214 protein-coding genes, 1 other RNA gene and 1 pseudogene are annotated in these 200,413 nt (G+C 57.6%); 96 read left to right on the top strand and 120 right to left on the bottom strand.

The features are described 5' to 3' along the window. Window positions 1-61 precede the first annotated feature (61 nt). From J7382_RS15530 to J7382_RS15515, 4 genes are read right to left on the bottom strand one after another with little or no spacing between them, the layout of a single operon-like run. Window positions 62-511, bottom strand: a complete 450-nt coding sequence (locus J7382_RS15530; protein ID WP_209069930.1) for a YaiI/YqxD family protein — start codon at window positions 509-511, stop codon at window positions 62-64. A gap of 15 nt (window positions 512-526) precedes the next feature. Continuing rightward, window positions 527-1,360 (bottom strand): S-formylglutathione hydrolase, encoded by an 834-nt coding sequence (fghA, locus tag J7382_RS15525; protein WP_209069929.1) that lies wholly within the window; start codon window positions 1,358-1,360, stop codon window positions 527-529. 37 nt (window positions 1,361-1,397) lie between these two features. Next, the gene (locus tag J7382_RS15520) at window positions 1,398-2,327 is read right to left on the bottom strand and encodes an AEC family transporter (RefSeq protein WP_209069928.1); all 930 of its coding nucleotides are present in this window, start codon (window positions 2,325-2,327) and stop codon (window positions 1,398-1,400) included. Between the two features lie 43 nt (window positions 2,328-2,370). After that, window positions 2,371-3,261, bottom strand: a complete 891-nt coding sequence (locus J7382_RS15515; RefSeq protein ID WP_209069927.1) for a DMT family transporter — start codon at window positions 3,259-3,261, stop codon at window positions 2,371-2,373. A 72-nt stretch (window positions 3,262-3,333) separates the two neighbouring features. Here J7382_RS15515 and J7382_RS15510 point away from each other — a divergent pair, with 72 nt between their 5' ends. Then, window positions 3,334-3,684, top strand: a complete 351-nt coding sequence (locus J7382_RS15510) for a helix-turn-helix domain-containing protein (RefSeq protein ID WP_058239681.1) — start codon at window positions 3,334-3,336, stop codon at window positions 3,682-3,684. Here J7382_RS15510 and mbfA read toward each other — a convergent pair. Then, window positions 3,681-4,655, bottom strand: coding sequence for an iron exporter MbfA (mbfA, locus tag J7382_RS15505; protein WP_209069926.1), 975 nt, complete (start codon window positions 4,653-4,655; stop codon window positions 3,681-3,683). The genes J7382_RS15510 and mbfA overlap by 4 nt on opposite strands. 137 nt (window positions 4,656-4,792) lie before the next feature. Between mbfA and J7382_RS15500 the strand changes: the two genes are divergently transcribed. Next, a complete protein-coding gene (locus J7382_RS15500; RefSeq protein WP_058239679.1) occupies window positions 4,793-5,413 on the top strand; it encodes a TetR/AcrR family transcriptional regulator in 621 nt (206 codons plus the stop codon). A 70-nt stretch (window positions 5,414-5,483) separates the two neighbouring features. Here the strand turns inward: J7382_RS15500 and J7382_RS15495 are convergent, their stop codons facing one another. Further along, complete coding sequence (locus J7382_RS15495; protein WP_058239725.1) at window positions 5,484-6,620, bottom strand: S-(hydroxymethyl)glutathione dehydrogenase/class III alcohol dehydrogenase; 1,137 nt, start codon at window positions 6,618-6,620, stop codon at window positions 5,484-5,486. A 146-nt stretch (window positions 6,621-6,766) separates the two neighbouring features. Between J7382_RS15495 and J7382_RS15490 the strand changes: the two genes are divergently transcribed. Then, complete coding sequence (locus J7382_RS15490) at window positions 6,767-7,048, top strand: I78 family peptidase inhibitor (RefSeq protein WP_209069925.1); 282 nt, start codon at window positions 6,767-6,769, stop codon at window positions 7,046-7,048. A 19-nt stretch (window positions 7,049-7,067) separates the two neighbouring features. Here J7382_RS15490 and J7382_RS15485 read toward each other — a convergent pair whose 3' ends face one another. Beyond that, window positions 7,068-7,502, bottom strand: coding sequence for a cytochrome c (locus tag J7382_RS15485; protein ID WP_209069924.1), 435 nt, complete (start codon window positions 7,500-7,502; stop codon window positions 7,068-7,070). A gap of 488 nt (window positions 7,503-7,990) precedes the next feature. Here J7382_RS15485 and J7382_RS15480 point away from each other — a divergent pair, with 488 nt between their 5' ends. Continuing rightward, entirely contained in the window at window positions 7,991-8,338 is a 348-nt protein-coding gene (locus J7382_RS15480; protein WP_209069923.1) for a DUF2794 domain-containing protein, read from the top strand. Window positions 8,339-8,407: 69 nt separating this feature from the next. On the opposite strand, the gene speB is transcribed toward J7382_RS15480, so the two are convergent. The 4 genes from speB to J7382_RS15460 form a co-directional block, all read right to left on the bottom strand. After that, entirely contained in the window at window positions 8,408-9,361 is a 954-nt protein-coding gene (speB, locus tag J7382_RS15475; RefSeq protein ID WP_209069922.1) for an agmatinase, read from the bottom strand. A gap of 10 nt (window positions 9,362-9,371) precedes the next feature. Further along, window positions 9,372-10,259: an NlpC/P60 family protein gene (locus J7382_RS15470; protein WP_209069921.1), complete on the bottom strand. Its 888-nt coding sequence runs from the start codon at window positions 10,257-10,259 to the stop codon at window positions 9,372-9,374. Beyond that, on the bottom strand, window positions 10,259-11,650 hold the full coding sequence (locus J7382_RS15465) for a leucyl aminopeptidase family protein (protein ID WP_209069920.1): 1,392 nt from the start codon (window positions 11,648-11,650) through the stop codon (window positions 10,259-10,261). The genes J7382_RS15470 and J7382_RS15465 overlap by 1 nt, the downstream gene beginning before the upstream one ends. 174 nt (window positions 11,651-11,824) lie before the next feature. Next, window positions 11,825-12,205 carry a hypothetical protein gene (locus J7382_RS15460; RefSeq protein WP_144432537.1) on the bottom strand — a complete coding sequence of 127 codons (381 nt, stop codon included), beginning with the start codon at window positions 12,203-12,205 and terminating at the stop codon, window positions 11,825-11,827. A 148-nt stretch (window positions 12,206-12,353) separates the two neighbouring features. Between J7382_RS15460 and J7382_RS15455 the strand changes: the two genes are divergently transcribed. Continuing rightward, complete coding sequence (locus J7382_RS15455) at window positions 12,354-13,004, top strand: carbonic anhydrase (protein ID WP_058239673.1); 651 nt, start codon at window positions 12,354-12,356, stop codon at window positions 13,002-13,004. A gap of 337 nt (window positions 13,005-13,341) precedes the next feature. On the opposite strand, the gene J7382_RS15450 is transcribed toward J7382_RS15455, so the two are convergent. The 3 genes from J7382_RS15450 to J7382_RS15440 all read right to left on the bottom strand — a co-directional run bounded on the left by J7382_RS15450 (window position 13,342) and on the right by J7382_RS15440 (window position 17,496). Beyond that, on the bottom strand, window positions 13,342-14,967 hold the full coding sequence (locus J7382_RS15450; RefSeq protein ID WP_209069919.1) for a DUF4139 domain-containing protein: 1,626 nt from the start codon (window positions 14,965-14,967) through the stop codon (window positions 13,342-13,344). Between the two features lie 188 nt (window positions 14,968-15,155). Further along, window positions 15,156-16,178 (bottom strand): aspartate-semialdehyde dehydrogenase, encoded by a 1,023-nt coding sequence (locus J7382_RS15445; protein WP_209069918.1) that lies wholly within the window; start codon window positions 16,176-16,178, stop codon window positions 15,156-15,158. A 145-nt stretch (window positions 16,179-16,323) separates the two neighbouring features. Beyond that, window positions 16,324-17,496 carry an MFS transporter gene (locus J7382_RS15440; RefSeq protein WP_209069917.1) on the bottom strand — a complete coding sequence of 391 codons (1,173 nt, stop codon included), beginning with the start codon at window positions 17,494-17,496 and terminating at the stop codon, window positions 16,324-16,326. A gap of 232 nt (window positions 17,497-17,728) precedes the next feature. Between J7382_RS15440 and J7382_RS15435 the strand changes: the two genes are divergently transcribed. Continuing rightward, window positions 17,729-18,886, top strand: a complete 1,158-nt coding sequence (locus J7382_RS15435) for a DUF3095 domain-containing protein (protein ID WP_209069916.1) — start codon at window positions 17,729-17,731, stop codon at window positions 18,884-18,886. A gap of 3 nt (window positions 18,887-18,889) precedes the next feature. On the opposite strand, the gene J7382_RS15430 is transcribed toward J7382_RS15435, so the two are convergent. From J7382_RS15430 to J7382_RS15410, 5 genes are all read right to left on the bottom strand, one after another. Further along, window positions 18,890-19,945, bottom strand: a complete 1,056-nt coding sequence (locus J7382_RS15430; RefSeq protein ID WP_209069915.1) for a branched-chain amino acid ABC transporter permease — start codon at window positions 19,943-19,945, stop codon at window positions 18,890-18,892. A gap of 2 nt (window positions 19,946-19,947) precedes the next feature. After that, window positions 19,948-20,979 carry a branched-chain amino acid ABC transporter permease gene (locus J7382_RS15425; protein WP_209069914.1) on the bottom strand — a complete coding sequence of 344 codons (1,032 nt, stop codon included), beginning with the start codon at window positions 20,977-20,979 and terminating at the stop codon, window positions 19,948-19,950. Window positions 20,980-21,013: 34 nt separating this feature from the next. Continuing rightward, window positions 21,014-21,751: an ABC transporter ATP-binding protein gene (locus J7382_RS15420; RefSeq protein ID WP_209069913.1), complete on the bottom strand. Its 738-nt coding sequence runs from the start codon at window positions 21,749-21,751 to the stop codon at window positions 21,014-21,016. Further along, window positions 21,744-22,520: an ABC transporter ATP-binding protein gene (locus tag J7382_RS15415; protein WP_209069912.1), complete on the bottom strand. Its 777-nt coding sequence runs from the start codon at window positions 22,518-22,520 to the stop codon at window positions 21,744-21,746. The genes J7382_RS15420 and J7382_RS15415 overlap by 8 nt, the downstream gene beginning before the upstream one ends. A 141-nt stretch (window positions 22,521-22,661) precedes the next feature. Beyond that, entirely contained in the window at window positions 22,662-23,834 is a 1,173-nt protein-coding gene (locus J7382_RS15410) for a substrate-binding domain-containing protein (protein ID WP_209069911.1), read from the bottom strand. 247 nt (window positions 23,835-24,081) lie between these two features. Between J7382_RS15410 and hpaR the strand changes: the two genes are divergently transcribed. Continuing rightward, a complete protein-coding gene (gene hpaR, locus J7382_RS15405; protein WP_348540040.1) occupies window positions 24,082-24,534 on the top strand; it encodes a homoprotocatechuate degradation operon regulator HpaR in 453 nt (150 codons plus the stop codon). An 8-nt stretch (window positions 24,535-24,542) separates the two neighbouring features. On the opposite strand, the gene J7382_RS15400 is transcribed toward hpaR, so the two are convergent. The 7 genes from J7382_RS15400 to hmgA all read right to left on the bottom strand — a co-directional run bounded on the left by J7382_RS15400 (window position 24,543) and on the right by hmgA (window position 31,261). Continuing rightward, window positions 24,543-24,746 carry a DUF2783 domain-containing protein gene (locus J7382_RS15400; protein ID WP_209069909.1) on the bottom strand — a complete coding sequence of 68 codons (204 nt, stop codon included), beginning with the start codon at window positions 24,744-24,746 and terminating at the stop codon, window positions 24,543-24,545. 4 nt (window positions 24,747-24,750) lie between these two features. After that, complete coding sequence (locus J7382_RS15395; protein WP_209069908.1) at window positions 24,751-26,361, bottom strand: FAD-dependent oxidoreductase; 1,611 nt, start codon at window positions 26,359-26,361, stop codon at window positions 24,751-24,753. Window positions 26,362-26,571: 210 nt separating this feature from the next. Beyond that, window positions 26,572-27,048: a DUF2059 domain-containing protein gene (locus tag J7382_RS15390; protein WP_209069907.1), complete on the bottom strand. Its 477-nt coding sequence runs from the start codon at window positions 27,046-27,048 to the stop codon at window positions 26,572-26,574. Between the two features lie 76 nt (window positions 27,049-27,124). Next, window positions 27,125-27,685: a dihydrofolate reductase family protein gene (locus J7382_RS15385; RefSeq protein ID WP_209069906.1), complete on the bottom strand. Its 561-nt coding sequence runs from the start codon at window positions 27,683-27,685 to the stop codon at window positions 27,125-27,127. Window positions 27,686-27,690: 5 nt separating this feature from the next. After that, complete coding sequence (gene fahA / locus J7382_RS15380) at window positions 27,691-28,956, bottom strand: fumarylacetoacetase (RefSeq protein WP_209069905.1); 1,266 nt, start codon at window positions 28,954-28,956, stop codon at window positions 27,691-27,693. Window positions 28,957-28,977: 21 nt separating this feature from the next. Continuing rightward, window positions 28,978-29,832 carry an MBL fold metallo-hydrolase gene (locus tag J7382_RS15375; protein ID WP_209069904.1) on the bottom strand — a complete coding sequence of 285 codons (855 nt, stop codon included), beginning with the start codon at window positions 29,830-29,832 and terminating at the stop codon, window positions 28,978-28,980. A 100-nt stretch (window positions 29,833-29,932) separates the two neighbouring features. Further along, the gene (hmgA, locus tag J7382_RS15370; RefSeq protein WP_247745051.1) at window positions 29,933-31,261 is read right to left on the bottom strand and encodes a homogentisate 1,2-dioxygenase; all 1,329 of its coding nucleotides are present in this window, start codon (window positions 31,259-31,261) and stop codon (window positions 29,933-29,935) included. Between the two features lie 101 nt (window positions 31,262-31,362). Here hmgA and J7382_RS15365 point away from each other — a divergent pair, with 101 nt between their 5' ends. Together J7382_RS15365 and J7382_RS15360 are read left to right on the top strand one after the other, a co-directional pair. Beyond that, window positions 31,363-31,791, top strand: coding sequence for a MarR family transcriptional regulator (locus J7382_RS15365; protein WP_209069902.1), 429 nt, complete (start codon window positions 31,363-31,365; stop codon window positions 31,789-31,791). Window positions 31,792-31,998: 207 nt separating this feature from the next. Then, complete coding sequence (locus J7382_RS15360) at window positions 31,999-32,277, top strand: VPEID-CTERM sorting domain-containing protein (RefSeq protein ID WP_209069901.1); 279 nt, start codon at window positions 31,999-32,001, stop codon at window positions 32,275-32,277. Between the two features lie 40 nt (window positions 32,278-32,317). On the opposite strand, the gene xrtE is transcribed toward J7382_RS15360, so the two are convergent. The 3 genes from xrtE to J7382_RS15345 all read right to left on the bottom strand — a co-directional run bounded on the left by xrtE (window position 32,318) and on the right by J7382_RS15345 (window position 35,378). Beyond that, complete coding sequence (gene xrtE, locus J7382_RS15355) at window positions 32,318-33,895, bottom strand: exosortase E/protease, VPEID-CTERM system (protein ID WP_209069900.1); 1,578 nt, start codon at window positions 33,893-33,895, stop codon at window positions 32,318-32,320. A gap of 20 nt (window positions 33,896-33,915) precedes the next feature. Then, the gene (locus J7382_RS15350) at window positions 33,916-34,725 is read right to left on the bottom strand and encodes a division plane positioning ATPase MipZ (RefSeq protein ID WP_209069899.1); all 810 of its coding nucleotides are present in this window, start codon (window positions 34,723-34,725) and stop codon (window positions 33,916-33,918) included. 98 nt (window positions 34,726-34,823) lie between these two features. Then, the gene (locus tag J7382_RS15345; protein ID WP_209069898.1) at window positions 34,824-35,378 is read right to left on the bottom strand and encodes a pseudouridine synthase; all 555 of its coding nucleotides are present in this window, start codon (window positions 35,376-35,378) and stop codon (window positions 34,824-34,826) included. Between the two features lie 87 nt (window positions 35,379-35,465). Between J7382_RS15345 and J7382_RS15340 the strand changes: the two genes are divergently transcribed. Both J7382_RS15340 and J7382_RS15335 read left to right on the top strand, forming a co-directional pair. Then, the gene (locus J7382_RS15340) at window positions 35,466-36,608 is read left to right on the top strand and encodes a PLP-dependent aspartate aminotransferase family protein (RefSeq protein ID WP_209069897.1); all 1,143 of its coding nucleotides are present in this window, start codon (window positions 35,466-35,468) and stop codon (window positions 36,606-36,608) included. Window positions 36,609-36,821: 213 nt separating this feature from the next. Further along, window positions 36,822-37,304, top strand: coding sequence for a hypothetical protein (locus J7382_RS15335; RefSeq protein WP_209069896.1), 483 nt, complete (start codon window positions 36,822-36,824; stop codon window positions 37,302-37,304). Window positions 37,305-37,331: 27 nt separating this feature from the next. On the opposite strand, the gene J7382_RS15330 is transcribed toward J7382_RS15335, so the two are convergent. Next, window positions 37,332-37,745, bottom strand: a complete 414-nt coding sequence (locus J7382_RS15330; protein ID WP_209069895.1) for a hypothetical protein — start codon at window positions 37,743-37,745, stop codon at window positions 37,332-37,334. 192 nt (window positions 37,746-37,937) lie between these two features. On the opposite strand from J7382_RS15330, the gene J7382_RS15325 reads away from it, so the two are divergent. The 3 genes from J7382_RS15325 (at window position 37,938) to J7382_RS15315 (ending at window position 41,771) form a co-directional block, all read left to right on the top strand. Continuing rightward, on the top strand, window positions 37,938-38,354 hold the full coding sequence (locus tag J7382_RS15325) for a VOC family protein (protein ID WP_209069894.1): 417 nt from the start codon (window positions 37,938-37,940) through the stop codon (window positions 38,352-38,354). A gap of 100 nt (window positions 38,355-38,454) precedes the next feature. After that, window positions 38,455-39,867 (top strand): DUF3179 domain-containing (seleno)protein, encoded by a 1,413-nt coding sequence (locus J7382_RS15320; RefSeq protein WP_247745041.1) that lies wholly within the window; start codon window positions 38,455-38,457, stop codon window positions 39,865-39,867. A 137-nt stretch (window positions 39,868-40,004) separates the two neighbouring features. Further along, the gene (locus J7382_RS15315) at window positions 40,005-41,771 is read left to right on the top strand and encodes an alpha/beta fold hydrolase (RefSeq protein WP_209069893.1); all 1,767 of its coding nucleotides are present in this window, start codon (window positions 40,005-40,007) and stop codon (window positions 41,769-41,771) included. A 44-nt stretch (window positions 41,772-41,815) separates the two neighbouring features. Here the strand turns inward: J7382_RS15315 and queF are convergent, their stop codons facing one another. The 6 genes from queF to rplS all read right to left on the bottom strand — a co-directional run bounded on the left by queF (window position 41,816) and on the right by rplS (window position 44,868). Then, a complete protein-coding gene (gene queF, locus J7382_RS15310; RefSeq protein WP_209064104.1) occupies window positions 41,816-42,280 on the bottom strand; it encodes a preQ(1) synthase in 465 nt (154 codons plus the stop codon). Between the two features lie 41 nt (window positions 42,281-42,321). Next, on the bottom strand, window positions 42,322-43,029 hold the full coding sequence (gene queE, locus J7382_RS15305) for a 7-carboxy-7-deazaguanine synthase QueE (protein ID WP_209069892.1): 708 nt from the start codon (window positions 43,027-43,029) through the stop codon (window positions 42,322-42,324). Then, on the bottom strand, window positions 43,026-43,379 hold the full coding sequence (queD, locus tag J7382_RS15300; protein WP_209069891.1) for a 6-carboxytetrahydropterin synthase QueD: 354 nt from the start codon (window positions 43,377-43,379) through the stop codon (window positions 43,026-43,028). The genes queE and queD overlap by 4 nt, the downstream gene beginning before the upstream one ends. Next, a complete protein-coding gene (gene queC, locus J7382_RS15295) occupies window positions 43,379-44,083 on the bottom strand; it encodes a 7-cyano-7-deazaguanine synthase QueC (RefSeq protein WP_209069890.1) in 705 nt (234 codons plus the stop codon). Before queC ends, queD begins: the two co-directional genes overlap by 1 nt. Before the next feature lie 177 nt (window positions 44,084-44,260). After that, entirely contained in the window at window positions 44,261-44,482 is a 222-nt protein-coding gene (rpmE, locus tag J7382_RS15290) for a 50S ribosomal protein L31 (protein WP_058239645.1), read from the bottom strand. Window positions 44,483-44,493: 11 nt separating this feature from the next. Continuing rightward, window positions 44,494-44,868 carry a 50S ribosomal protein L19 gene (rplS, locus tag J7382_RS15285; protein ID WP_209064113.1) on the bottom strand — a complete coding sequence of 125 codons (375 nt, stop codon included), beginning with the start codon at window positions 44,866-44,868 and terminating at the stop codon, window positions 44,494-44,496. 369 nt (window positions 44,869-45,237) lie between these two features. Between rplS and J7382_RS15280 the strand changes: the two genes are divergently transcribed. Both J7382_RS15280 and J7382_RS15275 read left to right on the top strand, forming a co-directional pair. Then, window positions 45,238-46,053 (top strand): GH25 family lysozyme, encoded by an 816-nt coding sequence (locus J7382_RS15280; RefSeq protein ID WP_209069889.1) that lies wholly within the window; start codon window positions 45,238-45,240, stop codon window positions 46,051-46,053. 139 nt (window positions 46,054-46,192) lie between these two features. Further along, window positions 46,193-47,296 (top strand): SEL1-like repeat protein, encoded by a 1,104-nt coding sequence (locus J7382_RS15275; protein WP_209069888.1) that lies wholly within the window; start codon window positions 46,193-46,195, stop codon window positions 47,294-47,296. Window positions 47,297-47,362: 66 nt separating this feature from the next. On the opposite strand, the gene J7382_RS15270 is transcribed toward J7382_RS15275, so the two are convergent. From J7382_RS15270 to ffh, 11 genes are all read right to left on the bottom strand, one after another. Continuing rightward, window positions 47,363-47,698 (bottom strand): YegP family protein, encoded by a 336-nt coding sequence (locus J7382_RS15270; protein WP_209069887.1) that lies wholly within the window; start codon window positions 47,696-47,698, stop codon window positions 47,363-47,365. 97 nt (window positions 47,699-47,795) lie between these two features. Beyond that, window positions 47,796-48,602: a tRNA (guanosine(37)-N1)-methyltransferase TrmD gene (trmD, locus tag J7382_RS15265; protein ID WP_209069886.1), complete on the bottom strand. Its 807-nt coding sequence runs from the start codon at window positions 48,600-48,602 to the stop codon at window positions 47,796-47,798. Next, the gene (gene rimM / locus J7382_RS15260; protein ID WP_209069885.1) at window positions 48,602-49,120 is read right to left on the bottom strand and encodes a ribosome maturation factor RimM; all 519 of its coding nucleotides are present in this window, start codon (window positions 49,118-49,120) and stop codon (window positions 48,602-48,604) included. The genes trmD and rimM overlap by 1 nt, the downstream gene beginning before the upstream one ends. Window positions 49,121-49,186: 66 nt before the next feature. Further along, entirely contained in the window at window positions 49,187-49,816 is a 630-nt protein-coding gene (gene bluB / locus J7382_RS15255; protein ID WP_209069884.1) for a 5,6-dimethylbenzimidazole synthase, read from the bottom strand. Between the two features lie 17 nt (window positions 49,817-49,833). Continuing rightward, window positions 49,834-50,190 carry a 30S ribosomal protein S16 gene (rpsP, locus tag J7382_RS15250; protein WP_209069883.1) on the bottom strand — a complete coding sequence of 119 codons (357 nt, stop codon included), beginning with the start codon at window positions 50,188-50,190 and terminating at the stop codon, window positions 49,834-49,836. Window positions 50,191-50,306: 116 nt separating this feature from the next. Further along, the gene (locus J7382_RS15245; protein ID WP_209069882.1) at window positions 50,307-50,639 is read right to left on the bottom strand and encodes a chorismate mutase; all 333 of its coding nucleotides are present in this window, start codon (window positions 50,637-50,639) and stop codon (window positions 50,307-50,309) included. Beyond that, entirely contained in the window at window positions 50,596-51,201 is a 606-nt protein-coding gene (locus tag J7382_RS15240) for a GNAT family N-acetyltransferase (protein WP_209069881.1), read from the bottom strand. Before J7382_RS15240 ends, J7382_RS15245 begins: the two co-directional genes overlap by 44 nt. Beyond that, window positions 51,201-51,746 carry a GNAT family N-acetyltransferase gene (locus J7382_RS15235; RefSeq protein WP_209069880.1) on the bottom strand — a complete coding sequence of 182 codons (546 nt, stop codon included), beginning with the start codon at window positions 51,744-51,746 and terminating at the stop codon, window positions 51,201-51,203. Before J7382_RS15235 ends, J7382_RS15240 begins: the two co-directional genes overlap by 1 nt. Further along, the gene (locus J7382_RS15230; RefSeq protein ID WP_209069879.1) at window positions 51,746-51,886 is read right to left on the bottom strand and encodes a hypothetical protein; all 141 of its coding nucleotides are present in this window, start codon (window positions 51,884-51,886) and stop codon (window positions 51,746-51,748) included. Before J7382_RS15230 ends, J7382_RS15235 begins: the two co-directional genes overlap by 1 nt. A 16-nt stretch (window positions 51,887-51,902) precedes the next feature. Beyond that, window positions 51,903-52,247, bottom strand: a complete 345-nt coding sequence (locus J7382_RS15225) for a hypothetical protein (RefSeq protein WP_209069878.1) — start codon at window positions 52,245-52,247, stop codon at window positions 51,903-51,905. 16 nt (window positions 52,248-52,263) lie between these two features. Next, window positions 52,264-53,799, bottom strand: a complete 1,536-nt coding sequence (gene ffh, locus J7382_RS15220; protein WP_209069877.1) for a signal recognition particle protein — start codon at window positions 53,797-53,799, stop codon at window positions 52,264-52,266. 265 nt (window positions 53,800-54,064) lie between these two features. Between ffh and J7382_RS15215 the strand changes: the two genes are divergently transcribed. Beyond that, window positions 54,065-54,607, top strand: a complete 543-nt coding sequence (locus J7382_RS15215) for a prolyl-tRNA synthetase associated domain-containing protein (protein ID WP_209069876.1) — start codon at window positions 54,065-54,067, stop codon at window positions 54,605-54,607. 90 nt (window positions 54,608-54,697) lie between these two features. On the opposite strand, the gene J7382_RS15210 is transcribed toward J7382_RS15215, so the two are convergent. Beyond that, window positions 54,698-55,243, bottom strand: coding sequence for an NAD(P)H-dependent oxidoreductase (locus J7382_RS15210; RefSeq protein WP_209069875.1), 546 nt, complete (start codon window positions 55,241-55,243; stop codon window positions 54,698-54,700). A 125-nt stretch (window positions 55,244-55,368) separates the two neighbouring features. Between J7382_RS15210 and J7382_RS15205 the strand changes: the two genes are divergently transcribed. From J7382_RS15205 to J7382_RS15195, 3 genes are all read left to right on the top strand, one after another. Continuing rightward, on the top strand, window positions 55,369-56,253 hold the full coding sequence (locus J7382_RS15205) for a LysR family transcriptional regulator (protein ID WP_209069874.1): 885 nt from the start codon (window positions 55,369-55,371) through the stop codon (window positions 56,251-56,253). A 32-nt stretch (window positions 56,254-56,285) separates the two neighbouring features. After that, window positions 56,286-57,167 (top strand): DMT family transporter, encoded by an 882-nt coding sequence (locus J7382_RS15200; RefSeq protein WP_209069939.1) that lies wholly within the window; start codon window positions 56,286-56,288, stop codon window positions 57,165-57,167. A gap of 157 nt (window positions 57,168-57,324) precedes the next feature. Further along, on the top strand, window positions 57,325-57,864 hold the full coding sequence (locus J7382_RS15195) for a ClbS/DfsB family four-helix bundle protein (protein ID WP_209069873.1): 540 nt from the start codon (window positions 57,325-57,327) through the stop codon (window positions 57,862-57,864). On the opposite strand, the gene J7382_RS15190 is transcribed toward J7382_RS15195, so the two are convergent. Continuing rightward, on the bottom strand, window positions 57,791-58,138 hold the full coding sequence (locus J7382_RS15190) for a metalloregulator ArsR/SmtB family transcription factor (RefSeq protein ID WP_058239628.1): 348 nt from the start codon (window positions 58,136-58,138) through the stop codon (window positions 57,791-57,793). The genes J7382_RS15195 and J7382_RS15190 overlap by 74 nt on opposite strands. A 371-nt stretch (window positions 58,139-58,509) precedes the next feature. Between J7382_RS15190 and J7382_RS15185 the strand changes: the two genes are divergently transcribed. The 7 genes from J7382_RS15185 to J7382_RS15155 all read left to right on the top strand — a co-directional run bounded on the left by J7382_RS15185 (window position 58,510) and on the right by J7382_RS15155 (window position 62,770). Beyond that, window positions 58,510-59,397 (top strand): LysR substrate-binding domain-containing protein, encoded by an 888-nt coding sequence (locus tag J7382_RS15185; protein WP_209069872.1) that lies wholly within the window; start codon window positions 58,510-58,512, stop codon window positions 59,395-59,397. A gap of 220 nt (window positions 59,398-59,617) precedes the next feature. Next, window positions 59,618-59,974, top strand: coding sequence for an AtpZ/AtpI family protein (locus J7382_RS15180; RefSeq protein WP_209069871.1), 357 nt, complete (start codon window positions 59,618-59,620; stop codon window positions 59,972-59,974). Between the two features lie 2 nt (window positions 59,975-59,976). Next, a complete protein-coding gene (locus tag J7382_RS15175; RefSeq protein WP_209069870.1) occupies window positions 59,977-60,735 on the top strand; it encodes a F0F1 ATP synthase subunit A in 759 nt (252 codons plus the stop codon). 88 nt (window positions 60,736-60,823) lie between these two features. After that, window positions 60,824-61,048 (top strand): F0F1 ATP synthase subunit C, encoded by a 225-nt coding sequence (locus tag J7382_RS15170; protein ID WP_058239626.1) that lies wholly within the window; start codon window positions 60,824-60,826, stop codon window positions 61,046-61,048. 87 nt (window positions 61,049-61,135) lie between these two features. Then, window positions 61,136-61,678, top strand: coding sequence for a F0F1 ATP synthase subunit B' (locus J7382_RS15165; RefSeq protein ID WP_209069869.1), 543 nt, complete (start codon window positions 61,136-61,138; stop codon window positions 61,676-61,678). 5 nt (window positions 61,679-61,683) lie between these two features. After that, on the top strand, window positions 61,684-62,247 hold the full coding sequence (locus J7382_RS15160) for a F0F1 ATP synthase subunit B (RefSeq protein ID WP_209069868.1): 564 nt from the start codon (window positions 61,684-61,686) through the stop codon (window positions 62,245-62,247). A gap of 133 nt (window positions 62,248-62,380) precedes the next feature. Further along, window positions 62,381-62,770 carry a hypothetical protein gene (locus J7382_RS15155; RefSeq protein ID WP_209069867.1) on the top strand — a complete coding sequence of 130 codons (390 nt, stop codon included), beginning with the start codon at window positions 62,381-62,383 and terminating at the stop codon, window positions 62,768-62,770. A 15-nt stretch (window positions 62,771-62,785) separates the two neighbouring features. Here the strand turns inward: J7382_RS15155 and J7382_RS15150 are convergent, their stop codons facing one another. The 3 genes from J7382_RS15150 to J7382_RS15140 are packed head-to-tail and all read right to left on the bottom strand — an operon-like array spanning window position 62,786 to window position 64,271. Beyond that, window positions 62,786-63,373, bottom strand: coding sequence for a ribonuclease T2 (locus J7382_RS15150; RefSeq protein ID WP_209069938.1), 588 nt, complete (start codon window positions 63,371-63,373; stop codon window positions 62,786-62,788). Window positions 63,374-63,429: 56 nt separating this feature from the next. Continuing rightward, window positions 63,430-63,810, bottom strand: a complete 381-nt coding sequence (locus J7382_RS15145) for a hypothetical protein (protein WP_209069866.1) — start codon at window positions 63,808-63,810, stop codon at window positions 63,430-63,432. Between the two features lie 47 nt (window positions 63,811-63,857). After that, window positions 63,858-64,271, bottom strand: coding sequence for an ankyrin repeat domain-containing protein (locus J7382_RS15140; protein WP_209069865.1), 414 nt, complete (start codon window positions 64,269-64,271; stop codon window positions 63,858-63,860). A gap of 153 nt (window positions 64,272-64,424) precedes the next feature. Between J7382_RS15140 and J7382_RS15135 the strand changes: the two genes are divergently transcribed. Continuing rightward, window positions 64,425-65,183: a DUF1013 domain-containing protein gene (locus J7382_RS15135; RefSeq protein WP_209069864.1), complete on the top strand. Its 759-nt coding sequence runs from the start codon at window positions 64,425-64,427 to the stop codon at window positions 65,181-65,183. 181 nt (window positions 65,184-65,364) lie between these two features. On the opposite strand, the gene recR is transcribed toward J7382_RS15135, so the two are convergent. From recR to J7382_RS15120, 3 genes are all read right to left on the bottom strand, one after another. Beyond that, complete coding sequence (gene recR, locus J7382_RS15130) at window positions 65,365-65,955, bottom strand: recombination mediator RecR (protein WP_209069863.1); 591 nt, start codon at window positions 65,953-65,955, stop codon at window positions 65,365-65,367. Window positions 65,956-66,035: 80 nt separating this feature from the next. Beyond that, the gene (locus tag J7382_RS15125; protein WP_058239619.1) at window positions 66,036-66,380 is read right to left on the bottom strand and encodes a YbaB/EbfC family nucleoid-associated protein; all 345 of its coding nucleotides are present in this window, start codon (window positions 66,378-66,380) and stop codon (window positions 66,036-66,038) included. A 198-nt stretch (window positions 66,381-66,578) separates the two neighbouring features. Continuing rightward, window positions 66,579-68,363, bottom strand: coding sequence for a DNA polymerase III subunit gamma/tau (locus J7382_RS15120; RefSeq protein WP_209069862.1), 1,785 nt, complete (start codon window positions 68,361-68,363; stop codon window positions 66,579-66,581). Window positions 68,364-68,507: 144 nt separating this feature from the next. On the opposite strand from J7382_RS15120, the gene J7382_RS15115 reads away from it, so the two are divergent. Beyond that, window positions 68,508-69,020 (top strand): dual specificity protein phosphatase family protein, encoded by a 513-nt coding sequence (locus J7382_RS15115; RefSeq protein ID WP_348540039.1) that lies wholly within the window; start codon window positions 68,508-68,510, stop codon window positions 69,018-69,020. A gap of 71 nt (window positions 69,021-69,091) precedes the next feature. Here the strand turns inward: J7382_RS15115 and J7382_RS15110 are convergent, their stop codons facing one another. Continuing rightward, entirely contained in the window at window positions 69,092-69,619 is a 528-nt protein-coding gene (locus J7382_RS15110) for a cytochrome c family protein (protein WP_058239616.1), read from the bottom strand. A 143-nt stretch (window positions 69,620-69,762) separates the two neighbouring features. On the opposite strand from J7382_RS15110, the gene J7382_RS15105 reads away from it, so the two are divergent. Then, window positions 69,763-70,608, top strand: a complete 846-nt coding sequence (locus tag J7382_RS15105) for a prephenate dehydratase (protein WP_058239615.1) — start codon at window positions 69,763-69,765, stop codon at window positions 70,606-70,608. A gap of 92 nt (window positions 70,609-70,700) precedes the next feature. Here J7382_RS15105 and J7382_RS15100 read toward each other — a convergent pair whose 3' ends face one another. Beyond that, a complete protein-coding gene (locus J7382_RS15100; protein ID WP_058239614.1) occupies window positions 70,701-71,168 on the bottom strand; it encodes a hypothetical protein in 468 nt (155 codons plus the stop codon). Between the two features lie 60 nt (window positions 71,169-71,228). Further along, complete coding sequence (gene nudC, locus J7382_RS15095; protein ID WP_209069861.1) at window positions 71,229-72,203, bottom strand: NAD(+) diphosphatase; 975 nt, start codon at window positions 72,201-72,203, stop codon at window positions 71,229-71,231. A 211-nt stretch (window positions 72,204-72,414) separates the two neighbouring features. Between nudC and J7382_RS15090 the strand changes: the two genes are divergently transcribed. From J7382_RS15090 to J7382_RS15065, 6 genes are all read left to right on the top strand, one after another. Further along, window positions 72,415-74,313, top strand: a complete 1,899-nt coding sequence (locus J7382_RS15090) for a bifunctional 2',3'-cyclic-nucleotide 2'-phosphodiesterase/3'-nucleotidase (protein ID WP_209069860.1) — start codon at window positions 72,415-72,417, stop codon at window positions 74,311-74,313. Between the two features lie 71 nt (window positions 74,314-74,384). Then, an RNA gene (gene ffs, locus J7382_RS15085) (signal recognition particle sRNA small type) lies at window positions 74,385-74,483 on the top strand. A gap of 320 nt (window positions 74,484-74,803) precedes the next feature. Further along, the gene (locus J7382_RS15080) at window positions 74,804-76,663 is read left to right on the top strand and encodes an extracellular solute-binding protein (RefSeq protein WP_247745047.1); all 1,860 of its coding nucleotides are present in this window, start codon (window positions 74,804-74,806) and stop codon (window positions 76,661-76,663) included. Window positions 76,664-76,670: 7 nt separating this feature from the next. Beyond that, window positions 76,671-77,771, top strand: a complete 1,101-nt coding sequence (locus J7382_RS15075; protein WP_209069858.1) for a microcin C ABC transporter permease YejB — start codon at window positions 76,671-76,673, stop codon at window positions 77,769-77,771. Beyond that, complete coding sequence (locus J7382_RS15070; RefSeq protein ID WP_209069857.1) at window positions 77,771-78,877, top strand: ABC transporter permease; 1,107 nt, start codon at window positions 77,771-77,773, stop codon at window positions 78,875-78,877. The genes J7382_RS15075 and J7382_RS15070 overlap by 1 nt, the downstream gene beginning before the upstream one ends. Further along, window positions 78,874-80,454, top strand: a complete 1,581-nt coding sequence (locus J7382_RS15065) for an ABC transporter ATP-binding protein (protein WP_209069856.1) — start codon at window positions 78,874-78,876, stop codon at window positions 80,452-80,454. The genes J7382_RS15070 and J7382_RS15065 overlap by 4 nt, the downstream gene beginning before the upstream one ends. 14 nt (window positions 80,455-80,468) lie before the next feature. Here the strand turns inward: J7382_RS15065 and hemN are convergent, their stop codons facing one another. Then, window positions 80,469-81,824: an oxygen-independent coproporphyrinogen III oxidase gene (gene hemN, locus J7382_RS15060; protein ID WP_209069855.1), complete on the bottom strand. Its 1,356-nt coding sequence runs from the start codon at window positions 81,822-81,824 to the stop codon at window positions 80,469-80,471. 69 nt (window positions 81,825-81,893) lie between these two features. On the opposite strand from hemN, the gene J7382_RS15055 reads away from it, so the two are divergent. Continuing rightward, entirely contained in the window at window positions 81,894-82,634 is a 741-nt protein-coding gene (locus J7382_RS15055) for a transcriptional regulator FnrL (RefSeq protein WP_209069854.1), read from the top strand. A gap of 65 nt (window positions 82,635-82,699) precedes the next feature. On the opposite strand, the gene J7382_RS15050 is transcribed toward J7382_RS15055, so the two are convergent. After that, on the bottom strand, window positions 82,700-83,539 hold the full coding sequence (locus tag J7382_RS15050; protein WP_209069853.1) for a universal stress protein: 840 nt from the start codon (window positions 83,537-83,539) through the stop codon (window positions 82,700-82,702). A gap of 219 nt (window positions 83,540-83,758) precedes the next feature. Here J7382_RS15050 and ccoN point away from each other — a divergent pair, with 219 nt between their 5' ends. The 9 genes from ccoN to ccoS all read left to right on the top strand — a co-directional run bounded on the left by ccoN (window position 83,759) and on the right by ccoS (window position 92,925). After that, the gene (ccoN, locus tag J7382_RS15045; protein WP_209069852.1) at window positions 83,759-85,360 is read left to right on the top strand and encodes a cytochrome-c oxidase, cbb3-type subunit I; all 1,602 of its coding nucleotides are present in this window, start codon (window positions 83,759-83,761) and stop codon (window positions 85,358-85,360) included. Between the two features lie 15 nt (window positions 85,361-85,375). After that, window positions 85,376-86,107, top strand: a complete 732-nt coding sequence (gene ccoO / locus J7382_RS15040) for a cytochrome-c oxidase, cbb3-type subunit II (protein ID WP_209069851.1) — start codon at window positions 85,376-85,378, stop codon at window positions 86,105-86,107. Between the two features lie 12 nt (window positions 86,108-86,119). Further along, window positions 86,120-86,305 (top strand): cbb3-type cytochrome c oxidase subunit 3, encoded by a 186-nt coding sequence (locus tag J7382_RS15035; protein ID WP_209069850.1) that lies wholly within the window; start codon window positions 86,120-86,122, stop codon window positions 86,303-86,305. After that, window positions 86,302-87,183, top strand: a complete 882-nt coding sequence (gene ccoP, locus J7382_RS15030; protein ID WP_209069849.1) for a cytochrome-c oxidase, cbb3-type subunit III — start codon at window positions 86,302-86,304, stop codon at window positions 87,181-87,183. The genes J7382_RS15035 and ccoP overlap by 4 nt, the downstream gene beginning before the upstream one ends. Before the next feature lie 348 nt (window positions 87,184-87,531). Continuing rightward, window positions 87,532-88,539 (top strand): AraC family transcriptional regulator, encoded by a 1,008-nt coding sequence (locus tag J7382_RS15025; RefSeq protein WP_209069848.1) that lies wholly within the window; start codon window positions 87,532-87,534, stop codon window positions 88,537-88,539. 132 nt (window positions 88,540-88,671) lie between these two features. Then, window positions 88,672-90,096 carry a cytochrome c oxidase accessory protein CcoG gene (ccoG, locus tag J7382_RS15020; RefSeq protein WP_348540038.1) on the top strand — a complete coding sequence of 475 codons (1,425 nt, stop codon included), beginning with the start codon at window positions 88,672-88,674 and terminating at the stop codon, window positions 90,094-90,096. Further along, entirely contained in the window at window positions 90,096-90,569 is a 474-nt protein-coding gene (locus J7382_RS15015) for a FixH family protein (RefSeq protein ID WP_209069935.1), read from the top strand. Before ccoG ends, J7382_RS15015 begins: the two co-directional genes overlap by 1 nt. Before the next feature lie 3 nt (window positions 90,570-90,572). Then, window positions 90,573-92,762, top strand: a complete 2,190-nt coding sequence (locus tag J7382_RS15010) for a heavy metal translocating P-type ATPase (protein ID WP_209069847.1) — start codon at window positions 90,573-90,575, stop codon at window positions 92,760-92,762. Between the two features lie 4 nt (window positions 92,763-92,766). Then, window positions 92,767-92,925, top strand: coding sequence for a cbb3-type cytochrome oxidase assembly protein CcoS (ccoS, locus tag J7382_RS15005; protein WP_058239597.1), 159 nt, complete (start codon window positions 92,767-92,769; stop codon window positions 92,923-92,925). An 83-nt stretch (window positions 92,926-93,008) separates the two neighbouring features. On the opposite strand, the gene J7382_RS15000 is transcribed toward ccoS, so the two are convergent. Beyond that, the gene (locus tag J7382_RS15000) at window positions 93,009-94,352 is read right to left on the bottom strand and encodes a D-alanyl-D-alanine carboxypeptidase family protein (protein WP_209069846.1); all 1,344 of its coding nucleotides are present in this window, start codon (window positions 94,350-94,352) and stop codon (window positions 93,009-93,011) included. A gap of 237 nt (window positions 94,353-94,589) precedes the next feature. After that, on the bottom strand, window positions 94,590-95,288 hold the full coding sequence (locus tag J7382_RS14995; RefSeq protein ID WP_209069845.1) for an HAD family hydrolase: 699 nt from the start codon (window positions 95,286-95,288) through the stop codon (window positions 94,590-94,592). Between the two features lie 108 nt (window positions 95,289-95,396). Here J7382_RS14995 and clpS point away from each other — a divergent pair, with 108 nt between their 5' ends. Genes clpS through hemF form a run of 4 tightly spaced genes read left to right on the top strand, consistent with a single transcriptional unit; the run spans window position 95,397 to window position 98,515 of the window. Next, a complete protein-coding gene (gene clpS / locus J7382_RS14990; protein ID WP_223229228.1) occupies window positions 95,397-95,714 on the top strand; it encodes an ATP-dependent Clp protease adapter ClpS in 318 nt (105 codons plus the stop codon). A 27-nt stretch (window positions 95,715-95,741) separates the two neighbouring features. Further along, window positions 95,742-96,728 carry a class I SAM-dependent methyltransferase gene (locus J7382_RS14985; protein ID WP_209069844.1) on the top strand — a complete coding sequence of 329 codons (987 nt, stop codon included), beginning with the start codon at window positions 95,742-95,744 and terminating at the stop codon, window positions 96,726-96,728. Window positions 96,729-96,773: 45 nt separating this feature from the next. Continuing rightward, window positions 96,774-97,574, top strand: coding sequence for an SDR family oxidoreductase (locus tag J7382_RS14980; protein ID WP_058239592.1), 801 nt, complete (start codon window positions 96,774-96,776; stop codon window positions 97,572-97,574). Between the two features lie 47 nt (window positions 97,575-97,621). After that, window positions 97,622-98,515 (top strand): oxygen-dependent coproporphyrinogen oxidase, encoded by an 894-nt coding sequence (hemF, locus tag J7382_RS14975; RefSeq protein ID WP_209069843.1) that lies wholly within the window; start codon window positions 97,622-97,624, stop codon window positions 98,513-98,515. Window positions 98,516-98,572: 57 nt separating this feature from the next. Here hemF and hemC read toward each other — a convergent pair whose 3' ends face one another. Beyond that, complete coding sequence (gene hemC / locus J7382_RS14970; RefSeq protein ID WP_209069842.1) at window positions 98,573-99,532, bottom strand: hydroxymethylbilane synthase; 960 nt, start codon at window positions 99,530-99,532, stop codon at window positions 98,573-98,575. Window positions 99,533-99,635: 103 nt separating this feature from the next. On the opposite strand from hemC, the gene hemE reads away from it, so the two are divergent. After that, window positions 99,636-100,667, top strand: a complete 1,032-nt coding sequence (hemE, locus tag J7382_RS14965) for a uroporphyrinogen decarboxylase (RefSeq protein WP_209069841.1) — start codon at window positions 99,636-99,638, stop codon at window positions 100,665-100,667. 117 nt (window positions 100,668-100,784) lie between these two features. Here the strand turns inward: hemE and J7382_RS14960 are convergent, their stop codons facing one another. From J7382_RS14960 to J7382_RS14935, 6 genes are all read right to left on the bottom strand, one after another. Next, a complete protein-coding gene (locus J7382_RS14960) occupies window positions 100,785-101,879 on the bottom strand; it encodes a CaiB/BaiF CoA-transferase family protein (protein ID WP_209069840.1) in 1,095 nt (364 codons plus the stop codon). A 135-nt stretch (window positions 101,880-102,014) separates the two neighbouring features. Continuing rightward, window positions 102,015-102,854 carry an SDR family oxidoreductase gene (locus J7382_RS14955; RefSeq protein ID WP_209069839.1) on the bottom strand — a complete coding sequence of 280 codons (840 nt, stop codon included), beginning with the start codon at window positions 102,852-102,854 and terminating at the stop codon, window positions 102,015-102,017. An 11-nt stretch (window positions 102,855-102,865) separates the two neighbouring features. Continuing rightward, window positions 102,866-104,014 carry an acyl-CoA dehydrogenase family protein gene (locus J7382_RS14950; protein WP_209069838.1) on the bottom strand — a complete coding sequence of 383 codons (1,149 nt, stop codon included), beginning with the start codon at window positions 104,012-104,014 and terminating at the stop codon, window positions 102,866-102,868. A gap of 31 nt (window positions 104,015-104,045) precedes the next feature. Next, a complete protein-coding gene (locus tag J7382_RS14945; RefSeq protein WP_209069837.1) occupies window positions 104,046-104,471 on the bottom strand; it encodes a MaoC family dehydratase in 426 nt (141 codons plus the stop codon). 12 nt (window positions 104,472-104,483) lie between these two features. Continuing rightward, on the bottom strand, window positions 104,484-104,951 hold the full coding sequence (locus tag J7382_RS14940; protein ID WP_209069836.1) for a MaoC family dehydratase N-terminal domain-containing protein: 468 nt from the start codon (window positions 104,949-104,951) through the stop codon (window positions 104,484-104,486). Between the two features lie 4 nt (window positions 104,952-104,955). Continuing rightward, complete coding sequence (locus J7382_RS14935; RefSeq protein ID WP_209069835.1) at window positions 104,956-106,140, bottom strand: lipid-transfer protein; 1,185 nt, start codon at window positions 106,138-106,140, stop codon at window positions 104,956-104,958. Between the two features lie 113 nt (window positions 106,141-106,253). Here J7382_RS14935 and J7382_RS14930 point away from each other — a divergent pair, with 113 nt between their 5' ends. Beyond that, the gene (locus J7382_RS14930; RefSeq protein ID WP_209069834.1) at window positions 106,254-107,162 is read left to right on the top strand and encodes a LysR family transcriptional regulator; all 909 of its coding nucleotides are present in this window, start codon (window positions 106,254-106,256) and stop codon (window positions 107,160-107,162) included. 9 nt (window positions 107,163-107,171) lie between these two features. Here the strand turns inward: J7382_RS14930 and J7382_RS14925 are convergent, their stop codons facing one another. Together J7382_RS14925 and J7382_RS14920 are read right to left on the bottom strand one after the other, a co-directional pair. Further along, complete coding sequence (locus tag J7382_RS14925; RefSeq protein WP_209069833.1) at window positions 107,172-109,841, bottom strand: PAS domain-containing hybrid sensor histidine kinase/response regulator; 2,670 nt, start codon at window positions 109,839-109,841, stop codon at window positions 107,172-107,174. Window positions 109,842-109,955: 114 nt separating this feature from the next. Then, window positions 109,956-110,477, bottom strand: a complete 522-nt coding sequence (locus J7382_RS14920) for an oxidoreductase (protein ID WP_247745040.1) — start codon at window positions 110,475-110,477, stop codon at window positions 109,956-109,958. A gap of 275 nt (window positions 110,478-110,752) precedes the next feature. On the opposite strand from J7382_RS14920, the gene J7382_RS14915 reads away from it, so the two are divergent. From J7382_RS14915 to J7382_RS14905, 3 genes are all read left to right on the top strand, one after another. Next, window positions 110,753-111,370, top strand: a complete 618-nt coding sequence (locus J7382_RS14915) for a response regulator transcription factor (protein ID WP_209069832.1) — start codon at window positions 110,753-110,755, stop codon at window positions 111,368-111,370. 221 nt (window positions 111,371-111,591) lie between these two features. Beyond that, entirely contained in the window at window positions 111,592-112,506 is a 915-nt protein-coding gene (locus J7382_RS14910; protein ID WP_209069831.1) for a lipid A-modifier LpxR family protein, read from the top strand. A gap of 145 nt (window positions 112,507-112,651) precedes the next feature. Then, complete coding sequence (locus tag J7382_RS14905) at window positions 112,652-113,722, top strand: Hint domain-containing protein (RefSeq protein ID WP_209069830.1); 1,071 nt, start codon at window positions 112,652-112,654, stop codon at window positions 113,720-113,722. Window positions 113,723-113,769: 47 nt separating this feature from the next. On the opposite strand, the gene J7382_RS14900 is transcribed toward J7382_RS14905, so the two are convergent. Next, the gene (locus J7382_RS14900; RefSeq protein ID WP_209069829.1) at window positions 113,770-114,144 is read right to left on the bottom strand and encodes a VOC family protein; all 375 of its coding nucleotides are present in this window, start codon (window positions 114,142-114,144) and stop codon (window positions 113,770-113,772) included. A 52-nt stretch (window positions 114,145-114,196) separates the two neighbouring features. Between J7382_RS14900 and J7382_RS14895 the strand changes: the two genes are divergently transcribed. Next, on the top strand, window positions 114,197-114,733 hold the full coding sequence (locus J7382_RS14895; RefSeq protein ID WP_209069828.1) for a winged helix-turn-helix transcriptional regulator: 537 nt from the start codon (window positions 114,197-114,199) through the stop codon (window positions 114,731-114,733). Here the strand turns inward: J7382_RS14895 and J7382_RS14890 are convergent. Continuing rightward, window positions 114,730-115,338: a hypothetical protein gene (locus tag J7382_RS14890; RefSeq protein WP_209069827.1), complete on the bottom strand. Its 609-nt coding sequence runs from the start codon at window positions 115,336-115,338 to the stop codon at window positions 114,730-114,732. The two genes, J7382_RS14895 and J7382_RS14890, sit on opposite strands and share 4 nt — an antisense overlap. Before the next feature lie 257 nt (window positions 115,339-115,595). Here J7382_RS14890 and rpsD point away from each other — a divergent pair, with 257 nt between their 5' ends. The 5 genes from rpsD (at window position 115,596) to J7382_RS14865 (ending at window position 120,022) form a co-directional block, all read left to right on the top strand. Continuing rightward, window positions 115,596-116,216 carry a 30S ribosomal protein S4 gene (gene rpsD, locus J7382_RS14885; RefSeq protein WP_209069826.1) on the top strand — a complete coding sequence of 207 codons (621 nt, stop codon included), beginning with the start codon at window positions 115,596-115,598 and terminating at the stop codon, window positions 116,214-116,216. 253 nt (window positions 116,217-116,469) lie between these two features. Beyond that, complete coding sequence (locus J7382_RS14880) at window positions 116,470-116,826, top strand: hypothetical protein (RefSeq protein ID WP_209069825.1); 357 nt, start codon at window positions 116,470-116,472, stop codon at window positions 116,824-116,826. 321 nt (window positions 116,827-117,147) lie between these two features. Next, window positions 117,148-118,233, top strand: a complete 1,086-nt coding sequence (gene hisC, locus J7382_RS14875; RefSeq protein ID WP_209069824.1) for a histidinol-phosphate transaminase — start codon at window positions 117,148-117,150, stop codon at window positions 118,231-118,233. Continuing rightward, window positions 118,230-119,165 carry a prephenate/arogenate dehydrogenase family protein gene (locus J7382_RS14870; protein ID WP_209069823.1) on the top strand — a complete coding sequence of 312 codons (936 nt, stop codon included), beginning with the start codon at window positions 118,230-118,232 and terminating at the stop codon, window positions 119,163-119,165. The genes hisC and J7382_RS14870 overlap by 4 nt, the downstream gene beginning before the upstream one ends. After that, window positions 119,162-120,022, top strand: a complete 861-nt coding sequence (locus tag J7382_RS14865) for an extensin family protein (RefSeq protein WP_247745039.1) — start codon at window positions 119,162-119,164, stop codon at window positions 120,020-120,022. The genes J7382_RS14870 and J7382_RS14865 overlap by 4 nt, the downstream gene beginning before the upstream one ends. A 2-nt stretch (window positions 120,023-120,024) precedes the next feature. Here the strand turns inward: J7382_RS14865 and J7382_RS14860 are convergent, their stop codons facing one another. After that, window positions 120,025-121,020, bottom strand: a complete 996-nt coding sequence (locus J7382_RS14860; RefSeq protein WP_209069822.1) for a DUF2125 domain-containing protein — start codon at window positions 121,018-121,020, stop codon at window positions 120,025-120,027. A 72-nt stretch (window positions 121,021-121,092) separates the two neighbouring features. Here J7382_RS14860 and J7382_RS14855 point away from each other — a divergent pair, with 72 nt between their 5' ends. From J7382_RS14855 to J7382_RS14845, 3 genes are all read left to right on the top strand, one after another. After that, the gene (locus J7382_RS14855; RefSeq protein WP_209069821.1) at window positions 121,093-121,617 is read left to right on the top strand and encodes a gamma-glutamylcyclotransferase; all 525 of its coding nucleotides are present in this window, start codon (window positions 121,093-121,095) and stop codon (window positions 121,615-121,617) included. Between the two features lie 94 nt (window positions 121,618-121,711). Beyond that, a complete protein-coding gene (locus J7382_RS14850; protein ID WP_209069820.1) occupies window positions 121,712-122,884 on the top strand; it encodes a biopolymer transporter ExbB in 1,173 nt (390 codons plus the stop codon). A 3-nt stretch (window positions 122,885-122,887) separates the two neighbouring features. Beyond that, complete coding sequence (locus tag J7382_RS14845) at window positions 122,888-125,104, top strand: peptidoglycan -binding protein (protein ID WP_209069819.1); 2,217 nt, start codon at window positions 122,888-122,890, stop codon at window positions 125,102-125,104. A 7-nt stretch (window positions 125,105-125,111) separates the two neighbouring features. Here the strand turns inward: J7382_RS14845 and J7382_RS14840 are convergent, their stop codons facing one another. The 3 genes from J7382_RS14840 to gloB form a co-directional block, all read right to left on the bottom strand. Next, the gene (locus tag J7382_RS14840) at window positions 125,112-126,086 is read right to left on the bottom strand and encodes a M23 family metallopeptidase (RefSeq protein ID WP_209069818.1); all 975 of its coding nucleotides are present in this window, start codon (window positions 126,084-126,086) and stop codon (window positions 125,112-125,114) included. Next, complete coding sequence (gene clpA / locus J7382_RS14835; RefSeq protein WP_209069817.1) at window positions 126,086-128,413, bottom strand: ATP-dependent Clp protease ATP-binding subunit ClpA; 2,328 nt, start codon at window positions 128,411-128,413, stop codon at window positions 126,086-126,088. The genes J7382_RS14840 and clpA overlap by 1 nt, the downstream gene beginning before the upstream one ends. 225 nt (window positions 128,414-128,638) lie before the next feature. Beyond that, the gene (gene gloB, locus J7382_RS14830) at window positions 128,639-129,406 is read right to left on the bottom strand and encodes a hydroxyacylglutathione hydrolase (RefSeq protein ID WP_209069816.1); all 768 of its coding nucleotides are present in this window, start codon (window positions 129,404-129,406) and stop codon (window positions 128,639-128,641) included. Between the two features lie 61 nt (window positions 129,407-129,467). Here gloB and J7382_RS14825 point away from each other — a divergent pair, with 61 nt between their 5' ends. Then, window positions 129,468-130,208, top strand: a complete 741-nt coding sequence (locus J7382_RS14825; RefSeq protein ID WP_058239567.1) for a methyltransferase domain-containing protein — start codon at window positions 129,468-129,470, stop codon at window positions 130,206-130,208. A 15-nt stretch (window positions 130,209-130,223) separates the two neighbouring features. Here the strand turns inward: J7382_RS14825 and J7382_RS14820 are convergent, their stop codons facing one another. Further along, entirely contained in the window at window positions 130,224-131,822 is a 1,599-nt protein-coding gene (locus tag J7382_RS14820; protein ID WP_209069815.1) for a hypothetical protein, read from the bottom strand. Window positions 131,823-132,265: 443 nt separating this feature from the next. Here J7382_RS14820 and J7382_RS14815 point away from each other — a divergent pair, with 443 nt between their 5' ends. The 11 genes from J7382_RS14815 to J7382_RS14765 all read left to right on the top strand — a co-directional run bounded on the left by J7382_RS14815 (window position 132,266) and on the right by J7382_RS14765 (window position 142,104). After that, entirely contained in the window at window positions 132,266-132,826 is a 561-nt protein-coding gene (locus J7382_RS14815; RefSeq protein WP_058239565.1) for a F0F1 ATP synthase subunit delta, read from the top strand. Then, window positions 132,826-134,364, top strand: a complete 1,539-nt coding sequence (atpA, locus tag J7382_RS14810) for a F0F1 ATP synthase subunit alpha (RefSeq protein WP_058239564.1) — start codon at window positions 132,826-132,828, stop codon at window positions 134,362-134,364. Before J7382_RS14815 ends, atpA begins: the two co-directional genes overlap by 1 nt. Before the next feature lie 12 nt (window positions 134,365-134,376). Next, window positions 134,377-135,249 (top strand): F0F1 ATP synthase subunit gamma, encoded by an 873-nt coding sequence (locus tag J7382_RS14805; protein ID WP_209069814.1) that lies wholly within the window; start codon window positions 134,377-134,379, stop codon window positions 135,247-135,249. 16 nt (window positions 135,250-135,265) lie between these two features. Continuing rightward, window positions 135,266-136,690, top strand: coding sequence for a F0F1 ATP synthase subunit beta (atpD, locus tag J7382_RS14800; protein WP_209069813.1), 1,425 nt, complete (start codon window positions 135,266-135,268; stop codon window positions 136,688-136,690). Between the two features lie 110 nt (window positions 136,691-136,800). Then, on the top strand, window positions 136,801-137,196 hold the full coding sequence (locus J7382_RS14795; RefSeq protein ID WP_209069812.1) for a F0F1 ATP synthase subunit epsilon: 396 nt from the start codon (window positions 136,801-136,803) through the stop codon (window positions 137,194-137,196). Window positions 137,197-137,310: 114 nt separating this feature from the next. Further along, window positions 137,311-137,664, top strand: a complete 354-nt coding sequence (locus J7382_RS14790; protein ID WP_209069811.1) for an H-type lectin domain-containing protein — start codon at window positions 137,311-137,313, stop codon at window positions 137,662-137,664. 281 nt (window positions 137,665-137,945) lie between these two features. After that, window positions 137,946-138,707, top strand: a complete 762-nt coding sequence (locus J7382_RS14785; protein ID WP_209069810.1) for an SDR family oxidoreductase — start codon at window positions 137,946-137,948, stop codon at window positions 138,705-138,707. Between the two features lie 3 nt (window positions 138,708-138,710). Next, entirely contained in the window at window positions 138,711-139,601 is an 891-nt protein-coding gene (locus J7382_RS14780) for a 2-dehydro-3-deoxygalactonokinase (RefSeq protein WP_209069809.1), read from the top strand. 166 nt (window positions 139,602-139,767) lie between these two features. After that, the gene (locus J7382_RS14775; protein WP_209069808.1) at window positions 139,768-140,628 is read left to right on the top strand and encodes an SMP-30/gluconolactonase/LRE family protein; all 861 of its coding nucleotides are present in this window, start codon (window positions 139,768-139,770) and stop codon (window positions 140,626-140,628) included. Between the two features lie 97 nt (window positions 140,629-140,725). Continuing rightward, window positions 140,726-141,193 carry a MarR family transcriptional regulator gene (locus J7382_RS14770; protein ID WP_209069807.1) on the top strand — a complete coding sequence of 156 codons (468 nt, stop codon included), beginning with the start codon at window positions 140,726-140,728 and terminating at the stop codon, window positions 141,191-141,193. Then, window positions 141,193-142,104: an alpha/beta fold hydrolase gene (locus tag J7382_RS14765; RefSeq protein WP_209069806.1), complete on the top strand. Its 912-nt coding sequence runs from the start codon at window positions 141,193-141,195 to the stop codon at window positions 142,102-142,104. The genes J7382_RS14770 and J7382_RS14765 overlap by 1 nt, the downstream gene beginning before the upstream one ends. 92 nt (window positions 142,105-142,196) lie before the next feature. Here J7382_RS14765 and J7382_RS14760 read toward each other — a convergent pair whose 3' ends face one another. Continuing rightward, window positions 142,197-143,111 carry a manganese-dependent inorganic pyrophosphatase gene (locus tag J7382_RS14760; RefSeq protein WP_209069805.1) on the bottom strand — a complete coding sequence of 305 codons (915 nt, stop codon included), beginning with the start codon at window positions 143,109-143,111 and terminating at the stop codon, window positions 142,197-142,199. Between the two features lie 125 nt (window positions 143,112-143,236). Beyond that, on the bottom strand, window positions 143,237-144,238 hold the full coding sequence (locus tag J7382_RS14755; RefSeq protein WP_209069804.1) for a TraB/GumN family protein: 1,002 nt from the start codon (window positions 144,236-144,238) through the stop codon (window positions 143,237-143,239). 95 nt (window positions 144,239-144,333) lie between these two features. Between J7382_RS14755 and J7382_RS14750 the strand changes: the two genes are divergently transcribed. Then, a complete protein-coding gene (locus tag J7382_RS14750) occupies window positions 144,334-144,993 on the top strand; it encodes a DUF2161 family putative PD-(D/E)XK-type phosphodiesterase (RefSeq protein ID WP_209069803.1) in 660 nt (219 codons plus the stop codon). 209 nt (window positions 144,994-145,202) lie between these two features. Here the strand turns inward: J7382_RS14750 and J7382_RS14745 are convergent, their stop codons facing one another. From J7382_RS14745 to J7382_RS14720, 6 genes are all read right to left on the bottom strand, one after another. Beyond that, window positions 145,203-145,583: a VOC family protein gene (locus J7382_RS14745; RefSeq protein ID WP_209069802.1), complete on the bottom strand. Its 381-nt coding sequence runs from the start codon at window positions 145,581-145,583 to the stop codon at window positions 145,203-145,205. A 67-nt stretch (window positions 145,584-145,650) separates the two neighbouring features. Beyond that, window positions 145,651-146,391: an AraC family transcriptional regulator gene (locus tag J7382_RS14740; RefSeq protein ID WP_209069801.1), complete on the bottom strand. Its 741-nt coding sequence runs from the start codon at window positions 146,389-146,391 to the stop codon at window positions 145,651-145,653. Between the two features lie 67 nt (window positions 146,392-146,458). After that, window positions 146,459-146,653 (bottom strand): DUF1289 domain-containing protein, encoded by a 195-nt coding sequence (locus tag J7382_RS14735; protein ID WP_209069800.1) that lies wholly within the window; start codon window positions 146,651-146,653, stop codon window positions 146,459-146,461. A 191-nt stretch (window positions 146,654-146,844) separates the two neighbouring features. Further along, window positions 146,845-148,488 carry a chaperonin GroEL gene (gene groL, locus J7382_RS14730; protein ID WP_209069799.1) on the bottom strand — a complete coding sequence of 548 codons (1,644 nt, stop codon included), beginning with the start codon at window positions 148,486-148,488 and terminating at the stop codon, window positions 146,845-146,847. A gap of 38 nt (window positions 148,489-148,526) precedes the next feature. After that, window positions 148,527-148,814 (bottom strand): co-chaperone GroES, encoded by a 288-nt coding sequence (locus J7382_RS14725; RefSeq protein ID WP_058239548.1) that lies wholly within the window; start codon window positions 148,812-148,814, stop codon window positions 148,527-148,529. A 179-nt stretch (window positions 148,815-148,993) separates the two neighbouring features. Then, a complete protein-coding gene (locus J7382_RS14720) occupies window positions 148,994-149,644 on the bottom strand; it encodes a 2-hydroxychromene-2-carboxylate isomerase (protein WP_209069798.1) in 651 nt (216 codons plus the stop codon). 141 nt (window positions 149,645-149,785) lie between these two features. Between J7382_RS14720 and J7382_RS14715 the strand changes: the two genes are divergently transcribed. The 6 genes and pseudogenes from J7382_RS14715 to J7382_RS14690 all read left to right on the top strand — a co-directional run bounded on the left by J7382_RS14715 (window position 149,786) and on the right by J7382_RS14690 (window position 155,909). Further along, the gene (locus J7382_RS14715; protein ID WP_209069797.1) at window positions 149,786-150,670 is read left to right on the top strand and encodes an alpha/beta hydrolase; all 885 of its coding nucleotides are present in this window, start codon (window positions 149,786-149,788) and stop codon (window positions 150,668-150,670) included. A 254-nt stretch (window positions 150,671-150,924) separates the two neighbouring features. After that, complete coding sequence (gene rsgA, locus J7382_RS14710; protein WP_209069796.1) at window positions 150,925-152,013, top strand: ribosome small subunit-dependent GTPase A; 1,089 nt, start codon at window positions 150,925-150,927, stop codon at window positions 152,011-152,013. 141 nt (window positions 152,014-152,154) lie between these two features. After that, window positions 152,155-152,715 carry a hypothetical protein gene (locus tag J7382_RS14705; RefSeq protein WP_209069795.1) on the top strand — a complete coding sequence of 187 codons (561 nt, stop codon included), beginning with the start codon at window positions 152,155-152,157 and terminating at the stop codon, window positions 152,713-152,715. Between the two features lie 185 nt (window positions 152,716-152,900). Beyond that, the gene (locus tag J7382_RS14700; protein WP_209069794.1) at window positions 152,901-153,746 is read left to right on the top strand and encodes a DMT family transporter; all 846 of its coding nucleotides are present in this window, start codon (window positions 152,901-152,903) and stop codon (window positions 153,744-153,746) included. A gap of 200 nt (window positions 153,747-153,946) precedes the next feature. After that, a pseudogene (locus tag J7382_RS14695) lies at window positions 153,947-154,594 on the top strand (alpha/beta fold hydrolase); the annotation flags it as partial. A gap of 175 nt (window positions 154,595-154,769) precedes the next feature. Then, window positions 154,770-155,909: an alpha-D-ribose 1-methylphosphonate 5-triphosphate diphosphatase gene (locus J7382_RS14690; protein WP_209069793.1), complete on the top strand. Its 1,140-nt coding sequence runs from the start codon at window positions 154,770-154,772 to the stop codon at window positions 155,907-155,909. A gap of 91 nt (window positions 155,910-156,000) precedes the next feature. Here J7382_RS14690 and J7382_RS14685 read toward each other — a convergent pair whose 3' ends face one another. The 6 genes from J7382_RS14685 to lgt form a co-directional block, all read right to left on the bottom strand. Next, window positions 156,001-157,074, bottom strand: a complete 1,074-nt coding sequence (locus tag J7382_RS14685; RefSeq protein ID WP_209069792.1) for a 5-(carboxyamino)imidazole ribonucleotide synthase — start codon at window positions 157,072-157,074, stop codon at window positions 156,001-156,003. After that, a complete protein-coding gene (gene purE, locus J7382_RS14680; protein WP_058239542.1) occupies window positions 157,067-157,558 on the bottom strand; it encodes a 5-(carboxyamino)imidazole ribonucleotide mutase in 492 nt (163 codons plus the stop codon). Before purE ends, J7382_RS14685 begins: the two co-directional genes overlap by 8 nt. 171 nt (window positions 157,559-157,729) lie before the next feature. Continuing rightward, entirely contained in the window at window positions 157,730-157,870 is a 141-nt protein-coding gene (locus J7382_RS14675) for a hypothetical protein (RefSeq protein WP_209069791.1), read from the bottom strand. 160 nt (window positions 157,871-158,030) lie between these two features. Further along, window positions 158,031-158,789: a peptidoglycan editing factor PgeF gene (gene pgeF, locus J7382_RS14670; protein WP_209069790.1), complete on the bottom strand. Its 759-nt coding sequence runs from the start codon at window positions 158,787-158,789 to the stop codon at window positions 158,031-158,033. Then, window positions 158,786-159,844 carry an SAM-dependent methyltransferase gene (locus J7382_RS14665; protein ID WP_209069789.1) on the bottom strand — a complete coding sequence of 353 codons (1,059 nt, stop codon included), beginning with the start codon at window positions 159,842-159,844 and terminating at the stop codon, window positions 158,786-158,788. Before J7382_RS14665 ends, pgeF begins: the two co-directional genes overlap by 4 nt. After that, entirely contained in the window at window positions 159,841-160,710 is an 870-nt protein-coding gene (gene lgt / locus J7382_RS14660; protein WP_209069788.1) for a prolipoprotein diacylglyceryl transferase, read from the bottom strand. Before lgt ends, J7382_RS14665 begins: the two co-directional genes overlap by 4 nt. 121 nt (window positions 160,711-160,831) lie before the next feature. On the opposite strand from lgt, the gene J7382_RS14655 reads away from it, so the two are divergent. Next, window positions 160,832-161,077: an accessory factor UbiK family protein gene (locus J7382_RS14655; RefSeq protein WP_209069787.1), complete on the top strand. Its 246-nt coding sequence runs from the start codon at window positions 160,832-160,834 to the stop codon at window positions 161,075-161,077. 77 nt (window positions 161,078-161,154) lie between these two features. Next, window positions 161,155-161,445 carry a hypothetical protein gene (locus J7382_RS14650; protein ID WP_209069786.1) on the top strand — a complete coding sequence of 97 codons (291 nt, stop codon included), beginning with the start codon at window positions 161,155-161,157 and terminating at the stop codon, window positions 161,443-161,445. A gap of 15 nt (window positions 161,446-161,460) precedes the next feature. On the opposite strand, the gene J7382_RS14645 is transcribed toward J7382_RS14650, so the two are convergent. Further along, entirely contained in the window at window positions 161,461-162,288 is an 828-nt protein-coding gene (locus J7382_RS14645) for a PhzF family phenazine biosynthesis protein (protein ID WP_209069785.1), read from the bottom strand. 265 nt (window positions 162,289-162,553) lie between these two features. On the opposite strand from J7382_RS14645, the gene J7382_RS14640 reads away from it, so the two are divergent. Genes J7382_RS14640 through J7382_RS14625 form a run of 4 tightly spaced genes read left to right on the top strand, consistent with a single transcriptional unit; the run spans window position 162,554 to window position 165,198 of the window. Beyond that, window positions 162,554-163,054 (top strand): YbjN domain-containing protein, encoded by a 501-nt coding sequence (locus tag J7382_RS14640; protein WP_209069784.1) that lies wholly within the window; start codon window positions 162,554-162,556, stop codon window positions 163,052-163,054. Window positions 163,055-163,086: 32 nt separating this feature from the next. Further along, complete coding sequence (gene proC, locus J7382_RS14635; protein WP_209069783.1) at window positions 163,087-163,902, top strand: pyrroline-5-carboxylate reductase; 816 nt, start codon at window positions 163,087-163,089, stop codon at window positions 163,900-163,902. Next, a complete protein-coding gene (locus J7382_RS14630) occupies window positions 163,895-164,248 on the top strand; it encodes a tRNA-binding protein (protein ID WP_209069782.1) in 354 nt (117 codons plus the stop codon). The genes proC and J7382_RS14630 overlap by 8 nt, the downstream gene beginning before the upstream one ends. Further along, entirely contained in the window at window positions 164,245-165,198 is a 954-nt protein-coding gene (locus tag J7382_RS14625) for a D-glycerate dehydrogenase (protein ID WP_209069781.1), read from the top strand. Before J7382_RS14630 ends, J7382_RS14625 begins: the two co-directional genes overlap by 4 nt. Before the next feature lie 29 nt (window positions 165,199-165,227). On the opposite strand, the gene J7382_RS14620 is transcribed toward J7382_RS14625, so the two are convergent. Then, window positions 165,228-165,845 carry a thymidine kinase gene (locus J7382_RS14620; protein ID WP_209069932.1) on the bottom strand — a complete coding sequence of 206 codons (618 nt, stop codon included), beginning with the start codon at window positions 165,843-165,845 and terminating at the stop codon, window positions 165,228-165,230. 393 nt (window positions 165,846-166,238) lie between these two features. Here J7382_RS14620 and J7382_RS14615 point away from each other — a divergent pair, with 393 nt between their 5' ends. After that, the gene (locus J7382_RS14615) at window positions 166,239-166,697 is read left to right on the top strand and encodes a hypothetical protein (protein WP_209069780.1); all 459 of its coding nucleotides are present in this window, start codon (window positions 166,239-166,241) and stop codon (window positions 166,695-166,697) included. 75 nt (window positions 166,698-166,772) lie between these two features. Continuing rightward, window positions 166,773-167,576 carry a LuxR C-terminal-related transcriptional regulator gene (locus tag J7382_RS14610; RefSeq protein WP_209069779.1) on the top strand — a complete coding sequence of 268 codons (804 nt, stop codon included), beginning with the start codon at window positions 166,773-166,775 and terminating at the stop codon, window positions 167,574-167,576. Window positions 167,577-167,991: 415 nt separating this feature from the next. On the opposite strand, the gene J7382_RS14605 is transcribed toward J7382_RS14610, so the two are convergent. Beyond that, complete coding sequence (locus J7382_RS14605) at window positions 167,992-169,113, bottom strand: beta-ketoacyl-ACP synthase III (RefSeq protein WP_209069778.1); 1,122 nt, start codon at window positions 169,111-169,113, stop codon at window positions 167,992-167,994. A gap of 249 nt (window positions 169,114-169,362) precedes the next feature. Further along, window positions 169,363-170,127 (bottom strand): tRNA pseudouridine(38-40) synthase TruA, encoded by a 765-nt coding sequence (truA, locus tag J7382_RS14600; protein WP_209069777.1) that lies wholly within the window; start codon window positions 170,125-170,127, stop codon window positions 169,363-169,365. Between the two features lie 147 nt (window positions 170,128-170,274). Here truA and J7382_RS14595 point away from each other — a divergent pair, with 147 nt between their 5' ends. Continuing rightward, on the top strand, window positions 170,275-171,687 hold the full coding sequence (locus J7382_RS14595) for a YcjX family protein (RefSeq protein ID WP_209069776.1): 1,413 nt from the start codon (window positions 170,275-170,277) through the stop codon (window positions 171,685-171,687). Then, a complete protein-coding gene (locus J7382_RS14590; protein ID WP_209069775.1) occupies window positions 171,684-172,688 on the top strand; it encodes a TIGR01620 family protein in 1,005 nt (334 codons plus the stop codon). The genes J7382_RS14595 and J7382_RS14590 overlap by 4 nt, the downstream gene beginning before the upstream one ends. Before the next feature lie 6 nt (window positions 172,689-172,694). On the opposite strand, the gene J7382_RS14585 is transcribed toward J7382_RS14590, so the two are convergent. Further along, entirely contained in the window at window positions 172,695-173,102 is a 408-nt protein-coding gene (locus J7382_RS14585; RefSeq protein ID WP_209069774.1) for a group III truncated hemoglobin, read from the bottom strand. A gap of 312 nt (window positions 173,103-173,414) precedes the next feature. Here J7382_RS14585 and J7382_RS14580 point away from each other — a divergent pair, with 312 nt between their 5' ends. From J7382_RS14580 to J7382_RS14570, 3 genes are all read left to right on the top strand, one after another. Continuing rightward, the gene (locus J7382_RS14580; protein ID WP_209069773.1) at window positions 173,415-173,612 is read left to right on the top strand and encodes a hypothetical protein; all 198 of its coding nucleotides are present in this window, start codon (window positions 173,415-173,417) and stop codon (window positions 173,610-173,612) included. A gap of 371 nt (window positions 173,613-173,983) precedes the next feature. Continuing rightward, window positions 173,984-176,899 carry an isoleucine--tRNA ligase gene (gene ileS / locus J7382_RS14575; protein ID WP_209069772.1) on the top strand — a complete coding sequence of 972 codons (2,916 nt, stop codon included), beginning with the start codon at window positions 173,984-173,986 and terminating at the stop codon, window positions 176,897-176,899. A 90-nt stretch (window positions 176,900-176,989) separates the two neighbouring features. Continuing rightward, a complete protein-coding gene (locus tag J7382_RS14570) occupies window positions 176,990-177,445 on the top strand; it encodes a methylated-DNA--[protein]-cysteine S-methyltransferase (protein WP_209069771.1) in 456 nt (151 codons plus the stop codon). Here the strand turns inward: J7382_RS14570 and J7382_RS14565 are convergent, their stop codons facing one another. From J7382_RS14565 to J7382_RS14455, 23 genes are all read right to left on the bottom strand, one after another. Next, the gene (locus J7382_RS14565) at window positions 177,446-178,141 is read right to left on the bottom strand and encodes a CDP-alcohol phosphatidyltransferase family protein (protein ID WP_209069770.1); all 696 of its coding nucleotides are present in this window, start codon (window positions 178,139-178,141) and stop codon (window positions 177,446-177,448) included. A 123-nt stretch (window positions 178,142-178,264) separates the two neighbouring features. Next, window positions 178,265-179,089, bottom strand: a complete 825-nt coding sequence (locus tag J7382_RS14560; RefSeq protein WP_209069769.1) for an NAD(P)-binding domain-containing protein — start codon at window positions 179,087-179,089, stop codon at window positions 178,265-178,267. Between the two features lie 38 nt (window positions 179,090-179,127). Beyond that, the gene (locus J7382_RS14555) at window positions 179,128-180,528 is read right to left on the bottom strand and encodes a PepSY domain-containing protein (RefSeq protein ID WP_209069768.1); all 1,401 of its coding nucleotides are present in this window, start codon (window positions 180,526-180,528) and stop codon (window positions 179,128-179,130) included. A gap of 75 nt (window positions 180,529-180,603) precedes the next feature. Further along, a complete protein-coding gene (locus J7382_RS14550) occupies window positions 180,604-180,969 on the bottom strand; it encodes a DUF2946 domain-containing protein (RefSeq protein WP_209069767.1) in 366 nt (121 codons plus the stop codon). A gap of 3 nt (window positions 180,970-180,972) precedes the next feature. Continuing rightward, window positions 180,973-181,626 (bottom strand): ribosome biogenesis GTP-binding protein YihA/YsxC, encoded by a 654-nt coding sequence (yihA, locus tag J7382_RS14545; protein WP_209069766.1) that lies wholly within the window; start codon window positions 181,624-181,626, stop codon window positions 180,973-180,975. After that, entirely contained in the window at window positions 181,626-182,369 is a 744-nt protein-coding gene (locus J7382_RS14540) for an MOSC N-terminal beta barrel domain-containing protein (RefSeq protein WP_209069765.1), read from the bottom strand. Before J7382_RS14540 ends, yihA begins: the two co-directional genes overlap by 1 nt. Further along, window positions 182,369-184,186, bottom strand: coding sequence for a membrane protein insertase YidC (yidC, locus tag J7382_RS14535; protein WP_209069764.1), 1,818 nt, complete (start codon window positions 184,184-184,186; stop codon window positions 182,369-182,371). Before yidC ends, J7382_RS14540 begins: the two co-directional genes overlap by 1 nt. Window positions 184,187-184,347: 161 nt before the next feature. Beyond that, window positions 184,348-185,901 carry a bifunctional diguanylate cyclase/phosphodiesterase gene (locus J7382_RS14530; RefSeq protein WP_209069763.1) on the bottom strand — a complete coding sequence of 518 codons (1,554 nt, stop codon included), beginning with the start codon at window positions 185,899-185,901 and terminating at the stop codon, window positions 184,348-184,350. Between the two features lie 61 nt (window positions 185,902-185,962). Further along, window positions 185,963-186,832: a tRNA 2-thiocytidine(32) synthetase TtcA gene (ttcA, locus tag J7382_RS14525; protein ID WP_209069762.1), complete on the bottom strand. Its 870-nt coding sequence runs from the start codon at window positions 186,830-186,832 to the stop codon at window positions 185,963-185,965. Between the two features lie 323 nt (window positions 186,833-187,155). Then, window positions 187,156-187,659, bottom strand: coding sequence for a hypothetical protein (locus tag J7382_RS14520; RefSeq protein WP_247745037.1), 504 nt, complete (start codon window positions 187,657-187,659; stop codon window positions 187,156-187,158). A gap of 91 nt (window positions 187,660-187,750) precedes the next feature. Continuing rightward, window positions 187,751-188,011 carry a membrane protein insertion efficiency factor YidD gene (yidD, locus tag J7382_RS14515; protein WP_209069761.1) on the bottom strand — a complete coding sequence of 87 codons (261 nt, stop codon included), beginning with the start codon at window positions 188,009-188,011 and terminating at the stop codon, window positions 187,751-187,753. A 65-nt stretch (window positions 188,012-188,076) separates the two neighbouring features. Beyond that, window positions 188,077-189,384: an ATPase gene (locus J7382_RS14510; RefSeq protein WP_209069760.1), complete on the bottom strand. Its 1,308-nt coding sequence runs from the start codon at window positions 189,382-189,384 to the stop codon at window positions 188,077-188,079. Between the two features lie 123 nt (window positions 189,385-189,507). Then, the gene (locus J7382_RS14505; RefSeq protein ID WP_209069759.1) at window positions 189,508-190,041 is read right to left on the bottom strand and encodes a prepilin peptidase; all 534 of its coding nucleotides are present in this window, start codon (window positions 190,039-190,041) and stop codon (window positions 189,508-189,510) included. Between the two features lie 26 nt (window positions 190,042-190,067). Beyond that, window positions 190,068-190,916, bottom strand: coding sequence for a tetratricopeptide repeat protein (locus J7382_RS14500; RefSeq protein WP_058239514.1), 849 nt, complete (start codon window positions 190,914-190,916; stop codon window positions 190,068-190,070). A 30-nt stretch (window positions 190,917-190,946) separates the two neighbouring features. Next, window positions 190,947-191,510: a tetratricopeptide repeat protein gene (locus tag J7382_RS14495; protein WP_209069758.1), complete on the bottom strand. Its 564-nt coding sequence runs from the start codon at window positions 191,508-191,510 to the stop codon at window positions 190,947-190,949. A gap of 29 nt (window positions 191,511-191,539) precedes the next feature. Beyond that, complete coding sequence (locus tag J7382_RS14490; protein WP_209069757.1) at window positions 191,540-192,514, bottom strand: type II secretion system F family protein; 975 nt, start codon at window positions 192,512-192,514, stop codon at window positions 191,540-191,542. An 11-nt stretch (window positions 192,515-192,525) separates the two neighbouring features. Continuing rightward, window positions 192,526-193,494 (bottom strand): type II secretion system F family protein, encoded by a 969-nt coding sequence (locus tag J7382_RS14485; protein WP_209069756.1) that lies wholly within the window; start codon window positions 193,492-193,494, stop codon window positions 192,526-192,528. 5 nt (window positions 193,495-193,499) lie between these two features. Beyond that, entirely contained in the window at window positions 193,500-194,966 is a 1,467-nt protein-coding gene (locus J7382_RS14480) for a CpaF family protein (RefSeq protein ID WP_209069755.1), read from the bottom strand. A gap of 15 nt (window positions 194,967-194,981) precedes the next feature. Next, window positions 194,982-196,220, bottom strand: coding sequence for an AAA family ATPase (locus J7382_RS14475; protein ID WP_209069754.1), 1,239 nt, complete (start codon window positions 196,218-196,220; stop codon window positions 194,982-194,984). 280 nt (window positions 196,221-196,500) lie between these two features. Continuing rightward, window positions 196,501-197,121: an OmpA family protein gene (locus J7382_RS14470; RefSeq protein WP_247745042.1), complete on the bottom strand. Its 621-nt coding sequence runs from the start codon at window positions 197,119-197,121 to the stop codon at window positions 196,501-196,503. 50 nt (window positions 197,122-197,171) lie between these two features. Continuing rightward, window positions 197,172-198,572 carry a type II and III secretion system protein family protein gene (locus tag J7382_RS14465; protein ID WP_209069752.1) on the bottom strand — a complete coding sequence of 467 codons (1,401 nt, stop codon included), beginning with the start codon at window positions 198,570-198,572 and terminating at the stop codon, window positions 197,172-197,174. A gap of 243 nt (window positions 198,573-198,815) precedes the next feature. Beyond that, entirely contained in the window at window positions 198,816-199,685 is an 870-nt protein-coding gene (cpaB, locus tag J7382_RS14460) for a Flp pilus assembly protein CpaB (RefSeq protein WP_209069751.1), read from the bottom strand. A gap of 268 nt (window positions 199,686-199,953) precedes the next feature. Continuing rightward, window positions 199,954-200,157, bottom strand: a complete 204-nt coding sequence (locus J7382_RS14455) for a hypothetical protein (protein WP_209069750.1) — start codon at window positions 200,155-200,157, stop codon at window positions 199,954-199,956. Between the last annotated feature and the right edge of the window lie 256 nt (window positions 200,158-200,413).

The following is a 200,413-nucleotide window of genomic DNA, read 5'->3' as shown; positions in this document are numbered from 1 at the left end:
CCCTTTTGTCACCGCCCACCCACCCGCCCCGGTAACAAAAGGGGCGATGCGGAGGTTTTGGTCAGCCCTTGGCGGCGCGCAAGACGCGTTCCAGCGCGTCAAGAAAACGGGAGCGGTCCGCTTTGGTGAAGCCTTTGCCGCCGCCCTGTCGGAAGGGATCAGCGGCGCGAAGATCCGCCATGAGGTCGCGGGTGGCAAGCACATTGCCAATATTAGCGGAGTTCAGCGCTTCGCCGTTGTGTTTGAGCACGCGGGCCCCAGCTTCCACACATTTTGCTGCCAGAGGAATGTCCCCGGTGATCACCACATCCCCTGTCCCTGCGCGGTCGGCGATCCACATATCGGCCACATCCGGGCCTTCGGGCACGATCACATTTTCCACCAGCGGGTTTGGGCTTGGCCGTAGACCACCGTTGGAGACCACGTAGATTTTGACTTTGTGGCGGGTGCCGACGCGCTCCACTTCGGCTTTCACCGGGCAGGCGTCGGCATCCACATAAATGGAAGTCATTGCTGTGGTCTGCCTTCAGTCAGCATAGAGCGCTTCGGCATGGAAGGCGATGTGCTCTTCCATGAAGGTCGATACAAAGAAGTAGCTGTGATCATAGCCTTTTTGCAGCCGCAGGGTGGCTTCCTGACGGCGGGCAGTGGCGGCTTCGGCCAGCGCTTCGGGGCGCAGCAGATCCAGAAACTGGTCATTGGTGCCGGTGTCCACCAGAACCGGACCGTCAAATCCTTTGTCACGCATCAGCAAAGTGGCGTCATGGGCGGCCCAGAGGCTTTCATCCGCGCCCAGATAGGCGGAGAGTTGTTTGCGGCCCCAGTCGGAGGCGGTGGGGTTGCAGATCGGGGCAAAGGCAGACACCGAGCGGAAGCGGCCAGGTAGGGCCATGGCCATGGTCAGTGCGCCGTGGCCTCCCATGGAGTGGCCCATGATCGACTGTCGGCTCATATCAAGCGGGAACTCTTCCTGCAGGAGGGAGGGCAGATCTTCGGTGATATAGTCCCACATGTTGAAATGGGGTGCCCAGGGCTTCTGGGTGGCATTGACATAGAAGCCCGCGCCCTGACCCAAATCATAGGCGTCATCATTGGCCACATCGTCGCCGCGTGGTGAGGTGTCCGGGAAAACCAGCGCCACGCCTTGCTCTGCGGCCCATTGCTGTGCGCCTGCTTTGACCATGGCGTTTTCATGGGTGCAGGTGAGGCCAGAGAGATACCAGATCACCGGCACAGGGCCCACCTTCGCCTCTTCTGGCAGGAAAAGACCAAAGGTCATCTCACAATGGCAGCTGTGGGAGCTGTGTTTATAGACGCCCTGAGTGCCGCCGAAGGCACGGTTTTCGCTGATGATGTCCATGGGAGGTCTCCTGCCTATTCGCTTTGGGGCCACGTTGTCAGAGTTGGGAGACCCATGCAATCACAAGGCTGACCGTTGCAATGGAGAAAGTTGTGGAAAACAGGATGGCGGCGGAGACACGGTGTGGGGCCACACCATAGTGCTGCGCGAGCATGTAGACGTTTCCGGCCACCGGCAGGGCGGCGGCGGCAATGGCGACGCTTGCGGCATAGGGATCTGCCGGAAAGAGCCAGAGTACCGCAAAGGCCACAGATAGAGGGTGCAGCACCAGTTTGGCGAAGCTCAGCCAGAGGGCAACCTCGACACGTTCAGCGGATTTTGTCGCCAGTGACGCGCCAATGGCAAAGAGGGCCCCAGGCGTGGCCGCGCCTCCAAGAATGGCGAGGAATTCGTTGAACGGATCCGGGATTGGAATTTGCAGGGCGGACCATGCAAAGCCAAGTGAGATTGCCACAATCATCGGGTTGCGGATCAAACCTCCTGCGACAGTGCGCAAAATGGCAAAACTCATTCGGCCATCACGTGACCCGGTGATCAGAATGACGATCAGGCTGGAAAACACGATCAGATCAACTGCGAGCACCATCATGACCGGGCCGATGGCCTCTGGCCCCATCAGCAAGGTGAGCATCGGCACGCCGAGAAAGCCGGTATTGCCAATCACGGCACATTGGGCTTCGACGGCGGCTGTGCCTACGTCTTCGCGACGCAGAAACGCCACCAGAGTTGCCAGAAGATACACCAGGGTGCAGCCAAAGAGATAGCCACCAATCAAGCGCCAATCGAGCACCTCGGCGAGGCTGAGGTTGGCGGCAAATCGAAACAGCATGGCGGACAGGGCGAAGTAGAAGACAAACTTCGTCAGGTATGCCGTGGCTTCTGAGGTGAAAAACCGGGTGCGGCCAGCCCAGTAGCCCAGGCCGATCAGGGCAAAAAACGGCAGTGTTTTCAGAAAGATTGCCAACATGGCGCCAGCCTTAACAGGTTTGGATCATGTGGCAAGGGCCATGTCAGGCAAGCGCGATGAGGGCGGTGCCGGTGACTGCGATCAAGGCGCCAGCGATGGTGCAGTGGTGGGGGCGGTGTTTTTCCTTCCACCAGAGAATTGGCAGAATAAGCACAGGAGACAGGGAGCCAAGTACGGCGGCGATGCCTGCATCCAGATGTGCAAATGCGTAGAGCAGCAGCGATGAGGCGAGGATGTAGCCAATCACACCCGGCAGGATGGTGCGCCCGACCAGCGCATAGGACAGGCGGGTGTGGGCGCGAAATGCAGGCTTGGGCCATAGGGCCATAAGCGAGATCAAAGTGGCAGCGCCGAGCAAGCGGATGGCGGTTGCGGCGATCGGGGAAAGGCCAGCCTGTAGCGCGGGTTTCATTACAAGAAAGCCAATCCCCTGCAGGGTGGTGGCTGTCACGCCGAGTAATAGGATGTGTGTCAGGGGCGCATTTGATCGATCACTTTTTGAAGGTGCAGGATTGTTGAAGAAGATCGCGAGTGAGACGCCACTTAGGACGGTGAGAGCGCCGATGAGTTCTATGATGCTTGGGGTTTCCTGCAACCAGATGAAAGCGATGAGGCCAACGATTGGGGCCTTGAGAGAAAGCAGGAGTTCGGTGCGGCGAGGGCCGCCGCGGCGCAGGCAGGCGATCATGGCGAGATTGCCAAGAAGAATGCCAAATGCGCTGCTGATGAGGAAGGCCGGCCAGAATTGCCAAGGCACATTGGTCCACTGATCCATGAGTGTTGTGAGTAGCGTGGCCAGTGTTGCGCAGGCGATCAACTGAATGCGTGTGAAGGCAAAGGCCCCCAATTTTTGGGCAGGGTTGTGCGCAATGACGATGCCGCTCGCCCAACCGAAGGACGCCCCGAGGGCAGCGAGTAGAGGAAGAAGGGGCATGACAGTCTCTCTGAGAGTTGCTACTAATTAGGTAGCGATAATTTGCTATCAAATAAGTAGCAAGGAGAATTTATGACATCCGATGTTCCCAAGCCCGGCCAACCTGTGCGCGGCTCTAAAACCGGGAAGCCGATTATGGCTTTGTTTGACCTACTTGGCCGAAGTTGGGCGCTTGGCATTCTTTGGCAGCTGTCCGAAGGTGCGTTGACCTTTCGTGCCTTGCAGGATCGCTGTGAACAGCTCTCCCCCTCTGTTCTCAATCGTCGTTTGAAAGAGTTGAGTGCGAGCGGTTTGGTCTGTCGTGGAGATGAGGGGTATGAGCTGACCGCCATGGGGCAGGATCTTTTTAGCCTGCTGCAGCCCTTTGGGGGGTGGTCTGAACAATGGGCGGAGGCATTGGGGGCACCGGATGGGGGCGATTAGCCACCCCCGATCAACGCCCCAGCGGCAAAGACCAACGCCCCGCCAAGTACCACTTGGAATGTGGCGCGGCCAAATGGGGTTTTCATGAAACGGTTCTGAATCCAGACGATGGCCCAGAGCTCTACAAACACCACAAGAATTGCGAGAGTGGTGGCGGTCCAGAAATCGGGAATCAGATAGGGCAGCGCGTGCCCCAGACCACCGAGTGTGGTCATGATACCGGAGGCGAGCCCCCGTTTGATTGGGGAACCGCGTCCTGAGAGTTCGCCATCATCAGAGGCGGCTTCTGTGAAGCCCATGGAAATGCCTGCGCCGACAGATGCAGCGAGCCCGACCAGAAAAGTGGTATGTGTGTCTTGCGTGGCAAAGGCGGTGGCGAAGATCGGCGCAAGCGTGGAAACGGAGCCATCCATCAGCCCGGCCAGTCCGGGCTGCACCCAAGTGAGCACAAATTGACGATGTGCGCGGGCGTTTTCATCGTCGCGTGTGTCTGGATCAAGGTGGGTTTCGGTCAGATCGTCCGCTGTGTGCTTGTGGCCTGCTTCTGCTGCGGCGAGATCACCGAGCAATTTGCGGGTGTCGAGATCTGTTACTTGTTTGGCAGCTTTCACATAGAAGGCTTCGGCGTCCTGCTCCATCTGGCTGGCCAGATTGCGGATCGCCTCGAGGCTTAGGTTGGCGGAGAGCCAAATGGGGCGGCGGCTGTGGAACCCGGCCACATGTTCGCGGCGCAACAGAGGCACCGTATTACCAAACCGGCTCTGATGCCTGGCAATGAGTGCCTGACGGTGGCCATCTTCTTCCTGTGCCATGTCATCAAAGATCTTGGCGGTCGCAGGATAGGCGTCTCGCAATTGTTCCGCAAAGCCGCGATAGATGCGTGCGTCATCTTCTTCGGAGGAGATCGCCAAAGCGAGCACTTCCTGTTCTGTCAGGTCACGCAACCGTTTGTGATAGGGAGAAAAACGCATCTTCACCTTCTACTTAGAATGGTTCTAAAATATATATGATCTGTGGAAGTGCAAGGCTTGCTACGCAGGGAAGCAGGGGTGTAGGGTTGCCTATCTGCCAGCAACAGCTGCGAGCGAGGAGGCTTGGACGCGGTCTGATGAATGAACAAACTGCGATCATTCGAAAGGGGCGCAAATTTGCGCAAGTTTTGGAGAGTGCCCGTGTGCTTTTCATGCAGCATGGTTTCGAAAGTGTGCGCATGGATGTGATCGCGCAGCAGGCGCAGGTCTCCAAGGCGACGTTGTATAACTACTTTCCCGACAAGCGTATGTTGTTCATGGAGGTGGCAAGACAGGAATGCACGCAGCAAGCTGCGCAATTGGAAGCCTCTGTGGACGAAGAACAACCGGTGCCTGAGGTGCTGACAATTGTAGGGCGTGGGTTGATGGGGATCATTCTGTCGGAGTTTGGGCGCAATATGTTTCGCGTCTGTGTGTCAGAATGTGAGCGGTTTCCCGAGCTTGGGCAGCAGTTTTACGAAACTGGCCCAGCGGTGATGAAAAGCCGCTTGATAGAATTTTTTGGTCAGGCCGTAGCGCGTGGCGAATTGGTGGTGGAGGACTACGGTCTGGCGGCCGATCAGTTTGCCGAACTGTGCAAGGCCGGGTTGTTTTTGCGTCAGGTCACCGGAGTGCAGCGGCAATTTTCACCGGCTGAGGTAGAGCAGGTGGTGGATGCCGCAGTTGCGATGTTTATGGCGCGCTACGGTGTAAAATGAGCGCTTTCTAAATGCGCAAAAGCAAACGGGCCGCCGAAGCGACCCGTTTTTGTTATTTCTCGACAGAGGTTTAGAATTCCACCACAGCGCGGATGGATTTGCCTTCGTGCATGAGGTCAAAGCCGTGGTTGATCTCATCCAGAGTCAGCTTGTGGGTGATCATTGGGTCGATTTCGATCTTACCGTCCATGTACCAATCCACAAATTGTGGCACGTCGGTGCGCCCCTTTGCGCCACCAAAGGCGGTGCCTTTCCAGACGCGGCCGGTGACCAGCTGGAACGGACGGGTGGAGATTTCGGCACCGGCAGGGGCTACGCCGATGATGACGGAGACGCCCCAGCCGCGGTGGGAACATTCAAGCGCGTCGCGCATGACCTGCACGTTGCCGGTGGCATCAAAGGAGTAATCCACGCCGCCGAACTGATCTTTTTCGGTTTTGGTGAGCTCAATGATTGCCTCGGTCACGGACTGGCCTTCTGGCAGCTTGGAGGGATTCACGAAGTGGGTCATGCCAAATTTCTTGGCCATCTCTGCTTTGTCGTCGTTCAGATCGACACCGATGATCACATCAGCACCGGCCATGCGCAGGCCCTGAATCACGTTCAGACCAATTCCGCCAAGGCCAAAAACCGCCGCAGAGGAGCCGATTTCAACACCAGCGGTGTTGATCACTGCGCCGATGCCGGTGGTGACACCGCAGCCGATGTAGCAAATTTTGTCAAAAGGCGCGTCGTCGCGGACTTTCGCCAGCGCGATTTCCGGCAGAACCGTGTGGTTCGCGAAGGTGGAGCAGCCCATGTAGTGGTAGATCGGGGTGCCATCGAGCATGGAGAAGCGCGTGGTGCCATCGGGCATGAGGCCCTGTCCTTGTGTGCCACGGATCGCGGTGCAGAGGTTGGTTTTGCCCGACAGGCAGGCGTGACATTCGCGGCATTCTGGGGTGTAGAGCGGGATCACGTGATCGCCGGGCTTCAGCGTGGTGACGCCTTCGCCGACTTCCATCACAATACCTGCGCCTTCGTGGCCCAGAATGGAGGGGAACAGACCTTCTGGATCTGCTCCGGAGCGGGTGAACTCATCTGTGTGGCAAAGCCCAGTGGCTTTGATTTCCACCAAAACCTCGCCCGCTTTGGGGCCTTCGAGGTTCACTTCCATGATTTCCAAGGGTTTGCCGGCTTCCAAAGCCACGGCGGCACGGGTGCGCATCATTTTGCCTATCCTCCATGATTGGTGCACAGCGCGGTTGAAACACCGGCGCGTTGATCTCTTATTGACAGCATAGAGCTTTGCTTGTCGAGCCAAGTTGGCAGGCGCGAAGCAAATGTGTTGGTTTGCGACAAAGGAGTGCTGTGATGCGACGTGGATTTTTGGCTGGGGTTGGCGTGATGGCTCTGTTGGCCTTGGTGGCCTGTAAAGGAGAGGAAGAAGTCACAGTTCAAGGCAGCACGACTTGTGACCCTGAGACGTTTGCCTTTCTTATTGGGCAGGACAAGAGCGCGCTTGAAGGTGTGACCGTACCGGAAATGGTGCGGGTTATGGGCGAGCATGACGCTGCTACAATGGACTTTCATGAAAACCGGCTGAATGTGGTGCATGACGCTGAAGGTAAGATCCTGCAGGTCTCCTGCGGCTAAGTGTGGTGCGCTTCCGGGTTTATTTCTTTTCCCGATAAGGTTTGTGGCAGGCGCGACAGGCGCCGCCTACTGCTCCGAGTGTATCGGCCAAAGCTGCGCGATCCTTGAAATCCAAAGCCTGAGCGCTTCGAGTGAGATCGTCTGCCTTGGCGCTGAAATCTGCCCAGTTGTCCCAGATATTTGGCAGCGCCTCTGACTTTGGATCGGTTGCTGGCGCTTCGAAGAGGGCGGTGATTGTGCCTGCGTGAGTGACGATCGTGTCACGGGCCATGCGGGCCTTGGCCTGGTGCAGCGGGACCTCTTGTTTTGCCATGCTGACGAGGGTTTTGAAGGCGTCACCGATGTGCTCCATGGCAGTCATGCGGGCCATGACCTGTGGATCTTTTACCCCGTTGTGTGCCCAGGCTGGCGTGGCAACGATGAGGAGAAGAGCAAGAGAGAGGGGGCGATGCATGGTGGCTCCTGTCGGTGGCTTTGAGACAGTGCACCGCACACAGGGGCAGGGAGGCAAGAGGAAAATATAAGAACACAAGGCGATTCCAGGTCACGTTTCTGTTCCTTCGACGTTTTGCTCATAGAGTTTTGCCGAGGCCTGAGTGCCCTACCGTGCGTGGTAATCCTGAGGTCGAAGGTGGAGGATCTGACCTGTGCAGAGTGTAAGATCTAGAAACCGATGTATTGGAAAGATGTTCTGGAAAAGTGCCCCCCGGCGGCGCGAACTGGGTGGGGGCAATAATGCCGCGCCGCCAAGGGTAGCGTTTCAAGTTTCGCTATGCACTTAAGATGCCCTTTGGCTGCGGCAAAAAAAGGATCGGGTCGGGGCCATTTGCGGAAGAATCTGTGGCGGAAATGCGACGTGGTTAACGGGGTGCTTTGTGGGGCGGAGGGCACAATGCAGGAGGTAGACTTGATTTTGTCATGAAAGAGCGCAAGTCTGAATGTATGACAACACCTCCTCCCACTACATTGCACCCGCCCCTCAAAGCCACGCCTCAGGTGGCGTTCCACCGCACGGAACTTACTGTCATTCTGGGGCTTTATGGCCGTATGGTGGCGGCGGGTGAATGGCGGGACTACGGCATTTCCTCCCTGCGGGAGGTGGCTGTCTTTTCGGTGTTTCGACGCACGGCGGAAAATCCGATTTATCGTATCGAAAAGCGCCCCAAACTGCGCAACAAACAGGGGCTCTATGCGGTGATTGGCATGGATGGGCAGGTGCTCAAACGCGGTCACGATCTGAAAACCGTGTTGCGCGTGTTGGAGCGCAAATTGATCCGCGCGGTGGAGTGACGCCTCATTGTGTGGCGTAAATCTCTGATGCGTGTGAAACGGGGGGACACCGCCCCACCCGTGTTTTTGTCAGCGTTGCGCCATGACGCAGAGCAGTTCAAACATGATGGAGACCCCGAGGAAGGCGGTGCCCCCTGAACTGTCAAAAGGCGGGGAGACTTCGACCAGATCAGCCCCAATGATGTTCAGCCCATCTAATGCCCGGACCACTTCCAGTGCCTGAAAGCTGTTGGGGCCACCAACTTCGGGTGTGCCTGTACCGGGGGCGAAGGTAGGGTCTACAAAATCAATGTCATAGCTCACGTAGGTTGGGACATTGCCAACAATGTCGCGGGCTTCTGCCATGACATCCTGAAGACCGCGTTGGAAGAATTCTTCGATGCGGATTACTCGGATGCCCACAGCTTTGGCAAAATCCGTGTCTTCGTCATCATACGTGGAGCCGCGAATTCCGATTTGCACCACTCGCTTTGTATCCAGCAAGCCTTCTTCTACGGCGCGGCGGAACGGCGTGCCGTGGGTGTACATCGTGCCGCCAAAATAGCTGTGATAGAGGTCGGTGTGACTGTCAAAGTGGACCATACCAACTGGAGCATCTTTGGCCAGAGACCGGAGAATTGGCAGAGAGGTCAGGTGATCTCCACCTGCTGTCAGTGGCCTGATGTTTTTGGAGAGGACCGCGTCATAGAAATGCGTAATCCGGGTCATACTGTCTTGAATGTCTGCTGGATTTGGGCCGACATCCCCAAGGTCGGCACAATTCATGAGATCAAACGGGCGCACCCCGGTGGCCCCGTTTTGCGCCCGGATCATGGTCGAGGCATCCCGTAACTGGCGTGGTCCATGGCGCGGGCCCGGACGATTGGTAGTGCCACTGTCCCATGGGACGCCAATCAGGCCGATATCCACCTCTGAAATCCTGTCATGTTCCAAATCCATGAACGGCAGGCGCATGAAAGAGGGCATGCCTGCAAAGCGGGGCAGCTCCATGCCGGAAACGGGTTGAAAGAAAGCGTCGCTCATGGGGTGTCGCTCATGGGGTGTCTCCGTCTATTTGGGGGAGGGCGGGTCGGCGGTGGGCCGTCACGGGGCCGTCGCCCTGTGTGGCGATGCGCGTGATGGCGGCATCTATCGGCTCATGGGCCACAGCCATGTGGTGCGCGTTGGCGTGCACCAAAGTGTCTGGATCGCAGACCATCGCAACATGGCCTTTCCAGAACAGCAGATCACCTCTCTGATAAGGGCTGGTGGCCTCCGCAAAATGCGCTTCCTGCAGGTCGCTGTCACCGGGGCAGGGGATACCGCAGGCCAGTAGAGCCATTTGCACAAGGCCTGAACAGTCGATGCCAAAGCTGGCATTGCCGCCCCAGAGGTAAGGTGTGCCAATCAGTCGTTCCGCCACAGCGACGGGATCGCTTTCGACGTGATCGTCGGGTACAAGGTGACCGCTGGGCACATAGAGATCGCGGGTGATCTTGCCCCCGTCCCAGGCAATGCGCGCCCAACCGTCTTCCTCTCCCAAAACCACCAGACGGGTGCCCATCGACAGCGGCGTCACAAGGCCCATCGTCTTAAGCCCCGAGGTGGATTTTGCGTAGCTGCGGGCTGCGGCGATACGATGTGTGGGCACCTGTTTGGGATGGCTGAGCACATCGCCAATGTCGATCCAGCCCACGTAGCCATCTTTCTCGGCATAGCCAAAGGCCATACCATTTTCCGTATGCACCACATTGACGATTTCGCCTCGCAGCAGCTGCCGCTCGCGATTGCCATGCGGGGCGGAGAGCAGATCGGTGACAACCATGGCCACACGATAGGCCGTTGGAGTGACAAAACGCTCCGCGTCTACCAAGCCGCGCAAATGCTCTGCGGCGACTTTGCCGGTGCTGGCCAGCAGGCGGCGGTCTGTTGGCGCGCCCATCACAGAGACAGGATGTCTGGCAGTGCGGCCAGCAGTGCCCGTGCGCCCATGCCGACGCCGCCTTTGGGGCGGGCGGGGGCGGCGGAGGGGTTCCAGCCATAGATGTCAAAATGGGCGTAACGCTGCCCCTCGGCAAAGCGGCGCAGGAAGAGGGCGGCGGTGATGGAACCGGCAAAGCCACCCGAAGGCGCATTGTCCAGATCAGCGATGCCGGGCTCAATCATTTTCTCATAGGGATCCCAGAAAGGCATGCGCCAAACCGGGTCGGCCACGGCCTGTGCCGCGGTTTCCACCGCGCTGACAAAACTGGCATCATCACAGTAGTAAGGCGACAGATCCGGCCCCACGGCCACACGCGCAGCTCCAGTGAGCGTGGCCATGGAGATCATCATGTCTGGGTTCTCTTCGGCTCCAAAGGCCAATGCATCCGCAAGCACGAGGCGGCCTTCGGCGTCGGTGTTGTTGACTTCTACCGTCAGCCCTTTGCGGGAGGTCAGGATGTCGCCGGGGCGGAAGCTGTCGCCCGAAACAGCGTTTTCCACCGCTGGGATCAGCACGCGCAACTGTATGGGCAGACGGAGTGCCATGATCATTTCCGCAAGCCCAAGCACGGTTGCTGCACCGCCCATGTCCTTTTTCATAAGACCCATGGAGTTGCCGGGTTTGAGATTGAGACCGCCGGTGTCAAAGCAAACCCCTTTGCCAACCAGCGTCAGGGGGGGGCCGGATGTGCCCCAGCGCATGTCGATCAGCCGGGGCGCACGATGTGGGGCAGCGGCGCGTCCCACGGTGTGAATCATCGGGAAGTTCTGCTCCAGAAGCGCAGCACCGGTCACCACAGTGCAGGTGGCGCCAAAACGCGCGGCCTGCGCCCGCGCGGCTTTTTCAAGATCCTGCGGGCCCATGTCGCTCGCGGGCGTGTTGATCAGGTCACGGGTCAGGGCTTCGCCTGCGGCGATGGCTTCGATACGGGGCGCGTCAAGGCCTTCTGGGCAGATCAGTTTGGCACTGCTCCCAGTGTTTTTGGCGTAGCGATCAAAGGCGTAGCCGGCCAGAAGCCAGCCTAGGGCCTCTGTTTCCAGATCCCCGGCCGGGAGGGGCGTGGTCAGCGCATAGGTGCCTTTGGGTAGTTTGGTAGCGGCGGCCGCCAGCGGAAACCGGCTGCGGGCGCGGGCCTGCTCGGAGCCAAAACCTGCGAGCGCGATCATGGGCGCACCATCAGAATCAGGCACCAACAGAGTTTGGCCAATCGTCGGTTTGAAGCCGGAGGCCTCCACAAAGCGGCGCAGCGCGTCGGGTTGAGCCTCTTTCCATTGGTCAAACCCAGCGCTGTCCAGCACTTGTAGTGGAATAATCGAGTCGGACTCGGGAGAAGCGAATGTGAGTGTCATGACGCACCTTTTGAACCGGCATGTGGCTGTTTTGAGGGCAGCCTAGAGCAGTTTGCATTTGAATTGAAACGCTTGTTCAAAGTCTTTTCGCAAGGGCAAAGATACAAGTGCCTCTGGCGGATCAGACGGAAATGCGCCCTGCTTTAGCGGTTTGGATGCGTAAGATGTAAGCGCTCAGATGTAGTCGCGCTTCAGATCCCAGATTTCACGCAATGCACATTCGCCGATGCGGATCAGACGGGCGTGTGTCGCAGAAAGCGCCACGCCATCGTTGCGATCGCAGCAATGCATCACATCCTCAGCGACCTGTGCCAGAGACGTCATGCACAGACGGCCTGAAATCAGTTCCACCAAAGCCATTGTGTCTGCCAGTTCTGACAGGTTGTAGGCTTGCAGATGTTGCTCTGATATCGCCAGATGATCTGTCAGGGACTTGATCAGTCCCATGAAGGTTTCTTCTGCTTCGGACGGATCCATCCGGATCAGAACACGTGCAAGCTCGTCCTGGTCGACGACAGCTTGCTCAGACATTTTAAGCATCGCAATTTGTGACATAGTTTCACCCCAGTATTTCCGTGGCACCCCCAACGGTTGATCCATAAATGGGGCCCAAACCTTCTCAAAAAGTTTCTCGGGGTGGGTCTTTTCTCTCGAATTACAGCTAAATATGCCTTATCTCGCTTGAAACGCTTTAGGAGATGTTATGGACCATATCAAACCTCTGCCGTCGTATCTGGTGCAACGTTACCAAGGCTGGAAGGCCACAACATACGAAAAAAATCAGAGCTGGTATCGGCATCTTGGCACCGAGGGTCAGCACCCTCGCGCAATGATCATCAGTTGCTGTGACAGCCGTGTGCATGTGACATCCATTTTTGGGGCTGATCAGGGTGAATTCTTCATCCACCGTAATATTGCCAACCTCGTGCCCCCGTTCCAGCCAGACGGCAACCAGCACGGCACCAGTGCTGCAATCGAATATGCTGTAACCGCTTTGAAAGTGGCGCATGTTGTTGTTTTGGGGCACAGTCAGTGTGGTGGCGTGCAGGGCTGTATTGATATGTGCAAAGGGCACGCACCGGCGCTTGAAGCCAAGGACAGCTTCGTTGGACGTTGGATGGATGTGTTGCGTCCGGGCTATGAGGATGTGGCTAAAATCAAAGACCCAACCGAGCAGGCGCGGGCACTGGAAAAGCGATCTGTGCTGGTGTCATTGGACAATCTCATGACCTTCCCGTTTGTGAAAGAGCGTGTCGATGCGGGGACGCTGACGCTGCATGGCTTGTGGCACAATATCGCTGAAGGCGGACTGGAAGCCTACGACAACGCAGAGAAGGGTTTTGTGCAGGTCTGACCTCAAGGTTCTGCGGCCAACACGATACAGATTTTACTGAAAAAGCCCGCGTGTCAGGACGCGGGCTTTTTTGGCTCATAAGGTATGACTGCGCGGTCCGGAAACTCGTTGCCGTTCATCTGCGGCGCGGTCCGTCTTCCTTGGCGGGCTGTCCTGAAACGCAGCGTTGCAGGCATTCCGTGAGTGTGTGAAGCGTTCAGCGAAGTGAACGAACAGCACAGGTTCCCTCAGAGCCGTTCCCCAGACCTCTCCCTGCCGCATAACTGCGGCAGGAATCGCGCCAATCGTGTCAGAATTGTGGCTGAGCGCGAATTTTCGAGACGCGTATGCAGGTTTCTTAGTGTAGCTCCATGTCGGAGGGCCATTGCAGTGTATGTGAAAGCCTTACAGAGAAGCTTTTCTCTGCCTTGAGGGCGTGCCTCCACATTAGGATACCGCGCTGATCTTGGTAGTTTTCTTCTTCTGGCGGGGTGTTGGCGGTGTAGGAGACCACAAGATCCTCCTGCTCCGAATAGGGCACACGGCCGATCATGCGCAGATCCCAGTCGCGACCTGTGAGGTTTTCGACGGTCAACGTGCGGGTTTCGCTCTGTTCGTTGCGTGTGGTGATCACGCCAGTGTCGCCAGTGACGCGCGTGTTGACCACATCAGAAAGGCGCAGACCATTGATGGCCCCAAAGGAAAATTCTGTAGTGTCACCTTGCGCAATCAGGGGCATTTCCTGTTGGCCGATGAAAGTGCCGTTCAGATAGAAGTTGCTGTATTCACTGGGAAGGATGATCTCTTCAGAGATGTTGGTGGTTTCGGCCACCATGAAGGCGGTATCATCATAGAGAGGATTGGCATGGGCGTAAAGCGTGGGTGTCAGATTGAGCGTGCCCAGTTCGATGCGTAGCGCTTCCGTATCGGAGGTCAGGGTGACCGGGGTAGCGTAGCTGTAAGAGGCATTGATCCCATCGCCGAAGTCAATTGTGCCGGCGAACTCTGCCATAAGCACGGGTTCGGCCATGGCCGCTGCGCTTTTGAGAGCACGGCTGTCAGTCGCATAGGCGAGTGCCTCTTGCTTAGGGGCGATCCGGCGCAGTGTGGGCCAGAGAGCCTGCGGTTCTGTTTGTGCGTCAGGACGGCTGGTAGAGAGGGTGATCGCCACATCTCGCCAGTCTTCACCGGAGCTTTGGCCAATAAAGGCGCCCCGTTTGAGCGCAAGCATGGGTGTGTCGCCCGTGGTGAGTTGCACATCATAGGTTGGCTCCCAACTGGCATCTTCAATCAGATGGTTGAGGGTGAGGGTGCCCGTAGTGGCTTCTGAGGTGGAGATGGCAATTGCAAGCATGACATTGTCACCGAGCGATGGCGTCAGCGCAGCCACCACCTGTTCCGCTTTTTGCAGAGCCTCTGTGCGATCTTCGATTTCCTGCTCAAAACGGCGGGCATCGCGTTCAATGCTGGCAATGTCTTTCTGAGTGGCTAGGGTCTGATCGCTGATCAAAGTGAGTGTGGCCAGGAGCGTTTCCGGACTGGGCGCGGCGTCTGTGGGGGCTTTGAGTGAGGCAAGGTAGGCGAGCCGTGCTTTGGCGGCCTCTGCGGCCAGAAGGGCATCGGCTTTGGCATCCTCCGTGGTGCGCAGAGCGTCGCGGGCGGCGTCACGTGCGGCTTTGGCGGCGGTGAGCTCGGGGCTGTCTTCAACCACATTGGGCAGAGTACGGGCGTTGCGTAGGGTGATGGCCCCCAAGGTGGCCCCTTCCAAAGACACGCGCATTGAAGACGGATCGACACTGTCGGGCAGATTGGTGATCAGCAGCTCATGCGTTCCTGCAGGCGCGCTAAAGCTGGTGCTACGGGTGAGGGTTGCACCCTGTGAGTAGAGCGTTGCCGCCGTCACTGGGGCTGTCACAGCGATCGTGTCGGCCCAGACTGGTGCCGCGAGAGAGATCAAGGCGGTTGAGAAAAGAAGCTGTTTCATCAGAGACCTGCAATTTGTTTACAGGCAGACGATCACGCGCGGGGTTGGGTGGCAAGGTCACAGTGTAGTATTGCAGGGATTGGGCGGTGTGTTGCCGTAACAGCGGTACGGCCTGCGCGGACTTGCGTGTTCGTCAAATAAGAAAGGCGCCCAAAAGGACGCCTTTCATTGGGGTATCTAAAGTGGACTTAGCCCTTTTTGAGCACTTCGCGGCCCAGAGTTTCGGCGATCTGTACCGCGTTCAGCGCTGCGCCTTTGCGCAGGTTGTCAGACACGCACCATAGGTTCAGGCCATTCTCCACTGTGCTGTCCTGACGGATGCGGGAGATGAAGGTGGCAAAGTCGCCAACGCATTCTTTCGGTGTGACGTAGCCGCCGTCTTCGCGTTTGTCGATAACCATGATACCGGGGCTTTCGCGCAGGATGTCACGGGCTTCGTCTTCGTCAAGGAAGTCTTCAAACTCGATGTTGATCGACTCGGAGTGGCCCACAAACACCGGCACGCGCACGCAGGTGGCAGTGACTTTGATGTTTTTGTCGACGATCTTCTTGGTTTCCGCGACCATCTTCCACTCTTCTTTGGTGGAACCGTCTTCCATGAAAACGTCGATGTGCGGGATCACGTTGAAGGCGATTTCTTTGGTGTAGACCTTTGGCGGCACGTCAGAGGTTGGGTTGTAGACCGCTTTGGTCTGATCCCAGAGCTCGTCCATCGCGTCTTTGCCGGAGCCGGACACGGACTGGTAGGTCGACACCACGACGCGTTTGATTTTTGCGCGGTCGTGCAGGGGCTTCAGCGCCACAACCATCTGCGCGGTGGAGCAGTTGGGGTTGGCGATGATGTTTTTCTTGGAATAGCCGTGAATCGCATCGGCATTACACTCAGGCACGATCAGCGGTACGTCCGGGTCGTAGCGGTAGAGCGAGCTGTTGTCGATTACGACACAGCCTGCAGCCGCAGCGATGGGCGCGAATTTCTTGGTGGCGTCAGAGCCGATCGCGAACAGCGCCATGTCCCAGTCCGAGAAATCAAACTGTTCAATGTCCTGAATTTTCAGTGTTTTGTCGGCGAAGGTGACCTCGGTACCCTGGCTACGGCGGCTGGCCAGAACGGCAAGCTCATCCACGGGGAACTGACGTTCCTCCAGAATGTTCAGCATTTCGCGACCCACGTTGCCCGTGGCGCCTGCGACGACGATGCGATAGCCCATCTTTGGTCTCCATTTCTAACGACGCGCCCTCTTAGCCCTGTTTTGCCCAAGAAAAAAGAGGGCGGACGACGGAAATTGCTTATGAGGGGTATTCTGCTTTGCGATGATGGCTCACAAGTGGGTGAATTTGTAGCATTGAAACCTCTCAGTCGAGGCGGTCTTCGGAGAAACAATAGATGAGCGCGCCTATGATGAGCACCGCGGCGAGGCCAGCAAAAATCATCTGATAGGCCAGCAGCGGATTGTCGGGGGAAACGGCGCTGTGCAGCTTGCCTGAGGCAAATTGCATCACACCTACACCGCCGATGCCAAAGAGGTTCATCAGAGTGACGCCCCGCCCGGTCAGGTGTTCGGGAAAGAAGCTGCGCGAATGGGCGATCATCACAGGGAATGCCGCACCGGCGAAGCCGACGATGGACATGAGGACCACGGCGGTGAGGGCGCTTTGGTTGGCAAAGAGCGTCAGGGCGATCAGGGCTGCGGCAGAGACGGACGCACCCCCAATGATGATCCATTTGCGCGTGCCGAGCAGGCGATCCGCAGGGCCATAGACAAAGGTGCCAAGGATCATCGACAGCCCCATGGCCAGTGTTGCCTGTCCGACTTCACCAGTGGTGAGGGCAAAGACATCCGACAGATAAGGCCCGATCCAGAGACCGCGAATGCCGGCGGAGGGCATGTAGTTGAAAAACATCAGCGGGATCAGCAGCCAAACGGCGGGCAGTTTGAGCAGATCAAGTACAGAGCCGCGCGTGTCACTTTGCGCGGCGGGGGGATCTTGCACCATGCGCCATGCGGCGATTGCGAGCAGGCTGCTGACGGCGGCGAGCACCCAGAGCGTGGCGCGCCAGCCGATGGTTTCTGCGGCCCATGCGGTGGGGTAGGCGGCGATCAGGTTGCCGACGGAGCCGACACCCAGTGTCAGTGCCGCCAGAGTGGCAAAGCGCGCGGGCGGGTAGCTGCGGGCAAAGATGAAATAGCTGGCCATCAGCACCGGCGAACATCCAATGCCGATCAGCGCCATGGCGACGGCGATATGGAAGGGTGTTGTTGCAAGAGCAAAGAGCGCCGCGCCACCTCCGCCTCCGAGAAGCAGTAAGATGGCGGTCGTGCGGCGGGGGCCAAAGCGATCCAGCGCTGCGCCGACAGGGATTTGCATGGCAGCAAAGATCAGAAACCAGAGACCAGAGGCAAAGGCCAGATCTGCGGCAGTGGCACCGATGTCAGTCCCCAGTACCTGTGTGAGAACCGCAAGAAAGGCGCGAAAAAACTGGCTCAGCACATAGGCCAAGCACAGCAGAACAAGATCAAAACGCATGTGGGTCTCCTCCCCCAACCCCGATCGCTTGGGGTGTCGTCTGGCGGACTTGATAGGATTATGTTCTGAAAGGCAAGAGGTTGGGGCAGGCCTTTGATATGACAAGGGCTTCACGGGGCTGTGCGCAAATGTGCATGAGCCAAAGCTTGAAGCTGTGCGTAGCATGCGTATCTGACGTGCAGGATGACACGACACCCCATAGCGTGACCTCCGTGCCAGGGAAGCCAGTATCATGTTTATCGAACACTCCTCTCAAGCCTATTATGACAACATCCCACGCCATGGCGATTTTGCTTTGATGGCGGAGCCTCAACTCTACATGCCTTTGCCTGATGACTGGTATATCGGGGTTGCTGATATTGTTGGGTCTACCCATGAGATATCGCGTGGTCGGTATAAAATCGTCAACATGGTGGGGGCGGCGGTGATTGCGGCGCAACTTAATGCTGCAGGGCGTCAGGCTTTGCCCTATGTTTTTGGTGGAGACGGTGCTGGGTTTGCGGTGTGGCCGACACAGCGTGGCGCTGCTGAGCGTGCGCTGAATGCGGTTCGGCGCTGGGCGCGGGCGGAATATGGTGTGGAACTGCGGGTGGCGATGGTCTCTGTAGCGCGTATTCGCGCCGAAGGGAGAGACCTGCGTGTGGCCAGATATGCGCCAGAGAATGGTGTGGACTATGCGATGTTTGCAGGGGGTGGCTTGGCATGGGCCGAGGCGGAAATGAAAGCTGGCCGGATTGGTTTAGCAGAGGGGGAAGATGCCCCTGAAGATCTCGATCTGTCGGGGCTGTCTTGTCGCTGGTCAAATATGAAAGCCCGCAATGGCGCGATTGTTTCACTTGTTGTTCTGCCACGGCCGGGTGTTTCGGAAGATGCTTTTGCCTCTGTGGCGCATGCTCTTGTCACTGCTTCAAGCAAAGAGGGGCGTGGCGGCCATCCTGTGCCGCAGGAGGGACCGGGCGTGGCGTTTCCGCCACCTGGTTTGACCATTGAGGCGCGCGTGCGGCAGAAAGGCAGCTATGCGCTGCGTGTGGCCGGGCTTCTGATCAGCAATGCATTTTTATGGGCCTTGATGAAGAGCGGTGTGAAGCTAGGTCAGTTTGATCCGAAAGCCTATCGTGCGCAGGTGGCCAGCAATGCGGATTATCGCAAGTTTGATGACGGTTTGAAAATGACGCTGGACTGTGATGCCCAAACGCAGGCACGGATGGAGCGGATCTTACGCGCGGCTGAGGCGGATGGTTTGGTGCGCTTTGGCCTTCATGCGCAAGAGGAAGCGATGATGACTTGCCTTGTGCATTCTCCAACGGAGGCGGGGCATATGCATTTTGTGGATGGTGCCGCCGGAGGCTATGCGCGGGCGGCCCGCAATTTGCGTTTGCGGACCGTGTGACGATTACTTCTCCCGCAGGCGACCGACGATGCCTGTGGGAAAGAAGTAGACGGACAGGATAAACAGAACGCCAAGCCAGAGCAGCCAACGATCTGCATTGAGCAACTCAGGCAACAAGGGCCATTTGGACACACTGTCACCAGCCAGTGACAGGACATTTTGCAGGTAATTTTGGGCCAGTACAAAGAGCGTTGCACCAATGACTGCGCCATACATGGTACCCATGCCGCCGATTACAATCATCAGCAGGATGTCGATCATGATCTCCATGGAAAGTGTGGTGTCCGGGCCCACGTAGCGCAACCAGACTGCATAGAGAGCGCCGGCGAGCGCGGCGATGGCTGCTGACAAGCATGTTGCGGCGACCCGATAGTGGACAACCCGGTAGCCAATGGCTTCGGCGCGGAAGTCGTTTTCACGGATGGCTTGCAACACGCGCCCAAAGGGCGAGTTCACCACACGCAACATAAACAGGAAGAGCGCAAAGCAGGAGAGAAACACGAGGTAGTATTTCAAGAGTTTGCCGTTTGCTTTCACGCCGAGGATCTCGCCATCCGTGAATTTGAAGGCGGGCCCCAAGGCGCGCGGAATCTTGAAAGAGAGCCCATCCTCGCCTCCTGTGAGGCTGGAGAGTTGACTGACCAGAACCGCCACGGCAGACGCGACCGCCAAGGTGATCATGGCAAAGAAGATGGCGCGAACACGCAAAGAGAACAGGCCGATCATGAAGGCGAGGAGCGCTGCCAATCCTGCGCCGGCAATGGTGCCCACCAGCAGGCTGTCAAATCCACGTCCCATATGCGTCGAAGCGAGCGCAACCCCATAGGCCCCAAGGCCAAAAAACATCGTGTGAGCGAAGCTGACGATGCCGCCATAGCCGAGCAGGAGATCATAAGAGGCCACGAGCACGATAAAGATGCAGATGCGCGCGGCTGTGTCGACGGAACGTACGCCGGGAAATAGAAAAGGTGCGCACGCCAGACAGATGAGGATCACGATCAAAAGCGCGAGCAGAATGGGCGAGCGTGGCGTGTCGCCGGAGACAAGGGTTTTCAGCATGGTTATTTCGCCTTTACCACCGGGATCATGCCCATTGGGCGCCACATCAGGATTGCGACCATCAGGGCGATGTTGGAAATCAGGGCGGCTTTGGGTTCGAGAAAGGCCACGTAGTTCTGCATCAGGCCCACCAAGAGCGCGCCGATGAAGCAGCCTTCAACCGAGCCAAGTCCGCCAATGATCACCACGATGAACACAAGGATCATGGTTTGGTTGCCCATATGTGCGGTGATAACTTCTTGGTAGAGACCCCAGAGCACGCCGCCGAGCCCAGCAAGAGCCGAACCTGCAACAAAGACGCCAATGAAGACCATGCGCAGATTGTATCCAAGGGCCTGCACCATTTCCCCGTTTTCGACACCAGCCCGCACGATGAGGCCAATCTTTGTGCGGCGCAGGGTCCAGCGCATTGCGACAAAGACCACGAGACCAATGCCCACGGCCACAAGGCGATATTTTTCCAGAGCCGCTCCAGCGAAAGTGATGGCACCTTTGAGTGCTTCTGGCCGCGTGATGTAGATCTCCTCTGGCCCCCAAAGCACAACAATCAGTTGCTCCACGACGATCAGGCCGCCCATGGTGACAAGGATCTGTTTGAGATGATGGCCATAAACTGGTTTGACAATGACCTTTTCAAAGGCCCAGCCCATGAGCCCGGTCGCCGTCATTGCGCCCAAAATGGCCAGCATCAGGGCGGTCAGGTTCCAAAGAAGATGAGGCGCACCGGTCATATGTTCCAGCACAAGTAGGAAGGAAACGCCCACGAAGGCACCTACAGAGACAAACGCCCCATGGCCAAAGTTGATAACGTCCATGAGGCCAAAGACCAGCGTGAGACCTGAAGCCATGATGAAGATCATCATGCCCATAGCAAGGCCGGACACGGTGAGCGTCAACCAGCTTGACGTAGCGGGAATAGCGATGAGCCCGGCAGCTATCAGGATAAGAACCAAGAGCCCCGGCGCATAGGGGGAAAACCATTCGCGCAGGGATGCCTGCGCTATGGTTGGGGCGTGTTCGGGGGCGGCACTCATCGGTGTCCCTCCTGTGGAGATGAGGTGAAAAGCATCAGTGCGCCTCCATGCTGAGGCCCATGAGGCGCTCTTGTAAATCTGCGTTTTGGGTCAGGTCCCGCATCTGTCCGGACCAAGCCATACGCCCATCGTCCATCACGCTGGCGCTGTCGCCCAGAGCTTTGGCGACAGCAAAGTTCTGCTCGACCAGCAGGATGGAGGCACCTTGATCTTTGAGTTCTTTGATGGCGCGCGCCATGGTTGTGATGATCGCGGGAGCCAAGCCTTTGGTAGGTTCATCTATAAGATAGAGCGCGCGCTCTTCGATTATGGCGCGGGCGATGGACAGCATCTGTTTTTGTCCGCCTGAGAGGGTGCCTGCGTCTTTCTTCCAAAAGGTTTCCAAAGCGGGGAACACGGTGAACATCCATTGTAGCCGAGCTTGATCAATCGGGCCTGAAACCGCCGCGAGGGTCATGTTTTCTTCGACGGTCAGATCACCGAAGATGCCCATGTCTTCGGGCACAAAGCCAAGACCTGCGCGGGCGATGGCCGGAGTGGGCAATTTGGTGATGTCTTCCCCATCAAAAAGCACACGTCCCTTATGGGCACGCCAATGGCCGATAATCGTGCGCAGAGTTGTGGTTTTGCCGACGCCATTGCGCCCCAGAAGCATGGTGACTTCTCCGCGGGGCACTGACAGGTCGACCCCCTGCAGGATGTGATATTGGGCGATGTTGGTGAACACGCCTTCAAGTTTGAGAATGGGCGTTGCGCTGTGTGTGTCAGACATGAGACAGAGCCTCTTCCAGATCGCGGCCCATGTAAGCCTCCTGAACCACATCAGAGGCCATGACCTCTGATGGGTCGCCATCGGCCGCCAGGGCGCCATTGTGCAAGACGATGATGCGGTCCGCCAATGTACGGATCACGTCCATCTTATGTTCGACTAACAGGATGGCGCGATCTTTGCGCGCCTTCAGGTCAGCAATCAGATCCAGTACCACGGGGGCTTCGTCCACGCTCATGCCGGCGGTGGGTTCATCAAACATATAGACCAATGGATCCAATGCGATGAGCAATGCGACCTCCAACTTGCGTTGATCGCCATGTGAGAGTTCAGAAACGCTCTGATCGGCCTGCTCACGCATGCGCACCCGGGTGAGAATATCCATCGCGGGCTGCGTCAGTTCTTTGTGGGTGTCGGCCATTGAGAAGATGTTGAAACCACGCCCTGCTTTGGATTGGATCACCAAGCGCACGTTTTCTAGAACGGACAGGTTTGGGAACAGATTGGTGAGCTGGAAAGCACGCCCAATGCCAAGATGCGTGCGCTGGGCTACGGACATGCGGGTGATGTCATGATCGTTGAGGATGACACGACCTTTGGATGCCGCAATCTGGCCAGATATCAGATTGAAGAAGGTGGTTTTACCTGCGCCGTTTGGGCCAACGATCGCAGTCAGCTCTCCGGTCCGAAAGGGGCAGCTTATGTGATCAACCGCCACGTGCCCGCCAAAGCGCACGGTCAGATTGGTGGTTTCAAGAAGGGTATGCGACATGGGTCAGGAGCCTGTTGGATGACGCGCCCCGGACGTGATCCGGGGCCTCTTGTGGTGGCGCGAATTTGCCGGATCAGGCCCGGCACCGGGAGGTGAAGACGGCGCAGCGGATATAGGGTGCTGCGCCGAATAGCGCGCCAATCAGTTGCGGATTGGAATGGGGAGATCTTCGATGGAGAGCTCGCGGACCAATTCAGGAATGCCCCATTCCACGGAGTCATCCACGCGGATTTTAAAATGATACATTGGTTGCATGGCCTGATGATCTTCGGCACGGAATTTCATGGTGCCTTTGGGCGTCTCCCATTCCATACCCTCCATCGCCTCAATCAGCTCTTCGGTGTCGGTGCTGCCTGCTTTTTTGATGGCTTCGACCACAGCAATACCTGCAGACATGCCGCCTGCGGTGAAAAAATCCGGGGGCGTTCCGAAACGGTCCTGATGGGTTTTGACCAGCCAGTCGTTCACATCGTTTTTTGGGATCTCATGGTAGTAATATGTGGCCCCTTCAAGCCCCGGGAACTCCTTGTATGCTTTCATTGCCGCGAGGATGTTACCGCCGGTGGCGATTTCAACACCGAAGCGGGAGGGGTCCATGGCTTGGATTTTACCCATCGGATTGCCACCGCCAGCCCAGATGATGAAAAGTTTCTTGTTGCCTTCAAGGTCTTTCATGGCGGTGAAGATACGTTCCGCCGCCGCAGTGAAATCAGTTGTATCGGTGGGGACATATTCTTCATGGACAATGGATTGCCCCTGTCCTTCCAGAGCTTCGCGGAAGGCGGCGATCCCGTCGCGGCCAAAAGCATAGTCCTGTGCAAGTGTGGCGATTTGAGCGTCTTCACCTGCAAGTGCGATGGCGTTGGCAACGGCATCCTGGGAGCTGTTGCGCCCGGTGCGGAAGATGTAGCGATTCCAGTTGGCGCCGGTGATGCTGTCTGCGACGGCAGGCTCTACAATCAGGAGTTTTTCATATTCCTCTGCGACCGGCAGCATGGCCAGAGCAACGCCTGAGCTGACGGGTCCCACCGCGAGGTCGACTTCGTCATCGCCATAGGCCTCTTCCAGCAGAGCTTTGCCATTGTCCGGCTTGAGTTGCGTGTCCTTTTCAATCACGACAAGTTTTTCGCCGTTGATTTCCATGGTGCCACCTGTGGCGTATTCCAGACCAAGCATGAGGCCGTCGTGCGATTGCTTTGCGTAGGCCTCAAAAGGGCCTGTTTTGCCATAAACATGCGCAATCTTGATATCCGCGGTTGCAGCGCCGGTCAGCGCCAAAGCAGAAACCGCGCTCGAAATGAGCCATTTCTTCATGAATCTTCCTCCCTGAACTCACCTCAGGCGCGCGGCCAGAGGGATTGGCTATATCGTAGGTGTCGGGGGCAAAAACGGTCAATTCGGGGAAACTACGTAGGTGGGGAGGCCTATGCCTGTCGCCTGCCTATGCCGCGTGGTGTGAGGCATGGGTTCCCGTCTTTCGTTGCGTGAAAGTGGTCAATGGACGCTGCGTTTGCGGTTCCTGCCGTGGCCAAAGAAATTGCGTTTTTGGCAGTTCCCGTGCATGAATAGACCCATGACAGGCAAGATTAATATTCCCAGTACAACTCAATCGCTTCCCATCGCTTTGTTGCGCGCGCGGGAGCGGGTCATGAAACCTGCGCGTGCATTGTTGAGTGATGCCGGTGTGACAGAACAGCAGTGGCGCGTGGTGCGCGTTCTGGTCGAAGAGGGACCGCTGGACCCCACGACCATCGCGGAGCGTGCGGTGCTTTTGTTGCCTAGTCTCACGCGCATTTTGCACAAACTGGATGAGAAGGGGTATGTCACCCGCCAACGCGATGAGCAGGACGGCCGCCGCCAGGTGATCCGTGCAACCGATGCTGGCCGCGAGTTGATTGCTGTGAATATGCCCGCGGCTCGGGGATATGCGCAGCAACTACGGGAGCATCTGGGGGACGACAGATACGATCAGTTGCTAGAGTTGCTTGATGATCTCAATCAGATCGAGTTTTGACTGTTAGGCTAGGTGCTGGCCTTGTTTATCGCAGCACACAGTAGATCGATGTCACCGATTTGGTTGGCCAAAATCAACAACAGGCGTGCGTTGAGTGCATCGCTTTGTGGTTTGCTCAGCCCTCTATGGGCATTGATCAGTGCGGCATAAAACCCATCTGCGTCGTCTAGGTTTTGGGTCAGTACAAGAGGGGCTGTTTGATTTGCTGACATCCTGCTACTCCTTGCCTGTCGCGCGCCGCAGAGCTGCGCGGAACTGTAAATCGTCAAAGCTTTCTCGGCGGGCGGCGATATGCTGGTCTGGTCGGATGAGGTAGACGGCACTTGGGCAGTCGCCCAGAAACTGGCGCGTGAGTGTACGTGAGATGTCATCCCGGGCCGAGAGGGCGAGGCGTTTCACTGTGACGTCGTCTTCTGTAACGCTATCGGGGGCGTCGGCATCTATGGTGAGTAGGGTGAAATCGTTGCCCAGAAGGTCCAGTAGATAGTGATCCCCCAAGGGAGCATCCGGACAGCGGCTGCCGGGGCGGCTCATGTCAGGCCCTGCCAATGCATCAGCAGAATTGAGGGGGCTGGTGTCATAGTTGGATGGGGTGGTGAGGCGTCCCGAGTTGACCATAGAACGGGCAAAGTTATAGTCTTTAGCAAGCGTCAGCACTGCGTCGCGCAGGATGCGGCTCATCTCTGATTTGGGGGTGATGAATTCCGTGGCGTTGACGGAATTTTGCATGTTCTCATCGGCGCTGCGCGCGCGTTCGATGTGATAACTCTGGATCAGCGCTGCGGGCGCGCGCCCTTCAAGTACCATTCTGATTTTCCAGGCGATGTTGTCCGCATCCTGCAAACCTGCATTCGCACCCCTTGCGCCAAAGGGGGACACTTGATGTGCGCTGTCGCCTGCAAAAATCGTGCGGCCATGTACAAAGTTCTCCATGCGGCAGCATTGGAAGCTGTAGACAGAGGCCCACTTTAGAGTGAAAGGCGTTTCGTTTCCGAGCATGCTTCTAAGGCGCGAGATGACATTTTCAGGGCGTGCTTCTTGTTCCTTGTCGATGTGGGGACCCAGCTGCAAGTCAATGCGCCAGAGATTGTCTGGCTGTTTTTGCAGGAGCGCGGATTGACCCTGATTGAACGGTGGATCAAACCAGAACCATCGTTCCGCAGGGCGGTCGGTTGTCATTTCAATGTCGGCAATTAGAAAATTGTCCTCAAACATAGTTCCGTTAAAAGGGATGCCCAACATGCGGCGTGTGGGGGAGTTGGCCCCGTCGCAGGCGACCAGCCAGTCGGCCTCTATGGTGTAGCTGCCTTCTGGCGTCTCGACTTCCAGTGTGACGTGATCGTGATGCTGACCAATGGCCTCAACCTTGTTCCCGCCACGAATTTCGATGGGTGCGTCTTGCTTTTGCAGGTCGCGAATGCGGGTGATCAGGATTTCTTCTAATGCGTTTTGCTGCAAATTGAGGAAGGCGGGCCACTTGTGGCCGGGATCTTCTGCGTGGGCGAAATCATAAATCTCCCGCTGGCCTAGGAACACCTTGCCTTTGCTCCAGTGCAGGCCGCGGTCCATCATCTCGTGACCACAGCCGAGACGATCGAGAATTTCCAGCGGGCGTTGGCCAAAGCAAAAGGCGCGCGACCCTTTGGCAATGTGGTCACCGTCTGACAATAGCACCACTTTCACGCCTTGCTGTGCAAGATCTAAGGCAGTCGCTAGTCCGACAGGTCCTGCACCAATGACAACGACAGGGTGGCGTACGGGCAGGCCTTCATCCTGATCAGGGCTGCGTGAGTAGGCGTAAAGCGGAGCGTCAAAAGTCTTAGTCATGGGGCATCTCCCATTGAAAAGCGCGCGTGCAACGGGGAGATGATTGTGAACAATTTTGGGGCGTGCCACGATCTGGATCAAAGACAGCCGATGCATCGCGGCCCTAAAGAGCCGCGCGCGGTGACAGGTTGTGCTGCTGACTTCAAACGCCGATGATCAATGGCGACGATGCCTGCGCGCCATTTGTGGCGCACTTTCTCACGTCAGATTTTATTCACCGCTAGAGGAGATGATCTCGATAATCTGAGGCGTGACGCGTTGTTGCATGGCCTGCAAGTCACTGCCCATGTTGGTCATAACGGATTGCATCATGAGAGGCATTTTGGTCATGACCGATGCGCCATGTTCGGAACTGTAGAACGTGATCAGCGCCTGAAGTTCGTCTTCTGAAAAAGACGTTGCCATCGTGTCTTGCATCAGAGCTTCGAGCTTGGGTTTGAAACCCTGCATCTCGCCAGACATCAGCGTGCCAAGGTCGTTCCACTGCTTCTCCGTCAGCTCAATGCTGGCGGGCATTGAAAGCTTCATCTGAGAGATCATGGAGTCCTTTGAGAACATGTCATCCATCATCTGTTGGACTTCGGGCATCTGTGTGTAGGCCTGTGCGAGATCTGCTGCAGATTGCGCCTGCACAGAGGTTGCAAACAGTGGCAGGCAAAGGGCGAGGGTGCGGGAAATAGTTCTCAAGGGACTGTCCTTTAAATATATTCTACTTTTGAGTGTGTATGGGGAATTAGACAATTCGCCAAGCGATTTACCGCAATTACACCGCTGTCTCCGCAGGTTTGGGAATGTCGTACTGAAGCTGCAAAATTCCGCCGGGTTTTGGTGTTGCGGATCGAAATGTGAGCGGGTGTTGTACGCCTTTGGCAAAACAGGGCAGCCCATCACCCAGCAAGGTTGGCATGACAAACACGGAGATTTCGTCAAACATGCCGGCATCGATGGCGGCCCGCTGCGTCTCGCCTCCGCCCATGATCCAGACGTGTTTGTGCCCATTTGCCTCAATGGCTGATCGTAGATCATCCATCGGTCCGGCGGCGGTGATGTGATCCCCCTTGTAGTCATGACGGTGGGTCAGAACGTAGCCTGCGCGAACTCCATAGGGCCAGCCCCAGCGCAGTACCTGACAGAAAGTACTGCGGCCCATGAGAACCGCATCCACAGATTGAATAAATGCGTCATAGCCTCCGTCAGCTTCGTCATGACAGTCGGCCAAAGCAGCGTTGAAAGGGGTTAGCCAGTCCACGCTGCCATCCGGCGTGGCAATGTAGCCATCCAGACTCATTGCGACATATCCAACATAGCGAGGCCGTGTGGTCATCTGAGTTATCTTTCGTAGGGGTCCGAAAGCGCGGGCAGAACGGTGCCACTACAGTCACCAAATCCGATGGTGTAGCCGTCTCCCCGCGCGGCGCCGGACAGGGTGAGCGTGTCTCCATCCTCAATGAAAGTACGCTGCTCCCCCGTATCAAGGCTCAAAGGCTCTTTTCCGCCCCAGCTCAGTTCCAGGAGACTGCCACGCTCTGGTTTCTGGGGGCCAGAGATCGTACCTGAGCCCAGAAGATCTCCGACATTCATCGGGCAGCCAGAACTGCTGTGGTGCGCGAGCTGCTGTGCGGCAGAATAGTAGAGTTGGTTTGCATTGGTCCGCGCGATGGTGGTGGTGGCTTTGCCATCCGGGGCCATGCCGATGGCAAGATCGATATCATAGAGCATCGGCCCCATGTCCTTGAGGTGATCGAGCAGAGCAACGTGACGTTTTGGCGTGTGAGTGCGGAATGGGGCAAGGGCCTCTTTGGTGACAATCCATGGAGAAAGGGATGTGGCGGTGGCTTTGGCCTGAAACGGCCCAAGCGGCTGATACTCCCAAGCCTGAATATCGCGCGCCGACCAATCATTTAGAAGCACGTAACCAAAGATATTGTCGTCAGCTTCTTGGACCGTGAGAGGCCCATGCGACGCCTGCCCGACAATGGCACCAAGCTCCAATTCAATATCAAATCGGCGGCTGGGCAGAAAGGCAGGCTGCGTGTGGTCTGCGGATTTCAACTGCCCCCAAGGGCGGCGGATTGCCGTTCCGGAAACCACCACGGATGAGGCGCGACCATTGTAGCCGATTGGCATGTGTAGCCAGTTTGGCGGTAGGGCGTTTTCTGCGCCGCGAAACATTGTGCCGACATTCACTGCGTGATGCTCGCCGGCATAAAAATCGGTGTATTCACTGACCTTAAAAGGCAAGTGCAGTGTCGCTTCCGTCAGAGGTATAGAGAAATACGTGAGGGTTTCCTGAATGTCTTCTGAGGCGGATATGCTCAAGAGAGTTTGCAACATGCGGCGATAGCTTTGCCAGACCTTTGGGCCCAGTTCCATAAAGTCGTTCCAATAAGGCGCGTCCAGCACATCGGCATCAGGATCCGCCCGCAAGATCTTCGCAGCTTCCAGACCCGTCAGATCGACAATGCGGTCGCCGATCGCGGTGCCACATCGTAATGCGCCATCTGCTACGGAGAACACGCCATAGGGCAGGTTGTTGAGCGGAAACGGATGGTTTGGCGTATTGGCGCTGTCGATCCAAGACGGGAGCAAAGCCATGGAGGGGTCCTTTTGCGTATATCAGAGAGAAATGGCCATGCCATCGGTACCAATGAACAGAGGGCCATCCCATGTGCGCCGGGTCTCTTCCTGCCAGTGGGCTTCCGTGAAATCTGGATCATCGCAGGGCACAAGGTGGTTGAGCGCCAGCCGGGCCACCCCGGCGTCTTTGGCAATACGCCCAGCTTCAGCCGCCGGCGTGTGGCTGCGTTCCAGATGCAGACGCAGCCTGTCATCCCCATTGCCGACCCGCGCGCAGAGCGCATCGATGCCTGCCGAGAGCATTGCCTCATGGATAAGCAGGTCGGCCCCTTGGGCAAAAGAGACCATCTCCCCCATTGGGGCCGTGTCACCAGACAGGACAACGCTGTGTGTCTGGCCTTCAATGCGTAGGGCGAAGCTGTCGATGATGGGAGGATGTGTGTTGCGCATGACTTTCACCTGAAGCGATCCAAGGGCCATGTCACCGGTGTTGAGCACATGGATCTGTGCCAAAGGTGCCAAGGCGGGACGGCCTTCGTCGCGCAGGCGCAGTTCTACATCAAAGGACATGGACTGCAGGAAGCCGTCCCAATATTGCGCTAGCCCCTCCGGCCCGTAGATGCTGATGGGCGTGTTCAATCCAGCGGTCCACGCGGTGTGCAGCAGAGGGCCCAGTTCAAGATAGTGGTCTGAATGCAGATGAGTGATCAGGATGGCATCCAGATCTGTGAGAGCTACGCCAGCATCACAAAGCGCGCGGCTCACGCCAAGGCCCGCATCCACCAAGACAGTCATCCCATCCATTTGAATAAGCAAGGACGTGGGCATGCGGGTTCCCGGACGAATGGCAGGCCCGCCTTTGGTGCCCAGTAAGGTGACCTGTGTGTGGTGCATGATGTGTCCAGTGCTGAGCGGCTTCATTTGATCCCAAATATCCTGGGGGAGTCACAGCTTGCTGTGACGGGGGCAAAGCCCCCTGTTTCCGACGGCGAGCTTACTTTTTTCCCGGAGTTCCGTCGAACTTCTTTTCGATCTCCGTCCAACAGGTGATGTAGTCGTCCTGTACCGGGGCCTCCTGCGCGGCAAATTTGGTGAGATGTTGGGGAAAGCGGGTCTCAAACATAAAGGACATAGTGTTGTCGAGCTTTTTCGGGCCAAGGTTGGCGTTTGAGGCGCCTTCAAATGCGTTTCTGTCAGGGCCGTGCGGCATCATCATATTGTGCAGGCTCATGCCACCAGGGGTGAAGCCCTTTGGCTTGGCGTCATACTGTCCATAGATGTTGCCCATCAGCTCGGACATGATGTTCTTGTGGTACCATGGAGGACGGAAGGTGTCTTCGGCCACCATCCAGCGCTCGCGGAACAGAACAAAATCGATATTGGCAGTGCCCGGCACGCCGGAAGGCGCTGTCAGTACGGTGAAGATCGAGGGGTCTGGGTGGTCAAACAGGATCGCGCCAACCGGGCAATAGGTGCGCAGGTCATATTTCACCGGCGCGTAGTTGCCGTGCCAGGCGACCACGTCCAACGGAGATTGGTCGATGTTGGTGCGGTGGAATTGGCCGCACCATTTCACAGTCACAGTGGAGGGCACTTCGCGATCTTCATACGCGGCCACAGGCGCCTTGAAGTCGCGTGGGTTCGCCATGCAGTTGGCACCAATCGGGCCGCGCCCCGGCAGGTCAAACTTCTGGCCATAGTTTTCGCAGACAAAGCCACGGGCGGGGCCTTGCACCACCTCAACGCGGTAAACCAGCCCGCGTGGCAGGATGGCAATTTCTTTGGGTTCTAGATCTATGATGCCCAACTCTGTGTAAAACCGCAGCCTCCCTTCTTGCGGTACCACCAGCAGTTCGGAATCCGCAGAGAAGAAATACTCATCTTCCATGGAGCTGTTCACGAGATAAATATGGCTGGCCATGCCCACCTGTGTATTCACGTCGCCCGCAGTCGTCATGGTGCGCATGCCTGTGATCCATGTGAGCGGCGCGTCAGAATGCGGCACGGGATCCCAGCGGTATTGACCCAAGCTTCCCAGAGTCGGATCAATGTTGGGCGCGGATTGCCAATAAGGCACATCAATCTTTTCATAGCGGCCATTGTGTTTGACCGAGGGGCGCAGACGATAACACCACGTGCGCTCAACATGTTCTGCCGTGAAGGCGGTGCCGGAGAGCTGTTCTCCGTAAAGACCATAATTGCATTTCTGCGGGCTGTTCATCCCCTGAGGCAAAGCGTCGGGCAGGGCTTCGGTTTCATAGTCGTTGCCAAAGCCGGGCATATAGCCCTCATGGGGGCCTGGCAGGGATAGCGCACGGGTCATGCGAGGTGCGATAGGGACAGCGGTCATTTGGGCACTCCTGACAGAAAATTAGTTGCAGAGGTAATAGTTGATTTTGTAACTAACAAGCGGGAGGTGCCTATATGTCTGGACCGGAGGATTTCGATCTTATGCAGTTTTTGCCCTATTTGTTGAATCAGGCTGCGGAAGAATCCAGTCTTGGATTTCAGAAGGTCTACAAGGGGCGCTACGGCATTTTGCGCAGTGAGTGGCGTGTGTTGTTTCACCTCGGTGTCTATGGTCGATTGACGGCCACAGAGATCGGACAGAAAGCCAAGGTTCACAAAACCAAGGTGAGCCGTGCTGTGCAAAAACTGGCGGAGCGCCGCTATCTCAAGCGCACAGCCTGTGAAACGGATCGTCGTTTGGAGTGGCTTGAACTGACGGCCGCTGGGCAGGCCGTGTATCGTGATTTACATGGCGTGGCTGCGCAATTTGAGCAGGAGTTGAAGGCAAAATTGACCACGCAGGAGGCACAAAGCCTCAAGAGCATTCTTGCAAAACTGTCTTAGAGCTGCGCGCCATCATGTGATCGATTCGCAGGCATTGCGGAGGATGCGTGGCGACAGTTTGCACCTTCTTGGGGGATTGTGTTTTGGTTGATAACAATGGCGATCCCAATCCCGTGAGAAAGGGGCCATTTGAGCTAAATGGGTTGAGTCGCGCGTAGAGCCTGTGGCAGGTTTGAGCAATTATTTTATCGGGTTCGGGAGAGTTCTATGCGTCTTTGGACAAGAATGAACACCGCCATCGTCGCCTTGAGTCTGACGTTTTTGAGCGCGCCCGCTGCGATGGCGCAGGATTATTCAGGGTGGCGGCAGCGCTGGTGGAATTGGTGGAATGCCCGCTATGGCGGCGGTCAAGGCGGTGGCTCACCACACAGCGGTGGCTCCAATGCGGTGCCTGAAATTGATGCGAGCGCCGGGCTTCTTGCGGTTGCTGCAGTTCTGGCAACCATGGCTTTGGCTTGGGAGCTGCGCCGCCGACGCGCCAAATAGCACGCCCCTGAATAGGACATATGGTTTTGGGGATGGGCGTTCAAATGAGCGCCCATTTTGCCGTCCAAAGAGCAACAAAGGCGATTGTGGCATTGGCGCTCATATGGGCGACGATGGCATCAGAGAGCCTATTCTGGCGCATATAGAGTAGGGCAAAGACGACGCCCGCCAAAGCGCCTGCGAGCATACGCTCATGCATCAGACCAAATAGTAGGCTGGACAGAAAAACAGCAATTGTGGCCCCAAAGATCCCGCCACGATTCAGTCGCCGGAGCACATATCCGCGGAAGAAAAGTTCTTCGATCACAGGTACAAGGAAAATGGTGCCTATTAAGCGCAGGGTGATCCATGTCGGGGTCGGCAATGTGGACTGGGCTTCTGATGGCGCGCTGGTGAGGACCCACATCATACCCACACAGAACCCGACCAATACGGAAGCCAGACGGGGAGCGGATATGAGGCTGCATAGTGCAGGGAAGAAAAACCACAATGCCGCGCTCATCATCCCCACGCGCAATGCGTAACCGTCATCGGGATTTTGCCAGAAGGTTGATGCCATCACGCCAGACAGCATCACGGTGATGAAGGGCACGATGCGCAGTGCCAAGTCGTCCTGTCTCAGAGAAGCGCGTGGAGACGGTGTCGTTGCGGTTTGTCGATGCAGCCAGCTTGCGCGATCGGCAATGAATACGACCCCCAGTGCCAGTGCGGTGAACATCAGCCAGCCAGCATAGGAATGAAACCCATTCAGTGCATGTTCAGGAGAGACAGTGGCGCCAATGACAATCAGGATCGCGATGCGCAGGATATTGAAGATCCAGCTGGTTAAGACGGCCAGAGGAAAGAGGATGAGCCAGAACCGGTTTTGTCGCAGTTCTGAGCGCATCAACAGGGCGTAGATCCCCATGAACATGGTGATAAGCGCAATGCCTTCCACGCCAGAGCACTGGCTTGCGATCTGTACATAGAAATCCTTGATGCCAATTTCATAGGTTGGTGGATGCACCCCCACGTCAAACCCCCAGAGGCTGAGGCAGATAAACACCAAAAAGAACGTGAGGCTGCTGAGCGCAGACAATTCCCAAGCCGGGCGTATCAGGTTTGCCAGATCCGGGATGAGAGATCCTGTTATTAACGCCAGAGGTAGAAGGTAGCTGTCACTGCGCATCCAGCGGCGCCATTGTTTCCAAGGCGTCACCCAGAGCAAAAGACTCATAGCGGCGCAAAGTCCGCCGGAGAGGAACAACACAAGGCTGGGTGTGAAGGTTTTGCTGATCTCAGCGGCCCCAAAGACAAAAATGGGCAGAAAGATCAGCGTGATCCCAAATATGTGACTGCCCATCCAGAGGCTATGGCCGGGTGATTTTTGGATCGCAGATGAAAGCGTGCGAAAAGCCATCGGGCGCAGCCAGAAATAGATCGCCATAACGGCCATCACCGACAGACCACGCGCTGTCATGGAGCGTAGAGCACGACAGGCTGTTTCAATCTCTGTCAGGCGACATTCAATGGATGCCATGACTTGATAGGTCACTATGACCAAGAGTAGCTCAGCGACAGCCAGAGCTGTGGCCGTGATGAGGCGAAAATTGCGGCGGGTGCCGGAAGCGTTGGACATCTCCGGGTCCGCCATCAGGATCAGAAGTCGACTGAGACGCCGGGGAGGTTGATCGCCTTGATCAACTCGCGCAGCTCCTGACGGGCGGCGACATTTGAGATGTTGAGTTGTTTGACGCCAATGTCGCGCAGATCAAGAAGCGTGAGGCCGCGCGGGAACAGCTCCCGGAAGACAACCCGTTCGTTGAAGCCTGGAGCCACGCGGAAGCCGATGCGTTTGGCAAGCTTATCAAGCGCTTTGCCCATCTTTTCTTTGTTGACCATCTGCTGCGCCCCCATGCGATTGCGCATGACAATCCAGTCGATGGGTTTCAGGCCAGCCTGCGCCCGCAGTTGGCGGGCATTCCAGACCATTTCGGAATAGACTGAAGGCCCCAGAATTTTTTCGCCATCTTCGTCAATCTTGGCCAACAGATCGAAGTCGACAAAGCTGTCATTCAGCGGGGTCACCAGCGTATCGGCAAGTGAATGGGCCACCTGACTGAGACGGGTGTGGGAGCCGGGGCAATCGATCAGGATGAAATCGTTATCTGGCTCAAGCATAGAGACCGCTGCGGAAAGGCGTTGGTCATAGATGTTTTCTCCGGGTTGCAACGTGTCCTGCGCGATTTCCGGGAGATCATGGTAGTCTGGGCCGGGAAGCTCAATACCCGCTTTTTCGGAAAATTTCCGACGGTTGGCCACGTAGTTGCCAAAGCTCTTCTGACGCAGGTCAAGATCCAGCGCGCCAACCTTATGGCCCATGCGGGCCAGAGCCGTGGCAATGTGCATGGAGAGGGTGGATTTGCCTGCGCCGCCCTTTTCGTTCCCGACAACGATAATATGTGCCATGCCCTGTGTCCCTGCTCACTAGTTCAGTGCCGCGGCTCTTACGGTGCGGCCTTGTTGGTGTCTACTATATGTTGTGATTTTCCACAGGAAAAGTCGCTTCAATGCGGTGCATCACGCCATGTGCCTGTTTCGAGATCATCCAGTTTCCATTGTCCGATCTGTGCGCGGATCAGCCGGAGGGTGGGGTGACCAACGGCGGCTGTCATTCGGCGGACCTGACGGTTGCGGCCTTCGCGGATGGTCAAAGCGATCCAGCAATCAGGTACGGATTTTCTAAACCTCACCGGCGGTGTTCGGGGCCAGAGATCATGCGGTGTGTCGATCTGTTGAACCTGTGCGGGTTTGGTCAGCCCGTCTTTAAGTTCCACGCCTTTGCGCAGCGCCGTCAATGCTGCGGCATCGGGGATGCCTTCGATTTGCACCCAATATGTTTTGGCCATTTTGTGCCGCGGATTTGAGATACGTGCCTGAAGTTTGCCATCATCGGTCAAAACCATCAGTCCTTCGCTGTCACGGTCTAGGCGACCGGCAGGATAAACCTTTGGTATATCAATGAAATCAGACAAGGTCCGGCGGGTACTCCCCTCGGTGCCCTTGTCGGTAAACTGGGACAAGACATCGAAGGGTTTATTGAAAAGGATCACGCGGGTCATGACGCCGTGTTACACGTCCCGCGCTTGGGGTTGCAAGTTCTGCGTCTCTGGGCTCTGGTGCGGGTCAAGAGCGAGAGGGAAAAGCCAATGGATTTCAAAGATATGCAGCCTGAAACTTTGCTGGCGCAGGCCGGTGGGGCAATTGACATGCAAAGCGGAGGTGTTGTGCCGCCGATCCAGCCGGCGACCACCTATGCGCGTGATGAAAATTACACCCCGCTGAATGCCGATAACATTTATTCACGACCCCACAATGATGTGGTGCGCCAAGCCGAGCAAGTTCTGGCAGAGCTAGAAGGCGGGGCAGCGGGCTTGCTGTTTCCTTCGGGTATGGCGGCGATTGCGGCGTTGTTTCGCACGGTGCCAAGTGGCGGTCGTGTGATCATTCAAAGTGGAATTTACTGGAATACAACCAAGTGGATCCGGGAGTTTTGCGCGCGTCGCCAGATTACTGTGGAGGAGGTTGATGCCAGTGATACGGCGGCTCTTGCTGCGATGTGCAGTACCGGTCCAGCCAATATCGTTTGGGTGGAGACACCGTCCAATCCCTGGCTCAAAGTTACCGATGTGGCCGCTTCCAAAAAGGCGGCTGAAAGCTGTGGTGCATTGTTGGCGGTCGACAGTACAGCGGCGTCGCCAATGTTGACCAACCCTCTGAAATTGGGCGCAGATATTGTGATGCATTCGACCACGAAGGTGATCAATGGGCATTCAGATGTATTGGGTGGCGTGTTGGTGACTAAGGAGGTGACAGCGGTTTGGCAAGAGATTGAGACCGACCGCGCCGGGGCCGGAGCCGTGATGGGGCCGTTTGAGGCTTGGTTGCTTTTGCGGGGGATGCGGACCTTGGCTTTGCGGGTGGATCGGATGGTGGATAACGCCATGAAAGTCGCGCGGTTTCTTGAGGATCATCCTCAGGTCGAAAGTGTTTTGTTTCCAGGGCTTGAGAGTCATCCCCAACACGCATTAGCCAAGGCTCAGATGCCGGGCGGGGCGGGGTTTTTGATGTCTTTTCTCGTCAAAGGCTCTCGGGAGACAGCGCTTCAAGTTGCTGGAAAGATGAAGCTTTTCCATCGTGCGACCTCACTAGGAGGGGTGGAGAGCCTGGTGGAGCATCGTCATACGATTGAGCCTCACACAGGCATTCCTGAGACCTTGTTGCGAATTTCGATTGGTGTTGAAAACGCTGATGATCTCATCGCGGACCTTGGGCAGGCTCTGGGGCAGTAAGCGCATATGTTTTTCATCTGTATCGCGTCGGTATGGGGGCGGTACATTGTCGGAGTGACATCAACGTCTGATGCCCTCTTGATGTGCGTTAAATTTCCCTGATTGGCAGAGCGTTCATGGCGGCTCTGCCAATCAATTCTTAAGGCGTTTGGACAATTTTGGCAGGCAATCTGTCTGGCGCTTTGGTGCCGGATGCTGCGCGAGACCTTGACTGTGAAGAAACGCCTTGAAAACCCATCTCTGATTACCCCGTCCTATGAGGACAAAGGGCTGTTTAAAAAGCCTCCCACTGAGCTGGTTGTTCAGTTGATACCGAAGTTTGGAAAGAACACACGCCGCGATGTCATCATAAAGGGTTTGGTGCAGGGCGACGTCGAAGTGGAGGTAGTTTTCGCCGGGCGCCGCAAGAAGCAGGCCGCAGAGCTGGTTGCTTTGCTCAGGCGGAAATGGGAAGTGGCCACGTACCGTTTGCCCAAGGATGTGCCGCCGCCAGACCGGAAAGAGATTCAGTTGCCCACACGGGTGCAAGGCTCCTGGCGCACACGGATGACCGAAATGGCGACGGCACGCAGGATCTATACCTGCGCGAATACCAATTGCTTGTGGCGCGCTGGGCCTATCATTCAGAGGGCGGCACGTTTCGCAGCTTTGGTGAACCGCCCTTTGTGGAGCAGCCTATGGATGAGGCCAACGTAGACGTCTGAGCCTGCGCGCCGCGAAGTACTACCAGAGTACGTCGATGATTTTGCCAGCGCTGTGCAGGCAGACGCCTTTCCCGCCCGCAGTTGTAAAGCCGGAGCTGTCTGCATAGAGCATGTTGCACTGCATGGTTGACCCTTTGTTGCCAAATAGGGTTGCAGGCACCGGGCCGCTGATGCGCATGGCAAAGTCATCATCGTTGATGCCGGGGTTGGGGGTCACGCCCAGATCGTAGTTTGCGTTTCTGTCAGGATAAATGGCTTCGCCGGTAAAGGTCTCTCCATTCATGACAGCCGTATATGTGTCCCGATCCAAGCCTTGCTTATAGGAGAAGGCGACAGGCGTGCCCTCGCCGCGGACAACACCATGCATCGTGCCGCCGCAGGCGCTTAGGAGAAAGGCGATCGTCAGAGGGAAAAATGTTGATGTTTTGGCCATGCGCTGGGCTTTCTGTGAAGCATTGTGAGGTGGTTTTCTTTTTGGTTTTTCACGGCTTGCGATCAAAATGCAATGGCTGTGTTTCACGCAGATCAATTAAAAAGTCAGCGTCAAATTGCACGCTTGATCTTCTTGGGTTGAGGCGGCTTCATGTTTTGGAGGCCTCTATCACGCTGATCAAGGGAACCGCCAATGAAACTGGAATTTCACCACATCAATTTTGTCTCTCATGATGTGGATCGTCTGCATGATTTCTACACCAGAGTTTTGGGATTGGACGACATTGCGCAGGAGGAATTTCCGCGTACGCAGGCCGATGATAGCTCTGGCTATGACGGCAAGATCCGCTTTGCGACGGATGGCGACATGCAGATGCATTTGGCGGAGCGTCGATTGGATGTGGCCTTTGTCAACGGGCAGGTGATCAATCCGGTGGATCGTGGTCATATTGCATTTCGCACGGATGACATCGCAGCGTTTCTTCAGGTGTTGGAAGATAATGATGTACCCTATTCCGACTATGGCACTGCCTTTGCAAAGGAATGGCATCAGGTGTTTTTTCTGGATCCTGAGGGTAATGTCATTGAGGTGCATCAGCAGGTGGCATGACCTGCGGTCGCCAACTCACCTATCCTTGAAGCAATCGTGATTGGCCGCAGGGCGCATTTGCCGCGACTGTGGGGCAAATGGGTTTGTGAGAGAGGCTGTCATGGCAAGTGGGGCAATTGGTGTTGAGGCACAGGCGATTGGGATGCGTGTGCGGCATTGGGCAATGAGTGCCATGGTTGGTCTGGGGGTTTTGATCGGTGCGCAGCAGGCCTGGGGGCAAGACCATGTGGAGGTGCCCGCGCATGTTGTGGCCGAATTTGGCCAGCCGCCGGTTGTGCCCAATGGCAAGCTCTCCAAAGAGCTGCGCGCGGCGGTGAAAACCACATTTGTGGATAGTATGCGCGATGGTGGATGGGGGGCTGATCAGAGCGAAGCGCTCGTTGCGATTTCTGCGTCGGGAGATGCGCGTCTTGTTTGGATCATTGCGGATCTGATGCGTTTTGTCAGTTCGCCTGAGTTGAACTTCGTGCTCAGCGATGCCGCAGCGGAGCTTCTGGAGATTGAGCGGCCACGTCAGAATGAATGGGGCGTGATCACGGATCATCTGATCGCTTGGGATATTCCGGAGCCTCCCGGCTATCTGAAGACCAAGCGGGCGATTTTTACAGCGATTGTGCCAGAGTGGGACCGTTTGTTTGTGAAGGGCGATATTGACTGGCGTCATGTGTCGTGGGGCGGCGTGCTGATTGATGATCGCCCTTTTGATGAAACAGATGAATTGTGCAACTGCATCCCGGCGGCGGACAATCCAGAGGTCAGCAGCGCGGCAGAGGCGACATGGCTCAAAGAAAGCGATGTGGTGTTTGGCATTGAAGTGAACGGGGAGGCGCGTGCCTATCCCAGGCGCATCATGGAAGTGCGGGAGATGGTCAATGACACTCTGGGTGGGCGCGACCTTGGCATTCCTTATTGTACCCTGTGTGGTGCGGCGCAGGCCTATTTCACCGATGATGTGCCTGCGGGTGTAAAGCGCCCTGTGCTGCGCACCTCCGGCATGCTGATCCGATCTAACAAAGTGATGTATGACGTCGAGAGTTATTCGGTGTTTGATACGTTTCTGGGCAAAGCGGTGACAGGGTCGCTGGCCAAGAAAGGCGTGACACTCAAGCAAGCAAGTGTGGTGACCACCACTTGGGGCGAGTGGCGCGCAGCACATCCTGAGACAACGGTTCTGGTGGAGGCGCTGGCGCTGGGGCGGGACTTTGATTTCCGCAATGGGCGCGATGCAGATGGGCCGATCTTCCCGGTGGGGGATGTGGATCCGCGGCTCTCTGTGCATGAGGACGTGATCGGGGTTGTGACCGCCTCTGGCACGCCTGTGGCGTTCCAACGCTCCAAAGCCATGCTGACATTGCAGCGAGGTGAAGAGATCGCTGTGGAAAACGTGCGGCTGGTGCTCGATGGAGGCGGTGTTAAGGCTGTGGACGCCAATGGGGAGGATCTGGGCAGTCATCAGGCCTTCTGGTTTGCCTGGTCGCAGTTCTATCCGGGGACAGAGGTTTGGCAGGGCTAAATGGTTGCTTTGATGTGATGCATTCGGTGGCAGCAACTCGTTTTTAGGTGCGACAGATAGGTCAGTTTTGTGTGCAGTAGTGGGATTGTTACACGCTAGGTCTATATTGGGCTGTGTAACAACTTTGCGGCGAGCATATGAAAGATCTTGGTGCGGAAACAGGAAAGGCGGCCTCTTCGGAGCAGGTCACCAATAAGCAGGCGGGTACAGCGACGCGCCCTTTGCGCCAGTTCTGGGCGCAGCAGTTAGGTGGTGTATCACCGGTGTCCACTCTTTCGATGATGAATGATTGGGCGCTGCATCTGATGAGCGCGCCAGATAAGCAGCTTGAACTGGCGCAGCAGGCACAGGCACATTGGACCGCTTGGTGGGAGTTTGTGGCCAAGGGCTGCCCTGATGATCCGCAGGCACGGCCAATCGCGCCTCAGAAGGGCGACCGACGGTTTGATGGGCCGGGCTGGGAGAAACCGCCGTTTGCGGCGCTGGCGCAGGGGTTTCTGCTTGCAGAGGATTTTGCGGATCAGGCCACATCAGAGGTGCCAGGGCTGGATCTGTCCCGTGACAAGGCCATGACGTTTCTGGCGCGGCAGATGATGGATGCTTTGGCGCCTTCGAACTTCTTGCTCACCAACCCTGAGGTTTTGGAAAAGACCGCGCAGGAGCAGGGCCAGAACTTGATGCGCGGGGGCGCGCAGTTCTGGGAGGATTGGGCGGCGTATCACATGCCACAAAAAATGGGGGCTGGGCAGAAGGTGCCTAACTCTCAAGTGGGGACCGAGGTGGCGGTCAGCACGGGCAAAGTGGTGTTGCGCACGCATTTGATGGAATTGATACAATATGCGCCCACGACGGATGTGGTGCATCCTGAGCCGATCTTGCTCATGCCTGCCTGGATCATGAAGTACTACATTCTTGATCTGAAGCCGGAAAATTCGCTCGTGCGGTATCTGACGTCACAGGGGTTTACGGTCTTCATGGTGTCTTGGCGCAATCCTGATGCATCGGACAGTGAGCTCGGCATGGAGGATTATCTGGAGCAGGGGCCTCTGGCGGCGCTTGACCATATTTGTTCAAGCCTTGAGGTGAGCGCTGTGCATGGCTGCGGGTATTGTCTGGGCGGCACGCTATTGTCGGTTATGGCGGCAGCCTTGGCGCGAAAAGGAGATGATCGCCTGAAGACGGTGACATTGCTGGCCGCTCAGACAGATTTCAGCGAGGCAGGTGAGCTTAATCTGTTCATTGATGAAAGCCAGTTGTCGACACTTGAAGACATGATGGCCGCGCAGGGCTATTTGGATGGTGCGCAGATGGGCAGCGCCTTTGCGGTGATGCGATCGAACAATTTGATTTGGTCACGTATGGTGCGCAGCTATCTGATGGGGGAGCCGGACGTGCCGCCAAATGATCTGATGGCGTGGAATGCGGATACCACTCGCATGCCGGCTCGGATGCATGCGGACTATCTGCGACGCATGTATCTCAACAACGATCTGGCTGCGGGGCGCTATGAGGTGCAGGGGCATGCGATTTCCTTGCGGGATGTTCGGCTGCCAGTTTTTGCCGTTGGCACGGAAAGCGATCACGTGGCGCCTTGGACATCTGTGTACAAGGTTCACGGGCTGACACATGCGGATGTCACCTTTGCTTTGACCAACGGGGGGCATAACGCTGGCGTGATTTCTGAGCCGGGTCACAAGCGCCGTCATTTCCGACTACACACTGCGCTTGACAGCGCATCTGCACTGACGCCCGAGGATTGGTTGGATGTGGCGCAGTTGCGCGAAGGCAGTTGGTGGCCAGCATGGGCGGATTGGCTTGCCGCGCATTCCAGTCCCAAAGGTGCGGTGCCTGAGATGCCCGAGGGTTTGGCTGATGCGCCGGGCAGCTACGTACGCATGGGGTAGTGGGCAGATCAAAGCGCCCCTGTGGTGACAGGGGCGATAGAGCATTAGCCGCGGCCGCGGTAGGGGGGCACGCCCTGATCGGGGATCCAGACGCCTTCGGGCATGGCGCCGGTCTGCCAGAACACATCAATTGGGATGCCGCCGCGTGGATACCAGTAGCCGCCGATGCGCAGCCATTGTGGCTCCAGGAAATCGGCCAGACGGCGGGCGATGGAGACGGTGCAATCTTCGTGAAACGCTCCGTGGTTGCGGAAAGATCCCAAGAAGAGCTTCAAAGATTTGCTTTCCACCAGCCATTTGCCGGGCACATAGTCGATCACCAGATGGGCAAAATCAGGCTGGCCGGTCATCGGGCAGAGGGAGGTAAATTCCGGCGCGGTGAAGCGCACGTTGTAGGCCACATCGGCCTGTGGGTTTTCTACACGCTCCAGTTCAGCCTCTTCTGGGCTGGTGGGCATAACTGTCGCGCCGCCGAGTTGTTTTAGGTTGCTGTAGATGTCTTCGCTCATCTTTGTTCTCCAACTATGGACCAGGGGCCCGAGGGGTGTTTTTAGACGCCGCGTTTGTTGCCCCAGACCATGACGTGCAGCTGTGGCAGCACGCGCGGGGCGAACCAGCCTGCCGCTACCACTTTGTCGATCAGCCATTCCAGCCGGGAGGTGGTTTCGGTGAGATCGACAGGTTTGTCAGGATCCACCATCAGATTGCCCGGCTGCAGATAGAGAGGCAGATCGGGAAAGCGGTCATGGGCGGCCTGTGCCCACGCAAAATCGGCATCATCAAAGATCACGATCTTCATGACGCTTTCCGGGTCTGTTCCAGCAAGCTCTAGGCAACGCTCAAAGGCAGACCAGTCCACCTCTTCGCCGCTTGAGGGCGGCTTTGGGCTGAGGACCAGCGTGTCCAGATCAGCAAACCACCGCTTGGCGATGGATCCCTGTGTTTCGCATGCGAAAGTGTAGCCCTCTGATTTGCCCAGTGCGATCAGCGGTTCAAAGTCGTAAATGGCGGGGTTGCCGCCGGACAAAGACACGGTGAGCGGGCGATTGCCGGAAAGGCGTTTGATGTCCTCCATGACCGCCTCGGTGCTCATTGGTTTCCAGTCATGGCGATAGGCGCTGTCGACCGCGTGCAGGCTGTCACACCATGAGCAGCGATAGTCACAGCCGCCGGTGCGCACGAAGACTGTGGGCGCACCAATGAGCACGCCCTCACCTTGAATGGTGGGGCCAAAAATCTCAGCTACACGCAGGGTCATGGGCGATACTCGGCCCATGTTTTGGGGGTTTCTGAGACTTTCACCATGCTAACCTCGGCCCAGCGGGATTTGCACCAGTCATAGAAGTGCTTGGCGAGGTTTTCTGCCGTGGAAGGCACGTTGAGCAGATCGTTGAGGTGGCGATGATCGAAGTGATCGTCGATGTAGGATTTGAGCGGTTTGAGCTCGTGATAATCCCGCACAAAGCCGTCGGCGTTCAGCTCGGCGGCGGCCAGTTCGACCACCACGATATAGTTATGCCCATGCAGGCGCGCGCATTGGTGATCGTCGGGCAGATGGGCCAGTTGATGGGAGGCGGAGAAGTGAAACTCTTTGGAGATGCGAAACATCAGCTTGCCTCCCGCTCGGCCACGGCGGTGCGCCAGAAATCCGGATCCTCATAGGGGGTGGGATCGCTGACACCGGCAAGGTCAAAGGCCTCGCGTCGCTCCACGCAGGTGCCGCAGCGGCCACAGTGCTGTGCGCCGCCTTTGTAGCAGGACCATGTCAGCGCGAAAGGCGTGTTGGCGGCGGCCCCATCGGTGACGATGTCGGCTTTGCTGCGGTGCACAAACGGGGTGTGCAGGCGCACGTCGGCATAGCCCGCCAGTGCGGCCTGTTGCATGGCGTCAAAGGCCTCGGTGAAGCCGGGGCGGCAATCGGGATAGATGAAGTGATCCCCGCCATGCACAGCGGTGGCGACGCGACTGTCGCCACTGGCTGCGGCGATGCCATATGCGATGGTCAGCATGATGGCGTTGCGGTTGGGCACCACAGTGATGCGCATGGTTTCCTCAGCATAATGCCCATCGGGCACATCCACATCCGCTTCGGTAAGGGCGGAGCCGGTGAGGGTGGCGCCAACCGCGCGCAGGTCGATGATGTGATGGGGCACGCCAAGGCGGTCTGCACAGGCCGCAGCGGAGTCGAGCTCCTTGCGGTGGCGTTGGCCGTAATCAAAGGAGACCAGTCGGGAGAGATTGCCTTCGGCAGCCACAATGTGGGCCAAAGACACGGAGTCCAGTCCGCCGGAGCAGACAACAGTAGTTTTCATTTTTGTAACCCTTGTTTTGATGTACCGGGTAGGCTGCGACCGGTGCGCGCGGCTTTTAGAGCGGCGTGCGGGCAAAGGCAAGGGCGCGATCTTCACAGCTCTGTGGGAGAGGAGATCCGCCCAATAAAAAACGCCGCCCCGAGGGAGGCGGCGTCTCTTCTACAAAGGTGGTGAGGCTCAGAAGCCCAGACCTTCGTATTTCTTTTTGAATTTGGACACGCGGCCACCGGCATCCATAAGGCGGGTGGAGCCACCGTTCCATGCGGGGTGCACGGATGGGTCTACGTCCAGCGCCATGGTGTCGCCTTCTTTGCCCCAGGTGGAACGCATCTTGATGATGGTGCCGTCGGTCATTTTCACGTCGATGAAGTGGTAATCGGGATGGGTATCTTTTTTCATGAGACCACTCCTTACGCTTTTTTGGGCTTGTAGTTGGTGTCTTCTGCGATACGTGCGGATTTACCACGACGTGCGCGCAGATAGTACAGTTTGGCGCGACGCACACGACCACGACGCACAACGGTGATGCTGTCGATGTTGGTGGAGTACAGTGGGAACACACGTTCCACGCCTTCGCCAAAGGAAATCTTGCGAACGGTGAACGAGCCAGCGATGCCGGAGCCGTTTTTGCGGCTGATGCAGACGCCTTCGTAGTTCTGCACACGGGTGCGCGAGCCTTCGGTCACTTTGAAGCCGACGCGGATGGTGTCACCGGCTTTGAAATCGGGGATCTCTTTCCCCAGCGCAGCAATCTGCTCCGCTTCGAGCTGTGCGATCAGATCCATTGGATCATCTCCTATGTTGCTTGTGGTTATATCCACAAAGGTTTGATGCACCTCAGAACTCTTGGTCTTCTTCCGGGTCCGCCACATGTGAGCGCCCGCCAGAGGGTCAGGTCGTCTTTTCTTGTCTTCTATGTGCTGGGCTTGCTGCCAGAGCCGAAGAAAGCAAAGGCCTATGCAATGCACAGCACGCCCGAACGACTCATAAAAAACCGCGGACAGGCGGTGCATAGGGCAATCAGGCCCTTGATGCAAGAACGGAGTGGCGGTTGTCTGCGCGACAGGTGCTTTGGGGGGGGAGTTGCCCTTGCGTTTGATTACCACTGCGCGGTTTAGTGGCCGCAATTGGTGTGATGTGAGTGTAGGTATGACATGCGTTTGATGATCTTTGCGATGGTGATTGTGGTGAGTTTGCTGGGGTGTGGGCGTCGCGCACCTGAACCAACAGTGCCAGAGCAGATAGAGGCGCAAGAAGGCGCTCGGATTGCAGCTTTGGCGGCGCAAGTTGTGACCTACCCCGACTTTGGGGATGATCATCCTGTGGAGTGGGAAAGGCGCGCGCCGCAGACCTATCCGGTGCATGGGATTGATGTGTCTCGGTGGCAGACGGACATCGATTGGCGGAAGGCGCAGCGCGCGGGGGTGAGTTTTGCTTTTCTGAAGGCCACGGAAGGTGGCGATGTGGCCGATCCGATGTTTGCGACGCATCGGCGGGGCGCAGAATCTGCCGGGGTGCCGTGGGGGGCGTATCACTACTACTATTTCTGCCGTTCTGCGGAAGAACAGGCGCGGTGGTTTATCCGCAATGTCCCACGTGGCGCGTCCTTGCCGCATGTACTGGATATGGAGTGGACGCCGAAATCCAAGACCTGTCGGTTGCGGCCGCACGGGCGGGATGTGCGCCGGGAAGCGCGCAAATTCCTTGATCTGCTGGAGGCGCATTATGGGCGGCGGCCGGTGATCTACACCACGGTGGATTTCTTTCAGGACACGGGCATTGGCACGCTGCATGATACGGAGTTCTGGTTGAGATCGGTGGCGGCCCATCCGCAGAAAACCTATCCGGGTGCCTATTGGGTGTTCTGGCAATACAGCGGAACGGGGCGCGTTCCTGGCATTGAGGGGCCGGTGGATCTGAACGTGTTTCGTGGCGCGCCGGAAGGCTGGATCCGCTGGCAGGAGCGTTAGTCTCAGGGCGGATTGTAAAATCGCACCTGTTAAAAAGAGTGTGGGCCTAACCCAAAGAGTAGTGCGGTATACGTTTCGCCTTCGGTGAAGACGGCCGCACTTTGGCATCTTGTGAACACCCCAAACACAGGAGGCCATCATGGCACGCAAAGCATTTTTGGCACTCACGGTCTGCGCGATTGTGACGCTATCACTCACGGAAGCCTCGGCGTCTGCCGCGCAGGAGGCAACACCAAAGCAGCGTTATGCTGCTGCGGAAGCTTTACGGATTGGGACGCATGGGGCGCCGGATGCCTCTGCTGCGTTTGGGGCGATGCATGCGCTGGCTCAGGAGGGGGACGCGCGGGCACAGGCCAAACTGGCCTACTACCATCTCAAAGGCATTGGCACAGAGGTGGATCCAGAGGCGGCGGCGCTTTGGTATCAGGCAGCTATAGAGGGCGGGCGCGATGGGGCGCGCACCTCCTATGCAAAGCTGTTGATGTCTCAAGAGCAAGCGCTGGCGTCTCTGGCGCAGCTTGATATTGCCTCTGATCTCGGCATTGAGCGGGCGCAGGCTCTGCGCGCGGCCTATCACTATCAGAAACGGTTTGGAGCGCAGTCGGATGTCGCGTTTGGTCGCAAAGAACTGACGCGGTTTGCGCAGGCGGGCCATGTTCCTTCGATGCAAATTGCATTGGCTGCCATGCGTCAAGGCGCGGAGTTTGATCTGAATGCTGCGAAGCTGCAGGCGCAGTTGGTGGATGTGGCCCGACAGGATCAGGCCAAGGCAGGTGGTAAAGCGGCGGAGGCGCTTCTCAAACTGCTGCAGGAGGAGCGCGGAGCAGAAGCACTTGCTTTGCGTGCTGAAATGGTGGCGCATCCGAGCATTCGCACAAGGGTGCGTGCCGAGCAGGCGCTTTATCTGGCATATGCTACACAAAGCCACCGCGCCTTCCGCGCGTCAGCGACAGAGATTGTTGCCGGAACGCCAAATCCCGATTTTGAACGCGCGCTGTTTGTGGTCTCGCGCCTCGACAAAAACGCCTATGTGCATGTGCTGCAGGAAGAGATGCGCGCCAGAGGGTACGCCGTGGGGCGCACCACGGGCATTTTCAACACGCGCACATTGAATGCGGTGGTGCAGTTCTGCGCAGATACGGGCATTCAAAAAGACTGTCGTCTCGGGCCGATGCGGTCAAAAGTCATCAAAGTGATTGTGGGGGAGCTGTCAGGGATCGACCGGTTGCAGAAAATGCCCTGACATTCTTCTGCAGTGGTACGCAGGCTCGGCTCGTGGGGTGCCGGGCCTGCGTCGCGGTTTAAGGGATCACGCGGTTTGATCGTCAACCGCAGCCTCTGGTGCGTTTTTCTTGACGGATTCAATCCCATTGTCGCGACCAGAAGCGCTGGTGTAGCTTTGAGAGGTGCCAATCACCTGCCCATTGGTGGCTTTGAGATTGAACATATATTTCCCAGCCGCCGTTTCTTTACGCTCATAGCGGGCATCTTCGGACGCGTTTTTTCTGACGGATTCAATGCCGTTTTCGCAGCTGGCTTTCTGTTTGTAACCTTCAGATGCGAGGATGTTCTCGCCGTTGCCCGCTTTCAAGCGGAAGCGATATTCACCGGTTTTATCAGTGTAGAGTTCAAATTTTGCCGCCATGATCGTGGTCCCTGTTCAAAATTCATATGCAGGGACAAGAGCATAGAGAGTGGCTGAGGCGCAAGGATTTGGTTGCGCCTGAGCTATACGCGGGGATTCAGCTGTCTTTTTGCTTCTGAAAGGCATCCCACATATCCGGGCGGCGTTCTTGGGTGATGTCTTCTGACATCTGGCGGCGCCATTGTTCGATTTTGGCGTGGTGACCTGACATCAGCACGTCGGGAATGGTGCGCCCCTGCCACTCAGCTGGCTTGGTATATTGCGGGTGTTCCAGCAGGCCGTTTGAGTGGCTTTCCTCCTCAATGCTGTCTGCATTGCCCAGCACCGACGGTAGCAGGCGCACGGTGGCGTCTATCATGGCCTGTGCGGCAATTTCCCCTCCGGTGAGGACAAAATCACCGAGGCTGACCTCCTGAATATTGTAGTGATCCAGAACGCGCTGATCCACGCCCTCAAAGCGGCCGCAGAGCATGGTGATGCCATCGGCCTGTGACCAGGCGCGTGCCATGCTTTGATCAAAGCGACGGCCACGCGGGGACAGGTAGACCAGCGGCCAGTTGCCGCGCGCGCCGCGCATGGTGTGTTCAATGGCAGGGCCTAGTACATCAGGCCGCAGCACCATGCCTGCGCCACCGCCAGCGGGGGTGTCATCCACGTTGCGGTGTTTGGTCAGGCCAAAATCGCGCAGATTGGTGGTTTCGATCTGCCATTTGCCGTCTTTGAGGGCCTTACCGGTCAGGCTTTCGCCCAGAACGCCGGGGAAGGCATCGGGAAAGAGCGTGATGATACGCGCGGACCAGACCTTGGCCAGTCTCGGGTTGTGGGTGATCAGCTCGCGTGGTTTCAGGCTGGCTGAAATCGACAGGCGACCATGGGATTTTGGTTTCTTGGTCTCGTTGGTCATCAATCAAACAGCCCTTCCGGCGGGTCGGCAATGATGCGACCGGAGGCGATGTCGACCGTCGGCACAGCAGCCAGCGTGAACGGCAGTAAGACGGTTTCGGAGCTGCCGGGCACCAGCACTTCAAGAATGTCCGTGGAGCCGTGATTGACCACGGTTTTTACTTTGCCTAATACCGTGCCGCCGGTGTCACGCACCTCCAGTCCGACAAGATCGGTGTAGTAATACTCATCATCCTCTGTTTCAGGCAGGCGATCGCGTGGCACGAAGAGTTTGACGCCTTTGAGGGCATCGGCCTGTTCTTTGGTGGCAATGCCTGACAGGCGCGCTGCGAGTCCGTTTTTGATGCCACGGGTGATGGTCACCGTGAATTCAAAGGCCCCATCTTCGGTGAGCAGGGGCGCATAATCTTCGAGGGCATGGGCGTCTGCGGTGAAGCTCTTGAGGCGAACTTCGCCTCGCACACCATAGGCACCACCGATGGCACCAACACAGATCAGATCAGAGGGAGTATCGCTCATGGGGCGGCCTTTGTTTTGCTTGGGGCCTGTTTTCTCCGATTGCGTGCGGGGACGCAAGGGAGGGGCTTAGCGCCTCAGGATGGACAGCGCGCTGTCGCGGTCTTCCCAGCCAGCTTTGGCCAGTTCGGGGGTCTCTGAAAGCTCTTCTGGCCAGCCGACGCAGAGATAGGCCACCAGTGCCCAGTCCTCGGGCACATCCAGATCGCGATTGAGCTGTTCTGGATCCAAAATGGAGACCCAGCCCACGCCAAGGCCAAAGCTGCGTGCGGTGAGCCAGAACTGGGTGATGGCCCCCACCACGGAGTATCGGCGCATTTCAGGCATGGTGCCAGCCCCGAGGCCGCGGCCTTTGACGGTGGCTTCGTCGCAGTAGATGGCCAATTGGACAGGGGACTCTTTCATGCCGGAAAGCTTGAGATTGGCATAAAGTTTGGCCCGGTCGCTGTCGTAGCCCTTGAGCGCCTGTGCGTTGGCTGCTTCGTAATTTTTGAGAGCGGCGGTGCGGGCGTGGTCGCTGTCGACGCGCACTACACGCCAAGGTTCTGACAGGCCCACGGAAGGAGCGAGCAGAAACGTGTCGAGGCACGCCTGAAGGAGTGCCTCGTCCACTGGATCGGTGCGGAAACGGCGCACATCGCGCCGCCACCGCATGAGCCGGTGCAGATCGTCCCGGAATTCGGAAGAGAACTTGGTCATCCCGGGGCCGGTCCGTCTTACTCTTCAGCTGCTGCTTCAGCGGCCTTGGCAGCTTTTTCTTCTGCGCGCTCCTTGGCTTTTTGGCCTGGCTCAGCTTTTTTCGGGTTGTTGCGCTCTTTCTTGGCAACAACACCAGCGGCTTCCAGGAAGCGGGACACACGGTCAGAAGGCTGTGCGCCTTGGTCCAGCCAGTACTGAACGCGCTCCATGTTCAGCTTTACGCGCTCTTCGCTGTCTTTTGGCAGCAGTGGGTTGTAGGTGCCGAGCTTCTCGATGAAGCGGCCGTCACGTGGCATGCGGCTGTCCGCTGCAACAACGCGATAGAAAGGACGCTTTTTGGAACCGCCGCGGGCGAGACGAATTTTCATAGCCATGGTGTTATCTCCTAGTAATGGCGTGTGCACCGGTGTGTTTCGGTGGTGCAGAGTGTGTGCACCAGCACGGTGCGGGTTGGTGTCGAAGAACAGAGTTCTGTCTGTTCAACGGTTTGCTATTCCTGATGTTTCTTGTGGTGCTGAATGACCTCAGCAATGATGAAATTCAGGAAATTCTTGGCAAATTCGGGGTCCAGATCGGCCCGTTTTGCAAGATCTTCTAGACGTGCGATCTGTTTCGCTTCGCGATCGGGATCGGACGGGGGAAGGTCGTGGGTGGCTTTCAGTTTCCCGACAGCCTGCGTGTGTTTGAAGCGCTCACCCAGAGTGTAGACGAGGATCGCATCGAGGCGGTCGATGCTTTCGCGGTGCTCTTTGAGCACATCTGCGGCGCGGGATACGGCGTCAGTCAAGAGCGTAGCCTTTCGGTTTGAACATCGGATCGGCATAGTGGCTGATTTCCATTTCGATGGCGTCGCCAATCTGAGAGGAAGCCAGAGCTTCGGGCGAAGGATGGCGGTAGACCACGTCGTGCCCATCCACCGATGGGGCGGATTTGTCCTTGGTGGCGCCCAAACGTTCTGCCAGCCGGATGCTGTCCAGATTTTTGGGGTCGATGTAAGACACGGCGCCGTCCCAGCCTAGGTCATTGTAGAAATAGCGGCGCACCGCATGGGTCGCTTCAAGGGCGTAGCCGTGTCCGGCTTTGTCAGGCCAGATGATCCATGCGATTTCGCGCTCTGGCCATTTGGCCGGGAACCAGCCACCCGCCATGCCGAGTGTTTCGTCGGTGTCTTTGTCGTGGATCATCCACATGCCATAGCCGCGAATGTTCCAGTGGCCAATTTCAGCCGCATAGAGCATCCATGTCTCATAGGCATTGAGCGGCCCGCCCATGAAGCGGGAGCGGTAAGAGGCGAAGGTGGCCTTGAAGTTCGGATAATCTTCAGGCTCCGGCCCACGCAGGATCAGGCGTTTGGTTTCGAGAATGGGAATGGTCTTCTGTGGCATCAGGCATAGGCCTCCATACCGCCGTTCACAAGATCGGCTGGTGCAGGGTGGCGCCAGATTTCGATCTGCCCATATTCGGGATCTTCAAAGTGTTTTTCAAAGCGCGCGCCAAGGCGTGCGGCGACAGCTTTGGAGGCGTCGTTTTTCGGGTCGATCTGAGAGATCGCGGTTTCCCAGCCAAGGACGTCATAGGCATGGGTGCGGGCTGCGAGGGCGGCCTCGGTGGCATAGCCTTTGCCTGTGGCATCATTCATGAGGGTCCAGCCGATTTCCTGTTCCAGCCAGCCGTCAGGGAACCAGAGGCCAGCCCTGCCGACATAAGCACCAGTCGCCTTGTCTTCCAAAGCCCAGAAGCCAAAGCCGCGCAGCGCCCAATGGCCCATCATCATGGCAACGGTGCGCCACGCGCGGTGCGGCGGTATTGGGCCGCCGACAAATTGGGAGGCATCCGTCGCAAAGAACGCTTTTTCTGCGGCAATGTCACTTTCGCGGTGACCGCGTAGGATGAGACGCTCTGTTTCCAGTTGGGGAACTTCGTAACGCATTAGAGGCGGGCTCCTGCGTTCGCAACAGCGGCCAATTGCGCCCACATCGTCGCGACCGGCGCGGCCATCGGCTCGAAATCATCGAACTCGTGATGGCGCAGCGTCAGGCGCGGTGTGGATATGGTGGGCGCAAGGGTCATGTGGATTTACGTCAGCTTAAACCGGGGGGCACTCGTCGAGTTCAAAAATGAAGCTGCTGGAGACACCGGACTGCAGCTTCTGTGTTTCATTGTTCAGGATGCGGACTTCGCGACAGCCAGTTTTGCGGCGCAGTTCCGTATCCGCCAGAGCAAAGAGCTTGCTATAGCCGATGGAGCCACCGGTTTCTGTGAAATTCACCTCGGCGTCATGGGCGCGCGCGGTCACAGTGGTGGGAATGCCGTCAAGCACGGTGCGATAATCACCGCGCACGGGGCCATCTGGTGCTGTGTCCAGATCAACGGTGATCACGTCACCGCAGGCAGCGAGAGAGCACAACAGAACAAGGGGGAGATATTTCATGATCATAGACCTCTGCTTATTTCTTCTTGCCCAGACCGGACAGGCCAGGCGGCAGCCCCATGCCGCCACCCAGACCGCCAAGTCCACCGAGACCACCAGGCAGACCGCCTTTGCCACCCATGGCTTTGGCTGCGGCTTCGAGCGCTTTGGGGTCCATTTGGGACGGGTCCATGCCAGCCATGTCAGGCGCGCCTTTGCCGCCCATCATGCCTTTCATGGCTTGCTTGAGCATGCCGCCTTTGCCCATTTTTCCCATCTTTTTCATCATGTCAGACATCTGACGCTGCATCTTGAGCAGTTTGTTGAGATCAGACACTTCCATCCCGGAGCCTTTAGCAATCCGCTTTTTGCGGGAAGCTTGCAGAAGTTGTGGATTGGCGCGCTCCATTTTGGTCATGGATTGGATCATGGCGATCTGGCGCACGATCATGCGGTCATCAAAACCGGCATCCTGTACCTGTTTGGCCATTTTGCCCATGCCCGGCAGCATGCCCATCATGCCTTCCATGCCGCCCATCTTTTGCATCTGTTCGAGCTGCATCTTCATGTCGTTCATGTTGAAGCGGCCCTTCTGGAAGCGCTTCATCATGCGTTCAGCCTGTTCGGCCTCGATGGTTTCCTGCGCTTTTTCAACAAGGGCTACGATGTCGCCCATGCCCAGAATACGGCCAGCGATCCGGTCGGCTTCGAAGGTTTCCAGCGCTTCCATCTTTTCGCCGAGACCGACGTATTTGATTGGCTTGCCAGTGACTGCGCGCATGGAAAGTGCCGCACCGCCACGGCCGTCGCCGTCCATACGGGTCAGGACCACACCGGAGATGCCGATCTTGCCATCAAATTCTTCGGCCACTTCCACGGCCACCTGACCGGTCAGCCCGTCGACTACCAAGAGTGTTTCGCGCGGGTTGACCGCATCGCGGACGTCTTCGACCTCTTGCATCAGGGTCTCGTCAATCTGCAGACGACCGGCCGTGTCGAGCATGTAGACGTCATAGCCACCCAAGGTGGCCTGCTGCTTGGCGCGTTTGGCGATTTGAACGGCGGATTCGCCTGCCACGATGGGCAGGGTATCAACGCCGATCTGGGTGCCAAGGACAGCCAACTGCTGCATCGCGGCGGGGCGGTAGATGTCGAGCGAGGCCATCAGCACGCGCTTGCCGTCTTTCTCGGTCAGGCGTTTGGCAAGCTTACCTGTGGTGGTGGTCTTACCAGAGCCCTGCAGGCCGACCATCAGGATCGGGGCAGGCGGGTTATCAATTTTCAGCGTGCCAGGTTCAGCATCGTCATTGCCAGCCAAAACCGCTTTCAGCTCGTCATGAACGATTTTCACAACCTGCTGGCCCGGGGTCACGGATTTGGTGACGGCCTGACCGGTGGCTTTTTCCTGCACCGCTTTGACAAAGTCGCGCGCCACAGGCAGCGAAACATCGGCCTCAAGCAGGGCCACACGCACTTCGCGCAGCGCGGTTTTGACATCATCCTCAGACAGCGCACCCTGTTTGGTAAGACGATCAAAGACACCAGAGAGGCGTTCGCTTAGATTTTCAAACATCGCTACCGGCTCCTTTTCACCGTTTCCTATCTGGCCCGAACATATGTGCGAACCGCCCAAACGCCAATGTCCCCCGTGGGCGAAACTCGCTGACGGGGGGCGATCCCGGCACATAGGCCAAGGGACCGGAAGTATGACGGACTCCCGGAATTGAAGCTGCGTTTACGCCCGTGGAGTCGCAGAGTCAAGTATAGCAGGCAGTTTTGGGGTTTCGCCCTGTGCGCCGTTGCGGCATGGAGGAGCGATCTACATAGGGGAGGCATTCATGGACGCATCATCTCAGTTTCAGGATACATTGCCGGTCAGCTCGGATGCGCTTTTGGCGCAGTTGGAAGCCTGGGGGCTGTCTTATGTGCTGCATGACCATGTGCCGTTGCGCACGGTGGAGGATGCCAAATCCGTTGAGGCGGGGATGGAGGTGCCGGGTGAGGCGGCCTTCCGCATCAAAAACCTTTATCTGCGGGATAAGAAGAAGCGAAATTATCTGGTGACGCTAGAGCAGGACCGCGAGATTGATCTGAAGGCGCTGGGGGCGCAGCTGGGCGTGGGCAATCTGTCGTTTGGCTCCGCAGATCGGTTGCTGGAAAACCTTGGCGTGCGGCCCGGCGCGGTGACGCCTTTGGCGATGATTAACGGCGCAGAGAAAGGTGTGCGGTTCTTTATGGACGATGCCGTGAAAGATGCGGATGTGATCTATATGCACCCTTTGGTGAATGACCGCACCGTGGCGATGGAGATCAGCGCGCTATGGGCGTTTCTGGAGAAAATTGACGTGACGCCTGAGTTTTTGGAGATGGGGCGCGACTGAAGTCGCGTGGTTAAAGGCTCGTTGGCGATGTGACTGGTCTTGGGTCGCAATGGCCGGGCGCATGTCTGCACCCGGCGGCTGTGCGTTGTTTTACGCTGCTTTGGGGGCGATTTCCTGCCCATCTTGGTCAAAGATTGTCACATCAGTGATGCCAATGAAGCCTAGAACAAAGCGCAGGTAGCTGCTGGCGAAGTCAAATTCGGACCCAATGGGCGTGCCGCCTGAGGCGATGGTGATCAGCGCTTTCTTATTGCTCAACAGGCCTTTGGGGCCCTCTTCGGTATATGCGAAAGTGACGCCCGCGCGGGCAATCTGATCAACCCAGGCCTTCAGTGCGGCCGGGATGGCGAAGTTGTACATGGCGACACCGATTACGAGAGTGTCCGCCGCTTGCAGTTCTGCGACGAGCGTATCTGAGAGGGCAAGAGCGGCGTTTTGCACATCTGTGCGCGCCTCAGGCGGCGTAAACGTGGCTTGTGTGAAGGTTTCGTCCAGAAAGGGGAGTGTGGTGGTTGCCAGGTCACGGCGCAAAACGGTGTCGGCATTTTGTTCAGACACCAATTTGGCGGATGCTGCGCGCGAGAGGGAATCTGAAATACGGGCGGAAGAGTCGATGTGCAGGACTGTGTGTGTCATGGTGATATACCTTCGATTTATCTGTGAGCGTCTGTGCCGTCTGACAAAATGATGGGGTATTGCAATTTCACACACAATAGCAGCTAATGCGCATGGATTGTTGATATTTGCACAGAGGTGTCCTGATGAAAAACTGGGATGAAGTGCGCACCGCCTTTCAGGTGGCGCGATTGGGGACGGTGAGTGGCGCAGCTGAGGCGCTTGGCGTCCATCATGCCACTGTGATCAGACACATCGATGCTTTGGAGGCGCAGCTTGGAGTAAAGCTGTTTCAGCGTCATGCGCGTGGCTATACCGCCACCGAGGCTGGGGAAGACTTGATGCGGGTGGCGCAGGCCACCGATGATCAGTTTGGTCAGCTGGAGGGGCGCATCAAAGGCCGTGGAGCCGATGTGGCGGGTGAATTGGTCGTGACCTCTCTTGGGGGATTGGCCCCGTTGATTTCGCCTATATTGGCTGATTTTCAGGAGGAGCATCCTGATCTTTTGGTGCGATTTTTAACCGGGGATCGTGTGTTTCGGCTGGAGTATGGAGAAGCGCATGTGGCTATTCGTGCGGGGGACGGGCAGGTGCAGCCGGACAATGTGGTGCAGCCATTGGCGCAGCTGCCTGCTGCGATGTATGGGGCAAGTGCCTATGTTGCGCGTCATGGCGCGCCCAAAGATGAGGTGGATTTGGTCAATCACCGATTTGTCGGCCATGACAATCCAGACAGTCGCGCGCCTTTTTATCGCTGGCTAAAGGCGCGTGTGCCGCGTGACAGAGTTGTGTTCCGGTCAACATCTGATCGGGCAATTGAGGCCGCCGTGCGTCGTGGGGCAGGGCTTGGTTTTTTGCCGGTTTGGGCCGCTCAGAATTCCGGTGATCTGCTTGAAGTGATGCCGAGTAATCCAGAGTGGGATATCAATGTGCGCCTCATCACGCATGTGGATCTGCACCGAACCACCAAAGTTCAGACATTTCTGAATTTTTTGAAAGGGCGTGCGAAGGAATGGGTGGTCAACGGATGAGACCCGTTGCACGAGAGATGCGCAAGCCGAAGCTGACTTTAGCGTTGCGGGGGCACCTGGCGATGCTTTTGTTTTCGGCATTGGTTGCGGGGTCATTTTCGCTCGGTGCGATGAGCGCTAATGCCTTGCCACCTGCGGCGCTGAATGCGGTACGCTTTTTGATCGCTGCGGTTGTGATTGGCGTGGTTGCACTTGCGACCAAGGGCTTGCCGCACAGTACGTGGAGAGCGCCTTGGCGCTACTTGATCTTGGGCGGATTGTTTGCAGGTTATTTTGTTCTGATGTTTGAGGGATTGAAGACCGCGCATCCGGTGAGCACCGCTGCGGTTTTCACGCTCACGCCGATTATGTCGGCCATGTTTGGCTGGGGACTCTTGGGGCAGATCACCACCCGCCGGATGGTGATTGCGCTTACAATTGGTGCGCTTGGGGCGCTATGGGTGATTTTTCGCGCTGACTGGCAGGCGTTTCGGCGCTTTGAGGTGGGACAAGGAGAACTCTACTACTTTTGGGGGTGTGTCCTGCACGCGCTTTACACGCCCATGGTACGCAGGCTCAATCGCGGTGAAGCTCCGGTTGTTTTCACGTTTGGGACACTTGTGGCCGGATTGCTTGTTTTGCTGCTGTATGGCGCACACGATATTTTACAGACCGACTGGACAATGGTCACGGCTCAGGTCTGGTTGATTATTCTTTATCTGGCTGTTTTTGCCAGTGCCGCTTCATTTGTGCTGGTACAGTTTGCGGCTTTGCATCTGCCCAGTGCCAAGGTGATGGCATACACTTATCTTGTTCCAAGCTGGGTGATCTGCTGGGAGTTTGTTTTGGGCAATGGCGCCCCGTCGCCTTTGGTGCTTGTGGGGATCGCTTTGACCTGCGTGGCGCTTTATCTGCTGTTGGAGAAAGACTTCTAATCTGGTCACAGATGGCATCTGCCAAATGAGAATCATTTGAATTCTCAGGGCTGTTTGAGGGGCTGTAAATGTACAGATTTACCCTTGGGCAGCTTATGATCCTGATCAAAGACATATGGGGCAAGTAGGATGTATCTTTGGTGCAGGAGGAAATTGAATGCCTGCAGCAACGACGAAAGAAGATTTGTTGGCGATCGCCGATAAGGAATTTAGCACCCTTCTAAAGGTGATTGCCACCGTGCCAGCCGAAGCGGCTCGGGTTGAGATTGAAAACAATTGGAGCATTCGCGATGTGTTAGTGCATCGCGCGCATTGGATTGATCTGTTCTTGAACTGGTATGCTGATGGTCAGGCAGGCAAAGTCGTTGCTTTTCCCGCGCCGGGTTACAAATGGAACCAGCTGCGCGCATACAATGACCATGTGCTCTCAGAAAATGCTGATGTGGGCTGGGCAGAGGCCAAGTTGCGGTTTGTGATGGCGCATCAAAGATGGCATGCCTTGGTGGATCGTCTTGATCAAGATGAGCTTTATGGGGCGCCAATGAAAGGTGGCAATAATAACTGGAGTACTGGACGTTGGGCAGAGGCGGCAGCCTCTTCTCACTATCGATCGGCAGCGAAATTTATTCGGGCGTGTCTGCGGCAGATGGATCAGGCAGCTCAGTTGCCAGAAACCGCTCAAAGGCATCGAGGTTGATGGGCTCAAATTGCCCAAACCCCTGCATCCAGACCGAGGCCGGGCGTAGGGCGTCTGGCTCCAGCTTGCACCATTTCACCCGGCCACGTTTCTCCTGAGAGATTAGTCCGGCTTTGGTGAGGATCATCAGATGTTTGGAAATGGCGGCCAGAGAGATGTCAAAGGGCTCTGCCACATCGGTCACAGCCATGTCGTCTTCAAGCAACATAGTGAGGATCGCACGCCGGGTGGGATCGGCGAGGGCAGAGAAGACAGTGTCGAGGGCGTCAGACATGCTCTTCTCCTAAAGGTTTGTGGGCTTGGGGGGAAGAGTGGGCGCGCGATCAGACCCAAGGCGGGCGCAGATGATGCATCTGCGTGTCAGCGGCTGAGTGAGGTGTTTCGTCTGGCAGACCCGCGTCTTTTCTCAGGTGTGGCGAGATGGGCTGAGCGGGAGACACGAGGCTTTGGATGCTGCGGTAAGCTCTGCGCAAGGGGCTGGAGAGGAAAGAGGCAAAGAGACTGGGTGCGCGCCAAAGCGCGGTAAAGACATGAGGCATGGGTGCTGACCAGATAAATGTGATATCTTGACTATTTCAGAGATCGAAGTGGTGCTCAAACAGCATTTCTTGACATGTTGTGTGCTAAAAAGGCACAAATTTCGGTATGAGTCGCAACCTGCCCCCCCTGAATGCTCTGCGCGCCTTTGAGGCAGCGGGACGCCATGAGAGCTTCAGCAAAGCGGCTGGGGAGCTTAATGTGGCGCATTCCGCCATCAGCCGACATGTGCGTGGCCTTGAGGCGCGTCTGGGGGTGAAGCTGTTTCGCGATCTGCCACGTGGGGTGGCGCTGACCCCGGAAGGCAAAGCCTATCTGGAAAGGATGATAGAGGCGCTAGATCTTATCGCGGAGGCGACTGAGGATTTGGCGGACAGGCCGGTGGGCAAGGTGGTGGTGAACAGTGAGGCGTTTTTTGCGGAGCGTTTTATTGTGCCCCGGCTGGGGCGGTTTTATGCGGCCTATCCAGAAATCGACCTGCGGTTGGAGACCTCGGATCATCTGGCAGATGTGGAACGTTATGAGGCGGATCTCGCTGTACGGTTTGCACATTCCGGGGTTTTGAGCGTGCCTTGTGATCGACTGTCAGATGCGCGGGTTTATCCCTTTGCTGCACCCGAGGTGGCGCAGGGGGTTTCGGGGCCGGAAGACCTGTTGCATGTGACGCGCTATAGGGATCGGCGAGATGACCTGTGGCGGGCGTGGTTTGAAGGAGTAGGGGTGGCCCCCATCGGTGTGCCTGAGACAGATTGGCGGTTGCAGAAAACCATGGCCTATGAGGCCACCTTAAATGGGTTGGGGGTGTTACTGTGCTCTGAAGAGGTGACTGCGGCGGATGTGGCGCGGGGGCGGCTGGTGAAATGTTGTGAGCACGGGCTAACGGACGGGGCTTTTTTCCTGGTGCATGGCAGTCGTGGCGTGCGTCGGGCTGCTGTGCGAGCCTTTCAGGGATGGCTGCTTGAAGAGTCGGCACCGTTTCGTACCGCATCAAGTTGAAGGGGGTGTACCCGCAAACATCAACCAAGTGGTTGAATATGCTACTTATGCCAAATTTGCCACTTTACTGGCGTGCGCACGTTATAGCTCCATCGTTATTCTTAAAAAAATACAAGAAATCAAATATTTAAGACCCTTCGCTCCGCCCAGTTTTGGACGGTTGACTCAGGCCCTGCTGCACCGTAGCAATGCGCCAACGTTAGCAAGGGGTTAATTGCGCGTGAGCGAGGCCGACCACAAAAACCAGATGAAGCGTCTGGAGGAGCGGATCGCAGCGGTCAAAAAGACCCAGGAACCCAAACCCCGTGCTGATGAACACTATTCGGCAGCCAATTTGGCCTGGCGCATGGTGATCGAAATGGTTTCCGGTCTGGGGATCGGATTTGGCATCGGATATGGGCTGGACAGCCTGTTCGGGACGCTCCCGATCTTCATGGTGCTGTTTACTATGCTCGGTCTGGCCGCTGGCATCAAAACGATGCTCAACAGCGCAAAAGAGATCGAAGAGAAACAAGCGGCAGACGCCGCAGAGATTGAAAAGGCGGCTGAGGTCGCTGAGAGAGACGAGAGGGATTGAACGTGGCAAGCGAAGCACACGGCGCGGAACAAGGCGGTCTGGAATTCCACCCAATGGACCAGTTTCTGGTCAAACCGCTGTTTGGCGGTGACCACATTGGCCTTTTCACCATCACAAACGTGACCCTGTGGATGGCTCTCGCCGGGATCGCAGTTGTGGCGATGATGGTTGTGGGCACCCGTCGTCGCGCGATTATCCCAAGCCGTGGTCAGTCCATTGGCGAGCTGGCCTATGGCTTCATCTACAAAATGGTGGAAGACGTCGCCGGCAAAGACGCTGTGAAGTTCTTCCCATACATCATGACGCTGTTCATGTTCATTGTGATGGCAAACTTCCTCGGCCTGCTGCCAATGTCCTTCACCACGACCTCCCACTTTGCTGTGACCATTGGTCTCGCGCTGCTGGTGTTCGTAACCGTGACGGTTGTGGGTTTTGTGAAAAACGGCGCGGCTTTCCTCGGCCTGTTCTGGGTGTCCAGCGCGCCTCTGGCACTGCGCCCTATTCTGGCGATCATCGAGGTGATCTCTTACTTCGTGCGCCCTGTCAGCCACAGCATTCGTCTTGCCGGTAACGTGATGGCAGGCCACGCCGTGATCAAAGTATTCGCGGGCTTTGCCGCAATTGCCGTGGTCAGCCCGGTGTCCATCGTCGCGATCACCGCAATGTATGGTCTTGAGGTCTTGGTGGCCTTCATTCAGGCCTACGTCTTTACCATTCTGACCTGTGTTTACCTGAAGGATGCGCTGCATCCGTCGCACTAAGGATCATGGTGCGCCATGAAGGCGCACCCTACACAGGCTCAATCCAAACAACCCTGAATTCAAACTTCCAATCGTAAGGAGATACACCATGGAAGGTCAACTCGCACACATCGGCGCAGGCATCGCAGGTCTGGGTACTGGTATCGCAGCACTGGGTGTTGGCAACGTTGCAGCCAACTTCCTGGCCGGCGCACTGCGCAACCCATCCGCAGCTGCATCCCAGACTGCAACTCTCTTCATCGGCATCGCATTCGCAGAAGCACTGGGCATCTTCTCGTTCCTGGTTGCTCTGCTGCTGATGTTCGCCGTCTAATCCGAACGGAACCATCCTTACGTGCGGGTGCGGGCGCGACTTGACGCGCCCCACCCGTGACCCAACGGAAGTTCCCAGGAGGACGACATGGCGAGCAACACAACTGACGCCGCAGGCCACGCAGCAGAGGCCGCCTCTGCATCGGGCATGCCACAGCTTGATTTCTCAAGCTGGGGTAACCAGATTTTCTGGCTCCTGATCACCCTCGTAGTGATCTACTTCGTCCTATCGCGCATCGCGCTGCCGCGCATTGCTGCGGTTCTGGCCGAGCGTCAGGGGACCATCACAAATGACATCGCCGCAGCCGAAGAGCTGAAGGCGAAGGCCGTGGAAGCGGAAGAGGCTTACAACAAAGCCCTTGCGGATGCCAAAGCCGAAGCAGCGCGTATCGTTGCGGAGACCAAGGCAGAAATCCAGGCTGATCTGAATGCGGCCACCGAAAAGGCCGATGCAGAAATCGCTGCTAAGGCGGCTGAATCGGAGAAGGCGATTGCCGAAATCCGTGCCGGTGCGCTGGAAAGCATCAAAGATGTGGCCAACGCCACCACAGCAGAATTGGTTTCCACCTTGGGTGGCAAAGCTGAAGATGCAGATGTGGCCAAAGCCGTAGACGCGCAGATGAAGGGCTGAGAGATATGCGGAAACTGACCACAGTTGCAGCTGTCATGGCGCTGAGCGCCACTCCGGCGCTGGCCGCAAGCGGCCCGTTCTTCTCGCTGCGCAACACCGACTTCATCGTGACTTTGGGTTTCATCCTGTTTGTTGCGATCCTGCTGTACTTCAAAGTGCCGTCCATCATTGGCAATATGCTGGACAAGCGCGCAGATGACATCAAATCCGAGCTGGACGAAGCCCGCGCGCTGCGCGAGGAAGCCCAGACAGTTCTGGCGTCTTATGAGCGTAAGCAGAAAGAAGTTCAGGAACAGGCAGAGCGCATTGTTGCGCAGGCTAAGGCAGAAGCCGAAGCCGCTGCTGAGCAGGCGAAAGTGGATCTGAAAAACTCCATCGCCCGCCGTCTGTCTGCTGCTGAAGATCAAATCGCTTCTGCTGAAGCCGCTGCCGTTAAGGAAGTGCGCGACCAAGCAGTGGTTGTTGCGATCAATGCGGCACGTCAGGTGATCGCAGGCCAAATGACGGCCGCTGATGCGAATAAGCTGATTGATGCGGGCATTGCGGAAGTGGATGCCAAGCTGCACTAAGCTGTATTTGACATGAGATTGAAGAAACCCGGTTCAAATTGAGCCGGGTTTTTTCGTTTCTTGCCTCCTTGATGCCGCAATGTCCTGAATATCTGGCATTTCATTTCGACTCATGGTGACGAGGAGCGGTTTGATGCGTATGGTTTCAATCTGCCTGATGGCAACAGTCATGCTGGGATTGTCCAGCTGTGGTGGCACGACAAAAGTGTCGAGCAAATCCGTAAATTTGGAGCCTGGTGAGGTGTTTTGGGCCAAAAACCAATTGGCCGAACAAACCGCGCGCCCGGGCGAGGCGCGGTTTGAGAGCTTCGAAGTGCTTGAACTCAGCAACGGAGATCGCGTGTATTGCGGCCGCATGCAGGCTGTCAGCGACAGCGGCATTTCGGCGGGCTATGTGCCCTTTTATATGCGCCGCAGCGGCGGTGCTGTGAAAGCTCTGAACTGGTCAGAAAACAGCGCGGATTTCTCTGCCAAGAAATGTGAGGACGCCCGAAATGGCGCCCTGCGGATCAACAAGGTTTAAGCTGCCCCAAGCAGCCTAGCGCACCGGATCAAAACGCGCGTCTGTCAAACGACAGTCGCGTACAGCATCCTGTCCGCAGGGCACAGGGGATAGATCCTTGCTCAGGCAGATACGCGCTTCTTGGATAAACCCATCGCGGCAGGTGATGGTCACCATATCCGGCTCAAGCGCGGGATTGGCTTTGAGAAAGGCCGCCTCGACAACAGCCGCAGGCAGCGTGACGGTGTCTTCCAGCTTGCGGAAAACCGGCGGGCGCGCGACGCTTTCATAGGCTTTGCGAGCAGTTTCATAATAGGTTTCGCCAGAAAGGCCAGAACAGGTACCGTGTTTCTTCCACTGATACCAAGCGAGCCCTGATGTGCCCATGATGTCGGCCATGGCATTGGTCAGGTGACGTGGCGGATTGCGCTCTGTCGTGGGACAGTAGGCAGGCCAGCCGCGGTGAAACTGTGGCCATAGCCCATGCATCACCCAGCCATGGTCTTCCTTTGGGTCACATTGCGGGCTGTGTTTTGCATCGCCTTCCAGAGCACACCAATTCGGAGACCAGCTGAGCGCCAAAACGTAATAGTCAAACTCACCTGCTTTTTCACCATCTGCCATGAGGGCGGAGGCAGAGAGTGTCAGTACAAGGCAGGTGGCCTTTAGTATTTTCAGGATCACTGGCTGTCTCCTGTTGCGGCCGTGGGTGGTTCAAAGCCTGACTGAGCGTAGAGTTTTGCAATCTCCGCATCCAGCTCCTGTTGGCTCATTTTGCCGGATTGAACACGCGGTGCGAATATTTCACGTAACAGGTCGGCACTTTCTCTGATTTCCTGCAGTTTGGCTTGCCGGTCAACATCATGGCGTATGTCTGCCAAGGTTTGCGGCAGATTGCTGGAGGTGGCAATGGCCTGTTGATGTTCGGTACTAGGGTTGGAACAGTTCTTGAGCCAGAGCGTGCGGGCAGTCTCTTGTGATGGGTCTGCGCCTGCTTCTTCCAGAAGTGTTAAAATCTCAGGGTATGGCTTACGCGCTTCATAGTAGGGCTGTGTGACCATGAAGGGCACCAGCTGGAAAGGGTTCTCTGACGTGGGGTGGCAGGCTCTCAGGTTGATCCTGCTGCGAGTAGAGCGAGATCATAGGCATCTGCGCCCTCTGGGTTTTTGTGTTCAATGCTGGCCGTCACACTGGCATTTTCCAACAGCGCCCGGACGATTGGCAGATAGCCTGCGCTGGCTGCGAGCATCAGCGGAGTGCGGCCTTTGGCATCCTGCGCCACGAGGGTTTCAGGAGATTGGCCTTCCAGGTGTTTAAGGGCGGTGAGCGCCCTCTCTTCCAGTGTGCGCCATTGTTCTGGCGTGCCACCGCTACGCTCGGACAGACGATAGATGTCTTTTGAGAGGGTTGTGATGACCTGATGGGCATCGGAAGGCGGCGTTGCGGGGGCGGCTGTTTCTGAAGCCACAGCGCATGTGGCGACATTTCCTGTTAAAATCGCAGCGCAGATCAATAACCGCATTCACTCTTTCCTTTTTTGCTTGGGCGAACTATATCCCGATCAAGTTCCCAGACAACGGAAACCCGCACCAGACCATCGGTGCCGTCTGACGAAAGTCAGACGACGGGACAAATGTATGCTGTGTGGGAAAGATATTTGTAAGGAGTAGATGACATGGCTAAGCTGCTGCACCCGAAGGCCACCGCCGTTTGGCTGGTGGACAACACCACGATCAGCTTCAAGCAGATTGCGGATTTTGTTGGCATGCATGAGTTGGAAATTCAGGGCATTGCAGATGGCGATGTGGCGACCGGCGTGAAGGGCTTTGACCCTGTAGCTAACAATCAGTTGGTTCAGGAAGAAATCACCTCTGCGGAGAACAACCCACTGCATAAGCTGCGTCTGAAATTCAATGCGGCGGCTTCCGGAGAAGAGAAGCGTCGTGGCCCACGGTACACGCCACTATCTAAACGTCAGGATCGCCCGGCGTCTATCCTTTGGCTGGTTAAATTTCACCCGGAGCTGTCTGATGGGCAGATTGGCAAGCTTGTAGGGACAACCAAACCGACCATTCAGGCGATCCGCGAACGTACCCATTGGAACATTGCCAATATTCAACCGATTGATCCGGTAGCACTGGGGCTTTGTAAGCAATCAGAGCTGGATGCTGCGGTTCAGAAAGCGGCTGCGAAGAAGGCTGCTGAAGGTGGCATCATGTCTGATGACGAACGCCGTAAGCTTGTGTCGACCGAGCAATCTCTGGAAATGGAAGCAGAACCCAAAATTCCATCCGCGATCGAAGGTCTTGAGACATTCTCTCTGGCCGATGATGATGATGAGGATGATCTGGACACCCGCTCGGATGATGCCTTTGCGGATGCTGATAGCTTCTTCAACCTACCAGGCGGCGATGAAGACGAACAGCCCCGCTGAGGTGGGTCTGAAGATCTATGGAAATGGGCGCCTGTCACCGGGTGCCCTTTTTTTATGGTGCGGAGTATATGGCACAAAGCCAGCGATGGCAGGACGCCTGCACCCTGTGAAACATAAGCGGTGCGGCGGGTATACCCTTGGGGGCAACTGCTGCTGTCGGTGACCCGCCGCTTGGCTGACGTCAGAGCGTTTTGCGCGCGGAAAGGGCGGCAGAAATCGTGCCTTCATCCAGATAATCCAGTTCACCACCCACGGGGACGCCCTGCGCCAGCGAGGTCAGAGTCACCTGATCCTCCAGCTGATCTGCGATATAGTGCGCTGTTGTTTGTCCATCCACAGTGGCATTGAGGGCCAAAATGACTTCGGTGATGCCCTCACTGGTGACGCGGTCAATCAAGCGGGGGATGGAGAGATCTTCGGGGCCGACACCGTCCAGTGCGGAGAGCGTGCCGCCCAAGACATGGTAGCGGCCATCAAAGACTTCTGCGCGCTCCATAGCCCAGAGATCAGAGACGTCTTCCACAACGCAAAGCACGCCGGTGGCGCGCTTCTCTGAATTGCAGATGTCGCAGATATCAGAGGTGCTCACATTGCCGCAGTTGAGACATTCTCGGGCCGTCACGGCCACTTCCTGCATGGCGTCAGCCAGAGGGGTGAGCAAAAGCGCGCGCTTGCGGATCAAGTGGAGCACGGCGCGCCTTGCGGAGCGGGGGCCAAGCCCGGGCAGCTTGGCCATCATTTCAATCAGCGCATCAATTTCGGAACTGCTCATGTCCGGGCCTTTTCTGACAACCCTTTTCTTAGGGTATAGCAAGGCCCAATCTGAAACACACGCGCCTTTGCTGCGATCCTTTAGAAGGGCAGCTTCATGTCTGCTGGCAGACCAAGCTCAGAGGTGATTTTGCCAAGCTCTTCCTGTGCGCGATCATTGGCTTTGCTCTGGGCATCTTTGATGGCGGCCAGGATCAGGTCTTCGACCACTTCTTTGTCGTCGCCGTTAAAGATCGATGGGTCGATGTCGAGCGCTTTCAGCTCGCCTTTGGCAGAGGCGGTGGCCTTGACCAGACCTGCACCGCTTTCGCCCACCACCATGATGTTATGCAGTTCATCCTGCATCTCGGTCATCTTGGTTTGCATTTGCTGGGCTTTTTTCATCATGCCGGCCATATCGCCGAGATTGCCTAGACCTTTGAGCATTGGCTGTCTCCTAGAAACTTTGTTTGAGGTGTAGATACGGATGAAGTGTCCGCGTCACAAGGGGGGGGCATGTTTCGTAAGATGCTGGAAGGCGTTCTCGTGACGGTCTGTGACCGTAAGGTCTAAACTATTGTGTGTCCGTGGGCAGATGGCTTGTCGCACCAGAAACGATCCACTGGATCGTTTCTGAGACGGTGCTCACTCCTCAAACGGATCCCATTCATCCTCAACTTCGGGCAGCGCTTCTGCCAAGGCTTCATTGGCCAGCTCGCGACGGGATTTGATGTCGGTGATTTTGGCCTTGGGAAAGGCACTCAGCACCGCTTGCACCAGCGGGTGTGCCGAAGCCTCGGCGCGCATCTGATTTTTGGCAGCATCGCGAATTTCAGCGACGGAGGGTGCGCCGCCTTCGTTGACCAAAATGATGGCCCAGCGTGCCCCTGTCCAGCGTTGCAGCTGGCTGCCGAGCCGCTGTGCAAGATCATTGGGTGCACCGGGGGCGGGTTCAAATTCGATACGACCGGGCTGATAGGAGGCCAGTCGGACATACTCTTCCACATGCACACGCAGCACCCCATCGCGGCGCGTGCGGATCAGTTCGAGGACATGTTCGAATGTGGCATATTTGGCCAAGGCCGCATCATTTTGCACGGCCAATGCCGTCGCTGCACCGCCGCTTGCACGCCCCTGCGCCGTTGGGGCGCCATGCATCGGGCCGGAGCCTCCGCCCATGGGGCCGCCTTGCGCATTGGTAGACCCCGGCCCTGTGCCACCGGCGTAGCCTCCGCCACCGCCATTGGGGGGTGTTGGGGGCGGTGGCGTGTCTTGCAGTTTGCGCAGCAGTTCTTCTGGGCTTGGCAGGTCCGCCACATGGGTCAGGCGAATGATCGCCATTTCAGCGGCCATCATCGCGTTGGGCGCTGCGGCCACCTCTTCCAGTGCTTTGAGCAACATTTGCCACATGCGAGTCAGTACGCGCATCGGCAATTCATTGGCCATGGTTTGACCGCGTGCGCGCTCATCGGGGCCAACTGTGGGATCTTCTGCGGCCTCGGGCGTGATTTTCACAACGGACACCCAATGGGTGATCTCTGCAAGATCGCGCAGCACAGCCATCGGGTCTGCACCATCTGCGTATTGCGCGGCGATTTCATTGAGGGCGTTGCCTGCGTCGCCACGCAGAATCATGTCGAAGAGATCCAGTACGCGGCCGCGGTCTGCAAGCCCGAGCATCGCACGCACCTGCTCGGCTGTTGTCTCTCCCGCGCCGTGGGAAATGGCCTGATCTAGCAGAGAGGTGGCATCCCGCGCAGAGCCTTCGGCGGCGCGGGTGATCAGCGCCAGCGCGTCTTCGGCAATCTCTGCCCCCTCAGAGGTGGCAATGCGGCGCAGCATGCCGATCATATCCTCCGGTTCGATTCGGCGCAGGTCAAACCGCTGACAGCGAGACAGCACGGTCACAGGAACTTTGCGGATCTCAGTGGTCGCAAAGATGAATTTCACATGGGCGGGCGGCTCTTCCAATGTTTTGAGCAGCGCGTTGAACGCGCTGGTGGAGAGCATATGCACCTCATCAATGATGTAGATTTTATAGCGCGCCGAGGCCGCGCGATAATGGACCGAATCGATGATTTCACGGATGTCATTCACACCCGTGCGAGAGGCAGCGTCCATCTCCATGACATCGACATGCCGGCCTTCCATGATGGCAACGCAATGTTCACATTGCCCGCAGGGGTCCGTGGTGGGCCCAGAGCCGCCATCCGGCCCGATACAGTTCATGCCTTTGGCAATAATCCGGGCGGTGGTGGTTTTGCCGGTGCCGCGAATGCCGGTCATGACAAAGGCTTGCGCAATGCGGTCCGCTTCAAAGGCATTTTTGAGCGTGCGCACCATGGCATCCTGCCCAACCAGATCCGCAAAGGTTTCTGGGCGGTATTTGCGCGCGAGAACCTGATAGGCGGTGTCGGGTGTATCGGTCATGTGAGTCCTGAAAATGCGGAGCCAATGAGATTCGGCTGGTCAGATGGAGTGGTCTGGCGCAGGTTAAGGGGGGTAAGGCGGCGCGTCCACCGGATAAGCGGCTGCGTGGCCTGATTGGCTTGGTGATGATTAGGAGGGGGATGGGTGGACGTAGAAGAAAACCTGGGACTGGAACTTTACGCATTGACTGTGGGAGGCGGCCAGCTGGCGTTGTCCCCTTTGCCCGGTGCCGGTGGGGGGCATGAGCATGATGTGGCTACGCTTCGTGCGTGGGGCGCTGACTTGGTCATTGGGGTGACGGAGGTGGGTGAAATGCAAGCCTTGGGGGCGGCTGCGTTACCGGATGCGCTTTCCGGGGCAGGGATGACATGGGTTCACTGGCCGATTCGGGATTTTGACGTTCCTGACCGCGCGCGAGAGAGGGAATGGCCGGCACTTCTTGAGCAGGTCAAAAAGGTGCTTGAGGCAGGTGGCAAAGTGCTCGTGCATTGTCGTGGCGGATGCGGCCGCTCAGGCATGGTTGTGCTGCGTTTGCTCTTGGGGATGGGGGAGCCTTTGGGGGAGGCGCTGTCGCGTCTGCGCGACTTGCGCCCCTGTGCCATTGAAACAGATGCGCAGATGGTCTGGGCAAGCGAGGGGCGTGTTGAGCGGGCTTAGCAACAAGCGCGTAAAATAAAAAAGACCGCAACGGGTGTTGCGGTCTTTTAAACAGATCGAAGCTGTTTGGCTTAGCCGCCAATTGTCTCCAGATACGCGATCAGGTTTGCGCGATCGGTTGCCTTTTTCAGGCCGGAGAAAGACATCTTGGTGCCCGGTGCGAATTTCTTCGGGTTGGTCAGGAAGCCGTCGAGGTTTTCTGGCGACCACGTGTCAGCGACGGCTTCCAGAGCGCCGGAGTAGTTAAAGCCAGCGACCGAATCCACCTGGCGATTCACCACGGCATAGAGGTGCGGGCCGGTGCCGTTCGCGCCATCATCCAACTTGTGGCAGGCCTTGCATTTGCCAAACACCTTGGCGCCTTTGTCGACGTCTGCACTGGCGAGCAGCTCTTCAAGAGTTGGGCCTTCGTCCACTTCAGCTGCGGCTTCATCGCCGCCTTCTACTTCAATCACATAGGCCTGCTTGGCTTCGCCGTGGCCGTGGCCAGAAGGTCCTGTGTGGTAAAGCGCTTCTGCGGCCCAGCCGCCCAGCATAAAAACCAGCAGGGTGCCGCAAAGGGCGCCCACTACTTTGGTGATTGTCATCGTGTCAAACATGCTACGTTTCCATCTCGTGGCGTTTGTCGGCTATCTATCCGCTTCCCCTAACAGAACGCAAGGTATAGTTACCGCGACGAAACGCCCCCCTAGCATAGAAGTTGCTAAAAAAACGACGAGTTTCGGGGGAACGAGGGACGGACATGATCAAGACGACCAATCGTATCGCATTTCAGGGAGAGGCCGGGGCCTATTCTCATGAAGCCTGTCAAAAAGCGCGTCCAGATATGGAGGCCATGCCCTGCCGCACATTTGAGGATGTGATTGCGGCAGTGAAGACCGGCGAAGCGGATCTCGCGATGCTGCCGATTGAAAATTCGACCTATGGGCGCGTGGCGGATATTCACCGCCTGCTCCCAGAAAGCGGATTGCACATTGTGGATGAGGCTTTCGTGCGCGTGCGCATCAGCCTTATGGGGCTGCCGGGCGTTTCCATTGATGAGATTGATACGGTGCGCGCTCATCTGGTGCTCTTGCCTCAGTCTGCGAGTTTTTTGAAATCACACGGCATGAAAGCCTTTTCTGCGGTGGACAGTGCCGGCGCTGCGAGAGAGCTGTCGGAAGGGCAAAAGCGTAACGAGGGGGTGCTTGCTTCTGAGTTGGCTGCAGAGATTTATGGCCTAGATGTCCTGGCACGTGATGTTGAGGACCATGGGCACAATACAACCCGCTTTCTCATTATGTCCCGCGAGCCAGACTATGCGCGCCGTGCGGATCGTAAAATGATGACAACGTTTGTGTTTGAAGTGCGCAACATCCCGGCGGCCCTTTATAAGGCCATGGGCGGTTTTGCGACGAATGGCATCAACATGACGAAGCTGGAAAGCTACATGGTGCGGGGCAGTTTCACGGCAACGCAGTTTTATGCCGATATTGAAGGCCATCCAGAGGACCGTGCCGTACAGTTGGCGATGGATGAATTGCGGTATTTCACAACCAACGTATCCATCATTGGTGTGTATCCGGCAGAACGAGACGGGTTGCGCTAAACGCTCCCGCTGGACTTCTAAATGTAAAAAGAGCGCCTTTGTCGGCGCCTTTTCTGTTGCAGAACATTGGCTTTAACCTGCGCTGGGGCGGTTTAGCTCATACGCGAATAGCGATCCTGAAGATCTTCGCGCAGAGCCGCAAGACGTTTGGACAGACGGGTGTTGAGGTTGCCCCGGGCCAATTTCAAAGATTGCAACAGAAGCCGTGCGGAGAGAGACTTAGCACGCATGCCGCTCCAGAACTGAATGCGCGTCTTGGTTCTTGAGAGTGCAACAAGTTCCACTTTGATATCGGTTTCGAGGCCTTGCAGCTTGGCCTGCATCCCAATTTCGTTGGGAGAATCAAAGCTGATAATTTCCAGCTGCATTTCGCGCGGTTTGCCCCGAAACTCAAAGGCGATATCCCATTTCGCACCCACGCCGGCTTTGGCCAGACTGTCCTGCCTTGTCACTTCGGCCCCCCGACGTAGGGCGGCACGCTCATAGACTTCCACATCGGTCAGCATTTCAAATGCTTGGTCGATGGGTACGTCGATGTCTTCTCTGCCTGTGAGTTCCATGGTGCCTCTGTTCAACTAAGGGTGTGGGGAAAATGCGTTTGATTGGCCGCTATAGTCGCGTCAATCCATCCTGTCTGCAAGCCAGTTTCGCAGGAGAAAATGCGCAATTGCGCCTTTGCGGGCAGGTTTTAGTTTTTTGTGCTGACCTGCAAAAACCTGAAGCATTTCCTCGCGACTGACCCAGAGGGCATCCTCAAGTTCGTTTGGGTCGACCGTAATCTCATCGGTTAAGGCTTCGCCTTTGCAGCCAAACATCAACGATGACGGGAAGGGCCAAGGTTGGCTGGCCAGATAGCTGACTGCTCCAACTTTGATACCAGCTTCTTCGACCACTTCGCGACGGACCGCAGCCTCGAGCGTTTCGCCCGGTTCCACAAAGCCGGCCAGAAGTGAGTACATGCCTTCTGGCCAGCCAGGAGACCTGCCCATAAGGACTTTGTTGCCACGCGTGACCAACATGATCACGACTGGATCCGTGCGCGGAAAGTGAGGGGTTTGACAGCTTGGGCAATTGCGTTGCCAGCCCGACATGGCCATGCGGCTTTCTGCGCCGCAAGCCGCGCAAAATCGATGTGATTTATGCCAGCCAAAGATGGCGCGCGCTGTTGCGGCAAGTTCTGCGTCACGTGCTGACAAACGGGTCATTATGCCGCGCAGCTCTAAGAAGAGATGGTCGTTGGGCAGAGCAGGGTGGTGTTGTTCAGACGGGTCAAAAAACTGCTGCAGGCTTCTGGTGTCCAAACCTTCCGGAGCCCAAGCTGAGACGTCTCTGGCAAAAACAGGATGACCTTCATCAGACAAGCCAAGAAAAATGGGGGGCACTTGCGGCGGTGGCAGGTCAGCGAAGAGGATGTGGTTCATTGGCAAGAGGACAAGCCTATCGTGATCTGTACCTGCGATGAGAGGCTTACCACGCCACAGGACAATCGTCCGACTGTTGATATCTGTGGCCAATTGATCGGCTGTGTCGCCGCGCAACTCTGCGGCGCGGTTCAGGCCCGATCCGCCAAAAGTGACTGTTTCTGCGTGTTTCATAGCTGTCTCCTGCTGCTCGAGACGTCGCATTTTCCCGTGTGAGCTGCAATCCTGACCTTGCCAGTATCGACAAAGGGTACCGTGAATTTATTGTGAGCTTTTGAGGGGTTTGTGGGATTACGGTTTCTTTCGTAGTCAAGATGCGTAACAGTCTCTGCGGTTCGGGGCGGGTTCATCGAGCGGTCAACTCAAGTGACGAAAAGGAAGGCATGTGCCCGGACAGAATGACGATCCTGTGGATGTACGCCGTGTCCAGGTACGCGTGCTTGCAACCAGCGACATCCACGCAACGCTGTTAGATTATGACTACACAAAAGATCGCGCTACGGCTTTCGGATCTTTGGCGCGCGTGGCCTCGCGCGTCAAGGCGTTGCGCAGCCAGAGTGTTGCAACGCTGTTGTTTGACAACGGCGATTTTTTGCAGGGTGCTGCGATTGCAGATGGGGTTTCCGAAGACCGTGATCCAGTAAAAGTCTCCCCCGTCATTCAAGCGATGAACCACCTGAAATATGATGCGGTGGGGCTTGGAAATCACGAATTCAATATTCCGGCTTCTGAGTTGCGATCTGCATTGGGGCAAGCGCGTTTTCCTGTTCTTTGCGCCAATCTTCATGCCAGTGCCGCAGCAGGTCATGAGGTTTATGAGGGGCTATGGCATGCCACGAGCCTCTTGTCTCGGGACGTATCTGACCAGCTTGGTGAGACACACACTCTCAAAATCGGGGTTGTGTCCGTTTTACCACCGCAAGTGGTGGCTTGGGACAAGTTGCGCATTCAAGGGCGCCTGATTGCTGAAGACATGACATCTGCCGTTCGCAAAAATGTAGCGGATTTAAAAGAACGTGGTGCGGATGTCGTGGTGGCTTTGGCGCATACGGGGGTGTCCGAAGTGGATGGTCATGGCAGTGCTGAGAATGCGGGATTACGCATTGCAGGTGTTGATGGCGTGGATGCGGTGGTTTGTGGCCATGTCCATAGGGTGTTTCCCAGTGCCCAATATGGGATGTTTGATGAGGTCGATCCGCATGCCGGGACGCTGAATGGAACGCCAGCTGTGATGCCGGGAGCACATGGGTCGCATCTGGGGCAGATTGATTTGACACTACATCAGACACCTGATGGCTGGCGTGTGACTGGGTCGCAGGTTGATGTGCACGGGCTGAACGGTGATACAGAGATGCAGCCGGTCGAAGACCCACTTTTCCAAGCGGTGATTGCGAAAGCACACAAGGCCACATTGGCGCGCATGCGCCGGGGGGTCGGGGCGTTGCTGGAGCCTGCCACGAGCTATTTTGCAATGGTCAAAGATGACTGCGCTTCCCGGTTGGTTGCGGAAGCAAAGATCGCCTACGTGCAAGAAGCTTTGTCTGGCACACGTTTGAGTAGGGTGCCAATACTGGCTTCTGTCGCACCTCTGAAGTGTGGTGGCCGAGGCGGGCCTGCGCACTATGTCGATGTTGCAGCCGGTGAAGTGTCCGTCCGCGCGGTCTCTGATATGCAGCCCTATTCAAATCATATCAGTGTGGTTGAGGTCGCAGGGCGTGATGTTGTTGAGTGGCTTGAGAAGGCCTGCTCGCTCTACAATCAATTGCGCCCTGACGAAGATAGTCAGAGCCTTTTTGACAGTGATGCGGCGACTTACAACCGAGAGGCAATCTACGGATTGTCCTATACTGTAGATCTGTCCAAACCGGCCCGATATGCGTCTGATGGCAGTTTGATCAATCCGCAATCCAGGCGGATCTCCAACGTTTCTCTGAAGGGTATTCAGATTTCCCCTGATCAGGCGTTTTTACTGGTCACAAATGACTATCGCGGTGGCGGTGGCGGGAATTTTCTGTCGCTGGATCAGGCCAAAGAGATCGATGTGCCTCCAATACGCGTGCGAGATGTGCTGACCCGGCATATTGCAAGGACATCGGGACGTCAGGACCGTGCGCTTGAAACATGGCGTTTCAAACCTTTGGCACAGACCGCCGCCGTCTTTGAAACAGGACCTGGGGCTGCGGCCTATCTGGAGGATGCTGGGCTGCCGCTGGTGTTTCTTGGACCCGGCGAGAGGGGGTTTGACCGCTATCGCATGGATTTTGCTGCTTTGACCCAGCGCTGAGGTTTGATTGGCCCGCACGGGCAGGGCAGTCGATGCTTGCATCGCGGCGGCAGGCATCTTATATGCCCTCTTGAGAGGTTGGCGCGGGTAAGCGCCTCGCCAACCCGGTCAGATCCGGAAGGAAGCAGCCGTAACGAGCCCCGCTTGGGTCGTTGTCCAGCCTCTCACCCTGATAATTCCTCTGAAAATTGATGTTTTTCTGCCTGTGCGTTCCGTGTCCTGACGTCTGAGTTGGTGGCGTGTCACTGACAAGTTATGCAGGTTTCATCCAGTGGAAGGCATGGGCCGCAACAGGGAATCACGCCTTGTTGAGCCATTCGGTGCTTGAATGTTGCCGTGGCCCACTATTAGCTTGATGAGAAAGCAAAAAGGCCAAAGATTGGCTATAAGATGCAAGCTTAAGGGGAATGGAATGGCTCACTCGCGTGTCGCAACGATCAAAGAGGCTCCTCCGAAGACTCTGAATAAGTTTCTCGTTGCCGGGGCTGTGATGTTGGGGCTTTTAGCGAGCGCTTCTGGCTTGAAGGCGGAGGGGGATGGCGTCATCCGCAGCCACGGGTATTCCTTCTATGGGGATCTGAAATATCCGGCAGATTTTGAGCATTTTGACTATGTGAATCCTGATGCTCCCAAAGGTGGTGAAATTGCGCTCTGGGCACCTGGCACGTTTGATTCAATGAACCCTTACAGCCGCAAGGGGCGAGCTGGGCGCTACAGCTGGATGATGTATGAAAGTCTGCTGGGAGAGATGCCTGCAACCGGCGGCGCAGCACCTGCAGACACTTATGGTGAGGCCTATGGTCTGCTTGCGGAAAGTCTTGAGTATGACGAAGGCAAGACGTGGGTCATTTTCCACATGCGCAAGAACGCCAAGTTCTCTGATGGTACCCCCGTCACTGCCCATGACGTTTTGTTTAGCCACAATCTGCTTCTGGAGCAGGGGCTTCCTTCTTATGCGCAGGCGGTGAAAAAACGCATTCCCCGCGCCGAAGTGATCGATGACCACACCATCAAGTTCTATTTTACGGAAGGCATCTCTCGTCGGAGCCTGATTGATCAGGTTGGCGGTGTGCCTGTTTGGTCCAAAAACTGGTATGAAGAAACAGGTGCGCGATTAGATGAGCCCCGAATGCAGACATCACCCGGATCTGGCCCATATGTGATTGACAGTTACGATGTGAACCGTCGTATCGTTTATAAGCGCAACCCGGAGTATTGGGCCAAGGATCTGCCCATCAATGTGGGGCGGCATAACTTTGACAGCATTCGGATTGAGTATTTTGGCGATGCCTCCGCTGCTTTTGAAGCATTCAAAGCTGGGGAGTATACCTTCCGCGCGGAGACCAATTCCAAGCAATGGGCGACTGGCTATGATTTTCCAGCCGTTGAAAAAGGCGATGTGAAGACGGTTTCTCTGCCTGATGGAACGCCGCCAACGCCCAGTGGTTTTGTGTTCAACCTTGGACGCGAGACTTTGCAAGACCGCCGCGTGCGCGAAGCCATTTCCATGGCCTATAATTTTGAATGGGTGAATGAATCTCTGCAGTTTGGTCTGTTCAAGCAGCGCCACAGTTTTGTGCAAGGCGCACCTCATGAAGCTATGGGGCTGCCAGAGGGCGCTGAGCGCGCGCTGTTTGAGAGCCTTGGGGATCTGGTGCCAGACGCGGTGTTGAACGCGCCTGCGATCCGGGCGCATGAATCCAGTTCTGCGCGGGAAATTGATCGTCGAAATCTGCGCAAGGCCATGGGACTGCTGGATGAGGCAGGTTGGATCGTGGGGGACGATGGGTTGCGGCGCAATCAAAAGGGTGAAACCTTACAGATCGTGATCCCTTATTCTTCGTCAGATTCTGCAACCATGGGGGCTATTCTTGAGGTTTTTGTGCAAAACCTCGGGCGGATGGGTATCGATGCCAAGGCGGATAAGATTGATCCGGCGCAGTTCACACTGAAGCGACGTGAGCGCAGCTACGATATGATCTTCGGAAGCTATGCCAGCTTCCTTGGAACTGGCACAGGCTTGCTGCAGCGCTATGGGTCGGAAGAAGCCGCGATTTCGCTCTTTAATCCCGCAGGTTTGGCCAGTCCGCTTGTGGACAAGATCATAAATATTTCTCTTGAGGCGCAGTCTTCTGAGGAAGAAGCGACGGCACTTATGGCTCTGGATCGGGTTCTGCGTTATGAGCGGTTTATGATCCCGGTTTGGTTTAATGATGCCAGCTGGGTTGCGTATTACGATCAGTATGAATACCCGCAGGACCTGCCGCCATATGCCGTAGGTGTTCTCGATTTCTGGTGGTACAATGAAGAAAAAGCTGCCCGGCTGAAGGCCGAGGGTGCATTGAGGTAACGGCCGTATGGGCGCCTATATTCTCCGCAGGTTGCTGCTGATCATTCCGACCCTTCTCGGGATCATGATAATTAATTTCACTCTGGTACAGTTTGTGCCCGGTGGCCCTGTGGAGCAGGCCATTGCCCAGATTCAGGGGGAAGGGGACGTTTTTGAAGGCTTTTCCGGCACCGGTCAGGACGCCGGAGAACTTGATCAGAACAGTTTTACCGGTGGTGGCGAGAGTAAATATGCCGGTGCTGAAGGCCTCCCACCCGAGTTCATTGCGCAGCTTGAGAAAGAGTTTGGCTTTGACAAGCCGCCTCTTGAACGGTTCCTTTCGATGCTTGGCAACTACATGCGGCTGGATTTTGGGGAGAGCTATTTCCGCAAGATCACGGTGATTGATCTGGTGCTGGAGAAGATGCCGGTTTCGATCACGCTGGGCTTGTGGTCAACGCTCATCGCCTATTTGGTGTCGATCCCACTGGGCATTAAGAAAGCCGTACGGGATGGGACACCTTTTGATACCTGGACATCGGGTGCGATCATTGTTGCCTATGCCATTCCCGGCTTTCTGTTCGCGATCATGCTTCTGGTGCTTTTCGCCGGTGGATCTTACTGGAAGATCTTTCCGCTCAGGGGGCTGACCTCTGATAACTTTCAAGATCTGACGATGATGGGCAAGATTTTTGACTATATGTGGCACATCACATTGCCAGTAATCGCGTCGACGATTTCGGCTTTTGCCACGCTGACATTGCTGACGAAAAACAGCTTTCTGGATGAGATCAAGAAACACTATGTGATGACAGCACGGGCCAAGGGGCTGGCAGAGAGCCGGGTGCTTTATGGGCATGTCTTCCGTAATGCGATGTTGATTGTGATTGCCGGCTTCCCGGCCGTGTTCATTGGCGTGTTCTTTGGCGGGTCGGTGTTGATTGAGACGATCTTCTCGCTGGATGGGTTGGGGCGGCTTGGCTTTGAAGCGGCCGTGGCGCGGGATTATCCGGTGATCTTTGGCACGCTGTTTGTCTTTGGTTTGATCGGCCTTGTGGTCGGTATTCTGTCGGACCTGATGTATGTGCTGGTAGATCCACGCATTGATTTTGAGAAGAGGGAAGGCTGATGGCATTGTCCCCGCTCAACCAACGTCGTTGGAGCAATTTCAAACGCAACCGGCGTGCTTTCTGGTCGCTGATCATCTTTACCGTTGTGTTTGTGGTGTCGCTGTTCGCCGAGTTTATCGCCAATGACAAACCCATTCTGGTGAATTATCGAGGCGATTGGCGCACGCCGATTTTTACGTTTTATCCTGAGACCGCTTTTGGAGGCGATTTCAAAACGGAGGCAGATTACCGAGATCCCGTGGTGCAATGTTTGATCGCAACGGGCGGGGTTGAGGATTGTTTTGACACACCCGAAGATATCCTCTCAGAGGTGGACGCGGGCACCTATGCCGCGGAAGATTTTGAACCCGGCTGGGCGCTTTGGCCTCTGATTCCATATAGCTATGACACACCGGTAGATCGCGCGGGGGCGGCACCGCTGCCTCCCAACGGACAGAACTGGTTGGGCACGGATGATCGCAAGCGTGATGTGGTGGCGCGTGTGCTTTATGGCTTCCGTCTGTCGATCCTGTTTACTTTGATTGTCACCACGGCCGCGAGCCTGATTGGGGTTATTGCAGGCGCGGTTCAGGGGTATTTCGGCGGCTGGCTGGATCTGGTGTTTCAACGGGTGATCGAAATCTGGGGGGCGACGCCCAGCCTTTACATCATCATCATTATGTTTGCGATTTTGGGGCGCAGTTTCTGGCTGTTGGTTCTGCTGACTGTGTTGTTCAGCTGGACCGCGCTTGTTGGTGTCGTTCGGGCCGAGTTCCTGCGTGCGCGCAATCTTGAATATGTCCGTGCGGCCAAAGCGCTGGGCGTGAGCAATCGGGTGATCATGTTCCGCCACATGCTACCCAATGCTATGGTGGCCACGGTGACGATGCTGCCTTTCATTGTGACCGGCACAATCAGCACGCTGGCTGGCCTTGATTTTCTCGGCTTTGGTTTGCCCTCATCGGCCCCAAGCCTTGGGGAGTTGACGCTGCAGGCCAAGCAGAATTTGCAGGCGCCATGGCTTGGCTTCACGGCCTTCTTCACCTTCGCCATCATGCTGTCGTTGCTGGTGTTTATCTTTGAAGGCGTACGTGATGCCTTTGATCCAAGAAAGACCTTCTCATGAGTATTCTTGCCGTCAATGATCTGCGGGTGGCGTTCCGTCAGGATGGTCAGCGTCATGAGGCTGTGAAAGGGGTGAGTTTCTCTGTGGATCGGGGAGAGACTGTGGCGCTTGTAGGGGAGTCCGGGTCTGGCAAATCTGTTACGGCGCTTTCAACGGTCTCTCTCTTGCCGGGTAGTGCCGAAGTCTCTGGCTCTGTGACATATGATGGGCAGGAAATGGTCGGCGCGGCAGAGAAAGATCTGCGGCGTGTGCGCGGCAACGACATCAGCTTCATCTTTCAGGAGCCGATGACCTCGCTCAACCCACTCCACACCATTGAAAAGCAGTTGGGAGAGAGCCTCGCGCTGCACCAAGGGGTGACAGGGGATGCGGCCCGTGGGCGGATTTTGAACCTTCTGAATAAGGTTGGACTGCGCGATGCAGAGCAGCGTTTGACGGCCTATCCACATGAGCTTTCCGGGGGGCAGCGTCAGCGGGTCATGATCGCTATGGCACTTGCCAATAAACCAGACATTCTGATTGCGGATGAACCCACAACCGCGCTTGACGTTACTATTCAGGCGCAGATTTTGGACCTGCTGGCAGAGCTGAAAGCCAGCGAGGGCATGGGGCTTTTGTTTATCACCCATGACCTTGGGGTGGTGCGGCGGATTGCCGACAGAGTATGTGTGATGAAGAATGGCGAAATTGTTGAAGAGGGGCCGGTGGCTGAGATCTTTGACAAGCCAAAGCATCCCTACACGCAGCTTTTGCTCAGTGCGCAGGCCAGCGGCGCGCCGGATCCTGTTGCTGAGGCGGCAGAGGTCGTTACGGAAACAGAAAATCTGCGGGTTTGGTTCCCGATACAGCGAGGGCTGTTGAAGCGGACCGTGGGGCATGTGAAGGCCGTGAATGATGCCAGCCTGTCTGTGCGGGCAGGGGAAACTCTCGGCATTGTTGGTGAAAGTGGATCGGGCAAGACCACACTTGCCTTGGCGATCATGCGGTTGATCAGCAGCGAGGGCAAAATCGGATTTGTCGGCAACGATGTGCGACAGTGGAGCACGCGACAGCTGCGGGCCCTGCGCAAGGATATGCAGATTGTGTTTCAGGATCCGTTTGGCAGCCTGAGCCCGCGCATGACCTGTGAGCAGATTATTGCAGAAGGGCTGGGCGTGCATGGGAACCCTGACGGACGCGACAGCCGCACGTTGGTGGCGGAGGTCATGGAGGAAGTCGGTCTTGATCCGGCAAGCATGGACCGTTACCCGCATGAGTTTTCAGGAGGGCAACGCCAGCGTATCGCCATTGCGCGGGCGATGATCTTGCGCCCGAAACTTGTTGTGCTGGATGAGCCGACATCGGCGCTGGATATGACCGTGCAGGTGCAGATCGTCGATCTGTTGCGCAAGCTGCAGTCCAAATATGGGCTGGCCTATCTCTTTATCAGCCATGACCTGCATGTGGTGCGTGCTATGAGCCATAAGATCATGGTGATGAAAGCCGGAGATGTGGTGGAGCAGGGCTCTGTGGATGCGTTGTTTGGCAATCCGCAGACAGACTATACCCGCGCCCTTCTTGCGGCTGCGTCGTCCTAAGCGGTGCGCCGCGATTAAATCGCGGCGCTGTGTTGGGCTTTGCTCATATCGTAGTCATCAAAGGCACGGGCAACCATGCGCGTGAGTGGGCGCGCGGCAACGGGTATGACCAATGCGTTGCTTTCCAGTGCCAGTACGTTTGGAAATTGCGCCATGACGTTTGAGAACATCTCATTCAGTTGGGCGCGGGAGACGTCAAAGGTTTCCACGATCTCATCGGCATCCACACGGAAGTCGCACATCAGAGCCTCGATGATCCTGCCCCGCATGAGATCTTCTCCTGCGAAGCGGTGCCCTCTGGAGGTCGAAAAACGCCCTTCCCGGATTGCTGCAGTGTGCGCAGAGGTGGCCGGTGCGTTCTGGGCATAGCCTTGCGGGAAACGCGCAATTGAGGAGGCGCCGACTGCTAGCAGCACATCGGCCGTGTCATCTGTGTAGCCTTGGAAATTGCGCCGCAATGTGCCCGCACGCTGTGCAACAGACAGACCATCCGTCTTGGTCGCAAAGTGATCAATCCCGATTTCATCGTAATTGTCCCAGAGAAACAGATTGCGCGCTGCCTCAAAGAGGGCAAGCCGCTCCTGTGGTGTGGGCAGCGCATCTGAGGGAATCATCTGTTGCCGCTTTGCCATCCAAGGGACATGGGCGTATCCATATAGCGCCACGCGGTCGGGTGAGAGCGATAGCAGCTTTTGCACGCTTTCGGTGATCCGTTCCTGCGTTTGATGCGGCAACCCAAAGAGAATGTCGGCATTCACGCTTTGCACGCCGTGGGCGCGGATCATATCCACCGCGTCGCGTGTGATGTCATAGCCCTGAATGCGTCCGATGGTTTTTTGAATGTCGTCATCAAAATCCTGGACACCGATAGAGGCGCGGTTCATGCCAGCCTGCGCGAGAACAGACAGGCGCGCATCGTCAATCTCGTTGGGGTCAATCTCGACAGAGAACTCTCCGCCCTCTGCCAGAGGTGCAACCTCAAAGATGTTGGCGGCGAGATCTTCCATCATGTCGGGCGCAAGAAGGGTAGGCGTGCCGCCTCCCCAATGCAGTCGGGAAAGAGAAACGCCTTCTGGAAGGCTCTTCTTGAGCAGAGATAATTCTGCTTTGAGCGTCTCGACATAGGCCGCGACGGGCGAAAGTGTCGATGTGCCCTGCGTGCGGCAAGCGCAGAACCAGCAAAGTCGGCGACAAAATGGCACATGCACGTAAAGGGAGACTTGTGCTCCCCTCGGGATTGCCTCTATCCACCGCCGATAGGTATCTGGCGTGACGTCATTGTTGAAATGTGGGGCGGTTGGATAGCTAGTGTAGCGCGGCACCTTTGCGTCGAACAGTCCCAGCTTCGCCAATTGTTTTTCCGTTTCCATGGGCGTACACATAAAGATGAGTTACAAGTGCGCCTTTGACCCAGATCAAGTCGGTATGCGAGCCAGATCATGAATGAAATTTTGAACCTGTCCATTGGTTGTGAAAATTGCCCAATCCAGCACCGCGCCGTCTGTGCGCGCTGTGATGCGGATGAACTCGAGCAACTGGAAGCGATCAAATACTACAGGAGCTTTGAGGCCGGCCAAACCGTGATTTGGTCTGGTGATCGTATGGAGTTCGTCGGATCGGTGGTTTCAGGCATCGCTTCCCTGACGCAAACGATGGAAGATGGTCGGACGCAGATGGTTGGCCTCTTGTTGCCAAGCGACTTTGTTGGGCGCCCAGGGCGTGAGAGTGCGAGCTATGATGTGGTGGCGACGACAGATTTGGTCATGTGCTGCTTCCGCCGCAAACCCTTTGAAAAGATGATCAGCGAAACCCCTCATGTCGCTCAAAGACTGCTGGAGATGACGCTGGACGAATTGGATGCAGCACGTGAATGGATGCTGGTTCTGGGGCGCAAAACTGCGCGAGAAAAGATTGCGAGCCTATTGTCGATCATTGGTCGTCGCGATGCATCGCTGAAGCTTGAGGGTGTTTCAGGCAAGATGGTGTTCGACTTGCCGCTGACTCGTGAAGCCATGGCCGATTATCTCGGACTGACGCTTGAGACCGTGAGTCGCCAGATGTCAGCGCTCAAGCGCGATGGGGTGATTGAATTGGAAGGCAAACGTCATGTGACTGTGCCAAGCTTCCAGCGTCTTTTGGATGAAGCGGGTGATGACAGCGATGGCGGCCTGATGGCCTGAGGCTTAAGTATAGAGATCGGGTGATGAAAGGGCGCTCTTGAGCGCCCTTGTTTTTTGTGCACTCCTCAGTGCGCTAGGAAGACCGGGATGTTTGCCTGTTCCAGCATATTACGCGTGGCTCCGCCCAAAATCGCCTCGCGGAACCGCGAATGCCCATAAGCCCCCATCACGATCATATCGGTTTTTGTGTCGGTCGCGTGTCTTAGAAGCACGTCAGAGATCCGTGGCTGTGTTTTGGACAGTACGTCGACCTCAACGCGTACACCGTGGCGCGACAGGAATTGTGAAAGAAGACCGCCGGGGTCGGATCTGTTCGGCCCATGGGTCGGAGGGTCGATGACGACCACATGCACCACATCTGCCGCTTTCAGGAAGGGCAACGCTGCGCGGGTCGCGACTAAAGCTTCCGCACTTTCGTTCCATCCGATCGAGATTGTTTTGGGGGTGGTGATTGGGGCGGCAGCTTCGGGCACCATCAGAACAGGGGCTTGTCCCTCAAAAAGCGCGGCTTCCAAAGTGGGCTCCAGCTCGGTGCCCTGTGTTTTCCCGTAGGGTTTGGGGAGAATCACCAAATCGGCAAAACGCGCACGCGCTGCTACGTGACGTCCGAGGTCCGCGATCTGCGCAACGCCTGTATCACAGCCCCAACGAGTGTTTGTCACGCTCAATGCTTCTGTTGCAGTTTTCTGGATGGCCTCGGCTTCATCGCGTGCCCGCCGCAACATCTCTTGCATCAGCATCGCATCTGCGCCTGCGTAAAAATAGCCTGTTTGAGAGCGATCGACTCCCAGCGCCAGTACATCAAGGTGTGCATCTTGTGTCTCGGCCAGAGCGACACCCTGTGCAAGTGGCGCCTTTGCGAAGTCTGAGTCCGTGAGGACGCAAAGCAAAGATCTGTAGTCCATTGTCACCTACCCGTGATATTAAGAGATGTATTTTAGATACGACTTTGCTGATCTGATTGTAGTGCAAGCCGCCCGTCTGCCAGCCAATACAGCGGCATGGGTCTTTTCTTTCCTTGATGCAGATCAAGGCGGTTGTGTCGCGGCAAGATCAAAACACGATCAGTCTAAATCAGCTTAGGGCCTGCAAGAATCAGGTCCAGCAAGACGAAGGGACGCGAAATGGTAAATTACTTCAAGCTGATCGCGCTTGGTCTCATCACATTCTTTGCGATGATTGCGGCCAACTACGCGCGTGATTTGGCTTATATGGTACACGCCCTCCTAATCGCGGGCGTGTCCTTTGGGCTGTTTATTTGGGTTCTGCGGGGGGTTGGCACGAAAGTCGTGCATCCGCAGGACGAGTACATGGATGATGTGATCCGGTTCGGGGTCATTGCTACCGCCTTTTGGGGCGTTGTGGGCTTTCTGGCAGGCGTGTTTATCGCGTTTCAGCTAGCGTTTCCGGTGCTCAACTTTGACTGGGCGCAGGGCTATGCCAACTTTGGCCGCCTCCGCCCACTTCACACTTCCGCTGTGATTTTTGCCTTCGGCGGCAATGCACTTCTGGCGACGTCTTTCTATGTTGTGCAGCGCACCAGCGCGGCGCGTCTTTGGGGCGGCAATCTGGCTTGGTTCGTCTTTTGGGGCTATCAGCTTTTTATCGTTCTGGCAGCGACAGGCTACCTTTTGGGCGGTACCCAATCCAAAGAATACGCGGAGCCTGAATGGTACGTTGACCTCTGGTTGACGGTTGTCTGGGTTGCTTATCTGGCCGTGTTCCTTGGCACAGTCATCAAGCGTAAAGAGCCGCATATCTATGTGGCCAACTGGTTCTTCCTTGCGTTTATCGTGACTGTGGCGATGCTGCACTTGGTGAACAATATGACCATCCCTGTGTCGATCTTCGGGTCCAAATCTGTGATCGTCTGGGCCGGTGTGCAGGATGCCATGGTGCAATGGTGGTATGGCCACAATGCTGTGGGCTTCTTCCTGACCGCGGGCTTCTTGGGTATGATGTACTACTTCATTCCGAAGCAGGCCGAACGTCCGGTGTTCTCCTACAAGCTGTCGATCATCCACTTTTGGGCGCTGATCTTCCTGTATATCTGGGCGGGTCCCCACCACCTGCACTATACCGCTCTGCCTGACTGGGCTTCGACACTGGGTATGGTTTTCTCCATTGTTCTTTGGATGCCAAGCTGGGGTGGTATGATCAACGGTCTGATGACGCTGTCTGGCGCTTGGGACAAGCTGCGCACCGACCCGGTGATCCGTATGATGGTGATCTCTGTTGGTTTCTACGGCATGTCCACCTTCGAAGGACCGATGATGTCGATCCGCGCGGTGAACTCTTTGAGCCACTACACCGACTGGACCATTGGTCACGTGCACTCTGGTGCTCTCGGTTGGAACGGTATGATCACTTTCGGCGCGTTGTACTTCCTTGTGCCTGTGCTTTGGAAACGTGAGCGTCTGTATTCTCTGCAACTTGTCAGCTGGCACTTCTGGCTCGCGACTATCGGCATCGTCCTCTATGCGGCCTCTATGTGGGTGACCGGCATTATGGAAGGTCTGATGTGGCGTGAAGTGGATGCCAATGGCTTCCTGGTGAACAGCTTTGCCGACACTGTGGCAGCGAAGTTCCCGATGTATGTTGTGCGTGGCTTGGGCGGTGTTCTGTTCCTCGCTGGTTCCATCATCATGTGCTACAACCTGTGGATGACTGTGCGTAAGGCACCGGCCAAAGAGGCCAGCCTCACCGTCGCAGTCCCGGCTGAATAAGGAGGGCCGGCAGCTATGGCTATTCTCGATAAACATAAGATCCTCGAGACCAACGCGACCCTCTTGCTTGTATGCAGCTTCTTGGTTGTGACCATCGGTGGCATCGTGCAAATCGCTCCGCTTTTCTGGCTGGAAAACACAATCGAAGACGTGGAAGGAATGCGTCCCTACACGCCTTTGGAACTGGCAGGTCGTGAGATTTATATCCGCGAAGGCTGTTATGTGTGCCACAGTCAGATGATCCGTCCGATGCGCGATGAAGTTGAGCGGTACGGTCACTACTCTCTGGCGGCGGAGTCCAAATATGACCACCCGTTCCAGTGGGGCTCCAAGCGTACAGGGCCAGACCTTGCACGGGTTGGCGGACGCTACTCGGATGACTGGCATGTGGACCACCTGCGTGACCCTCAAGCGGTTGTGCCTGAATCTGTGATGCCAAAATATGGCTTCCTGGAGAACGCAAAGATTGACGGCAAGTACATCGGTGATCTGATGTCAACGCAGGCTCTGCTTGGTGTGCCATACACCGAGGAGATGGTGATCAATGCGCAGGCCGACTTTGCGGCGCAGGCAGATCCGGACAGCGACTATGACGGTCTTTTGGAGCGTTACGGAGAAGACAGCGTGATTGTGCGCAACTTCGACGGGCAGTCCTATCTGACGGAAGCAGATGCACTGATCGCTTATCTTCAAATGCTGGGTACTTTGGTTGATTTCTCGACCTTTACCCCAGTGGCATCTCGTTAAGGAGGGGAATTGATGGAAACCTATTCCTTACTGCGCGAGTTTGCGGACAGCTGGATGCTTTTGTTCCTGTTCCTGTTCTTCATGGCCATTGTGTTCTGGGTGTTTCGCCCAGGCGCAACCAAGGAGTACCGCGACACAGCCAACATCCCGTTCCGCCATGAAGATAAACCCGCCACGACTGAGGAGGCGCGGACATGAGCAAAGCACCAAAGAAGTTTGACAACGATCCGAGCACCACTGGTCACGAGTGGGACGGCATCGAAGAGTTCAACAATCCTTTGCCGCGTTGGTGGCTGTGGGTGTTCTACGCCACGATCATCTGGGGCATTGGTTACACTGTCGCCTATCCAGCATGGCCGGGCATCAGCAATGCCACCGCAGGTGTCATGGGGTGGTCTACACGGGCGATCATTGCCGCCGACATCAAGGAAGCCGAGGACAAGCTTGCGCCGATCAACGCAAAGCTGGAAGCGGCTGAATTGACAGAAATCGCATCTGATCCCGAATTGGGCCCTTATGCGGTGTCTGCTGGCTCTGCTGTCTTCAAAACCTGGTGTGCACAATGTCACGGTTCAGGGGCGGCGGGTGCCAAAGGCTATCCAAACCTTCTGGACAATGACTGGCTCTGGGGCGGTGACATCGAGGCGATTTATACAACGATCAGCCACGGCATTCGCAACGAAGATGACGACGATGCGCGTTATTCTGAAATGCCTGCCTTTGGTGAGCTTCTTGAAAAAGAAGAGATCGATCAGGTTGTGAATTTCGTTATGTCCTTGTCTGGTGAAGCTCCTGATCCGTCTTTGGTTGCTGCGGGCGCGGTCGTCTACGAAGACAACTGCTCTGCATGCCACATGGAAGATGGCACTGGTGACCGTGAACAAGGGGCGCCAAACCTTGTGGATGCGATCTGGCTCTATGGGGGAGACTACGACACTCTCAAAGAAACAGTCACCTACAGCCGCTATGGCGTGATGCCACCTTGGTCGCGTGACGCTTCGTCTGCGGGCCGCTTGACCGAGGCACAAGTACGGGCTGTGTCGGCCTATGTGCATCAGCTTGGTGGCGGCGAGTAACGCGCAAGTCCATTTTAAAGAAACAGCCGTCCCAGATGTTGGGGCGGCTTTTTCTTTGACCCAATGTACGGGTTTCTCGGAAAAACTGCACTTACTTGACCAAGATCAAGTTGGTTGAGATGCAAAGTTGCTAGTCTTTATCTAAGGACAGCGCGAAGCAATCGCCGCTGTCCGTTGCCTAGGTGCTTGTTCACCAAGGTATTGGGTGCCGGTCAGTCCGTCCTGTTCGCGCGTTTCCTGGAAGGATCGGCACCCGCAACTCCCCTCTCAGTCTACTCGCTGATTGTGCGTGCTCTTGGTTTGCTTGGCTCTTGCTCTTACATTGCAAGCGAACTCAAAGAGGCCGAGATGCAGAAGCACCCCCGATATCATGCACATAAATCGACTCCCAAAGTGCTAGAAGCTGTCGGTATTTCTGTGGAGCGTGTGCTGCAGCGGTGCGGGTTGCCTTCGGATCTTTTCGAGATTGACCACCGGGGGCTGACTGCAGAACAGTTTTTTCTGCTGTGGCAAGCCATCGCGGATGAAGCAAACGATCCTGAGATCGCGATCACGATGGCAAGAACCATGGCGCAAGGACCTTTCATCCCGGCGGTTTTCGCTTTTTCATGCTCTCCGAATATCGCTGTTGGGCTGGAAAGGTTGTCCGTTTTCAAGCCGTTGGTGGCTCCAGTTAGGCTTGCGGTTATAGAGAGTGATCGCCATGTGGCGATGGAACTTCACGTGATAGACCCCAAGTTGAAGATACCAGAATGCATGGCTGCTTTTGAAATGGTGTATTTTCTGGAGCTGTGTAGAACATTTACTGACGTGGATCTTTTGCCCGTTGAAGTTGGCGTGCCAGAGCTGATCGAGCACCAGGATGTCTATGATCGGTATTTTGGGCGCAGCGCAGTATTGTGCCGTGTACCCCGGTTGACCCTTACAAAAGAAGATGCCCACCGTCCTTTGGTTTCGGAAAACCGCCAGCTGTGGGCAGGCTTTCGACGGGAATTGCAACGCCAGTTGGCAGAGCAGAACCGAAATACATCCATGTCTGTGCGTGTGAGGAACGCTCTTTTGGAGCTGCTGCCAGCCGGCCAAGCATCCGTAGATGCGGTATGCGCGCGACTTGTGACAAGCCGTCGCAGCCTTCAGCGATACCTGAGTTCCGAGGGAATGACTTTTCAGTCGATCTTGGACAAAACGCGTTCCGACTTGTCAATTCATTACTTGGGGCAAGCTGGGATGAGTGTCGAAGAAATCGCTTATTTACTTGGTTATCGCGACCCCAATTCCTTCTATCGCGCGTTCCAAAATTGGACAGGGCAGACACCTTCGCAGGTGCGCGGATCGCTCAAATCGGAACTGGCGTAGACCTTTACATCACTCGACTATGACGGCGCAAAGGTGAGTCACAGATGTGGGATTTGACCCATGTCAATGTTCTGTTGTGATAGGGTTGGGAAAAGACAGAACTAACTCTATTCCCAACATACGAGTGATTCCGTGAGCAAAAGTCCCGCACCTTCTCTCTACGCGGCACGAGAGCCAATCTTCCCCAAGCGCGTAAACGGCGCTTTCCGAAACATGAAATGGATCATTATGGCGGTGACGCTAGGGATCTATTATCTGACCCCCTGGTTGCGCTGGGATCGAGGGCCGAGCCTGCCTGATCAGGCGGTTCTGATCGATATGGCAAACCGTCGTTTCTTCTTCTTTATGATCGAAATTTGGCCTCACGAATTCTACTTCGTTGCCGGTTTGCTGATCATGGCCGGCTTGGGGCTGTTTCTGTTCACGTCAGCTTTGGGGCGTGTCTGGTGCGGCTATGCCTGTCCACAAACCGTATGGACGGATCTGTTTATTCTCGTGGAGCGATGGATCGAAGGGGATCGGAATGCGCGTTTGCGTTTGCATCGCCAGAAGAAACTTGATTTTCGTAAGGTGCGGCTGCGTATTACGAAATGGATTTCATGGCTCTTGATTGCGATGGCCACCGGAGGCGCGTGGGTGTTTTACTTCGCCGATGCCCCCACTCTGGCGATCAATCTTGTTACGGGCGCGGCGCACCCAGTTGCCTACACAACAATTGCCATCTTGACGTTCACCACTTTCTTGTTTGGTGGTTTCGCGCGAGAGCAGATCTGTATCTATGCCTGTCCTTGGCCGAGAATTCAGGCGGCGATGATGGACGAGGATACTTTGACAATTGGCTATCGCGATTGGCGCGGTGAACCTCGTGGGAAAGTCCAGAAAGGCAAAGAGAGCGAAACGGGTGACTGTATCAACTGTATGGCTTGTGTGAATGTCTGCCCGATGGGGATCGATATTCGTGATGGGCAACAGATGGAGTGCATCACTTGCGGCCTGTGTATTGATGCCTGTGACGACATCATGGAAAAAATCGGGAAGCCCCGCGGGCTGATCGACTATCTGGCTCTGTCTGACGAAGAGCGCGAACGCTCTGGCGAGCCACCGCGCAGTGTCTGGAAACATGCATTCCGACCGCGAACCATCATGTACACTACGCTTTGGTCTTTGGTGGGTATCGGTCTTGTTGTGGCGCTGTTCCTGCGGTCAGATATTGAGGCAACTGTCGCGCCGGTGCGGAACCCGACATATGTCACGTTGTCTGATGGCTCTATTCGCAATACCTATGAGGTGCGTTTGCGCAACAAACATGGGGATGACCGGATGTTCAGAATATCCCTGAAAGGCGACCCCGCTTTGCGTGTGCAGATTGAGGGCACGCCTTACGAAGCGGTGCCGGTGCCTGCAGACCAAATGCGTAATCAGCGCGTGTATGTGATTGCGCCGGCTGGCTCACTCCCGGCTGACAGTGAGACAACTCCGTTCCGTTTCTGGTTTGAAGATACAAGCAACGGTGACCGAGTATACAAAGACACGATCTTCAACGGAAAGGCCCAATGATGGCGGACGAACGCGCGGAGAAAAAGTTCACAGGACTTCATTTTCTCCTGATCTTTGTGGGAGCCTTTGGGGTGATCATCGCCGTGAACCTGGCTTTGGCGTGGAATGCCGTTGCGACCTTTCCCGGACTGGAGGTTAAGAACTCCTACGTTGCCAGCCAACAGTTCGATGAGCGTCGTGATGCACAAGAAGCGCTTGGCTGGGATGTCTCAGCGCGTGCCGCCGGAGGGTTGCTGATCCTATCAATCAAAGATGGCGACGGTAAGTCCATTCAGGTGAGCAATCTTGAGGCCGTGCTTGGACGTGCCACCCATGTCAAAGATGACCGGGAACCAGAGTTTCAGTTCGATGGGAAAGCCTATGTCGCACGCGAAGAGCTTGCGCCCGGGAACTGGAATATCCGGATGAAGGCAACCGCGCTTGATGGCACCGCATTTGAACAGCGTGTTGTGCTTCATATTGATGAGGGTTGATCCGTGACAGCTGCATTGCGCCCGGGGCTTTCTGCCTGTCCAGCCTGTGACGCCGCTCCTGCGGCAGAGGCGCTGGTGGAAAATGCCTTGCAACAAGAAGATGCGCGTATCGCACTTTCGGTGCCCGGCGTGCATTGCGCCGCTTGTATTGCAACGGTGGAAGGCGCGTTGGCCGCGCACCCCGGGGTGACCTCTGCACGGGTTAATCTGACGCTCAAGCGGGCTTCTGTTGAAGCGGAGGCTGGGGTTTCCGCTGAGGAGCTCGCGAAAACGCTGGAAAAAATCGGCTATGAAGCCCATGAACTGGATGCTGGTACGCTAAGCGCCACTGAGGCAGACAAGGCCGGACGTGATCTGCTGATGCGTCTCGCGGTTGCTGGGTTTGCCTCCATGAATGTGATGTTGCTCTCTGTTTCCGTGTGGTCGGGTGCAGAAACTGCGACACGGGATATGTTTCACTGGATTTCGGCCGCCATCGCACTGCCGACCATTGTTTTTTCAGGCAAACCGTTTTTCACGCATGCTTGGAGTGCGTTGAAGCACCGGCGTCTGAACATGGATGTGCCGATCGTTTTGGCCATTCTTCTGGCTGTTGTGACGTCCCTTTGGGAAACCTCTTTGTCAGGGGAACACGCCTATTTTGACGCGGCTCTGACCTTGGTGTTTTTCCTGCTGGCTGGGCGCTATCTGGATCACCGCACGCGCGCGGTTGCGCGTTCTGCTGCTGAGGAACTGGCCGCACTTGAAGTGCCGCGGGCGATTCGGATTGTGGATGGCGTCGAGGAGACGGTTGCTGTCAGGGATCTGAAGGTAGGCGATGTGATTCAGGTGCGGCCGGGCGGGCGCATGCCTGTTGATGGTGAGATCATGGAGGGGCAATCCGAATTGGATCGCTCCCTTCTGACAGGGGAGACAGTTCCTGTCTTTGCGCAGCCGGGTCAACATGTCAGTGCGGGGGAAGTCAACCTGACGGGTCCCCTTCTGATCCGCGCCAGCGCGGTTGGGGAGCAGACCAGCCTGCATCGTATGGCAGATCTGGTGGCCGTGGCTGAGGCGGGCCGTTCCAACTACACCTCTCTGGCGGATAAGGCCGCCAAACTCTATGCGCCCGGCGTCCACATCCTATCAGCATTGAGCTTTCTTGGATGGTACCTCTACACCTTTGATGTGCGCACCGCGCTTAACATAGCGGCAGCGGTTCTGATTATCACGTGCCCCTGTGCTTTGGGGTTGGCGGTGCCTGCTGTGACCACGGCTGCGTCTGGGCGCTTGTTTCGCAAAGGCATGCTCATCAAACATAGCACCGCGCTGGAGCGTATGGCGCAGGTCGATACAGTGGTGTTTGACAAAACGGGCACTTTGACTGCAGGCACGCCGGAGCTCACCAATTTGGAAGAGTTCTCCAACGAACAGTTAAGCATCGCCTTGGCGCTTGCTCTGGGCTCGGCACATCCGCTCAGCATGGCTTTGAGCAAAGCGGCGCAAGCGGCAGGGATCCGCCCTGCTCGGGTGAGCGACATTGAGGAAGTTCCGGGGTATGGCACACAGGGGCGCGTGGACGGGCAGCTTGTACGCCTTGGACGTGCCAGTTGGGTCGGCGCACAGGCCGGTGATCGGACAGCGGCATATTTGGCTGTGGGGGATCAATCTGCGCTTGGGTTTCTCTTTGCTGATGCGTTGCGCGATGGCGCAGAGGAGGCCGTTAAGGTGCTTCAGCAGTCGGGTAAGGAGGTCGTGTTGATTTCCGGTGATACAGCGGGTGCGGTTGAGACGCTTGCGCTGCGCTTGGGGATCAAACGCTGGGTTGCGGAGGCGCTGCCAGCAGATAAGGCCAGACGTGTACAGGCATTCACCCAAGAAGGCCGTCATGTTCTGATGGTTGGGGATGGTCTCAACGATACGGCAGCTTTGGCGGCGGCTCATGTCTCCATATCGCCAGCTTCCGCTTTGGATGCAGCACGCGTGGCTTCCGACATTGTTCTGCTCGGCGGCGACCTGTCCCCGATTCCAACCGCAATTGACACCGCGCAGAGTGCCACACGCCGTATTCGGGAGAATTTCCGCATTGCCACTGTGTACAATGTGATCGCGGTGCCTTTGGCTGTCGCCGGGTTGGCAACTCCTCTCATCGCTGCCTTGGCGATGTCTTTGTCGTCTATTACAGTATCGCTGAACGCGCTCCGACTAAGGTAATACAATGCAGGTTCTTTCCTACTTGATCCCTATTTCACTCCTGTTGGGCGGCGTTGGCCTGTTGGCATTTCTCTATACTGTGCGGTCCAATCAATATGATGACCCGGAAGGGGATGCGCAGCGTATTTTGTCAGGGCAATATGACGATCGGCCCAAGCAATAGGCGCGATGGGATTACACATAGCAAAACGCCTTCCCTGTTGTCGCAGTGGAAGGCGTTTTGATTTTAGCGTGTTCTCAAGGCGGTCAGCTCGGCCCGAGCGTGTAGCAGGTGATTTGGCGCGCCTGCAGGCGACGGCAGGCAAGATCCGCAGTGTCTTTGGACAGACCTAAGAAGTTCGCTTCAAAGCCGCGTGAGTTTTTCTCTACTTTGCGCAAGCTGCCATCCAGTGTCGCCATCTCCGCCAGAGCCGTTTTCAGCAACATCTTTTCGGCGGCATAGCGGCTGTTGTAGCGGCCAACATTGATGCCCCAATGGCGTCCACCGGCGGTGGAAATTCGGGTGACAACTTTGGGCTCGGGCGGCGGTGTCGGCTCTTCTTTGAGGCTGGCGAGCGTGATGCTACCATCTTCCTGAGCTTGCAACAGAGCGGATTGGATATCGTGCTCAATCACCGTGGCACTTGCGACCAATGTGGTATCCGCTGTGGCTGCATCAGCAACCACGGGTGCCTGTTGCTCGGTCGCTTGTGTTGGGCGCAGAACCGGACGTAGAGACTTTTTGACGGCAGTCGCAACGCGGATTGTTTTACCCGCAGGTTTGACTGTGCCCTGATAATTCGGGACATCGGGTTTGCGCAGGGCCACACGGCTTGCAGATCGGGTGAAACCCATATCAAGAAGCTCGGCCACGCGGGCGTTGCGTGTCGCGGTTGAGCGCCCGCCAAAGACCGTTGCGATCACACGTTTGTTGCCACGTTCTGCGGAGGCCACGAGGTTGAACCCTGCGGCACGGGTGTAGCCGGTTTTGATTCCGTCGGCTCCTCTGTAGGCAGCCAGAAGACGACGGTTTGTATTGTTGACTGTCTTGATGCCCGCACTTGTGGAGCGGCGGGAGAAGAGATTGTAGTAATCCGGATAATCATAGAGCACGTGACGCCCCAGCGTTGTCATGTCGCGCGCTGTGGACATATGCCCGCTTTCCGTCAGGCCATGTGCGTTTTTGAACGTCGTGTTGGACATGCCAAGGGCCTTTGCCGTGCGGTTCATTCGGCGGGCAAAAGCGGCCTCCGATCCTTCCAGCGCTTCGCCAATGGCGGTGGCCGCATCATTGGCGGATTTTACAGCTGCGGCGCGGATAAGATAACGGAGGGCAATTCGCTGTCCTGCGACCAACCCGAGTTTAGAGGGGGGCTCAGCTGCGGCATTCTTGGAAATCTTAACTTTGGTATCGAGACTGATTTCACCGTTCTCGACAGCTTCAAAGGCGATGTAGAGTGTCATCATTTTTGTCAGCGAAGCTGGGTGTAGTCGCGTATCCGCATTGCGACTGTGCAGCACTTTGCCGTTGCGTGCGTCAATGACCATCGCCGCATAGGGCGCTGCAAAAGACACCACAGGTGCCAATGCAACACAGAACGCAAGCGTCATGAAAAATAGCCCGAATCGGGCCGGCTGTTTGCGCCGAGCCTTCACTTGAACTGCCCTTATATCTGCCTCTGGCCGCCGATTTTTCGGTCTAACCTTTATTATTGGGAGGACGCTAGCACAGGCACTCAAACGAATAAAGTCTCTGTTTCCAGAGTGTCGTCCGCTGTGATCACCTTCGTGAGAGGATCTTGTGGACTTGTTTGCAATAGCCACAAGACTTGTTCTCATCGGGTAAGATCAGAGATTTTCGATATGTGACAAAACATCGGACAGTGATGAAAGAGCCACAAAGCGTGCATGATTTTTTGGCATTTCTGCTTGCTCTAAGGCCCATGCAGGGCCATTGGGAACATGTACAGCCCAGCTGCCCACGCTCAGCGCTGGTAGGATGTCAGACCGCAGCGAGTCGCCGATCATCATGGCGTGTTGTGGGCCATCTGCATGTTGGGTGAACGTGCGCTCATAGATTGCCGGGGTTTTGTGGCTGACAATTTCCACCCAATCGAAAAATTCCCCAAGACCAGACTGCGCCAACTTGCGTTCCTGATCCAGAAGGTCACCCTTGGTAATCAATAGGAGTCTGTGAGATTTGGATAGCGTTTCCACAACGTCACCGGCGCCTGGCAGAAGGTCGATCGGATGGGCCAGCATATCACGCCCGCAGGCCATCAGTTCCGAGATTACCGAGGCAGGCACCGTTTCTTCTGTGACCTCAATTGCGGTTTCGATCATGGACAACACAAAACCTTTAACCCCAAAGCCGTAGTGACCCACGTTGCGGCGCTCTGCCTCCAGAAGGCGCTCGTGCAAATGATCCGGTTCGGTGTAGTCTGCCAATAGGTCCGCGAAATGTGCCTGCGTGAGGCGAAAAAACCGTTCTGTATGCCACAACGTATCATCTGCATCAAAAGCCACGGTGGTGAGGGAAACTGACATGAAAAACTTCCGATTGTTGCAGACCTCTTTTCTAATTCCATCTTCAGGCTATATAAACAGCAAACCACAGACCGGATTCTTGTGAATATGCCTTTTGGAAACGTACAAATGACGATGGGTGATGACGACGGCGGAGACGTTGGCGTCGCGCTGGAAACACGTGTGCGCACCAAAAAGCCACCTTTGTACAAGGTGTTGCTTCTGAATGACGACTATACTCCGATGGAGTTTGTCGTGCATGTGCTGGAGCGTTTTTTCGGCATGACCCACGCTCAGGCGTTTGAAATCATGCTTACGGTGCACAAGAAAGGTGTGGCCGTTGTTGGCGTGTTCAGCCATGAAATTGCGGAAACCAAAGTCACGCAGGTGATGGATTTGGCGCAACGTCACCAACATCCATTGCAATGCACCATGGAGAAGGAGTGATTGGCGTAGGCCGATCTCCGAAGAGCGATGTCTCACAATAGATTGTCTTTGGCCGTTGAAGAGCACGGCCTGTCCCTTCCTGAGGAGGGCCGCTTGGCCGTTTTCGCCCCACGCGTTGGTTATGATCTCAGCTTGCTGCCGCGTGAGAGATGCGATGTCATCCAACCGTTCAAACCTGATTTTGATGCTTTTGAGGCGGCGGGCTATGCCGCTAAGGTTGCCGAAGAGACTGGCGCATATTCCGCCGCTATTGTGGTTGTCCCGCGGGCCAAGGCGCAGGCGCGCGATCTGATTGCCCGTGCGGCGCAGGTTGCTGATATTGTCATTGTCGATGGCCAGAAGACGGATGGTGTCGACAGTCTCTACAAAGAATGCCGTAAGCGAGGCGAGGTGCTTGGGAGCTTTGCCAAGGCGCATGGCCGCCTGTTCTGGTTTTCTGGGGGGGACTTTGAGGAGTGGCGCGCGGGGCCTGCGCGCCAGATTGATGAGGGCTTTGAAACTCGCCCCGGTGTCTTCAGTGCCGATGGCATTGATCCGGCGTCTCAGCTTTTGATTGCAAGTCTGCCGAATAAACTTGGGCGTGTTGTGGCGGATCTTGGCGCTGGTTGGGGTTTTCTGTCACGCCATGTGACCGCGCGTGATGGTGTTGAGGTGATGCATTTGGTGGAGGCGGATCACGTTGCTCTTGAATGTGCCCGGGCCAATGTGAAAGACGCACGGGCCCAGTTTCATTGGTCTGATGCGACCAACTTTAAACCTGGCCACCGGGTGGATACGGTTGTGATGAACCCACCGTTTCACACCGGACGCAAGGCGGAACCCGATCTTGGAAAAGCCTTTATTTTGGCCGCTGCCAAGATGTTGGCACCCTCGGGCCAACTCTTTATGGTGGCGAACCGGCATTTGCCTTATGAAGCTACGCTGAGAGAGGCGTTTCAGCAGGTCGAAGAAGTTGCTGGTGACACACGCTTCAAAGTTTTGCAGGCGCAACGACCAAGCCGCACACGTGGGTGAAACAGACTGTGTTTGACAGTTGTGACAGCGTTATGGGGATCGTGAATGTCATTTTCTATTTCAGGTAAGACGGCCATCATCACGGGGTCAGCCAATGGTATCGGCCTTGCTGTCGGGCGGCATTTCTTGGAACATGGTGCGAATGTCATGTTTGCTGATTTGGATGAGAAAAGCCTGTGTTCTGAGTTTGGGGAACGACCAGAAGAAGGCAATGTGCGGTATTTCGCGGGGGATCTGCGCGAAAAGTTAACGATCAACAATTTGATTTCGGCGACGATTGATGCCTTCGATCAGGTGGATATCCTGATCAACGGCTGTCGTCAGGTGACGACCAGCGATCCGTTGGATCCGGACGATGAATCCGTTGAGCTGATGTTGCAGCAGAACCTGATGACATCGCTCAAGTTAAGCCAGATCGTGGCCAAGCGGATGATCAAACAGGCCGAGGGCAAAGAAGAGGGCAGTGCGGGTACGATTGTGAACCTCTCTTCCATTGCTGCCCAACGCTCTCAGCCGGACTTGCTTGGCTATTCCGTTGCGACGGCCGCGTTGGATCAGATGACGCGCGCTTTGGCTGTGGCTCTGGCGCCTGAACGTATCCGCGTGAATGCGGTGGCGATTGGATCCGTGATGTCCGCAAGCTTGCAAACCGCGCTGAAAGACAATCGCGATTGCCGTAATGAAATCGAGCAACACACGCCACTGGGGCGTATTGCGGCGCCGGGTGAATTGGCGGACGCGATACAGTTTTTGTCCTCAGAGGCTTCGGGTTTCATGACAGGGCAGATCGTGACCGTTGACGGTGGTCGCTCACTGCTGGACACGGTCAGCACGCCGGCACATTAGAACAAAGCTTGCTTTGCAAGACCCGGCGAAGAACGGAGGAGGGGCGGATGAGCGCATCCATGGAAACGGAAAAGCAAACAGCCAGCACGTGGTTTCGCACATTACGTGATGAGATTGTTGCGGCTTTTGAAGGGCTTGAGGATAACCACTCGGAAGGTCCCTTTGCGGATCAGGCCGCAGGCCGGTTCGAAGTCACAGAAACGAAACGCGCCGGTGCAGATGGGGAGGATGCGGGCGGCGGCCTTATGTCCGTGATGCGCGGCGGGCGTGTTTTTGAAAAAGTTGGCGTGAATGTCTCCACGGTTTATGGCCAGTTGGGAGAGCGGGCGCAGATGGCCATGGCGGCGCGCAAAGGGCTGCCAGGCATGAAAGATGACCCTCGGTTCTGGGCGTCAGGCATCAGTCTGGTGGCGCATCTGCAGAACCCGCATTGTCCGGCAGTTCACATGAACACGCGCATGTTCTGGACCCCACATGGCTGGTGGTTCGGTGGCGGGTCCGACCTTAACCCCTGTCTTGAGTATGATGAGGACACAGAGCATTTCCACGCGGTTCAGAAGGCGCATTGCGACAAGCATGACGAGGCGGAGTATCCACGCCTAAAGGCTTGGGCGGATGAATATTTTTATATTCCGCATCGCAATCGTGCGCGTGGCGTGGGCGGGATTTTCCTTGATGATCATAACAGCGGTGACTGGGCGGCGGATTTCGCCTTCATCCAAGACATCGGACGGGCCTTTTTGCCTGCGTTCCTGCCGCTGATTGAAAAGCGCCGGGGGCAATCATTTGGGGATGCAGAGAAAGAGGCGCAACTGGTGCATCGTGGCCTCTATGCGGAATACAATTTGGTCTATGATCGGGGGACGAAATTTGGGCTGGAAACCGGGCATGACGCCAATGCGGTTTTGATGAGCCTGCCGCCACTTGCAAAGTGGATCTGATAGAAAAAGCGCCGGAGAGATCCGGCGCTTTTTCGATTTCAACATGTCGATCCGCGCTTAGCCACGCCAGTCAAAGAAACCGGCACCACCACGTGCAAGAAGCTGGTCTGCCATGATTTTTCCCAGCTCTGCGCCGTCTTCAATTGGGGCCGTTTGATCATCGCTGAGGCTTTCTGAGCCGTCAGGGCGCAGCACCTCGCCACGCAGGCGGAGCGTGCTGCCATCGAGTTCCGCCAGGGCCGCAATGGGGGTTTCGCAAGACCCATCGAGTGCGGCCAAGAAAGACCGTTCCGCAGCGAGACGTTGGCCGGTTGGCGTATCGTGAATCGCCTCCAACATTGTTGCGGTGTTCAGATCATCGGCGCGGCGTTCAATGCCAATCGCCCCTTGAGCGACAGCGGGTAGCATTTCTTCGGGTGCGATTGCGCTTGTGGCGACATGGGCCATGTCCAGACGGTTCAGGCCGGCCATGGCGAGGAAGGTGCAATCCGCGACATTATCCGAGAGCTTCTTCAAGCGGGTTTGAACGTTGCCGCGAAACTCCACCACGTTGAGATCTTTGCGATAATTCAAAAGCTGCGCACGGCGACGCAGGCTTGAAGTGCCAACGGTTGCCCCCGCAGGCAGATCGGCCAGTGAGGCGTGATTTGGCGAGACAAAGGCATCGCGCGTGTCTTCACGCGGCAGATAGGTGTCAAGCAGCAAGCCTTGGGGTTGCAAGACCGGCATGTCCTTCATGGAATGCACAGCGATGTCGATGCGACCTGCGCTGAGGGCTTCTTCAATTTCCTTTGTAAACAGGCCTTTGCCGCCGAGTTCTTTCAGAGGTTTGTCTTTTGCGATCAACTGAGCGTTATCGCCGGATGTGGTGATCACCACGATCTCGAAAGCCTCTTCTGCGAGGTAAAAGGCGGCCATCAACCTGCGCCGGGTTTCGTAGGCCTGCGCCAAAGCGAGCGGAGAGCCGCGGGTGCCGATTTTCAGCGTTGAGTCGGGGGTGGGCAAAGTCACTGTCATAGGCGCTTGGATAGCTGTGACAGGGTGTCCTGACAAGCGCCGTGGTCTTGACATCTTGCCGCTGTTGCCAGACCACGAACAGGAAACACAGGAGAGGGTTACCATGGCCGAGAAGACGATCTTGCGGGCGCTGGCGGGCGAAGTTCTGGAGACACCGCCGATCTGGATGATGCGGCAGGCTGGCCGCTATCTGCCGGAATATCGTGCCACGCGTGCGGAGGCAGGGGACTTTCTAAGTCTTTGCTATAACAGCAAATTGGCGGCTGAAGTGACCCTTCAGCCGATCCGGCGTTACGGGTTTGATGCCTCTATTCTTTTTGCGGATATTCTCCTGCTGCCGCAGGCTTTGGGGGCGGATCTTTGGTTTGTCACCGGGGAAGGGCCGCGTCTTTCTACGATTGAAACACAGGCAGATTTTGACAAGCTGAATGCGGCGAGCGCCATTCATGAAACGCTCAATCCGATCTACGAGACTGTGCGAATCCTGCGTCAGGAGCTGCCAAAGGAGACCACGCTGATTGGTTTTGCAGGCGCGCCTTGGACGGTTGCGACCTATATGGTGGCGGGGCGGGGGACGCCGGATCAGGGGCCAGCGCATAAACTGAAGGATGAAAATCCGGAGCTGTTTGGCGCAATTATCGACCGTCTGAGCGAGGGTACGGTGGATTACCTGAGCAAGCAGATTGAGGCCGGTGCAGAGGTTGTGAAGCTGTTTGACAGCTGGGCAGGCTCTTTGAAAGGTGCGGATTTTGATCGCTATGCGCTTGAACCTGCTAAGAAAATCATTGCCGAGCTGAAGGCGCGGCATCCCGATGTGCCGATCATTGCTTTCCCACGTGGCGCAGGAGAGCGCTATGTGGGCTTTGCCAAGGCCACAGGTGCGGATTGTGTGGCGCTGGATGATGGTGTGACGCCACAATGGGCCGCAGAGCACGTGCAGGTGGACGGCTGTGTGCAAGGGAATCTCAAGTCGTCCCATATGGTGACCGGTGGTCAGGCGCTGGTGGATGAGACCCGCAAGATTGTCGATGCCTTCAGCAAAGGGCCGCATATTTTCAATCTTGGCCACGGCATCACACCGGATGCGGACCCGGAAAATGTGCAGCTGATGATCGACACGTTGCGTGGGCGCTGAGCCCGCGTTAACCATAAAATCGAACGTCGGTATTGCGTCTGTATCGCGACGGTATTGCGGAGGTGCGTTTTTGCGCGCCTCTTTTTTATTGACCGACCGCGCGTTGCTAAGCGCAAATCAGAGGTCTTGACGTCCGGCCTTGGCCAGTTCCGCCAGAATCTCCATCGTGTGTTCGCCACGTTTGGGGGCGGCGTTGATCTGTGCCGCCTTCCCATCAAAACGCGGGGCAGGGGCGGCTTGAAGATTGCCGTCTGGATGATGCCAGACCTGACGTGCGGCCATATGCGGAGACTGTGCGCTTTCCTCGGGCGAAAGCACCACGGCAACGCAGGTGTCAGAGCCAGAAAACAGGCGGTCCCAATGTAGGCGTGGCGCTGACAGGAAGAGATCGGACAGGCGCGCAGTGAGCTTGGGCCAGAGGGCGGCGTTGTGCTGCTGGGCAAATTCCGGATCGTCGCCGAGTCCCATTTTCTCCAGAAACTGAACGTAGAACTGCGGTTCCAGTGATTGGACGGAGACATGACCGCCATCGGCGCAGACGTAGCTGCGCGACCAATGCGGACCGTCCAGCAGGCTGTGGCCGCGTTCCATCGACAGGCCGCCGCCCTGACGCAGCGCCATGAGCAGGGTCATCATGTGGGCGGAGCCATCGACAATGGCGGCGTCCACCACGGTGCCGCGCCCGGTGGCGCGCGCGTTGAGAACGCCGGAGAGGATGCCGATCACCAGATAGAGCGCGCCGCCGCCAATATCCCCTACCAGCGTGGCGGGGGTGATGGGTGGGGTGCCAGGCTCTGAGGCATACCAAAGCGCGCCGGATTGGGCGATGTAGTTGAGATCATGCCCGGCAGTCTGCGCGCGGGGGCCGGTCTGGCCCCAGCCGGTCATACGGCCATAGACCAAGGCGGGATTGTCGGCGTGGCACTCGGCCGGGCTCAGGCCCAAGCGTTCCATCACGCCGGGGCGAAAGCCTTCGATCAGGGCATCGGCAGTGGAGATGAGTGTCTTGGCTGTGGCCAGATCCTCTGGGTCTTTGAGGTCAAGCGTGATGGAGCGTTTGCCCCGGTCGAGCACGGATTGGTCGGCGGTGAGCGCGGCGGCGGTTTTGCGGTGGATGGTGATGACATCTGCGCCAAGGTCCGCGAGTAGCATGGCGGCGAAGGGGCCGGGGCCGAGGCCTTCGATTTCGATGATGCGGGTGCCTTGGAGCATGTGTGGTCCAATCATGAGAGCCGAGGGCTGCGTAGTCCCGCGGGGTGGTGCGAATGCGCCGCCCCACCAAACCTAAGGTTTGTCTCCGACAAAACGGGGCGGGACGGCGCAGCCCGACTTGTAGTCGGGCCTTTTTTAGGTGCCGTTCAGTCCGCCACCAACCGTCAGAGTCTGGCCGCTGACATAATTGCTTTCGGGGCAGCAGAAGAGATAGACGCCATCGGCGGCTTCTTCAGGTGTGCCGGGGCGGCCCAATGGTACCATGGCGGCGAACCCTGTTGCGACTTTTTCGGGGATGCCGATACCGACAGTGTTGCCATCCACGGTGATGGATTTCTTCTCGTTGGTGGCCTCGGTGAGGCGGGTTTCAATATAGCCAAAGGCGACGCAGTTCACGTTCACTTTAAAGCGACCCCACTCTTTGGCCAGCGTTTTGGTGAGGCCCAGCACGGCGGATTTGGCCGAAGCGTAGTTGGCCTGACCGACATTGCCGCCGGTGCCCGCGATGGAGGAGATGTTTACCACCTTGCGGAAGACTTCCTGCCCGGCTTCGGCCTCTTGGGTGGCGGCGCCTTTGATGAAGCCGGAAGCGGCGCGCAGAATGCGGAAGGGCGCTTTGACGTGGACATCCATCATGGCGTCAAACTGATCGTCGGTCATATGGCCGATGAGGCTATCCCATGTGTAGCCCGCATTGTTGACGATGATGTCGATGGCGTTCCATTTGGTGACACCTGCGCCGATGAAACGTTCGGCAAAGCCATCCTCAGTGACCGAGCCGGGCACGGCAATGGCGTTGCCTCCGGCGGCGGTGATTTCATCGACCACAGCTTGGGCGGGGGCCTCTTCGAGGTCGTTCACGACGATATTGGCGCCTTCGCGGGCGAGTTTCAGGGCGACAGCGCGACCAATGCCATTGCCAGCGCCGGTGATATAGGCGGTTTTGCCTGTCAGCTTTCCAGTGAATTTGCTCATTTGATGGGTCCTTAGTCCAGGTCCAGAGACCGTGCGATCACTTCTTTCATGATTTCATTGGTGCCGCCGTAGATCTTTTGCACGCGTGCATCGGTGTAGAGTTCGCTGATCGGATACTCGGACATATAGCCATAGCCGCCGTGCAGCTGCAGGCATTCATCCACGATTTCACATTGGGTTTGCGTGCCCCACCATTTGGCCATGGCAGCTTTTTCGGCGGTGAGCTTACCTGCGTCGAGCTCTGCGAGGCATTGATCACAGAAGGCGGCGAGCAGTTCGATCTTGGTGGCGCATTCGGCGAGTTTGAAGCGGGTGTTTTGAAAATCCATGACCCGCTGGCCAAAGGCTTTGCGCTCTTTCACATAGGTCAGGGTGTGCTCCAGCGCGCATTGGGAGGCCCCGAGCGCCATATAGCCCAGTATCAGACGTTCCCATGGAAGCTGCTGCATCAGTTGCACAAAGCCCTGGCCCTCTTCGGTGCCAATCAAATTGGTAAGCGGCACGCGCACATCGGTGAAAGCCAGCTCAGCAGTGTCGTTGCGCTTCATGCCCATTTTCTTCAGGCGACGGCCCACGGCGAAGCCTTCGAGCCCTTCGGTTTCCACCACGATCAGCGAGACGCCCCGGCCTTTGGCGGTGGGGTCGGTTTTGGCGACGAGCACGATCAGATCGGCCGTTGCCCCATTGGTGATGAAGGTTTTCGCACCGTTGATCAGATATTCATTGCCGTCGCGCAGGGCGGTCGTCTTGATGGCTTGCAGATCTGAGCCTGTGCCCGGTTCGGTCATGGCGATGGCGGCAATTTTGTCGCCTGAGGCCAGATCCGGGAGCCAGCGGGCTTTCTGCTCTTCGGTGCCAAAAGCGGTGATATAATGTGCAGCGATGTTGTGCACGGAGACGCCCCAGCCGCTGTCACCGGCTTTGGTCTGTTCCAGAAAGGTGACGGCATCAAAATGACGGGAGAGGCCAAGCCCGCCATGGGCTTCGGGGAAGGTCGCGCCGAGGATGCCAAGCGCACCTGCTTTTTTCCAAAGGGATTTCGGGATGACGCCCGCCTCGGTCCAGGCGTCTTTGTTGGGGGTGATCTCTTCGTCAAAGAAACGTTTGACGGTGGCTGCAAAGGCATTGTGGTCTTCGCGCATCCACATGTGGTTGGGCATGCGTGTCTCCTGTCAGGTGGGGCGGTTGGCGTCAGGGGGCTGCGGTGCCGCAGATTTTGGCTTCGCCGCGGAGGGTCTGGGTGCCATCTTCAAGATGGGCGGCGAGCTTCACGGTGAGCAGAACCCGACCGTGTTCTTCGTGGCGGTGGGTCACTTGACCGGTGCAGGTGAGCACGGCCCCGACGGGGGTGATTGCGGTGAAGCGGGTGGAGAGGCTGCGCAGGCGATCCTGCCCGGCCCAGTCGGTGGCGAGGCGGCCAAGCTGTGCCATGGAGAGCATGCCATGGGCAAAGACATCGTCCATCCCGGCGGCGTGCGCGAAATCCAGATCGATATGGATCGGGTTGTGATCGCCGGAGGCTCCGGCGTAGAGCGCCAGGGTGCTGCGGGAAATTGGGCCGAAGGTGAGCGGCGGGAGGCTGTCGCCGACCTGTGCGGTGGTGGGGGTGACTGTCATGATCTCTCTCCCTCAGCCCAGACGGTGAATGAGGCGGCGGCTGGCCTCGACAAGCAGGCCACGTTTGGGGTGTGAAATGCGGGTGGCGATATGGGCGATTTCAAGCTTTCCACCTTTGGCGTCGGTGAAATCCATGACTTCGTTTTCCACCTCCAGCGTGTCTGTGGCATACATCAACCCATGATAGGCGTATTCTTCGGTGCCATGCAGCAGCACGCGCAGGTCACCATTGATGCGGTCAAGCAGGTCAGGCGCTCCGGCGCGTTTGGCCTTTTGCTCTGCAAATGTGCCCACAACCACAGCGTAGGTGGGCGGCGCGAGAACATCGGGGTGCCCCGCCGCGCGGGCCGCGTCGCGGTCACGATAAAGCGGATTGGTTTCGCCAATGGTCTCCGTAAAGAAAGCCAGCGGGCCGGGTTCCACAGTGATCCGGATCGATGGGGTGATCTGCCCTTTGGTCGACCTGTCAAAAATGCCCATGCGTTTATGCCGCCTGATAAAGGGTGATGACGCAGGCGCCGCCAAGCCCAAGGTTGTGTTGCAGCGCGGTGCGTGCGCCTTCGACCTGCCGGGCCTGTGCCGTGCCGCGCAACTGATGGGTCAGCTCATAGCATTGCGCCAGGCCTGTCGCACCGAGCGGATGCCCTTTGGATAGCAGCCCACCAGAGGGGTTTGTCACATATTTCCCACCGTAGGTGTTGTTGCCATCGGCAATGAACTTCTGCGCCGTGCCTTCTGGTGTCAGGCCCAGACCTTCATAGGTGATCAGTTCGTTGTGGGCGAAGCAATCATGCAGCTCCACCACATCCACATCTGTGATGGCAATGCCGGACGCCTCCTGCACCTGTTGCGCTGCGGCTGCGGTCATATCATAGCCGACAACCTGCATCATGTCCTGGGCTTCAAAGGTGGAGGCGTAATCGGTGGTCATGGCCTGTGCTTTGATTTGCACCGTGGTGTTCAGACCATGTTTTGCTGCGAAGGCTTGAGAGCAGAGGATGGCGGCTGCACCTCCACATGTGGGCGGACAGGCCATGAGCCGGGTCATCACCCCCTCCCACATCACGGGGGCGGCGAGCACCTCTTCGGCCGTGATTTCCATGTCAAACAACGCAAGTGGGTTACGTGCGGCATGGCGTGAGGCTTTGGCGCGGATTTTGGCAAAATCCGCCAGTTCCGTGCCATGTTTTTCCATGTGGGATTTGCCTGCCCCTCCAAAGTAACGCAGGGCGAGCGGAATCTCACCCTGTCCCACAAGCGCGTCACAAGCGGCGTCAAAATCGTCAAATGGGGTTGGGCGATCTGTCCAGTGGGAGGTGAGGGCGCCGGGCTGCATTTGCTCAAAACCCACGGCCAGCACACAGTCGGCCATGCCGCTTTCAATCGCCTGACGGGCCATGAAAAGCGCGGTTGAGCCGGTGGAGCAGTTGTTGTTCACATTGATGATGGGAAGGCCTGTCATGCCCACATGATAGAGCGCTTTCTGCCCACAGGTGCTGTCCCCATAAACATAGCCGGCATAGGCTTGCTGCACGGCATCATAAGGCAGGCCAGCATCCGTGAGTGCGGCGCGCACAGCGGCAGCGCCCATTTGATCGTAGCTTTCTGATGCACCCGGCTTTGCAAATTTGATCATGCCGACACCGGCCACAATGACCTCTTGCCCCATGTGAACCTCCTCCTGTTTCCCTGCTCGCTCCTCAGAGATTTGTGGCGAGTATCGGATTGACCATGCCATCTTGCAAATTCAATGTTGTCCCGTGCTATTCTTTGGAGGAATGGATGAACCTGACCAAATTGCGCTATGTGGTGGCGGTGGACCGGCAGGGGGCCATTAGCGGCGCAGCACGTATGCTAAATGTCACTCAATCTGCGGTGACCAAGGCGGTTGCGGACGTGGAGCAGGAGCTTGGTGCGGCGCTGTTTGCGCGCCATGCGCGAGGCGTTTCTGCCACAGCGGAAGGGCGCCAGTTCATAGACCGGGCCGCACGCATCCTTGCGGATGTGGATCAATTGGTGGCCGATGTGGATCAGGGGCGCAAAACCCGAGAACAGGTCTTGCGGATTGGGGTGTCACCAAGCTCACTTGAAGGGCTCATGAGCCGCGCAATCTGGGCTTTGGTGGGGGACCATCCTGATGTGCGGGTGCATCTGCGCGGAGCGTCTTTTGAGGCGGGCTTGCAGCTGTTTCGGCAGGGGGACCTGGACGCTCTGTTGGGGCCTGCACGGCCTCTGATGGCGGAAGCGGGCGTGCAATGTGAGGCTTTGCCGCCCTTGCAAGCCTTGTTCTTTGTCCGGCGCGGGCATCCTTTGGCAGGCAAGCGTGTGAGCGCGGCAGATGTTGCGGCCTTGCCGTTGATTGTGCCTGAGACCAGTGGTCCCTATGCGGAGCCGATACAGCATTTGATGGAGCAGGGGGAGGGGGATCCGCTGAGGCGCTTGCACATCATGCAGAGTTTCACCATGGCGGCGGGTGTGATCGAGCGCAGTGAAGCCGTGGGCTTTGTCGTGGACAGCTATGCCAAGAGCCGCCATTTTCGGTCGCGTTTTGAAGTTTTGGATTTCCCACTGCAAGAGCCGTTGCCGATGGCCGTGGCCTATCGCACAGGCGGGCAAAGGGGCCGCGCGCTGGGGTGGTTTTTGCAGGCTGTACGTGATTTTCCACCAACCACGGGTGTGGAAATGCCCTGAGTGTTACCTTTACCCTTCTGAGACTGCGGGAACTTGCGCAATCAAAGCGGCGCGGGTTTTGTGCCAAAGGGCGGGCAGGGTGGTCAGCTCATTTTCAAAGGCGGCAGTGTCGTTCTGTTTGGTGGCGGTGTCTGCGGTGATCAAACGCTCGTGATAGGCGCGGGCGCCAAAGACGGCGGAGGCGCTCGCGAGGTCATGGCACATACGGGCGACTTTGCTTGAGTTGCGATAGGGGGCGGTGATGGCCGCATTGAGCGCATCGCCCTCGTCCACAAATCGCGACAGGAGGCGCTGGAACGTGGCATCTGGCAGGCCGGTGCGGTTGTTCTGAAAGGCGAGGATATCCAGCAGCGGATAGGGGCTATTGGTGTCGAAAATGTCCTCTGTTGCGTCGGCGTGCACCTTCTCACCTGTGATGTCGTCGAGATCCTGAGGATGGTCGCGTCCATCGGCATAGGCCTGTTGCAACCTCTCCTGCAGGGCGGTGCGATTGAGGGGTTTGGCCAGAAAGCCATCCATCCCATGTGCCAATAGTCGCTCGCGTTCTGCGGGCAGGATGTTTGCGGAAAAGGCAATGATGGGCGTATCGGTGTTCGGGCCATCGCTGTTGCGTATGGCCACGGTCGCTTGCAGACCGTCCATGACAGGCATGGAGATGTCCATGAGGATCAGATCATATTTGTGAACCTTGGCATGTTCGAGCGCTTCCAGCCCATTGTTGACACAGGTGGCGGTGTTGCCTTCGTTGATTAGGATTTCTTCGGTCAGTTCACAGTTGATGATGTTGTCTTCGACCACAAGAATATTCAGCGGCATTTGGTCTGTGCTTGGGGTGGGGACCGTTGCTTCTGATGGGCGGTCCCCTTTTTCCAACGGCAGACGGAACCAGAATACGCTGCCCACGCCCTGTGTGCTTTCCACCCCTATGTCGCCGCCGAGGGTTTTGACGATTCGGCTGGCGATCCCAAGGCCAAGACCTGTGCCGCCAGGCACGCGGCCATAGGTGGAATCGTTGGTGACAAAATCCTCAAACACCCGCGCGATGCGATCTTCTGCGATGCCCACGCCGTTATCTATCACGCGAAATTCTACCAAGGTCATGGTGTCGTCGTCATCGGGGAGGGCTTCTGCCTCGATCGTGATGGCGCCGTTTTCCGTGAATTTGATGGCATTGCCGATCAGGTTGAGCAGAACCTGTTCTACTGCGGCGCGGTCTGTGCGCACCCATGGAAACGGTGTGCCTTCCCAGCGCCAGCTCAGAGCGCTGCCATGGGCGGTAGCGGCGCTGAGCTGGCTGTCGACCAGTTCTTGCAGCATCATCGTCAGATCTGTGTCTGCCACGGAAACCGCTGTCACCCCTGCTTCGTAGCGCGCGATGTTGAGGACCGTATCAACATGGCGCATCAGAACGCGCCCGGAGATTTCCATATTGCGGATGTAACGCAGTTGCGTGTCATTGGGGGCGGTGTCGTTGAGCAGGCTGAGATTGCCAAGCAGCCCATTGAGGGGGGTGCGGATCTCGTGGCTCATGACCGTGAGAAATTCGGCTTTTGCTTTTTCACCGGCGAGGGCGCTGTCGCGGGCACGCACAAGTTCATGCTCGGCAGCGATGCGATCGGAAATGTCATGGATGAATGCGATCACGATGATGCGGTCGTCTTCCTGAGCGGTTTCCAGGGACACTTCTACCGGAAACAGCGTGCCATCGCCGCGCTGGGCGTCCATGCGGATGGGGCCCGTGCCTGCAACATGGTTTGCCTGTTGCGCGATGATCCGTTCGAGCGCTTTGGCGTGTTGCGCACGTTTGTCGGCGGCCACGCCAAAATCGAGGAAGTTGCGGCCTTTGATGTCTTCAAAATGATGCTGGAACATGACTTCGCAGGCTTTGTTGAACTCCAGCACGCGCGCCGCGCTATCAATCACCATCACGCCGTCAAAGGAGGCGGTGAGAATGGTGTTCATCCGGTCGTTGGCCTGTTCGATAGCCTGATTGTGTTCATGTGTGCGGCGATAGAGTGAGAACACGTGAATGATCAGGGCGACCAGCGCGGCCACCAGTAGGACGGCGCTGAAGGTCAGGCGCAGCAGGGTGCCGGTGACGCGTTCGCGCCGGTCGTCTGCATGTTCGGCGAAATATGTCAGGCCTTTGAGGGAAAGCGTCCGGGTATCGTTGCGCAGATGGCCTGATTGTTCCGCCAGAAGCGGGAGTGCGGCGCGCAGGTCGGCATCGGGGCCGTCAATCAGAGCGACGCTGCTGTCCAGAAACCGGCGCACGCGCTGAAGAGCGCCTTCGAATTCCGGGGTGACATTGAGCCGTTGATAGTTGGGCGAGTTCAGCATCGTGACGATGCGGCTGTAGAAAATGTCATAGCGCAGGCGCAGCCGGTCGAGATCGCCCTCAGGGTCCAGCATGGCAGTTTCTAGCGCTGCGGTGAAGTCGCGGGTTTCCAGCTCTGTTTGCGCGAGGGACCATTCGATGTTGTCGGAGGCTTCTGTGCGAAATTCGCGGAAGTTTGTGAGGACTTCATAGGCGGTAAAGGCGGCCACAACGCTCAACGCAGCGGCGCAGGCGACAAGCGCGGCGCCAAAGGCACGGCGCCACTTTGAGGTTTTGAATTGGGGGAAGGCGTCCTTGATCCCCCGCTGGAGAGACATCGGAGACGGCCCGCGCGTGGTCATCGCGCGTCCGGAGTGCCTGCTACTTTGGGCGGGCATGGCTGATATGGGGCGCAAGATATGCCGACATCTTGCGAGTATACCGGAGGCAGGAGTGACATCACCATGGTGGTCACGTTAGTCGAGGACTTCGATCCTGTCGAGTTGCCAAACGCTGTGCGCGTAGACCTTGGCTGTGCGAAAACTCTCTTTTGCGTCATACGGATACACCAGCCAAAGCGGGCCTTTGTCGCGCCGATGCATTTGTTCATCGTTCAGTTCATACGCCAGAATCGGCGCATCCGCCTGCAAAACATCGGTGTCAAATTCGATGGAATAATCGTTGATTGCGGAAACCCTTAGCGTGTTGCCGGTACTCCCCAAAGTATCGAGCAACAACGCCAAGGATACACCCGTGAACATCTGAACCCCGTCGGTCCAAATGGTGGTTGTTGAAAAGGACGTTGCAGGAAATGCGCGCAACATGTCCAAGTCAAACTGAGCCGTGTCACCGACGTTGGTGGTGTCGATTTTCCCCGACACGGTCAGCACGACGCTTCCGGATGGAACATCCTTGGCGTCCTCAGCCCATGAGGCTGTCGTGAGTGGTAGCAATACGGCCATGACAAGTGCGAGTAGTGGACGGGTCGTTTTTCGCATGTGTTGCCACCTGTATTTGCTTAACGTGAGTAATACGGCAGTTGTCCGCTTTGAACACATGGTCAAGCGTATAAAGCACCTATACAAAGGGATAGGTTTTCGGCATTATTACACCCAGAATTTTTTAAATTTATTCAGTTTAATACAGCGCCTGCCGAATTCTGGGTGTTGAAGCTTGGCTTCAACTGCGCTTGTTTGCCAAAGGTTGGGAAATCCCCACCTTGTTGTTGGATGAGTGCCGCCAGATATCAGCGCGATGACCAATGGAGCCAGCTGTGAAAATCTTGATTGCGGATGATCATGACCTGTTGAGGGATACTCTTGTGGCTTTTGTGGAAGCCTCAGGGGAAGCATCGACTGTGGCCGTGTCGGATCTCGAAGGTGTTATTGGGGCGCTGGATGTCCATGGTGGCTTTGATCTTGTGCTGTTGGACTACAACATGCCGGGCATGCAGGGGCTTGAGGGGCTGACGCGTGCCATGGCCCATGTATCTGCGCCACGTGTGGCTTTGATGTCTGGGGAGGCTCCCAGGGACGTGGTGCATCGGGCGATGGGTCTGGGTGCTGCTGGGTTTGTGCCCAAAACACTGCCCGCTAAATCTCTGGTGAATGCGGTGCGCTTTATGGCGGCTGGCGAGCAGTTTGTGCCGGCAGAGTTTCTCAATGATACCGGAGAAGACAGGGCGGCCCATCCGATTGCGCAGAAATTGACAAAGCGGGAGATGCAGGTGCTCAAGGGGCTGGCAGAGGGCAAGGCCAATAAGGAAATCGCCCGAGATTTGAACCTGTCTGAGCCAACCATCAAGCTGCATGTGAAGAACCTGTATCGCAAGATTGGTGCCGCAAACCGAACACAGGCTGCGTTGATCGCACGTGAGGCGGCACTCTTCTGATCTTACTGGTGTGATCTGAAAATATATTAAAAACAATTGGTTGAAGCTCCGTCATTCGGCGGGGTTTTCTGTGTTGAGGCGCGCCTTGTCGTGCGGACCCGCGCAATGCCTTATGCAATTGTTTCGATTTTTAGGCTTATTTACCATTTATTCACTTCTGACTCGAAGCAAATGCGCCACATCAGTAGATATGACCCCGGGGGCACAACTTGGGGTGTGCAATGTTTAAGAAGTTGGTGGGCGCCGTATTGGCGGGTGTTTTGGCCGTTCAGGCGGCTCAGGCAGAAGAGCGCAGTGTGTTGGGAGCAGGGTATCTGCTGGTCAATGACACGTTGGGTGATGGGTATGACCGCTGGCGGACCGGCTCGGCTGTGTTCAGTCTGGCCTATGGTCCGGAATGGGATGGCGCAGCGCCGGAGACACTCGGGTCTTTGCTGGAGTTTCGTCTGGGCGGAGAAATCATTGCGCCGATGTCTTTGCGCACGCAGCGCAGCTGGGACCGTCGCTATGCCTCCTCTGTGGCCTTTGGCGTGCACAATCATATCCAGCGTGGCTGGCTGGAGGCCAGTCTTGGCGCGGCTGTTGTCGCGATTGGCCCGCAGACAAATCTGGATGAGATTCAAGGGTTTATTCACCGTAATGCGGAAGCGCCACTGCCGTCTCAGCAGGTGCTGGACGCACAGATCCCAAATGCATGGCGTCTGCGTGGTGTGGCCGAGTTTGGAACTACGGTTGATTTTGGCGACAGTGCGCGCCTGCGCCCCTTTGTGGAGCTGCGCGGCGGCGATGAGACTCTGGCACGCGTCGGCTTTGACTTCACGCTCGGCAGCTACGGTCGCGCGGATTTGCTGGCACGGGACAGCGTGACGGGGCATCGCTATAGCGTGGTACGTGCGCAGACACCGGGTGTGAGCCTGATCGTCGGGGCGGATGCTGCCAAAGTGGCTGACAGTATTTACCTGCCAGAAGTGGGTGGATTGGAGCGCACCGATGTGCGGACCCGTATGCGTGCCGGTGTGAACTGGACCGGCAAGAAGCACAGCATCTTTTATGGCGTGTCCTGGCTTGGCAAAGAATTTGAAGCCCAGCCTGAGGAACAGCTGATCGGTGCGATCAACTTTACCTACCGTTTCTGAGAGATCCCTGACCCCAAGCAGGGTGTGGCGCCAGAATGGCCCACTTCAGAAATTTTTTGTTAACACTTTTTTGACGCTGGAAAATTGTCGTCGGCTTTGTTAGTCTCCACATAATAAAAAAACTATCAAGGCAGGTAATCGGGCAATGAAAACGGGCTTTCGTGGCACGTTTGTCATCTCCTGGTCACAGACAGAAATTGACGGTCAGAAGGCTGCACCCTTGCAGGCGCTGGAAACAGGCGTGGTGTGGTCATGGGCCGGGGACCCCGTGCGTGTGGATGGTCCAAGTGATTTGTTGCGTCTGGATCGTGACGACGAAGGGACAAACATACGCAAGCGGGCGGCGCAGATGGTGCGCCGACTGGTTGGTGCAGCAGTAGATCCACAGGTATCTGTCGACACTCTCGGAGCTGTCGACGTCGATGCGCCGCTCATGGAGGGCGGTTTTGTGGTGACCGATGGGGCAGACAGCTATACGGCGACAGTGATTGATGTTGCCGGCAGCGCGCCCCTTTTGATGTTTCTGGATGAGTTGCCGCCCAAGGGGCGCGACTTGTGGGTGGTGCATCAATCCATGAGTGTTTTACAACGACCGCAGGTGCAGGAGCCGGGCAGTGGTGTGATTTGTTTCACTCCGGGCACGCGGATTGCCACGCCTGAAGGCCCGAAGCTGATAGAGGCTTTGCGAGAAGGCGATCGCGTGCAGACGCGTGACAGCGGAGCGCAGGAGATTCAGTGGATCGGCAGCCGCCGGATGACCGGTGCCCGCCTGTTTGCCATGCCCAAGCTGCGCCCGATTCGCATCAAACCCGGCGCGCTGGGCATTGAGCGCCCCGATCAGGAGCTGTTGGTCAGCCCAGAGCACCGTATGCTGCTGCGGGGGGCAACAGCGGAGGCTTTGTTCAATGCGCCAGAGGTGTTGGTGGCGGCACGGGATCTGGTGAATGGCAGCACCGTGGCGGTGGATGCGGCCCTGCGCGAGGTGACCTATGTACATCTTTTGTTGCCGGGACACGAGGTGATCTGGGCCAATGGGGTGGAAACGGAGAGCTTCCATCCGGCAAGCGCGGATCTGGACAATCTGGCGGCGGATGACCGCGCGCGGCTTATGCAGCATCTGCCGGAACTTGCCCGCGATCCGCACAGTTATGGTCCCATGGCGCGGCGCAATCTGACCGCAAGCGAGGCGGCGATTCTGTTGCATGATGCGGCGTGAGCCGTTTGGGTTGAGGCCCAAGACCCCGCCGATTGTGCGGGGTTTTTTTATGATGTGCTGAGATCCTGTGCCAGCATGAAGGCGTTGTTGTCCGGATCATAGAAGGTGGCCAGTTTGACCATCTCCGGGATTTCCTGTGTGGGGCCATCAAAGCGTACATCTGCGGCCTCAAGGGCTTGGCGGGCGGTGTCTATGTCTTCAACACCAAAGACAGGGACGCAGTTGCCGGGCTGAGGTTCAATTTGTTCTCCCATGCCCAGAATCACGCCATCGGTTTTGGTGTTCAGCTCGCTCCAACCAGCGTCATCAAGGTGATAGCGCAGGGTGAAGCCGAGCTTTTCTTCAAACCACGCGGCGCTGGCGTGGCGGTCGCTGACGGAAATCGACAGGGTGATGATATTGGTCAATGCGGCGAGGGCCATGGGGCGGGTCCTTATTGGTTGATCAAATCAAAAAATGTAGTAACTATACTTTATGGACATTAAGCTGCTTGTCAAGCTGACCTCCCGCGCCTGGGCGCTGGATATTCTGGCGCATCTGCATCGCGGTGTGCCCGGACGGCAGGCGACATTGCTGGCGGCCACCGGCGCTGGGCGCACCGCCTTTGGGGCCAGTTTACAGCATGTGATGGCGCTGGGTCTGGTGGCGCGCAATCCCGGGCACGGGCATCCGCTGCGGCCCGAGTTTGTTCTTACGGAAGAAGGCAAGGCGGCGGCGGCTTTGGCGCATCGCGTGCTTCAGGCGGTGCCGGATGCGGGGCAGGCAGGTTTGCTGCGCAAAAGCTGGACCGTGCCTGTGCTGGCGCTGGCAGCGCAGCCGCTGCGGTTTTCGGGGTTCAAGGCCGGGTTGGGCGGCATCACGGATCGCGCGCTGTCCACCTCCCTGCAACGGCTTGAGGCGCAGGATTGGGTGGCGCGGGAGATTGATCTGTCAGAGCGGGTGCCGTTCCCGGTTTATCGTGCGGTGAATGTGGGGGGGGAGATCAGTCGGGTGGTGGGGTTGGCGGCTTAGGGCTCAGGGCAAATAGTCATGGTGGTTTCCATTGTTGCTTCAACGTCCCGTTTGTAAGTGGTGCTGGACGGGTCCAGTGCCTTTATCGCTTCAAAGGTTTTGTCGAATCCCATGCAGAATATGTGATCGGTTTGCTGGAAAATGATGGTGTATCCTTGGGAGGCTTCTGCTTCTGAGGTGTTGAGGACCTGCGCCATCGTCTGGATGATTACTCGACGCTCTTTCGGCGTGGGATTCAGGCAGTTGATCAACGCCAGTTGAGCCTCGGTTTGCGCAATATGGTTTGGCGTGTGAAAATGCGGTTCTTCAAAAGCGAGAAAGCGGCTCAAAAAATCGGCAGTTACGGTGGTCAGAAGGAAAGGGCGATGCAGAATCGCGTTCTGGCTTGGGGTGCTGCCAGATTCGCGCACAGCTATTTGGCTATTTAGGGGATCTAGAAGATTTTCTAGGTAGGCTGGCGGCTCCACCGCGTTCAGCGCGGCCCATTCGGTTGGGCAGAACGCTTGGGCGAGATCGGCGTAGGTTTGAGGCGCGGGCTGCATGAGCGCGGTCGCGACCGTGTAACTCAGAAAAAATACTGCAAGTGATGCAAAGGCACGTTTCATAGAAGACCTGTTTCAGTCAATACGGGTGTTTTTTTGCGTGGCTGTCCGGCATAAGTGGGGAGCAATTACGGCGGTTTTGCGAACTGCTGGTTCGTGAAAGCTGGTGTATCCCACTCCCCGCTTGACTCCCTCAAAATCCCCCGTATAAGCGCGCATTCATTGGTGTTGGTGGCCCTCGCAAGAGGAACCCTGTCATGTCGGCAAAATCCGGCAAGAGGACAACGCCCTTCGAAAACCTGAACGAAGGAGATCAGCAGATGACAAAAAGAACTGCTGCCAAGTACAAAATTGACCGCCGGATGGGCGAAAACATCTGGGGTCGTCCAAAATCCCCAGTGAACCGTCGTGACTATGGCCCAGGCCAGCACGGTCAGCGCCGCAAAGGCAAACTGTCCGACTTCGGCACCCAGCTGCGCGCAAAGCAGAAGCTGAAAGGCTACTACGGTGACCTGACCGAGAAACAGTTCCGTCGCATCTATGCCGACGCTGAGCGTGTAAAAGGCGACACCGGTGAAAACCTGATCGGCCTGCTGGAAAGCCGTCTGGACGCGGTTGTGTACCGCGCGAAATTCGTGCCAACCGTTTTCGCAGCACGTCAGTTCGTGAACCACGGCCACGTGCTGGTGAACGGCAAGCGCGTGAACATCGCATCTTACCGCGTGAAAGAAGGTGACGTGATCGAAGTGCGCGAGAAGTCCAAGCAACTCGCCGTTCTGCTGGAAGCTGTTCAGCTCGCAGAGCGTGACGTGCCTGACTACATCGACGCCGACCACAGCAAGATGACCGCAACCTATGTGCGCAAGCCCGGCCTGTCCGACGTGCCATATCCGGTTGTTATGGAACCAAACCTGGTCGTGGAATTCTACGCGAAGAACTAATCTTCGCCGACATTCCAAGAGTTTTGGAGAACCCCGTCCATTGTGGCGGGGTTTTTCTTTCTGTGGTGGTCTGGGGGCTTTCAGATTTATTGGGAAAGTCCAGCGTAAACTCGTGTAAGCGCCAGTTTTATATGTGCAATTTTAGCGGTCTGGTTGGCAGAATCTTAAAAAACTGCAAAGGTGATCCTGCCTTAAGCACGGCGGCATAGGGGGCTGCTCCGTAGTGACGGTTGGTGCATGAAGGAGATTTCGCATGGTCGAAGCAGTAGGAATTTTAGGCGAATCCACAGGGTGGGGCGGGTTGAGTGCGTCGCAGAACGCAATGTTGCACGCCGCATTGGCAAAATACGCGGGGCAACCGGCGGTCGCGCCACAGGAGCCTTCCAAACCACAGGAAGTGCCGCCAATCCGGGAGCTGGTGCGCGCCAGTCGTGGTCAGAACGAAGCCCAGCAGCACAAGGCCGTTGACGGCGCGGTGATGAGCGCGATCCGCTCTGCCGTGACGAGCTTTGAACGCAGCGGTGGGGGGGACTTTGCCAAGGTGCTGAAGGCCAAGCTGGATGACGCGGGGATCGATTCTTCTAAATCTGTTGTGGACTATTACGCCTGATCGGTGGATGCTGTCCGTAAGGTCAAGGGCCGCGCCATTGTGAGCGGCGGCCGGTCTTGGTTTGGCAGTCAGGTGCCATGAAGGGAGGAGGCGAGATGAGGGTCGCCTCCTTTCGTCGTTTTTACCTCCTATTTTTGTGCTGATTTATGATGTGCGCTCTGGTGCTGGTGTCTTAAGCGGTTGGGTGCAAAAGGCGGGTTTGCGTGACGTGTCCATGCAACAACGCCAGCTTTTGCGGCGTCCTTCTGGCGCAGTCATTGCATCGCGTCTTTCCAATGGGGCTGGGCCTCGCTACATAGCGAACAACGAAGGAGAGTTCGCATGTCAGGAATTCAGCCGCAGCCGGGTATTATGGACATCGACCTGTATGTCGGCGGCACATCAACGGTTGAGGGCGTCAAGGACGTCACCAAACTGTCTTCCAACGAAAACCCTCTTGGGTGCAGTGACGTGGTCAAGGATGCGCATGCCAAGACCGGTTTGAATTTGCATCGGTATCCTTCGACAGAGCATGAAGAGCTGCGCGCCGCGATTGGCGAGGTGCATGGGCTGGATCCGGCACGGATCATCTGTGGTGTGGGCAGCGATGAGGTGTTGCAGTTCATCACCCATGCCTATGCAGGTGTTGGCGATGAGATCGTATATCCGCAGCACGGATTTTCGATGTATCCGATCCTTGCCAATATGGTGGGGGCGACCCCGGTTGTTGCGGCAGAGCGCGAGCGCGTCGTGGATGTGGATGCGATTCTTGCGGCCTGCACCGAGAAAACCAAAATTGTGTTTGTCGCCAACCCGGCCAATCCAACTGGCACCATGATTGGTGGCAATGATATGGCACGGCTGGCCGATGGGCTGCCTGAGGGCTGTATCCTTGTGCATGATGGCGCCTACACAGAGTATGTGCAGGGCTTTGACGGCGGTGCCGGGCTGGTTGAGGCGCGGTCCAATGTGGTGATGACGCGCACCTTCTCCAAGATTTATGGTCTGGGCGGTCTGCGTGTGGGCTGGGGCTACGCCTCACAGGAAATTATTGATGTGCTCAACAGGGTGCGTCAGCCGTTCAACCTGTCGCCGATTCAGACTGCGCTGGCAGAAGCGGCGGTACGGGATCAGGAATGGGTGACCAAATGCCGGGCAGAAAACACCCGTTTGCGGGCTTGGCTGGCCGAAGCGCTGATGGAGATTGGCGTGCCTTCGGACACGTCTTGTACCAACTTTATTTTGGCGCGGTTTGCCGATCAGTCGGAAGCGGAAGCCTGTGATGACTACCTTAAGTCACAGGGGCTGATTGTGCGTCGGGTGGCGGGATATGGTCTGCCCAATTGTCTGCGCATCACTGTCGGCGATGAGCCGAGCTGTCGCCGGGTGGCCCATGCGATTGGGCAGTTTAAGGGCGGCGCGCGATGAACGATGTGGTGTCCGCGCCGGTGTATGGCCGTGTGGCGCTGATTGGTCTGGGGTTGATCGCCTCTTCCATGTTCTGGGCAATGAAGCGCGGCGGGCTGGCTGGCGAAGTGACCGGCTATGCGCGCTCTGAGGCCACACGCGACACCGCGCGGCGCATCGGGCTCTGTGATCGGGTCTGTGACAGTGCCATAGACGCGGTGAAAGACGCGGATCTTGTGGTGCTGTGTGTGCCGGTGGGGGCGATGGGCGCGGTGGCGCAGGAGATTGCCCCAGCGTTGAAAGCGGGCGCGACGGTCACGGATGTAGGATCGGTGAAGCGCCATGTGATTGAAGCTGTGACGCCGCATTTGCCGCAGGATGTGCATTTTGTCCCGGCGCACCCTCTGGCCGGCACAGAACATTCCGGGCCGGAAGCCGGATTTGCAGAACTCTATGACAACCGTTGGTGTCTGCTGGTGCCGGTAGACGGTACGGCCCCTGAAGCCGTGGCACAGCTGCGCGCGCTTTGGGAGGGCATGGGGGCCAATGTGGATGAGATGGACGCAGATCACCATGATCTGGTGTTGGCCGTCACCAGCCATGCGCCGCACCTGATTGCCTATACGATGGTGGGTGTGGCCGATGATCTGCGCCGGGTGACCGACAGCGAAGTCATCAAATACTCTGCCGCGGGTTTTCGGGATTTCACGCGGATTGCGGCCTCTGATCCGACCATGTGGCGGGATGTGTTTTTGACCAACAAAGACGCCACACTTGAAATTCTGGGGCGTTTCACGGAAGAATTGTTTGCATTGCAGCGGGCCATTCGCACGGGCGATGGCGCGCATCTGCATGAGTATTTCACCCGCACGCGAGCGATCCGGCGGGGCATTATTGAGGCGGGTCAGGACACGGCTGCGCCCAACTTTGGACGGGAGGCGCCCAAGCCTTGACGCGCGGCGTTGGAATGCTGGCCACGGTGGTGGTTTGTTGCCTTTTGGGCAGTGAGACGTCTTTGGCGGGAGCGCCGGAAACCAGCCTGCGCCCTGTGTTGCGTGAGCAGCAGCTCTACCCTGTTGCGCTGCCAAGCTTTGCGCCAGACCGCTCTTTGCGGCCTGTGACCCGTCCTGCCAATGCGCAGGCGGCATCCCGCGCCAAAGCGCGCGCGGATATGGCCTATCTGACGGCGGCGGTGGCAGAGGCGCCTGCAACAGTCGCGCAGGCTCAGGTGGTGCCAGCCAAGCTCACGCGGGCGGAGAGAAAAGCCCGGCGTAAAGCAGGGATCGGCAAAGTCTGTCGGGACCGCGATCTGATTGGTCAGGAGATTGACCCGATCCCCGGCACCCTGCCGGGCTGTGGCATCCGCAAAGGGGCCATTCGGCTCTATGAAGTGGATGGTGTGAAGCTCAGCACGCCCTCAATCATGAATTGCGACACGGCCAAAGCGCTTGAAAAATGGGTGGACAATGGTCTGAAAAACTCTGTGCGCAGCTATGGCGGTGGGGTGCAGGAGATCAAAGTCGCGGGGCATTATGCCTGTCGAACGCGCAACCACAAAAAGGGTGCAAAGATCAGCGAGCATGGCAAGGGCAATGCCATTGATATCTCAGCGATCAAGCTGAACAATGGCGAGACCATTTCGGTGTTGCGCGATTGGCGTGGTGGCAAGAAAGGCCGCATTCTGAAGAAGATGCACAAGAAGGCCTGTGGTCCCTTTGGCACCGTGCTGGGGCCGAATTCAGACCGCTATCATCAGGACCATTTCCACTTTGATGTGGCCCGCCACCGCGGCGGTCCGTACTGCCGCTGATCTTAGCGCAGGACAATGCGTGGGGCCGGGCCGATGGGCAGGGGCCCCAGACGGGTTGCGCCGCCTGAAAACGTCAGCGGGATATCGAGCTCTTGGGCATTGCCAGAGAGCTGCGCCAGAAGGCTCAGCCCTTGTTCCACGGTGTCCACCACGGAGATGGGCAGCTTTTCAGACTGGCGGGCGACTTCAAGAATGTCGCGCCAGTTGACGGCGCGGATGGTCAGATCACCGGTTGGGATACCGCGCGTGTCGAGGGTGACAGCACCTGCGGCATGCAATTGCAGATCCCCCCAGACGATTTCAGCCAGTTTGAGGTCAAGCGCAACCGGCTGCGGACGGGCCTCTTCGATGGCATTGCGATCCCAAGGGCGGTCAAACTCTGCAACCAGATCGGCTTTGAAGCTGGAAAAACTGCGCGGCAGCTCAATCTCGTCGCGCAGATCAAACCCGGCAGGGGGCGTGACCTCATCGGCCTGAAAGGCAAGACGATAGGTGCTTTCCGTGCCTTCTTGGCGATGCATGGCGAGGTTGATGGCAGCAGCGGAGAGCTTCCAGCCGAGACTGGAGGCAACCGTCAGATCCTGCACCGCGAGGTTTGTGCGGGCCAAGGTCAAATTCGTGCCCGGATCCAGCACCAGTGAGGCGCGCATGTCTTCGGTGGCAAGCGTGAGTTTCTCAGCGGGGGTGGCCAATGTCTGTTGGTCTGGCCAGACGGCGATCACATGATGTGGCCGGTAGGTCAGGGCAAAAAGCTGAAAGAAGGGCGCATCCCAGGAAACGCCCGTGTCTGGATCGGCCAGGGTGAGATTGGTGAAGGTGCTGTCCAGTCGGCTGGGGAAGCCTGACACGGTGAGGTCGTCATATTCGGCGACCCAGCCTTCGTTCTGGCGGGCCTCAAACCAAGCGGGCAGCGCTGTTGTGACCCCCCAGTATCCGGCCATCCAGATGCCGGACCAGACCAGTGCCGCGAGGCCGATGAGATATGCCAGAAGTTTCATGCGCGTGGGCCCTTTCGAAGCGGTTCGCTTTGGTGTTTAACGCTGCAGGACGTTTAGGACCAGAGGCAGCATATGTGGGTATTTGGATACGGATCGCTCTTGTGGAATCCCGGCTTTGAGGTGGCAGAACAGATGGTGGCCCGTCTGGATGGCTGGCACCGCAGTTTCTGTATGCGCTCAATCCATCATCGGGGCACCGAGGCGCATCCGGGGCTGGTGCTGGCGCTGGATGCCGAAGAGGGTGCCCATTGTCAGGGGCTCGCGCTGAAGGTGGCGCAAGGCCATGAGACACAGACCCTGGACTATCTGCGCGAGCGTGAACTGGTGAGTTCTGCCTACCTTGAGAAGACCCTGCCACTGGCGCTGAGTGATGGGCGGCAGGTGGAGGCGGTGACCTATGTGATTGACCCCCATCATGTGCAGTATTGTCATCTGGCGTTGCAGGAGCAGGCGGAGATCATTGCGACCGCAGTGGGGGGACGTGGGCCCAACACGGAGTATCTGCACAACACCGCCAGTCATCTGTTTGAACTGGGCATTGAGGATGCAGATCTGAAGTGGCTGTCTCAGGAAGTGTACAGATTGACCGCCGTCTGATCACAGCCCAAGGATGCGCCCCAAAACTCCTTGGCAGGACAGAGACATGCCAGTAGGGTGAGCGCAGAAAAAACAAGTGTCAGGATCCGTCATCATGGATCAGCCGGACCGTAAAATCGAGCCGCATTTCTCTAAGCCGACGCGTCAGATTCTGCTGATGCTGATTGTTCTGGGGCTGGTGGCCTTTGTGGGCTATATCGCCCTGCCGCAGGTGATGCCGGTGTTCACCGCGAACCCGGAGCTGAACGGCTTTATCTTCTTTGTCTTCCTGATCGGGGTTGCCGCCACATTTGCACAGGTGTTTTCGCTGTTTCGCTCGGTGCGCTGGATCGAGGGGTTTGCCGGGCTGCGTGAGGGGCATGATCCTTACAATCCGCCAACCCTGCTGGCGTCGCTGGCTTCTTTGCTGCGGGAGCGGGGTGCACATGGGCAGATTTCTTCGGCTTCGACCAGCTCCATTCTGGAGTCTGTGGCAACGCGGGTGGACGAAGGACGCGAGATCACGCGGTATATTGTGAACCTGCTGATTTTCCTTGGATTGCTGGGCACGTTTTATGGGCTGGCGACCACTGTGCCTGCGGTGGTGGATACGATCAAAAGCCTTGATATTGGCGCGGGCGATGCCAGCGTGGATGTGGTTTCACGTCTGATGGATGGGTTGGAAAGCCAGTTGGGCGGCATGGGCGTGGCCTTTGCCTCTTCTTTGCTGGGGCTGGCGGGATCGTTGGTTGTGGGCCTGCTTGAGCTGTTTGCCAGCCACGGGCAGAACCGGTTCTACCGCGAACTTGAAGAATGGCTCAGCTCGATCACGCGGGTTGGCTTTTCCACGAGCGATGGCGACAGCGGTGATATTTCCGTTCTGGGTGCGGCGTTTGAACATATGTCCGGTCAATTGGATCAGTTGCGTGAGACCATGGCGCAGGCCACCCAAGCCCGCGATGTGAGCGGCAATCTGGATGAGCTGGCCAATGCGCTGCACCGGATTGGCGACGGGCAGGAACGTCTGCTGGCCCGGATGGGGGATGCTGGTGCAGGCGGTGAGGGCGGCATGGATGCCGAAAGTCGGATGCGGCTGCGCTCCATTGATGTGCAGATGCTGCGCATCCTTGAAGAGATTTCCGCAGGGCGTCAGGAAAGCATGACTGAGCTGCGCACCGAGATCACGGCGATCACACGGCTGTTGCGACGCACGGTGAAAGCGCAGGAGGCAGATGGACCTGCCACTAAAGTCACGCTGAAGCGGCCCAAAGGTGGGCAGGAGGGCTAAGGCATGGCCCTGTCACGGCGCACTGGACAGAGATTTCAGGCTTCGATCTGGCCCGGTTTCGTGGATGCGATGACCGGGCTGTTGCTGGTTTTGATGTTTGTGCTGACGATTTTTATGATCGTGCAGTTCGTGCTGACCGAAACCATCACCGAAAAAGACACGGAGCTGGACGCCCTGCAGGGGGAAGTTGCGGCTTTGGCGGATGCGCTGGGGCTCGAACGGGTCCGGACACGCAATCTGCAAGAAGAACTGGGCGGGTTGACGGCGACGCTGGCGGATCGGGATACGGAACTGCGCGAACAGACGGCCCTGATTGCCGCGCTCACCGCGACGCGGGATGCGCAGGCGGCGGCTTTGCAGGCCGCGCAAACGCAGATCACCAATTTTGAGGCGCAGGTGGCCGGGCTTTTGGCGCAGCGCGCGCAGGCTTTGGCCGATATCGAAACGCTGGAAGGTCGGCGGGATGCCCTGATTGACGAACGCGATGCGCTTTCGCTGGCGCTGGCACAGGCGCGTGATGAGATTGATGCAGGCACAGAGGCCGCGCGGCTGGCGGCGGCGGAGGCGGATGCGATGCAGGCGCTGATTGACAGCCTGCGTCAGGACGTGGCCGAGGGCGCGCAGCAGATTGACGAACTGGCTGCAGAAGCGGACCGGTTGGATCGCGCCTTGAGCGCGGAAGAGCAGCGCCGTGTGCTGGAGGCGGCCGCCGCAGAAGAGCTGCGCAAGCGGCTTGAAAATGCGGATGCGGAGCTGACGGCGATGACCCTGGCGCTTGAGGCGCAGCGCAAGGAGGCCGAAGACACGCTGACCCTGCTGGCGGCGGCAGAGGCGGCGCGGGAGGATCTGGACCTGAAGCTGGCGGCGGCGCTTGTGCAGGGGCAGACTGTGGATGCTTCCCTGGAAGAGACCGTGCTCAAACTGGCGACGGTGGAAGCTGAATTGGAGGCGCGCGAAGGCGCATTGGCGTCGGTACAGGCGCAATTGGCGGCGGCTTTGCTGGGGCTGGAGGAAAATCGGCGCACGGTGTCAGAGTTGCAAGCGCAGCTGGTGGAGGAAGTGGCAGCGCGGGCCACGGCAGAGGCGCAAGTGGGCGAGCGGCGCTCAGACCTTCAAGAGCTGGAGGCGCAGCTTGCGCAGGCCCTGCGCGACAAGCTTGCATCAGAGACAGAGGGCGCGGAACGTGCGGCACAGGTTGAGGGGCTGACCGCGCAGGTCGCGGATCTGGAAACGCAACTTGCCGCCGCGGTCGCCGCGCAGGCAGAGGCGCAGGACGGCGGGGCGTCGTTGCGGGAGCGGTTGGCAACGGCGCTGGCGGCCAAACTGGCGGCAGAGCAGAAACTGCGCGATGGTCTTAATGTAGAAGAAGAGCTTGCCGCAGCTTTGGCGGCGCAGAAGGCGGCGGAAAACGCCGAGGCGGCGGCGCTGACGGAAGCAGAGCGGCGTGATGCGCTTTTGGCGGAGGCCAATAAGGCGCTTTCCGAAGAAGAGGCTAAATCTGCAGAGAGCCTGCGCCAGATTGCGGCGTTGAACCAGCAGATCGGGGCGCTGCGCACGCAGTTGGGGCAGTTGCAGACGATTTTGGATGATTATGCAGAGCGGGATGCGGCGGCGCAGGTGCAGCTTGAGGCGCTGGGCTCTGATTTGAATGCCGCGCTTGCACGTGCCGCCGCAGAAGAGCGCAAGCGCCGCCTGTTGGAAGAGGCGGAGCGTATTCGTCTGGAGCAGGAGAAGATTGCGCTGCAGGCGGAAGCCAAGGATCTGGCGCAATATCGCTCTGAGTTCTTTGGGCAGCTGCGCAATCTCCTGGGCGCGCAAGAAGGGGTGCGCATTGTTGGGGACCGTTTTGTCTTCTCGTCTGAGGTGCTGTTCCCGCCCGGTGGCGCGGAGCTTTCGCCCGAAGGGCAAGCCGAGGTGGCTAAAGTGGCGGGCATTCTGCAGGGCGTGATTGATGATATTCCCAGCAACATCGACTGGATTTTGCGCGTTGACGGCCACACCGATGATGTGCCGATCACGGGCGGCACATTTGCGGATAACTGGGAACTCAGTCAGGCGCGGGCCCTATCAGTGGTGCGCTATATGATTGATGTATTGGGCCTGCCGCCTGCGCGGCTGTCGGCCAATGGGTTTGGGCAGTATCAGCCGGTGGATCGCGATGACACGGCTGCGGCACGGGCCCGCAACCGCCGGATTGAGCTGAAGTTCACGGAACGTTAAGGTCTGTCTATTGGATGGTGAGGGGCACTTCTGAGTGATCGAGGACCTTTCCATCCCGCAAGATGCGCACATGACCGAGATAGGCCCCTTTGGGCCACCCCCCCATCGGGGTGCGTTTGCCGCCAGCGCGGAAATACTGCGCCTGTGCCTTTTCCAGCGTGACAGCATGGGAGAAGATCTCCCCCTCAGGGCCGGAAATCCGCAGCTCTAAAATGTCATTGGCGCGGCTGCCATAGGCGTAGGCAAAGAGCACCAGCGCCTTGGCCTGGGAGGGAATTTCGGCGCGCCCGGCGATGCCGGATTTGACATCCTCATAGGTGGGAATGGTCACGTCAAAGCCTGCGCGGATCAACCCGCCGGGCACATAGGCCAGAGGCGCCTCCCAAAGGGAGCGATGCGGGCCTTTGCACTGATCCGGCGACGGTCCAGACGTATCAGCAGAATAGGGATCCACCACCTGATCGTTGTGCCGCACGGAGATATGCAGATGTGGGAACTGGGTGCGGCCAGAGAGACCGATTTCGCCAAGGGGTTGGCCACGTCGCACCCGATCGCCCTGCGCCACGGCGACGCTGTCTTGTTTCATATGGCAGTATTGCGTGACCCAGCCGTCGCCGTGATCCACCACAACGCCATTGCCGCAGTCGCGCCCGTTGAGAGCCGGGCTGTTTTCGACGCGGAAGAGCCGGTCGGCCATGCCATCCCTTGTGCCGGTGACAATGCCATCTGCGGCGGCCAGCACATCCACCCCTTCTTGCATGGCCAGAAGGCTGGGCAGGGCAAAATCGGTGCCTTTGTGCCCATCATAAGACAGCGGACCACAGCTGTGATCCTGATGGCCGGGGCCGGGATCATGATCGACATAGTTCTGCACAAAGCAGCTTGTGCCCAACTCACAGTCAACGGGTGTTGAAAACGTTGGCGCGCCCGCAGCCGGGTAAGCTGCGAGCGCGCCAATCAATGCAATACTGCGGGTGAGCATCAGTCCGCCGTGAGCAGCGGTGGCTTGTCGCCGGTGATGCGCGGGTTTTCCGGGCCGGCCAGATCAAGGACCAGCTCGCCGTTCTTGACCTTGACCTTCACCACGCCGCCTTTGGCCAGTTTGCCAAAGAGCAGCTCTTCGGCCAGTGGCTTTTTGATGTACTCCTGAATGACGCGGCCAAGCGGGCGTGCCCCCATTTTGTCATCATAGCCTTTGTCCGCCAGCCATTGTGCGGCTTTGGGCGTCAGTTCGATGGTCACGTTGCGATCCATCAGCTGGGCCTCAAGCTGCAGCACGAATTTCTCGACAACCTGCAGAATGGTCTCTTTCGGCAGCGGCTGGAAGGAGATCACCGCGTCCAGACGGTTGCGGAATTCTGGTGTGAAGGTGCGCTCGATTGCGGCGGTGTCTTCACCTTCGCGACGGTCCCGGCCAAAGCCGATGGCGGCTTTCGCCTGCTCAGAGGCACCCGCGTTGGAGGTCATGATCAGAACCACGTTGCGGAAGCTCACGGTGCGGCCGTTGTGATCGGTCAGCTCACCATTGTCCATCACCTGCAATAGGATGTTGTAGACATCGGGGTGGGCTTTCTCGATTTCATCGAGCAGCAGCACACAATGAGGGTGCTGATCCACACCATCGGTCAGCAGGCCGCCCTGATCAAAGCCGACATAGCCCGGAGGCGCGCCGATCAGGCGGGAGACCGCGTGTTTCTCCATGTATTCAGACATGTCAAAGCGCAGCAGCTCCACGCCCAGCGTGTCCGCCAGCTGTTTGGCGACCTCGGTTTTACCCACACCGGTTGGCCCGGCGAAGAGGTAGTTGCCGATGGGCTTTTCAGGCTCGCGCAGACCGGCACGGGCCAGTTTGATGGCGGAGCTGAGCGCCTCGATGGCTTTGTCCTGACCAAACACCACGCGCTTGAGGGATTTTTCCAGATCCTTGAGCACTTCGGCGTCGTCTTTGGAGACGTTTTTGGGCGGGATGCGCGCGATTTTGGCGACCACGGCCTCGATCTCTTTCACGCCAATGGTTTTGCGACGCTTGGAGGCGGCCAGCAGATGCTGCGCAGCACCGGCCTCGTCGATCACATCGATGGCTTTGTCCGGCAGTTTGCGGTCATTGATGTAGCGCGCGGACAGCTCCACCGCGGTTTTGATCGCATCAGCGGTGTATTTCACGCTGTGATGCTCTTCAAAATACTCCTTGAGGCCTTTGAGGATCTTGATGCTGTCCGGCACAGTTGGCTCGTTCACGTCGATCTTCTGGAAACGACGGGACAGGGCGCGGTCCTTTTCAAAGTGCTGGCGGAACTCTTTATAGGTGGTGGAGCCCATGGTGCGCAGCTTGCCGCCCTGCAGCGCAGGCTTCAGCAGGTTGGAGGCATCCATGGCACCGCCGGAGGTGGCCCCGGCACCAATCACGGTGTGGATTTCATCAATGAAGAGCACGGCATCCGGGTGATCCTCAAGCTCGGTCACCACGGCCTTCAGCCGCTCTTCAAAGTCACCGCGATAGCGGGTGCCCGCCAGAAGCGCGCCCATGTCGAGCGAGTAGATGGTGGTTTCGCTGAGCACTTCGGGGATTTCGCCTTGCACGATTTTGCGTGCGAGCCCTTCCGCGATGGCGGTTTTGCCAACGCCGGGATCGCCCACCAGAAGCGGGTTGTTTTTGCGGCGGCGGCAAAGCACCTGAATGCAGCGCTCGACCTCATGGTCGCGGCCGATCAGCGGGTCCACATCGCCTTTGTTGGCTTTGACGTTGAGATCAACGCAGTATTTGGCCAGCGCGCTTTCCTTGGCTTCGCCGCCTTCGGCGGTGCCTTCAATGCGCTGTTCGCTTTCATCATCCGCGCCGCTGACAGAGCGGGCTTCGCCAAAAGCGGGGTCTTTGGCCACGCCATGGGCGATGAAATTCACCGCATCATACCGGGTCATGTCCTGCTCTTGCAGGAAGTAGGCGGCGTTGGATTCGCGTTCGGCAAAAATCGCCACCAGTACATTGGCACCGGTCACTTCGGTGCGACCAGAGCTTTGAACGTGGATGGCGGCGCGCTGAATCACGCGTTGGAATGCGGCGGTTGGCACCGCCTCGCTGCCTTCGACATCGGTGACCAGATTGGACAGGTCATCGTCAATGAATTCGATCAGGTCGCTGCGCAATTCGTCGATGTTCACGCTGCAGGCCTGCATCACGCGCAGCGCATCGGGCTCATCCAGCAAAGACAGGAGCAGGTGCTCCAGCGTGGCAAACTCATGTTTGCGCTGGTTGGCCTGCGCGAGCGCAGCGTGGATGGCGTGTTCGAGCGTGTTTGAAAATGACGGCACGGTGTGACTGCTCCCTCCGGGGTTATATGGTGGCGGATGCCCCCGCCGTTTACCATAAGGTCGGTGTGTTAAAGTTTGGTCGATTGGCGGCGGTCTTCAAGGACTTTCTGCAAAATTTGATACAGATTTCACAGGAAACAGCCTCTGGTTGGGTCACTCTGTCGTGAGCCGCCACCGTATTGAGCGGGCATATACTGTATTTTACGCCCGCTCTTTAGGTTCAGATCAAAAGTTGTCTTTGCGTTTGCGCAGCTCTGTGAAGACGTCCACCGGTGCGGCCCCAGCCATGCCAATGGCGGCCTGAAGGGCTGGGTCAGCGCTGCGCAGGAAGGGGTTGGTATGTTTTTCCTGACCGAGATTGGAGGGCACGGTTGGGTGCCCGGTGGCACGCATGGCCTCTACGGCGGCAATGCGTGCGGCCAGGTCGTCGTTTTTTTCGCCAAGCGATGCGGCAAAGGCGCAGTTTGAAGCAGTGTATTCGTGACCGGAACACACTGTGGTGCTGTCGGGCAGGGCGGCCAGCTTGCTGAGACTGTCAAACATCTGTGCTGGCGTGCCTTCAAACAGGCGCCCGCAGCCCATGGCCATCAGGCTGTCGCCGGTGAAGAGCGCTTTGCTGTCCGGGAAGTGAAAGGCGATATGCCCCACCGTATGGCCGGAGACATCCATCACGGAGACGGTTTCGCCCGCAAAATCGAAGGTTTCCCCCTCTTCCAGTGCCAGATCTAAGGCGGGCAGGCGGTGCGCATCAGCCTTGGCGCCGTAGACCTGTGCTTTGTGGCTGTCGAGAATGCCGGGCAGGCCGTCCACGTGATCCCAATGGTGATGGGTGAGCAGTACGTGAGAAAGCTGCCAGCTGCGCCGCTCCAGTTCGGCCAGAATCGGGGCAGCTTCGGGCGCGTCAATCAGCGCGGTCGCCCCGGAGGTCTTGTCATGTACAAGAAAGGCGTAGTTGTCTGACAGACAGGGAATGGTGACGATTTGATGGGGCATGGAATTTCGGCTCTGCGTTGCTATGTTGTCTACAGATTTGCCGATCAGAGGGCCGGGTGCAATGCATCTTGATGTGCAAGACCTTCGCAATTTCTACTACCGCAGCACCCTGGGGCGCGCGGCCCAGAAAGCTGTGCGCGACGAGATGCTGGAACTGTGGCCTGAAGCCAAGGGGCTCACGGTTGCGGGGTTTGGATTTGCTGTGCCGCTGTTGCGGCCTTATCTGGCAGAAGCGCGGCGGGTTGTTGGGCTGATGCCGGCACCGCAGGGGGTGATGCCCTGGCCTGCGGGCATGGCGAATGTCTCTGTGTTATGTGAGGAAACGCTCTGGCCGATTGAGACCGGACATGTGGACCGGTTGGTTATGATGCACGGGCTGGAAACCAGTGACCGACCCGGCGATGTGCTGGATGAGGCGCAGCGGGTTCTGGGCCCCGGAGGGCGGGCTTTGTTTGTAGTGCCACATCGCTCCGGCCTGTGGTCGCGCAGTGATAAAACGCCCTTTGGATTCGGTCGCCCCTATTCCACCACGCAGTTGGAAACACAGCTTAAGCGTCACGGGTTCATGCCGGAACGTCATCGCGCCACGCTTTATCAGCCGCCCAGCCACAAGCGGTTCTGGCGTAAAACAGGCGCGCTTTGGGAAGGGTTCGGCAAAACCGTGTCGCCTGTCATGGCGGGGGGCGTGTTGATCGTGGAAGCCAGCAAGCGTGTGCATGCGCCCAGCGGGCCCGGTGTACGCAGCCGTGTGGCAAAACCATTGGGGGTGCTGGCGCCGACGCCTGAAGTGGCCCCGGCCTAGGCTTGGCTATTTCGATCAGAGAGCAGCGTCGCGTATGATGGTCAGCCTTGGATCATTTTCAGCAATACCCACCCCATTGGTAAAGTCTTCTTCCATCAGTTTCAGGATGGGGGTGTCCCCAATCAGAACCTCGGAATAGACCACTTCAAAGCCATTGCTGTAGGTGTGGTTGAGAATGTGCAGCTCGCCCTCAAGCTCAGGTGGTATATTGATGGTCAGGTGGTTGCCCGTGAGCGCATCAAGCACCGCAGGCCCCTGAGCGAGCGCATCCGGGTGGACATTGAGGGTCAGCGTATCTGCCCCTGCATTGCCTTCGACGTAGTGGCCAAGGCCGAATGTGATGGTGTCGTCGCCCTCGCCGCCAATCAGAGCGGTGTCATTGTTCTGGATTTTATCAGCGGTGATCACATCGTCACCTTCGCCGCCAAAGAGCTGCGCGGCGCCGTTGTCATCGCTGTTGACGATCATAGTGTCGTTGCCTTCGCCGCCATAGGCCAAATGGCTGCCGCCGGTGATGGTGAGCGTGTCATCCCCCTCTTTGAGGGTTGTGGCGGCGCTGTCGCTTAGCGTGATGTCATCTGTCCCAGCGGTGCCTTCGATTGGGGTCAAGGCAAAGAGGCGATGGGCCGCTGCGCCGGCCGTTTCATCGTCAGAATGGGCGCTGTCAGGATCAAACACGCTGGTGAGCTGTACCTCCCCTGCGGAGAAACCTGTCACGCCATCAAGCCGCATGGTGCGGATTTCAACATTGTCGGGATTGAGCGGGTTGGTCCATTTGAAGTGGACATCGGTGTAGGCCCCATCGGGATCTTCGGTGGTGGTGATCTCTGGCATAGGCAGATCATCCACATCCTGCATGTTGGTGGCAGCGCCGATGTCGAGCAGAAGCATGTCTTCGTCAGGATCAAAATCGGTGATGCGGGCGACGATCTGATTGTCGCCTTCCGCCCCGTCGCGCACAGAGATGGCGCTATCGATGTCAAGCGCATAGACGTCAGCTCCAGCGCCGCCCGTCAGGATGTGGGCGACGTTGTCTTCGGGCAGGCCAGAGAGGGGCTTCAGCACGAAGGTATCATCCCCATCGCCTCCGTCAGCGACAGCCGGGCCGCTGAGCGCGGATTGCGGGGCTTTGAGAATGAAAGTGTCGTTGCCAAATCCGCCAAAGGCTGCGCCTGCGTCGGAAATGTGCATATAGTCTTCGCCGAGGCCGCCATAGCCCTTCGCCGTGCCTCCAATTTCCATCATATCGTTGCCTTCGCCCCCCAGCAGAATGCCGGAGCCACGGGAACTCAGCGTATCGTTGCCTTCAGCTGCGTCGATGTTTTGGGTGCTGCGCGCTGTGAGCTCATCGGCTTTATCGGTGCCGTGTAATGTCGGACCTTTCAGCTCTTCAGGCTGGACCGCGTTTTGCCCTGAGGATGAACCGCCGTCTTGATCTTCTTCACCGGTGTCCCCGGCGCCATCAATCGGCCCCATGCCAAGATCCTGATCTTCATCGTCATTGGTGTCATCTTTGACATCCAATGCGTCAGAGTCATCGGAGTCGCTCATCACGTCGACAAAGGCAGTTGCCGCGCCAATCCCCAGCAGCGACAGAAGTACAATCGGACCCATAGTTACCCCCAGATCTCAGAATCAGACTCATTTCCCCAAGATCAGTAGGGCGGAGGTTTCATTGATATTTCGTTGACGGCACCGCGCTGGGCAAATCTGGCGGCGCTTTTGGCGGACATTTGAGCGCAGGGGGTGCGGCAAATGACCCCGAGTCACATGTGAAAAATGCGCTTAGATGGGGTGCGGATGTGAAGAAAACGAGCTTTTAAGACATATTTTTTAACGAAGGTTTAATAGGCAAAGGGTCGCACCTACGTCACAGCTTTAAAAATAAGGGCTTATGCCCGGTGTGAGAAACCTGCAAACAATGTTGCTAGCTGCGCACTCCTCTGCTACACCCGCGACGGATTTTAATGCCTCGTTAGTCCCGAGGCCATGAAACGCCCTCGGATGTCGCATACCATGGTATGCAATGTGCGAGGCCAGCAAGCGGAAGGGTGGACGTGTCCGAACCAGCTTCGATCTCCTCCGGCATTGCAGAACGCTATGCCGCTGCGGTCTTTGAGATCGCTCAAGAGAACAATGCGCTCAGCGAATTGGAAGGTAGCCTTGAAGGTTTGAGCGCGGCGTTGGCCGACAGCGAAGACCTGCGCAACCTGATTCATTCGCCGTTGATCAGCCGTGATGAGCAGGGCGCCGCAATCGCGGCCGTGGCTCAGAAAATGGGTGTGCAAGATGTGCTGGTGAATGTTCTGAGCCTGATGGCCCAGAAACGTCGCCTGTTCGTTCTGCCTCAGCTGATTGAGCACCTGCAGGCGATGATCGCCGAGCATAAAGGTGAAGTGACAGCCGATGTCACCACCGCCAAAGCTTTGACCAAAACCCAAAGTGAAAAGCTGGCGAAGACGCTGGCCGCTCGCATTGGCAAAGATGTCAAAATCAACGCGACCGTCGACGAGAGCCTCGTGGGCGGTCTTGTAGTTAAAGTGGGCTCGAAGATGATCGACACCTCGATCCGCTCCAAGCTCGCTTCCCTCCAGAATGCAATGAAAGAGGTCGGATAATGGGTATCCAAGCAGCCGAAATCTCTGCGATCCTTAAGGAGCAGATTAAAAACTTTGGCCAAGAGGCCGAAGTGGCCGAAGTCGGCCGTGTGCTTTCCGTCGGCGACGGTATTGCGCGCGTCTACGGTCTGGACAACGTTCAAGCCGGTGAGATGGTTGAATTCCCTGGTGGTATTCAAGGCATGGCGCTGAACCTTGAGAACGACAACGTTGGTGTTGTTATCTTTGGTTCTGACCGTGACATCAAAGAAGGTGACACTGTTAAGCGCACCAACTCCATCGTGGACGTTCCGACCGGTGACGGCCTGCTGGGTCGCGTTGTTGACGGTCTGGGCAACCCGCTGGACGGCAAGGGCCCAATCGAGTCCTCCACACGCGGTGTGGCCGACGTGAAAGCGCCAGGCATCATCCCGCGTAAATCCGTGCACGAGCCAATGGCAACCGGCCTGAAATCTGTGGACGCGATGATTCCAATCGGCCGTGGCCAGCGTGAGCTGATCATTGGTGACCGTCAGACCGGTAAAACCGCCGTTGCTCTGGACGCGATCCTGAACCAGAAATCCTACAACGACGCCGCAGGCGACGATGAGAGCAAGAAGCTGTACTGCGTATATGTCGCAATCGGCCAGAAGCGCTCCACCGTGGCACAGCTGGTGAAGAAGCTCGAAGAAACCGGCGCGATTGAATACTCCATCGTTGTGGCTGCGACCGCTTCTGACCCTGCGCCAATGCAGTTCCTGGCACCTTATGCCGCGACCGCGATGGCCGAGTACTTCCGTGACAACGGCAAGCACGCTCTGATCATCTATGATGACCTGTCCAAGCAGGCTGTGGCCTATCGTCAGATGTCCCTGCTGCTGCGTCGTCCACCCGGCCGTGAAGCTTATCCTGGTGACGTTTTCTACCTTCACTCCCGTCTGCTGGAGCGTTCCGCGAAGCTGAACGAAGACTTCGGTGCAGGCTCGCTGACCGCGCTGCCAATCATCGAAACCCAAGGTGGCGACGTTTCCGCGTTTATTCCAACCAACGTGATCTCCATCACTGACGGTCAGATCTTCCTCGAAACCGAGCTGTTCTACCAGGGTATCCGTCCTGCTGTGAACACCGGTCTGTCGGTTTCCCGTGTGGGCTCCTCCGCGCAGACTTCCGCCATGTCCTCTGTGGCTGGTCCGGTGAAACTGTCCCTCGCGCAGTATCGTGAGATGGCAGCCTTTGCTCAGTTTGGTTCTGACCTTGACGCCGCAACTCAGCAGCTGCTGAACCGTGGTGCGCGTCTGACCGAACTGATGAAGCAGCCGCAGTACTCCCCGCTGACCAACGCGGAAATCGTCTGCATCATCTTCGCAGGTGTGAACGGGTATCTGGACAAAGTGTCCGTATCTGACGTGGGCCGCTTCGAAGAAGCTCTGTTGGCGTTCCTGCGCGGCAAGCACGCGGATCTGCTTCAGTGGATCACCGACGAAGATCCGAAGATCAAAGGTGACGCAGCTGACAAAGTGAAAGCCGTTCTGGACGCGTTCGCTGCTGACTTTTCATAAGGGGTTCGGACAATGCCTAGTCTGAAGGACCTAAAAAACCGGATCGAGAGTGTGAAAAACACTCGTAAGATCACCAAAGCCATGCAGATGGTTGCCGCGGCGAAGCTTCGCCGCGCGCAGGAAGCTGCTGAGCAGTCGCGTCCTTACACAGAACGGTTCAATGCCGTTCTGGGTGGGCTCGCGGCCTCGGTCGGCGGCTCTGAAACTGCACCAAAGCTGCTTGCGGGCACCGGAAGCGATCAGACCCACCTGTTGGTGGTGATGACTGCGGAACGTGGTCTGTGCGGTGGCTTTAACGCAAACATTGCAAAGTTGGCGCGTGCGAAAGCCGCGGAGCTGAAAGCTGAAGGCAAAACCGTTAAGGTTCTGACCGTTGGTAAAAAAGGCCGTGACGCGATCAAACGTGAACTGGGTGATGACTTTATCGGCCACGTTGACCTGACAGAAGTCAAGCGCGTGGGTTATGACGACGCTCAGGGCATTGCCCGTGACATCCTCGTGCGCTTTGACGCGGGCGAATTTGATGTTGCAACGATCTTCTATGCGAAGTTCGTGAACGTTGTGAGCCAGATCCCAACCGAACAGCAGATCATCCCAGCTGCCTTTGAGGCCGCAGAAGATGGCGCAAGCTCTCTGTATGACTACGAGCCCAGCGAAGAAGCCCTTCTGGCTGACCTGCTGCCGCGCGGCGTCGCAACACAGATCTTTGCGGCCCTGCTGGAAAACGGTGCCTCTGAGCAGGGCGCGCGGATGTCCGCCATGGACAACGCAACCCGCAACGCAGGCGACATGATCGACCAGCTGACCATCGAGTTCAACCGCTCGCGTCAGGCTGTGATCACCAACGAGCTTATTGAAATCATCTCGGGCGCTGAAGCGCTCTAAGAACCGGAGACGAAACATGGCAAACGCACAAGGTAAGGTGACTCAGGTCATCGGCGCTGTTGTCGACGTACAGTTCGACGACGCTCTGCCGGAAATCCTGAACGCCCTGACCACCGAAAACAACGGTAAGAAACTGGTTCTGGAAGTATCCCAGCACCTGGGCGAAAACACTGTTCGCTGTATCGCAATGGACGCAACCGAAGGTCTGGTTCGCGGCGCAACAGTGGAAGACACTGGCGCTCCGATCTCCATCCCGGTTGGCAACGCGACCCTCGGTCGTATTCTGAACGTGGTTGGTGAGCCCATCGACGAAAAGGGTGAAGTTGCTGCAACTGAAACCCGCGCGATCCACCAGCCAGCTCCAGAATTTGCTGAGCAGGCGACTGAATCCGAAGTTCTCGTGACTGGCATCAAAGTGATCGACCTTCTCGCACCTTACTCCAAAGGTGGTAAGATTGGTCTGTTCGGCGGCGCCGGCGTGGGTAAAACCGTTCTGATCATGGAACTGATCAACAACATCGCAAAAGTGCACTCCGGTTACTCGGTGTTCGCGGGTGTTGGTGAGCGGACCCGTGAAGGGAACGACCTGTACCACGAGATGATCGAATCCAACGTGATTAAGCCAGACAACCTCGAAGAGTCCCAAGTGGCTCTGGTTTACGGCCAGATGAACGAGCCTCCCGGTGCGCGTGCCCGTGTTGCTCTGACCGGTCTGACCCTGGCGGAACAGTTCCGTGACCAATCCGGTACCGACGTTCTGTTCTTCGTGGACAACATCTTCCGCTTCACACAGGCAGGTTCTGAGGTGTCCGCGCTTCTCGGCCGTATCCCGTCTGCTGTGGGTTACCAGCCAACACTGGCAACCGACATGGGTGCGATGCAGGAACGCATTACCTCTACCAAATCCGGTTCGATCACCTCGATCCAGGCGGTTTACGTTCCAGCGGACGACCTTACCGACCCTGCACCGGCAACCACCTTTGCTCACTTGGACGCAACCACCGTTCTATCCCGTGCGATCTCCGAACTGGGTATCTACCCAGCGGTTGACCCGCTGGACTCCTCTTCCCGTCTGATGGATCCGTCCGTTGTGGGTGAAGAGCACTATGCGGTTGCTTCTGACGTTCAGCAGATCCTTCAGCGCTACAAGTCGCTGCAAGACATCATCGCCATCCTCGGCATGGACGAACTGAGCGAAGAAGATAAGCTGACTGTTGCGCGTGCGCGTAAGATCCAGCGCTTCCTGTCTCAGCCGTTCGACGTGGCGAAAGTCTTCACCGGTTCTGACGGTGTTCAGGTTCAGCTGGAAGACACAATCGCGTCGTTCAAAGCTGTTGTGGCTGGCGAATATGATCACCTGCCCGAAGGCGCCTTCTACATGGTTGGCGGCATCGAAGAAGTGATCGCCAAAGCCGAGAAGATGGCTGCTGAAGCGGCTTAAGCGTTGTCGATTTGAAATGAATTGGCTGGCGTTGTTTGAAATCAAGAATTTCAAGGCGCCAGCCGGTCCAAACAGTTTCAGACAATCGAAACGCTTTAAGGAGGCCCAAAATGGCAAACGTGATGCAATTTGATCTGGTTAGCCCAGAACGGAGCCTTGCTTCGTTTGAGGCGACCGCTGTGCAGATCCCTGGTGCGGAAGGCGATTTGACCGCCATGCCAGGCCACTCGCCAATGCTGACGTCGCTGCGTCCAGGCGTTGTGCGTGTTCAGACGGCGGATGGTGAGAAAGATTATGTGGTGACCCGCGGTTTCGCGGAAATCTCCACAGATTCGATCTCTGTGATCGCTGAGCATGCCCACAAAGGGGAAGAGATCACCAAAGCGGACCTTGAGGATGTCATCGCTGACGCCCGCAAGGCAGCGCAGGAAGCGCCTGAAGAGCACAAGGTTGGTGCGGAGAAATTCGTCTCTGACCTTGAACATCTGGCGGAAAACATGGTCTGATCTCGGTATCAGAACACATCAAGAGGCCCTGCCGCCACAGCGGTGGGGCCTTTTCTATTTAATCTGTGAATTTCCTCTTGATCGGGGCGAATTTCACCTTTCACATTACGTACGATGAAACGGATTAGAAACAATCACGTCGGAGTGGATCAGGGCGATGAGGTCCTGTTCTCTGATTTTGAAGATGGCGGTGACATGTGGACCGGCAACGGGCCGCGTGAGAGGCGCAAGCTGGTCAAATTTTCGGCCAGATACCGGGTTCCGCCATCGGTACATGTCAGCCTGTCTCTTTGGGATATGGACACTCAAGCCAACCTGCGGGCCGAGGTGGTGGCTGAGGAGGTTACCAATCTCGGGTTTCATTTGGTTTTCCGCACTTGGGGCGACAGCCGGATTGCGCGCGTGCGCATGTCTTGGCTGGCGATTGGCGAATTAGGGTTTGCGGACGATTGGGTGATTGAGGATTGACCTCAGCAAGCCGAACGCGGGCGGCTGGCCTGTGCTTCCCAAACGGCTACGCGATATGCAAACTGCCCGTAACCGCAGAGGTTTTGCGATTGATTTTCCGACTTTGAAGAGCGCGGCGATTTACCTGTTGCCGTACATCAGCTTCTGGTGTTGAAGACCTGTGGTGCATGAAGCCTGCGACACGCGGTGTAAGGGCTTAGGTGCTTTTTCTGCCGGAATAGGCGCATATGCGGCGCTTTTTCGGGCAAAGTCATAGAACCCGTATTCAGGGAGAGACATTGATGAGCGGAACGATTTTTCCGGACCTTAAAGGGAAGTCAGTTTACATCACCGGTGGCGCAAGTGGGATTGGCGCTGCGTTGACCGATGGGTTTATGGCGCAGGGGGCCAAAGTTGCGATCATTGGGCGCAGCCCGGCGGAGGCCTTCATTGCGGAAATGGAGACCAAACACGGCGCAACGCCTTTGTTCATGCAGTGCGATATCGCCGATGTGCCACGGCTGCGCGAAACCATCCAACAGGCCGTTGGCGAACATGGCGGGCTGGATGTCTTGGTCAACAATGCAGCCAATGATCAGCGGCACGCATTGGATGAGGTGGACGAAGCCTTCTATGACTGGATGCAGGCCGTCAATCTGAAGGCCTATTATTTTGCCTGTCAGGAGGCCGCCCGTCAGATGGACAATGGCGGCGCGATCATCAATTTCAGCTCCATCAGCTATATGATGGGCAATACGGGTTATTCGATCTACACCACCGCTAATGCAGGCATTACAGGCATGACGCGCAGTCTCGCAAGAGAGCTTGGCCCGAAGGGGATCCGTGTGAATGCGCTGGCTCCGGGATGGGTGTTGACGCAAAAGCAGCTGGATATGTGGGCCGACCCAGAGGCTCTGGCGGGCCATATGGAGCGACAATGTCTGAAAGAGCACCTGAAGCCCGGAGACATGATTGACCCGACGCTGTTTCTGGCGTCGCAGGCGAGCCGGATGATGACGGGGCAATGCATGGCCGTTGACGGCGGCGTGGTGGTGTCGGGGTAGGGTATGTCTGTACAGGCAGAGTGGATTGCAGTTGATTGGGGCACGTCGAGACTGCGTGCATGGGCTATGGCCGACGGCGCGGTGATTGCACAGGCGCACTCGGATCAGGGCATGTGCTGTCTTCAGCCGGATGCCTTTGAAGGGGCTCTGTTGGCACTGATCGAGGGCTGGCTGACAGGCGGGACAACCGATGTTGTGGCTTGCGGTATGGTTGGTGCACGGCAGGGCTGGATGGAGGCGCCTTATGTGGCCGCTCCCTGTCCGGCGCTGCCTGAGCAGCTTGTGCAAGTGCCCTGCAAAGATGTCCGGCTGCGGGTGTTCCTTGTGCCGGGATTGAAACAGGTGCAGCCTGCAGACGTCATGCGCGGCGAGGAAACCCAGATGGCTGGTTTCCTGTCGCAGAATAAGAGTTGGGATGGGGTGATTTGCCTGCCTGGCACCCACACAAAATGGGCGCATGTGAGCGCGGATGAGGTTGTCAGTTTTCGCAGTTTCATGACGGGTGAGATGTTCAAACTTCTGACCCAGCAATCTGTGCTGCGCCATTCTGTGGGTGCGGGATGGAACGCAGAGGCGTTTCAGGCCGGGCTGGATATGACCCTATCGCGCCCCGAAAGCCTGGCCAGTGAGCTGTTTTCGATCCGGGCCGGGGACCTTTTGCTAGGCACTTCGCCAGATGTCGCAACTGCGCGGTTGTCAGGGCTGCTGCTGGGCGCAGAGCTGGCGGCGTCCCGGCCTTATTGGCTGGGGCAGCAGATTGCCGTGATCGGGGAAAGCAGCCTGGCAGGCGTTTATGCCGAGGCGCTCAAGACGCAAGGCGCTTGGGTGGAGGTTGTTGACGCAGACGCCATGACCCGCGCTGGATTGCAGGCCGCCCGCGCACAGGTGAGCTGAGGCGTCGCCGGCGCGCTATTTGCCTCTAAGCGGCAATCGCCCCTTGAAACACCAAAGGCAGCACCGCAAGCTCAGCGCCATAATTGGTGGTGTTGGGGCCGCGCCTGAAAGAGGTGCCTTCTTGTAGCGCCACTGGGTTATTTGAAGCATCTGATAGGGTATTTGCATGAGCACTGTATTTGACACCCGCGTGTGTGAGTTGGGGGAGGGGCCGCTTTGGCACCCGAAACGCGCGCAGCTTTTCTGGTTTGATATCATGGGCAAGCGGATGCTGAGTCAGAGAGAGGGCGTTGCAGAGGAATGGGCTTTTGAGGAGCATTTTTCCGCAGCCGGATGGGTGGATGAGACCACATTGCTTCTGGCGTCTGAAACGGGGCTGTGGCGGTTTGACCTGATCTCCGGCACGCGTGTGAAACTGATGGATCTGGAGGCCGATAATACGCGCACGCGGTCCAATGATGGGCGCGCGGATCCTTGGGGCGGGTTTTGGATTGGTACTATGGGCAAACGTGCAGAGCCCGGTGCCGGGGCCATTTACCGTCTCTATGAAGGCGTTTTACAGACCGTGACGACAGGCATCACAATCTCCAATGCGATCTGTTTTGATGCGGCTCGTGCCTGCGCCTATTACACCGACACCGTCACCAAACAGGTGATGCGCGTGGCGCTTGATGGTGAAACCGGTACGCCGATTGGGGAGGCCTCTGTCTTTCTTGATCTGACAGCGGACGGGCTGAACCCGGATGGTGCGGTGACCGATGCAGAGGGCAATCTTTGGATCGCGCAGTGGGGGGCGGCACGCGTCGCAGCCTATGACAGCGAAGGTCGTTTCCTACGCGCGGTGGACGTGGGGGGGCAACATGCCTCTTGTCCGGCCTTTGGCGGGCCTGACTTGCGGGATCTCTATGTGACAACCGCGGCCGAAGGGCTCCCCCAAGACGTGCTGGCGCAGGCTCCGCAGAATGGCATGGTCTTTGTGCAAGAAGACGTGACACAGGGGCTGGCAGAACCGCAGGTGCGCCTCTGAACCTCTGTGAACGCCTGTCGCGACGTCAGGCACAAGGGGTGTTGCTTTCTACATAAGTTCGCATACGAATTAACTGAAGTAATTCGTGTGCGAACAAATGACCAAATCTCCCAAGATCTTCTTACTCATGAACCGGGCGCATGCTGCGATGACACGTGCCGTGGAGCAAAAAACACAGGCTCTGGCGGGATTGTCTATGCCGCAGCTCGGGGTGCTTGCGCTCTTATCTCAAAAAGACGGGCAGGCGGTGTCTGACATGGCGCAGGCGCTGTCGATGCGCAAATCCAGCCTCAGCGGTTTGATCGACCGTATGGTCGAACGTGGCTTTGTGCGGCGCGTGCGGGGGGCAGAAGACGGGCGGGTTGTGTGGATTTTCCTAGAGCCGTCTGCGCGGGATCTTGTGCGGCGTGTGGACCCTCTGGTGCGCACAGCCAACGCGCGGTTGCTGGACAGCTTCACGGAGGCGGAGCAGGCGACGATTGGGCGGTTTTTGATGCATATGGCGGATCAGGCTGAAGAGATTATCGCCGCAGTGCCAGTTTCAGAGCAGGAGGAGACAGAGTGATGTTGGAGGCTGCGGAAGTGACGGTGGAGGATGTGCGTATCCGAACCGAAGATGGTTGGGATCTGGCAGCTACGCTTTATCGGGCGGAGGCTCCCACGTTGGCGATTTTGATCTCGGCAGGCACGGGGTTTCCGCGCCGGTTCTACCGCCATGCAGCGGCCTATTTTGCAGCGCGGGGGGCGACGGTTCTGACCTATGACTATCGCGGCATTGGGGAGTCTAAACCGGAGGATCTGGCCGGCTCAGGGATTGATTACCCCCATTGGGGGCAGCGGGACATGTCTGCCGCACTGGCCTATCTGGCGGCTGCGGCACCCGGGGCGCGGCTGACCACGCTGGGGCATAGTATCGGCGGGCAATTGGTCGGGTTCACTAAGCCTGACCTTCAGGTGTCCCGTCATGCCTTTGTGGCGGTGGGGAGTGGGTTCTGGGGCGTGCACAAGCTGCGCAACCTGCCCATGGAATGGTTTTTCTGGTGGCTTTATGGCCCCCTATGCCTGACGCGGTACGGCTATATTCCGGCCGGGGGACTTTGGGGCGGGGAGGCCTTGCCACCGGAGCTGTTTAAGACCTGGCGTCGGTGGAGCGGGCGGCGCAGCTATCTTTTGCCAGATCTGGAGAGCGGGCGCTATATGCATCATTTTGATGCGGTGGAGGTGCCGATCTGTGCTTGGGTGCTCAGAGACGATCCGATTGCCACGAAGACGGCCTGTGAAGATACATTAAGTCATTATCCCCAAGCGCAGAAACACCTCGTCGTGCGCCAGCCGCAGGATTTGGCGCAGCGAAAGGTTGGTCATGAAGGCGCGTTTCGCAAAGGTCATGAGGCGCTTTGGCAGGAGCTTTGGGCGTGGCTCTCTGAGGGGGACTTGCCTCAGGGGGCCGGGGGCGGTGATCCCGCAAGGGAATAGGTAAAGGTGCGCAGTGAATGCGCACCCTACGGGGCCAACAAAAAGGCCGGTGTGAGGTCACACCGGCCTTTCGCTTTAAGATATACGCGCGATCAGACCTTGAGGTTCGGAATGATCTGCTTTTTGCGGCTCACAACGCCGGGCAGCACAACGCTGTCGCCCTCGGCGGTGGCGTCAAAGGATTTCGCGGCAACAGTTTTGACCAGATCGTTTGGCACCAGCAGGGTGCTTTCTTCGTTCAGGATGTCCACAACGAAGAGCAGAACCTGATCGACGCCGTCCTCGGAGGCCACGGTGGACATGGTTTCCATCAGGGAGGCTTTGCGATCCAGCACGATGGCAGGAGAGGTGGTTTCCAGAACGGAGACGCGGAATTTGGTGCCGTCGACTTCGTATTCTTTGGAGTCCATGCGCAGCAGCTCTGCGTCGGAGAAAGAAGACACGTCGGATTTTGCGGCAAACATCTCAGCAGCATAGGATGGGATGTCGATGCCCAGATCGGCGGCCAGTTTCTCGGCCACGGCTTTGTCGTGGTCGGTGGTGGTTGGGCTGCGGAATTCCAGCGTGTCAGACAGGATGCAGGTCAGCATGGTGCCTTTGATCCAGTCTGGCAGGTCGATGTCGCCCATCAGGTCATGCATGATGGTGGCGGTGCAGGCCACGGGACGGATGGTGATGTCGATCGGGCCTTTGGTTTCCAGACCGCCCACCAGCTTGTGGTGGTCGATGATGGCCTGAACGTCTGCGCCATTGATGTTTGCGGGCAGCTCGGCTGGGTTGTTGGTGTCAACAATCACCACGGCGGCGTCATCTGCCACGTCGGCAATGATCTCAGGCTTGGTCAGATCCCAGCGCTCCAGCAGCCATGCGGCTTCGGTGTTGGGCTCGCCAAGCAGCTTTGCTTCGGCCGTGGTGCCTTTGATTTCAGAGAGATACCACGCCCAGATGATTGGGGAGCCTGTGGAATCAGTGTCTGGGGATTTGTGGCCAAAAACCTGAATGGTCATGTCTGGAGGTCCTTAAAAATAACGGTGTGCTGTGTGGTTGCGCGCCTTATAGAAGGGCGCGCCAGGTTTGTCACGAGGCCAGGACCAGATGCGGCTTTGGGGCGCGGCTGAGCGTGGTTTACGTATCAGAAATGCAGGCGGGTGAGTGTGAAGCCTGCATTTTGTAGCTGTGCAAGCACGCCGTGCTCCCCGGGCAGATGCAGCGCCCCGACGGCGACCAGCGCGGAGGTCTGCGACAGCGCGGGTGCGAGTTGTGCGACCCATGCGGTGTTGCGCGCGGTCAACAGGCTGTCTTCGACCTCCTGCATCATTGTGGCCATGCGCTGCGCATCTGCATTGCCTTCGGATTTTGTGCGCAGATCCGCTTGGTTCAGCTCCCATATCAATTGAATACGCTCTTGCAGATACAGGTCAATCACGGTTGGGATCATTTCTGGTGCAGCGAGATCCTCTTGAAGGCGCAGGCCCCATTTCAGATCGTCCAGCTGCTTATCCAAAGGATCACTGGCCAGAATGTCGATCAGATGTTGTGTCGTGTCCAGAGAATGGACAGACCAATCCATTTCAGCGGCCATGGCTTCGATCTGAAGATCAAGGCCCTTCTGGCCGCTTTTGACGATTTCCATGGCGCAGGGCGGCATCATCAGGGTCATGCCAAGAAACCACGGCTGATAGCGGGCCGCGAGAAAAGGCGGCATGCCCCGCGCTTTCAGTTGATCCGCGACTTTGGACCAAAGTTCTGGGCCGAGGCGATCAATCAGGCTGTCTCCTTCCTGAATGAGGAAGAGGGATGGATTGGTAGTGAGATGGCGCTGAAAACCAAGCTGATCTTCTGCGGTCAACTCCATGAAAAGCTGCGTTGGCGCCGGGCGCAGACCACGTAGGTGATCCACCATTGCGGCATGTTCTGGCAGATGTACGTGAAAGGTGCCGATGATGTAGGAGGTCACGCCGTTTTTCTCAACCTGCCAGAGAATGCCCTCGTGAAACGGCACCTCTGCGGCTTTGGCAAGCAAGGCCTGCTGCTCGGATTGGGCGCGGGTTTCAAACAGGTTGGGGCCGGTGCAGTTGGCCGAGGCAACGGTACAAAACCCAAGGAGAAACAAAAGACTAAGAAGAAGACGCATGGGGGCCTCAATTTGATTTGTCGCCACAGTAGCAAGCCTGCGAGTGGCGGCAAGTGCCGGTAGGCAGCGGCATGGATTGGGGCTATGACTTAAGTATGAGCAAGATCGCGGAAACAGAGCTATATGCGCCGGTCAAAGCCTGGCTTCAGGCGCGGGGGTTTGAGGTGAAGGCCGAGGTCGGGGCGGCGGATGTGGTGGCCGTGAGGGAGGGCGAAGAGCCTGTTATTATTGAGCTGAAAACCGGATTTTCGCTGACACTTTTGCAGCAGGCGGTGGCGCGACAGGCGGTGACCGATGCGGTCTATGTGGCGGTGCCGCGCTGGAAGGGGCGGGCCGGATGGAAGGCGTTTTCCGGCAACATTGGCCTTTGTAAACGGCTGGGGCTTGGGGTGCTGTCAGTGCGGTTGAAAGACGGCGCGGTGGAGGTGCATTGTGACCCGGTCCCGTTTCAGCCGCGCAAGTCAAAGCGGTGCAAGGCGCAGTTATTGAAGGCCTTTTCGCGTCTTGAGGGTGATCCCAATACAGGCGGGACACGTGGGGCAAAGGTCACGGTCTACCGTCAGGATGCCGAAAAATGCGCCGCCTTTTTACGCCAGAATGGCCCCAGCCGGGGGCGGGATGTGGCCAAAGGCGCTGGCGTGGAGAAAGCCACAACGATGATGCGGGACAACCATTATGGTTGGTTTGAAAAGGTGGAGGCAGGGGTCTATCAGCTGAGCGACTCCGGTGTGGCGGCCCTAGCGGATGCGGACTAAGCGTTGCGCCGGGACGGTGCGTTCATCTGCAAAAGGCGCCCTGTTGGCACGTCGGTATCGGGTCGGTATTGCGACTGTTTCGCGACGGTGGAATTTTTGGGGCTTGAAAGGTTAACGCGGCGACGTGGTTTTGCGTTTTTCGGTGAAGGGAATGAGGCGGTCTCTTGGGCATCGTGGGGGCATATTTTGATGAACCCCCACGTCACAGCTTACGACAGAGAACTCAAGCCAAACACATTGCCTTCGGTGTCCTGACAGAGCGAGACAAAACCAAATTCTCCGATGGAAAATTTGGGCCGGAGGACTTGGCCGCCAGCTTCGTTGACGCGGGCTTGCTCGGTCGCGCAGTTTTCGCAATTGAAATAGACCACTGTGCCGCCAGCGCCTGGGCGGGCGTGGGGGCTATGTGAGATCGCGCCGCCCGCGCCGTATTGGGTCATCTCTGTCGGGAAGGCGCGCATTTGCATTTCGCCAGTGGGGTCGCCGATGGTTTCAAGCGTGCAGCCCAGCACGGTTTCGTAGAAAGTGACGGCGCGGGCGAGATCATCGGTGTAGATGTCAAACCAGCCGATGGCGTTCATTTTGGGCATGATCCTGTCCTGTGCTTTTGGTCATGCCGGGAGGTTAGGGCGCAGGAGCGGTGGTGTATTGTAGATTTCAGACATCGAATTTGCGGGCGTATTGGCCGGGTGTGTAGCCCGTGGCACGGCGGAAAGCGTGAATGAAATGGGATTGGTCTGCGTAAGCGAGGGATGGCTCGCCACCAAGAGACTGTTGCAGGCGCAGGACTTTGAGGAAATCGTGCGGGGTAAAACCGGTGGTTTGTTTCAGTACACGCTGGAGCTGGCGGGAGGAGAGCTGCGCGATGGCGGCCATGTCGGCCACAGAGTAGATATCGTCGATCTGTGCAAAGATCTTTTGCGTGATGGGGTTGGCGACGAGAATGCCACGGGCCTGCAGATCTTCGACAAAGGAGATGAGCGTGGTGCGCTGGGTGTCGGGATGTTGGTCGATCAGGGTTGCGTTTATATCTTTCAGCGGCAGGGCGCCGGTGTAGGGCTGATCGATCTGACCAAAAGACAGCGGTGCTCGGTCACGTTGCCAGACACCGGGGAGAAAGCGAATGTTGAGGAAATGAAAGCTGCGGCCAAGGTTCAGCTCTTCGGCGGAGGCGCTGAGGCGTGTGACGCCGGTGATCTCCGGGTTTTGCTGGTCAAAAACGATGTAGGTGCAGGCGTCGGGCAGGGCGTGGAAGCGGTAGTCTGCGGGCAGAGGGGTTGGCGTGCGCAGGGATAGGAAACGGTGGATGATGCCGTGCAGGTGTTCGGGCGGCTCAGCTTCGGTGAACATGACGCCGTCGGTGGTTTTGTCTTTGCTGTTGCCTTTGGGGTCGTACATGAGGCGCTCGCAGGGAGAGACGTTTCTAACAAAATGTTAAATGACAGCCTGTTGCTGCCCATAGGGTCTAGGACGCTTTAGGTGGTGTCGCGGCGATCTTTGCCATGCGGCGGGTCAGATCCTTCTCAATGGCCTTTGCTTCATAGGGTTTCATTTTTTTCCACTTTGCGCATTCCTGACGGGTGCGGCCACAGCCAAGGCACCAGCCACTCGGGCCGGTGAATTCACAAACATCTGTGCAGGGGCTTTTGCGCTTTTTCATTTTTGGCACCTTCAAAGTCATGCTTGCTACAGAGCTTTCAGTTTAAGCCTTCAATGCGCTCATATGCATCATTTAAAGAAAAGGGCCGCCTGGAGGCGACCCTTTGAAACGTGTCTGGCGGAGGCTTTCGTGACCTTGGCCCTTGCGGGGCCAAGGCACTGTCGCATCACACTTCGCGAAGCGAAGTATGATTACATCATGCCGCCCATGCCGCCCATGCCGCCCATGTCAGGCATTGCAGGTGCGCCGCCGTCTTTGGCTGGCTTGTCAGCAACCATCGCTTCGGTGGTGATCAGCAGGCCTGCAACGGAGGCCGCGTCTTCCAGAGCGGTGCGGGTCACTTTGGCCGGGTCGATCACGCCGAAGGAGAACATGTCGCCATATTCTTCGGTCTGCGCGTTGAAGCCGAAGGCGCTGTCGGAAGATTCACGGATCTTGCCCGCAACAACCGCACCGTCCACACCGGCGTTCTCAGCGATCTGACGCAGAGGCGCTTCGATGGCTTTCTTAACGATGGTGATACCCGCGTTCTGGTCAGCGTTTGCGCCTTCCAGACCTTCCAGGGCTTTGCCGGCCTGAACCAGAGCCACACCGCCGCCAACGATCACGCCTTCCTGCACAGCTGCGCGGGTTGCGTTCAGAGCATCGTCCACACGGTCTTTGCGCTCTTTCACTTCCACTTCGGTCATGCCGCCAACGCGGATCACAGCAACACCGCCTGCCAGTTTGGCAACGCGCTCTTGCAGTTTCTCACGGTCGTAGTCGGAAGAGGTTTCTTCGATCTGAGTGCGGATCTGAGCCACGCGTGCTTCGATCTCTGCTTTCTCGCCTGCACCGTCAACGATGGTGGTTTCGTCTTTGGTGATCTCGATTTTCTTGGCGGTGCCGAGCATGTCCATGGTGACATTCTCGAGCTTCATGCCCAGATCTTCGGAGATAACCTGACCGCCGGTCAGGATGGCGATGTCCTGCAGCATGGCTTTGCGGCGGTCGCCGAAGCCAGGTGCCTTAACAGCAGCAATTTTCAGGCCGCCGCGCAGTTTGTTCACAACCAGAGTGGCCAGCGCCTCGCCTTCCACGTCTTCTGCGATGATCAGCAGAGGCTTCTGGGACTGGATTACCTGCTCCAGCAGAGGCACCATTGGCTGCAGGGAAGACAGTTTCTTCTCGTGCAGCAGCACCATGCAGTCGTCCAGATCAGCGATCATTTTGTCTGCGTTGGTCACGAAGTAAGGGGAGAGGTAGCCGCGGTCGAACTGCATGCCCTCAACAACGTCGGTCTCGGTTTCCAGACCTTTGTTTTCCTCAACGGTGATCACACCTTCGTTGCCCACTTTCTGCATCGCGTCTGCGATCTGCTGACCGATTTCAGCTTCGCCGTTTGCAGAGATGGTGCCAACCTGTGCCACTTCGTCGGAGTCTTTGACTTCGCGAGCGGAGGAAACGATGCCTTCAACAACTTTCGCAGTTGCCAGGTCGATGCCGCGCTTCAGGTCCATTGGGTTCAGGCCAGCTGCAACCTGCTTCAGGCCTTCTTTGACGATGGCTTGTGCCAGAACGGTCGCGGTGGTGGTGCCGTCGCCTGCTTCGTCGTTGGTGCGAGAAGCAACTTCTTTCACCATCTGTGCGCCCATGTTCTCGAACTTGTCTTCCAGCTCGATCTCTTTGGCCACGGACACACCGTCTTTGGTGATGCGTGGGGCGCCGAAGGATTTGTCCAGAACCACGTTACGGCCTTTCGGGCCGAGGGTCACTTTCACTGCGTCTGCGAGAACGTTTACGCCGCGCAGCATTGCATTGCGGGCATCGGTGTCAAACTTGACGTCTTTTGCCATTTTATTGGCTCCTAAATTCGTAAATTGCGGTCAGACGATCAGGCAATGATGCCCATGATGTCGGATTCTTTCATGATCAGCAGCTCTTCACCGTCAACGGTGATTTCGGTGCCGGACCATTTGCCGAACAGAACTTTGTCGCCAGCGGACACGTCCAGTGCAACGCGGTTGCCAGCGTCGTCACGCAGGCCTGCGCCCACGGATACGATTTCGCCTTCGGCTGGTTTTTCTTTGGCGCTGTCTGGAATGATCAGGCCGCCTGCGGTTTTCTCGTCGCTTTCGACGCGGCGTACAAGCACACGGTCGTGCAGAGGTGTAAATGCCATGGTTAGGTTTCCCTAATAGAGTTGTCTCCCTGACTCCTCAGCGGAGCCGTTATCACTCCCTATCGGCGAGTGCTAACGGCGAAAGAGTTAGGCAGTGCATCGGAGGGAGTCAACGCCGTTGCGTCAATTTTTTATGAAATCCTCTGTCGGTGCAGATACTAAAGTCCGGCGCAGGCTGGTCAGCCTTCTGAAACCGGTGGGTTTTTGAAGGTCGAGGGGCGGAACGGATGGGACAGGGCGTGGGCCATCAGCTCCAGATGATCCTGACCATAGAAGATCTCCCCATCCACCACATAAGAAGGTGAGCCAAAGAGATTGAGGTCTTTGGCGCGTTGGGTGTTGGCGTCAAAGCGGGCCTGAATGGCGGGCGTCATTGCGGCGGTGAGCAGCGGGGCCGGATCCACACCAACGCTGCGGCAGGCGGTGGCAAGCGCTTCTGGATCATTCAGATCAATGTCGTCGCGCCAATGGGCCTGTAAAAAGGCGAAAGAGAGCGCATCCAGATCAAGCCCATGATCCTCTGCCGCCAACAGGGCACCGCTTGAGAGACGCAGTGGGTTGTCGTGATAGATGGGGCGGTGATCAATCACCTCAAGCCCGCGGTATTCGGCCCAGCGTTCAATTTCACGACCAAAGAAGTAATCCACATGCGCTTGCGTGCGTCCGGCGAAGGAAAGCCCGCCTGCTTGTTCCACCACGGGAGAAAGCTCAAAGGGGCGATGGACCAATGTGTAGCCCTGTGCCTGACAGATCTCCATCAAACGTGGTGCGCCGAGATAGGCATAGGCGGAGTGGGTGGAGTAGAAATATTCGATTGTCTTTTCGCTCATGCGGGGACGCTAGCAGAGCGTCAAAGGAATGCAAGACGGATGGGGGTACGCCCAATAGTGGGCCGCATTCGTGCGATTGTTTGGAAAGATTTACAATGGCAGTCAGGGCGCTAGGGTGTGCGCAGTCGAGGGGAGCAGATCATGCAAGTGACAGCCAATGGCATTCAGATAGAAGTGGAAACATATGGGCCTAAAGACGGCGTGCCTTTGGTGCTGATCCGGGGCTTGGGCTCGCAGATGATCCACTGGCCGGTGGCGTTTTTTGAAGGTCTCGCGGCGGTTGGGTTTTACGTCATACTTTTTGACAACCGGGATGTAGGGTTGTCGCAGCGGTGTCCGAAAGAGGGCGTGCCCAGCTCTGCGGAGGCGATTACCGAGGCCGTGCTGGCTGGGGGCAGTCTTGGGGCGGCCTATACGCTCAATGACATGGCGCAAGATGTGGTAGGGGTGATGGATGCCTTGAGCCTTGAGAAAGCGCATGTGTTTGGCATGTCCATGGGCGGCGCGATTGTGCAGCTGCTCTGCCTTGACCATGCTGAGAGGCTGCTGAGTGCGACGATTGTGATGGCGACGGCGCGGCCTTTTGCAGAGCGCGCTGGCAGCGCTGCGTGGCTGGCAGCCCTATTGGCGCGGCCGGTGGATCGGGCCACATTCATCGATAATGCCGTTACAGAGTATGCGGGCTGGGGCAGCCCGGCCTATCCGATGACCGAAGCAGAGCTGCGGGCACAGGCGGCGCAGGCCTATGATCGGGCGTTTGATCCCGAAGGCGTCAACCGGCAGGTTTTGGCAGTGATGGCTTCGACGGATCGCCGGGAAGATCTGCGCCATGTGGCGCTGCCCTGTCAGGTCATTCACGGGGACATGGACACGTTGATCCCACCGGACGCAGGGGCGGAGATCGCCGCTTTGATTCCGGGGTGCGCGCATCATCCGATTGCGGGAATGGGGCATGTGATCACCTCCAAACAGGCGCCGATGCTTGTTGAAATGATGCAGGCGTTTGTTGGCAAGCTGGCGGTGTAGGCTCAGGCTTGTTGCTTGGGTAGCATGGCGCTATGTTGGCGGAAGCTTTGAGGGAGGTTTTATGGCCCAGAAATTGGATGCCTGACCCTGGCGGGTGACAGAACGCTCACCCGATGCACAAAGGAAACAAAGAAGGTCTGGCACGCGAGCTGCGCCGGGCTTCTCGTTTGTGCCTGTCCTTTTTTCTGATAGCTTGCGGCCAAGCCTGAGCCAAGCCGGAGAGGGTGCGGCCGTCCCATGAGAGTGACCTAACAATGACACGGGACTATTCCCAATTTTTGCCCACAGGCGCGCAGACACCAGAGCCTGCAAAGCGCGCGATGCTGGATATTTTAGGCTGGCAGCCGTTTTTTGCCCAACAGCTGGACCTTGAGACCCTCACGCAGACACCGCCGGTGCGGGTGGTGGAAGTGCATCGCAATGGCTTGCAGGTGCGCGGCGCGGATCTGGAGGCGCTGGTGCCGCCGGGGCCGGAGGCCACGGTGGGGGACTGGCTGCTTTATGATGCGGAGCTGCCAACACGCAGTGTCGTACTGGAGCGCAAGAGCCTGTTTAAACGGCGTGCGGCCGGGCATGATCGCTCGATCCAGATGATCGCGGCCAATGTGGATACGGCCTTTGTGGTGACCAGCTGCAATAACGATTTCAATGTGGCGCGGCTGGAGCGGTTCTTGGCGCTGGCCTTTGAGGCAGAAGTGGCGCCGGTGATCGTGCTCACTAAGGCAGATCTGTGTGAAGATCCCACGCCGTTTGTCGCAGAGGCGCAGAAGATTTCGGCGCGGGTGCCAGTGGTGCTGCTCAATGCCAAAAGTGAGGAGCCTGCGCAAAAGCTAGCCGATTGGTGCGCACCGGGGCAGACCATCGCTTTTCTCGGCACCTCCGGTGTGGGCAAATCCACCTTGGTGAATGCCTTGTTTGGCAGTGAGCAGGCAGAGACCGGCGCGATCCGGGAGGACGACAGCCGGGGGCGTCATACCACCACCAGCCGCCAGTTGCATTTTACGGACAGTGGTCTGGCGATTCTGGACACGCCGGGCATGCGTGAGTTGCAGTTGGCGGAGGCCGGAGATGGTGTGGCGGATCTTTTCGCTGATGTGGTTGAGATTGCAACGCAGTGCAAATTCAGAGACTGCGCTCATGAGAGTGAGCCGGGATGTGCGGTACGCGCCGCGATTGCCGAAGGTACGCTGGAGGCGGAGCGGTTTGAGCGCTGGCGTAAGCTGGAAGCAGAGGAGCGGCACAACACCGCGTCGTTGGCGGAAAAGCGCGCCTATGACAAAAACTTCGGCAAGATGGTGAAGAGTGTGACCAAAGCCCATAAGGGGCGCAAAGGCCGACGCTGACCGGCGGCGACACCTTCGTAGAAATCTCAAAAAGTGCCCGCGCGTGGAGTGATCCGCGCGCGGTTTTTACACGTACCCCATGCAAAGAAACCAAAGTTGTAAAGACAACAGCTTCGCAAAGGGCGGCGCAAAGACATGCACGTGAGATTGCCAATTCGTGAAAGGGTTTTGATGGCTGCCTTGGCGCTGGCAGTTGCGCTGGGATATGGGGCCTCGGTGAAAGCGGACACAGGCCCAGATGCGGCACCGGAAGTGCGCAGTCTGTTGGGCGCACCGCAGGCTGTTGGCGCAGGCCAGTTCCGCTACCTTGGCCTGAAGGTTTATGATGCGCAGATGTTTGCGCCCCAAGGGCAGGGCTTTGAGAAAGAAGGCCTCTATGCGCTGGAGATTGAATATGCGCGCAAGATCCGCCGCGCGGTGCTGCTGCGGGCCTCACTGAGCGAAATGGAACGCATTGAGGGCGCGCGCAGTGATCATGCCGAAATCATGCAAAAGCTTGAGGCATGTTACCGCGATATCCGGCCTGGCGATCGGATTGTGGCGGCGCCAGAGGCGTCTGATGCACTGAAATTCTGGGTGAATGGCACCCGTACATGCACGTTGCGCCATCGCGATATTCGCGACCGTTACATGGCGATCTGGCTGAGCGACAAAGCCCGTGATCGTCGGTTTGCGCAACAGGTCATGGCCGCACGGAACTAGCGGGCTTTAAGGCTCCCCCAGCTGCGCAGCATCGTGCTTCCGCTTTATGTGATGTTGCAAAAGCCGCATATGTTCTGTTTGGCCTTGGCCATTCAAGCACTGGGACTGGTCCTGCCGGTGCTTGAGGGCCAGCGCATGGTCGGGATGGCTTGCCCCGCCCGACCATGCGTGTCACCAAGACCTCCATGAGACTTTTTCTACTGACAGCCCTCACAATGGCGGCCTTTGCCGCAAATTCCGTGCTCAATCGCGCTGCGGTGGGCAGCTATGGCATGGATGCCATTACGTTTGGCGCAATTCGCCTGACATCTGGAGCCTTGGCTCTGGCGCTTCTGATTGTCTGGCAAAGGCGTGGATTTGCGCTGGGCGGTTGGGGGCGCGGTGTCGCCGTGCTTGGATTGCTGGCCTATATTTTTGGGTTTTCGCTGGCCTACCGTGGACTGGAATCCGGGTTGGGCGCGTTGATCCTGTTTGGCGTGGTGCAGATCACCATGTTTGGTGGCGCGGTGCTGGCACGTGAGGAGATGCCAAAGGCGCGCTGGCTGGGCGCTGGGCTGGCATTGGGGGGGCTGATCTGGCTGCTCGCGCCTGGTGCTTCGGACACAGGTGGGGCGGCGGTTGCTCTGATGCCTGCGGTGGCCATGGCGGCGGCCGGTGTTGGCTGGGGTGTCTACTCCCTGCAGGGACGACAGGAGCGCGATGCGACGCAGGCAACAGCGATGAATTTTATGCTCGCGGCCCCCATTGCGCTGATGGGGGCGCTCTGGATGGGTGACGGCGCGGCGCTGAGCATGGGCGGCGTGACACTGGCCGTGATCTCAGGCGTGCTGACCTCCGGTATGGGGTACGCGCTCTGGTATGCGATCCTGCCCGGGCTGGGCGCAAGCCGCGCGGCGGTGGCGCAGCTGACGGTGCCGGTTATTGCCATGGCTGGGGGGATGGTGTTTTTGGCGGAGCCGCTGACATGGCGATTTGTCGGGGCGGCGGCGCTGGTGATCGGGGGCGTCTTGGTGTCGATGCGCCGCGCCTAGGTGCGCAGCTCGGCATGATGCTGCTTTCTGACAGGTTTGTGCTTTTGTCGCGCGCGCGCAGCGCGTATTTCAGGGGCATGAGAAATTTCACGAGATGGGCCGTCTTGGCGGCAGTGGGGCTGTCGCTGAACACATATGCGACGGATGCGCCTGCGCAGAGTGCTGCGTCTACGCGCACCGCAGAGGCTGTGCAGGAGACCTTGCCGCAGGACTGTGTGGTGCTGCTGCACGGGCTGGCGCGCACGGAAAGCTCCTTTCTGGTGATGGAGCTGGCGCTGAAACGGTATGGATTTGATGTGGTGCGGCAGGGCTATCCCTCGACCGAAGAAGACATTGCGGATCTCGCCTATAGCACCCTCCCTGAATCCGTGGCGCAATGTGGCGACCGGAAGGTGCATTTTGTCACCCATTCGATGGGAGGCATTCTGACACGGGTCTGGTTCATCAATCACAAGCCGGAAAATCTTGGCCGCGTGGTGATGTTGGGGCCGCCCAACAAGGGCAGCGAAGTGGTGGACGAGCTGGGCCCGATCCCGGCCTTTGAGTGGCTGAATGGCCCGGCGGGTATGCAGCTTGGCACGGATGGCCTGCCCAGTCATCTGCCGCCGGTGGATTTTGACCTTGGGGTGATTGCGGGAAACCGTTCGCTTAATCCCTATTTCTCCAGCCTGATCGAAGGGCCGGATGATGGCAAAGTCTCGGTGGAGAGTACCAAAGTGGCGGGCATGAAGGATCATATCGTGCTGCCGGTGACCCATACGTTCATGATGAACAACCCGATGGTGATTGTGCAGACACGTGAGTTTCTCACCCATGGGGCCTTTGATCACGCGCTGCGCTGGGGCGATGCGCAGGCGGCGCTGCGGGAGTTGCAGCGTCTGGTGGATGACGATTGTGGCCCTAATGGCTGCGCCGAAGGGGACGATGTCGAACAGGATGGCGATGATTTTTTCGACTGGATCGAGAAATACACCGACTGGGATGGGGACGGCGATCTGGACGCCGATGATGCGGGCGTAGAAGGTGACTGATCTGGAGCTTGTTGGCGCAGAGGTGCTACGCCCGGAGGGGATGGTGCGGGGGACGCTGTCTGTGAAGGAGGGCGCTATTGCCGCCGCAGGGGGCGGCCGTCAGGTGGATCTGAGCGGTTATCGCATTTTGCCCGGAATCGTTGATATGCATGGGGACGGGTTTGAGCGCCATCTGGCGCCGCGCCGTGGGGCAATGAAAAACTTGGGCGACGGGCTGGCCTCTGTGGATGCGGAGCTGGCGGCCAATGGCATCACCACCGCGGTGCTGGCGCAGTTCTGGAGCTGGGAAGGCGGCATGCGCAGCCCGGAGTTTGCGCGCCGCTTTCTGGAGGCACTGAACCAGACCGAGGGTCTGCTGACGGAGATGCTTGTGCAACTGCGGTTTGAGAGCCACCTGCTGTCAGACTATGCGGATTTTGAGGCCACGGTACAGGACCATGCGGTACCCTATGTGGTATTCAATGATCACCTGCCGCATGCCGCTTTGGACAAAGGCAAAAAACCTCCCCGGCTGACAGGACAGGCGCTGAAGAGTGGGCGCAGCCCTGAGGCACATCTCGCCCTTCTCAAAGAGCTGCACGCGGCGCGTGACGCGGTGCCAGAGGCGGTCGCTAAGCTGGCGGCGCGATTGGCCGCGCAGGGCGTCTGTCTGGGCAGCCATGATGATGACACTGCGCAGGCGCGTGATTTCTGGCGGGCGCGGGGGCTCGCGATCAGTGAATTTCCCGAAAGCCTTGATGCCGCCTGCGCGGCCCATACAGCCGGGGATCCGGTGATCATGGGGGCGCCAAATGTGGTGCGTGGAGGCAGTCATTCCGGCAAAGTCAGCGCGGCGGATTTGGTGGCAGAAGGCTATGTGGATGCGCTGGCCTCAGACTATCACTACCCGGCGCCACGACAGGCGGTGATGCGGTTGGTGGCGGATGAGGTCTGTGACTTTGCCGCGGCTTGGACGCTGGTGTCTGCGCGTCCTGCACAGGTGCTGGGCCTGACGGATCGGGGCAGTCTTGAGGCGGGCAAACGGGCGGATCTGGTGGTGATGGGGCCGGATGGCCGTATTGGCGCGACGCTGGTTGCAGGCAAGGTGAGCCATATGAGCGGCACGGTGGCAGCGCGGTTTATGGCGGGGTGAGGGAGGGGGCTTTGCCCCCGTCATCGCGGGCGATGACTCCCCCAGAATATTTGGATCAAGAGGAAGGCGCAGGGTTGCACTGCGCCTTTTTTCATGTGTCGCGGGTGATGCGATTGATATGGCCCATTTTGCGGCCCGCTTTGACTTCGGCTTTGCCGTAGAGATGCACGGCAGTGTCGCGCGCATTGAGCAGCTCTGGCAGGCGGTCCATATCCGCGCCAATCAGGTTTTCCATCACCACATCATTTTGCCGCTGACCATCGCCCAGAGGCAGGCCCACGACGGCGCGGATGTGCTGTTCAAACTGATCCACGGTGCAGCCGTTTTGGGTCCAGTGGCCGGAGTTGTGCACGCGCGGGGCGATTTCATTCACAATCAGCCCCTGTGCGGTGACAAACAGTTCCACCCCCATCACGCCGACATAATCGAGTTTGTTGAGGATATTGGCCGCCAGCAGCACCGCATCCATGCGCTGGCCAGCGGTCAGCTTTGCAGGCACGGTGGTGGTGCGTAGGATGCCATCCGCATGTACGTTTTCGCCGGGATCAAAACAGGCGACCTGACCGTCGATGCCGCGCGCGGCAATCACGGAGACCTCATGTGAGAAATCGACAAAGCCTTCCAGAAGCGCAGGCGCACCGGCCATATCGGCGAACGCGGCCTCTGCATCGGCGGCGGTTTTCAAGCGGGCCTGCCCTTTGCCATCATAGCCGAAACGACGGGTTTTCAGGATCGACGGGGCGCCAATCTCGGCCACCGCTTTGGCCATGCTGTCAGCATCGGTGACATTGGCAAAAGGCGCGGTTTTCAGGCCCAGATCGTTGAGAAAGGTCTTTTCTGTCAGGCGATCCTGGCTAACGCGCAGAGCTTCGCGACCGGGGCGAATGGGGCGATGCGCCTCCAGAATGTCCAGCGCGGAGGTGGGGATGTTTTCAAACTCATAGGTGATCACATCCACAGCTTCGGCAAAGGCCCGCAGCGCCTCTGCATCCTCATAGCTTTTCTGGAAGTGGTAATTCGCCACATGGCTGGCCGGGCAATCGCCGCCGGGTTCATAGATGCAGGTTTTATAGCCCAGACGGGAGGCCGCCACAGAGAGCATGCGGCCCAACTGGCCACCGCCGAGGATGCCGATCGTGGCGCCGAGGGGAAGCGGTTCAGTCATCTTGGGGCTCATCCGGGATAGAGGCAGACAGCGCGTCGCGCCAGGCGTCAAGGCGGGTGGCAAGATCCGCATCCTGTAGCGCCAGAATGCCTGCGGCCATCAGGCCCGCATTGGCGGCACCCGCTGCACCTATGGCCATGGTGGCCACGGGGAAACCTTTGGGCATCTGCACAATGGAATAGAGGCTGTCGACACCGGACAGGGCGCGGGTTTGCACCGGCACGCCCACCACGGGCACACGGGTCTTGGAGGCCATCATGCCGGGCAGATGGGCGGCCCCGCCTGCGCCTGCAATGATCACCTGCAGCCCGCGATCTGCAGCCGCTTTGCCATAGGCCCAGAGGCGATCCGGCGTGCGATGGGCGGAGACAATTTTCTTCTCGTAGGAAATGCCGAGCTCTTCGAGGATGGTGGCGGCTTCTTTCATTGTGGGCCAATCCGATTGGCTGCCCATAATGATGCCAACTTGAGGTGTGTCCGTCATATGCGCCTCTGAGATGGGAATTTGGCGAGGGTTATAGACGGTTCAGGGATTTAAGCAATGCAGCGCAGGGTTTTGACAGCCTGTGCGCTGGATGTTTGTGCAAAACGCAAAAACATCCTGCTGGAGGGCAGGATGCTTTGCGAAAAACGAGGGGTCGGGAGATCTGTGGTCTTAGGCGGCCCGCTTGAGGGTGGCCCCTTTGCGCTTGGCAATAAAGGCGGCGCGGCGTGTGCCGCGGGCCCATGGCATTTGCGGCGTGTCGGCCTTGGATGCGGCAACCACGGATTTGATGAAGCGGCTTTGGGTTTTCATGTCTGCTCTCCTGGGCTCTGGCCTCTTTGCGGTGGTCTGCGGGCCGATTGTTTCCAACTTGAGATCAGTCTCGTGGGGAAATGCGGCGCAGATGCGGCAGGATTGGTCAGATTTAAGGAAAATGTCGCGACACTTTGGTGCGTCTTGAAAAGCCTTTAACTTACAGGCGGATGCAGGAAATCAACCGGCCATAATCCGCTTCTTTCGCATGGGTGGTGCGGCGGTAAGAATAGAAGCGATCCGGGTCGGAATAGGTGCAGTGGCGGGTCCATTCCGCTTGCCCGATGCCCGCGCTGTGCAGCCGGTGCAGCCCGTAGCCGGGCAGGTCAAACAACAGGCGATCCCCTGTGCCTTGAGCAAAGAAACGGTGATTGTCTGCGTCCTGCGCCAGAAAGCGATCCAGGAATTCCGGGCCCACTTCATAGGCGGATTGGCTGATGCAGGGGCCGATGACGGCGTGGGTATTGGCGCGACTGGCTCCGAGGGTTTCCATAGCCTCCAGCGTGGCCTCCAAGACGCCGCCCAAAGCGCCTTGCCATCCGGCATGGGCCGCACCGACCACACCGGCCGCCGCGTCGGCAAAGAGAACCGGCTGGCAATCGGCGGTGAGAATCGACAGGGCCAGACCGGGCGTGGCTGTCACAAGAGCATCCGCGCGGGGGCGTTCTCCGGTCAGTGGCGCGGCGGCGATATGCACGTCGGCAGAGTGGTATTGATGCACCCCTGTCAGATGGGAGGGCTCAACCTGCATGGCGTCGGCCACGCGTTGGCGATTTATGGCGACAATTTCAGACTGATCAGAGCTGCCGGTGCCACAGTTGAGACCGTGAAACACACCAGAGGAGGCCCCGCCGCGTCGGGTGAAGAACCCGTGGTGCAGAGGGGCAAGCAGATCAGAGGTGAGAATCTCAAGCGTCATGTCAGGCATCCTGGTGGGGGTGTGCAGGTCTTGGGGAACAGAGCGAGCACTTTGAACAGGTTTCCCATTTCCTCTGGATGCGTCAAGCGCCGATGCGCTGCGATATGACTTTCCAGAGCGGCCCCCGTGAGGCGGGTGGCCAGCGATTGCGCGCGGGGGGTGATGCCGAGGTGTTCCAGAAAGACGCCTTGTGGGGTGAGCTTGGCATGGGCACAGGGGGCGGCCTGCGCGAGGGCCTCAAAATCCACATGCGCCGTGAGATCGCTCTCGCCGGGTGCTTCCAAAGGCGCAACAAAGGTATGGTTTTTCAGGGCCTGAAGCGTGTCCCCCTTGGAGCGCCAATCACCATAATCGATGATCAGGGCCGCGCCGCCATGATCGCGCAGGCGCGCGCCAATCTCGGAAGCAACCCCCAGAGCAGGCGCGCAGGTTTCCACGATCATATCCTGTGTGGTGTCGCTCAGCCGGTGTTCAAGCTGCGGCTGTGGCAATTCGGGGCCAAAGGCAAAGCTCAGCGCGCCGTCGCGCATGGCGATCAGGCGCTCATGCCAGCCGGTGGGTCCGCGTTGGAACTGGCGGATGGGCAGGGCGTCAAAGAACTCATTGGCCACCAGAAACAGCGGCTGTTGGGGCACTGTGTCGATGGTGTCGTGATGGGTCATATCGGCCGCGATGGTGTCGCGTTGTTTTCTGCGCAGGGTGGGGGAGGCCTCAACCAGATGCAGCTCTGCGGCGGCGTGAAAGCCGGGCACGGCGCGGGTGGCGCGCAGGATATCCGCCATGAGCGTGCCGCGACCGGGGCCCAATTCTGCGAGGGTGAAAGGCGCGGGGGCACCCTGATCGAGCCAAGTTTGCGCTAAAGCAAGTCCGATGAGCTCGCCAAACATCTGGCTGATTTCTGGCGCGGTGGTGAAATCGCCCGCCGCCCCCAAAGGATCCCGTGTGGTGTAATAGCCCAGAGTGGGGTGCAGCAGCGCCTCGGTCATGAAATCGGCCACAGTCATCGGGCCGTGGGCCTCAATGCGGGCCAGTAGATGTTGCGTGAGCCCTGTCATGTGCGGCGTGCGCGGATCACGAGGTAAAGGCCAAGGGCGATCATCGGCAGCGATAGGAGCTGACCCATGGTGAAGCCGTAGCCCGCGAGATGCAGCACGAGGCCCAGTGGGTTGCCTTCAGAGATGAACTGCGCATCCGGCTGGCGGAAGAATTCGACAATAAAACGTGCGGTGCCGTAGCCCATCAGGAACACGCCAATCAGGGTGCCGGGATGTTTGAGTGCGCCGCGACGATAGGCGAGGTAGAGCATCACTGCGCCAAGGATCAGCCCTTCCATCAGCGCCTCGTAAAGCTGCGACGGGTGGCGGGCGCAGAGGCCGACAAGCTGACCGCAGTCCTGTGCGGCATAGCCGGGGAAGACCACGCCCCATGGCAGATCGGTCGGACGGCCCCAGAGTTCGGCATTGATGAAATTGGCAATGCGCCCAAGGAACAGGCCGACGGGCACGCCAAGGGCCATGGCATCCCCCACCTGAAGTGGGCGCAGGTCGTATTTGCGACAATACAGCCAGCCTGCGAGGATCACCCCCAGCATGCCGCCGTGAAAGGACATGCCGCCGTCCCAGATGCGAATGATGTCGGCGGGGTTGGCGATATAGAAAGCCGGCTTGTAAAAGATCACATAGCCCAGACGCCCGCCTGCGATCACGCCAATGATCACCCAGCTGAGCAGGTCTTCGATTTGACGGGGGGTGATCGGGGCAGTGTCATTGGGCCAGAGTTCGGCGCGTTTGACCGTGGCCACCACAATGCGCCAGCCGATCAGGATGCCAACGATATAGGCCAGCGCATACCAGCGCAGGGCAAATTCCATACCAAAGAGCGAAATCGAGAAGATCTCTGGCGAAATATTGGGAAATGGCATGAGCGGCTCGCGGGCTTATGGATTTGCGCCACAAGTGGCCTTGGTGGCGCGACAAAGTCAACCTTGTGTCTGAGCGGCTTGGTGCCCATATAGGGGGCAGGATCATTTAGCGGAGAGTGCGATGCAAACCCGGAACAAGTTCATGGATGATATGTCCCAGTTGATGACCAACGCCATGGGCGTGGCGCAGGGTGCCAAGGACGAGGCCGAAAACGCGATGAAATCGCTGATGGACCGCTGGCTGGCGGACCGTGATTTCGTGACCCGCGAAGAATTTGACGCGGTGCGCGCCATGGCGCAGAAGGCACGCGAAGAAAACGAAGCGCTCAAGGCCCGCATTGAAGCGCTGGAAGGCAAAGACGGCTAAGAACTGCCAGCTTGTTATGAGGATTGGAAAGGCTGGCCGTTGGGGCTGGCCTTTTTGTTTTTCGGGGGAGTGTCGCTTTGAACAGTCAACTGATTAAGCGTTTGTTGGGCGGGGTGTTTTGGATTTTATTCGCGATGCCCTTCGTTGCCCACTTTTGGATCGGTGGCGTGGTGCTTGATAGCAGGGCAGATAATGGCGCCTATCTTGTCGTGCTGAGGGAAGCACCAGACGTCTGGGTGGCGGTCAGCGCGGTAAGTTATTGGACCTATCAGATTGTAGATTATGCCGTATTCCTTGGTGCCTGCGGTATGATGTTGTGGTTGGCGTGGCGCTGGCTTTGGCACGGTAGCCTAACAAAAAATCTGTGACCATCGCGCAAAGGATTAAAGCCTGATTGTACCCTCAATGCAGCTCTGCACTGCGCCACCCACCCAGATTTCCGTACCCTCCTGCACCACATGCACGCGGCCTTTGCGGCCAAGGGCGGTGCCCTGTGCGGCCACATATTGGGTGGAGGCGATGTCTGCTGAGATCAGCCATTGGGCAATACCGGCATTCAGGCTGCCGGTCACCGGATCTTCAAACCCGCCAGCGGAAAAACCGCGCACTTCAAAATCAATCCCGGCCTCTGGTGAGGGCGCGACAATGCCAATGCGCATGCCGTTGAGGATCGCGTAATCGGGTGTGATCGCCATGGCGCGGTTGTGATCGTTGAGCAGAAGCGCGGCCCAACCGGGGCCATTGTCGACCCAGGCCGACGTGGCGAGTTCTGCGGTATCGAGACCAAGACCAGCGCAGGCGCGCGCGACAAGATCTTGCGCCAAAGGCCCGCTGCGCAACAGAGGTGGCGCCGTGAAGAAGAGCTTTTGAGCGTCCTGACGGATGCGGATCAACCCAGCGGCGCAGTCTTGGACAATATCGAGGCCTTTGGGCTGCCCTCCTGCCGTGAGCCATGCGTGACAGCTCCCTAATGTGGGATGCCCGGCAAACGGCAGCTCTTGCGTTGGCGTAAAAATGCGCAGGCCATAGTCGGCCTCTGGCGTGCTCGGCGGCAGCAGAAAGCTGGTTTCGCTGAGGTTGGCCCAATGCGCCAGCTGTGCCATCTGCGCGTCGCATAGAGCCTCTGCGCCATGCACCACCGCCAACGGGTTGCCACATGTTGGCGTGTCGGTGAAGACATCCACCTGCGCGAATGCAAAGCTGCGGGGCATGGCCTGAAGTCCTTTAAATAGAGGTTTTTTAGGGTGTCGGACACAGTCGTTCTAGGGGCCTGCGCCCATCTGGCGAAGACTTGTGCTTAACATATATTAATCCACAACTTATTGCGTTATCCACAGATATTTTGCTTTACACTGATGAGTCGGCGCACCACCATATATTGTTAGGGGGGTCGAGTTATCCACAGGCCCTAGAGCAGACACCAAGCGCTAGGGGAGCTGCCAATCCCGTAGCGTGCAGATAAAATGAGGTGGCGCTATGGCATTATCAGAACAGTTTCTTGAGGAAGATTTGCACCCGATCGACATCGTGGAGCATCTCGCCGAGGGGCGTGACTGGAACTTCGACCGGATTGCAGATGATCAGATCGCTATGGCCGTTGAAGGCCAGTGGAAGACCTATTCGATCACTCTGGCTTGGTCCGCCTTTGATGAGACCCTGCGGATGGTCTGTTCCTATGAGGCAGAGCCACCGCGCAGCAAGCTGCCGCAGCTCTATGAGGTGCTCAATGCGGTCAATGACGAATGCTGGGGCGGGGCTTTCACCTATTGGGAGCAGCAGAAGCTGATGATCTATCGCTACGGCCTTGTGTTGAGCGGTGGGCAGATGGCGAGCCCGGATCAGATTGACACCATGATCCGCACAGCCATTGAGAATGCAGAGCGGTTTTATCCGGCCTTTCAGCTTGTGGTTTGGGGTGAGCAAACTGTGAAAGATGCAATGCAAGTAGCCATTGCAGAGGCCTACGGGCGGGCGTAACACTGGCCCCCAAAACCACAGAGGGGGCTTTCATGGACATGACTTTTGTTGCCGAGCGCGGTCTGGTGCTTTTGGGGTGCGGCAAGATGGGATCTGCCATGCTGCAGGGCTGGCTGGCGGATGGTCTGCCGTCTGCCTCTGTGTGGGTGCAGGATCCCAACCCGAGTGACTGGGTGCGCCAGAGCGGTGTGCATGTGAATGCTGACTTGCCTCAGGCCCCGGCCGTAGTGCTGATTGCGGTCAAGCCACAGATGATGAGCGACGCCCTGCCTGTGCTTAAGGAAATGGGGAATGGCGACACGCTGTTTGTGTCTGTTGCGGCGGGCATTTCCATTGCCACCTACGAGGATATCCTTGGGGCGCTCACCCCGATTGTGCGTGCCATGCCCAACACGCCTGCGGCTGTGGGCAAGGGCATCACAGCGATTGTGGGTAATGGACCTGCGGGTCTGACCGGGCTGGAAGCGGCAGAGGCGCTGCTGCAGGCGGTTGGGCAGGTGGTGCGCCTTGAGCGGGAAACCCAGATGGATGCGGTGACGGGCCTATCCGGCTCCGGCCCGGCCTATGTGTTTCACATGATCGAATGTATGGCGGCGGCAGGCGAAGCACAGGGGTTGTCTCCGGAGTTGGCCATGGCTCTGGCCAAGGCAACGGTAGCGGGCGCAGGCGCGCTGGCAGAGCAGGCCGAGGAGGCACCTGAGCAACTGCGCGTCAATGTGACCAGCCCAAATGGCACAACGCAGGCAGGCCTTGATGTGCTGATGGATCCGGCCGGGGGATTGCCTCCCTTGATGATCAAGACCGTTGGGGCCGCTGCCGACCGTAGCCGGGAGCTGGCCAATGGCTGAGATTGCGTTTGAGGATTTCCTGAAAGTGGATATTCGCGTGGGCACGGTGGTGCAGGCGGAGCCTTATCCGGAGGCGCGTAAACCGGCGATCAAACTCTGGGTGGATTTTGGCGGTGGCATCGGCGTGCGCAAAAGCTCGGCGCAGATCACGGCGCATTACACGCCTGAGGGGCTGATTGGTCAGCAGGTGATGGCGGTGGTGAACTTCCCGCCGCGCCAGATTGGCAAATTCATGTCGGAGATATTGGTTCTGGGGCTGCCCGATGAAAACGGTGAGATCGTGTTGATCGGGCCGGATGGCACGCGCAAAGATGCCGTTGTGCCTAATGGGGGGCGTTTGCATTGAAACGGTTGTTGATCACGCGCCCGCTGCCCGATGCTGTGGTAGCTGCCGCTCGCGAAGCGTTTCATGTCACTGTGCGGCTCAACAATCTGCCAATGCAGTCAGATGAGCTGCGCGATGCGCTGCGCAACTTTGATCTTGTCTTGCCGACATTGGGGGATGTCTTTGACGCGGGCGTGTTTGCGGATGTGGACACACCGCGGTGCAAGCTTTTGGCCAATTTTGGGGTGGGATATAATCACATCGACGTCGCCGCTGCAAAAGCCGCTGGCATTGCGGTGAGCAACACACCGGGCGCTGTGACCGATGCCACAGCGGATGTGGCATTGACCCTGATCCTGATGAGTGCGCGCCGGGCAGCCGAAGGGGAGCGGCTGGTCCGCTCTGGCGGTTGGAAAGGCTGGCATCCCACGCAGATGCTGGGGCTGCATGTGACGGGGAAAACCGTTGGTATTGTTGGTATGGGTCGTATTGGCCAAGCCATCGCGGCCCGGTGTCATTTTGGCTTCAACATGCCGGTAAAGTATTGGAACCGCTCTGCCAAAGACCTTCCGTTTGAGGCCACGCGCGTGGAACGCCTGACGGATCTGGCGGGGCAGGTGGATGTGCTTGTAGCGGCTGTTCCCGGTGGGGCTCAAACGCATCACCTGTTTGATGCAGATATTTTTGAGGCCATGCAGAGCCATGCGCATTTCATTAATATTTCCCGCGGGGAAGTGGTGGATGAAGCGGCGTTGGTTGAGGCGTTGCAGACGGGTAAAATTGCAGGGGCTGGCTTGGATGTCTATGAGTTTGAGCCGCGCGTTCCAGAGGCGCTGCGCAAGCTCAATACGGTGACGCTGCTGCCGCATCTGGGCACGGCCGCGCTGGAGGTGCGCAGCCAGATGGGCATGATGGCGGTTGACAACCTGCTGGCCTTTGAGCGTGGAGAAACACCGCCCAATCAGGTGTGATACCAGCGCGTCCTGAGATGCGCGCATGTTTAGGTTGAGGCGACGTCTGCCACGCTGTCATACGAGAGGGTGTCTTCCATTGCTTCGCGCCAGTGGCGGCGGCAGAGGGAGACGTAGCTTTCATTGCCACCGATCTGCACCTGTGCACCTTCTCGAAGCACCTGTCCGCTTTCATCCTGACGCACCACCATGGTGGCTTTCTTGCCGCAGTGGCAGATGGTGCGCACCTCCCGCATTTCATCCGCCAAGGCGAGCAATGCCGCGGAGCCCGGGAAAAGCTGGCCCTGAAAATCCACGCGCAGCCCATAACACATGACAGGCACCTTCAAATCGTCCACCGCACGAGCCAGTTGCCAGACCTGTGCCTCACTCAGAAACTGCGCTTCATCAATGAAGACACAGGCGAGCGGGCCTTGAGACAGGCGGGCGCCGATCTGAGCAAAGAGATCAGAGGTGGCATCAAAGGTGTCTGCGGGTTCTGAAATGCCGATGCGCGAGGCAATTCGGCCTTCACCGGCACGATTGTCAAACCGCGCGGTCAGCAGGTAGGTCCGCATGCCCCGTTCGCGGTAATTGTGAGAGGCCTGCAAGAGCACTGTCGATTTGCCGGCGTTCATCGTCGAATATTGAAAGTAGAGCTTGGCCATAGCAGCCTGATAGGCCGCTTCGCGCTCGGCGTGCAAGAGGCTGATGCGCTGCTTGGCTGGAAAATATTCGGGCTGAGGCAGAGAAAGGTGGCGGTGGGTCTTGCACAAAATCAGAAGCACGGCCCGTCCCATCGTGGCCAAGGCCAATGGGGATGATAGGGTCAGGCCGTGCGGCTCAATTGCCGAACAAGGCGCAGGTGACAGGCTGCGCAGCGCTCTTCCTGTGATCCGGCCCACCCGCCGGAAACTGATACCGCCGGACGAAACGCATCCGGTCTTTCTCAAATGACAGATTCAGGGTAATTCAAGAAATGGGAAAATTTTGCACGTCTTCCCCTTAAATGGGAAATCTGGGAAAGAGGTGCAGCAATAACGAGAAGTTGGGACAAGTGCATGACCGTGGTGGACAGCTATCTGAAGAAGCATTCTGAGGCTTTGGTCAAGGACGTAGGTATTGAAGCGGCCTGTGCGCTGACAGGGAAATCCAAGGCGACACTGGGGCGGTATTATTCCACGCATGACGAGCATGCGGATCGATTTATGCCGATTGATGCTGTTGCAGCTCTGGAAGAGGCAGCCTCCTATCCGCATGTGACGGCAGCGCTCGCCGAATTGCGCGGAAATTCGCTCAACCTTGAGGGGCGTCGCCGCAACTCTGACGACAAGGGGGGCGTCAATGCGGATGTGATCGCTTTAAGCCAGCGTTTTGCCATGCTGATGGCGGAGTACAATCAGTCCATAGAAGATGGCATCATCACTGTTGCAGAGGCAAAGCGTCTGTTGCAGGAGACAGTGGCGCTGCAGCAGGTGCTGGTCGATATGAAGCTGCATCTGGAAGAGGAATCCGTTTAAGCCATGGCGGGGCCACGCCAGCGACGGCCGTTGCTGGCGGCCGAGCGACATACCCCTGATCTGTTGCAGGGTTTTTTGACAGATCTCGAAGCCACACAGAGCTCTGCGGACGTGTGGGGGTTGATTGTGGAGGTGGGGCGCACACTCAATCTGCCGTACATCGATTTTATTTGTGCAGATAACTTTGCCAATTGGAAACGCACGCTTTTTATTCGGACCTCCTACGACAGCACGTGGTTGAATACCTTTAACGAAGATCCGGATGTGGCCAAATGGAGCTATTTTCGCACGCATGCGGTGCATCATCTGACTCCCATTGCTGTCGGACTGGAGTTTGTCGACGAGTATCATCATATGCCTGAAGCTCGGCATGCGGTGTTGCGCGAAGCCGCCGAGCGGGGACTGAGGGCGGGGTTTTCTGTGCCTTTGCGCCTGCATGCGCCGCCGCAGGCTGCTCTGATCACCTTCTGTGGGGACCACTCAAAGCGCGAAATGCGCCACATCATTCAGACCCATGGCTGGGTGCTCAACGCGGTGGCGATGATGGGGCATCAGCGCTATCAGACCCATTTTGCCGCCGAGTTTACACAGCGCAACAGCATCTCTGACAAGCAGCGGGAATTGCTTGAGATGATTGGAGCTGGCCTGCAGGACAAGGTGATTGCCGAACAGCTTGAGATTTCGGTTTCTGCGGTGCGTCAGCGGATGAACAACCTGTTGGCCAAGACTGGTTTGGCCAACAGGGCGGATCTGGCAGCGCTGGCCATGAGTGTTGGGCTGGTGCAGGACCCCCTGCATCGGATGAACCAAAAAGTTGGCGGCGTTTTGGTGGAAATGGGCGTGCCGCATGGCAGCACTTTCCGCTACAGAAAAGACTGAGCCCGAGATGGTCTTGAAGATTGGCCAAAGTCTCTTTGAAAAGTGTGCATGAAATAAGGGTGTTCTGGAAGCCAGAACACCCTCGCATCATAAAATGACCTACGGGAATATTTGTGCACGGGTGTGCATTGAAACCTCTGTACGGGACAGCACAGAGCGGACGGGGATTTGCGGAAAATCGCGCCTCGAACCTGCTGTCTCGGGACACCTGGGGTAGCACCACGATGAGACAACAGCTCCCTCCACCAATGATGGTAGCCCATCGTGGCGGGGAGTTTTGTGTCAGGACTTTAGAAAGTTAGGTTAACAAAGCTGTCAATTTTAACAGTTTTTTGAATTTCACCTGTCATAAATGATAGGTGCCGGAGGCTTCAGCCTCGGCACACTCGAATCATTGTGACCAATTGTGACCGGATCAGCGGCGCTTCAGCAGGACCGAACCAACCGAATATCCGGCGCCAAAGGAACAGATCACGCCATAGTCGCCGGGAGTGAGGTCGTCTGAAAATTTGGAGAAGGCGATGATGGATCCTGCGGATGATGTATTGGCATAGTCTTGCAGGATGTTGGGTTGCTCCCCGTCTTCTGGCGTACGGCCCAACACTTTCTTGCCGATAAAGTCATTCATGGATTTGTTTGCTTGATGCAGCCAGAGGCGGCTAAGCTGGTCCGCGCTGATGCCTTCGTCCGCAATGTGAGAGAGCATGTGGGCAGAGACCATGGGCACCACCTCTTTGAACACTTTGCGCCCGTTTTGCATGAACTGCATATCGCGGCGGTCGATCACCCCGTCCGGGCGCGAGCGGCGCAGGAAGCCGTTGTTGTTGCGGATGTTGTTGGAGAATTGCGTCGCACAGCGGGTGGAGATGATCTCAAAATGCGCGCCCTTGGCGTCTTCGCTGCGTTCAATCACCGAGGCTGTGGCCACATCCCCAAAGATGAAATGACAGTCACGGTCGCGCCATTCCAGATGGCCGGAGCAGATTTCCGGGTTGACCACAATGGCTTTGCGCACAGAGCCCGCGCGCACCATATCTGCCGCAGCCTGAATGCCGAAGGTGGCAGAGGAGCAAGCGACGTTCATGTCAAAGGCAAAGCCGCCCGCACCCAGTTCCTTTTGAATTTCAATTGCGATGGCCGGATAGGCCCGCTCCATATTGGAGGCGGCGCAGATCACCAGATCGATCTCTGACGCATCCACCTGCGCCTGAGCCAGCGCCTTTTTACAGGCGTCCAGTGCCATTTCGGTCATCACACCGGGCTCATCATCGTCCCGCTGGCGCAGTTGCGGATGCATCACATCGGGATTTAGGACGCCTTCTTTGTCCAGCACGTGCCGTTGTTCGATGCCAGAAGCTTTGAAAATGAATTCGCTGGAGGAATGTTGCAGGGGCGCCATCTCGCCGGCGTCAATGGCCTTGGCGTTCTCTGCGTTCATTTTGTCGGCGTAGGCGTTGAAGCTGGCGACCAGCTCGTCATTGGTGATGATGTTCTCAGGTGTGAAGACACCGGTTCCGGTGATCGCGGGCTTAAACATAACTGGGCCTTGAGTGGTTCTGGTGGCGCGCAGCTAGCCTTATTTTTGAACAGAACGTCAAGGGTTGACCTATGGTCAATTTCCTTGGCGGCCTTGTTTTATGGGCGGTCGCGGGTTTTGCCTCTGGGTGCAAAATGAGCACAGGCTCAGCGCAACTGAGCCGGGCCCAAGCGAAAGCCTCATCTGTGATGAGCGCTTTGGCGCGGGAGCCCTGCTTGGCGCCATAAACATCGCGCGGGTGAAAGGCCCTTAGAACGGGGCGTCCGGATAGGTGACTCCGGCCAGATAGAGCCCCTGTGGGGGGCAGACTGGGCCACAGGCCGCCCGGTCGCGGGCCTGCAGGGCCTGTGCCACGTCCTCCGGTTGCCAGCTGCCTGCGCCCACGCGCTCAAGCGTGCCGACAAAACTGCGCACCTGATTGTGCAGGAAAGAGCGCGCACGCACATGGAAGTGGATCTCCGGTCCGCCAAAACCGTCGACTTGCTCAACTCTGAGCTCATCAAGCGTTTTCTGCGGGCTGGCCGCCTGACAGATCGAGCTGCGGAAGGTGGTGAAATCATGGTTGCCAATCAGGTGATCCGCGCCCGCTTGCATGGCCGCGACATCCAGATCGTGTTTCACCTGCCATACGAGGCCAGCCTGATGGGTGGCGGGTGCCCGCCGCATCAGGATGCGAAACAGATAGCGCCGCTCAGTGGCGGAAAACCGGGCGTGCCAGTCGTCAGCCACCTTCGCGCAGTGCACAATGGCAACGGGCGCGGGTTTGAGTTGAAAATTCAGCGCTTCGGACAGCCGGAATGGATCCCAGTCTTTCTCCATGTCGCAATGGGCCACCTGTGCCAGGCCATGCACGCCCGCATCTGTGCGACCGGCGGCCGCGATGGTGTGGGCGCGTGGCTCAAGCTTCGCCAGCGCCGCCTCGATGGCCCCCTGTACAGAGGGCTGATCGGCCTGTCGCTGCCAGCCTGCAAAGGGGGCACCGTGGTATTCAACTTGAAGAGCATATCTGGGCATGCGCCTCAGGTAGCCGATTGCCACAGCAATTTGAAGAGAGCTGTTTTGTGGCTGGGCATCTGCGGGGAAATTTAGCGCTATTGTCCCCACTGGAAATGCCCCGGCGGCGGGCTTAGGTTCGGTTTGAAGCAGGCAAAGGGGCCACAATTGGTCATTTCCACAGTTGCAGAGGGTCTGGCACGCCAGATTGAAACAGTCACAGAGACGGTGACGGGGGCGTTTGATCCGGTGATCCGTCTGGGCGTTACCGGGCTCGCGCGGTCTGGCAAGACGGTCTTTATCACCTCCTTGGTGGCCAATCTCCTGGACAGGGGGCGGATGCCACAGCTTGCCGCCGCCGCAGAAGGGCGGATTGAGGCAGCGTTTTTACAGCCACAGCCAGATGATCTTGTGCCGCGCTTTGACTATGAGCGCCATTTGGCGGCCATGACGGGCAGCGCGCCGAACTGGCCAGACAGCACCCGCGCGATCAGTGAGCTGCGCGTCTCTTTGCGGGTGCGTCCAAACGGGCTGTTGTCCGGCTTTCAGGGGCTGCGCACCGTGCATCTGGATATTGTGGATTACCCCGGTGAATGGCTGCTGGATCTGGGGCTGATGGACAAGAGCTTTGCCACTTGGAGCCGCGAGGTGCTGGCGCGCACCGAGGGGCGGGATCTGGCCCGCCGTTATCATGAGTTGCTGCGCGACACGGATGTGCTGGCCCCGCTGTCAGAGCCGCAGGCACAGGCGCTGGCGGCGCAGTTTACCACCTATCTGCAGGCGGCGCGTGAGGCTGGGTTTTCAGATTGTACACCGGGGCGATTTTTGCTGCCCGGCGATCTTGCCGGATCGCCTGTTCTGACATTTGCGCCTTTGCCTGAGGTGGGCAAAGCGCCTCGCGGATCGTTGTGGCGGGTGTTTGAAAAACGCTTTGAAGCCTATAAAACGCAGGTGGTGAAGCCATTTTTCCGCGATCATTTCGCGCGCATCGATCGGCAGGTGGTGCTGGTCGATGTGCTGGGGGCCATTCATGCCGGACCGCAAGCTGTGGAAGACATGCGTGCTGGTCTGGCCGACACGCTCGCCGCTTTTCGCCCGGGGCGGAACGCCTTTCTTGCAAGGTTGCTGCGGGGCAAACGGGTGGAGAAAATCCTTTTTGCGGCCACCAAAGCGGATCACCTCCACCATCGTCAGCATCCGCAGTTGACCAATATCATGCAGGCGCTGACGCGTGAGGCCGCAGATCGCGCGCAGTTTGCTGGGGCCAAGACCGACGCCCTGTCGCTTGCCTCGCTGCGCACCACGGTGGAGGAAACGGTGGCTCATGAAGGGCGTCAGTTGGACTGTGTGCGCGGACAGCTGCTGGCGGATGGACGGCAGGCGGCCTTTTATCCCGGTCAATTGCCAGAGGACCCGACGGTCCTGCTCCATGCGGCCCGCTCTGGTGCGGCAAAGTGGCTGGATGACGACTATCAGGTGATGAAGTTTGCCCCCGCTGCCAACACATTGCGTCCGGGGAGCGGCCCGCCACATATCCGCGTGGACCGCGCGGCGCAGTTTTTGATTGGAGATATGCTGTGAGCACCGAACCAAGCAAAACCGGGCCCGTTCTGATCGAATTTGACGATGGCGTCGACGTAACAGAGGCCGCCCCTGTGCCAGATCTGATGGCACCAGCCCCGACAGGTCAGGCAATGCAGGTCACAGCGCAATTGGCGGCGCGCAAGCCCAGCCGCTTGACACGGTGGTTCTGGGCGCTTGTGGGGATGTTCGTAAGTGCGGCTGTGTCCATGGCGGCTTGGGATTTTGCCACGGGGCTGGTGGCGCGCAATCTCTATCTTGGATGGGCCGTGATGGGGATTGGAGCGGCGGCGCTTTTGCTGGCTGTGATGATTGTTCTGAAGGAGCTGGCCGGTTTGGCGCGTCTCAAGCGTGTGGATGGCTTGAAGATGCGTGCAGAAGCGGCAGTGCAGGCCCATGAGATGGGACAGGCGCGGAGCATTGTGGACGCGCTGTTGCAGCTCTATCGCGGACGCGAAGATCTGTCTTGGGGGCGTGACAGTCTCAGGCGGCAGCGCGACGAGGTGCTGGATGCGGATGCTCTTCTGGCTTTGGCCGAAAGCGCATTGATGGCACCTCTGGACAAGGCCGCGCAGCGTGAGGTGGAGGCAGCGGCCCGTCAAGTGGCGGCGGTGACCGCCTTGGTGCCGCTGGCGCTGGCGGATGTGGTGGCGGCATTGACGTCCAATCTGCGCATGATCCGGCGGATTGCGGAGGTTTATGGCGGCCGGTCCGGCACGCTGGGCAGTTGGCGCCTGTTTCGCGCGGTGATGACGCATCTGGTGGCCACGGGGGCTGTGGCGGCGGGCGATGATCTGATTGGGACCATCGCGGGTGGCGGCGCGCTGGCCAAAGTAAGCCGCCGGTTTGGCGAAGGCATTGTGAATGGCGCTTTGACCGCGCGTGTTGGCGTTGCTGCAATGGAGGTGTGCCGACCGCTGCCTTTTGGGGAGGGGCGTCGCCCCTCTGTGGCGGGGCTGGTGAAACGGGCTCTGACCGGTCTGTTCTCTAAAGAGAGGTGAGCTTGCTCACCGCAAGATCGGCACGCCCCCGGGGCCTTTCACCTTTTCCACAACACCTGCGCGCAGACTGCGGCCAATGCGATGGGCCAAGGCCGACCAGGCCGCCGCCTGTGTCTCAGAGAGCTCGCGTTTGAGGGTCATGTCAAACAGGGCCAGCCAAGCCTCGAACATTCCCGGGCGCACATTGCCAGCGTCGCGGTGCACCTTAAGCGGATTGCTGTCATAGCTGCGCTCATGAAGAATGGCATTGGCCCAAAAATCTACAATTTTAGCTTCATGCCCCGGCCAATCTTCTACATGCACGGCGAAAACCGGGCCAAGCCCGGGATGCTGGCGCACCATTTCATAAAAGGCGGCCACGACCCGGGCGATGTCATTTCGGGTTACATCAAATTTGGGAGGCAGAGACGCCATGTGCCGAACTCCTTTTTTTCCTACCTAAAATCGCGGTTGAGATCTTGCAACTGCAAGACAGTCGCACCCGGTGTCAGATTTGAGCGATTTTGTCGGATTTTTGATAAGCAAAATACTCGGATTTTGTTGTTGACAAAATCAATCAACTAATTGAAAGTAAACAAAAAAATTATTGAACCTAGAATCATTCTGATCTAAGTCTAGGGCAAGAACTCACTCAGGTGAGTCGACAAAAAACACATCAGCCATCAGGCGGACCCAGCCAGCCAAACGCCAGCCACGTCTTTTCCTGAACAGCAAAAGGAGAGAACCATGACCGATAAAGCCTGTAACGTTTGCGCCTTCTTTGACAACGCCGCTGTGAAAGAGACCTCTGCGAAAGAAACCGGTGGCCTGTGCCGTTTCAGCGCGCCAACCTTCCTCACCGAAGAGGAAATGCACGGCGACGCGCATTGGCCAGTTGTGAAAAGCAACGACTGGTGCGGCAGCTTTGAAGGTCGGGCTGCATAAGCACTTTGAGCGCCTGTCATAACGGGCCGCTTAGTTGCAGTGACCAGCCAGCCAAATCACGCCACGCAGCCAGCCAAAGCGCCAGCCACGTCGCCAGATTGAGTAAGCCAATCACTTAAGCGGGAAGGGGGTACGCAATGCGTGCCCTCTTTTTGTATGCTCAGAGCAGGGCGCAGCGGCGCCGTCCTGTCCTTATGTCTTTACCCTTTGCCTGCTGCGGCCTATAAGGCGCTCATGACGCAGCTATTCGCAATTATCATTCGAATTATCAGCCCGGCGCTCTAACTGATCGAGCCGCCGGGACAAGGCGTATGGAAGACCGCGCCGCCCTCTCTCATTCCAAATATGACCGCCTGAAAAGGACCGGACACATGTGTGCCGATACACCTGAATACAAAGATACGCTGAACCTGCCCAAAACCGATTTCCCAATGCGCGCGGGGCTGCCCAAACGTGAGCCAAACTGGCTGGAGCGCTGGGAAAACATGGGCGTTTATGACCGTCTGCGCGAAAAAGAAGATCGTAAGCCTTTTATCCTGCATGACGGTCCGCCCTATGCCAACGGCCATCTGCACATCGGTCACGCGCTGAACAAGACCATCAAGGACATGATCGTGCGCTCCCATCAGATGATGGGGCATGATGCGCGTTATGTGCCGGGCTGGGATTGTCACGGTCTGCCGATCGAGTGGAAGATCGAAGAGCAGTATCGCAAAAAAGGCAAAGACAAAGACGCAGTGGATGTGGTGGAGTTCCGTCAGGAATGCCGCAAGTTTGCCGAGGGCTGGATCGACATCCAGCGCGAGGAATTCAAGCGTCTGGGCATCACTGGCAACTGGCCAAACCCTTACATCACCATGGATTATCACGCTGAGGCGGTGATTGCCGATGAGTTCATGAAGTTCCTCATGAACGGCACGCTCTATCAGGGGTCTAAGCCTGTGATGTGGTCTCCGGTTGAGAAAACCGCGCTGGCGGAAGCTGAGGTGGAATATCACGATCACCAGAGCCACACCATCTGGGTGCCGTTCTCCTTCCAGAACGCCGAAGGTGATCTGTCTGAGGCGCGGGTGGTGATCTGGACCACAACGCCATGGACCATCCCTTCCAACCGTGCGGTGGCTTATGGCAATGGTATTGCATACGGCCTGTACCGCGTGGAGACGACCGAAGAGGAAAGCTGGACCAAGCCCGGCGATCTTTACATCTTTGCGGATACATTGGCCGAAGACTGTTTGCAAAAGTCACGCGTGACCGGTTTCACCCGTGTGCGTGATGTGGCCCCTGGTGAGTTTGATGGCCTGATCTGTGCGCACCCCTTCAAAGGGATCGATGGCGCGGATGGGTTCTGGGACTACGACGTGCCGATGATTGACGGCGATCACGTCACCGATGATGCCGGAACAGGCTTTGTGCACACGGCACCAAGCCATGGTCAGGAAGACTATGAAGCCTTTGTGGCACGTAACTGGCTGGAACGGATGACCCACAACGTCGGTGAGGAATCCGAGTTCCTGCCGCATGTGCCGTTCTTTGCAGGGCTGCAGGTGATCGACCGCAAAGGCAAAGAGGGCAAAGCCAACAACGCCGTCATTGCCAAGCTGGTGGAGGCCGGTGGCATCATTGCGCGTGGCCGTATCAAACACAGCTATCCGCACAGCTGGCGCTCCAAAGCGCCGATCATCTATCGCAACACGCCGCAGTGGTTTGCCTCTGTGGATCGCAAGCTGGAGGACGGCAAAGGTGAGATGGGCGACAGCATCCGCGAACGTGCGCTGCGCTCCATCGATGAGCTGGTGAAATGGACCCCACAAAAGGGCCGCAACCGTCTTTATTCCATGATCGAAAACCGCCCGGACTGGGTGCTGTCCCGTCAGCGCGCCTGGGGTGTGCCGCTGACCTGTTTCACCAAGAAAGGCCTGTTGCCCACCGATGAAGGCTTCTTGCTGCGCGACCCGGAGGTCAATGCCCGCATCAAGGCGGCCTTTGACGCAGAAGGCGCGGATTGCTGGTACTTTGACGGTGCCAAAGAGCGTTTCCTTGGCGAAGCTTACAATGCTGATGAATGGGAGCAGGTCTTTGACGTGCTCGACGTTTGGTTTGACTCCGGTTCAACCCATGCCTTTGTGCTGCGTGATCGTGAGGACGGAACCGAAGACGGGATCGCCGATGTCTACATGGAAGGCACCGACCAGCACCGGGGATGGTTCCACAGCTCATTGCTGCAGGCCTGTGGCACCAAAGGCCGCGCGCCTTATCGCAATGTGGTGACCCATGGCTTCACGCTGGACGCCAAGGGCAACAAAATGTCCAAGTCGCTTGGCAATACCATCGTGCCAGAGAAGGTGGTGAAGCAATATGGCGCTGATATTCTGCGCCTGTGGGTGGCGCAGACCGATTACACCGCCGATCAGCGCATCGGGGATGAGATCCTCAAAGGTGTTGCCGACAGTTATCGCCGCCTGCGCAACACCATGCGCTTTATGCTGGGCTCGCTTGCCGATTTCACCGAGGCGGACCGTGTGGACCCCGCAGATATGCCAGAGCTGGAGCGTTGGGTGCTGCATCGTCTGGCAGAGCTGGATCATCAGGTGCGCAAAGGCTACGCGGAATTCAACTTCCAGGGTGTGCTCTCTGCCGTGTTCAACTTTGCCACCGTGGAACTCTCTGCTTTCTACTTCGATATCCGCAAGGATGCGCTTTATTGTGATGGCAACACGTTGCGCCGTCGGGCCGCGCGTACGGTGCTGGACATCCTGTTCCATCGCCTGACCACATGGCTGGCACCGGTGCTGGTGTTCACCATGGAAGAGGTTTGGCTGGAGCGGTTCCCCGGCGAAGACAGCTCTGTCCATCTGGTGGATTTCCCAGACACCCCTGCAGACTGGATCGACGAGCCTCTGGCCGCCAAATGGGCAGAAGTGCGTGACGTGCGCCGCGTGGTGACCGCCGCACTGGAGATCCAGCGGACGGATAAGGTGATTGGCTCCAGTCTTGAAGCGGCCCCTGTGGTGCATGTCCGTGATGCGGATGTTGTCGCGGCGCTGAAGACCGTGGAATTTGCCGATGTCTGCATCACATCTGATATTTCGGTGACCAATGATCCGATGCCCGCAGAAGCCTTCCGTCTGCCGGAGGTGGAGGGCGTTGGCGTGGTCTTTGAGAAGGCGCAGGGGCAGAAATGTCAGCGCAGCTGGAAGATCATGCCGGATGTGGGCACCTACAAATACCCAGGTGTATGCAAGCGGTGTAACGATGCTCTCGAAGAGATGGGATATCCGCTTTGAGATCCTGAGTGCCGCCTATGGCACTCCGAATGATGCGTATTATGAGGCGTCCCGCTTGCGGGGCGCCTTTGTCTTGGGCAGGGTGGCAGAATGCGACAGACAACCGTTGAAACGCCGACCGGTCCCATGATTCTCACCGAACAAGACGGTGCCATTGTGCGCGCGGCTTGGGGGGAGTGTGACCAAGACGATGGCACACCTCTGTTGCGCCGGGCGGCGGCGCAGCTCACGGCCTATTTTGAAGACCCTGCGGAGGGGTTTGATCTGCCGCTGCGTGTGGAGGCCTCAGAGTTTCAGCAGAAAGTCTGCGCCGCCATGCTGGCCATTCCCTTGGGAGAGACCCGCACCTATGGCGACCTGTCCAAAGAGCTGGGCGTGCCTGCGCAGGCGATTGGTCAGGGCTGTGGCGGCAATCCCATCCCGGTGATCATTCCATGCCACCGCGTGTTGGGCGCCAACGGGCTTGGCGGGTTTTCAGGCGAAGGCGGCGTGGAGACCAAGGTCTGGCTGCTCAAGCATGAGCGCGCCGCCGGGTTGCTGATCTGATCAGAGCTGCTCACGGTAAATGAGCTGCTGTGCCGCGCCGGCGCAGAGCAGATAGGCCGAGGTGGCCACAAGCCCCCAGAGTGCCCAGCTTTCGGGGTGGAAATCCACCCAGGCGGCCCAGCCTGCAAAAAGCGTCCAGGCCAGAGCCAGCGGCAGCGACAGCCAGCGCCAGCGCGCGGTGCGCACCGGGTGAATAAACTTGATCGGCAGGAACATGGCCACGGCCAAGATGGTCACAAGCGCGAGGCTGACCCAGAAGTTGGGCTCTACCGCAAAAATCACGATCACCAGCATATTCCAGCACCCCGGAAAGCCGGAGAAGGAATTGTCTTTGGTTTTCATGCGGGTGTCGCAGAAATAAAGCGCGGAGGTGAAGGTGATCACAATGATGGCAAACCAGCCGGTCCAGCCATCCATCAGCCCGGATTTGAAAAGCGCAAAGGCCGGGATGAACACATAGGTCAGGTAGTCGATGATCAGATCAAGCAGCACGCCGTCAAATTCAGGCGCGTTCTTCTTAACATCATAGTGCCGCGCCAGTGGTCCATCGATGCCATCGACAATGAAAGCAACCACCAACCAGAGGAACATCAGGCTCCATTTCCCATCCACAGCGGCCAGCATGGCGAGCATGGACAGGACAGCACCGGTTGCGGTGAAGAGATGGACGGCAAGGGCACGGGCACGAATAGTCATTTGTGTGTCATGCAGGAATTGGCGCGTGAGTGCAACGGTGGAGCGCGCAGTTTGGTGCAGTCGTGCCCTCAGGTGTGGGATGCCTCCGGCGGGGATATTTGAGGTCAAATGAAGCCGACTGGCTCATTGGCGTGGTTTGAGGGCAAAAATGGCGGTGCGAACGGCCTCTGGCAGAGTGATGTCGCTGTGTTCAGGCGCGGCGTCCAGGGCGGAGGCCACGTCTTTGGTGAGAATACCGATGGTGTTGTCTTCTGCCCAGCCATCGCGGGCGAACTCAATCTCGTCAAAGCCTGAGGCGAGCCAATTTTGCCCTGAAGAGGTATGGATCAGCTTGAGAAGCGCGGCTTCGTCAATGCTGCTTTGGTCCGCCCAGTCCAGCACCAGCCGGGTCATTGCCGTGTTGGTGGCCGCCAACAGGTTGTTGAGTACCTTCGCCTGCATGCCTGCGCCGAACGGCCCCATGTGGTGGAAATGCGCGCCCATAGCGTCAAACAGAGGCTGGTGCTGTGCCAGCGCGTCGATTTCGCCGCCAAGCATGAAGGACAGGCGGGCTTCTTCGGCGGCGATGGCTGCGCCGGACATGGGGGCATCAATGAGTGTGATGTGGCTCGGGACTTTGTCGCGCAGCGCGCGCACATATCGCGGTGAGAGGGTGGAGGAGATGATGACAGTGGACAGGTGAGGGGCTGTGTCGATCAGGTTTTGCGCGCCAAACAACAGATCATCGGTTTGATCAATATCGCGCACCACGGTGATCAACACACGCAGATCCGCTGCAAAATTTGGTAGGGACAAAAGCTGTTTTGCGGGAAGTGTCAGAGCGCTGGCCGGGCGAATGTCGAAGCCTTTTGCATCAAAACCCGCATTGCGCAGTGCCATCAGCATCGGTCCGCCCATACGCCCGCAGCCTGCGACCCCGATGCCAGTTGTTGCTAAATTCTGAGGCATGTGGCCCTCCGCGCAGGGATGCGCAGAGGGCATCCGGATTAAGAGAAGGCGCGTTTCAGCGCTGGAATGTTGGATAGGATTAGCACGTCAAAGGCGAGCACGGCCAGCAATGTCACGCCGACAAGCGGGAAAGCCACCGACACCAGCGCAGCGATCAGCAGCGCACCTTTCCAGAGTGGCATTTCGGCAGGCGCAGGCGGTGCTGCCAGACGCAGCGCATTTTGTGGGCGGCGTTTGACCCACATCACTACGCCGGAGACGCAGACAAAAATCACCGCAAGACAGAAGACCACGTTGAGGAGGAGGTTCCAAAGCCCCATCAGCCCCATGTGGAAAGGGATGCTGACCGCCATGGATTTCCCTGCCAGTGAGTAATCCGCAAAGCGCACTTGGGCGAGGATCTTGCCGCTGTATTGATCCACATGCACGGTGACATCGCCCATGGGGTCGGTGCTGTCGCTGCTCATGCTGTCGCGGTTGATGGTCCAGACCCCTGCGTCGCCGCGCGGATAGGCCACGCGGAAGCGGCCCTCAAGGCCAAGGCTGCGCCCCAATGCAGTGATGCTGTTGATATCCACCGCGGCACCCGCAGCGGTGCCTGTGACGCCAACGTCTGAGCCAGAAGCGGGCATTGGTGTCTGCTCCAGAGCCCATGGCACGTCGTTTTGATTGCCATGGCCCATGCTGGCGTGGGTTTCGTCAGACAGAGGGACATTATTCCATTTTTCTGCCGGAAAGGTCGACCAGGCCTGCACAAACTTCCCGCCCCAGATGCCGGTCCATGCCAGCCCTGAAATCAGGAAGATCACCATCAGCAGTGAAATCCAGAAGCCGACCACCGCATGCAGGCTTTTCCAAAGCGCGCGTCCGCGCGCCGCGAGGTTGGGGATCAAGACAGAAGTGGCATTGCCGCGCGGCCACCACAGGTAGAGCCCTGTAAGCACCAGAACCAGGCCAAGCCCGGCGGCAATTTCGATCAACCGATCACCGGTGTCTCCGAGCAAGAGGGAGCCGTGAATGTTGTCGGCCAGATCATAGAGCCCCGCACGACGGTTCCAGCTTTCCAGCACGTCACCGCTATAGGGATCGACGGCCACCATCATCTGGTCCGTGTCGGTTTGGACGCGAAACACTGCCGCAAGCGCGCCGGTCTTCGGCCCGATATATTCGACCACTTCGCCGGGCACCGCGGATGTGGCAGCGGCGGCCTGATCGCTGATCGGCAACGCGGTGCCTGTGGGGGTAACGGCAATTTTCTCCCCGTCGCGGCCGTCAAACTGTGTGAGGGCCATCATCAGCAGCCCTGTGACTGAGAGCATGATCAGGAAGGGGATCACGTAGAGACCGGCGTAGAAATGCCAGCGCCATACGGCGAAATAGAGTTTTTGAGACAGCTTACTGGAGGCGGCATCGCCGCTTGGTTGGCTGGTATGTGCCATGAGAGGACTCTCCTAAGGAGCCGCACCCGAGCTTTTGCGGGGCGGTCAATGTTTCGTCTGAAATGTGAGATGAAATTAGGAGAGAGCGGGAGGACCGCGCGCGTCATAGCGCCGGTGGAAGCCAGCGCTTTCATGGGTGAAACCTTCGGTCTGCCAGCGCGCAGTGCGCAGGCTGTGCAGAGGCAGAGGGAAAGGGCCGTGCATCACCAGATTGGCCTCTGCCACGACGGAAAAGGCACAGGGGGGACGTTTGTCGTCAGTCTGTTCCTGCAATGGCACCGGTGCCCCGGTGTCATCCACGATCAGTTCGACCATGTCCGCCCCTGTACAGATGACCAGCACCATATGCCCATCTGGCAAAGCCCTTGGCATCCAGCCGGCCGGAACGGCGGCGGAGACCAGTACGGCTAGCAGAAGAGCACAGGTGGTCAGCAGGCGCATGGTTTATTCAAGACCCGCGATAATCGCACGCAAAGTGGCAATGCCATCGCCTTTTTCCGAACTGGTCAGGACCATTTCGGGATAGGCGGCGGGGTGTTTGGCCAGCCTTTCGCGCACCTGCTTGAAGATCTTGGCGCGGTCTTTTTCTTTGACTTTATCGGCCTTGGTCATCACCACCTGAAAGGTGACAGCGGAGCTGTCCAGCAGCGACATGATCTCTTCGTCCACATCTTTGACCCCATGGCGGCTGTCAATCAGTACAAAGGCCCGGCGCAGGTTGGCGCGGCCAGACAGATACTGTTTGAGCAGGCGCTGCCACTTTTCCACCACCGGCAAAGGAGCATTCGCATAGCCATAGCCCGGAAGATCGACCAGATAATGGCTTTCGGTCAGGGTGAAGAAGTTGATTTCCTGTGTGCGCCCCGGCGTGTTTGAGGCGCGTGCAAGACGGGTGCGGCCCGTCAGCGCGTTGATCAGGCTTGATTTCCCGACATTGGAGCGTCCGGCAAAGCAAACCTCCACCCGGTCGCCCGCAGGCAGGCCATCCATGGCCACCACACCTTTGAGAAAGTCGGAGTTGGCACCGTTGAAGAGCTTGCGTCCACGTTCCAGCGCAATGGGTTCTGGATCTTCGACAAATGGAAAAGGAAGCTGCATCAAAGCACCTCTGCTGTATCGCCCACCGAGATGGTGCCGGATTTTGTCACAACGCCATAGACGCCAAAGTCACGATGATCGTTGAGCGCCTGGAGCGCGCCCAGTGTATCAGCATCCCGGATGCCGGTTGCGGGGTTGGAGGTGGTGGCAAGGCAGCGGGTGATCTGCTCGCGCACTTCGATTTCCGCGGTGCCAATGCGTAGGGTTTTGCCCAGCCAGTTGAATTCCTCAAAGGCCTCAAACCCGGTGAGCCAGATGTTGCCGCGCCAGCGTTCGGTGGACAGGCTTTCGCCCAGATGTTGCTCTACGGCTTTGTGGCTGGCTGTGGTGTGAATGGCGATAGAGGGGAAGTTGCTGTCGGTCATGCCCACGTCGCCCGCAGGCACCAGTTTGGTGCTGGCCGCGCGCTCCTTGGGCATGATGGGGCGCACCCAATCGATCAGCTTGTCGCCCTGTGTTTCCGGATCAAAGGTCAACTCCCAGAGATCGGGATGCTGTAGGGTGATTTTGCCGCTGGCTTCATCCACTTTGGCGGTGATGGCCATGAGCGAGGGGGCGCCAGCCGCGCGGGAAAAATTGCGACATGAGGCCCACTCGCCCCCGTCGGTCTTGGCGGCCTCATGGGCCACGGCGTAGCGGCGATCCCAGGGGAAGGTTTGGCCTTCCTCCAAAGAAATCTGACCCACGGACTCGCGTCCGTGGGCCTTGATTGGGTGCCGCCAGAGAGCTGCTACGCTGCCCATTATTTGGCGTCCTCTTTCTGTTTTTTCTTAAAGCTGGCTTTGATGTTGCCAAAGACGTCCGGTTTGTAACCGTGATGCCGCATGATGGCATACTGCTGTGTGAAGGTGATCACGTTGTTGGTGATCCAGTACACAACCAGGCCAGAGGCAAAGCTGCCAAGCATGAACATGAAGACCCATGGCATCCAGGCAAAGATCATCTGCTGGGTCGGATCCGTGGGCGCTGGATTGAGCTTTTGTTGCAGCCACATGGAAATCCCCAGCAGAATTGGCAGAATACCAAGGCTGAAGAGTTCAAAGAAGCCCAGATCTGGGACGGCGAAAGGCAGCAGGCCAAACAAGTTGATGATCGAGCTTGGGTCCGGCGCAGAGAGATCGTTGATCCAACCAAACCAAGGTGCGTGGCGCAGTTCCAGCGTGACAAAGATCACTTTGTAAAGCGAGAAGAAGATCGGGATCTGGATCAGGATCGGCAGACAGCCCGCCGCCGGATTGACCTTCTCTTTCTTGTAAAGCTCCATCATGGACTGCTGCATTTTCTGACGGTCGTCACCTGCCGCCTCTTTCAGCTTTTCCATCTGGGGCTGAAGCTCTTTCATCTTCGCCATGGAGGCATAAGATTTATAAGCCAGCGGGAAGACGATGATTTTCAGGATCACGGTCAGACCGATGATGGCCCAGCCCATGTTGCCGATAAAGCCATTGAGCCAGTGCAGCAGAGCAAAGATCGGTTTGGTCAGGAAGGCAAACCAGCCCCAGTCGATGGACTCCAGAAAGCCGGTCACGCCGCCTTCGTTCTGATAGGCACGGATGGTGGCCCATTCTTTCGCACCGGCAAACAGCTGGCTGTTGGCCTCGGCTGTCTCGCCCTCGGCCACGGTCAGCGTGCGCATCACCGCTTCGGCCTGATAGATGTCGCGGGCGGCATCGTATTTGGAAACCGATTTGAAACCTGCGTCGCCGCCGGGGATCAATGTGGCCATCCAATAGTGATCGGTGAAGCCGATCCAGCCTTCGCTTTCGACCTGTGTGACCTCAGCAGCCGCGCCTTCACGCTGATCATAGCTGTAGTCGGTCATATCGTCATAATCAACTTCTGCCAGTTCGCCGTCCGCCATGGAAATCAGGCCTTCGTGCAGAATGAAGAAGTTTTTCAGATCTTCGGGTTCCCCATAGCGTGCGAGCACACCGTAAGGCGCAAGGGACACGGTGCCTGCGCCGGTGTTTTCCACGGTCTGTGCGACGGAGAACATAAAGTTTTCATCCACAGAAATGGTGCGGCGGAAGGTCAGGCCTGCGCCATTGTCCCAGGACAGGGTCACAGGGCTCTCGGCGGTCAGGGTCTCGCCACTCTCCACGGACCAAAGCGTGTTGGAGCCGGGCACCTGATCCAATGTGAGCCCTGCGCCCGGCGCCCAGCCATACAGCGCGTAGTAAGCGTTGGGTTCGCCATTGGGAGACAGCAGCGTCACGATTGGCGCGCCCTCATCGAGGGTTTCGCGATAGTCGTTCAGCTTGAGATCATCAATGCGGCCTCCCAAGAGGGAGATAGAGCCGGTCACGCGATCGGTCGCGATGTCCAGACGCGGCGCGTCCGCTGCGGCGGTGGGCTCTACCGTGGTGGCCGCGCCTGCGGTCGTGCCCGCGGTGGAAAGCGCAGGCGCCGTCGCTGGCGTGCCTGCCTCAGTGCTTTCGGCCACGGCCGGTGCATTTGGGTCTTCCACTGTCTCTGGGGGTGGAAACAGGAGGAACCAGATCAGGATGACGCCAAAGCTGAGCGCCGTCGCGAGGATGAGGTTCTTGTTCTGATCGTCCATTGCCGCAAGCCATCTGTCGTTGAAACGTTGGGGAGGTTCAACAGAGGTGGGGGGCAAAGGTCAAGGGGATTCGACCGCAACGCCACGAATGCGCGGCAGGCGTTGCTCTGGTGTTAAAGCTTTCAGAAGGTCGCCGACCTGCGCAAGAGACTGCGCTGGTCTTAGCTTGGCTTGTTGCCAATTTTCAGCGCCGGGCCGATTTTTTCCTGATGGGCCGTCATCCATTTCAGAGTTTCATGAAACGGCATCGGGCGGGCAATGCCAAACCCTTGCACGTGCGAGCAGCCCAATTGCGCCAGCATGGTATGCTCGCTTGGGTTTTCCACACCTTCGGCCAGAGTTTCCAATCCCAGACGCTCCGCCATTGTGACAATCGCGGCGATCATGCGCTGTTGTTCAGGGTCGCGGTCGATATTGGTCACAAAGGAACGGTCAATTTTAATGCGTTTCACCGGTAGGCGACGGATAGAGGAGATCGAGGCATGGCCGGTGCCAAAATCGTCAAGATCAATGGAGCAGCCAAGCGCGCTGATGGCCTCAACATTGCGCACAACCATGTCATCTGGCGTGCCCGCAACCACGCTTTCAAGCACTTCGATGCCAAGGCGGCTTGCGTCGAGCTCGGTACGGTCCAGCTCCCATTGAATACGTTCCACCAGAGTAGGGCTGCGCAGCTCTTCTCCTGCAAAGTTCACGCCCACCATGGGCACTTTGAAGCCCGCATCATCCCAGGCCCGCACGGCGTCCAGAGACTGGCGCAGCATGAGATCGGCCAGTTGGCCCATCTGGCCAGTCTGATGCAGCACATCAAGGAACTGGATCGGTGCCAGAATACCGCGTTCCGGATGCTCCCAACGTGCCAGCGCTTCAAAACCGGTGACAAGGCCGGTGTCTGTTGAAACCTGCGGCTGAAACCAGGCGCGAATTTGGTCACGCTGGAGAGTGCGCGCCGCCTCGCTCTGGGTTTTGCGGCGGGATATCACCTTGCGTCCCATATCGGTGGAATAGGCGCGGATATTGCTATCGCCCGTGAGCTGGGCCTCATGCATTGCCATATCGGCGGCTTGGATCATCGCTGTGGCGCTGGGGCGGTTGAGGCGGGAGGACAGACAGAAGCCAACGGAACAACTGACATAGATGGAGGCCATCTGCAGAGGGATGGGTTCTTCAAGGGCGGTTTGAAAACGGGTCGCCATCTGCACGCCGCTGTCTACGTCAAAATGCGACACAGGTTCCAAGGCAACGGTAAAGGCGGCATCTCCGGCACGGGCCACCAGATCGCCGGTGCGCAGCGCGCTCTTCAGGCGGTCCGCAACGTAGCGCAGCACCTCTTCGGCGGCTTGATCACCATGGTTTTCCCGCAGGCGTGCGAAGTTGTCGATCTTGAGTGAGAAACAGGCAGTGGTTTGCCCATCCTCGTCAAGGGTGCCCATTTTTTCTTGCATCCGGTGCTCAAAGCCAGCCGGTGTCAGCAGGCCGGTCAGCCCGTCAATTTCCGCTCGAATGCGCCGTTTGCCACCGGAAAAAACCGAGGCGGCCACCAGCAGCGGTAAAGGCAAGAAAAAGACACAGATCAGAAGGCCGACTTCGCCAAAAGCGTACCAAGCACCAAGACATATGGCAGGTATGAGGACTGGAAGCGCACGTCTCAAAGCCGTTTCACGGGTCCAAAACGCCCGAAGAGAGGATAAGAGAGAGTCCAGTCGCGACTGCATATGAAATGTCCCGTACGGCATTAATTCCGATCTAGTGTCATCGATTCTCTTAAGTGATCCGTTAACGCAGCTGCGGAATACCGTCGGTCTCTTGCTCAAATTTTACCGGATCTCGTATGAGACCGGCAAAATCGAACAGCTTCGGGTCCATCATGTGGCTGGGGCGAATGTTGGTAAGTGCCTTGAACATCACCTGACGACGTCCCGGGCTGTTGGCCTCCCATTGGTCCAGTATTTGTTTGACTTGCTGACGTTGAAGGCCATCCTGAGAGCCGCAAAGATCGCAGGGGATAATGGGATAGTTCATTGCCTTGGCGAACTTTTCGCAGTCCTCTTCGGCGACATGCGCCAGTGGCCGATACACAAAAAGATCGCCTTCTTCGTTTACCAATTTTGGTGGCATGGTCGCCAAGCGCCCGCCGTGGAAAAGATTCATAAAGAAGGTTTCCAGAATGTCGTCCCGGTGATGACCCAGCACAACCGCACTGCAGCCTTCTTCTCGGGCGATGCGATAGAGATTGCCGCGGCGCAAACGTGAGCAAAGCGCGCAATAGGTGCGCCCGGCGGGCACTTTGTCTTTCACGATGGAGTAGGTGTCCTGATACTCCACCCGGTGGGGCACCTGCATGCGCTCAAGAAACTCCGGCAGGACCGTGGCGGGGAAATTCGGCTGCCCCTGATCCAGATTGCAGGCCAAAAGCTCTACCGGCAGCAGCCCACGCCATTTCAACTCGTGCAGCACCGCAAGCAGCGTATAGGAGTCTTTGCCGCCGGAGAGGCAGACAAGCCATTTGGCGCCCCGCTCAATCATCCCGTATTGCTCAATCGCTTCGCGCGTTTGGCGCACGATTCTTTTGCGCAACTTCTTGAAGTTCGCAGAAGAGGGTGCGTCGTGAAACAGCGGGTGAATATCGTTCAAATCGTCTAGCATGCCGTGCCTTACGCAGAGTGCTTCGCAAAGGTCAATCTACCCCCAAGGATATCCACAGGTTTACGCAGGGTCGCAAGACTTGGTTTTGAAAAAGCGAGGTTTCTGCTGTGCGATTGATTCTAATGGTCTTTTTCTCGTCGTTCTGTGCCAGAGAAGTCACAGATGCCACGAAAATTCACACCTTCTGCTGCGTCTGATGGTCAAACTGTCCCAGCCTCATCAAGGCAGGCATGCAACGGACACATAGCAACCAAGCCAGAACGCAAAACGCCCATGGCAGAGCCACGGGCGTTCCTGTCTAATTGGATAACACGACGCAGGTATTACTGCAGCTGTTCCTGATTGCATTTACGCGCCAGATCGAGCGCCTTGGCGGTGCCGCTCAGATCAACGGTGAAGGCATATTCTTCTTCGGGGAAGACTGTCATGGTGTAGGAGCGGCTGATATCTTCGAAAACCTTGGGATTATCGGTCAGCACATAGCCCCCGCTATAGCCCTTTGTGATGTTGCCACGCATGCCGGTGGCTTCGCCGACGTAGATTTCATCGCCAATCAGCAGCGCCACGCCGGATTTTTTGCCGGTGCGCACGTTGGTGTCTTCTTTGGTGAATACGCCAATGTAGGCAATGCCGCGATCATCCGTCAGACCCATCTGAATGACGTTGTCGAAGTCATCCTTGGTTTCCACCATGCAGGAGTTCTTTTCAGTGTCGATATAGACATTCCATCCTTCGATGGCGCCGTAACCGACGAACTTTTCGGCCATGGCCGCAGTGGCACCGAGGGACAGGGAGAGAGACAGGGCAAGGAAACGAGAAGAACGCATGGGAATGCTCCAAAACAAAACGATGACCGCAGGTTAGTGTTGAGACGCTACACTGTCCAGAAACCTATGCGGGAAATGCGCGTGGACTTGCTCAAACCTGCGGCCGTGACCCGCTGTCGCTTTCATCGTGTTTTGGGGGAACGGGATCATATCCACTGCCACCAAAAGGATGGCAGCGCCCAATCCGGCGTATGGTCAGCCAGCTGCCCTTGACGGCGCCATGTTTTTCAAGCGCTTCCAGCGCATATGCAGAGCAGGTGGGCTGATAGCGACAATTATGACCGACCCAAGGGCTGAACAGCAAGCGATAGGCGCGTACCGGTAGCGCGGCGATATGGGCGAGAGGTGACATGAGCAACATCTATGGCGCAGGGCAGCACAAGGGAAGGGGCGCTTTGTCTCAGGGCGCTGTGGCCTTTACTTCACGATGTGCTCGTCTTTGACAAACATATTGGCCCACGCGCGGTCGATCAGATCCGGACGCATCTGATAGGGAATGCCTTCGAACTCGCAGATCGAAATGATCTGATCGATCAAAAAGACCGGTTGATAATTGGCGTAGACGTTGTTGATGGTCGGATATTTTTCTTTCAGCAGGTGAATGAGCGCGGCCTCATTCAGTGGCAGCCCCTTTTTCTTAGCCACAAGCGCGAAGATCTTGAGGAAGTTTTCCTGACTCGGGCCATCAATTTTGATCTTGTAAAAGATCCGGCGCAGCGCGGCCTGGTCGAAAATCTCATTGGGGTGAAAGTTGGTTGAAAAAATCACGAGAGTGTCAAACGGCACCTCAAATTTTTCACCAGATTGCAGGGCGAGGATGTCTTTGCTTTCCTCCAGCGGCACAATCCAGCGGTTGACGAGTGCCTGCGGCGGCTCCTCCTGACGGCCCAAATCGTCCACGATGAAGATACCACCGGTGGATTTGAGCTGCAGCGGTGCCTGATAGGTGCGCGCGGTGGGATTATACACCAGATCCAGCATGTTGAGGGAGAGTTCCCCCCCGGTGATCACCGTGGGGCGATCACATTTCACATAGCGGCTGTCAAAACGGGCGGTGCGGCGCAGGCTGTTCATATCCTGCTCATCCGCCTCTGCGGCGGAGTGTACAATGGGATCGTAAACGGTGATCACCTGACCGGCATATTCAATGGCGTGGGGCACATAGACCTTGTCGCCCATCGCGTCACGAATGCCGTTTGAAATTGAGGATTTCCCGTTGCCGGGGGGGCCATACATGAGAATGGAGCGGCCAGATCCCACCGCTGGGCCAAGCTGGTCGAGCAGGTCAGGGGGGAGGATCAGATGCCCCATGGCATTGGTCAACTGGTCGCGGGTGATCTGGATATTGCGAATGGACTGGCGTTTGACCTGCTCCCGGTAGACCGAGAGTGGTACCGGCATGGCACCAAAATACTCTGATTGTGCCAGCGCATCCTGCGCGCGGGATTTGCCCGCATCGGTGAGCTGATAGCCCATTTCATTGCCACTGTTGGCATTGAGTGTGCCCGTGGCCTCAAGCAGTTTCTGCTCTCGTGCCATATCCACGATCTGTTGTGTGACCGCGAGTGGGAGGCAAACGGCTTTGGCAATGTCACTCACCATATCCACATTTTTGCGGAAAATGGTTTTCAGCAGGATGTCCCGCATCATGACAACAGGAAGTTGCATGTCCTCAAGCCGTTTGGGGGCTGGTGGGGCTGTCACATTGGCGGTCTGCATGTTCATGAACGCAACTCTCCTGAAGGGGGCGTGCACAGGCCCCGGTCGTTCCACTCCGTTTCTATGGGGTAGACACTCAAAAGGTGGCGGTTTTGGGGCTGCTTCGCGCCATGAAGGTGAAGCTTGCTGTTAGATCCCGTAGAGCGTGCCCAGCACGAGGTAGGTGCAAAGTGCGAGGCCAATGCCCGTGCCCATGGGCAGGGTCATCTGATCCCCGGTTCCAACATTGATGTCATTTTCAGAGGCTTTGATGCGCCAAGCGGCCCAATCCGGTGCAAGACGTCGCAGGGGGCTGTTGCGCACGATCAGCGTTGCGACGGTGGCGGCAAGGATAGATCCGAAAGTGATGAACAACATAGCGCGTGCGTCTGCTACGGAGACAAACAGGGCCGCAACAGCCGCCATTTTCACATCACCCGCCCCCACCTGACGCAGCATCCACATCAGGATCAACACTGCAAAAACAACAGCATAATTGGCAAACCGCCAGGCAAACTCTGTGAGTGGCAGCGTGAGTAAACCTACGGCAACAAAGACCGCGAAAAGGGCCCAGACCGACAGGTTGCTGATCCTCTTGTGCTTCATGTCCATCCAGAAGATGTAGACACAGAGCGGCAGCGCAAAGATCAGCGACCACAGGGCAAAAGTTGCGGAAACCTGCATGGGTGGCCCCTTATCAAGCGCGTGGTTCAGGAATTTTCCAGAGCATCCAATGCGCGTACAGCGGCTTCGAAATGCTGAGGGTGGGTTTCCACGGCTTCGCGCAGGAGCACTTTGCCGGTCTCTGTATCCCCTTGTTTGATTGCAGAAAGCGCCAGCGTATGCAGAAGCTGTGCCCGCTCAGTCTGAACCATGGGGATCACCGGAAGCGTGTATTTGCGCTGCGCCCCACGGGCCAGAACCATATTGTTCTTGGCGGTGAACAACGTGCTGTCCTGTCGGATGGCTTCGCCAAACAGCCGTTCCGCTTCGGCGTATTCGCCGCGGGTCAGCTTGGAATAGCCCCAGTTGTTCATCACACCTGCCGGGCGGGTGGTGAGACCCACGGCAATCTCATAGAAACTGTCGGCGCGGTTCCACTCTTTGTTGCTGTCCGCGATCATCGCCTCAAGCCGGTAGCGCTTGAAGGTTTCATGGGTCGGCGGAATGCTGTCCAGCGTCTTCTCTGCCGCATCCCATTGGCCAGCGCGAATTTGGGAATCTGCCAGATCCACCAGATCGTTTGCGGTGCTTTCCTTATGCTTGGTCACGCGAGACCATGCCGGGACCGCTTCGGTGTAGCGTTTGGCCCGCACATAGGAAATTGCCAGACCGCGCTGAATATCAATGCGATCCGGATTATTTTTCAACGTGCGCTGAAAGTATGAAATGCCTTCATTGGGATCCGCCACAGTCAGCATCACATCTGACAGGTTGGATTCATCCACGGCATTCACGTCTTGAATGGCGCGCTCTACGCTTTCGTCAGTCTTATCTGAGCAGGCGGTCATCGTAACCAGCCCGGCCAAACAGATTGTCCCCAACACAAAATGGCGCATGTTTGCGTCCTTTGCTGCTCTAGCTCTCAATTAAGGTGTTGGCTTAATGAGGTAGTCGCTGCTGCCCCGCCGTACCAACTTATATTCTTGTGATTTTTGGTCACCATAGCCGGGCTGAACTGAATTTGCGAGTGCTAAGCGTAAATTATCACGGATTGCGTCACTTTCGCCATTGTCCAGCGCATAGGCTTTGCGCAGGATTTGTTGGGCCTCGGGGAATTCCCCTTTCTCCATGAGAACAACGCCGAGATTGTTCCAGGTTTCGGCCTGACTGTCGTCGGCTTTCAGGGCTTCGCGAAGTTTGTCCTCAGCCTGTCCCAGCCGTCCCATGGCCAGATTGACGGTGCCCACCGCAGCCAAAATTTCTGGCGTGCGCCCCTGTTCCACGCCGGCGCGAATGAAGGCATCCATCGCGAGCTCATATTCGCCCGCCTCCATGAGGCGCCATCCCACCAGCACACCGTCTACCGCTGCGGCGGATCTGTCCACATCTGGGGCATAGGGGCTGCCCTTGGAGAGGTCAGAGCCGCCTGTGGTACAGGCGGCCAGACAAAAGATGCAGCTTGTGAGGGCATAGGCCCGCAAACGTGTCATGAAAGGGTCGCTTATTGCTCGTTTTTGCCTCACTGGCCGAGCGAAGTGATCCCAATCACAGACGGGCTGACCAGAATGATCAACAGCGGCGGCACAGTCAAAGCCATAGTGGCCAAAGTCATCTTTGTTGGCAACTTGTTTGCCGCCTCTTCCGCGCGCATCACACGTTTGTCACGCATTTCCCCCGCATAGACCCGCAGGGCTTCGGCGATGGAGGTACCAAAGGTGGCAGATTGGATCAGAACGGTTGTGAAAGAGGACACATCCTGCACGCCACAGCGTTCGCCCATATCGTTGAGCACTTGCGATTTGTCCTTACCGGCCTTCATTTCCTGCGCAACGATCTCAAATTCCTGCGCCAGAGCCGGGTAGGAGGCCCGCAGTTCGGCGGCCACACGTACAATGGATTGGTCCAGTGATTGCCCGGCCTCTACGCAGACAAGCATCATATCAAGGCTGTCAGGGAAACCTGCGGTGATCTCCTGCTTGCGCTCTTCCACGCGGCGGGTGACCCAGTATTTGGGCATGAAATAGCCTGCTGCACCGGGGCCCAATGTCCACATCAGCATGTCGGAAGTGGTGGAGTCCGGGGTCTGCTTGACGAAGATGAAATAGCTCACACCAAGGATCAGAAGCCCAACACCAAGCACCATCTGCGCAAGGTGATACGCGCGCACCGCATCGCGGGAGGGATAGCCCGCCTGCATCAGTTTGAGCCGTACAGAGCTCAGTTCCTCTTCGGTTTGGGGTTCCAGAAAGGCTTTGTATTTGTCCAGCTTGGCATTGGCAGCTTTGCGGCGCAGCTTGTCCTGCTGGTCTTTCTTCTTGGAGCTGTTGTTCGACTGGCTGCGTTTGAGCTTTTCGATCGGGTCATCCTGACGGGCGACCATGATCGCGAAAATCAACAGGGCAAAGAAGCCGCCCAGAACCAGAACCGCGAGCAATGGGCCTTGCGGGCCAAGCATGTCGGTCAACATCTGATTGATGGCTTGCATCGTGGTCATGGCGTGTCTCCTCAGACCTTGATGTTGGTCAAAATTTTCATGACGATCAGGTTCAGTCCCAGGAACATGCCAACGGCAATACAGCCGGGGATGTAGAGCCAATGGTCTTTGACGTCGTCATAATAGTTAGGGTCCATCACGTTGATCACGATCAGAGCGAGAACCGGGAAGGCGGACAGGAATTTGCCTGACCATTTGGCCTCTGCCGTGATCGCTTTAACGCGGCGGAACAGGCGGAAGCGGGCGCGGATCACCTTGGACAGACCGGCCAGAATTTCGGCCAGGTTGCCGCCGGATTGCTGCTGGATAGTCACCGCCACAGACAGGAAGCGCAAATCCTGCATGTCCAGCCGTTCGGCCATATCCTTGAGCGCTTCCCCCAAATCGCGACCGTAGGCGGCTTCATCGGCAATCATGCCAAATTCCGAGGCAAGAGGATCGTCAATCTCTTTGGAAACGATCTGAATAGCCGAAGAGAAAGGGTGGCCAACGCGCAGCGAGCGCACCATCAGTTCAATGGCATCCGGCAATTGCTCTTCTATCATGGCAATGCGTTTGCCCGCTTTCATGGAGACCCATGTGTAGACGCCGCCCACACCCATCATAATGGCAATGGCTGCGCGGGTGATCGTGCCGGTCTGTGTGCCAACCGTCAGCCCGACAAAGGCAAACACAGAGACGGCGATCATGATCATGATCAACTGCTGAGGTGTGAAGGCAATGGCGGCTTTCTGTGCCTTTTCCGCCAGCATGGAATAAAGCGGAATGCCACGGTTTTCGCCATGCTGCTTCATCTCTTTGCGGAGCTGTTCAAGGACTTCTTCGCGTTTGGCCCCTTTGTCTAGCATCTCAAGGCGGCGGTTCACACGGCTGTTGAGGCTGATGGATTTGCCAAAAACGGTCAGATAGACGCCTTCCACAAGCACGAAGACGCCAACAAAGATAAGACCATAGACGATGAGTTCGGGTGAGAATGGCATGTCTGTTACCCCGCAGACGGTTCGTAGATTTCTGGCGGAAGATCATAGCCCCAGAGGCGGAAACGCTCTGAGAAGTGCGACCGCACGCCAGTGGCCGTGAAGTGGCCAATGATCTTGTTTTCCGGCGTCAGGCCGGTGCGTTGAAAGCGGAAGATTTCCTGCATGGAGATCACATCCCCTTCCATACCGGTGATCTCGGTGATGGAGGTCATGCGGCGGGAGCCATCCTGAAGGCGGGAGGCCTGAACAATCAGGTTCACAGCCGAGGAAATCTGACTGCGGACCGCTTTGATCGGCATTTCAATCCCGGCCATGGCAATCATGTTTTCCAGACGGGAGATACCATCGCGCGCGTTGTTGGCGTGTATCGTGGTCATCGAGCCGTCGTGGCCGGTGTTCATGGCTTGCAACATGTCGATCACCTCTTCGCCACGGGTCTCGCCCACGATGATGCGATCCGGGCGCATCCGTAGGGCGTTTTTCAGACAGTCGCGTGGGGAAACCTCGCCTTTGCCCTCCACATTTGGCGGGCGGCTTTCCATCCGGCCCACGTGGGTCTGTTGCAGCTGAAGTTCCGCCGTATCCTCAATTGTAAGAATGCGTTCGGCGTTGTCGATGAAAGAGCTCAGCGCGTTGAGCGTGGTGGTCTTACCTGAACCTGTACCACCTGACACAATCACATTGAGGCGCGTGGCTACAGCGGCCTGAAGATAGGCAGCCATTTCCTCAGAAAACGCGCCAAACCGCACAAGATCGTCAATGCCAAGCTTGTCTTTTTTAAATTTACGAATGGACACCAGCGAACCATCCACCGCAATCGGCGAGACCATGGCGTTGAAACGCGAACCATCCGCCAAACGGGCGTCCACATAGGGGTTGGATTCATCCACCCGACGCCCAACGGCGGAAACGATCTTGTCGATGATCCGCAGCAGGTGCTTTTCGTCTTTGAACACGATGTCGGTCAGTTCCAACTTACCGGCACGTTCCACAAAAATCTGCTTGGGCCCGTTCACCAGAATATCGTTGACCGTTTCATCCTGAAGTAGAGTTTCCAGCGGACCGAGCCCGGTGACCTCATCATAGAGTTCTTGGAAGATCGTGGTGCGTTCTTCCCGGTTCAGCACAATGGCCTTGTCCTGCAAGACTTCGCTGGCAATGGCCGTTATCTCGGTGCGCAGTTCCCGTTCAGATGCTTTGTCCAGTGCAGCCAGGTTTAGATTGTCCAGCAGCTCGCGGTGCAGCTCAAGTTTGATCTCCCCCAGGCGTTCCTTGCGACGGCGTTCCTTGTCGCCTGCCACGGCTTCGGCCGCAGCTTTGGGCGCGGGGCGCCGCATGACGCGCTTTGCCTCAGGGGCAGGGGTGCTGGGAGCTGGTGTCGGTTTGGCGGTGGGCTTTGGTGCCGCCTCCGCAGCTTTTTGAGCCACCGCAGGACCGGGTTTGGCATCGGCTTTTTTATAGCGTGAAAACATGCGCTAGGTCCCTCCTCAGGCGGCTTTGTCGTCAGATTGATCCAACGCGTGAAGGCTGTTGGCGAGTTTGGCGATCTCTTTGCGCAGCGGGTTTTTCGCGGCGGCAACGGCCAGGGGTTGTCCGTGGTCTGCGGCTTGCAAAACCTGTTTGCCGCCATCAGGCAGATGCAGGTCAATGCCAATGCTCAGGCTTTCCGCCAGACGTTTGACGCGGCTTTTGCCCGCCAGATCGGTGAATTTTGGCGCGCGGTTCATGACATAGCGCAGCTTTTCAAACGGAAGGTCTTCGGCCTGCAGCGCGCGCTTGAGCCGCATGGCATTCTGCGCAGAGCGCATGTCGATTTCCATCGTCGCAAAATAGACATGAGCGGCCTGCAGCACCACTTCGGACCATTGCACCAGCGTTGATGGCATATCGACGATCACATAGTCATAGTGTTTGCGCGCCATTTCGATCACGCGTTCCACATCCTCTGGACCAATCAGATCCAGCGGGATGATATCAGAGGGCGCGGTCAGCACATGCAGTTTCTCTTCATAGGTCTGCAGCGCTTGACCAAAGCTTTCGCTGTCCATGCTTTCTGTATCTGTGATCAATTCAAACACCGACTCCGGGCGCGGCAGGTCGAGATATGTCGACATGGTGCCAAATTGCAGATCCAGATCCAGCAGGCAGACGCTGGGTGGTGTTTTTGAAATTGTGGCCAGTTCCCAGCCCAGATTGGTGGCAAGGGTTGTGGCCCCTGTGCCTCCGGCCAGACCATGTACGGCGATCACCACGCCTTCGCGGGATTCTTCATTGGCGGCAAGTTTCACCTGTGGAGCCTTAGACGGCTCAGGCGTATTGGCGCGGATGCGGATTTTTTCAATGGCCGCCTGCAACTCTCCGGGTGGCAGCGGGTAGGGGATGAACTCATCGGCCCCATTGCGCAGTAGATGGTGCAGGGAGGCTGGCGTCACATCCTCGGCAATCAGAAGTGTGCGGATGTTGCGATTGCGGGCTTCGGTGATGATTTCTGTGAGATCATCAAGCGCATCCTCATCCATGTCATCAATGGCAAGGGCGATAAATTCCAGATGTTCGGCGTCGGGTTGCTCCATAAACGGCACAGCGTCTTCCAGCCCCAGATCGCCCCATTGCTCTCCGAGTGCCTCTTCCATGTCGACAATCAACAGCTCAAAATTCTGCACATCGCGGCACACGGTACATGCCAGGATTTGACTTTGATCTGCCTGCAGCGCTTCGCTACCCATATTCAGCCTCTAGTTACTCTTGCGCATACTCAGCGCGTTGTTTTGAAGAGGTGCCCACCTCAGTGAGGCCGGGTTTGTCCCCATATCTGCCCCTCATGTCAGAGGGCACAGTTTGCCTCAGCTCCGAACATCTCCCTCAACTGGGGCAACATTGGGGCCAAAAAGCCGAAATTGTGCGGAATTGTGCGACGATCCTGCGTCCTTGCGGCGATCGTTTCCACGGCATGAAAAAAGCCGACCCAAGGGCCGGCTTTGTTTAAGTGATTGTAGCTGCGTGGTTTTATCCGCCGCTGTCGCCGCTGATCGACAATCCGCTGATGGATGCGGTTGGCACGGCACTGGAGACATATTCGCGGTACACTACGGCGGCGTATTTGCCGTCCAAAATATTGGGGTGGTTGTCTACGAAGCCTGTCACCTCTGTGACGGTACGGCGATTCTTGCGCTCCCGCCCTTGTGTCACAACCAGCGGCTGGGATTTGCCGAGCGACACCACTGCTTCAAGGCGATTGCGCTCCACGCCTTGCGTTGTCAGATAGGCCACAACAGCACGTGCGCGGCGTAGTCCCAAGGACTTATTATAGGCGTTTGAACCAACAGCATCCGTATGGCCATAGACTTTAAAGCGCACTTCCGGGAACTGATTGATCCAGATGGCCTGCTGACGCAGGATGGCGCGGGCCTCCTGATCCAGCGTCGCGCTGTCAAAGCCAAAGTTCACCATGGTTGGCACTTCTTCGGCAAACCGCGTGGCAAGGCTCAGCACATAGGTGCGGTCGCCATTCTGAAGCCCGAGATTGTTGGACGTCGCCTCGCCATATGTACCCGGATCCACAACAGAGCCAGCCTCACGCACCCATGAGGGCAGCGCGCTGTTGTCTCCATCAGAGCAGGCGCTCATGAGCAGGAGGGCGAGGGCGGCAAGTTTTTTGAACATATCTCTGCCCTTCCTCAGTCCATCACATAGCCGTAAGAGCCGGAGAAATCGTGTTTTGCGACTTCACCAGCGGCACCGCGCTGTTTTTTCACGTTGCCGGTCGTGTGACCCAGCAGGAAGAGTTCCTGCTCTGTGGGCAGTTTGACACGATCAGTTGGCAGAGCCAGCGCCTCACCACGTGTCGGCGTGACCAGATGCGCGGTGACGATCACCACCAATTCCGACTGAGACCGTTCATAATCGGCACTGCGGAAGAGCGTGCCAAGCACCGGCACGTCGCCGAGCCAGGGCACTTGGGAGTTGTTGTCGAGAAAGTCATCCTGAAGCAGGCCGGAAATGGCAAAGCTCTCACCGTCGCGCAGCTCCACCGTGGTAGAGGTTTCACGGCGGCTGAAGGCGGCGATGTTCAATGTGCCGTCAGAAAAACCATTTGCGGTGTCCAAAGCGGACACGGCGGTGGCCAGTTCAAGGTTGATCAGATCGCCATCAATCACCCGTGGAATGAAGTTCAACTCCACACCGAAGGGTTTGAATTCCACAGAAATGGTGCCTTCTTCCTGCGCCACCGGAATAGGATATTCCCCACCTGCCAGGAATTTGGCTTCCTGACCTGACAGTGCTGTCAGGTTCGGCTCTGCCAACGTGCGCACGACACCTTTGGTTTCCAGCGCCTGCAGCAGAAGGTTGATCTCAAACGCACCAGCGCTGAGATTGAAAAAACCTGCGCCGCGTGAGTTGGGATCAAGATTGCGTGTGCCGTCATCATTGGGACGCTGATTGAAAATCCCGGTACGCAGAGTGATGTCGTCATTGTTTGTGATGTTGAAGTCGGTTGTCAGCGCTTTGGATACGCTGCGCTGCATCTCAGCAAAGCGCACCTTGAGCGTCACCTGCTGCACGCCGCCAACCACCATCAGGTTGGACACGCGCTCCGGCGCATAGCGTTCCGCCAGATCCAGAGCGCGTTGTAGCTTCTGAGCCGAGGAAACAGTGCCGGACATGACGATACCGTCATTGGCGGAGCGGATCTCAATTTTTTCATTTGGAAGGATCTGCTGAAGTCGTTCCTTGAATTCACTCAGATCCGGAGCCACGCGCACTTCCACGTTGGTGATCAACTTGCCGGTTGCGTCCAGCAAGGTCAGTGTTGTCAGGCCGGGCGATTTCCCGAGCACGTATATCGTGCGGTCCGACAGAGAGGAAATATCCGCAATCGCCGGGTTGGCGATGGAAAGCTCCGCAAAGGGCACATCACTTTCCACGACCACGGCGCGGTTCATTGGAACCCCCAGTGTGGAAGACGTACCACTGCGCACAACGCGCAGCGTTTCCGCGTTACTTGGGGTCGCCACGAATGGCATAATCCCAATGGCGATACCCAGCAGGGCCGCCCCAAACAGTCTTTTCATAGTCATGTGACCTGCCTCTCGATCACGCCTCAGTTCGTGGATCTTTCGCCCACAGTTTTTTTGTACTGTGCGCCAATTGGCGAATTATTGCAAGAATCAATGGTTTCAGCGGTGTTTTGAAGTCGCAGTCTGTGGAGGTAGAGCCACATTTCGTCTGCGGCGGATGCCGGGTTTTCTCATAAAATAAAGGCGCCCGAGATGCGGGCGCCTTTCGAAAAACGATGTTGTGAACCGCTGCGTGACGCAGTCTTAGTTGGTACAGGGGATCGGGATTTCGATCACTTGGCCCGCCTTGCGGTTCTTGATGGTGCAGACCCGTTCCGGTGCGACTTGCACGATTTCACGGGCGACCGGCTGCGCCTCTTCCTGCAGACCCAGCAGGGATTTTTGATCCACTTCGATCACTTCCGCGACGGTGTCATCCCCCGCGCCGACCAATGACAGGGACAGGCGGCCAGAGCTTTGGGCGAAGTTCAGGGAGGGGACTTCTTCTGATGTGACCGCCACGGTCACGGTGCGAGCGATGCCGCCGCCTTTCATCTCTTCATTCACGGATTGGTCCACCGCGATCAGCTTTACATTGGGCTGGATCAGTTTGGTGAAGTCACCACGGCCAGAGCGGTCGTTGTCTGCACGACCCGTCCAGTATACGTCGACACGATCCCCGGGGCGCAGCAGGCCAGAAACGCCGCTGGTCACGTCCACTTTGATGGTGAAGGCGCGCTCACCTTCCTTAAGGCGCGAGCGAATGCCTGCTTCCTGGCCGGGTTCGGTCAGTTTGGCGGCAATCAGAACTTCGCCTTTTTCCATGGTGCGCAGGATCACGCGCTGTTGGTTGTCCCCATCCGGGAACAACACCTCGGCGTCGGTGAACATGCCGTCCACCACGGCTGCTTTGGGCCATTTCACGCGGCGCACGTCTTTGATGGCGAGCTTTTCGCCAAATTTCATTTGACGCGCAACGATGAAACCATCAACCAGATCAACCGCGGGGGGCGCATTCTTGCGCGCCATCTCAGCCTGACGGTCCAGTTCTTTGATGTAGTTCTGCGCCATGTAGACCGCGAATCCTGCGATCCCCAGTCCGATCAACAAAACGGCAGCGAATATAGCACGCATCGGTTCTACCTCGTGTTTGTGTTCCCGGCCGTTGGGCGGTGTACCCGCGCCGAGAATGGGTCATCTGACAGTCTTGTCCCGGAATGTGGCAACTTCGGGGTGGGATAGAGCAGCTTTCGTGGCTTTTAGATCCAAACCGGCTTCCGTCCACATTGCTCCCGTATTGAGGCCGCGCAGCATGTCAGAAAATTGATACAGGCGCTCCTGATCGGGCGCCGGTATCGCGTTCAGATTTGGTGGCCTGATCTCAGGCCCGCGCTCGTGGTGACTATTGCGGGACAACAACCGCGTCGGTTGCAGCATCGGCATCATTGAGCACCACAGCAGCAGCACGCACAGGTTCATCTGTGACGGCTTCGATGGCAGCAAAGGCAGCGATGGCCAGCCCCACCACAGCCGCGGTCAGCACAACCCAGTCAACAGTAACTGCGCCGGATTCTTCACGACGGAATGTGGAAAGAGAAAATTTCATGGCAGCCTCTCGTCTCCGATAGGAGGACATCCCCCAGTTAAGTGAAAGAGGGCGCAGATGCGCCCTCATGTCGTAGAAGGCCTGACTTAGCTGTCAGCCGCTGCGCCAGGAGTGATTGTGTCGGTTGCCGCGTCTGCACCGTTGAGCGCGCCAGCCGCTTGGCCTGTCAGCGTGGAGGTGGATGTTTCGATGGCGGTGAATGCTGCCACTGCGAGGCCAACCACGGCTGCGGTCAGAACAACCCAGTCAACAGTTA

The organism is Shimia sp. R11_0, from assembly GCF_017744035.1.
GTDB classification, from domain to species: Bacteria; Pseudomonadota; Alphaproteobacteria; order Rhodobacterales; family Rhodobacteraceae; genus Shimia; species Shimia marina.
Note: the sequence above shows the minus strand (reverse complement) of the source record. Positions and strands in the feature narration are given on the sequence as shown.

Coding starts and splice junctions, on each gene's coding strand:
- J7382_RS15530 (WP_209069930.1), bottom strand. CDS start 511: ATGACTTCCATTTATGTGGATGCCGACGCCTGCCCGGTGAAAGCCGAA.
- fghA (WP_209069929.1), bottom strand. CDS start 1,360: ATGGACATCATCAGCGAAAACCGTGCCTTCGGCGGCACTCAGGGCGTC.
- J7382_RS15520 (WP_209069928.1), bottom strand. CDS start 2,327: ATGTTGGCAATCTTTCTGAAAACACTGCCGTTTTTTGCCCTGATCGGC.
- J7382_RS15515 (WP_209069927.1), bottom strand. CDS start 3,261: ATGCCCCTTCTTCCTCTACTCGCTGCCCTCGGGGCGTCCTTCGGTTGG.
- J7382_RS15510 (WP_058239681.1), top strand. CDS start 3,334: ATGACATCCGATGTTCCCAAGCCCGGCCAACCTGTGCGCGGCTCTAAA.
- mbfA (WP_209069926.1), bottom strand. CDS start 4,655: ATGCGTTTTTCTCCCTATCACAAACGGTTGCGTGACCTGACAGAACAG.
- J7382_RS15500 (WP_058239679.1), top strand. CDS start 4,793: ATGAATGAACAAACTGCGATCATTCGAAAGGGGCGCAAATTTGCGCAA.
- J7382_RS15495 (WP_058239725.1), bottom strand. CDS start 6,620: ATGCGCACCCGTGCCGCCGTGGCTTTGGAAGCCGGCAAACCCTTGGAA.
- J7382_RS15490 (WP_209069925.1), top strand. CDS start 6,767: ATGCGACGTGGATTTTTGGCTGGGGTTGGCGTGATGGCTCTGTTGGCC.
- J7382_RS15485 (WP_209069924.1), bottom strand. CDS start 7,502: ATGCATCGCCCCCTCTCTCTTGCTCTTCTCCTCATCGTTGCCACGCCA.
- J7382_RS15480 (WP_209069923.1), top strand. CDS start 7,991: ATGACAACACCTCCTCCCACTACATTGCACCCGCCCCTCAAAGCCACG.
- speB (WP_209069922.1), bottom strand. CDS start 9,361: ATGAGCGACGCTTTCTTTCAACCCGTTTCCGGCATGGAGCTGCCCCGC.
- J7382_RS15470 (WP_209069921.1), bottom strand. CDS start 10,259: ATGGGCGCGCCAACAGACCGCCGCCTGCTGGCCAGCACCGGCAAAGTC.
- J7382_RS15465 (WP_209069920.1), bottom strand. CDS start 11,650: ATGACACTCACATTCGCTTCTCCCGAGTCCGACTCGATTATTCCACTA.
- J7382_RS15460 (WP_144432537.1), bottom strand. CDS start 12,205: ATGTCACAAATTGCGATGCTTAAAATGTCTGAGCAAGCTGTCGTCGAC.
- J7382_RS15455 (WP_058239673.1), top strand. CDS start 12,354: ATGGACCATATCAAACCTCTGCCGTCGTATCTGGTGCAACGTTACCAA.
- J7382_RS15450 (WP_209069919.1), bottom strand. CDS start 14,967: ATGAAACAGCTTCTTTTCTCAACCGCCTTGATCTCTCTCGCGGCACCA.
- J7382_RS15445 (WP_209069918.1), bottom strand. CDS start 16,178: ATGGGCTATCGCATCGTCGTCGCAGGCGCCACGGGCAACGTGGGTCGC.
- J7382_RS15440 (WP_209069917.1), bottom strand. CDS start 17,496: ATGCGTTTTGATCTTGTTCTGCTGTGCTTGGCCTATGTGCTGAGCCAG.
- J7382_RS15435 (WP_209069916.1), top strand. CDS start 17,729: ATGTTTATCGAACACTCCTCTCAAGCCTATTATGACAACATCCCACGC.
- J7382_RS15430 (WP_209069915.1), bottom strand. CDS start 19,945: ATGCTGAAAACCCTTGTCTCCGGCGACACGCCACGCTCGCCCATTCTG.
- J7382_RS15425 (WP_209069914.1), bottom strand. CDS start 20,979: ATGAGTGCCGCCCCCGAACACGCCCCAACCATAGCGCAGGCATCCCTG.
- J7382_RS15420 (WP_209069913.1), bottom strand. CDS start 21,751: ATGTCTGACACACACAGCGCAACGCCCATTCTCAAACTTGAAGGCGTG.
- J7382_RS15415 (WP_209069912.1), bottom strand. CDS start 22,520: ATGTCGCATACCCTTCTTGAAACCACCAATCTGACCGTGCGCTTTGGC.
- J7382_RS15410 (WP_209069911.1), bottom strand. CDS start 23,834: ATGAAGAAATGGCTCATTTCGAGCGCGGTTTCTGCTTTGGCGCTGACC.
- hpaR (WP_348540040.1), top strand. CDS start 24,082: ATGAATAGACCCATGACAGGCAAGATTAATATTCCCAGTACAACTCAA.
- J7382_RS15400 (WP_209069909.1), bottom strand. CDS start 24,746: ATGTCAGCAAATCAAACAGCCCCTCTTGTACTGACCCAAAACCTAGAC.
- J7382_RS15395 (WP_209069908.1), bottom strand. CDS start 26,361: ATGACTAAGACTTTTGACGCTCCGCTTTACGCCTACTCACGCAGCCCT.
- J7382_RS15385 (WP_209069906.1), bottom strand. CDS start 27,685: ATGACCACACGGCCTCGCTATGTTGGATATGTCGCAATGAGTCTGGAT.
- fahA (WP_209069905.1), bottom strand. CDS start 28,956: ATGGCTTTGCTCCCGTCTTGGATCGACAGCGCCAATACGCCAAACCAT.
- J7382_RS15375 (WP_209069904.1), bottom strand. CDS start 29,832: ATGCACCACACACAGGTCACCTTACTGGGCACCAAAGGCGGGCCTGCC.
- hmgA (WP_247745051.1), bottom strand. CDS start 31,261: ATGACCCGTGCGCTATCCCTGCCAGGCCCCCATGAGGGCTATATGCCC.
- J7382_RS15365 (WP_209069902.1), top strand. CDS start 31,363: ATGTCTGGACCGGAGGATTTCGATCTTATGCAGTTTTTGCCCTATTTG.
- J7382_RS15360 (WP_209069901.1), top strand. CDS start 31,999: ATGCGTCTTTGGACAAGAATGAACACCGCCATCGTCGCCTTGAGTCTG.
- xrtE (WP_209069900.1), bottom strand. CDS start 33,895: ATGTCCAACGCTTCCGGCACCCGCCGCAATTTTCGCCTCATCACGGCC.
- J7382_RS15350 (WP_209069899.1), bottom strand. CDS start 34,725: ATGGCACATATTATCGTTGTCGGGAACGAAAAGGGCGGCGCAGGCAAA.
- J7382_RS15345 (WP_209069898.1), bottom strand. CDS start 35,378: ATGACCCGCGTGATCCTTTTCAATAAACCCTTCGATGTCTTGTCCCAG.
- J7382_RS15340 (WP_209069897.1), top strand. CDS start 35,466: ATGGATTTCAAAGATATGCAGCCTGAAACTTTGCTGGCGCAGGCCGGT.
- J7382_RS15330 (WP_209069895.1), bottom strand. CDS start 37,745: ATGGCCAAAACATCAACATTTTTCCCTCTGACGATCGCCTTTCTCCTA.
- J7382_RS15325 (WP_209069894.1), top strand. CDS start 37,938: ATGAAACTGGAATTTCACCACATCAATTTTGTCTCTCATGATGTGGAT.
- J7382_RS15320 (WP_247745041.1), top strand. CDS start 38,455: ATGGCAAGTGGGGCAATTGGTGTTGAGGCACAGGCGATTGGGATGCGT.
- J7382_RS15315 (WP_209069893.1), top strand. CDS start 40,005: ATGAAAGATCTTGGTGCGGAAACAGGAAAGGCGGCCTCTTCGGAGCAG.
- queF (WP_209064104.1), bottom strand. CDS start 42,280: ATGAGCGAAGACATCTACAGCAACCTAAAACAACTCGGCGGCGCGACA.
- queE (WP_209069892.1), bottom strand. CDS start 43,029: ATGACCCTGCGTGTAGCTGAGATTTTTGGCCCCACCATTCAAGGTGAG.
- queD (WP_209069891.1), bottom strand. CDS start 43,379: ATGTTTCGCATCTCCAAAGAGTTTCACTTCTCCGCCTCCCATCAACTG.
- queC (WP_209069890.1), bottom strand. CDS start 44,083: ATGAAAACTACTGTTGTCTGCTCCGGCGGACTGGACTCCGTGTCTTTG.
- rpmE (WP_058239645.1), bottom strand. CDS start 44,482: ATGAAAAAAGATACCCATCCCGATTACCACTTCATCGACGTGAAAATG.
- rplS (WP_209064113.1), bottom strand. CDS start 44,868: ATGGATCTGATCGCACAGCTCGAAGCGGAGCAGATTGCTGCGCTGGGG.
- J7382_RS15280 (WP_209069889.1), top strand. CDS start 45,238: ATGCGTTTGATGATCTTTGCGATGGTGATTGTGGTGAGTTTGCTGGGG.
- J7382_RS15275 (WP_209069888.1), top strand. CDS start 46,193: ATGGCACGCAAAGCATTTTTGGCACTCACGGTCTGCGCGATTGTGACG.
- J7382_RS15270 (WP_209069887.1), bottom strand. CDS start 47,698: ATGGCGGCAAAATTTGAACTCTACACTGATAAAACCGGTGAATATCGC.
- trmD (WP_209069886.1), bottom strand. CDS start 48,602: ATGACCAACGAGACCAAGAAACCAAAATCCCATGGTCGCCTGTCGATT.
- rimM (WP_209069885.1), bottom strand. CDS start 49,120: ATGAGCGATACTCCCTCTGATCTGATCTGTGTTGGTGCCATCGGTGGT.
- bluB (WP_209069884.1), bottom strand. CDS start 49,816: ATGACCAAGTTCTCTTCCGAATTCCGGGACGATCTGCACCGGCTCATG.
- rpsP (WP_209069883.1), bottom strand. CDS start 50,190: ATGGCTATGAAAATTCGTCTCGCCCGCGGCGGTTCCAAAAAGCGTCCT.
- J7382_RS15245 (WP_209069882.1), bottom strand. CDS start 50,639: ATGCCGATCCGATGTTCAAACCGAAAGGCTACGCTCTTGACTGACGCC.
- J7382_RS15240 (WP_209069881.1), bottom strand. CDS start 51,201: ATGCCACAGAAGACCATTCCCATTCTCGAAACCAAACGCCTGATCCTG.
- J7382_RS15235 (WP_209069880.1), bottom strand. CDS start 51,746: ATGCGTTACGAAGTTCCCCAACTGGAAACAGAGCGTCTCATCCTACGC.
- J7382_RS15230 (WP_209069879.1), bottom strand. CDS start 51,886: ATGACCCTTGCGCCCACCATATCCACACCGCGCCTGACGCTGCGCCAT.
- J7382_RS15225 (WP_209069878.1), bottom strand. CDS start 52,247: ATGAAATATCTCCCCCTTGTTCTGTTGTGCTCTCTCGCTGCCTGCGGT.
- ffh (WP_209069877.1), bottom strand. CDS start 53,799: ATGTTTGAAAATCTAAGCGAACGCCTCTCTGGTGTCTTTGATCGTCTT.
- J7382_RS15215 (WP_209069876.1), top strand. CDS start 54,065: ATGGACGCATCATCTCAGTTTCAGGATACATTGCCGGTCAGCTCGGAT.
- J7382_RS15210 (WP_209069875.1), bottom strand. CDS start 55,243: ATGACACACACAGTCCTGCACATCGACTCTTCCGCCCGTATTTCAGAT.
- J7382_RS15205 (WP_209069874.1), top strand. CDS start 55,369: ATGAAAAACTGGGATGAAGTGCGCACCGCCTTTCAGGTGGCGCGATTG.
- J7382_RS15195 (WP_209069873.1), top strand. CDS start 57,325: ATGCCTGCAGCAACGACGAAAGAAGATTTGTTGGCGATCGCCGATAAG.
- J7382_RS15190 (WP_058239628.1), bottom strand. CDS start 58,138: ATGTCTGACGCCCTCGACACTGTCTTCTCTGCCCTCGCCGATCCCACC.
- J7382_RS15185 (WP_209069872.1), top strand. CDS start 58,510: ATGAGTCGCAACCTGCCCCCCCTGAATGCTCTGCGCGCCTTTGAGGCA.
- J7382_RS15170 (WP_058239626.1), top strand. CDS start 60,824: ATGGAAGGTCAACTCGCACACATCGGCGCAGGCATCGCAGGTCTGGGT.
- J7382_RS15165 (WP_209069869.1), top strand. CDS start 61,136: ATGGCGAGCAACACAACTGACGCCGCAGGCCACGCAGCAGAGGCCGCC.
- J7382_RS15160 (WP_209069868.1), top strand. CDS start 61,684: ATGCGGAAACTGACCACAGTTGCAGCTGTCATGGCGCTGAGCGCCACT.
- J7382_RS15155 (WP_209069867.1), top strand. CDS start 62,381: ATGCGTATGGTTTCAATCTGCCTGATGGCAACAGTCATGCTGGGATTG.
- J7382_RS15150 (WP_209069938.1), bottom strand. CDS start 63,373: ATGGCAGATGGTGAAAAAGCAGGTGAGTTTGACTATTACGTTTTGGCG.
- J7382_RS15145 (WP_209069866.1), bottom strand. CDS start 63,810: ATGGTCACACAGCCCTACTATGAAGCGCGTAAGCCATACCCTGAGATT.
- J7382_RS15140 (WP_209069865.1), bottom strand. CDS start 64,271: ATGCGGTTATTGATCTGCGCTGCGATTTTAACAGGAAATGTCGCCACA.
- J7382_RS15135 (WP_209069864.1), top strand. CDS start 64,425: ATGGCTAAGCTGCTGCACCCGAAGGCCACCGCCGTTTGGCTGGTGGAC.
- recR (WP_209069863.1), bottom strand. CDS start 65,955: ATGAGCAGTTCCGAAATTGATGCGCTGATTGAAATGATGGCCAAGCTG.
- J7382_RS15125 (WP_058239619.1), bottom strand. CDS start 66,380: ATGCTCAAAGGTCTAGGCAATCTCGGCGATATGGCCGGCATGATGAAA.
- J7382_RS15120 (WP_209069862.1), bottom strand. CDS start 68,363: ATGACCGATACACCCGACACCGCCTATCAGGTTCTCGCGCGCAAATAC.
- J7382_RS15110 (WP_058239616.1), bottom strand. CDS start 69,619: ATGTTTGACACGATGACAATCACCAAAGTAGTGGGCGCCCTTTGCGGC.
- J7382_RS15105 (WP_058239615.1), top strand. CDS start 69,763: ATGATCAAGACGACCAATCGTATCGCATTTCAGGGAGAGGCCGGGGCC.
- J7382_RS15100 (WP_058239614.1), bottom strand. CDS start 71,168: ATGGAACTCACAGGCAGAGAAGACATCGACGTACCCATCGACCAAGCA.
- nudC (WP_209069861.1), bottom strand. CDS start 72,203: ATGAAACACGCAGAAACAGTCACTTTTGGCGGATCGGGCCTGAACCGC.
- J7382_RS15080 (WP_247745047.1), top strand. CDS start 74,804: ATGTTGGGGCTTTTAGCGAGCGCTTCTGGCTTGAAGGCGGAGGGGGAT.
- J7382_RS15075 (WP_209069858.1), top strand. CDS start 76,671: ATGGGCGCCTATATTCTCCGCAGGTTGCTGCTGATCATTCCGACCCTT.
- J7382_RS15070 (WP_209069857.1), top strand. CDS start 77,771: ATGGCATTGTCCCCGCTCAACCAACGTCGTTGGAGCAATTTCAAACGC.
- J7382_RS15065 (WP_209069856.1), top strand. CDS start 78,874: ATGAGTATTCTTGCCGTCAATGATCTGCGGGTGGCGTTCCGTCAGGAT.
- hemN (WP_209069855.1), bottom strand. CDS start 81,824: ATGGAAACGGAAAAACAATTGGCGAAGCTGGGACTGTTCGACGCAAAG.
- J7382_RS15055 (WP_209069854.1), top strand. CDS start 81,894: ATGAATGAAATTTTGAACCTGTCCATTGGTTGTGAAAATTGCCCAATC.
- J7382_RS15050 (WP_209069853.1), bottom strand. CDS start 83,539: ATGGACTACAGATCTTTGCTTTGCGTCCTCACGGACTCAGACTTCGCA.
- ccoN (WP_209069852.1), top strand. CDS start 83,759: ATGGTAAATTACTTCAAGCTGATCGCGCTTGGTCTCATCACATTCTTT.
- ccoO (WP_209069851.1), top strand. CDS start 85,376: ATGGCTATTCTCGATAAACATAAGATCCTCGAGACCAACGCGACCCTC.
- J7382_RS15035 (WP_209069850.1), top strand. CDS start 86,120: ATGGAAACCTATTCCTTACTGCGCGAGTTTGCGGACAGCTGGATGCTT.
- ccoP (WP_209069849.1), top strand. CDS start 86,302: ATGAGCAAAGCACCAAAGAAGTTTGACAACGATCCGAGCACCACTGGT.
- J7382_RS15025 (WP_209069848.1), top strand. CDS start 87,532: ATGCAGAAGCACCCCCGATATCATGCACATAAATCGACTCCCAAAGTG.
- J7382_RS15015 (WP_209069935.1), top strand. CDS start 90,096: ATGGCGGACGAACGCGCGGAGAAAAAGTTCACAGGACTTCATTTTCTC.
- ccoS (WP_058239597.1), top strand. CDS start 92,767: ATGCAGGTTCTTTCCTACTTGATCCCTATTTCACTCCTGTTGGGCGGC.
- J7382_RS15000 (WP_209069846.1), bottom strand. CDS start 94,352: ATGACGCTTGCGTTCTGTGTTGCATTGGCACCTGTGGTGTCTTTTGCA.
- J7382_RS14995 (WP_209069845.1), bottom strand. CDS start 95,288: ATGTCAGTTTCCCTCACCACCGTGGCTTTTGATGCAGATGATACGTTG.
- clpS (WP_223229228.1), top strand. CDS start 95,397: ATGACGATGGGTGATGACGACGGCGGAGACGTTGGCGTCGCGCTGGAA.
- J7382_RS14985 (WP_209069844.1), top strand. CDS start 95,742: ATGTCTCACAATAGATTGTCTTTGGCCGTTGAAGAGCACGGCCTGTCC.
- J7382_RS14980 (WP_058239592.1), top strand. CDS start 96,774: ATGTCATTTTCTATTTCAGGTAAGACGGCCATCATCACGGGGTCAGCC.
- hemF (WP_209069843.1), top strand. CDS start 97,622: ATGAGCGCATCCATGGAAACGGAAAAGCAAACAGCCAGCACGTGGTTT.
- hemC (WP_209069842.1), bottom strand. CDS start 99,532: ATGACAGTGACTTTGCCCACCCCCGACTCAACGCTGAAAATCGGCACC.
- hemE (WP_209069841.1), top strand. CDS start 99,636: ATGGCCGAGAAGACGATCTTGCGGGCGCTGGCGGGCGAAGTTCTGGAG.
- J7382_RS14960 (WP_209069840.1), bottom strand. CDS start 101,879: ATGCTCCAAGGCACCCGCATCATCGAAATCGAAGGCCTCGGCCCCGGC.
- J7382_RS14955 (WP_209069839.1), bottom strand. CDS start 102,854: ATGAGCAAATTCACTGGAAAGCTGACAGGCAAAACCGCCTATATCACC.
- J7382_RS14950 (WP_209069838.1), bottom strand. CDS start 104,014: ATGCCCAACCACATGTGGATGCGCGAAGACCACAATGCCTTTGCAGCC.
- J7382_RS14945 (WP_209069837.1), bottom strand. CDS start 104,471: ATGACAGTCACCCCCACCACCGCACAGGTCGGCGACAGCCTCCCGCCG.
- J7382_RS14940 (WP_209069836.1), bottom strand. CDS start 104,951: ATGGGCATTTTTGACAGGTCGACCAAAGGGCAGATCACCCCATCGATC.
- J7382_RS14935 (WP_209069835.1), bottom strand. CDS start 106,140: ATGGGGCAAGAGGTCATTGTGGCCGGTGTCGGCATGATCAAATTTGCA.
- J7382_RS14930 (WP_209069834.1), top strand. CDS start 106,254: ATGAACCTGACCAAATTGCGCTATGTGGTGGCGGTGGACCGGCAGGGG.
- J7382_RS14925 (WP_209069833.1), bottom strand. CDS start 109,841: ATGACCACGCGCGGGCCGTCTCCGATGTCTCTCCAGCGGGGGATCAAG.
- J7382_RS14920 (WP_247745040.1), bottom strand. CDS start 110,477: ATGCGAAAAACGACCCGTCCACTACTCGCACTTGTCATGGCCGTATTG.
- J7382_RS14910 (WP_209069831.1), top strand. CDS start 111,592: ATGTTTAAGAAGTTGGTGGGCGCCGTATTGGCGGGTGTTTTGGCCGTT.
- J7382_RS14905 (WP_209069830.1), top strand. CDS start 112,652: ATGAAAACGGGCTTTCGTGGCACGTTTGTCATCTCCTGGTCACAGACA.
- J7382_RS14900 (WP_209069829.1), bottom strand. CDS start 114,144: ATGGCCCTCGCCGCATTGACCAATATCATCACCCTGTCGATTTCCGTC.
- J7382_RS14895 (WP_209069828.1), top strand. CDS start 114,197: ATGGACATTAAGCTGCTTGTCAAGCTGACCTCCCGCGCCTGGGCGCTG.
- J7382_RS14890 (WP_209069827.1), bottom strand. CDS start 115,338: ATGAAACGTGCCTTTGCATCACTTGCAGTATTTTTTCTGAGTTACACG.
- rpsD (WP_209069826.1), top strand. CDS start 115,596: ATGACAAAAAGAACTGCTGCCAAGTACAAAATTGACCGCCGGATGGGC.
- J7382_RS14880 (WP_209069825.1), top strand. CDS start 116,470: ATGGTCGAAGCAGTAGGAATTTTAGGCGAATCCACAGGGTGGGGCGGG.
- hisC (WP_209069824.1), top strand. CDS start 117,148: ATGTCAGGAATTCAGCCGCAGCCGGGTATTATGGACATCGACCTGTAT.
- J7382_RS14870 (WP_209069823.1), top strand. CDS start 118,230: ATGAACGATGTGGTGTCCGCGCCGGTGTATGGCCGTGTGGCGCTGATT.
- J7382_RS14860 (WP_209069822.1), bottom strand. CDS start 121,020: ATGAAACTTCTGGCATATCTCATCGGCCTCGCGGCACTGGTCTGGTCC.
- J7382_RS14855 (WP_209069821.1), top strand. CDS start 121,093: ATGTGGGTATTTGGATACGGATCGCTCTTGTGGAATCCCGGCTTTGAG.
- J7382_RS14850 (WP_209069820.1), top strand. CDS start 121,712: ATGGATCAGCCGGACCGTAAAATCGAGCCGCATTTCTCTAAGCCGACG.
- J7382_RS14845 (WP_209069819.1), top strand. CDS start 122,888: ATGGCCCTGTCACGGCGCACTGGACAGAGATTTCAGGCTTCGATCTGG.
- J7382_RS14840 (WP_209069818.1), bottom strand. CDS start 126,086: ATGCTCACCCGCAGTATTGCATTGATTGGCGCGCTCGCAGCTTACCCG.
- gloB (WP_209069816.1), bottom strand. CDS start 129,406: ATGCCCCATCAAATCGTCACCATTCCCTGTCTGTCAGACAACTACGCC.
- J7382_RS14825 (WP_058239567.1), top strand. CDS start 129,468: ATGCATCTTGATGTGCAAGACCTTCGCAATTTCTACTACCGCAGCACC.
- J7382_RS14820 (WP_209069815.1), bottom strand. CDS start 131,822: ATGGGTCCGATTGTACTTCTGTCGCTGCTGGGGATTGGCGCGGCAACT.
- atpA (WP_058239564.1), top strand. CDS start 132,826: ATGGGTATCCAAGCAGCCGAAATCTCTGCGATCCTTAAGGAGCAGATT.
- J7382_RS14805 (WP_209069814.1), top strand. CDS start 134,377: ATGCCTAGTCTGAAGGACCTAAAAAACCGGATCGAGAGTGTGAAAAAC.
- atpD (WP_209069813.1), top strand. CDS start 135,266: ATGGCAAACGCACAAGGTAAGGTGACTCAGGTCATCGGCGCTGTTGTC.
- J7382_RS14795 (WP_209069812.1), top strand. CDS start 136,801: ATGGCAAACGTGATGCAATTTGATCTGGTTAGCCCAGAACGGAGCCTT.
- J7382_RS14790 (WP_209069811.1), top strand. CDS start 137,311: ATGAAACGGATTAGAAACAATCACGTCGGAGTGGATCAGGGCGATGAG.
- J7382_RS14785 (WP_209069810.1), top strand. CDS start 137,946: ATGAGCGGAACGATTTTTCCGGACCTTAAAGGGAAGTCAGTTTACATC.
- J7382_RS14780 (WP_209069809.1), top strand. CDS start 138,711: ATGTCTGTACAGGCAGAGTGGATTGCAGTTGATTGGGGCACGTCGAGA.
- J7382_RS14775 (WP_209069808.1), top strand. CDS start 139,768: ATGAGCACTGTATTTGACACCCGCGTGTGTGAGTTGGGGGAGGGGCCG.
- J7382_RS14770 (WP_209069807.1), top strand. CDS start 140,726: ATGACCAAATCTCCCAAGATCTTCTTACTCATGAACCGGGCGCATGCT.
- J7382_RS14765 (WP_209069806.1), top strand. CDS start 141,193: ATGTTGGAGGCTGCGGAAGTGACGGTGGAGGATGTGCGTATCCGAACC.
- J7382_RS14760 (WP_209069805.1), bottom strand. CDS start 143,111: ATGACCATTCAGGTTTTTGGCCACAAATCCCCAGACACTGATTCCACA.
- J7382_RS14755 (WP_209069804.1), bottom strand. CDS start 144,238: ATGCGTCTTCTTCTTAGTCTTTTGTTTCTCCTTGGGTTTTGTACCGTT.
- J7382_RS14750 (WP_209069803.1), top strand. CDS start 144,334: ATGAGCAAGATCGCGGAAACAGAGCTATATGCGCCGGTCAAAGCCTGG.
- J7382_RS14745 (WP_209069802.1), bottom strand. CDS start 145,583: ATGCCCAAAATGAACGCCATCGGCTGGTTTGACATCTACACCGATGAT.
- J7382_RS14740 (WP_209069801.1), bottom strand. CDS start 146,391: ATGTACGACCCCAAAGGCAACAGCAAAGACAAAACCACCGACGGCGTC.
- J7382_RS14735 (WP_209069800.1), bottom strand. CDS start 146,653: ATGAAAAAGCGCAAAAGCCCCTGCACAGATGTTTGTGAATTCACCGGC.
- groL (WP_209069799.1), bottom strand. CDS start 148,488: ATGGCAAAAGACGTCAAGTTTGACACCGATGCCCGCAATGCAATGCTG.
- J7382_RS14725 (WP_058239548.1), bottom strand. CDS start 148,814: ATGGCATTTACACCTCTGCACGACCGTGTGCTTGTACGCCGCGTCGAA.
- J7382_RS14720 (WP_209069798.1), bottom strand. CDS start 149,644: ATGAGCGAAAAGACAATCGAATATTTCTACTCCACCCACTCCGCCTAT.
- J7382_RS14715 (WP_209069797.1), top strand. CDS start 149,786: ATGCAAGTGACAGCCAATGGCATTCAGATAGAAGTGGAAACATATGGG.
- rsgA (WP_209069796.1), top strand. CDS start 150,925: ATGACACGGGACTATTCCCAATTTTTGCCCACAGGCGCGCAGACACCA.
- J7382_RS14700 (WP_209069794.1), top strand. CDS start 152,901: ATGAGACTTTTTCTACTGACAGCCCTCACAATGGCGGCCTTTGCCGCA.
- J7382_RS14685 (WP_209069792.1), bottom strand. CDS start 157,074: ATGACTGAACCGCTTCCCCTCGGCGCCACGATCGGCATCCTCGGCGGT.
- purE (WP_058239542.1), bottom strand. CDS start 157,558: ATGACGGACACACCTCAAGTTGGCATCATTATGGGCAGCCAATCGGAT.
- J7382_RS14675 (WP_209069791.1), bottom strand. CDS start 157,870: ATGAAAACCCAAAGCCGCTTCATCAAATCCGTGGTTGCCGCATCCAAG.
- pgeF (WP_209069790.1), bottom strand. CDS start 158,789: ATGACGCTTGAGATTCTCACCTCTGATCTGCTTGCCCCTCTGCACCAC.
- J7382_RS14665 (WP_209069789.1), bottom strand. CDS start 159,844: ATGACAGGGCTCACGCAACATCTACTGGCCCGCATTGAGGCCCACGGC.
- lgt (WP_209069788.1), bottom strand. CDS start 160,710: ATGCCATTTCCCAATATTTCGCCAGAGATCTTCTCGATTTCGCTCTTT.
- J7382_RS14655 (WP_209069787.1), top strand. CDS start 160,832: ATGCAAACCCGGAACAAGTTCATGGATGATATGTCCCAGTTGATGACC.
- J7382_RS14645 (WP_209069785.1), bottom strand. CDS start 162,288: ATGCCCCGCAGCTTTGCATTCGCGCAGGTGGATGTCTTCACCGACACG.
- J7382_RS14640 (WP_209069784.1), top strand. CDS start 162,554: ATGGCATTATCAGAACAGTTTCTTGAGGAAGATTTGCACCCGATCGAC.
- proC (WP_209069783.1), top strand. CDS start 163,087: ATGGACATGACTTTTGTTGCCGAGCGCGGTCTGGTGCTTTTGGGGTGC.
- J7382_RS14630 (WP_209069782.1), top strand. CDS start 163,895: ATGGCTGAGATTGCGTTTGAGGATTTCCTGAAAGTGGATATTCGCGTG.
- J7382_RS14620 (WP_209069932.1), bottom strand. CDS start 165,845: ATGGCCAAGCTCTACTTTCAATATTCGACGATGAACGCCGGCAAATCG.
- J7382_RS14615 (WP_209069780.1), top strand. CDS start 166,239: ATGACCGTGGTGGACAGCTATCTGAAGAAGCATTCTGAGGCTTTGGTC.
- J7382_RS14605 (WP_209069778.1), bottom strand. CDS start 169,113: ATGTTTAAGCCCGCGATCACCGGAACCGGTGTCTTCACACCTGAGAAC.
- truA (WP_209069777.1), bottom strand. CDS start 170,127: ATGCCCAGATATGCTCTTCAAGTTGAATACCACGGTGCCCCCTTTGCA.
- J7382_RS14585 (WP_209069774.1), bottom strand. CDS start 173,102: ATGGCGTCTCTGCCTCCCAAATTTGATGTAACCCGAAATGACATCGCC.
- J7382_RS14580 (WP_209069773.1), top strand. CDS start 173,415: ATGACCGATAAAGCCTGTAACGTTTGCGCCTTCTTTGACAACGCCGCT.
- ileS (WP_209069772.1), top strand. CDS start 173,984: ATGTGTGCCGATACACCTGAATACAAAGATACGCTGAACCTGCCCAAA.
- J7382_RS14570 (WP_209069771.1), top strand. CDS start 176,990: ATGCGACAGACAACCGTTGAAACGCCGACCGGTCCCATGATTCTCACC.
- J7382_RS14565 (WP_209069770.1), bottom strand. CDS start 178,141: ATGACTATTCGTGCCCGTGCCCTTGCCGTCCATCTCTTCACCGCAACC.
- J7382_RS14560 (WP_209069769.1), bottom strand. CDS start 179,089: ATGCCTCAGAATTTAGCAACAACTGGCATCGGGGTCGCAGGCTGCGGG.
- J7382_RS14555 (WP_209069768.1), bottom strand. CDS start 180,528: ATGGCACATACCAGCCAACCAAGCGGCGATGCCGCCTCCAGTAAGCTG.
- J7382_RS14550 (WP_209069767.1), bottom strand. CDS start 180,969: ATGCGCCTGCTGACCACCTGTGCTCTTCTGCTAGCCGTACTGGTCTCC.
- yihA (WP_209069766.1), bottom strand. CDS start 181,626: ATGCAGCTTCCTTTTCCATTTGTCGAAGATCCAGAACCCATTGCGCTG.
- J7382_RS14540 (WP_209069765.1), bottom strand. CDS start 182,369: ATGGGCAGCGTAGCAGCTCTCTGGCGGCACCCAATCAAGGCCCACGGA.
- yidC (WP_209069764.1), bottom strand. CDS start 184,186: ATGGACGATCAGAACAAGAACCTCATCCTCGCGACGGCGCTCAGCTTT.
- J7382_RS14530 (WP_209069763.1), bottom strand. CDS start 185,901: ATGCAGTCGCGACTGGACTCTCTCTTATCCTCTCTTCGGGCGTTTTGG.
- ttcA (WP_209069762.1), bottom strand. CDS start 186,832: ATGCTAGACGATTTGAACGATATTCACCCGCTGTTTCACGACGCACCC.
- J7382_RS14520 (WP_247745037.1), bottom strand. CDS start 187,659: ATGCGTTCTTCTCGTTTCCTTGCCCTGTCTCTCTCCCTGTCCCTCGGT.
- yidD (WP_209069761.1), bottom strand. CDS start 188,011: ATGTCACCTCTCGCCCATATCGCCGCGCTACCGGTACGCGCCTATCGC.
- J7382_RS14510 (WP_209069760.1), bottom strand. CDS start 189,384: ATGAACATGCAGACCGCCAATGTGACAGCCCCACCAGCCCCCAAACGG.
- J7382_RS14505 (WP_209069759.1), bottom strand. CDS start 190,041: ATGCAGGTTTCCGCAACTTTTGCCCTGTGGTCGCTGATCTTTGCGCTG.
- J7382_RS14500 (WP_058239514.1), bottom strand. CDS start 190,916: ATGCGCCATTTTGTGTTGGGGACAATCTGTTTGGCCGGGCTGGTTACG.
- J7382_RS14495 (WP_209069758.1), bottom strand. CDS start 191,510: ATGACACGTTTGCGGGCCTATGCCCTCACAAGCTGCATCTTTTGTCTG.
- J7382_RS14490 (WP_209069757.1), bottom strand. CDS start 192,514: ATGACCACGATGCAAGCCATCAATCAGATGTTGACCGACATGCTTGGC.
- J7382_RS14485 (WP_209069756.1), bottom strand. CDS start 193,494: ATGCCATTCTCACCCGAACTCATCGTCTATGGTCTTATCTTTGTTGGC.
- J7382_RS14480 (WP_209069755.1), bottom strand. CDS start 194,966: ATGTTTTCACGCTATAAAAAAGCCGATGCCAAACCCGGTCCTGCGGTG.
- J7382_RS14475 (WP_209069754.1), bottom strand. CDS start 196,220: ATGGGTAGCGAAGCGCTGCAGGCAGATCAAAGTCAAATCCTGGCATGT.
- J7382_RS14470 (WP_247745042.1), bottom strand. CDS start 197,121: ATGAGCGCCTGCTCTGATGGAGACAACAGCGCGCTGCCCTCATGGGTG.
- J7382_RS14465 (WP_209069752.1), bottom strand. CDS start 198,572: ATGACTATGAAAAGACTGTTTGGGGCGGCCCTGCTGGGTATCGCCATT.
- cpaB (WP_209069751.1), bottom strand. CDS start 199,685: ATGCGTGCTATATTCGCTGCCGTTTTGTTGATCGGACTGGGGATCGCA.
- J7382_RS14455 (WP_209069750.1), bottom strand. CDS start 200,157: ATGAAATTTTCTCTTTCCACATTCCGTCGTGAAGAATCCGGCGCAGTT.